Origin of the sequence: Sporobacter termitidis DSM 10068, assembly GCF_900130065.1 — a bacterium.
Taxonomy (GTDB): Bacteria; Bacillota; Clostridia; order Oscillospirales; family Oscillospiraceae; genus Sporobacter; species Sporobacter termitidis.
In genome coordinates this window covers 453,083-683,768 of record NZ_FQXV01000001.1, presented here as the reverse complement: position 1 = coordinate 683,768, position 230,686 = coordinate 453,083, and the positions used below count along the sequence as shown (strand labels likewise).

Genomic DNA, 230,686 nt, shown 5'->3' with positions numbered 1-230,686 from the left:
AGTCAGCCGGGATGACGTCGTGAATGCGCTGTGGGATGGTCTGGCACCGGAAAAGGCTTTGAAAAACATCAATTCCACGATCTATTACATTCGAAAGGCACTCAGCCCGTACGGCCTGGAGCAATGTGTCGTTACCACCCGGAAGGAAATCCGCATTAATCCCGAGCTGATCGCCTGCGACATGTATGAATTTGAGACACTGCTGGACGGCAGGGCGGATCATGGGAATCAGATTTCTATGCTTGAGCGGTTAGCAGAGCTCTACAGGGGCGAGCTGTTCTGCGGGAAGGCATACGAGTGGTCCTTTTCAAAAGCCCACAGCCTGGAGAGCCGCTATATCGGCGCTCTGCTGGAAGGGATGGAATGCTACACGGCGGAGCGGGGCTATGAAAAAGCAGAGCAAATATGCAAAAGGGCTCTTGAAATTGACCCGCTCAACGAGGAGGTCTGCGGCCGCTTGATTGAAATTTATTTGAAAACGGAAAGAGAAAATCAGGCGTTGCGGGCATATAACCAGCTTGAAAAGCTTTTGATGGAGGAGCTGGGAGAGAAGCCGCAATATAAAATAAGGAGGCTTTTAGGCAAGTAGCCCTTTTCATAAACAGGATACCCCGGCCGCAGGCCGGGGTATCCTGTTTATTTTTTGTTTAGTCGAAAAATGTAGAATATCATCAAACGCACCTTTACATGTCAAGGGAAGATATTGCTAAGGAGAAATGACCATGAAAATGAAAAGAACATGCCATAAGGGACTGTCCATCCTGCTCACTTTGTGCATGGTGCTGACCCTCCTGCCGGTCGTCGCGCCGCGCGCACAGGCGACCGGCACCGTGACGCGAACCACGAGCCTCGACTTATCCTCCGTCGTTAATATTGCTTATAATAATTCGGACGGCGGTACGGGCAGCGCGAACCCGTCTGCCCAAAACATCTCGGACACGGCGGAAGGCTGGTCGTGGGTCTACGGGACAAGAACGCTCCTTCTGGACGGCCTTAATCTTGACACAACTTCCTTTAAAGGCATCCAACTGCCGATCGGTTCCACCATCGTGCTAGCCGACGGCAGCAGCAATACCGTGACGACTCGAGGAGAAACTGCATCTGGCGCCTATGCAATCTACTGCATGGGTGCTGTGACGGTGCAGGGCAACACCGGCGAATTGAATGTGACAAGCCCCAATTCCAACTACGCAACCACCGCGTTTTTCGCGGACGGCGATTTGATGGTATCCGGCGGTATCCTTAACGTCCGAGCCAAAAATGCGGTGACGGCCAGCAGGGGCCTTTTCGCAGGCGGTTCTCTTAGCATCGCCGCAGGAAGTGTGCAGGTGTCTTCGGGAAACGCTGACAATTCATTTGCCATATCCTCCGGTACATCCATCTCGATTGCGGGCGGCAGCGTCAGTGCCACAGCAGGTGTGGCTTCAACCAGCACCGCGATCAAAGCTCCTTCTCTCACGTTTTCCGGCGGCACAACCATCGCAACAACCATGAGCTCAACAGGTACTGCTACTGCGGTGCAGTGGAACAACAGTATTGATGTTACCGATATGACAGTGCGGCAGAAGGACTCGAATTCGAGCTATACGCTGCCGGTGGCAGCATATGGGGTTGGCAGCTATTGCTATCGGTATAACAACGGTGCGGATTTAGCGACTGATCTCCGCATCGGGATGAATGTCGGCGCGGTTGTTTCGAATCAAACGGTGTCCGGCAAGGTCGGAACCGCGTTGTCCGGCGCGAACTCCGTCGCCATCACGCTGACCGGCCTCACCTTTGAGGGACTGGCCGTGGGGGAGGATGTGTCGAGCTGGTTCGGCGGCCTACCGGGCGGCCTTTCAGTCACGGTGAGCGCGGTTACAGAAACGACCGCCACGCTTGCCTTTTCCGGCACGCCCGCTGAGGCGTCTGCCGCCGTGATGGCCATTACCATCCCCGGCAATAAGCTGAGCGCCGAAGACGCGCTGCCGGTAACGTCCAACCCTACCGCGACGTTTGCGATTGTGCAGTCGGTGCAGCGAACCACCACGCTCGACCTGGCCACCAATGCCGTTATTAGCTTTAGCGGAGGCTCCGGCAACCCGACAACGCAGAACCTCGCATCCCCAACGGAGGGCTGGGCATGGGCATATGGTACAAGAACGCTCACGCTGAACGGGCTTGACCTTGAAACCAGCGCCGGTCACGCAATCCAGCTTCCCGCCGGCTCCACTATCGTGCTGGCCGACGGAAGCAGCAACACCGCAATCACGAACGCCAGCGAATCCACGCCCTACGGAATCTATAGTACGGGTGCGCTGACCGTAACCGGCGGCAATGGAAGCTCCATGAGCGACGGACTGTGCGCATGGGGAGATCTGACCATCTCGGGCGGAACCATCGTGGCCGTGGGCAGGGGATCGGGGATGTACAGCAGGGGGCTGTATGCCAGCGGTACTCTGCGCATTGAGAACGCAACGGTCACCGCGACGGGCGGAGACAATGTGCAGTATAGCTATGGTGCATTCGCCGCCGGAGATATCCGGCTTTCCGAAGCGCAGGTTACCCTGACGGGTGGTAGTGGCAGCGCGGGCAGCTATGGTATGATGGCCTCACCCGGCAGCATCATGTTTTCCGGCGGTACAACCATTGCCCGCGCCAGTGGCCCCAGTTCCTCCGTGTATGCCATGGTTCTGGGAGCCTCCGGCCACAGCATAGAAGCGCCTTTCATGGCGGTTTTGCAGCAGAGCGGAGAGAACTACACGGTGGCGACGCAGCTTTCGTGGGATGGTCGGTACTATGTGTGCCCCGGCAGCAACAATGCGATTGCAAGCGACCTGCGCATCGCCCCAGCGCCCCTCGGTTTCCCGGGCAGTGGTACGGAGGCGGACCCCTACCAGATATCCACCGCGGCGCAGCTGAAGGAGATGTCGGACCGGGTCAACTATCAGAATGATATCTTTGCCGACAGGCACTATGAGCTTACGGCCAATATTGACCTCAACGAGGACCTTTCAGGCGATCCGGAGCAGTGGAATCCGATCGGCGCCTACCTGCCCTTTACCGGCATCTTCGACGGGAACGGCCATACCATCAGGGGGCTTTATATCCACAGTGATCGCGACTATGTCGGCTTGTTTGGATTTATTCAAGAGGCAACGGTGAGGAATGTGGGCCTCGTCGGCGGGCAGATTGCTTCCGACAGCTCCTATTGTTTTGCGGGTGGCCTGGTTGGTTTTTGCATCCTTGGCACCATTGAGGACTGCTACAATACGGGCAGCGTCTCGGGCACGATTTCCGGCGGCATCGTGGGGCTCAACGCCGGCGGGCATATTCAGGACAGCTACAATACGGGCGCGATTGCCGCGTCGGGCAACGGCTGCGCGGCGGGCGGCATCGCGGGTCAGAATCAGAACGCGGATTTCACCATCGTCAACTGCTATAACACAGGCAGCGTGTCTGCCTTTGTTCCAGAGGATGGGGACGAGGGGTACGTCGGCGGTATCGCGGGTGTAAATGACAATTCTTCTATTAAAAACTGCTACAGCACGGGTGCGCTGTCGGGCACCGCTGTGGATGGAGCCCAAATCTATGTGGGCGGCATTGCCGGAAGCAGCGATCTGGACGAGGAGAGCACCATTGAAAATGCGTACTGGCTGGATACCTCCGCAGAGGCCGGGGTGGAAAACGGCGAAGAGGACGGCTGCATCTCCAAAACGCTGGCAGAGACGCAGGCGGCGGCTTTTGTCGATCTGCTCAACACGAACGCGGAAGCTTTGGAAGACACATACCCAACCCTCTCCCCCTGGAGAGCCGCTGCAAGCGGTGAGAACGGCGGTTATCCTGTCCTCGGCTCGGTGGTCCCGACCTTCACACTGACCATATCGGGCGGCGGAACCGGGGCGACGGCGAGTGGCAGCTATGCGTACGGCTCGGCCGTGCCGATCAGCGCGGGCACGAAAACCGGGTATACGTTTAGCGGCTGGACGTCCTCAGCCGGCGGCACCTTTGCCAATGCCAGCCTTGCGAGCACAACCTTTACCATGCCAGGCGCGAATGTTACCATCACGGCGAACTGGACGACTAATGCGCAAAACCCAAGCCCCGGCAACAGCACCGATGAAACTGTTGTTCTTGTCGACGGCAAAGAAGCGTCCGCCGGTACCGCCGAGACCAAAACTGGTGCTGACGGTAAAAGGGTCACAACCGTGACCGTGGACACCAAAAAGCTGGAAGCGATCCTCGACGCCAAAGGCACGGGCGCTGTTGTAACGCTGCCCATAACGAGCGGCGCGGACAGAGCGGTCGGCACGCTGACAGGGCAGATGGTCAAGAGCATGGAGAATAAAGACGCAACATTGGTGATTCAAACGGATTCCTCCAGTTATACGCTTCCGGCTTCGGAAATCAACATCGACAGCATATCCAAGCAGCTTGGCGCAAACGTATCTCTATCGGATATCACCGTATCGGTGAGCATCTCCACGCCCGCGGACACGATGGCAACAGTCGTGGAGAACGCGGGTAAGGACGGCGGCTTTACCATCGTGGCGCCGGCGGTGGACTTTACCATCACCTGCACCTACGGTGAAAAAACAGTCGCAGTGAGCCTCTTTAACGCCTACGTGGAAAGAATGATCGCCATTCCGGACGGCGTTGACCCGAACAAGATCACCACCGGCGTTGTCGTTGAGACGGACGGGACCGTGCGTCATGTACCGACACGGGTGACCGTGATCGGGGGCAGATATTACGCGGTCATCAACAGCCTGACGAACAGCACCTATTCCGTCGTGTGGAATCCCGTGGAGTTTAAGGACGTGGCAAATCACTGGGCGAAGGACGCCGTGAACAACATGGGGTCCAGGCTGGTCGTCACAGGGGTTGGCAACGGCAACTATAATCCTGACAGGGCCATAACGCGGGCGGAGTTTGCCGCTATCGTGGTCAGAGCCCTGGGCCTCGAGCCGGAAACGGGCTCCAGCGCCTTCAGCGATGTCGCCGCGTCGGAATGGTATGCCGGATACATCAAAACCGCGGCAGCGTATGGGATTATAACGGGCTACAACGAAAAAGCCTTTGGCCCCAACGACACGATCACCCGCGAGCAGGCCATGACAATGGTTGCGCGGGCCATGAAGATCACGGGACTTGATGCCAATCTGACGAGCGGAGACGCCGCTTATTTGATGGGCGCGTACGCGGATGCAGGGACCGTTTCGGATTATGCCGCGGCCGGCGTGGCCGCCTGCGTTAAGACGGAGGTCGTATTCGGCAGAGAGGGCAAAATGCTCGCGCCTCTCGATAGCGTGACCCGAGCTGAAACGGCTGTCATGATTGAACGGCTCTTGAGCCATTCGGACCTGATTTAATCCTAAGCCCGTTACGCCTCATCTTTCCGCCTGCTGCCCGCGGAAGCCGGAAAAACTGCTATATCAAAAGGTTTAGGTCTGCGAAAAAGTAAATATTTCTTCGGAGAAAACGGTGTGACATGCGGAAGCATGTCACACCGTTTTTCAGTGTACTGAAGAAAAAAAGCGCAAAAGCAAAATTGCTCTTACGCTCCAAGGCTTATTATTAATTTCAACCATTAAAGATTTAACGTTGCAACAGGGCTACAAATGCTTCGTACTATTTTATCAAAATACAGCGTACATTTACTTTGGAAATGTTCAACTTGTGTATGATAACTAAAAATGCTTTTTGAGCAATAATTTTACAAAAAAACAATATAGATTTTCCGAGCCTGCGCAGCCTAAGGGAAACTATGGACGCAGGTCTGAGATTAAATTCTCACGGGGTACCGCTGGAAACGGCGATGCCTTCCCTATCGAAAAGGAGAAAGGCCATACGTCTATAAGAGTGCATTAATATGCATTTTTTATAGGCTCGCTTATGGTTGCCGTCTTCTTTCAGGAGACGGTTTTTTTGTTTCTTTTTTTATACCATCTCCCTTGTTTTCAACGCGCGCCGCTGTTAAACGGTGTGCGCTGAAAAGATAGATATTCTCGTAGTCCTGATTAGCGCAATGATAAAATGCCTTAACCTTCATAACAAATGCCTTGATCCCTGACGCTTTCACAAAAAATTATTTATTAGGAGGCACACAATGAAATTCAGTAAATTCTCCAAGCGCGCTTTATCCTTGGCGCTGGTCGTCGTACTGGTTCTGAGCTTTACGATTTCTGCCCGTGCGGCAGCCCCCGGCACCAATTCAATAACCACGGTTAATTTAATGGCAGCCGCCAGCATGCGTTATTCCCTCGGCGAGCGGCAGACGAACGGCGCGTATCCGAGCGGCACCCTGCTCGATGCGTTTGAGGACCAGTATGACATCACGGTCAACGTGACCTATGACAGCTCCGGCAATCTGCTCAACGCGATGATAGCGGATACCACCCGAAGCGCTGATGTTTTCATCTCTGCGGACCTGGCGCGAATGAATTCCGCGGTCGCTGCAGACATCATTGATGGTGACACGGTATACAATTTGCTTAACAACGAATTGGTGCTCGTCGCCAATCAAAGCACCGGTCTTGCACCCAACAGCCTTCCATATTCAGGCGTCGCAGCTTGGTTGGCGGGCGCCAGCGGCAGGACAATTGCCATTGGAGACCCGACTGTCGTACCGGCAGGAAGCTACACAAGGCTGGTATTCGATGCCATCGACCCTACTGGCGCTACATGGAATAATATTTTAGCAAAAGCAACGCTATATAGCAATGTTACCAATGTGCTGAACGCTGTTGCCGGGAATGTGAACCCAATCGGCTCTGTCTATGCAACTGACGCCGCCACCAACGGCAGCCTTATCGTGTTAGCCCACGAAGATGTTGATATCATCTATCCCATTGGCATCACGACGGCTGCTATGGAAGATGAAGAGGTCAGAGGGTCAGCGGCCCAGGAACTTGTTGATTTCCTAAAAGCAGACATTGCTAAACCTACCGGCAGTGTTTTCAAAGCCTTTGGCTTTAGCGCTGCAGCGTAATAGTTGAGAACGCATTTGTTATCAGGCACTAGGGCATTCCTGCGCGAATCAAACGACAGCGTTTGCCTCACAATGATGAACAAACGCTGTCGTTATGGACAAAGGTATAAACAATATTGATTGTACTGTGCTTTCCGTCCCCGCTTCCTACAGCGCGTTTATATTGATTACGACACCGCACACAGGTTCCCATTCGATTCTTTTCAGAGCAACTGGGGCTGACGGTTGATTGGCCCTTCAAAACCACTATTCGACATCAATACCACCGTCTCCACGTGCGCGCATCTGGGAAACATATCGAACGCCGTGGCCTCCAGCGCCTTGTAGCCGTAGCCGTCGAAGAGCTTCAGGTCGCGGGCCAGGGTGGCGGGGTCGCAGGAGACGTAGACGACGCGAGCGGGGGAGAGGGCGGCGATGGTGGCGATGACCTCGGGGGCGAGGCCCTTGCGGGGTGGGTCGACGACGACCACGTCGGGGAGAGCACCGCGGTTTTTCAGGCTTTCGGCGGCGTCGCCCGCGTCGGCGCAGATGAACTCGACATTTTTGATGTTGTTGAGGGCGGCGTTTTCCCAGGCGTCCGAAATGGCGGCCTCCACGATCTCAGCGCCGATGGCGCGCCGCGCCCGGCCGGCGAGGATGAGCGTGATCGTCCCGGTGCCGCAGTAGAGGTCGAGCACCGTTTCGCTGCCGGTGAGCGCCGCGTAATCCAGCGCCTTGGCGTAGAGCTTTTCCGCCTGGGCGCTGTTGATCTGATAAAACGAGCGGGGCGACAGCTTGAATTTAAGCGCGCACAGCTCGTCGACGATGAAATCGTCGCCCCAGAGCGTCTTGAAGTCCCCAGCCAGGACGGTGTTTCCCCGCGTCCTGTTGACGTTCAGGACGATGCCGGCTGTCTCGGGGCAGGCTTTCCTGATCTCGTCGATGAGCGCGCCCGGATGCAGCAGGTCCGGCTCAAAGGAGACGATGGTGACCTGCGCTTTTTTCGTGGCAAACGCATAGCGGCAGAAGACGTGCCGCACAACGCCGCTGCGGAGCTCCTCGTTGTACGCCGTGACGAAAAACCTGTCCATCCAGCGCCGGACGGCCGCGGCCGCCCTGTCCGACACATCCGCCTGAATCCGGCAGGCCTCCGTGGGGACGATATCGTGGCTGCGCTCCCGGTAAAAGCCGGTGACGGCGCGGCCTTCGCTTTTGCCGACGGCGTAGATGGCCTTGTTGCGGTAATTTTCAATGGAGGACGCGCCGACGATGCCCGTAACGATGACGTCGAGCCCGCCGATGCGCCGGAGCGCGTCCTCCACGCGGCGGCGCTTCAGGTTCAGCTCCTCGGCGTAATCCATGTGCAGCAGGTCACAGCCGCCGCATTTGCCGAAATTGGAGCACGACGGTGCGATCCTGGACGGAGAGGCCGTGAGGAGCTTTTCAATTTTCGCATAGACGATATTCCTGCTGTCCTTTAAAACGCGCACCTCGGCCGTCTCGCCGAGCAGGGCGCCTTTGACGAAAAAAACGCGCCCGTCCACATGCGCCACGCCGTCGCCCTCGTGGGTATAGCCCTCAATGGTAACGGTGAATATCGAGTTTTTCTTTATTTCCGACAAAAAAGTTCACGCCAATCCCAAAAAAAGATTCTTGCGGTCACTTGCGGTCAGTCGACCGCTATGAAATCCGGGCCCAAGAATCTTTAAGTATTATAATACATAACAGTACCGGTATCCGCACCGGCGCCGGCCCGGACGGCTATTCCGATTTTGTGTCACCGTCGTCTTCGTCATCTTCACCATCGTCGCCGCCGCTGTCGTCAGCGCCGGAGGCCTCGTCCTCGGTATGCGCCTCGAGGGCGTCTGTCTCAGTCGTGTCGTCCGCCGCGTCCGCCGGCGGATTGCAGGGGAAGTTCGCTTCCTCCTCATATGCCTCGGCGTTGAACAGGCCGGCCTTCAGGGAGCGGATCAGCTCCAGAATGGTGATGACGATGACGACCCCGGCCAGCACCATCAGGACGACGGCGATAGCGACCGTCCACGGGGAGTCCGGTATTTCGGCCGGCGGTGTCTTCAGCAGCTGGACCAGGATATAAATAAGATAGGCGCATCCGCCCAAACGCGCGAAGACGCTCAGCTTCGCCCGCTGCGCTTTTTCCTGAGGGGTACGTTCATAATCTTTTTTAAACATATGTCCATCCTTTATCGGTCGGTAATGTGGATATTATCACAAACATTATCATATAAGACGCCCAAAAGCAAGACTTATCCCCGCCGGACGGCTTTCCGGCCGTCGTGCTCGAATTTTCTCGTCACCCAGGCGAAGAAGGTCATCACGGGCACGGCAAGGACGACGATGACGGCCGTGATCTCGACGGCAGTCAGCGACAGCGGCACCAGCGTGAAAAAGTTCGTAAACACCAGCCCGCCGACGGCGAACAGGACGAACATGGCGATCATCAGCGCGCGCCGGAGGTTGTTCAGCGGGCGGCTGATGCGGTAGAGCATCATAAAGCCGACGGCGCCGATGATGATCGTCGACATCGTACCCAGCTCTTTTCCGGGGATGTTGAAGTAGGAGCAGGCCAGAATCGCCGCGAGCATGCAGAGAAAGTCCGTCAGCCCCGCGGGCAGCGCCCGGAGCAATACATTTTTCAGGAAGCGGCCCCGGACGAGGCTCGTATTCGGCTCAAGGGCCAGGATGAAGGAGGGAATGCCGATGAGCGTGGCGTTGAAAAGGGAGAGCTGGGCCGGCGTGATCGGATAGGGCAGGGCGACGAGCAGCGCCGTCAGCGCCAGGGCGAAGGAAAAAATGTTCTTGACGAGGAACAGGGAGGCCGAGCGCTCGATGTTGTTGATGACGCGGCGCCCCTCGGACACGACGGACGGCATGGCGGCGAAATTTGAGTTCATCAGCACCAGCTGGGAAACCTGACAGGCCACGTCACTGCCGGACGCCATGGCGATGCTGCAGTCGGCGTCCTTGAGGGCCAGCACGTCGTTGACGCCGTCGCCCGTCATGGCGACCGTGTGGCCGGCCTCTTTAAAGGCGCGGATCAGCTTCCGCTTCTGGTCGGGTGTGACGCGCCCGAAAACGGTGTACTCCTTGATGGCGCTCTTGAGCTTGCGCTCCGTGGTGAGGGTGGAGGCGTCAATGTACTTGTCGGCGTTCTCGATGCCGGCCTCCAGAGCCACGCGGGAGACGGTGAGCGGGTTGTCGCCGGAGATGACCTTGATGGCCACGCCCTGCTCCTTGAAGAAGCGGAAGGTCTCCGGCGCCTCGGGCCTGATGCTGTTCGTCAGCACGATGAGCGCCAGCGCCGTGACGGCGGCCTGCGGCGTCTTGTCCTCCAGGGACCCGGCGTAACGCGCCAGCAGCAGGACACGGCAGCCCTGTGAGGAGTATTTCTCGATTTCGCCTTTATATTTATCGTAGCCGGATAGCAGGATCTTTTCCGGCGCGCCGAGAAGAAACGTCCCGTCGTGCGAAAAGGTGACGCCGCCGTATTTCGTGGCGGAGGAGAAGGAGAGCAGCTGCAGCGCATGGCGTCGGGGCGTCCCGGTAAAGTAATTTTTCAGCGCGGCCATCGTCTCGTTGTCCGTGCCCATGGCCGCCGTATAGTCGGCCATCAGCGCCGCGACATCGTCGGGGCCGAACGTGTCGGGACTGAGCGGCACGGCCTCCCGCACCGTCATCTTGTTCTCCGTGATCGTGCCGGTCTTGTCCACGCACAGCACGTCCACCCGGGCCAGCGTCTCGATGCAGTCCAGGTCGTGCACCAGCGTCTTTTTCTGAGCCAGGCGCATCACGCTGACGGTGAGCGCCACGGAGACGAGCAGGTACAGCCCTTCGGGGATCATGCCGATGAGCGCCGCGACGGTGGTGACGACGCTGTCCGCAACGGTGTTCTGGAGCGACAGCGTCTGCTGGAGGTATAAAGCGATTCCGAATGGGATGATGATAAAGCCGATGATCTGCACGAGCCGTGTCAGGTGGCGCATCATCTCCGAGCGGCGCTTCCTGGTGTGCTTCTTGGCCTCCACCGTCAGCTTCGATACAAACGAGTCGCAGCCGACCTTGTCCAGCCGCGCCCGGCACTCGCCGGAGACGATAAAGCTCCCGGATAAAAGCGTGCCGCCCGGTGTCTTGATGATCTCGTCGGCCTCACCCGTCACCAGCGCCTCGTTGACGCGGCACTCGCCCGTCAAAATGATGGCGTCGGCGTAAATCTGCTGTCCGGCGGTGAAAACGGCGATATCGTCCAGCACGGCGTCCTCCGCCGGTATGGTGAGAATTTGACCGTCCCGGATCACCGCGGCGTGTGGCTCGGCGATGAAACGGAGCTTCGAGAGCGTCCGCTTGGCGCGCAGCTCCTGGACGATGCCGATGGCGATGTTGGCCAGAATGATGCCCATAAAGGTGAGGTTCCGATATGAGTGGACCGAAATGACAAGTCCGGCCAGGACGAAAAATATAAGGTTAAAATAGGTAAAGATATTGTCCCTGAATATCTGAGCAACGGTTTTTTCGGGCGAGGCCGGGCTTATATTGCCGTAGCCGTTGTCCAGCCGTTCCCTGGCTTCGTGGGCCGTCAGCCCCAGCTCCGCGCGGGCTTCGATCCGCGGCAGCACTTTATTGAGTGTTATTTCTGTCTTTCTGCCAGTCGGCACGCTGTTCCCCCGCTTTATGCTTTCTTGGAATTCATTATACCATATTGTGCACACTATCTGTACATTTTTTTCGCGCGGCGCGGCGATGCCGCAGGCTGTCGCCGTCTCTTGCTTTTTCGCTCTGCTTGTGGCAGAATAGGCCATGCTGTGATTAAGAAATTTACGGGCAGAAAATGGAGTAATAATGAAGAAAACAAAACACGAATTATTTCATATGCTGACCGGTTTTGCCAAAGGCTCCAAGCGGTATTTTGCCGTCGCCGTGTTGGCCACGGCGCTGTCCATCCTGTTTTCGTTTCTGATGCCGCAGGTCGTCGGCTTCACCGTCGACTCGGTCATCGGCACGAAGAGCGCCGCGCTGCCGGGCTTTCTGATGGCCCTGTTTGAAAGGGCGGGCGGCCGGGATTACTTGCGCGCCAATTTCATCGTCTGCGCGCTGGGCGTCGTCTTATGCGCCTGCCTCTCCGGTATCTTTAATTATTTTTCCCGCATGGGGACGGCCCGGGGGACGGAGGGCTTCGTCAAAAGGCTCCGGGACACGCTGTTTACCCACACGCAGTACCTGCCTTTTTCCTGGCACACGGAAAACCAGACCGGCGACATCATCCAGCGCTGCACCTACGACGTGGACACGGCCCAGCGCTTTATCTCCCAGCAGCTCATCGAGGTCGTGCGCACGCTGCTTCTGGTGGCGCTGGCCCTGGGGATCATGTTCTCCATGAACGTGCTGCTGGCCGTCATCGCGCTGTGCTTCATCCCGCTGATCCTTGGCTACTCGGGGTTTTTCTTTTCCAGGATCGCCGACAAGTTCGAGGAGGCCGACGAGGCCGAGGGCGAGCTCATGATCCACGTCCAGGAGAACCTGACAGGCGTGCGCGTCGTCCGGGCCTTCGGGAGGGAGCGCTATGAAACGGACCGGTTTGACGAAAAGAACGAGGCGTACGTGGGGAAATGGCTGACCCTGGGCAAAATCCTCGGCTACTTCTGGGGGATCGGCGATATCGTGTCCTCCGGCGAGCTGCTGGTCATGGTGACGGTGGGCGCCGCGCTGGCGGCCCACGGGACGATCACGCTGGGCGAGTACCTCGTTTTTATCAGCTATACCGTGACGATGGCCTGGCCGGTGCGCCAGCTGGGGCACATCATCTCCGAAATGAGCAAAACAGGCGTGTCGCTCCGGCGTATCAAGGAGATTCTGGACGCGCCCGTGGAGGAAGAGGAGCCGGGGGCGCTTGAGCCGCCGCTTGACCGGGACATCGTCTTCGACCACGTGAGCTTTGCCTACGGCGCCCAGTCCGTTCTGACCGATCTGAATTTCACCGTCAAAAAAGGCACCACGTTCGGTATCCTCGGCACGACGGGGTCCGGCAAATCCACCGTCACATATCTTTTAAACCGGCTCTACGACCTCCCCGAGGGCGGCGGCAGCATCAAAATCGGGGACGTGGACGTCCGGAAGATCGACAGGCACCACCTCCGGCGCCATATCGGCCTCGTGCTCCAGGAGCCGTTTCTCTTCTCCAAGACGATTTTTGAGAATATCGACATCGCCGCCCGCCGGCGGGATTTGAGCCGCGCGCGGGGCGCCGCCGCCATCGCCGCCGTGGACGACAGTATCCTCTCCTTTTCAAACGGCTACGACACCGTCGTCGGGGAGCGCGGCGTCACGCTGTCCGGCGGGCAGAAGCAGCGCATCGCCATCGCACGCACGCTGATGCTGGACGCGCCGATCATGGTTTTCGACGACTCCATGTCCAGCCTCGATATGGAGACGGACGCCAAAATCCGGGCCTCACTCCGTGCAAACACCGGGGACGCCACCGTCCTCCTGATCTCCCACCGCATCTCCACGCTGATGCAGGCAGATAAAATCATGGTCCTGGAAAACGGCCGCATCGCCGAGCTTGGCTCCCACGCCGAGCTGCTGGAGAAGAACGGCGTCTACAAGCGGGTGTATGACCTGCAGAGCGGCACGTAATTGATTTTCGCGGCCCCGTCTGGGTTCCGCAGGGCGTTCCATATTTTAATTTAGGCAATAAGCGGGCGCCCCTCGGGCATCCGTTCACAAGGATGTGAATATATGCAGGAAACACTGGAAAAAGGGCAGGCCGTCAAGTTCAGCATGAAAATCTGGGGGCGTCTTTTTCCTTATCTGAAAAATGTCCGGAAGCACATCGTCGCCGTCCTGATCTTTATGCTCCTCTCGGCGCTGACAGAGGCCTCCTATCCGCTGTTCACGAGTCGCGCCGTCAACAGCTTCATCACCCCGGCAACCACGAATGGGCTCCTGCCGTTCGCGCTCGTTTTTCTGGCGTTTATCGTCCTGGAGGGCGTCACGGTCATATTGTTCTCGCGCCGGTCGATCACGATCGAGATGTTCATGGGCCGGATGCTCAAGCGCGACTGCTTCGTCCACCTGCAGCAGCTGCCGCTGTCGTTTTACAACACCACCTCCGTGGGCTTTCTCCTGGCGCGGGTCATGTCCGATACCGACAGGATCAGCGGCATGGTCGCCTGGGGGTTTGCCCAGGTGGCGTGGAACATCTGCTATATCGCCGGGGCGCTTATTTTCATGTTCACTCAGAGCTGGCGCCTGGCGCTGCTGCTCCTGGCCGTCATCCCGCTGGTCCTTTTGGTCAACTGGTTTTTCCAAAGGCGCATCCTCGCCGTGAACAGGCGCGTCCGCGCCATCAACGCGCGCATTACCGGCGCCTATAACGAGGGCATCACCGGCGCCAAAGCCTCCAAGACGCTGGTGATCGAGGACCTGAACGTCCGGGAGTTCTCCGCCGTCACGGCGGATATGTACCGTGAGTCCGTCCGGGGCGCGATGCTCACGGCGATCATGCTGCCGCTCGTTTTATTCTGCGGGTCCATCGCCGTGGGCGCCGTGCTTTATAGGGGCGGCATCCTGGTCATGGATCAGCTTATGGACTTCGGCATCCTGTCCGCTTTCATCTCCTACGCCGTCGGGATCGTCGAGCCCGTGGTGCAGACGGCCGCCATATTCACGGATATGGTCTCCGCCCAGGTGGGCATCGAGCGCGTCACCGCGCTCATGGACGCGCCCCTCACGATTACCGATACGCCCGGGGTCGCCGAAAAATACGGGGACGTCTTTAATCCCAAGCGGGAAAACTGGGAGAAGCTCTCCGGCGATATCACCTTTGAAAACGTCTGGTTCAAATATCCCGACGGAAACGAATTTATTCTGGAGGACTTCAGCCTGCACATCCCGGCCGGGACGACGGTGGCCATCGTCGGGGAGACGGGCGCCGGCAAGTCGACGCTCGTCAATCTCGCCTGCCGCTTTTTCGAGCCCACGAAAGGGCGTGTGCTCATCGACGGCAGGGATTACAGGGAGCGCAGCCAGCTTTGGCTCCACTCCGCCCTCGGCTATGTCCTGCAGGACCCGCACCTGTTTTCCGGCACCGTCATGGAGAACATCCGTTACGGCCGCCTGGAGGCGACGGACGCGGAGGTCGTCGCCGCGGCGCGGCTTGTGTCCGCCGACGTGGTGGCCGCCAAGCTCCCGGACGGGTACGCGACCCAAGTGGGCGAGGGCGGCGACAGGTTGTCGACGGGGGAGAAGCAGCTTGTCTCCTTCGCCCGCGCCGTTCTCGCCGACCCGCCGATTTTTGTCCTGGACGAGGCCACCTCCAGCATCGATACTGAGACGGAGCTGCTCATCCAAAACGCCATATCCCACATCCTGAACGGGCGCACCTCGTTCATCATCGCCCACAGGCTCTCCACCATCCGCCGCGCCGATATCATCCTCGTCGTCGACGACGGTAAAATCGTCGAGCGCGGTACCCATGAGGAGCTTATGGCCAAGGGCGGGCGCTACGCGGCGCTCTGCCGGGCGATGGCCCTCGAGCAGAACGAGGATGTTGTATAAATGGCACAAAAAATACGGATGATTTTGTCTGAAATATAAGCACTTGCATAACGGTAGCATACAACGTATAATTTACACAGGAAAAGCCGGCCGCCGGGCCAGAACTTTTACTGGGGGAAAACCAATGCTGACCGAGAAGCAAAACTATCTGAGGATGCTCAGCGGCGAACAGCCGGAGTATGTGCCTCAGTACACCTTCGGGCAGATGCCCGGGGAAAAGAAGCTTGTTGCAACGCAAATGTTTGAGCCGCCCGTCATTTCCCAGCACCGCAAAAACAATGGCGGCAAGGATATCTGGGGCGTCAATTACGTGGCGACGTACGAAACGGGCAATGCCATCCTCCCGGAGCCGAACAATTTCATCCTCGCCGACATCACCAAATGGCGCGACGTTATCAGGGCGCCGTCCCTTGACGGCGTCGACTGGGAGAAGATGGTGAAGGACGATATGGAGAAAACCGGCATCGACCGCAGCCAGACGGCCCTGGCGCTGAATCTCCACATGGGCTATTTTCAGACGCTGATGTCCTTCATGGGCTTCTCCGAGGGCCTTATGGCGATGTTCGAGGAGCCGGACGAGGTGAAGGCGCTCCTTACATATATCTGCGATTTCTATATGGACGTGGCCGACCGCTGCATCGACCTGTATAGGCCCGACGTGCTGACGTTTATGGACGATACCGCCGCCTGGGGAGGTCCCTTCATTTCGGCTGAAATGTACGAGGAATTTCTCGTGCCCTGCCATGACCGGTGGGCCAAACGGGGCCGTGACCGGGGCCTGAAGATGACCATGCACAACTGCGGCAAATGCGAGGGCATCCTGGACCTGCTGGTGGGCATGGGCATCCATATGTGGGAGCCCGCCCAGACCTGCAACGACCTGAAGGCTGTCAAGGCAAAATACGGCAACAAGCTCGCCATTGCCGGCGGCTGGGACGCCAAGGAGCATCTCCTGGACCCCGATGTGACGGCGGAGGCGCTTTACGCCTCTGTGGACGAAACCTTTGATATGCTTGCCCCGGGCGGCGGGTTTGCCTGGTGCGGCGGTTTCCTGGGCCCTGTCGGCAACGCGGCTGTCGACAGGAAAAACGACATTCTCAACAGGTACGTGACGGAGAAGTGCCGCGGCTATTATAAGAGCTGAAAAGCGGCAAGATCATTGACATTTCCGGGGGAATATTATGAAAATTCTGATTTTAGGCGGATTTTTAGGCTCGGGCAAGACGACGGCGCTGCTGCGCCTGGCCCGGTACATGGTCGAAACGACGGTCTCCGACAGGGAAAACAAGGTGATCATCCTGGAAAACGAGGTCGGGGAAGTCGGCATCGACGACGCGTATCTCAGGAGCGGCGGCCTGACGGTGAACAATCTCTTCTCCGGCTGCGCGTGCTGCACCGTCTCCGGCGAGCTCGTCTCTGCGGCCGTCCGGATTCAAAAGGAGTTCGACCCCGACTGGCTGATCGTCGAGACGACGGGGATCGCCTACCCGAGGAACATGCGGGAGAACCTGCAAAGCGCCATCGGGCTGTCCTCCAGGATCGTCATCCTTGTGGACGCCGCCCGCTGGAACAGGCTCCTGGCGCCGATGAACAACCTGCTCCGGGGCCAGATCGAGGGCTCGGACGCCGTTCTCATCAACAAGACGGACCTGGTGGACGCGGCGGCCGTGGAAAAAGTAGAGAGCGACGTTCTTGGCTTCGAGCCGCGCGCCGTCGTCCTGAAAATTTCAGCCCTGGCGGACGTTCCCGCGGAGGTCTGGCAAAAAGTCGTAGGGGAGGGGCACGCGCAATGAGCGAGCATGAACACGAGCATCACACACACGTCCACGGCAAGGACTGCGCCTGCGGCCATCACGAGCATCATGATCATGACCACCATGACCATGACCATCACGGCCACGCCCACGATGAAAACGGCAACTGCATCCTGGAGGACGTCCCCGGCGCCGTCTATGTGGAATATCATCTGCACGACGAGGCCCGCGTTATCTCCGGCCGCCTGACGCTGACCGCCGAATACGGCCCCGTCAGGGAAGCGCTGGCATCGCAGCTGGAGCTGATGGCGAAAACGGTGCAGGAGCGGGGCGGGATCGTCGGCCATATCAAAGCCTCCTGCGAGGTCAGGCTGGTGGAGATGCTCTCGGTGACCGACACAGAGAGCGCCGTCAAAAGGGCGCCGGGGCAGGAGATCAAAATCATTCTGGCGGCCATCGTCTTTCTCATCGACCCCGAGGAGGCGGAAGAGCTGGCCCACGCGGCGCTCGCCGCCGTCCGGGACGCCGCCGGGAAATAGATGCCACGATGACGAGCCGGGCTGTCAGCCCGCCCTTTTCGTGAGGCTGTCCCGGCTCCACATTGTTATTCCCGCGAAGGCGGGAATCCAAGCCTTCCCCTTAGGGAAGGCGGCGCGCAGCGCCGGATGAGGGCCTCCCGTGCCGCGCCCCGGCGATTTTTTCATAATCGACCACGCTGTGATCCTCGTCGGCACGCTCAGTATAACATACTGAGCGTGCTTTTTTCGTTATAAGAAAGCCGTCTACCAAAATATCCAATAGAAGCTCTTTTTCCAATACAAGCCTGTTTTCCTGCCGAATCCATCGTAGGGGGCGATGCCCACATCGCCCCTTCGGTCCTTACCCACAGGCCACAGCCGCGCCAACAAATGCGGACGGCCAATGCCCACGTCGCCCGTCCTTCCCCGGCTCCCTCAGACGAGGGAGCTGTCGCCCGCAGGCGACTGAAGGAGGGAACTCCTCCCGCCGCGTCGCCGCACAAGAGGCCACGCGGCAGGGACCGGCTGTACAAATGACGGATTTTCTGTTTAAATTGCCGTAGTATTCGTTGCTATTCACAATCGGGGAACAAATACAAACAAAAAAACTCAACAATCCACAATTGCACGCCGCCGCACAGGGTATATAATATTCTTGGTACCTTATGTACAGTATACCGTCCATGGGACGTAGATTTTTTGAGACGAGCGGGGCAGCACAGCAAATGAGGATTATTGACACACACGCCCATATTTTCCCGCCGAAAATAGAGCAGACGGCGACAAATGCGATCCGGGATTTCTATGACAGGCCGAGGATGTACCACGCCGGCTCCGTGGAGGAGCTGCTGAAATCCGGGAAGAGCGCGGGCGTTGAAAAATTCGTCGTTTTTTCCACGGCGACGACGAAGCAGCAGGTAGAAAACATCCACGATTTTATTATCGAGATGTGCGCAAAGCATCCGGAGCTGATCGGCGCCGGCACGATGCATGTGGAATATGAGGACGTCGAGCGGGAAATAGACAGGATATACAGCAGCGGCATCAGGGGCGTCAAGCTGCACCCGGATTTTCAGAAATTCGATTTTGACGACCCGCGTCTTTTTCCCTTCTTCGCGCTGCTGGAAAAAAAGGATATGTTCGTCATCACCCACTCCGGCGACAACAGGTATAATTACTCCCACCCGGAGAAGGTCGCACGTATCGCGCACATGTATCCAAAGCTGCGCATCATTGCCGCCCATTTCGGCGGCTGGATGATGTGGGAGACGGCCCGCAAGATACTCGTCTTGCCGAATGTCTACGTGGATACCAGCAGCACCATCGGCTTCGGCGGCGCCGCGCCCGTGCTGGAAGGGCTCAAAACGTTTGACCGCAGCCATATATTCTTCGGCTGTGATTTCCCGATGTGGGACCACGGTGCCGAGGTCAGAAAGCTCATGGAGCTCGGCATTGAGGATTCTGTTCTGGAAGATATATTTTATAATAATTTCGCCGCGTTTTACGGACTGTGACGGCGCGGCGTTTAACGGAAGGGGGCGCTTGCATGGCGCGGCTGAGGCATAAAGTGGCCTGGCAGATTCTGAGGTTTCCGGCCTATTTGTTTTTGATGCTTAAATTTAACTATACGTGCGTCCAGGCGCCGAAAATCCCGTACCCGTTTATCCTGGTGGCCAACCACGTCACGGATTTCGACCCGATCATGGTGGGCTGCAGCTTCGGGCAGCAGATGTATTTCGTCGCCAGTGAGCACCTGTTCCGCCGCGGCTTTGTTTCAAAGCTTCTCAGCTGGCTCGTCGCGCCCATCGCCCGCGTCAAAGGATCGACGGACACCGTGTCGGCCATGAATATCATGCGCGCGCTGAAGCACAAGTCGAACGTCGGCCTCTTCGCCGAGGGCGACAAGTCCTGGGACGGCCGCACCGGCCGCCTGCACCCGACGACGGGGCGGCTGATCAAGGCCTCCCGCGCCGCACTGGTGACCTATAAGCTGACCGGCGGCTATCTGACAAGTCCCCGGTGGAGCAAGCTCCTCCGCCGCGGCAAAATGCACGGGCGCATGGTCAATGTCTATACGCCCGACCGGCTCGCGCAGATGACGGCGGAAGAGATCACCGCGGCCATCGACGCGGATATCTATGAGGACGCCTACGCCGCCCAGCGCCGCGAGCACATCAGATATCGCGGCAAGGCGCTGGCCTCCGGGCTGGAAAACGCGCTTTACGCCTGCCCCTCCTGCGCGCAGGTCTGCCGGCTGAAAAGCGAAGGCGACCAATTTTCCTGTACCTGCGGCCTGACGGCGCGGTTTAACGAGTACGGCTTTTTCGAAGGAGAGGACCTGCCCTTTGAGACCGTGGCGGAATGGGACGCGTGGCAGGAGCAGTTCCTGCGCCAGTTCGCGCTGACCGCCGGGGAAGAGCCGATCTACGAGGACCATGGCCAGAGCCTGTGGCGCATCGGCACGGACCACAGCGAAAGCCTTGTCACCTCCGGCACGCTCCGGCTCTATAAGGACCGGCTGACGCTGGGCGGCTTTTCCGTCCCGCTGGGCAAGCTGTACCAGATGGGCGTCTACGGCCCGGCGCATATCGTATTCTCCGCCGAGGGCGTGAATTACGAGATCAAGTCCGGGCGCATGAGAAGCGGCCGCAAATACCTGACAATGTACGGCATCCTGACGAGCGCCGCGTCCGGCGGCGGCGCCAATGCCGCCAATATCTGACCCGAGCCCTGAACTTTCACATATAAATACGATCTGGAGGTATGAGATGGACTATTCCTACAACAATGCCGCGCTATGGAATTCGATCATCCAGCTTGGCATCATCGCGCTGTCTCTTCTGGTAGCAAACATACTCCGCCGGAAAGTTAAATTTTTCAGAAACAGCCTGCTGCCGACGGCGGCGATCGCCGGCTTTTTGATCCTGATCCTCCGCGCGGCGGGCATCCTCAAGGTCGACATGGAGTTCATGGAGCTGCTCATCTATCACGGCATCGCCCTCGGCTTTATCGCCATGGCGCTCCGTATTCCGACGGGGGTCAAGGAGGAGAAGGGCAATCTCGTCGGCCTCAAGAGCGGCGCCGTCATCATCGGGTCGTATCTCATCCAGGGCATCTTCGGTCTCGCGATTTCCATCGGTCTGGCGTACACCTTTATGCCGGATATGTTCAAGGCCGCCGGCATTATTTTGCCGATGGCTTACGGGCAGGGCACGGGGCAGGCCAACAACGTCGGCGCCACATATGAGGCGGCCGGTTTTATCGGCGGTCGCAGCTTCGGCCTGTCGCTGGCCGCGGCGGGGTACCTCTGCGCCTGCATCGTCGGCGTTGTCGTCCTGAATATCCTGGACAAGCAGGGCAAGATCAAGCGCGCCAACCAGGTTGACATCGCCGAAGCCGTCACGGTGGAAAGCTTTCAGGACAAAAACGAGATCCCGTTTTCCGAGTCGCTGGACAGGTTCACCGTCCAGATGGGCCTTGTTTTTATGGTGTACCTGGCCACCTACCTGTGCACCTGGGGCATCACCTGGGCGCTGCACGCGTATCTGCCCGCCGTGGACAAGCTGCTCAGCGCGCTTTTGTGGGGCTTCAACTTCATCGGCGGCACGGCGCTGGCGATCCTGACCCGCGTCGTCGTCAACAAGCTGACAAAGGTAAAGATCATGACGCGCCAGTATCAGAACAATTATCTTTTAAGCCGCATGTCGGGCCTCTTCTTTGACGTTATGATCGTCGCCGGCATTGCCGCGATCGACATTGAAGACCTGTCCGGGCTTTGGGTGCCGTTTATTCTGATGGCGGTCGTCGGCGGTGTCATCACCTGGTATTACCTGAAGCTCGTCTGCCGGAAAGTGTATAAGGACTATTATTACGAAGGACTTTTCTCCATGTACGGCATGATGATCGGGCCCATCAGCTCCGGCATCCTCCTGCTCCGCGAGATCGATCCCAACTTCGACACGCCGGCGGCCAACAACCTGATCTCCGGCTCCAGCTACGCCATCATCCTCGGCGCGCCGCTTCTGGTCCTTATCGGCATGGCGTATAAATCAACGCTGATGACATTCATCACCCTGGGGCTCATCGTCGTCTATTTCCTGCTCATCAATCTCCTGATCTTCAAAGCCCACCGGCGCGGCAGTCATAATAATTGACCCGGCGGCGGGTTCGTGATAAAATAAATTAAATTTATTCTGCTGCATCGGTTGGGCGGCTGGCGCCGCTTTCAAGAATCGGCTTCAAGGGTGGGAAGTCCAGGTATTTGGACTGCCCGCTCTTTTTATATTTTTTAGGGGAGAGTGCCTATGGAAAAAACACTGCTGAGCATCGCGCTGATACTTGTGGCCACAAAGCTGGGGGGCATCGTCAGCCGCAAGCTGAAAATGCCCGAGGTCCTCGGCGCCCTGCTGGCCGGCATCATCCTGGGCCCGCTGGTGCTCAATCTCGTGAAATACGACGAGAACATCAAGCTGCTGTCAAATCTCGGCGTCATCCTGCTGATGTTCCTGGCGGGGCTGGAATCCGACGTGGAGCAGCTGAAAAAGGCCGGGAAATCATCGTTTCTGATCGCGCTGCTGGGCGTTGCCGCCCCGCTGGTCCTGGGGACGCTGAGCGCCTTTCTCGTCAGCGGGGACATCACCCAAAACATCTTCATCGGCGTTATTTTAACGGCCACGAGCATCAGCATCAGCGTCGAGACGCTGACGGAGCTCGGCAAGCTCAATTCCAGAGTCGGCGTCAATATTCTCGGGGCCGCCGTCATCGACGATATCCTGGGCCTGATACTGATCTCAACGCTCCTGGCGTACAACACCCAGGGCGTCGGCCTGCCGTTTTTCATGACGCTGCTGGTTATTCTTCTGTTCTGCGCCGGCGGTATCCTGGCCATCGTCTTCATACCGCGCCTGCTCAATAAATACATGAAAAATGTTCGGCCGGGGCGGACCGTCCTGACGCTGGCGCTTGCGGGGGCGCTGCTTATGGCTTTTGTCGCCGAGGAGTCCGGGATCGCCGCCATCACGGGCGCGTACCTGTTCGGGCTGCTGCTGTCCCAATTGGAGCATAAGGAATATCTCGAGCGAAATGTCAAGGCGATATCCAGCGGCTTTCTGTCGCTCATATTCTTCGCGAGTATCGGGCTGCAGATCGAGCTGAACGGGATAAACGCCGGCGTCCTCCTGATGTCGGCCATCATGTTCGTCGTCGCCGTCCTTGGCAAGGTCGTTGGGTGCGGGCTGGGCGCCCGTGCTTTCAGGCTGGGCCGGAGCGAGTCGCTTCAGGTCGGCGTCGGCATGATCTCCAGGGGCGAGGTGGCGATCATTACGGCGAACATCGGCCTGCAGAACAATATGATTTCCCAGGAGGTATTCATTCCGACACTGATCGTCGTTCTCCTGACAACGGTCGTCACGCCAATCCTTTTAAAGGTCGTTTTTTCCCACAAGGTCGAAAGCCGGCTCGGTGGGCGCCCCGCCGGCGCCGCGTGAATTGGCCGGAAAAGGCTTTTCGACAAGCTGAAAGCTCCCGGGGTTGAAAGCCCGGGAGCTTTTGAATGGCTGTTATTCGTGCTCCGCTTCGGAGCTTTCGGCGGGCTCCGGTACAGTCGCCGGGGCTTTTTTCTGACGCATGAGCTCCTCCGACAAAAAGACGCCGAAAAGCGTGAAGACGAAGGGGAAGACATACGCCGAGGATATCGCGGGGCCGCGCAGCACGTTCGACTGGCCGATCAGCGAGATCGTGACAAGGGGAAGGTTCAGAAACAGCATCTTGTACAGAATGAGATAGGCGACCGCCTGGCAGGACAGAAGCGTCAGATAAAAGCCGATGGCGGAAAAGACCGCCACGGTGATAATGCCGCGCTTTCCGTCATAGCCCTTGAAGAGCTTGATCCCCAGATAGATGAAAAGGGGCAGGAAAGCGTACAGCGGCGAAAAGGCGCGGCCAAAAATGGCGGCGCAAATGGTTGCGGGCAGCGTGCCCACGAGCATCCCGACGAGGCCGCCGACGATGGACACCGGCAGAAGAGCGTCATGCCGGACGCCGAGCCGCCTTGCTGCGGCCTTCTTTTCCGGGGCCTTTTGCGCCGATGATTTTCCGGGGCTTTTGTCAAACCGATCTTCCATATCGTAAATTCAGCCTTTCTTTTGTACCTCAAAGGATGATAACTTACAAAGGAGGATACCCCGCCGGCGGGACCGGCGCTATCCCACAGAGGCCGCTTTCCCTGTCAGGTGCTCGCCGACCTTGTAGATGTCTCCGGCACCCACCGTCAGTATGATGTCGCCCTTGCCGGCAAGGGCGCAGAGTCTCGCTTCAATGTCGTCAAACGAAGGGCAGTAGACGGCGCCCGGCACTTTTTCCGCCAGGTCCCTGGAGGATATGCCGATGGTGTTTTTTTCGCGGGCAGCGTAAATCTCCGCGAGAAAAACGAGGTCCGCCCGTTTCAGCTCGGAGATAAAATCGTCAAAAAAGGCTTTCGTCCGCGTGTAGGTGTGCGGCTGAAAGGCGAGGATGACCCGGTCGTACCCGAGGGACTCAACGGCGTCCAGAAGGGCGTGCAGCTCCCTGGGGTGGTGGGCGTAATCGTCATAGACGTCGGCGCCCTTCACGCTCCCCTTGTACTCGAAGCGCCGGCCGGCGCCCGTGAAATCCAAAAGACCCTCCGTAACGGCCGCCGGGGGGATGTTCAGCGTTATGGCTGTGGCCGCCGCGGCCAGCGCGTTCATCACATTTTGCCTGCCGGGCACGTTCAGGATCACATGGCAGTAAAGCGCGCCGTTGTAAAGCACGTCGAAGGAGGAGCCGGAGCCGTTCTGCTCGATGTTGACGGCCCGGACGCTGGCCTGCTCATTTGTGCCGAACGTGAAGAGCGGGCGGCCGAGAGGACGGAGCGCGTCCATTGTGTTCGCGTCGTCGCCGTTGCACACGATATGCCCGTTTTCCGGGACAAGAGAGGCAAAATGCCGGAACGACGCCTTGATATCGTCCAAATCCTTGAAAAAATCCAGATGGTCGGCGTCCACGTTTAAAACGACGGCAATCGTCGGGAAGAAGCTGTGAAAGGAGTTATAATATTCGCAGGATTCCAGCACGATAACGTCCCCCGCGCCGACGCGGTAACCGGACTGCAGCTTGTTCAGCGTGCCGCCGATCATGACGGTCGGATCGGCGTCCGCGGCCAGCAGGATATGCGTCGTCATGGACGTCGTGGTCGTTTTTCCGTGGGTGCCGGCAACGCAGACGGCGTTTTTATACCCGCGCATGATGTAGCCCCACGCCTCGGCCCGCTCAAAAACGGGGATGCCGGCTTTTCTCGCCGCGGCGATCTCCACGTTGTCCTCCCGGGCCGCCGCGGTCCGGATGATAAAGCGCGCGCCGCCGATATTCCCGGCCTTATGGCCGATCTTGACGTCGATGCCCAGTGCCCTGAGGCGGTGTACCGCATCGCTGTCGTTCATATCCGAGCCGGTGATCGGCACGCCCATTTTATATAGAACCTCGGCCAGCGGCGACATCGATACGCCGCCGATTCCGACGAGATGCCCGCTGAAGCCGGACTTCATGCAAGCTTCCAATTCAGATATACTCATATAACACCCCGGTTTGATATTCGGAGAACATTGGAGAACGTTATTGTTTTGACACCGTCAAATGATTATAATACGTATAGGGTGTTTTTACAAGAGTGATTATTGCGTGTATTTTGGCGTATTATGGGCCTTCGGCTCGTCTATACTGCTCAATAAAAGAGGAACGGGAGGCGAAGAAATGAACGTTGTGCCCGACGACGTGGCGGACATCCTCCGGATAATCGAAAACGCCGGGCACGAGGCCGTTCTCGTGGGCGGCTGCGTGCGCGACATGCTGCTTGGGCGCGCCATTCACGACTGGGACGTGGCCACCTCCGCCATGGGAGAGGCCGTTTCGGCGCTCTTTCCGAAGACGGTGGACACCGGCGCCCGGTTCGGCACCGTGACCGTGGTGACAGGGCGGAGGAACGTGGAGGTCACCACCTTTCGCAGCGACGGCGCCTACACTGACGGGCGCCGGCCGGACAGCGTCCTGTTTGTTGGCGCGCTGGAGGAAGACCTCAAGCGGCGGGACTTTACCATGAACGCCATGGCCATGCGCCTGGACGGGGTGATCGTCGACCCGTTCGACGGGCGCGGCGATATCGCCCGCCGTCTCATCCGCTGTGTCGGGAGGCCTGAGGACCGCTTTTCGGAGGACGCGCTCCGCATGTTCCGCGCCCTCCGCTTTTCCGCCCAGCTGTCCTTTGATATTGAAGAGAATACCATGGCCGCAGTCAGAAAATGCGCGGCGCTTTGTTCGGCGCTGTCCGCCGAGCGTGTCCGGGACGAGACGGAAAAAATCCTCCTGTCCCCAAGGCCGGCAGCCGCCGCCGAGGCCGCCGCGTGGGGCCTTTATGCGGGCCGGCTCAGAAAGGCGGACGTGCCGCCGGACGTGCTTTCCCGGATTGCCGGCCTGGCGCAGGACAGGCGGCAGCGCTGGGCGGCCTTCTGCGCCGTTTTAAGGCGGGCCGGCGCCGTCGATTCCGCAAAAGAATTTCTCCGGGACATGCGGCTGGACGCCCGGACCGTGAAAAGCTGCGGTGCCGGTGCCGAGGCGGCGCTTGCTGCCGCCCTGACCGACAGGCTCGCCGTCAAGAAAATCCTCGCCGACCTCGGTACCGAAGCCGGCCTGTGCGCCGCCGCGGCGGACGCGGTGCTGCGCAGTAGCGCCGCCGTCAGCCTCGCCCGGGACGTGCTGGACAGCGGTGAGTGCTATTTGATCAAAGACCTCGCCGTGACGGGGGACGACCTCATCGCCCACGGCGTCGCGCCGGGAGCACAGGTGGGCGTGGCGCTGAAAAAGCTGCTCGGCCACGTCCTTGTCAATCCCGCCGACAACAAAAGAGACATACTGCTCGGCATGCTTGATAAAACCTAGTGATATATGGAGCGGTTCACAAATCGCCCGTCGTTTTGGAGCGCGATGATTCTGCGTGCCGATTTCCCGTCAACAGGCCACAGGGCCGCCGAGGGCGGCGGCCCTGCGTACGGTGAGGCGACGTTGAATTCGTCGCCCCGTAGGGGCAAACCTTGTGTTTGCCCTGTTACAATAAAGCACCGCACACCAAAAGAGGGCAGACACAAGGTCTGCCCCTACGATATGAACCGTGTTCGTAATTTCCATTTTAAAAAGATTTTACATATATGGAGGGCTTTATATGGATTCCAGAGTCGATCCGGAGCTGCGGGCGATGCTGTCCATGATGCCGCGGGAGGATTTCAGAAAGGAGGACCTGAACGAGCTCCGCGCGGGGATGGCCACGGCCTTTGGCCCGGCGGTCACGAATTTTCCCGACTGTACGGTCACCGACCGCAGGATACCGGGGCCGGAGGGCGCGGCGCAGGTGCGGGTGCGACTCTACGACCCGGCGGGGCCGGCAAGGAACCGGCCGGGGGTCCTGTACATCCACGGAGGCGGCTACATCCTCGGCACGCCCGAGATGACGGACTCGAGCTGTGCCGGAATCGCGGCCGCCCTGGGCGCCGTCGTTGCCTCCGTCGACTACAGGCTCGCGCCGGAGCACCCGTTCCCCGCGCCGCTGGAGGACTGCTATGCCGCGCTCGCATGGTTTGCCGATAACGCCCCGGCGCTCGATGCGGACCGGGACAATATCGCCGTCGTGGGCGGCAGCGCGGGCGGCGGGCTGGCCGCAGCGCTGGCGCTCTTGGCCCGGGACAGGAAGGGCCCGCGCATCACGTTTCAGGCGCCGCTCTATCCGATGCTCGACGACAGGAATATAACGCCCTCCAGCCGGGAATTCACCGACCCGCGGGTGTGGAGCCGGGACAAGAACATCTTCGCCTGGGAATCGTACCTGGGTCCATTATACGGCGGCGATGTGCCGCAGTACGCCGCGCCCGCCCGCGCGTTAAATCTTGCCGGGCTGCCGCCCGCGTACACGTTCGTCGGCGCGCTGGACCTTTTCCGCGACGAGACGACCGACTATGTCACGCGCCTGCTGCAGGCCGGCGTCCCCACGGAGTTTCACATTTATCCCGGCTGCTTCCACGGTTTCGACATGTTCCCGACCGAAATCGGCCGGCGCGCCGCCGCGGGCCTTATCGACGCGCTGAAACGGGCGCTGGTAAAATAAAAGGGCAGAGAGGCAGCGCTTTTCGCCCACGAGATACTGGAGAACGGGAGAAAAACAGGATGCCATTCCCGCGCAGGCGGGAATCCATATCTTGTTGGCGCCCAACGTGGATTCCCGCCTGCGCGGGAATGACATGATAGTAATTAGAATGACGCGATAGTATCAGAATGACAAAAAACAACCTCCAGTGTTCAGCGGAAGGTTGTTTTTTGTTTAAATTAATTTACGCATTACGCGCCGATGGCGACCTTGGCTTTTTGAGCCAGGGCGGTGAACGCCTCGGGCTCGTGGATGGCCATCTCGGAGAGCATCTTGCGGTTCATTTCGATGCCGCTGAGCTTCAGGCCGTGCATGAAACGGGAATAGTTCATGCCGTTCATTTTGCAGGCGGCGTTGATCCGGCTGATCCACAGCTGGCGGTAATCTCTCTTTTTGCGCTTGCGGCCGACATAAGCGTAGGTGAGGGACTTCATGACGGCCTGGTTGGCCATTTTATAGTGGGTGGATTTTGCGCCCCAATAGCCCTTGGCGAGCTTTAAAATCTTATTTCTTCTTTTGCGCGTCATCATCGCGCCTTTGACTCTGGCCATTAAAAAAAACCTCCTTCTTATTTATACGGGATCATGCGCTTGATAGCCGCTTCGTTCGTCACGTCGGCATAGACGCCTTTACGGAGGCCTCTCTTGCGCTTGGGTGATTTCCCGTGCCCGTTGAGAAGGTGACTTTTGAACGCTTGCGCGCGTTTGACTTTGCCGTTTTTGGTGAGACTGAATCTCTTCTTGGCCCCGCTGTGGGTCTTGATCTTAGGCATGGCTGGTTCTCCTTCCAAATTGTGATAACGAAGACTTACGTCAAAATGTCATAATATTATTTTGCTTTTGGGGACAGGAACATCGTCATGAAACGCCCCTCAAGTTTCGGGTTTTTATCAACGGTGGCCAACTCGGAGCATTCCTCGGCAAACTTCTTTAAAAGCTCCTCACCGATATTGGTGTGAGCCATCTCTCTGCCGCGGAATCGGACCGTGACTTTTAACCGGTCGCCTTCCTGCAGGAATTTCTGCCCGTTCTTCAGCTTCGTATTGAAGTCGTTTAAACCGATGCCGGGTGACATGCGGATCTCCTTGACCTCGACGATATGCTGGTTCTTGCGCGCTTCCTTCTCCCGTTTCGACTGCTCGAAACGATACTTTCCGTAATCCATGATCTTGCAGACGGGCGGGTTGGACGCGGGCGAGATCTTCACCAGGTCAAGCTCTTGCTCCACGGCGATTTTGAACGCGTCCGCGGGCGACATGATGCCCAGCTGCGCGCCGTCCTCACCGATCAGGCGGATCTCTTTGTCACGGATCTCCTCGTTAATTTGATAAGCCGTATTGCTGATAATTAAGCACCTCCTGCTAAAATAACCCGAAAATACAAAACGCGGATGCACAAGCACCCGCGCACAAGACAACATTATCCGGCCCTTTGGCCGGGAAGTCTCAATGTTGACCGCGGCGCGCCGAATGCGGCCGGGTGAGAACGGGGATGCCGTACTGCTTTATTTTGACCACGTCATTTTATCAGGCCGCCGTCATTTTGTCAATAGCTATATTGGCGTATAAATAACCGCCGCCCAATTTGCCGGATGCCGGCATAATCGGTGCCAAACAGGATATTCTAAGCGTGTTGGAAAAACCCAGCGAAAGGCCGGTAGATCGTCCATGACCTTACTTAAACTCCATATGATCAAAACACTGAAATATGCCGGAATTTTTAAAAGCGGCGGCCTCGTCTACGGTGCGCTGGAGCTGGCCTTCAGGGGGCGGACGCATTGGACGATGATGCTCGCCGGCGGCGTCTGCGCCATTTTTCTTTACCTCATCGCCACGAAGAGCAGGGAGGCGCTGTGGAAAAAATGGATCATGGGCGGCGCCGTCATCACCACCGTCGAATTTGTGACCGGTATCGTCGTCAACATCGTCCTTGGGTGGAACGTGTGGAGCTACGCCAACAGCTGGGCCAATCTTTTCGGACAGATCTGCCTGCTTTTTTCGCTCTTATGGGTCGGGCTTTCCATACCGGGCATCTGGGTGATGACGCTCGTCGGGCGCCGCTTCTTCAAGGAAGGCTGAACGGACAAAGGGAGGTAGAATCATGACGGAAATAGCGGTTATCGACGCGGGCTGCGACGACATTGCCGGCAAAATTACGGCCGGGATCAGGCGGTACGGCGGGAATCCGGGCGACCTGCTCATCGCGCAGGTTCCGTCCTGCGCCGCGCTCTCCGGCAGTCAGCCGGACATTCTGGTGCTGGGCGAGGACGCGGCGCCGTCCTGCGGCCCGGCGGAGCGCATCCAGTGCGGCATCCTGCTGATGCCGGGCGACGGCGATGCGTCGGCCTTTGACGCCCGCTGTATCGTCACCTACGGAATGTCGCCGAAAAACACGATCACGCTCTCCTCGATCAGCGAGACCTCCTGCGTGCTGGCGATCCAGCGCGAGTTCCTGACGGCGGGCGGCGATATGCTGGAACGGCAGGAAATCAAGATCATGGGCGGCATGCGTCCGGACTGCCTTTTAACGGTCGCCGGCGCTCTTTTGATCCTCGGCCTGAAAATCTCGGATACAAACGGTTAGTCTAATGGGGAATATGAGGACATATACTGTCCACAGATAAGAGGTTTACAGGTGAGGGGTGGCAGTCTTGGAAGGGATGAACAATGTTGTCGAGTTATGCGGTTCGATTGCCGATAAACCCAGGTTTTCGCACATGGGAGGCAGCGAGAGTTATTTTTCGTTCCCTCTTGATATAGAGCGCCTGTCGGGATTTGTCGACACGGTCAACATCATTGTCCGCCAGGAGATGCTTGAAAAGCTTGAGATAGAGGACAGCCAGCATATCGCCGTGACGGGCGAGCTGCGTTCCTTCAACAACAAGCGCGGAGACGGCAGCCGGCTGGTCATCAGCGTTTTTGCCAAGGAGCTTTATTTTACGGACGATGAGGATAAAAACCTCGTCCGCCTGACTGGCGCCATCTGCAAAAAGCCGAATCTCAGGAAAACGCCGATGGGCCGCCAGATATGCGATATCATGCTCGCCGTCAACAGGCGGTACGGCCGGTCAGATTACCTGCCGTGCATCGCCTGGGGCAGACTGGCCGAGGGCGCGGCGGAGCTCGCCGTCGGCGATACGATCTCGCTGGAAGGACGAATACAGAGCCGGAAATACATAAAAAACGAAAACGGCGCCGCCACCGAGCGCACCGCGTTCGAGGTGTCCATCGTCACGCTCCTGCCGTAGTATTTAAAGGTATGGGGCGGCACCCCACAGCATTTTGTGCGGGGATGCGGGATGCCTTCACGCCAAAAGGCGGGGAAATCAATATCGGTTCGAGGGCGGGGCGTTCATCCCCGCCCCTTTTGCGCTGTGCCGCGCCGACAAGAGAGGCGCGTCTGGAAAGCCGCGCCCTACGTTGTCGGGACGGCGGGCGATTCGTGAATCGCCCTTACATGGCGTGGCCTTAAGCAGGGGCCAGGTCCAATGGGGTCCGGGGCAAAGCCCCGAAAGGGCATGGGGCGGAGCCCCATCAAGGGGTCATAGGGGGCGGCAGCCCCCTATACCTCTATTGGTCGGGTGGGTGGGAAGTTAAACCCCGCGGAGATCGAACTCGGGGATATATTCCTCTTTCGCCGAGGACAGTTCCTGGAAAAATCCGTCCTCGATACCCGACGCTTCGAGATAGCCGACGGCCTCGTCGTATTCCTCCTGTGTCAGCCGCCGCCGGAGCTCGGGAAAATCATCAAGCGCCCCGCAGGGGGTATACTGGCTCATCAGGGAAAACAGCACGTCGCCGGGCTTAAACGTCTCCGATACCCAGTCGATGACGCGGCGCGTGTTTTCAAGGTTTTCCGGCAATATGAGGTGCCGGATGATTACGCCGCACGTCAACAGGCCGTCGTCGTTTATGAGGTAGGGCCCCGTCTGGCGGAACATCTCCAGGATGGCCCGCCGCGCCGTTTCGGGGTAATCGGCGGCACTGGAGTACTGCCCGGCGGGCGGCCTCAGCGCGTACTTCATGTCCGGAAGATAGATTTGGATTTTGCCCTCGAGCCGCCGCAGCGTTTCCACGCGCTCGTAGCCGCCCGAGTTCCAGACCACGGGGACAGGCAGTCCGCCCTCCAAGGACGCAAGAATACAGTCTGAAAAATGCGTCGGGTTTACAAGATTGATATTGTGCGCGCCCTGGGCAATCAGCTCTCCGTAAATTTCCCGCAGCCGCGCGACTGTCACCGGCTTGCCGAACCGTTTGAGGCTGATATCGCTGTTTTGGCAGTAGACGCAGTTTAACGCGCAGCCGGAGAAAAACACGGTGCCAGAGCCATTTTCGCCGCTGACGCACGGCTCCTCCCACTGATGTAGCATGGCCCGCGCCACGACGGGGTCCCGCCCCATGCCGCAGACGCCGGCGCCGGAGGTCCCACCCCGCGCCTCGCCGCAGCGCCGGGGGCAGATATTGCAGAGATCATTTGTATTGGTCATGATATCACCGAAGCATATTGTATCAGAAACAGCGGGGCAACGGCAAGAGCGGGGGAGGCCCGCGCACGTCTGTGGAACATTAATATGCTATAATTGAAAATACCGAATCGAGAAAGGATGTGACGCCAGATGAAACGGCTCCTGTTTATCGTCGCGCTCCTTGGGGCCCTGATGCTCGGCGGCTGTCAAGCCGCAAATCCGCCGCAGGCCGCCGCAAGCCCGTCCCAAAGCGCGGGACCATCGGAAGCAGCCCCGCCCGAGACATCCGGCACCGGCGCGTCTCAGGGTATGGCGGCGCCGTCTCTGCCGCCCCAGTTCACCGCTACGTTTGACGACCAAAAGCAGGTGGAGCAGTTGATCAAGGATTATTTTGCCGCGCTTGAAAAGAAAGACTATGACGCGGCCTGGAAGCTGACGTCCGCCCAGCGCCAAGAGGACTATCCGGAAGAGCAGACCCTCAAGGAACACTGGGGTATCGAATCCGTCGAGCTGGTTTCAATGAAGGGCTACCTGCCGCCGTATATCGCCGCGCTCTTCCCACCTTACGAGTTTCACGCGACGGACGTCCCCGAGGGCGTCCCGACAATCTGGTTTGAGGTCGAGTTCGATATCACGCCCTCGCCGAATACGGCGTGGGAAAGCGGGGTGAACCATCGCTTTGTCGACGTGGTCAAGGACCCCGACGGAACGTGGAAGATCGACGGCCTGGCAACGGGGCTGTAAATCATAAGGGGACGGCTGAGCCGTCCCCTTGCGTTATTTGATCAGCTTGCCGTCGACGACGGTTCGGAGCGTTGTGATAAAATCGTCCAGTGCCATTGCGCCCAGGTCGCCCTCGGCGCGGTGGCGGACCGAGACCTGGCCGTTCTCCGCTTCCTTGTCGCCCACGACCAGCATATACGGGATTTTGCTGCCCTGCGCCTCGCGGATCTTATAGCCGATTTTTTCGCTGCGCTTGTCGGTTTCGGCCCTGAAGCCCAATTCCCGCAGCCGGGCGGCGATATCGTCGGCGTAAGCGGCGGTGCGGTCGGTGATCGGCAGGACGCGGACCTGCTCCGGCATCAGCCACGTGGGCAGGGCGCCGGCGTACTTTTCAAGGAGCAGGGCCAGCGTCCGCTCATAGCAGCCGATGGAGGTGCGGTGGATGATGTACGGCCTTTTCTTCGTGCCGTCCGCGTCCACATACTCCATGCCGAACTTTTCGGCCAGCAGCATGTCGATCTGGATGGTGATGAGGGTGTCTTCCTTGCCGTGCACGTTTTTAGTCTGGATGTCGAGCTTCGGGCCGTAGAAGGCCGCCTCGTCGATGCCGATCTTATAGTCGATGCCCAGATGGTCGAGGATTTTGCCCATGAGGCCCTGGGCCTCGTTCCACTGCTCGGCCGTGCCCTCGTATTTGGCGGTGTTGTTCGGGTCCCACTGGCTGAAGCGGTAGGAGCAGTCGCCGTCCAGGCCCAGGGTTTCCAGCATGAACTTGGCAAGCTCCAGGCAGCCGCGGAACTCCTCCTCCAGCTGGTCCGGCCGCAGGATGAGATGCCCCTCGGAAATGGTGAACTGCCGCACCCGGATAAGCCCGTGCATCTCGCCGGAGTCCTCGTTGCGGAACAGCGTGGAGGTCTCGCCCAGCCGCATGGGCAGGTCGCGGTAGGAGCGCATTTCGTTCAGGAACACCTGGTATTGGAAGGGGCACGTCATGGGGCGGAGGGCAAAGCATTCCTTCGTCTCGTCATTGGGGTCGCCCAGGACGAACATGCCGTCCAGATAGTGGTCCCAGTGACCGGAGATTTTATACAGCTCGCGCTTTGCCATATAGGGCGTCTTGGTCAGCTGGTAGCCGCGCCGCTGCTCCTCATCCTCTACAAAGCGGCTGAGGAGCTGGATGACGCGGGCGCCGTTGGGCAAAAGGATCGGCAGACCCTGGCCGATCACGTCCACCGTCGTAAAATAGCCCAGCTCGCGGCCGATCTTGTTGTGGTCGCGTTTTTTGGCCTCCTCGACGGATGCGAGATAGGCGTCCAGCTCCTCCTTTTTGGGATAGGCGGTGCCGTACACGCGCTGGAGCATCTTGCGCTTGGCGTCGCCGCGCCAGTAGGCGCCGGTGCAGGCGGTCAGCCTGACGGCGTTGGCCTTGACCCGCCCCGTCGAATCGAGATGGGGCCCGGCGCACAGGTCGGTGAACTCGCCCTGCCTGTAAAAGGAGAGGGCCGCGTCCTCCGGCAGATCGTTAATGAGCTCCGTTTTATACGGCTCCGCCTTCATCAGCGCGAGCGCTTCCGCGCGGGGCAGCTCAAAGCGCTCGAGCTTCAGGTTTTCCTTGCAGATTTTGCTCATTTCGGCCTCGATTTTCGCCAGTATCTCCGGCGTAAAAGAGACCTCCGAATCAAAATCGTAGTAGAAGCCGGTGTCGATCGCCGGGCCGATGGCGAGCTTTGTCTCGGGATACAGGCGCTTCACCGCCTGCGCGAGAATGTGCGCGCAGGTGTGCCAGTAAGTCCTGCGGTATTCTTCGTTTTCAAACGTATATTTCTTGTCTTCGGGCATTTCCTGCTCCTCCTTGCAAAATAAAAAGTCCGCGCCCCCAAATCAGGGGTGCGGACATTGTCGCACGGTTCCACCCTGCATACGGCCCGTAACTTTTGTTACGCATGCCGTCGCTCGTCCCCGCTGTAACGTGCGGTCACGGCCCGGCCTACTCTGGGTTCGGCGGGCGGCTCGGAAGTGGTCGACGTATAAAAGAGTGACAAAAGGGCTTTCAGCCGGAGGCCCCTTCTCTCTGCGCCTTTTTTCATACGTCCGTCTTCGTCATGGCTTTTAATATGTTTTAAGGTCAAGATAACACTGTTCCGTCCCGCTGTCAACCGGAAAACTATATCCATCCCCGGCTCCCTCAGACGAGGGAGCTGTCGCCCGCCGGCGACTGAAGGAGGGACTCCTGTCGGCGCCGCGGAAGAAAACAGAGATACGGCCGCCATCGCAGTGCGGCGTATCACTCCTTCCGGCGCTGCGCGCCACCTCCCTCGTCCGAGGGAGGCATGAGGACGGGGAGCGGGGCTTTCGCCGCATTATTGCTGGAACTTACACCTTTCCGGTCTTCAGGGCACGCATCCTGAGTCCGTGGTCGAGGATGCTCTTCCGAAGGCGCAGGTTCTGCGGCGTGACCTCCAGAAGCTCGTCGTCGGCCATGAACTCCAGGCACTGCTCCAGGCTCATGACCTTCGGAGTGACAAGACGGAGCGCGTCGTCGCTGCCGGAGGCGCGCATGTTGGTGAGCTGCTTTTTCTTGCAGACGTTGACCGAGATATCCTCCGACTTCTGCGTGACGCCGACGACCATGCCGCCGTAAACAGGCGTGCCGGGGCCGATAAAGAGCACGCCGCGCTCCTGCGCGCCGTAAAGCCCGTAGGTGACAGCCTCGCCCGTCTCAAAGGCCACGAGGGAGCCGGTGTTGCGCCGGCTGAGCTCACCCCGGAACGGCTCGTATTTCTCGAAGACCGAGCCCATGATGCCCTCGCCGCGGGTGTCGGTCAAAAACTCGTTCCTGTAACCGAACAGGCCCCGGGACGGGACGAGGAACTGCAGCTTCATCCGGTTGCCCACCGGCACCATTTCCAGAAGGTCTCCACGGCGGGAGCCCATTTTTTCGATCACCGCGCCGACGCTGTTTTCCGGCACGTCGATGACGACGCGCTCGATCGGCTCGCAGAGGACGCCGTCGAGCTCCTTGAAGAGCACGCGGGGCGGCGAGACCTGAAACTCGTACCCCTCGCGCCGCATCGTCTCGATGAGGATGGACAGGTGCATCTCGCCCCGCCCGGCCACGTTGAAGCTGTCGGAGTTGGGCACCTCGGCCACGCGCAGCGAAACGTCCTTCAGTGTCTCTTTAAAGAGCCTGTCCCGGATGTTGCGCGTCGTGACGAATTTGCCCTCCCGGCCGGCGAAGGGGCTGTCGTTGACGGCGAAGGTCATTTCCATCGTCGGGGCGGAGATTTTTACAAACGGCAGCGGCTCCACGTTCAGCGGGTCGCAGATCGTGTCGCCGATGGTGATGTCGCCGATGCCGGACAGCGCGATGATGCTGCCGGCGGAGGACTCGGTGACCGGCGTTTTATTGAGACCGTCAAATTCGTAGATGGTGACGGCCTTGGCTTTTTTCACCGGCTTTTCCCCGTGATAGTCGCACACGGCGATCTCCTGGTTCTGTTTGATGACGCCGCGCTCGATGCGCCCGATGGCGATGCGCCCCACGTACTCGTTGTAGTCCACCGAGGAAACGAGCATCTGCAGCGGCGAGGCCGTGTCCCTCTCGGGCGCCGGGATGTAGCCCAGAATAGTTTCGAACAGCGGCTTGAGGTCGGTGCCCTCCTGCTCGGGGGAGTAGGAGGCGATGCCCAGCCGCGACGAGCAGAAGAGCATGGGGGAGTCCAGCTGCTCCTCGGTGGCGTCGAGATCAATGAGCAGCTCGAGAATCTCATCCACCACCTCGGTGATCCTGGCGTCCGGGCGGTCGATCTTGTTGACGACGACGATGACGCGGTGCTTCAGCTCCAGCGCCCGCTGGAGGACGAAGCGCGTCTGGGGCATCGGCCCCTCGGCGGCGTCCACCAGGAGGATGACGCCGTTGACCATTTTAAGGATGCGCTCGACCTCGCCGCCGAAATCGGCGTGGCCCGGCGTGTCCACGATGTTTATCTTCGTATCGCCGTAGACAACGGCGGTGTTTTTGGCGAGAATGGTGATGCCGCGCTCGCGCTCGAGGTCGTTGGAGTCCATCACGCGCTCTACGACAGCCTGATTTTCACGGAACACGCCGGACTGCTTGAGCATCTCGTCGACGAGGGTCGTCTTGCCGTGGTCGACGTGGGCGATGATGGCCACGTTTCTGATATCTTTCATATAATTACACCTTCATTATGTCATTCTGAGGCCGTGAATCTTTCGCCAAGATTCTTCGCTGCGCTCAGGATGACAGGCAAAGCAATTTGGAAAAGAGTTCAATGAGCATCTATTATACACACAGCATATAAGATTTGCAAATAGGAAAGTTAATTTAACGAAAAACTGTCAAGAAATCGGACTACCATTTTCGTCGGGCTTGGTATATAATGATCGAAAAAGCACGGAATGTGCGGATATTTTGCCCAAGCGAGGTCAAAGCATGGAGTTTTTTGAAAAACAGGTATCAACAAATACGGTATATAAAGGCAGAATCGTCAATGTCAGGAACGATGTCGCGGAGCTGCATAACGGCGCGCTGGTCCCGCGGGAGGTCGTCGAGCACCCGGGCGGCGTGGCCATCGTGCCGGTGACAGCGGCGGGGGACGTGCTGATGGTGCGGCAGTACCGTTACCCGATGGGGGAAGAGCTTTTGGAGATCCCCGCCGGCAAGCTGGAATACTGCGAGGACCACCGGGACTGCGCCGTGCGGGAGCTGTCTGAGGAGACGGGATACACGGCGGGAAAGCTCGTCTATCTCGGCCCGGTCTATACCTCTCCCGGCTTTTCCATGGAGATACTCCATATCTATCTGGCCATGGACCTGATCCCGGGCCAGGCGCATCCGGACGAGAACGAGTTTCTCACCGTCGAGGCCGTCCCGCTGCCGGCGCTTGCCGGACAGATCATGTCCGGCGATATACGGGACGCCAAAACGATCATCGGCATACTCAAGGCGGAGAAGTATCTGGAGCGGAATCGGTAAGGAGGGCAGCCCGTTTGAGCAAGACGATCCTCATTGTGGACGATGAGAAGAATATCGTCGATATTCTGAGCTTTAACCTGAAAAAAGAGGGCTATGACGTGCTGGCGGCTTACGACGGCGAAAAAGCGCTTAAAATATACGGCGACGCATCGCCGGACCTGATCCTTCTGGACGTGATGCTGCCGGTCCTGAGCGGCTTTGACGTCTGCACGAAGATCCGCGCGACGGATTATCTGACGCCGATCATCATGCTGACGGCCCGCGAGGCGGAGACGGACAAGGTGCTGGGCCTGGAAATCGGCGCCGACGACTATATCACAAAGCCGTTTTCGATCCGGGAGGTCCTGGCGCGCGTCAAGGCGAACATCCGCCGGACGAGCCATGCCGCCCCGCCGGAGGATATCCGGGCCGACGGCATCGTCGTGGACCTGGAGCGGTACGACGTTTACGTGGGCGGCAGGAGCGCCGATTTGACCCAGCGGGAATTTGAGCTGTTCAAATTTCTCTGGACGCAGCCGGGCAAGGTTTTTTCCAGGGAAGAGCTGCTGCGCGAGGTGTGGCAGTACGACTATCTGGGCGACCTCCGGGCCGTGGACGTGGCCGTCCGGCGGCTCCGGGAGAAGATCGAGCACGATTCCGCAAAGCCCGAGCACATTATGACGAAGCGCGGCATCGGCTATTACTACGAAGCGTAAAGCCTTCCGCCGGAAGCGGAAAGACAGAGGGGAGTCGTTTCATTGAGCAAGAGCCTGCGCTGGAAATTCGTGGTCGTCATGCTGCTCCTCATCCTGTTTTTGATGACGGTCGTCTGCGTGTTTTTGATCCAGGGTGTCCAACGGTTTTATACGGAACAGTTTTTTGAGCAGATGCGCGCCGAATTTACGGACGAGCATACGTACTCGGACCTTGAAAAGGCGCTGGACGATCCGGACCCTGTCGGCCAGCTGAAGGACGTGGTGTCGGGCCACGCCGGCAAGCTGGGCGTCGACACCGGGACGCGGAACTTTTACATTCTCAACGACGCGGGGAAGGTGCTGTTCACGACGGACGCGGACAAGGCCGCCGACGCGAACGCGCAGATCGAAATCACCCCCAATATATTAAAGGCGCTGAACGGCGACCGGGTTTTTACCGGCACCTCCAACGGCTCGTATATGGACGTGGCCGTGCCCGTCCTGGATCAAAGCGGCGCGGTGGCGTATATCGTCTATATCCGGGACAACAAGCAGACGGTCCGCGACCTGAGCGGGGAGCTGGTCACGCGCATTTTCGAGGCCGTCGCCGTGGGGTTTGCCATATCGGTGGCGCTGAGCTTTATCCTGTCCAAAACGCTGCTGCAGCCGATCATCGGCATGACAAAGGCGGCGGAAGCCATCGCCGAGGGCGATTTTTCAAGGAAGCTGGACGTGGAGTCCGACGACGAGATCGGCATCCTGGCGGATACCTTCAATAACATGGCCTCCCAGCTGCAGATGACTCTGGAGGAGATCAAGAAATCGGAGGCGCTCCGGCGCGAGTTTGTGGCCAACGTCTCCCACGAGCTGCGCACGCCCCTGACAAGCATCCGCAGCTACGCCGAAACGCTCACTGAAAACAACGACATCCCCAAGCAGATGGAAGACGATTTCCTGCATGTCATACTGGGCGAGAGCGAGCGGATGACGAAGATCGTCCAGGACCTGCTGGAGCTGTCCCGCTTTGACGCGGGCAATACGAAGCTGGCAATCGAGCAGTTTTCGCTGGAGACCTCCGTGCACGACGTCAGCCAGGCGATTGCGCTGGAGGCTCAAAAGCACGGCCACCGGATCGGGATCAGCCTCGAAAAAGACTTCCCGGAAATTTTCGGCGACAGGGCGCGGATCGAGCAGGTGCTCCTCAATATCCTGTCAAACGCGGTAAAATATACGCCAGACGGCGGCGCCATCGATATCACGGGCGGCCGGACCGGCGGCAGGGTCTGGGTCAAGATCAAGGATACCGGCATCGGCATCCCCGAGGAGGACCTTTCCCGTATCTTCGACCGGTTCTACCGGGTGGACAAGGCCCGGTCGAGAGAATCGGGCGGCACGGGACTGGGACTGTCGATCGCCAGGGAGATCGTTTTGCGTCACGGCGGCGATATCCTGATTGAGAGCGCCGTGGGCCATGGCACGACCGTCACGGTCGTGCTGCCTGTTGAGGGACCGAACCGTGAACAGGCGTAAACTGATCGAGCTCGTCAAGGACGCCGTTATCGTGCTGCTCGTTTTAAGCGCCGTTTTTCTCGGGTGGGAATCGCGGCTGTTCGGCAACACCTCCGCGGATGCCGGCAGCTTTATGGCGCTTTGGCAGTCGATAACCGGCGGCACCGCCGGCGGCAGCCCGGCGCCGGCGCAGCAGGCTGCCCAGCCGGGCAAGCCCGTCGCCATCGCCCTCACGGACGGGGCCGGCGGGCATTACGGGGTCAAATACAGCCTGAGCGAGCTGGACAACCTCTATGTCAATACCGCCAGGTATTTCCTCGAGGCGCTCAGCTCCGCGCAGCCGCCGCAGGAGACGGACGCGCAGGCGTGGCGCGCGGCGCTGAAGTCTCTGGGCGTGTATTTCGAGTATATTTCCCCCGTCAGGCTGTCCGTTCTCGGCGACTGGCTCGGTATAAGCAACGTCGCGGCGGGCCTGGAGGGCGCTGCCGCGCGGCGCCTGTGCGTCATCGACAGCGGCGGCAAGAATTATCTGTACTTTCAGGACGACGCCACCGGCAAGTTCTATATGGCCCAGACGGCGGTCCTCAGCAGCATCGCCGACCAGACGGGCGCCTTCAGCCCCAACAGCGCGGTTTTCGCCTTTGAAAAGAACGAGGACAGCGCGGCCCCCTATACGCTGCTTCTGCCCGACGTTACGGAGCACCCGGCGCTGGACGCCGCCAACCCGCTGAGCAGCGCGGCGGCGAAGACAAAGGTGCTGCTGACGCTGGGCGTCAGCGAGCTTCCAAAGCCATATACCGTCGACGACACCGAGGTGTATGTGCGGAACAATTTCATCATGTATCTCTCAAACGACGGGACGGTCAGCTGGACGGCGCAGGATGAGGCGCCGGTTTACCGGGTGACGACGGAGAGCGAGGCCATCGATATGGCGGCCGATATGATTGCGGACACGCTCGCCGATTACTGCGGCAGCAGCGACACCGTTGCCGTGTACTATGATTCCACCCAGGAGCAGGCCGGCGGCGGTTACCGGATATTCTTCCGGTACGTGGCTGCGGGGGGTGCTGTTTATCTGCGCCCGGACGGGTACGCCGCATCCATTACCGTCAAGAACGGCAGGATCAGCGAGATGGAGCTCCGCTTCAGGACGTACAGCGTTTCGACCGAGCCGGCGGTGCTGCTGCCGGAGGTCCAGGCGGCCGCCGCCGCGGGCGGGGATTTTATGCTCGGCTATGACGACGACGGGAGCGGCCGGCTGGCGCCGTTCTGGCCGAAGCTGCCGCTGCGCTCCTGAGGTGATAATGTGAAAGTGATAAACATTAAAAATGTCGTCATCTGGGCGCTTGTTCTCATCAACGTTTTTTTCCTGGTCTTTTTTCTCTGGGGCATATACAGCGACCGGGCCGAAAAGACGGAGACGCTCAGAAGCATCGGCGACCTGTTTGCCGGGAGCGGTGTTGAAATCGACCTGAAGGGCATCCGCGAGGGCGCCGCGCTGCAGGAGTACACCGTTACCCGTGTCCTGGAAGACGAGCGGACGCTGGCGGAAGCGCTCCTCGGGGCGACGGCGCGGGTGGACGAGGGCGAAATCTTCACGTATACCGGAGACAAGGGCAAGGCGGTATTCTGGAGCGGTGGCGAATTCAGCTTCACGTTTGCTTCCGGCGCCTATCCGGCGGGCGGCGACGCGGCGGGTACCGCGAAAAAACTGCTGAGGGTCATGAATATCGATACGGCCGCCGCCGTGACGGCCGAAGGAGAACAGGGGAGCGAGACGGTCACCGCCGTCTGCGCCTTTGGCGGCCAGACGGTTTTCAACTGCCGCGTCAGATTCTCGTTCAGGGACGGGAATCTCGGCGAGATCACCGGACAGCATGCCGCGGCGGTCGTTCCGGCCGCGGATAAGGCGGACATGTCGTCGCCGGCGGCGGCGCTGATCAGCTTTCTGAGCGCCGTGAAAAGCGGGGAGCGCCCCTGCACAAAAATCAGCGCCGTCGAGCCGGGCTACTATATCCCGGCCTCCTCCTCGGGCAACGGCAGTCTCCGGGCGGCCTGGCGCATCGTCACGGATACGGGAATTTTCATTGTGGATGCCGTTACCGGAAAAATCGATTCGAGCATAGAATAGGGAGGATCACAGCGGAAATAGGAGAACCGACATAATTTAACCAAAGAAACGGGTGTGATATTGGCGTATATGCTGTAAACTCTTGGGCTGATGCGGTATTGCAAAAAAATCTTCCATATAGTATAATTGGGCGAAACGCCAGTTTCCGAAAAAAACCCAAAAACGATTGCAAATACTGGATTCCTTTATAATTGGGCATATTTATTTCGTCAATCATTCCGCAAGTAGCCGGAAATGACTGAAATTTCTATGCACAGTGATTATTGGGCGAAAAAAATGTTTATAATCGGGTAATACTGTAAACGACACATAAACATTTAAGAGGGTGAGCCTTTGACAAAATACGTCATAAACGGCGGAAATCCGCTGTACGGAGAAGTTTCTATCAGCGGCGCGAAGAATGCCGCCGTCGCGATTATCCCCGCTGCTCTGATGGTGGACGGTGTCTGCCGTATTGAGAATATCCCGCAAATTTCCGACGTTTCGATGCTGCTCAACATTCTCAAGCAAATGGGCGCCGAGATCAGAACGGTCAACAGGCACACCATGGATATTGACTGCACGGGCATCAGAACGCATGAGGCGACGTTTGACATGATGCGCCGCATCCGCGCCTCTTATTATCTCATCGGTGCGCTGCTGGGCCGTTTCGGGGTGGCGAAGGTCGCCATGCCGGGCGGCTGCAATTTTGGCGGCGTGCGGCCGATCGATCAGCACATCAAGGGCTTTACGGCCATGGGCGCGGCGCTGGAGGTCAAAAACGGCATCGTGAACGCCGAGACGGCGACGGGCCGCCTGATGGGCGCGTCGATCTATCTGGACGTGGTTTCCGTCGGCGCGACGATCAATATCATGCTGGGCGCGGCGCTGGCCGAGGGCAGGACCATTATCGAAAACGCCGCCAAGGAGCCGCACATCGTCGACCTGGCAAACTTTCTCAACTCCATGGGCGCCGATATCCGCGGCGCCGGTACGAACGTCATTAAAATCAAAGGCGTCAAAAAGCTCACCGGCGGCTTTTATTCGATCATTCCCGATCAGATCGAGGCCGGCACTTATATGGCCGCCGTCGCCGGAGCAGGCGGCGAGGTCACCATTAAAAACGTCATTCCGAAGCATCTGGAGTGCATTTCGGGCAAGCTCAGAGAGATGGGCGTCGAGGTCGAGGACCTGGAGGACGCCGTTATCGTGCGGCGGGCCGCCACGCTCCACAAGACGAATGTCAAGACGCTGCCGTATCCCGGTTTCCCGACAGATATGCAGCCCCAGATTTCCACGCTCTTGTGCACAGCCGAAGGCACGAGCATTATCACCGAGGGCGTTTGGGACAACCGGTTTAAATATGTCGACGAGCTGGCGAAAATGGGCTGCCAGGTCCAGGTCAGCGGCCGGACGGCCATCATCGAAGGCGTCAAACGCCTGACGGGCGCCACGGTGAAGGCCAGCGACCTGCGCGCCGGCGCGGCGCTGATCATCGCCGGCCTCGGTGCCGACGGCACCACGGAGGTCGAAGGCGTCAGCTATATCGAGCGCGGCTATGAGGACCTGGTCGAAAAGCTGCGCGCCATGGGCGCCGACATCACCGCCGTCGCCATGCCGGACGAACCGGAAGCCGCCGAAAGAGAAGCGGGATAATACTCCGGGAGGGGACAGGGAAACCGATTCCCTGCGATAGAACGGATAAATGTTATCGTTATATCGTTTCGTATCACCATCTATGCCCGCCTATCGCCGTGTCATTCCCGCGCAGGCGGGAATCCACAACGCTGTGCACTTCGGTGCAGATTCCCGCCTGCGCGGGAATGACACCGTACGTGGAACAGGGTGGAGCGGGAGTAACGTGTAAAAATCGTAGGGCGGGGGCTTGCCCCCGCCGTATTCATGCGCTTTAGAAACGGGGAGTGGTTTTTATTAAGGTATGTACGCTCGCCAGCTCGTCGTCGGGCAACTGTACCCTCGTATCCCAAGGGGACACCCATCTTCTGATCGACGCGGGCATCTCGCTGCGGCGCATCACGGCGAGCCTGAAGGCGCTGGGGCTCACGCCCGGCGACCTGACCGGCGTCCTTGTCACCCATGAGCACTCGGACCACATCGGCGGTATCCGCATGCTGGTCAAATATCACGGCACGCAGATTTTAGCGCCCCATATCGTGGCGCGGGGGCTCTGCGGCTGCTTTCAGGAATTGGGCGGCAGCGCCTCCTGCTTTGAGGCCGGGGCGGAATTCGTCCTGGGGGAGCTCGCCGTCAAAAGCTTCCCGACGCCCCACGACACGCCGGAAAGCGTCGGCTACAGGTTTACCGACGGAAAATCCTCCCTCGTCTTCGTCACCGACATCGGCTGCATCACCAGGACGGTTTTGGAGGCGGCGCTGGGCGCCGATATGGCGGTCATCGAGGCAAACCACGATGTGGTCATGCTCAAAAACGGCGCCTATCCCTCGTATCTGAAGCGGCGCATCCTGTCGGAGCGCGGCCATCTGTCCAACGACGACAGCGGCTCTCTGGCGTGCAGGCTTGCCGGCGCCGGGACGAAGCGCATCCTCCTGGCGCATCTGAGCAAGGAGAACAACACGCCGAGGCTGGCGTTCGATACCGTGGGCGGCGCCCTTGGCCGCCAGGGGGCCGTCGTCGGCGGCGACGTAGAGCTCGAAACGGCGCCGGCAGACACCATGAGCCGGGTGTACATAATCTGAAAATAACGGAGAGACGCGATGCTGCAGATTCGTTTTATCTGCGTCGGCAAGCTCAAGGAGAAATTCTATAAGGACGCCGCCGGCGAATATTTAAAGCGGCTGTCCGCGTATTGCAAAACAGAGCTCGACGAGCTCCCGGAGTCGCGCCTTGGCGACAGGCCGTCCCCGGCGGAGATCGACGCCGCGCTGAAAGCGGAGGCCGATGGAATCCTGACAAGGCTCCCGGCCGGCGCCGCGGCGGTGGCGCTGTGCGTGGAAGGCGAGGAGAGGGACAGCGCGGGGATGGCCGCGCTCCTGCAGAAGTACGCGGCAAACGGCATTTCAAAAATATGCTTCGTCATCGGCGGCTCCTGCGGCCTGCACCGGACCATCAAGGAGCGGGCGGACGTCCGGCTGTCCATGTCGCGTATGACGTTCCCGCACCACCTGGCGCGCATCATGCTGCTGGAGCAGGTGTACAGGGCCTTTAAGATCGCCGAGGGCGGAAAGTACCATAAATGAATGATTGTAATTGTGGATTCCCGCCTGCGCGGGAATGACAAATAAAGAATTGCGGAATGACAAATAAAGAATTGCGGGAATGATAAATTGAAGAATATCGCGGGAATGACAAATAACGGAGTGACAAACAAATAGCGGGAATGACAGATAAGAATATTATGTATCGTGTCATTCCCGCGCAGGCGGGAATCCACCGCACAGCGGCTGTGTGAATGCCGCTGATTATAAGGGAGGTTCGTTGAGATGGCCGACTGGGGATTCGGAAAAAAGAAAAAAATCATGGACAAGTGGCCCAAAAAGGAAGACGGCGAAATGGTCGCCCCGGCCTTTCTCATGCACGCCGGCGGCAACCCGCTGGACACCGAGATCACGCTCAGCCTTCTGGAGGCCTACGGTGTGCCCGCCGTCTGCCAGTATCCCAACGACGGCGAGTTCGGCAAGCTGATCATCGGCTATGCCGCCGGCGGCGTGGATATCTTCGTGCCGGAGACGCAGCTGGAGGAAGCAAAGGATATCCTGAGCGCCGAAATCGTCGAGGACGATCCCGAAGAATTAAAAGACTGATACGGAGCGATACGATGGATTATAAAAACGAATACTTATCGTGGCTTCATAGCGGCGCTTTGGATGATGCCGAGCGGGAGGAGCTGCTGGCGATCGCGGATAACGACAAGGAGATCGAAAGCCGCTTTTTCTCGCCGCTGGAGTTCGGCACGGCCGGGCTGCGCGGCGTCATGAGCACGGGGCTGTACAGGATGAACAGGCATGTCGTCCGCCACGCCACCCAGGCCTTTGCCGAGGTCATCCTGGAGTACTGCAGGGAGCGGTCCGAACAGGGCAGCGTCGCCGTCTGCTATGACTGCCGCAACCACAGCCGGGAGTTTGCCGTGGAAACCGCTTGCGTCATGGCGGCCAACGGGATCAGGGTCCGGATTTTTGAAGCGCTCCGCCCGACGCCGGAGCTGTCGTTTGCCATCCGGGAATATCATCTCACGGCGGGGATCAACGTCACGGCCAGCCACAACCCCAAGGAATATAACGGCTACAAGGTGTACTGGGGGGACGGCGCGCAGCTGCCGCCGCATCACGCCGACGCCATCGCCGCTAAAATGGCCCGGCTGGACGTTTTTAAATCGGTCAGAACGATGCCCTACGACGAGGCCGTCTCCAAGGGCCTCGTCACGGTCATGGGCGCCGAGACAGACGCGCTTTTCCTGAAAAACGTCATGGCTCAGGCCAATGATTTCGAGTCGGTCAAAAAGGTGGCCGACACGTTCAAAATGGTGTACACGCCGTTCCACGGGACGGGGTATAAGCTCGTGCCGGAGGTCCTCAAACGGTTGGGGATCAAAAACCTCATCTGCGTATCCGAGCAGATGGTGCTGGACGGCGATTTCCCCACGGTCGTGTCGCCGAATCCCGAAAACCCCGAGGGCTTTTACCTGGCCGTGAAGCTGGCGCGGGAGAACGGCGCCGACTTTATCCTGGGCACCGACCCGGACGCCGACCGGGTCGGCATCATGGTGCGCACCGACACCGGGGAATTTGTCACGATCTCCGGCAACCAGACGGGCGTTCTGCTGCTGGATTACCTGATCGGCGCGAAGACGCGGGCGGGCACCATGCCGCAAAATCCCGTCGCTCTGAAGACGATCGTCACAACGGAGATGGCGCGGCGCGTGGCCGAGTATAACGGCGTGCGCTGCATCGACACGTTCACCGGCTTCAAATTCATGGCCGAACGGAAAAACGAGCTGGAGGGCGCCGGCCTGGGCAAGGTCATCTTCTCCTATGAGGAATCCTATGGCTACATGCTGGGCGACTACGTCCGCGATAAGGACGCCGTGACGGCGTCGCTCCTCCTGACCGAAATGGCCGCCTGGTACGCCTGCCGGGGGATGACGCTCTATGACGCCCTGCAGGCGCTCTATCCGAAATACGGCTATTATAACGAGAAAACCCTCAACCTGCTGATGCCCGGCATGGAGGGCCTGGTCAACATGAAGGCGCTGATGGATGGCCTCCGGGCAGAGCCCCCGGCCGAGATCGCCGGCACGCCCGTCCGGGTCGTGAAGGATTACGCCGACGGCACCGCCTACGACGCCGCCTCGGGCGTGAAGAGCAGCATGGACCTCAAGGGCTCCAACGTCCTGCGCTTTGAGACGGCGGATAACACAGTCCTTCTGGTGCGCCCCTCCGGCACCGAGCCGAAGGTCAAGGTCTACGTGCTGGCCAGCGGGAAGAGCAGGGAAGAATGCGACGGCAAGATCGGCAAATATTCCGCCTGGGCGGAAGCGCTGAAGGATTAGGCGGGCAATCGCGTAGGGGCAGACCCCGTGCCTGCCCCCCACAGGATATCATATAATTTTCCGTCGGCCGGCCTCCATGCCGGCTTTTTGTTTTTCGTTTTTATCAGCAAGTACCCATATGATGATTGCCGCGACAAGTGCAACACAGTAATAAACAATCATCCCGGTTTTGTTTGGGAATGTATCAAACAAAGCATTCCAGTCATATACAGCGCCTATAGCATTCATAAACGTGTGATACAGAACGCAGGCAAAGACGCTCTTTGTTGCTTTGTAGATAGCCGCCTCTACAAATGCCCAAACGATAATTGTCACTGCAAATCCAATAAGACTGTCGCCGTAATGATTGGAAGACGGCGCAATCCACAGCGGCAGATGCCATGTAAACCAAATTGCACTAACCGCTAAAGTGGCGATGAGAAACGGGAACTTCTTTTCCAATGAAGGCTGCAGGAAACCACGCCATCCGATTTCTTCCACGCCGCCACCTATTATCAGTACCGGTAAGGCTATGATAAAAAGATACCAGGGAGAACCCGTGCGTGTTCCGTAAAGTAGTGCCATACATAAAGCCGCGGCGCAAAATGCCGCCGTTATCAGAACTGTTTTAATGATATTTGAGGTATGTAAAATCAACTTGCAGAAGTCTTTCACAGAATGGATTTTTCCGTGCCGCCTCAAAACAATATAAGTTGCAATCATAGGGTTGGGCGTGGTAAATAATATGCCTATAATTGCGTAGATCACATAGCCTGCTGTCAGCGTTCCATTTTTAGCAAACGCTATGGAATATGGCTCAAGCATAAGGATTATGATCTCGCTCACACCCGATATTAACAGCACCCAGCCAAGGAACTCCCATATGGGGGCTTTTTCATCATCTTTCCACATATATATTCTCATCTTCCGCAGATTTTAATGAATCGGCTTGCCGGCCCTGCTCTCGTCTTTGTGCTATTCCGTCAGCTCCTTCAGTTTCTCTGCAAGCTTCGCTTTCAGCTCGGCGTGCTTTTCCGCGCTGAACTCGAATTCGGGGCTCGACCGGTATTCCGCGGGGTACATCCACACGGGCTGCCGGCGCAGGTCGTCCTCCTCCCAGTCGTAGCGGGGAATGATGTGCGCGTGCAGAAAGGCGTCCGTGTTGCCCAGAATCTCGTAGTTGATCCGGGCGGGCCGGCAGACCTCCATGATCGCGTCGCCGACGAGGCTCATTTCGCGGAGGAACAAAAGCCGGGGCACGGGGCCCAAATCGTTGAGGCTTTTGACCTTTGGGTACGCCAGCAGGATACAGTAGCCGGGCAGGAACTGTGTGTCGGCGAGGACGGCAAAGCCGCTTTTCATCCGGAGCAGGACCGTCGGATTTTCGCCCCGAAGGGCGGTGCCGAATCTGTCGTTTTTCCAGTCCATCATAATCGCCTCAAACGCCGCGGGCGGGGGAGGAGGCGTTTTGCCTGTAATTGTCCTCTATTATATTATGTAATCTCGTCAGCCTGTCCCGGGAATCCGCTTTTCCGGCCTTAAGGCTGTTTTTCATGCCGGCGTTGATCATCGTGAACAGCAGGGGCCTCTTGGCACTGGCGGGAAAGCGCTGAAGGATACTCCCAAGGCTGTAGTAGTTGTCCATGACATACTGATACCCCTCGTACAGGCGGTCGATCGTCATATGCTGAGGGAGATACGTCACGGTGCAGTGGTCGTAAAAATCCCAGTCCTCCGTGATGAGCCTGTTCTGGCTCTTGAACTTTTCAAAAATATCGGTGCCCGGATACGGCGTCAGGATGTTGAAGGTTGCGGACGGGATTTTTGTTTTATGCAGAAATTCAAGCGTCTCGTCAAAGACGGACTCGTCGTCGTCGTCAAAGCCGAAGACGAGGGACGCATGGAACAAAATGCCCCCCGCCATGATCCGTTTGATAGCGTCGATGGTATCGGCCTGGGTGCGCATGCTCTTGCTCATCCGCTTCATTTTCTGCTCTGACACGCTCTCCAGCCCGAAAAACAGCCCCCGGCATCCGCTTTCGTAAGCAAGCCTCAGCAGTTCCTCATTTTTTGAAAACGAAATGGAGGCCTGGCCGACCCATTCGATGTTCAGCTCCTTCAGCGCCGTGAAAAGCGCTTTGGCATACACCGGGTCGCCCACGATGTTGTCGTCCAGGAACATGAAGCGTTTTGAATTGGTATTGGCGATGTCCTGCAGCACCCTGTCCACGCCGACATGCCGGATTCTCTTGCCGAAGAATTTCCACACGCTGCAGAACTCGCACGAATACGGGCAGCCTCTGGAGGTGACGATGGGCTCCAGCTTGAGCGGCGAGGTATATTGGACCAGATCGCGCCGCGGCAGGGGGTAATCGTCCAGGTTCGCCATGGCGCCGCCGTGATAGAAAGCCTGGAGGCTGCCGTTTTCGATATCGTCGAGCACCTGCCGCCATACCGGCTCGGCTTCGCCGGTGATGACCGCGCTGCAGTGGAGCTTTGCCTCGGCGGGGAGGACGGTGGGGTGGATGCCGCCCAGGACGACCGTTTTCCCCCGCCGCATGAATTCTTCCGAGATTTTATACGAGCGTTTCGCCGTGGCCGTCATGCTGGTGATTGCCACAAGGTCGCACTCCATGCTGTAGTCGACGCTTTCCGCCTCTTCCTCGACAATCGTGACGTCGTGCTTTTCCGGCGTCAGCGCGGCGATATACAAAAGCGAAACCATCGGAAAGCGGATGATGTCCCGTGTCTTCCGGCCTTCGTCCCTGACCGGGGCGATTAAAACGATTTTCATGCAAAACTCCTTTTTAATGCGGCAGGGCAGTATGTAACTGCCCTGCACGTTCTTTCGTTACGCCGCCTTCAGCCGGATGTCGCCGCTGACGGAGGTGAACCTGTAATTTGCGTTGCCGCCCGTTCTGACGGAAATGTCGCTGTTGAACCTGCCGGAGGTCGTATCGTAGGACACCGTTACGCCGTCCCCGCCCGGGATGGCCAGTGTGATGCCGCCGGACGTTGTGCCGATGGTGACCTTGTCGGGATTCACGCCGCTTGTGACGCTGACTTCACCGGAGACGCTGGAGGCGTCGACAGACTTGAACGTACCGCCCAGCTGCTGGCTGCCGGAGGTGGTTTTTGTCTGCAGCGTGTCCGCGGTGACAGCGTCAAACTTCATTCTGCCGGAGACGGTGCTCGCGTACAGCTCCGACGCCGTCAGATTGGTGATGCTGACTTCCCCGGACCCAGAGTGGACATCCGCCGTATTCGCCTTGATGTTGGAGATCTCCGCGCTGCCGGAGGTCTCGTCGACCTCAAAGGACTTGACCTCAAAGTCGCTGACCTTCAATTCGGCGGACGTTGTGCCGATGCTCAGCAGGTTAAGTTTGTCCGCGAGCGATTCGGGGACGAGCAGTTCAAGCTTCTTGGTGATCATATTGATCGTCAGGCCGGGGGAGACGTACCTGACTTGAAGCTTCCCGCCGGACGTCTCATAGACCAGCTTTTCGTTGTCCTTCAGCTCGCGGCGTGCGTACTCCGTGAGCTTGATGCTGTCGCCGTCGTAGGGCGTGATCGTCACCGCGCCGGAGACCCAGTCCACATCGATGCTGTCGACGCCGTCGGCGGGCACCTGATAGCTGCCGGCCTCGTTAAAGGGGCCCGCCAGATTGTCGAATCCGCCGATACTGAAGGCGGGGGCGTTTATTTTAAAGCCGGTATTGATGCCGAAGAGGCTGCCTGTCAGAAGCCAGACGGCGAGGCCGAGGACGACGATAGCGACGACGATCCAGCAGATAACGGTGGCAAGTTTTGTTGTGCTCATAGTAAATCCCTCATTTCTTGAAAGCAAAGGCGGCGTTGATGATGGCCTGAATGGCAACGGTCACGAGGAAGATGATCCACGAAAGATGCCAGGCCCCCGTTGAAAAGCTGACGATGAAATAAATAGCGATGGTAATCGTCCAGAGCGCCGTGTGGATGGCGTTGCGGAGCGCCTTCTGTTCCTGGCTGCCGGTCTGCCACTGCTTGAACTCTTCCACCATGGTATCCTGCTTTACAAACTTGGGTTTCGTCATGCCGTTATAGATCAAAAGGCCGGTGGCCGCGGCGATGAGCAGAAACATCACGATCAGTCCCGGGAGCCATCCGCCCGAAAAAAGGACGCTGAGGACGATGATGGGGATAACGCTGATGATATAGAGCATGACGGCGATCGATGTGAACATCGCCGACCGCTGGCGTACGGATGTGAGCATCTCCGGCGACACTGTGCTCCTTTCCAGGTCCTTGAGCAGATCGCTCACGTCGCCGATACCGGCGATGGCGATGTTGTAAGCCGCTTCGGCCGTTTTGCCCTCGCTGATGAGATCGTTATATTTCTCCGTCAGATTCTGAATCATTTCTTCTTTCAGCTCGACGGATTTTCTCGACGGCGCCGTTCCGGCGAAAAGCTCGTCGACATAGGCGCGGATCTTTGCTTCCATATTACTTTTCCTCCCACTCAATGAGTTTGTCGATCAGTTCTTTTGCTGTTTTCCATTCTTTTTTGAGGCTCTGGTACGCCTCGCGGCCGATCTCCGTGATCCGGTAGTACCGGCGGCGCGCGCCTGTCGTTTCGTCGCCCCAGTAGGACTCGATGCAGCCGGCTTCCTCCAGCCGGCGGAAGGCGCTGTAGAGCGTGGCCTCCTTGAGCTCGTATCTGCCGTTTGTCTTTTGCTGTATGGCCTTGTTGATCTCATAGCCGTAGTTATCCGCGACCATCAGCCGGGCCAGGATGATCGTATCGGTGTGGCCGCGAATGAGATCAGATGCTATCGACATAGTATCCCTCCGATGCTAGGTATTTCAGATCTGTGCTTACAACCTAACACAACATACTTCGCCTGTCAAGGTATATTGAGAAAAAAGTTATGGTTGCTGTCGGGATATGTATATTATAAATATTACAGCAGCAGATAGAATATAAAACAGATTAAAATTTGGTTAAAAAAGGACACACCAAAGCCTCCCTCAAATGTGGGAGGCAAAAGAAAAGACAATCTGCACATAAAAAAAGCGGAGAAACGACAGTTTCTCCGCTGAAATTACACTTGACAATATTATTCAATTCAGTTAAAATTAATTGCTATGCATAAAAATGGACGAACCAGATACGAATACCTTTTTTAAGATTGTATCATAAACTCGCGTAAAATCAACATAACCTTTTGAAATAACTACAACATACCCGCGTGTGTCACGCCGGGCTCCGCCGATATACATTGACGAATAACTTAAGGAGTGAAGTTCATGCCGAAAGATGTGGCGTACGGCAAAACGGTCAGAAAGAGTTTTGCCAAGTCGGAAGAGATCATGGATATGCCGAACCTCCTGGAGGTTCAGAAGGATTCATACAAGTGGTTTCTGGAGACGGGACTCAGGGAAGTGTTTAAGGACGTTGCCGCGATCACCGATTACACAGGCAATCTTGAGCTCACCTTCATTGATTATAATATTGATGAAAAGCCGAAATATTCCGTGGAGGAGTGCAAGGCCCGGGACGCCACGTTCGCCGCGCCCTTAAAGGTCAGTGTGCGCCTGCGGAACAAGGAAACCGAGGAGATCAAGGAGCAGGAAATCTTTATGGGAGATTTCCCGCTCATGACCAATGCCGGCACCTTTATCATCAACGGCGCCGAGCGCGTCGTCGTGTCCCAGATCATCCGTTCGCCCAGCGTTTATTTCGAGAAGAAGACGGACGTCAAAACGGCGGTCACCGTGTACGCCACCACCGTTATCCCGTATAGGGGCGCCTGGCTGGAATACGAGACGGACGCGTCCGATAACTTCTATGTCCGCGTGGATAAAAACAGAAAGTTGCCGATCACCTGGCTTCTGCGCGCCATCGGGCGGCCCACGGCCGAGCCGTACACCTGGCTGTCCGTTGCAGGCGGCGAGGCCGGCGCGGAGACGAGCGAGCAGCTGAAGCTCATCTTCGGCGATGACGAGCGCATCAACGCCACCCTCGATAAGGACGCCTGCAGGACCCGCGAGGAGGCGCTCATCGAGCTCTACAAGCGCCTGCGCCCCGGCGACCCCCCGACGGTGGACAGCGCTGAGACACTTTTAACAAACCTCTTTTTTGACGCGCGGCGGTATGACATCTCCACCGTCGGGCGCTACAAGTTCAATAAAAAGTTGGCTCTCTGGCACCGCCTGAGCGGCCATACCCTATCCCGCCCGCTGGCGGACCCCATGACGGGCGAGATCATCGCCGAGGCCGGCGAGACGGTCACCCGCGACAGGGCCGAGGAGCTTGAATCCAAGGGCATCATCGAGGCCTGGGTCCAGGCCGACGGCAGGGAAGTCCGGGTTTTCTCCAACGGTATGGTGAAGCTCGACAATTTCGTCGGCTTTGACGTGGAGGCCGAGCTCGGCATCAAGGAGCGCGTGCGCTTCATCGTGCTGAAAAAGCTTTTGGAGGAGTACAGCGGCCAGGAGCTCAAGGACGCCATCCTGGAGCGCATTGACGACCTCATACCCAAGCACATCATTCCCGACGATATCATGGCCTCCGTCAACTATTTGAACTGCCTGGCCCACGGCATCGGCGACGCGGACGATATCGACCATCTGGGCAACCGCCGCATGCGCAGCGTCGGCGAGCTTTTGCAGAACCAGTTCCGCGTGGGCTTTTCGCGCATGGAGCGTGTCATCCGCGAGCGCATGACGCTGCAGGATCTGGATATCATCACCCCGCAGTCTCTCATCAACATCCGCCCCGTCACGGCGGCCATCAAGGAATTTTTCGGGTCGTCCCCGCTTTCTCAATTCATGGACCAGACGAACCCGCTGGCGGAGCTCACCCACAAGCGCCGTCTGTCGGCCCTGGGCCCCGGCGGCCTGTCCCGCGAGCGCGCCAGCTTCGACGTCCGAGACGTTCACTATAGCCACTACGGGCGCATGTGCCCCATCGAGACGCCTGAAGGTCCGAACATCGGCCTGATCTCGTATCTGGCGTCCTACGCCCGCGTCAACGAATACGGGTTTATCATCGCGCCGTTCCAGAAGATTGAGAAAAAGACCTTCCGCGTGATGGAGCAGATCGATTATCTGACGGCCGACATGGAGGACCAGTACATCGTCGCCCAGGCCACGGAGCCCCTCGACGAAAACGGCTGTCTTATAAACCAGCGTATCACCTGCCGCCACCGCGACGAAATCGTCGAGGTCGACCGCGACCGCGTGGACTATATCGACATCTCGCCGCGCATGATGGTCTCCATCGCCACGGCCATGATCCCCTTCCTGGAAAACGACGACGCCAACCGCGCCCTCATGGGCGCGAACATGCAGCGCCAGGCCGTTCCGCTGCTCACCACGGAGGCGCCGATCGTCGCCACCGGCATTGAGCACAAGTGCGCCGTGGACTCCACTGTCGTGGCGCTGGCCGAGGGCGACGGCGTCGTGGCCAGCGTGTCCGCCACGCGGGTCACCGTCCGCTACGACAGCGGCGAGGTCAAGGATTATTCCCTGACGAAGTTCTCCCGTTCCAACCAGGGCACCTGCATCAACCAGCGCCCCGTCGTCTCCGCCCGCGACCGCGTCAAGGCCGGCGATATCCTGGCCGACGGCCCGTCCACGAGCCAGGGCGAGATCGCGCTGGGCAAGAACATCCTGGTCGGCTTTATGACCTGGGAAGGCTACAACTACGAGGACGCTATCCTCATCAACGAGCGCCTGTCCATGGACGACGTGTTTACGTCCATTCATATCGAAGAGCACGAGATCGACGCCCGCGACACGAAGCTGGGGCCCGAGGAGATCACCCGGGATATTCCCGGCGTCGGTGAAGACTCTCTCCGTTATCTCGACGAGCGCGGCATCATCAGCGTGGGCGCCGAGGTTCACGCCGGCGACATTCTCGTGGGCAAGGTTACGCCCAAGGGCGAAACGGACCTGACCGCCGAGGAACGCCTTTTACGAGCGATCTTCGGCGAGAAGGCGCGCGAGGTCAGGGATACCTCATTAAAAGTTCCCCACGGCGAGAGCGGCATCGTCGTCGACGTCAAGGTGTTCACCCGTGAGAACGGCGACGAACTGAACCCCGGCGTCAACATGGTGGTCCGCTGCTATATCGCCCAGAAGAGAAAGATCAGCGTCGGCGACAAGATGGCCGGACGCCACGGCAACAAGGGCGTCGTGTCCCGCATCCTGCCGAAGGAGGATATGCCGTACCTGCCGGACGGCACGCCGCTGGATATCGTGCTCAATCCGCTGGGCGTCCCCTCCCGTATGAACATCGGCCAGGTCCTGGAGGTCCATCTGGGGTACGCGGCCAAAACGCTGGGCTGGAAGGTGGCCACCCCCATCTTCAACGGCGCCAACGAAAAGGAAATCCGTGACACGCTGGAGCTGGCCGGCCTCCGGCCCGACGGCAAGAGCGTCCTCTACGACGGACGCACCGGCGATCCCTTTGACAACCCGGTCACCGTCGGCTATGTCTACTTCTTAAAGCTCCATCATCTGGTTGACGATAAGATCCACGCCCGTTCCACGGGCCCGTACAGCCTCGTCACGCAGCAGCCGCTTGGCGGCAAGGCCCAGTTCGGCGGCCAGCGCTTCGGCGAAATGGAAGTCTGGGCGCTGGAGGCTTACGGCGCGGCGTACACCCTGCAGGAGATTTTAACGGTGAAATCGGACGACGTCACAGGGCGCGTGCGCACCTACGAGTCCATCGTCAAGGGCCACAATATCCCGAAGCCCGGCGTGCCGGAATCCTTCAAGGTCCTCGTCAAGGAGCTCCAGTCCCTCTGTCTCGACGTCCGCGTGCTCGACGAGCACGGCAACAAGATCGAGCTGCAGAGCGACGACGAGGAAGACGATATCCGCGACAACATGCGCGAGGGCGGCAGCACCTACCGCTCTGACGACAATGAAATCCTTTCCGGCGGCTACAGCATTGAAGACGTCGACCTCGAGGAGTCCGACGACCTCGCCGCCGACTTTGAGGAAGAAGAGGAATTTGAAGAAAACGACCTCTATGAGTTCCTGGATGAAGAGGAGGATAAACAATGAGCTGCGCACCTTTTGACGCGATCCAAATCGGCTTGGCGTCCCCCGAGATGATCAGAAGCTGGTCATACGGCGAGGTCAAGAAACCGGAGACGATAAACTACAGAACGCTCAAGCCCGAGAGGGACGGCCTCTTCTGCGAAAGGATTTTCGGGCCCACAAAGGACTGGGAGTGCCATTGCGGCAAATACAAGAAGATCCGCTACAAGGGCAAAATCTGCGACCGCTGCGGCGTCGAGGTCACAAAGTCCAACGTCAGGCGCGAGCGCATGGGCCATATCGAGCTGGCCGCGCCCGTCAGCCATATCTGGTATTTCAAGGGCATCCCGTCCCGCATGGGCCTGCTTTTGGACCTTACGCCGAGAATCCTTGAAAAGGTTTTGTATTTCGCGGCGTATATCGTCATCGATCCCGGCATGACGCCGCTGCATAAAAATCAGATTCTCACGGAAAAAGAATATCGTGAGATGCGCGAAAAGTACGAGGACGATTTCAGGGCCGGCATGGGCGCCGAGGCCATCCGCGATTTGCTGGCCGACATCGACTGCGAGAAGTTCTCCGAGCAGCTCCGCGTCGAGGCCCGGGAGGCTTCCGGCCAGAAGAAGGCGAAGCTTGTCAAGCGTCTGGAGGTCGTCGAGGCGTTCCGCCAGTCCGGCAACAATCCCACCTGGATGATCATCGACGTGCTGCCGGTCATCCCGCCGGAGATCCGCCCCATGGTCCAGCTGGACGGCGGCCGTTTCGCCACCTCCGACCTCAACGACCTGTACCGCCGCGTCATCAACAGAAACAACCGCCTCAAAAGGCTCATTCAATTAAACGCCCCGGATATCATCGTGCGCAATGAAAAGCGCATGCTGCAGGAGGCGGTGGACGCCCTCATCGACAACGGCCGCCGCGGCCGGGCCGTCACCGGCGCCAATTCACGCGCGCTCAAATCCCTGTCCGACATGCTCAAGGGCAAGCAGGGCCGCTTCCGTCAGAACCTCCTGGGCAAGCGCGTGGACTATTCCGGCCGTTCCGTTATCGTCGTGGGCCCCGAGCTGAAGCTCTACCAGTGCGGCGTGCCGAAGGAAATGGCCATCGAGCTCTTCCGCCCCTTCGTCATGAAAAAGCTCGTGGAGGACGGCGTGTCCAACAACATCAAATCGGCCAAAAAGATGGTCGACAAGGGCCTCACCGAGGTGTGGGACGCCCTGGAGGTCGTCATCAGGGAGCATCCCGTGCTCTTGAACCGTGCCCCCACGCTGCACCGCCTGGGCATCCAGGCCTTTGAGCCGATCCTCGTCGAGGGCCGCGCCTTAAAGCTTCATCCACTGGTCTGCACCGCCTATAACGCCGACTTTGACGGCGACCAGATGGCCATCCACGTGCCGCTGTCCGCCGAAGCGCAGGCGGAAGCCCGCGTCCTCATGCTGTCGGCCAACAACCTCCTGCACCCGAAGGACGGCCAGCCCGTCACGGTCCCGACGCAGGACATGATCCTCGGCTCCTACTATCTCACCTTCATCCGCCAGGACGAACCGGGCGCCGGGAAGGCTTTCTCCACGCCCAACGAGGCCCTGATGGCCTACCAAAACGGCGACGTGGGCATCCACGCCCCCATCAAGGTCCGCGTCACGAAGACCTTTGACGGTATGCCCCAGAGAAAACTGATCGAGACCACGGTGGGCCGCATCATCTTTAACGAGCCCATCCCGCAGGACCTGGGCTTTGTGGACAGGACGGACCCCGAGCACAAGTTTGATTACGAGATCGGTTTCCAGACCGGCAAAAAGCAGCTGGAGAAGATCATCAAAAAGGCCATCGCCAAGCACGGGTTCACCCTGTCGGCCGAGCTTCTCGACAACATCAAGGCCCTGGGCTTCAAATACTCCACCCGCGGCGCCATCACCATTTCCATCTCCGACATGACCGTGCCGGAGACGAAGAGGACGCTGATCCGCGAGACGGAAAAAAAGGTCGTCTCCATCGAGCAGCAGTTCAAGCGCGGCTTCATCACCGACGACGAACGGTACCGCCTCGTCGTCAAGGAGTGGGAGACCACAACGAAAAACGTGACCAACGCCCTGCAGGACGCGCTGGACGAGTTCAACCCCATCTTCATGATGGCCAACTCCGGCGCCCGCGGCAGTATGAACCAGATCCGTCAGCTGGCCGGCATGCGCGGCCTTATGGCCAACACCGCCGGTAAGACGATCGAAATCCCGATCAAGGCAAACTTCCGCGAAGGCCTCACCGTTCTCGAATACTTCACCTCCTCCAGAGGCGCCCGTAAGGGCTTGGCCGATACGGCGCTCCGTACGGCCGACTCCGGTTACCTGACGCGCCGCCTTGTCGACGTCTCCCAGGACGTCATCATCCGCGAGCACGACTGCGGCACTCACGACGGCATCGTCGTGGCGGAGCCGGAGGATACGAGCAGCGGGGCCCAGAGCCTTGCCGACGCCATCCACGGCCGCTTCCCGTCGGACGACATTACCGATCCGGCCACCGGAGAAATCCTCTTCACCCGGGAGCACATGTTCATGTCCGCCGACGCCGCGACGCTGGATGCCCACGGCATCCGCGAGGTCAAGATACGCACCGTTCTCGACTGCGAGGCGCCCAGCGGCGTTTGCTCTAAATGCTACGGCATCAACCTGGCCACCGGCGATCCGGTCAGCATCGGCGAGGCCGTCGGCGTCATTGCCGCACAGTCCATCGGCGAGCCCGGCACGCAGCTCACCATGCGGACGTTCCACACAGGCGGCGTCGCCGGCGACGATATCACCCAGGGTCTGCCCCGCGTCGAGGAGCTGTTCGAGGCCCGCAAGCCGAAGAAAATGTCCATGCTGGCCGAAATCAGCGGCACTGTGGAAGTCGAGGAGACGAGGAAGAACGCCATCGTCGCCATCAATATTACAAATCCGGAGGACGGCGAGGTCAAGGTCTACCAGGCCCCGTACTCGGCCGGCATCCGTGTCAAGTCCGGCGACACCATACAGAAGGGCGATATGCTGACGGACGGCGCCTTGAACCCCCATGACGTCATGCGCATCCGCGGCAAGGCCGCCGCACAGACGTACCTCATCCAGGAGGTCCAGAAGGTTTACCGCCAGCAGGGCGTTGAAATCAACGACAAGCACATCGAGGTCATCGTCCGCCAGATGCTCCGCAAGGTCCGCATCGAGGAGGGGGGCGACACGGAGCTTCTCGCCGGCACAACCGTCGATATCCTGGAGGTCAAGCGCGCCAACCGTGAGATCGACGACAGGATCGCGGCAGGGGAGACGGAGCTCCGCAAGGCCACCGCCGTCCAGCTCCTCATGGGCATCACGAAGGCATCGCTGGCAACGGAATCCTTCCTGTCGGCCGCCTCCTTCCAGGAGACGACCAAGGTTTTGACCGAGGCCGCCATCAAGGGCAAGGTCGACCATCTGGTGGGCCTGAAGGAAAACGTCATCATCGGCAAGCTCGTCCCGGCCGGCAGCGGCCTGTCCCTCTACAGAAAGTTCGAGCAGAATCCCCGCAGCGACGTCTCCTGGGATACCGACGAGGAGGAAGAGGTAGAAGACCTCGACCTGTCGGTGCTCTTGAACTCCGGCAACGCATTATAATACCCACCCGCCCGCCCAATAGAGTTATAGGGGGCTGGCGCCCCCTATAACCCTTTTTATGGGGCTTCGCCCCATGCCCTCCTCGGGGCTTCGCCCCGGACCCCGGTTCGGGCGCTTCGTGAAGCGCCCCTGCAAGAGGCCGCTATGGTTGCAACCACACGATACCTCACGCCGGGCCCAGGGTAAAGTTTCCGCTTGCACGGCGCCGCTTTGGTTATATCCGCGTAAAATATGTTGACGCGGGGCGGGTTTTGTGTTATCGTATTAGCCTGTGTGATATTGCACGATTCTGTGCATCCGATTTTTACGAAATGCCTAAAAAACGTTTCGATAAAAATAAAATAACGTTCAGAAAGGAGGAACATAATGCCAACATTCAATCAGCTTGTCAGAAAGGGCAGAGAGACCCAGACGTACAAATCCACCTCTCCGGCGATGCAGAAGGGTCTTAACACCCTGAAGAACAAGGAGACGGATCTGTCATCCCCCCAGAAGCGCGGTGTTTGCACGGCGGTCAGAACTTCGACGCCGAAAAAGCCGAACTCCGCACTCCGGAAGATCGCTCGTGTCCGTCTCACAAACGGCTATGAGGTTACCGCGTATATCCCCGGTATCGGCCACAATCTGCAGGAGCACTCCGTCGTCATGATTCGCGGCGGCCGTGTCAAGGACCTGCCTGGTGTCCGTTATCACATCATCCGCGGCACACTCGATACCCAAGGCGTGGCCAAGCGCATGCAGGCCCGCTCCAAGTACGGCGCCAAAAAGCCGAAGGCTGGCAAGGGTACGGCAACCAAAAAGTAAAAAGTGAAGCTGACAACGCTTTGTGCGTGAGGCTGAACGCCTTGCCATGAAGGTATATATACATTATAAAATATGTGGGTTCCCGTCTGGCGGGAATGACAGATGTATGTTGCCTCAGCGGCAGGCACCCACCGGGTCAACTTTCCCGGAGTACCGATGACATCATTTTATATGAAGGAGGGAAGTATTGTGCCCAGAAGAGGTAACGTACCGAAGAGAGAAGTCTTGCCTGATCCTCTATACAATTCAGTACTCGTCACGAGACTGATCAACAGCATTATGCTGGACGGCAAGAAAGGCGTAGCTCAAAAAGTCGTTTACGGCGCTTTTGACATCATCGGAGAGAAGACAGGAAAAGCCCCGCTTGAAGTCTTCACGGCGGCTATCGAGAACATCATGCCGTCCCTGGAGGTCAAGGCCCGCCGTGTCGGCGGCGCCACCTATCAGGTACCGATCGAGGTCAGGCCCGACAGACGTCAGACGCTTGGTCTGCGCTGGCTGACGAGCTACTCAAGAGCACGCAACGAAAAAACAATGAAAGAACGTCTCGCAGGCGAAATCATGGATGCCGCCAACAGTCTCGGCAGCGCCGTGAAAAAACGTGAAGATACCCATAGAATGGCTGAATCGAACAGAGCCTTTGCACACTACCGCTGGTAATCGCAATGGTCTTTTTCGCCAGAGACTACAGGAAACGATAAGGAGTGAGTAATATGCCGAGACAATATCCGCTGGGAAAAACACGCAATATTGGCATAATGGCTCATATTGATGCGGGAAAGACCACAACGACCGAACGTATTCTGTTCTATACAGGACGGACCTATAAAATAGGTGAAGTTCACGAGGGTTCCGCGACAATGGACTGGATGGAACAGGAGCAGGAGCGGGGTATCACCATTACCTCCGCCGCAACAACGTGTTTCTGGAACGACCACCGCATCAATATCATTGATACCCCGGGCCACGTTGACTTCACCGTTGAGGTGGAGCGTTCGCTGCGCGTGCTCGATGGGTCGGTGACGGTCATGTGCGCAAAGGGCGGCGTTGAGCCGCAGTCGGAAACGGTTTGGCGTCAAGCCGATAAATACCATGTTCCGAGGATGATTTACGTCAACAAAATGGACATCATGGGCGCGGATTTCTTTAACGTGCTCAAGATGGTCGAGGACAGGCTCAAGGCCAACGCGGTGCCTATTCAGCTGCCGATCGGCGCGGAGTCTGATTTCAGGGGGATCATCGATCTCGTTGAGATGAAGGCGGACATCTATTACGACGAACTTGGCAAAGACATGCGTGTCGAGCCGATTCCGGACAATATGCTGGAATTGGCAAATGAATATCATATAAAGCTCTTGGAGGCCGTGTCGGATTTCGACGAGGATATCATGGAGCGCTACCTTGAAGGCCAGGAGATCAGTGTCGAAGCCGTCAAGGCGGCCATCCGCAAGGCCACCGTCGCCGTGCAGATGATCCCGGTCGTCTGCGGTACGTCGTACAGGAACAAGGGCGTCCAGAAGCTGCTGGACGCGATCGTTGACTATATGCCGTCGCCGCTCGACATCCCGGACATCCAGGGCGTCGTTCCCGGCACGGACGAGGTCGATTCCCGTCCCGCCAGCGACGAGGCGCCGTTTAGCGCCCTCGCCTTCAAGATCATGACGGACCCGTATGTGGGCCGCCTGTCGTTCTTCCGGGTTTATTCCGGAACGGCGGAGGCGGGCGCCACCGTCCTGAACTCCACAAAGGGCAACAGGGAGAGACTCGGCCGCATCCTTCAGATGCACGCCAATCACCGTGAGGACATCAACATGGTGTACTCCGGCGACATCGCCGCCGCCGTCGGCCTCAAGAACACGACGACGGGTGATACGCTGTGCAGCGAAAAGGCGCCGATCATCCTGGAATCCATGGAGTTCCCGGAGCCCGTCATCCGCGTGGCCATAGAACCCAAAACAAAGGCCGGCCAGGAGAAAATGGGCATCGCCCTCAGCAAGCTCGCCGAAGAGGACCCGACCTTCAAGACGTATACGGACGAGGAGACAGGCCAGACGATCATCGCCGGCATGGGCGAGCTTCATCTGGAGATCATCGTCGACAGGCTCCTGCGCGAGTTTAAGGTCGAGGCCAACGTGGGCAAACCGCAGGTTTCCTACAAGGAGACGATTCGCGGCACCGCCGACGTCGACCACAAGTACGCCCGGCAGTCGGGCGGTAAGGGTCAGTACGGCCACGTCAAGATCATCGTTGAGCCCAACGAGTCCGGCAAGGGCTACGAGTTCATCAACAAGATCGTCGGCGGCGCGATCCCGAAGGAATATATCCCCGCTGTCGATCAGGGTATCCAGGGCGCGATGCAGGCAGGCATCCTAGCCGGTTACCAGGTCGTTGACGTGAAGGTCACGCTGTACGACGGCTCCTATCACGAGGTCGACTCCTCGGAGATGGCCTTCAAGATTGCCGGCAGCATGGCGTTCAAGGAAGCGATGCAAAAAGCCGATCCGATTTTGCTGGAGCCCATCATGAAGGTCGTTGTCACAGTCCCGGAGGACTACATGGGCGACGTCATCGGCGACCTCAACTCCCGCCGCGGACAGATCACCGGCATGGAGACGAGGAGCGGCGCGGCCGTGGTCAACTCGTTTGTGCCGCTGTCCACCATGTTCGGCTACTCCACGGACCTGCGTTCCCGCACCCAGGGGCGCGGCACGTACGCCATGGAGCCCAGCCACTATGTGGAGCTGCCCAAATCGCTGCAGCAGGAGCTCATTTCCGTCAGGAAGGCCGAAAAATAAAGATTGATAATTTCCGCAAAATATTGTAAAATACCGCATTACAAGGAAACGTTTATTTTTAAATTTAAATACTGTAAGGAGGAACCAACCCACCATGGCTAAGCAAAAGTTTGAAAGAACAAAGCCGCACGTCAATGTCGGCACGATTGGTCACGTCGACCATGGCAAAACGACGCTCACAGCCGCTATCACGAAGTATCTGTCATTCTCTGGCAAGGCGAAGTTTGAGGCTTATGACCAGATAGATAAGGCTCCTGAAGAGAGGGAGCGCGGCATCACGATCAACACGGCCCACGTCGAGTATGAGACGGAGAAGCGTCACTACGCCCACGTCGATTGCCCGGGCCACGCCGACTATATCAAGAACATGATCACCGGCGCTGCGCAGATGGACGGCGCGATCCTCGTTATCGCCGCCTCCGACGGCCCGATGGCTCAGACCCGTGAGCACATCCTGCTGGCGCACCAGGTTAACGTGCCGGCGATCGTCGTCTTCCTCAATAAGGTTGACCAGGTCGACGACCCCGAGCTCCTCGAGCTGGTCGAGATGGAAGTCCGCGAGCTGCTCTCCAAGTACGAGTATCCCGGCGACGACATCCCGATCATCAAGGGCAGCGCCCTGAACGCTCTGGCGTCCACGTCCACCGACACGAACGCCCCCGAGTACGCCTGCATCAAAGAGCTCATGGACGCCGTTGACAGCTATATCCCGACGCCGGAGCGCAAGTCCGAGCTGCCGTTCCTGATGCCCGTTGAGGACGTCTTCACCATCACCGGCCGCGGCACCGTCGCCACCGGCCGTGTCGAGCGCGGTAAGGTCAACATGAACGACAAGGTTCAGATCGTCGGCCTGATGGACGAGCCCAAGGAGACCGTCGTCACCGGCATTGAAATGTTCCGCAAGCTGCTTGACTACGCCGAAGCCGGCGATAACATCGGCACACTGCTCCGCGGCATTGCGAAGACCGACATCGAGCGCGGCCAGGTTCTGGCCAAGCCCGGCAGCATCAAGCCCCACACAAAATTCAAGGGCCAGGTTTACGTCCTTTCCAAGGATGAGGGCGGACGCCACACGCCGTTCTTCAACAACTACAGACCGCAGTTCTATTTCCGCACCACGGACGTTACCGGCGTTATCACCCTGCCGGAAGGCGTCGAGATGTGCATGCCCGGCGACCACGTCACCATAGATGTCGAGCTCATCACCCCCATCGCTATTGAAGAGGGTCTCCGCTTCGCTATCCGTGAGGGCGGCCGCACGGTCGGTTCCGGCGTCGTCACCGGCGTCAACGCGTAATCCGATCTCCGCATAAAAAAAGGGCATTGCCTTTAATGGCAATGCCCTTTTGGCAGTGTTGTCATGCTGTCAATTTCGTGCCGGCGCATCACACCGCTTAAGGTTCCAGTTCCTCCAGGGCCGACGCGTCCGACGTCAGCGCGCTCGTGTTCGCGTTATTCGGGTTTGCGGCGTTGTTCGGGTTTGTGCCCTGATTGCCGGCGTTGGGCTGCACTGTAGGCGCGGCGCCCTGGTTTCCGGCGTTAGGCTGCGCGGTGGGCGCAGTCCCCTGGTTTCCGGTGTTGGGCTGCGCTGTAGGTGCGGTCCCCTGGTTTCCGGCGTTGGGCTGCGCTGTAGGTGCGGTCCCCTGGTTTCCGGCATTGGGCTGTGCGCTGGGCACGGCGCCCTGGTTTCCGGCGGTCGGCAGGGCCGCGCTGGGCGCCGGCGACGACGGCAAGCCCTTGGGATACCTGAGGCCTACCATAAAGCCGTCCAGCGCGTTGGACTGGACGTCGCCGGCGATGACCTCATTCCTGTAGACGATGATATCCGCCACAACGTTTCCCGTGGTCTCGGGGTAGTTGAGCACCTTGTAGGTGTATCGCTTTGCCTCGATGCCCCCATACTTGGAAAGATCGAATCCCTGCTGCGTCTGAATCTCGTTGTATTTCGTGTAGACATCCGAAAATTCTCTCGGGATGACGACCTGCTGCTCCTCGAGCGGGTTCTTATCCACCTCCCAGCCCAGTGAATTCAAGTATTTGACGCGCTGATCGTTGTTTTTGACGACCGCGGAAAGAGCCGCCGTTTCTTTCGCATTTTTCGCATTTGATGATCTGCTGATGCTGCCCGCAATCAAAATGACGGCGATCAGCACGGCCGCGAGGATGAGTACTGCGAGTACGGCTTTCTTTTTGTTGAATTTAGCAGTGAAAATAAACATGCCATTCACCCCGTTACAATGTTGATACAGCTTATTCGCCGTTGTCCCGATATATGACATGCTTGCGTGCTGGAGGTTATTATGGAAAAATTGCGCCTGGACAAAATCATCGCCGACGCGGGAATCGCTTCCCGGCGGGAAGCGGCGCAGCTCATCAAAAGCGGCTTTGTCACCGTGGACGGCGCCCCCGCCCTGTCGGGCGCGGAGAAATACGATCCCGCGGCGTCCGACATTGCCGTCGGCGGCAGGCACCTCAGCTATAAGCGGTATCACTATTTTATGATGAACAAGCCCGCCGGCTGCGTCTCGGCAACCGAGGACCGGGAAGAAAAAACGGTGCTGGAGCTTTTGTCTGACAGTGACAGGCGACTTCGCCTGTTCCCGGCCGGACGGCTGGACAAGGACGCGGAAGGGTTTCTCATCCTGACGGACGACGGCGACTTCGCCCATCGGATCATCACGCCCTCGAAAAACATTTATAAAACATATTACGTCGAAACGGATGGCCGCCTTACCGGCGACGACGTCCGGGCGTTTTCAGGCGGCATCGTCCTGAAGGATGGGCTCAAATGCCTGCCGGCCGCCCTGGAGATCATTTCCTCAGGGGAGAAGAGCAGCGCCGCCGTCAGAATCCGGGAGGGGAAGTACCATCAGGTCAAGCGTATGCTGGCCTCGCGGGGAAAACCGGTCACCTATCTCAAGCGCACCGCCGTGGGCGGCCTGACGCTGGACGGCGGCCTGGCTCCGGGCGCGTACCGGGAAATGACGGCCGACGAGATCGCGTCGGTTTTCAGGGAGGCCTGAAATTTCAACCGCTCGAAAATTCGTTAATTTTTATGGTGACGGTATATAATAAGACGACGCTGTTTGTGTACATTTGGCATAATGGATGTGCTTCGATAACAAAAAATTAAAAATATTAACAAATTGCGTTGATTTTTCTATTGAAAAATGTTGGATAACAGTATATTATGTTACTATTGCAGGTATCGTCAAAATCACGAAAGCTCTCAATATACGGTAAACGAAGAATTATGGGGAGGACAATGTCATGTCCAGCAGAATCTTTCAGAGTGTTATTGTCCAAATGAAAGAAGCGACAAAGCGCCTGATCGGCGTCATAGATTCAGATGGGACCGTGGTCGCCAGCAGCGAGCTGGCCCTTGTGGGGTCAAACATCGGTGTTTTTCCGGCCGCCGCTGAGGAAACAGGAGACAAAGTCGTCAAAAACTTCGGCAGGACGTTTAAAATGCTGGGCAGCGTCGGCACTCAGTTTGATTACGCCGTTTTTGTGGACGGAGAAGATGACTTTGCCAAAACCATCTGTGTCATGGCGTATATCGCAATCTCCGAAGCGAAGATTTATTATGAGGAAAATCATGATAAATGCGCCTTCGTCAAAAACATCATTTCCGACAACATCCTGCCGGGCGACATTTATGTCCGCGCCAAGGAACTCCACTTTGTAACCGATATTCCGCGCGTCGTCCTCGTCGTCCGCCAGATCGGCAGGGCGGAGGTGGCGGCCATTGAGCTCCTGCAAAATCTCTTCCCGGACAAGCAGCATGACTTTGTTATCTCCGTCAGCGAGACGGACATCGCCCTCATCAAGGAAGTCACGTCCGCAGCCGATTCGAAATACGTCCTCAAGCTGGCGGCCACCATCGAGCACAAGCTCGGCGAGGAGCTGGGCCTGAAGACGGTCATCGGCATCGGCACGCCGGCCAAGCATCTCCGGGAGCTGGCCGACCGTTATAAAGAAGCGCAGGTCGCCATCGACGTGGGCAAGGTATTCGACACGGAGAAAACGATCATCAACTACGAAAATCTCGGCATCGGCCGGCTGATCTATCAGCTGCCGACGACGCTGTGCGAGATGTTCTTGTCCGAGGTGTTCAAGAAGAACCCGATCGAGTCGCTGGATCAGGAGACGCTTTACACGATCAACAAGTTTTTTGAAAACAACCTGAATGTTTCCGAGACGTCCCGGAAGCTGTTCGTCCACAGGAATACGCTCGTTTACAGGCTGGAAAAGATCAAAAAGCTCACAGGGCTCGACCTCAGGGAATTTGACCATGCCATCGTTTTCAAGGTCGCTCTTATGGTCAAAAAGTATCTCAATTCACAGGAATCGAAGTTTTAATCAGATAACGACTACGGGCGCTACGGGCAAGAGACAGCCATGTCTTTTGCCCGGATTGCGGATTTACGAGGTATATTAAATGGTTCAACTCATCGATGTTTTCAAAGCGTACGAAAATGGTACAAAAGCACTCAAAGGCGTTAATATCAAGCTCGAACCCGGGGAATTTGCGTTTTTGGTAGGCCCCTCCGGCTCGGGAAAATCGACGATCATGAAGCTCATCACCGGCGAAATCGCGCCGACGGATGGGACGGTGGTCGTCAACGGTTTTAATCTGGTCAATATCAAAATGTCCAAAATGCCGTTTCTCCGGCGGTCGCTCGGGGTCATCTTCCAGGACTTCCGGCTGATCCAGAAAAAGACGGTTTATGAAAACGTGGCCTTCGCCATGCACGCTGTCGGCGCCTCCCCCAGGGAGATACGCAAGCGCGTCCCCTATGTTTTAAATCTTGTGGGCCTTGACCAGAAGGCGAAGATGCGGCCCTTCGAGCTCTCGGGCGGCGAGCAGCAGCGCGTTGCCATCGCCAGGGCGCTGGTCAACAACCCCAGCCTCATCGTTGCCGACGAGCCCACAGGCAACTTAGATCCCGCGCGCAGCCTGGAGATACTTATGCTTCTTCAGAAAATCAACGAGCTCGGCACGACAGTCCTTGTTGTTACCCACGAGAAGGCGCTTGTCGATGCGTTCTCACAGCGTGTCATCGCCATTGACAACGGCAGAATCATCAGTGACGGAATGGACGGGTATTACAGTTATGAAGAGGTATAACACCGGTTACTACATAAGGGAAGGCGTCAGCGGTATCTTTGCGCACGGGTTCATGTCCTTTGCCTCCGTCTGCATTATCGTCGCGTGCCTCATCATCATGGGCAGCTTTTCCCTTTTATCTTTCAATGTCAGCTCGATCATCGGCCAGTTTGAAAAGGACAACGTTGTGATCGCCTACGTCAGCGACAGCCTGTCGGAGGATCAGGCGCGGGCGCTCCAGAGCCAGATCGAGGCCCTGCCCAACGTGGAGTCGGCGCAGTTCACCACCCGCGAAGAGGCAATGCAGAAGTTCGAGGGCAACTTTACGGACAAGTCCCTTTTTGAAAACATCGACTCGTCCGTCTTCCGCCACAGGTTCTACGTCTATATGCAGGACATCTCGCTGACGGAGCAGACGACGAATGATATTCGGGGCGTCAGCGGCATCGCGGAGGCCAACTCCAACCTCGCCGTGGCCCAGGGGTTTGTGACGGTGCGGAACATCGTCAGGATCGTGTCGTTCGTCCTGGTGGCCATCCTCCTTGTCATTTCGCTGTTCATCATGTCCAACACGATCAAGCTCGCCACCTTTGACAGGCGCGAGGAGATTGCCATTATGAAGATGGTCGGCGCCACCAACGGCTTTATCCGATGGCCGTTTGTGTTCCAGGGCTTTATCCTGGGGCTCGCCGGCGCGCTGGTCGCGTTTATTGCCCAGTGGATACTTTACACGGTTTTTGCAAATATGCTTCTCAAAAGCAACGCGATGAGCTTTATCACGGCAGTTCCGTTTTCATCGGTGGCGATACCGATGTTCGCTGTCTTTATCGCTCTTGGGTTCGGTGTTGGTGTCGCCGGGAGCGCAATGGCAATCAAGAACTATCTGAGAGTCTGACGGAGGTGCGTTATGACTAGAAAATGGGTAATCCGGATCGTCGCGATCCTGATGGCACTCATTATGGCAATGTCCGTTTTGTATGTGGTCGTCGGCAGCCTGACGGCGGCCGCCGTGACACAAAGCCAGATCGATGCGCTCAAGCAGCAGCAGAAAGAGTACGAGAAGAAGAAAAATGAGATCCAGTCGGAGATCAACTCGCTGCAATACCAGCAGAAGTCGGCGCTGGAGCAGAAGGGCGTTCTCGATAATCAGATCCAGCTGACGCAGGACGAGATCGACAATATCAACGATCAGATTGCCCAGTACGATCAGCTTATCTCCCAGAAACAGGGCGAGCTGGAGCAGGCGCAGGCCAACGAGGACGCACAGTGGGCCAAGTACAAGCTCAACCTGCGCACGATGGAGGAAAACGGCACCATCTCCTACATATCGGTCATCTTCAGGGCCAACAGCTATTCCGACCTCCTGGCGCGCCTCGACTTCGTCCGCGGAATCATGCAGTACGACATAAAGATTTACGATCAGCTCCAGGCGGCCAAGGAGGCCAAGATCCAGGCCAAAAGCGCGCTGGAGGAGGCAAAGGCGGGGCAGGAAGCCGACAGGCTGGAGCTGACGCAGAAGGAAGCGGACCTGGAGAAGCAGCTCGACGCTTCTACGGCGCTCCTGGCCAAGCTTGCTGAGGATATCGATACGGCGAAGGATCTTTACGAAAAGCAGAAGGCCGAGGCCGACAAGGTCCAGAGCGATATCAATAAGAAGGTTGAGGAGCTCAAAAAGCAAAACCAGGGGCCAGGGGCCGTGAAGGGTACCGGCAGCTTTATCTGGCCGACGCCGAGCAGCACGCTCGTCACGTCCCGCTACGGGACGCGCGTCCATCCGATTTATCATGAGTACAGGACGCATACGGGCGTCGATATCGGCGCAAAATACGGAGCGAGTATTGAAGCCTCCGACAGCGGTACCGTCATTATCGCAAAATACAGCTCGTCTTACGGCAACTACGTGGTCATCGACCACGGCAACGGATATACGACGCTGTACGCCCATATGAGCCAGATCCTCGTCAAGTCCGGCGCCAAGGTGCAGCAGGGCGCCGTCATCGGCAAGGTGGGCGCCACGGGTGACGCCACCGGTCCGCATCTGCATTTTGAAATCTCCCAGAATGGCAGCCGGATCAATCCGCTTCAATTTTTCACAAATTATACTTTATCCGCAAGTGCATAGGATATAGCTATGAAAAAACAAATCGGTTTGAAAACCGCTGTGGCGCTGATGCTTCTGGCATCAGCGCTCACATGCGTTTTGCTGCTCGGCGGGCTGTGGCTGTACTTCGGCGGCGGCCTTTTGAGCGATATCCGGACGTATGCCGCCCTCCGGCGGGATATCGGCGAATATTACATCGGCGACTATAAGGACTCCGACGTGACCGAGGCCGCGCTCAGCGCCACGGTGACGGCGCTGGGCGATAAGTGGTCGTATTACATGTCGCCCGAGGATTATCAGAAATATATCAATTCCTCCAACAATCAGTATTCCGGCCTCGGCATCAGCGTGAAAACGGACGACGCCACCGGCGGGATACTGGTCGTCAGCGTCTATGCCGGTTCCTCGGCTTCGGCGGCCGGGATCGTCGCCGGCGATATTATCACCGCCATTGACGGCAAGGACATCACCAAGCTGGCGCTTTCCGACGCCACCGCCCTTGTGGACCGGCAGATCGGCCAGACCGTGCGCCTCACCGTCCTCGGGACGGACGGCAAAACGCGGGAGGTGAGCGCCGAGTACGCGCTGATCGACACAAACCCCGTCAGCTATAAGCTGCTGGAAGGCGCGATCGGCTATATCGCTATCAGGAATTTTGACGGCGGCGCGGCTGAGGAATTTATCAAGGCCGCAGACGACCTTGTCGGTAAGGGCGCGACATCGTTTATCTTCGACGTCCGGAACGACGGCGGAGGAAAGGTGTCGGAGCTCAAAAAAATACTCGACTATCTGCTGCCGGAATGCGATATTTTTGTCTCCGTCGAGAAAGACGGCAAAGAGGACGTCTCCAGGTCGGACGCGGATAACGTCAAGCTGCCCGCCGTGGTCCTCGTCAACAGCTATACCTACTCGGCGGCGGAATACTTCGCCGCAGCGCTGCAGGAATATCAGTACGCCACCGTCGTCGGCCAGCACACGACGGGCAAGAATCGCTCGCAGATCACGCTGGAGCTGCCGGACGGCGGCGCCCTGCACATTTCCAGCGGCGAATACCTGACCCCGCGCCGCGTAAGCCTGACGAAGCAGGGCGGCATCGCGCCGGACAAGGACGTCGCGCTGTCGGACAGCGACAACGTCCTGCTCTATAACGGCCAGCTGGACAGCGCCGGCGATACGCAGCTTAACGCGGCGATACAGCTCCTCGATAAGGCATAAAGCGGACAATCCCGATCATATATTCATTCGTAAAGCCGGCATTTGGATTCCCGCCTGCGCGGGAATGACAGGTGGGAGAGGCGGGAATGATGCCTCGGTGCGAATGATGCTGTGTGGCGCAACGCTGCGTAGCAGAGGACGCTATAAGGCAAATGATGCTGTGTGTGGCGTATGCTGCGCGGCAGAGGACGCCTCAGGGCGGACGACGCTGTGATGGTGTAATGCTGCATGGCAGAGAGGATGCCGGGGCGGAGGTATGATCGGAGGAGCGCATGATATGTCTCATCGGCGCGGAGGAAACGGCCCGCGCCGGGTGGTGGCGGCGGCTGCGGCGCGCGGCTGCGCATGACAAAGGCTTCAGCGCCGGCGACGAGGTCGTGCTGGGCGTCCGGATGCTTCGGGCCGTCATTGAAAGCTCACCCGGGATGAAGCCGGAGGCGCTCCGGAAGCGCATCAAAAATGCCGCGGAATGGATGCGCGCCAGGCGCGTGCGGCAGGTGATATTTGCTAAAAACTTCCCGTATAGAGCGCTCGTTCTGCGGGAAGGCTTTGATGAAATGGACGGTGGGGCGCTGTGGGAGGCCCTGGCCGGCAGGATCGCCGCCCGCTTCGGCGGCGACAGCCATTGCGCCGCGCTCTTTGCGGGTCGGCTGACGATGGCCGTGCTGCGGACCCTGACGGAGCTCTGCGCGTCGTTCAAGTATCTCATGGTCACCACCGAGACGGGCAGCGGCCGCGAGTTCGACGCGCTGCGGCGGCGTACAGGCGTCTCCGTTATCGAGCAGCCGACGGACCGGCAGCTGAGTCGCGCCGACGTGGCCGTCATTTTCGGCCCGCAGAAGCGCCTCGTCGTTCTGCCGCCCGAGTGCGTCGCGCTTGGGGTCGGGGCGGGCGCGCTGGAAGGCGTTCTGTTCGGGCGGGCCGTCTCGGAGCTGACGCTCGGCCTGACGGATGAAAGAGAGAGCGAGCTCCCGTCCGGCTTCCCCCGTGACGTTCTTTTTTCCGCGGCGCTGAACGCCGGGACGCTGCAGCCGGAAGATATTGTCATCCAGGATGTGCGGCTGACGGCCGGCCCGCGCCGGGACTCTTGACAAAAATATAAGTATTTACTATAATGAGTGCTCATATACGGCAGTTAATTTTTTGAAATCTGCGCAATGAAAAGCGCACTTCTTCAGTTATATTTTTGGCGCGCATGTGTCGGTTTTCCGACACGGTATTTTTTTAAATCTATATCGACAAGAAAAATTTACCATGAATGAGAAGCGGCCGGGCAGGTCAAAGGCGATGGTCTCCGGCACCGCGGGTTCAAATTCGAAAGGATGGTGGCTATGGCTAAGGAAACAAGATACAAAATGAGTGAGGAGCGTCTTCAGGAATTAAAAGAGGAGCTCAACTATCTTGTGACCGTCAGAGAGAAAGAGGTGGCCGAGCAAATCAAGGAAGCACGGTCCTTTGGCGACCTTTCTGAAAACAGCGAATACGACGAGGCGAAAACGGAGCAGGGCAAGCTGTACTCAAAAATAGCCGAGATTCGGAATCTGATCGATAACGCCGAGATCATCACCAAAAGCGATGAGACGGACAAGGTCGGCATCGGCAGCATCGTCACCGTCAGGGACTGCGAGCTGAATGCGGAGGAGACGTATCAGGTGGTGGGCTCGCAGGAAGCGGACCCGATCACCGGTAAAATATCGGACGATTCGCCCTTCGGCCGGGGGCTTATGGGCCACAAGATCGGCGACACGGTGGAGGTGGAAGCTCCGGCCGGAAAGCTGCAGTTTGAAATACTGAAGATTGACAAATAAAACGCGTGAGGGGTTATTATGGCGGATGAGATTGAAGTAGGGGCAGAGCAGGAGCTTTCGGAGCTTCTGCAAATCAGGCTCTCCAAGCTGAAGAAGCTTCAGGAGGAGGGCCGGGACCCGTTCTGCGTGACGAAATTTGCCCGGACGGCTTTTACGGCGGACGTCCTTGAGCATTTCGAAGAGATGGAGAATAAGGACGTTTCCATGGCGGGGCGCGTTATGGCCAAGCGTGAAATGGGCAAGGCGATCTTCGCCGACCTGCTGGACGACAAAGGCCGGATTCAGCTGTACATCAGGCTCAACGACGTGGGAGAGGAAGCCTTTTCCGATTTCAAAAAGGGCGACATCGGCGACATCGTCGGCCTGAGCGGCTTCGTTTTCAGGACGCGTATGGGCGAGGTGTCGATCCATTGCAAGGAACTGAAGCTCCTTGCCAAGTCCCTGCGCCCTCTGCCCGAAAAATTCCACGGGCTTACCAGCACCGAGCTCAAATATCGCCAGCGCTATGTGGACCTCATCACGAATCCGGAAACGCGCCGCACCTTTGAGATCCGCAGCCGTTTTGTCCGCCATGTCCGCGCGTTTCTCGACGGCCGAGGTTATATGGAGGTGGAGACGCCCGTCCTCAACACCATTTCCGGCGGGGCCACCGCGCGTCCGTTTGTGACACATCACAACACGCTGGACATCGATATGTACCTGCGCATCGCCACCGAGCTGCACTTAAAGCGCCTGATCGTCGGCGGCATCGAGCGCGTTTACGAGATCGGCCGCATCTTCCGCAACGAGGGCATGGACACCAAGCACAACCCGGAGTTCACCACCGTGGAGCTGTACGAGGCGTACGCCGACTATCACGACATGATGGACCTCTTCGAAGCGCTCCTGTCCAGCGCGGCGCTGGAGATCCTCGGCACGTATAAGACGCCCTGGCAAGGCGAGGAGCTGGACCTGACGCCGGGCTGGCCGCGCCTGAGCATGGCCGCGGCCGTCAAGCAGTACACAGGCGTCGACTTCATGTCCTTTGACAGCGTGGAGGAGGCCGTAAAGGCCGCCGCGTCTATCGGGGTCAAGATGCCGGACGGCAAGGCGCCATCCTGGGGAGACCTCCTGTACGAGTGCTTTGACCAGCGCGTGGAGGACAAGCTTATTCAGCCGGTGTTCATCATCGACCATCCCGTCGAGGTCTCGCCGCTGGCCAAGCGTAAGCCGACGGACCCGCGCCTGACGGAGCGCTTCGAGCTCTTTATCTGCCGCAACGAGATGGGCAACGCTTTCTCCGAGCTCAACGACCCGGTGGACCAGAAGCAGCGGTTCCAGCGTCAGGTCCAGCTCCGAAGCGCCGGCGACGACGAGGCCGGCATGATGGACGAGGATTATATCAACGCCCTGGAGTACGGCATGCCGCCCACGGGCGGGCTCGGCATCGGCATCGACCGCTGCGTCATGATGCTGACGAACAACGCTTCCATCCGGGATGTGCTCCTGTTCCCAACGATGAAGCCAATTGAAGAGTAAATAACAAAAGCTGCGGCTTTAAGGGCGACCTTACTGCCACAGCTTTGTTTGTGTAGAGGTTTTGGACATGACTGAAATAAAAAGCCGAAAAAACCCGCTGATCGTCCACCTGAAAAAGCTCGGCGCCGACGGGGATTACAGGCACGAGCGCGGCGAGTTCCTCTGCGACGGCGAAAAGCTTTTGCGGGAGGCCGTCCAAAACGGCGCGGAGGTCCGGGCCGTCCTCACAAGCGCCGGCACGCCGCCCTGGCTGCCGGACGGCGTGCCCGTATACGCCGCCGGCCAGGACATCCTCGCGTCCGTCTCGCCGCTGAAAAATCCGCAGAGCGTCCTTTTCTCCTGCGCGGCGCCCGCACCGGGAGGGGAGCCTGCGGCGGAAGGCGCCGTGCTCGTCCTTGAGAACATTCAGGACCCCGGCAACGTCGGCACCGTCCTCAGGACGGCCAACGCCCTGGGTATCGGTACCGTCGTCCTCACCGGCAGCTGCGCCGACCCTTATAACCCGAAAACGATCCGCGCCACAATGGGCGCCATCTTCCGGCAGCGCATCCTGACCCTCAGCTTTGACGGTGTCGCGGCGCTCAGGACAGCGCGCCGCCGCCTGTACGGCGCCGCGCTTGCCCCTGACAGCAGGAATATCCGGGACGTCGCACTTCATAACGCCGCCGTCGTCATCGGCAGCGAAGGCCGCGGCCTGTCGCGGGAGATGCTTGGCTTATGCGACGAGAAAATCATCATCCCCATGTCCCCCGGCAGCGAATCTCTAAACGCCGCCGCCGCCGCCGCAATCGTCCTGTGGGAAATGGCCCGCCAATAGAGGTATCAGACTTCGTCCGTGCATAGAAAGTGCTATAGCGTAAAATGAGTATACGCGAGGTGGGATTACCAATGGAAAAGCTTCCAAAGAGAAAGCACCCAAGACTGAAGAACTTTGATTACAGCGAAAACGGATACTATCATATAACAATCTGTACGTATAGCAATCTTCCGTTGCTGTCTCAAATAACAGTAGGACGGGGGCTTGCTCCCGCCGAAACCATGTTGACGCCGCTGGGTAGAATCGTTGAACAGCAATTGCTCGCATTACCGGAACGGTACCCTAATGTTATGATCAGTAAGCGTATTATTATGCCGACACATATCCATGTCATTATGGTTCTGCAGGAGAGTACGGCGGCGGGAGCAAGCCCCCGCCCTACGATTTCGGATATTGTGTGCGCGTATAAATCCATTTCAACAAGGTTATGTAATGAACAAGAAAAAATAGCAGGCCGGAGGCTCGCTCTGGTTGACGCCACCGGGTATAATTGTTATAAAGGGTGGCAGAGGGGGCGGGCCCCTGTCTTACCGTTTCTGATGTTGTCACGAACACAATAAAAAGAATACGTTACAGAAAGAGAGAGAAGCGCCATGGCATCGCTGAAGTATTGGGTGTGGCTGTCCACGAGGCCGGGAGTCGGGGCCGGGGCGGCAAACCGGCTTTTGGAGTGGTTCGGCACGCCGGAACAGGTTTTTTTCGCGGATGAAAAATCATATGCCGATATTCCCAGCCTGAGGAAAAACGATCTCGCGGCGCTGGGTGACAAGAATCTGCTGGCGGCCAAAAAGGCGCTGGAGGCTTGCGAGGAAAATGGGTACAGGATCGTCACGCTCTTTGACGGAGACTACCCGGCGCGGCTGCGGAACATCCCCGACCCGCCGGTCGTCCTCTATGTCAGGGGCCGCCTTCCTGTGATGGATGAGGAAGCCGCCGTCGCCGTGGTCGGCACGCGCAGCTGCACGCCCTATGGGACAAAGGCCGCCGAAAGGATGGGCTACGAGCTGGCGCGGCATGGGTGCCTTGTCGTTTCCGGCCTTGCCAGGGGCGTCGATTCGTGCGCCGCGCTGGGCGCACTGCGGGCCGGCGGGCGCGTCGTCGGCGTCATCGGGTCGGGGCTGGACATCGTCTATCCGCCGGAGAACGGCCAGCTGTTCGAGGACGTGGCCAGCACCGGCGCGATCATCAGCGAATACGCGCCCGGCACGCCTGTGGCCGGCGAGCATTTTCCGCAGCGGAACAGGATCATGAGCGGTGTTTCCGTCGGCGTGGCGGTCATTGAGGCCCCGCTGAAAAGCGGTGCGCTCATCACGGCCTCCCACGCCCTGGAGCAGGGCCGCGATGTCTTTGCCCTGCCGGGAAACGTCGATTCCCCGGCGTGCGAGGGCTCGAACAGGCTCCTCAGGGAGGGCGCCGTTCCCGTGATGTCGGGAAAGGATATCGCCGAGGAATACGAGGGCCTGTACCCCGATAAAATCCAGTTCGGGCGGGAAAAAGTGCCCCTCGGCGCACAGCAGGCGGAGAGACTCGTCGCCGGCGTTTCCGCCAGAAAGCGTCAGAAACCGGCAAAAAAAGAGATTGACAACGATAATACCGTGGAATATATTGACTTGGTAAGATTGAAGGAACGGCTCAGTGCCGATGAATTCAGGATTATTTCGGCGATCGGCCCGCACGCAAGGCATATCGACGAGATCATCGGGGAAAGCGGCCTGAGTGCCGGCGCCGTCCTTTCGGCGCTCACGATGCTGGAGCTGGACGGCTATGTGGAGCAGTCCAAGGGTAAATATTTTAAGTTATTGTATGAAATAAATAAAGTTGATTGAATACAGAGCCGTGGGGGCGATTGACAAATCGCCCGAATCCGGCGGCGTGATTTACATATTTTGAAGTGAGGATCAACCGGATGGCAAAAGCAAAAACCAATCTCGTCATTGTCGAATCTCCGGCCAAAGCAAAAACGATCGGCAAGTATCTCGGCAGCGACTATAAAGTGACGGCGTCCATGGGGCATCTGCGCGACCTGCCCAAGAGTACGCTGGGCGTCGATATCGAGCACGGCTTTTTACCGAATTATCAGCCCGTCAAGGGCCGCGAGGAAACGATCAGCGAACTGAAGTCCGCGGCGAAAAACAGCGCCCGGGTCTACCTCGCGACCGACCCCGACCGCGAGGGAGAGGCGATTTCCTGGCACCTGAAGGAGCTCCTGGGCCTCAAGGACGAGGAGGCGTACCGCGTCACCTTTAACGAAATCACCAAAAAGGTCGTGCGCGACAGCATCGAAAGCCCGCGCGCCATCGACAAGGACCTGGTGGACGCCCAGCAGGCCAGGCGCGTTTTGGACAGGATCGTCGGCTATAAGCTGAGTCCGTTTTTGTGGCGGAAGATCAAGCGCGGCCTGTCCGCCGGGCGCGTCCAGTCGGTGGCCACCAGGATGGTGACGGACCGGGAGGATGAGATCCGCGCCTTCGTGCCGGAGGAATACTGGCTTCTGGACGTGGACCTCTCGCGCACTGTCAAGCAGGGGCGGTTCAAGGCGGGCTTCCACGGCCGTGAAGACAAGAAGATGGAGCTCACCAGCGAGGACGAGGTGAAAAAAGTCGTCGCCGCCGTTGAAAATTCACCCTTTACGGTAGGTAACGTCAAGCGCTCGGAAAAGAGAAAATCTCCGTCGCCCCCGTTCATCACCTCCACGCTGCAGCAGGAGGCGTCCCGCAAGCTGGGGATGACGCCGCGCCGGACGATGTCCATCGCCCAGCAGCTGTATGAAGGCATCGACATCGAGGGCGAGGGCACCGTCGGTCTCATTACCTATATGAGAACCGACTCCCTGCGCATCTCCGAGGAGGCGCTCAGCGACGCGAAGACGCTGATCACCAATCAGTACGGGCCGTCGTATTATCCCGGCAGCCCAACGCGGTACAAGACGAAAAACACGGCGCAGGACGCCCATGAGGCTATCCGGCCCTCCAACGTTTTTATCACGCCGGACAAAATCAAAAACAGCGTGACCAGCGACCAGTATAAGCTTTACCGGCTCATCTGGAGCCGCTTTATATCCTGCCAGATGACGAGCGCCGTTTACGACAGCGTCACGGTCGATGTGGTATCGGCCGGCTATGTGTTCCGGGCCACGAACTCCGTCGTCAAATTTTCCGGCTTTACGGCCGTCTACGAGGAAGGGCGCGACGACGACAGGGAAGAAAACAATTCCCCGCTCCCCGACCTGGAGGAGGGCGAGCCCCTAAAGCTGGAGGACATCAAAAAGGAACAAAAATTCACCTCTCCGCCCTCCCGCTATACGGAGGCCACGCTCATCAAGGCGATGGAGGAGACAGGCGTCGGCCGCCCCAGCACCTACGCCCCGACGATTTCCACGATCCTGGACCGCGAGTACGTCGTCAAGGACGGGCGCAATCTCCGCCCCACGGCGCTGGGCGAGGTCGTCACGGGCCTCATGAAGGACCGTTTTTCCGACATCGTCGATCTGAAATTCACCGCCCGCATGGAGGAGTCCCTCGACAGCATTGAAAAGGGCGTTCGGGACTGGCAGAGCGTGCTGGCCGATTTCTACGGCGGCTTTGCCGCGTCTATCGACAGCGCCGAGACCGCCCTGGAGGGCGAGCGGATCAAGATCCCGGACGAGTTGTCCGACGAGATATGTGACCGCTGCGGACGGCAGATGGTCGTCAAGGCCGGGCGGTTCGGTCGGTTTCTGGCCTGCCCAGGTTACCCGGAATGTAACTTTACCAAGCCCCTCGTCGTCGAGATGCCGGGCCGGTGCCCGAAGTGCGGCAGCAGGATTCTCAAGCGTACATCGAAAAACGGCTACACATATTACGCCTGCGAAAAGCTCAAGGAGTGCGGCTTTATGACGTGGGACGTCCCTGTGAAGGAAAACTGTCCCGAATGCGGCCAGACCCTGTTCAAGAAATCGGGCCGGGGCTTCAAGAAGCCGTTCTGCATCAACGAGGCCTGCCCCAACTTCCTGCCGGAGGACAAACGCGGCTACAAAAAGAAGACCGAGACCGGGGAAACGGCCGAAGCGCCGGCTTCTGAGGATAAAAAGCAGCCGGCCAAGCCCGCGGGCAAGGCCGCCGCGAAGCCCGCGGGCAAGACCGCCGGGAAAAAGGCCCCCGCCAAGGAGAAAAAAACCGCCAAGAAGACGGCCGCAAAACCGAAATCCGCGCCGGCGGCCGGCAAGAAGAGCGCCGGTAAAAAGACACCGGCGGCCGGCAAAGACATATGAGCGTCACCGTTGTCGGCGCCGGGCTCGCCGGATGCGAGGCGGCCTGGCAGCTTGCCGCGCGCGGTATCCCGGTGCGGCTTGTGGAAATGAAGCCCGCCAAGAAGACGCCGGCCCACGTGTCGGACGATTTCTGCGAGCTCGTCTGCTCCAATTCTCTCCGAAGCGATGAGCTGACGAACGCCGTCGGGCTTTTGAAGGAGGAAATGCGCCGCCTGGACAGCCTTGTCATGTCCTGCGCCGACGAGACGCGCGTCCCGGCGGGGGGCGCGCTGGCCGTGGACAGGGCGGCGTTCGCCGGGCGCGTCACGCAAAGGCTGCTGGCGCATCCGCTCGTGTCGCTCGTGTCACGCGAGCAGCTGGAGATTCCGGAGGGGCGCGTCATTATCGCCACGGGGCCGCTGACGTCGGACGGGTTCACCGCCGCCATCGGCGGGCTTTTGGGCTCGGAGAAATTTCTGAGCTTTTACGACGCCGCCGCGCCGATCGTCGCCTTTGAGAGCATCGATATGGACAGCGCTTACTTTGCCTCCCGCTACGGAAAGGGTTCCGCGGACTATGTCAACTGTCCGATGACAAAAGAGGAGTATCTGGCGTTCCGCCAGGCGCTTTGCACCGCCGAGGAAGCCCACGTGCACGGCTTTGAGGACGCTGGCGTCTTTGAGGGGTGCATGCCCATTGAGGTGATGGCCCGCCGGGGCGAGGACACCATGCGCTTCGGGCCGCTCAAGCCCGTGGGCCTCGTTGACCCCAAAACGGGGAGGGCGCCTTACGCCGTGGTGCAGCTCCGGAAGGACAACGCCGCGGGAACGCTGTACAACATCGTCGGGTTCCAGACGCACCTGAAGTTCCCGGAGCAAAAGCGCGTTTTTTCCATGATCCCGGCCTTAAAAAACGCGGAATTCGCCCGCTACGGCGTCATGCACCGGAATACTTATCTCGATGCGCCGCGCCTTTTGGACAGGTACTACAGGCTCAGGACGGCGCCGCGCGTCAGCTTTGCCGGGCAGATGACCGGCGTGGAGGGCTACGTCGAGTCGGCGGCCTCCGGCCTGCTGGCGGGACTTGAGACGGCGCGGGAGCTCCAAGGGCTGCCGGCCGCCGACTTTCCGGCCGAAACGGCGCTCGGCGCGCTGGCGCTCTACGTTTCCGGCGGCTCGGTGGGCGAATTTCAGCCGATGAACATCAATTTCGGCATCATCAGCCCGTTGCCGTACAAGGTCAAGGGAAAGAGAAACAAGAACCAGGAGATATCAAAGAGAGCCCTCGATATCATTGACGGATATCGGGTGGGAGGGGATATGCAATGAAAATCATCATCGACGCCATGGGCGGCGACAACGCGCCGGACGAGATCGTCAAAGGTGCCATCGAAGCCGCCGAGGCCTTCAATATCGAGATCATTCTGACGGGCAAGGGCGAGGAGATCCTCCGGAGCGTCCAGAAGATGGGCAGGACGGAACTGCCGAAGGGGATCGAGATCGCCCACGCCGACCAGGTCATCGCCATGGACGAGGACCCGGTGACGGCCATCCGGGAAAAGAAGGACTCCTCCATGCTCGTGGGGCTCAACATGCTCCGCGACGGCCTGGGCGACGCCATGGTGTCCGCCGGCAGCACCGGCGCGCTCCTGTCGGGGGCGACGCTTGTCGTCAAGCGCATCCGCGGCATCCGCCGCGCGGCGATGGCCCCCGTCCTCCCGGTGGGCGACAAGGGCATTGTCCTCATCGACTGCGGGGCCAACGCCGAGTGCACACCGGAATACCTGTTGCAGTTTGCCTTCATGGGGTCGTTTTACGCCGAGCACGTTTTGAAGATAAAAAAGCCACGCGTCGGCCTTTTGAATATCGGCACCGAGTCCATCAAGGGGACGGACCTGCAGATCGAGGCCTATCGCCTCCTGGAGGAGGCCTCGAAGGACGGGGCGCTGAACTTTGTCGGCAACGTGGAATCCAAGGGCGTCATGTACGGGGAGTGCGACGTGCTTGTGGCCGACGGGTACACCGGCAACATTCTCCTGAAGTCCATCGAAGGGACGGCCTCCTTCCTGCTGAGAGAGATCAAGGGCGTCTTTATGAAGAACGCCGTGACGAAGCTGGCGGCACTGCTGGTCAAAAAGCACGTCAGGAGCCTCCGGGAGCGGATGGACGCCGACAAGGTCGGCGGCACGGCGCTGCTGGGTATCTCAAAGCCGGTTATCAAGGCCCACGGCTCGTCCGGTGCCGCCGCGCTCAAGAACGCCGTGCTGCAGGCGATGACCACCGTCGACGCCCATATCGCGGAGGAGATTCAGAGCAATATCGAGCGCATGAAAATCGAAGAAAAAGCAGAGAAAAATTAATTAAGAATACGGCGCTAAAAACTGTTGACAAATGAAATGCCGCGTTTTAATATTTCATCAGTAAGCGGCGGAAACATGACAGGCGGGCCGCACTCAAGTAACAATGAGGTGATATACGTGACTGACATTTTCGACAGACTGCGCGCTCTGATTGCCGAACAGTTTTCTGTCGCCGAGGATTCCATTGATATGGATACTTCGTTTACGGACGATCTCGGCGCCGATTCGCTCGACGTCGTGGAGCTGACAATGGCCATCGAGGAAGAGTTCGACATCCCGGAGACGGATGAAGAGGTGCTGTATAAGCTCGTCACCGTCGGCGACGTCTTTAAATACATTTCCAGCAAAATCGACTGAAAAAGCCATATCCGGGGCGGGTTTTATCACCCGCCCTTCTTTGTTGTACCGGCATCGTACGGCCCTTCGGCTGTTGACGCCAATCTATTGAGCGGGGCATGGTGACATGGACAAACTTGAAGAAAAACTCGGTTATGTATTCCGGGACGGGGCACTTTTGAAAACGGCGCTGACGCACAGCTCCTGGGCCAACGAAAACAAAAAAAGCGGTCTTGCCTGCAACGAGCGCCTGGAGTTTCTCGGCGACTCGATTCTGGGCTTTACCGTCGCGGAATTCCTCTATCAAAACGAGCCGGATATGCCCGAGGGGCAGATGACGCGTATCCGCGCCGAGCTCGTCTGCGAGCGGAGCCTGGAGAACGCGGCGAACACGCTGGAGTTGGGTGCCTGCCTGAAGCTGGGGCGCGGCGAGGAGCTGGGCGGCGGCCGCCGCCGTCCGTCCATCCTGGCCGACGCCTTTGAAGCCGTCGTCGCCGCCGTCTTCCTGGATGGGGGCATCGACGCGGCCAAGGCCATGGTCACGCGGTTTGTTCTGTCCGGGCGCGACGAAGCCGTCAAGGCCGCCTGCGACTATAAGACGCTCCTCCAGGAGCTCGTCCAGCGAAAGAGCGGCCAGACGCTCAGCTACCACATGATCGGGGAGAGCGGCCCGGACCACATGAAGCAGTTTTCGGTGGAGGTGCGCCTCAATGGCGAGGCCAGGGGCGCCGGAACGGGAAGAAATAAAAAAGAGGCGGAGCAGGCCGCGGCCAGAGTCGCCTATGAAGCCATGATGAAATGACGCCGCGCCGTCACGTGATCCCGGTCTTTGTCCCGCACCTGGGGTGCCCGAACGACTGCGTGTTCTGCAACCAGCGCCGCATCTCCGGCGCCCTGCAGCCGGCGACGCCCGAAACCGTCCGCCGCGCCGTAGAAAGCGCGGCTTTTTTAAAGGACGACGGCGCCCCGAAGCAGCTGGCCTTCTACGGCGGCAGCTTTACGGCGATACCCGTGCCGGAGCAGGAGGCGCTGCTGGGCGCTGCGCAGGATTTTATAAAGAGCTATAAAGGCGCCGGCATCCGCGTCTCCACGCGGCCGGACGCCGTGGACCGGGCGGCGCTGGAGCGGCTGAAGCGCTACGGCGTCGTGACGGTGGAGCTCGGCGCGCAGTCCATGGACGAGGGTGTGCTTCTGGCCTCCGGGCGCGGCCACACCGCACGGGATACGGAAAAGGCGTCCCGACTCGTTCGGGATATGGGGTTCGAGCTGATCCTCCAGATGATGACGGGGCTACCCGGCGATACACCGGCCACAGCGGTAAAAACGGCGGAAAGCATCATCGCTTTAAAGCCCGGCGGCGTCCGAATATACCCCGCCGTCGTCCTGCGGGACACGGCGCTGTGGGACATGTGGCGGCGGGGGGAGTACCGGGAGCACACGGTGGAGGACGCCGTGCGCCTCTGCGCCGAGCTCGTGCCGCTGTTTGAAAGCGCCGGGGTCCCGATCGTCCGGCTGGGCCTCAATCCGACGGACGAGCTGTCGGGCGGGGCCGCTGCTGCCGGCGCGTACCATCCCGCGCTGGGCGAGCTCGTATACGCCCGGGTTTATCTGAACAGGGCGCGGGCGCTGCTCCGCGGCCGGGGCGCTGTCGCGCGCGTCACGCTGGGCGTGGCGCCCTCCCGCGTTTCCGTCATGACGGGGCAGCGGCGCGGCAATATCGCCGCGCTCAGGACGGAATTCGGCATCGCGGACGTGCGCGTCGCGGGCGCGGAGGTCGCTCCGGGAGAAATCGTGATATTAAGCATTGAAAATACCCCCCAAACCGGGGTATAATTAACAGATATTGATCGATCTAACGTATCAGGGCGGTGGTTTTATTGTATTTAAAGTCACTTGAAATTCAGGGCTTTAAATCATTTCCGGAAAAAACGCGGCTGACATTTGACAAACCGGTAACGGCGATTGTCGGCCCCAACGGCAGCGGCAAATCCAACATCTCCGACGCCATCCTCTGGGTCATGGGCGAGCAGTCCACAAGGACCCTCCGGGGCGGCAAGATGGAGGATGTCATTTTCGGCGGGACGCAGAAGCGCCCGCAGCTCGGCTTTGCCGAGGTTTCGCTCATTCTGGACAATGCCGACCACACGCTGGACACGGAGTTCACGGAGGTCATGATCACCCGGCGGTATTACCGCTCCGGCGAGAGCGAGTACTTTATCAACCGTCAGATGGTGCGCCTCAAGGACGTCAACGAGCTGTTTATGGACACCGGCCTCGGCCGGGAGGGCTACAGCATCATCGGCCAGGGCAGGATCGACGCGATACTGTCGATCAAAAGCACCGACCGGCGCGAGATTTTCGAGGAGGCCGCCGGCATTTCCCGCTTTCGCCACCGCAAGGAGGAGTCGGAGCGGAAGCTCGAGCACACCGAGGAAAACCTCGTCCGCCTGGGCGATAAAATCTCGGAGCTCTACCTGCAGGTGGAGCCGCTTCAAAAGCAGGCCGAGACGGCAAAGAAATACCTGCTCCTGCGGGACGAGCTGCGGGGCCTGGAGATATCCGTCTGGATGGACAGCCTTGACGGCCTCCAGGAGCAGATAACGAAAACTGAAACGGATTATCTCACCGCCCTTAGCCAGAAGGATGATGTGAGCCGGGAGATCGACTCCTATTATGAAACGTCCCTGACCTTTTCGGATAAAATGCATGAGAAGGACGTGGAGCTGGAGAGCGTGCGGGAGGCCGTCTCGGCCCAGGAGGCGCAGATCGCCGAAATCGACAGCGCCACCGCCGTTTTAAAAGCAAATCTCGAGAGCAATATCGGCGAGTCCGAGCGCATCCGCCGAGAGCTCACCGAGCAGGAGGGCCGCGACGGCGGCATCAAGGCGCAGATCGACGAACGGGAGCTGCGGCTCGGCGAGATATCTGCCGAAAAGGCCGCCCTATCCGCGGACTCCGCGCGGCTCGTCGGCGCGCTGCAGAGCATTGCTGATACCGCCGGGGAATCGTCAAAGCGGCTTGGCGATATGCTCAGCCGGGAAAACACGCTGCAGGAGGAGATATCCGAGGCAAAGTCCCGCCTGTCGGCACTGGCATCCAAGGCCCAGGAGATCCTCGACAGGGACGGCACCGTGGCGCTGGACGCCGCGGCCGCCGGTGAGAAGCACCGCCAGCTGGAGGAGGACATGAGCGCCTGCGCGGATGAGCTGGACGCCGCCGGGGACGAGCTGCAGCGCATCAAAAACGTCATCACCGGCTACACCATGCGCCGCGACAGCCGGAAGAAAAAAGCCGACGCGGCAAACGACAAAAAAATGCACCTGACCATGGAGCTCAATTCCCTGAAATCGCGCATCCGCCTGTTGACGGAAATGGAAAAGGATTATCAGGGCTACTCCAAGGCCGTCAAGCTGGTCATGCAGGAGTCCCAGCGGGGCATCCTCAAGCACGTCCACGGCACCGTGGGCAGCCTCGTGCAGACGGACGACAAATACGCCGTCGCCATCGAGACGGCGCTGGGCGGCGCCATGCAGAATATCATCGTCGACACCGAGGAGGACGGCAAGGAGGCCATCAACCTCTTGAAGCGGCGGGACGGCGGCCGGGCCACCTTTCTCCCGATCTCAACGGTGCGCGGCAACGTTTTGGATGTGCCGGGCCTTAAAAACGAGCCGGGCTACGAGGGCCTTGCCATCGACCTTGTGCGCAGTGACGGCAGGTATGCCGGCATTTACAGGAGCCTCCTGGGGAGGGTGGCCGTCGCCGGCAGCCTGGACGACGCTATACGCATCGCGCGGCGGCACAATAACAGCTTCCGCATCGTCACGCTGGACGGCCAGGTATTAAACGCCGGCGGCTCCATGACGGGTGGTTCGTCCTCTTCAAATACGGGCATACTTTCTCGGGCAAACGAACTCAAGGGCTTGTCGGAACAGGAGGCCCTGCTGGCGGAATCGGCCGCCCGCGCGGAGCGGGAGCACGGCGAGGCCGTCCGGGAGCTCACCGCCTCCGAATACGAGCTGGAGTCCTCCGGCGCCGAAATGCGCAGCCTGGAGGACAAGGTCTTGAAGCTCGACACGAACCTCAGGCATTTTGAGGCGCTGGTCTCCGCCTCGGCGGAAAACCTGAACGCGATGCGGGCAGAGGCGGAAAATCTTGCCGAGCGCATCAAAGCCAACGGCGACGAAACGGCGGCGGCGCGGAACGATATCGCCGCGCTGGAAAGCGCGCTGTCGGAGCTCCGCGCGCAGATTGCCCGGGATACCGAGGGGCAGGAGCAGCTGACCTCGGAGCGCGACAGGATCACAAGCGCGCTGTCGGAGCTCCGCGCCAGGGAAGCCTCCCTGGACGCCGAAAACGAGGCGCTCACCAAGGCCGTCACGGAGCTGTCGGAGCTCCGCGAGATTTTAACGGGCGGCCGCCGGCAGCAGATGCAATACCTGGACGAGCTTAAGGCGCGCCACGACGCCATTTTAAAGGAAATATCCGACAATGAGACGGCGCTCGTGCAGCTGGGCGAGAAAATGGCGGCGTTCCGCGCCCGGAGCGCGGCCATCACCGCGGAAAAGCTGGAGCTTGAAGCGGCCAGGACGCGCCGGGACAAGGTCATGCAGGAGAAAAACCACGAGCTTTTGGAGCTGGAGCGCGAGTGCGCGCGCCTGGAACAGAAAAAGCTCGCCGCGCAGATGGAGGAAAAGCAGATCATCGACAGGCTGTGGGACTCCTACGAGATCACCCGTTCGGTGGCCCTGACCGTCCGGCAGGAGCTGGAGAACCCGGCCGAGGCCCGGCGGCACATTTCGGAGCTCAAGCGCGACATTTCGTCCCTGGGCACGCCGAATATCGGCGCCATCGAGGAGTTCGAGCGCGTCAACACCCGCTACACGTATCTGACGGAGCAGCGCGACGACGTGGAGAAGGCCAAGAGAGAGCTGCAGGAGATCATCCGGGACATCACCCAGGAGATGCGCACCATGTTCGCCCGCGAGTTTGAAAATATCAGCCTGAGCTTCAAGGAGACGTTTCTGGAGTTCTTCGGCGGCGGGCAGGCGTCCCTGGAGCTGGAGGACCCGAACGATATCCTAAACTGCGGCATCGAGATCAAGGTCCAGCCGCCGGGAAAAGCGCTCAAAACGATCACGCTCCTCTCCGGCGGAGAGAAGGCCTTCGTTGCCAGCGCCCTCTATTTTTCGATCCTGAAGGTCCGCCCCACGCCGTTCGTCGTCATGGACGAGATCGACGCGGCGCTGGACGAGGCCAACGTCCTGCGGTTTGCCGAAAATATGCGCAAGATGTCCGTCAAAACGCAGATGATCGTCATCACGCACCACCGGGGCACGATGGAGGAGGCCGACGTTCTGTACGGCGTCACCATGCAGGAGCAGGGCGTCTCCCGCGTTCTGAGCATCGATCTGGCCGAGGCCGAGAAAACGCTGAAAAAGGACGCGTCCTGATACATAAGCAACCAGCGGATGCCGACAAGACGGGCATCCCGTAGGGGCGAACTGCGTTCGCCCGTTGAAAAATACCGCGGCAACATAAAGAGCAACGAACAGGAGGATCACTCTTTTGGGATTTTTCGATAAGATTCGCGAGGGGCTTTCCAAGACAAAGAAAAATATCTCCGTCCAGTTAAACGGCATGTTCGCGACCTTCACCGGCGCCAACGAGGAGTTCTTTGAGGAGCTGGAGGAGACCCTCATCCTTGCAGACCTGGGCGTAGAGACTGTGGACAAGGCCGTGACGCGGCTGCGGGAGATCACAAAGCGCGAAGGGTTTTTGAAAGGCGAGGACATCGAACGAGCGCTGGAGGACATCCTCACGGAGCTCATCGAGGTGGGCGACAGCGCTCTGCGGCTTGCGACAACGCCGGCGGTCATTCTTGTCATCGGCGTCAACGGCGTCGGAAAGACGACGACGATCGGCAAGCTGGCGCTGAAATTTAAAAACGAGGGCAAAAAGGTCCTGCTTTGCGCCGGAGACACCTTCCGCGCGGCGGCGGCCGAGCAGCTCACCGTGTGGGCGCAGCGGGCCGGCGCGGATATCGTGCGCCACGAGGAGGGCTCCGACCCGGCCTCCGTCATCTTTGACGGTATCGCCGCCGCCAAATCCAGGGGCGCCGACGTCATCATCTGCGACACGGCCGGGCGGCTGCACAACAAGCAGAATCTCATGAACGAGCTGAACAAGATCAGCCGCATCATCGACCGCGAGCTGCCGGACGCCGACAGGGAAACGCTCCTGGCCATCGACGCCACCACGGGCCAGAACGGCCTCACCCAGGCCCGGGAGTTCAAGGAGACGGCCGGCATCACCGGCCTCATTCTCACAAAGCTCGACGGGACGGCGAAGGGCGGGATCGTCTTTGCCATCGCCGACCAGCTGCAGGTGCCTGTCAAGCTTGTGGGCATCGGCGAAAAACCGGAGGATTTGCTGGAATTTGACGGAAGAGAATTTGTGGAGGCATTGCTTAAATGATTTTTGTCCTTGCGAGCAACAATAATGATAAGCTGAAAGAGCTTCGCGCCATTTTGTCCGGCTTCGGCTACGACGTCGTCTCCCAGAGCGAGGCCGGCCTCGACCTGGAGGTCGAGGAGACGGGAAGGATCTTTTACGACAACGCTTTTTTAAAAGCGGCGGCGGCCATGAAAGCGACCGGCAAGCCCGCCGTCGCCGACGACTCCGGCCTGATGGTGGATTTTTTAGACGGCGCGCCCGGCGTTTACTCCAAGCGCTTCGGCGGCGGGGGGCTGGACGACGCGGGCCGGAACAGGCTGCTTTTAGAGACAATGGCGCCGGCGGAACATCGCGGGGCGAAATTCGTCTCATCCATAGTCTGTGTTTTTCCGAATGGCGACGTTATTTCCGCCGAGGGGACGTGCGAGGGCACCATCCTCCACGCGTCCCGGGGGATCGGCGGCTTCGGCTATGACCCTGTTTTTTTTGTCACCGAAATGGGCAAAAGCATGGCCGAGCTCACGCCGGAGGAAAAAAACCGCGTCTCCCACAGAGGGAACGCACTGCGGCTTTTTGCGCCGAAATTAAAAGAATACTTAGAGAAAACGGGGGAAATCCCATGCTGAACAGCAGGCAGAGGGCGCAGCTGCGCGCGATGGCTAACGCACTGGATACGATATTGCAGATCGGCAAGGGCGGCATCACGGAAAATGTCGTCGCGCAGGTCTCGGACGCCCTGGCGGCCAGGGAGCTTATAAAAGGCCGGGTGCTGGAATCATCCATGCTCTCCTCCCAGGAGGCGGCCGATGAGCTGGCGCGCCTGTGCCGGGCCGAAAGCGTCCAGACGATCGGCTCGCGCTTCGTATTATATAAAGAAAATCACGAGATACCGAAGGAAAAGCGCATCAGGCTGGTCAAATAGGCCGGCCGCGCGGGTATATTATACAAAAGAACTTAAGTGAGTGATACGTTTGAGGCTTGGAATTTACGGCGGTACCTTCAATCCGCCGCATATCGGGCATGTCGGGGCGGCGGCCGCGGCGGCCGGGCAGCTGGGGCTGGATGCGCTGCTGGTGGTGCCGGCGGGCGTGCCGCCGCATAAGGCGCTGCCGCCGGGCTCCCCGTCGGGGGAGGACCGCATGGCACTGGCGCGCCTGTCCTTTGCCGCGCTGCCGTATGCCCAGGTCACCGACGCCGAGCTCAGGAAGGAGGGCGTCAGCTATACGGTGGAGACCGTCGGCGCGCTGGCGGGGCAATATCCCGGCGCCGAGGTGTTCCTCATCATGGGCACCGACATGTACCTGACGCTGGAAACGTGGAAGGACGCCGCACGGCTCCTCGCGTGTGTCACGCCGGCGGTTTTGTCCAGGGGCTCGGAGGACGACGGCAGGATCGCGGCGTACGCCGGGCAGCTCGAGAAAATATTCGGGACGACAACGGCGAGCATCAATAACGATATCGTCGATATCTCCTCGACACAGCTTCGGGAGCTGCTGCCCGGGCGCGCGGGGGCCGATTTCATCGAAGGACCGGCTTACGCGTATATCATCAAAAAAAGGCTGTACGGCGCCAAGCCCGATTTCACCTGGCTGCGGGCCCGCGCGTATGAAATGATGAAGCCGAAGCGGATACCCCATGTGGCGGGGTGCGAGGCCGAGGCCGTCAAGCTGGCCGGGCGCTGGGGGGCCGACGAGGACGAGGCCCGGGAGGCCGCCATCCTCCACGATATCACAAAGCATTTGGAGCTGGACGATCAGTTGCAACTGTGCGGCAAATATGATATCATGACTGACAATGTCGAAGCCTCGGAGGTCAAGCTGCTGCACTCGAAAACGGGCGCCGCCGTCGCCCGGGACATTTTCGGGGTCAGCGACGCGGTGCATGACGCTATTTTATGGCATACCACGGGCAGAGCGGACATGACGCTCCTGGAAAAAATAATTTACATCGCCGATTATATAGAACCAACAAGGGAATTTGAAGGCCTGGACACGCTCCGGGGCCTTGCGTATAGAGACCTCGACCTGGCTGTGATCAAAGGCCTGGAGATGAGCATCGAGGATATGAGCCAGCGCGGCATCACACCGCACCTGCGGACGGCGGAAGCCATGAACTGGCTGATCGCGCACACGCCGCGGTATAAAGGGGATTGAGATATGAAGCTATCCGGAAATAAAAAAGACGGACGGTACGTCCAGTCAAATAACAGATACCAAACCGAGCCCCAGGCCCGGAAGAGATACGAGGACGGCGAGACCCCCCACCCGGCGCAGGCCGCCGGCAGGGCCCGTACATCTTATCCCCCCAGAGGCGCCGTCGACCCGCACACCGCGCGGAACGCCGGCAGACCCCGCCCGCCCCAGGACCCGCGCGCCGGAAAAACGCAGAGCGCCCAGGGCCGCGGCAGCGAAGACCCGCGCGCCGCCAGGGCCAAGCAGAAGAGAAGGCGTATGAAGGTGCTCAGGGCGCTGATCATCGTGCTTGTGGTCGTGCTGGCGCTGAGCGCCGTGCTTTATACCGTCTATAAAACCGGCGTCAAGCCGCCGGAACAGAAGCCGAGGACGATCAATACCGATCCGAGCGCTTCGGTAAGCGGCGGCGCCAACGCCGGGGCGCAGGGGAACTCGCCGAACGTGGCTTCCGGGGACAAAAAGCCCGGCCAATACACCTTTGTCATCCTCGGCTTTGACGACGGCAACGGCAACTCGGACACCATCATGGTGGCCCACTTCGATGCCGCCGGCTACAAGCTGAATGTCGTCAACATCCCGCGCGACACGCTCGTCAACGTCTCGTGGAACACCAAAAAGGCTAATACCCTGTATACCAGCGGCGGCGGCATCGACGGCGTGGAGAAAGGCCTGGAGGATATCCTCGGCTTCCCGGTGGACTTTTACGTCAAGGTCGATCTGAAGGCGTTTGAAGAGCTCGTTGACGCCGTGGGCGGCGTCGACTTCGACGTGCCGGTCAATATGGATTACGACGACCCGGCCCAGGACCTGCACATCCACTTCAAGAAGGGCTTGCAGCACCTCAACGGGAAGCAGGCCATGGAGGTCGTCCGGTTCCGCAAAGGGTATGCCAACGCGGACATCGGGCGCATCGGTACCCAGCAGGACTTTTTGGCGGCGGCCGCCCAGCAGATATTGAAAAAGCAAAACCAGCTGAACCTGACGGAGATCGTCAAAATCTTCGTAAAGTATGTCGAAACAGACCTCGAGGCCGGCAATCTCGTCTGGTTCGGCAAGGAATTTTATAAAATGAACTCTTCGGACATTACCTTTACAACGCTCCCGGGAAATTACGGTGATTCGATCAACGGCTTGTCGTACGTCTCGATCAATGTGGACGAATGGCTCACGGTACTCAACGAGAAAATCAACCCCTGCAAGGAAGATATCACCGTTAATGACGTCAGCATCCTCACCCGCGACAAAAACGGGAAGCTCTATGTGACAAACGGCGTCTGGGCCGGGAAGAAGACGTGGGGCGGCAGCGCCGCGCCAAGCTCGTCAAGCGGCGGGTCCGGCTCAAGCTCGGGCAGCAAGACCTCTTCCAGCCCGAAACCGTCTTCCAGTCCAAAGCCCTCGGACAGTCCGAAGCCCTCGAATAGCCCGAAACCGAGTCCGAGTCCCAGCCCCAGCGGCGATAATTCGCCGAGTCCGAGTACCAGCACCGAACCGCCGAGCCCGAGCCCGACGGATACGGCGCCGGTCTCCAGCCCCACGGAAACCGGCGGAGACACGACGCTGGACGGCGTCGTCCTGCCCTCCGGCGATCTGATAGAGGACGTGGACTGACGCGCCTGAGGCGTTGGGCATACTCTATTGCAGCGCATTATTATCATAACTCACTGACACGAAAGGAATGGTCGCTTCAATGCTGACATCTCTTGAAGTAGCGGAACTGGCCGTCAAGGTGCTCGACAGCAAAAAGGCAAAGGATATCAAGGTGCTGGAGACAAAGAACCTCACGGTACTGGCCGATTACTTCGTCATATGCACGGCAGGCTCCACAACACAGATCAAAACCCTGGCCGACGAGGTCGACAAAGCCCTGGGCGAAAAGGGGGAGCGGTCGCTCCGCACCGAAGGCTACCGCGGCGGCGGATGGGTGCTTGTCGATTTCGCCTCGATCGTCGTGCATATATTTTTAAAGGATATCCGGGAGTTCTACGCGCTCGAGCGGCTGTGGAGAGACGCCCGCGAGGTCGATATCAGCCCGTGGATTGACGCCGATGCTCCCATGACAGAAAAAGGACTGGTCTGATGAAATACGAATTTGCCCGCATAGAGAAAAAGTGGCAGGAGCGGTGGGAAAAGGAGAAGGTCTTTGCCGCGTCGGATAAAAGCGGTAAAAAGAAGTTCTACGGCCTCGTCGAATTCCCCTATCCGTCCGGCGAGGGGCTGCATGTGGGCCATCCGCGCCCGTATACGGCGATGGATATCATCGCGCGCAAAAAGCGCATGCTGGGGCTCAACGTGCTCTTTCCCATCGGCTTTGACGCCTTCGGCCTGCCGACGGAAAACTATGCGATCAAGAATAAGATACATCCCGCGATCGTCACAAAAAAGAATATCGCGCGTTTTACCGAGCAGCTCAAAATGCTCGGCTACAGCTTTGACTGGGACCGCGTGATCGATACCACCGACCCGAGTTACTATAAGTGGACGCAATGGATATTTTTAAAGCTGTTTGAGCGGGGCCTGGCGTACAAGGCGTCCATGCCGGTCAACTGGTGCACCTCCTGCAAATGCGTCCTGGCCAACGAGGAGGTCGTGAACGGCGTCTGCGAGCGCTGCGGGGCGGAGGTCGTCCGCCGCGAGAAGAGCCAGTGGATGCTGAAAATCACCGAGTACGCCCAGCGCCTCATCGACGACCTGGACGAGCTGGACTTTATCGAGCGGGTCAAGATCCAGCAGAAGAACTGGATCGGCCGCTCCACCGGCGCGGAGGTCGATTTCGCCACAACGGCGGGCGATAAGCTGCGCGTCTATACCACGCGCCCGGACACGCTCTTCGGCGCCACGTACATGGTCATCTCCCCGGAGCATGAGATCATCAAAAAGTGGTCGCCGCTCCTTCAGAACCTGGACGAGGTGACGGCCTATCAGGAAGCGGCCGCCCGGAAATCCGACTTTGAGCGGACCGAGATGGCAAAGGACAAGACGGGCGTCGAGCTGCGCGGCGTGCGCGCCGTGAATCCCGTGACGGGCAATGAAATCCCGGTCTTTATTTCCGACTACGTTCTGGCCACCTACGGCACCGGCGCCATCATGGCCGTCCCGGGCCACGACACGCGCGACTGGGAGTTTGCCAGAAAATTCGGCCTGCCGATCGTCGAGGTCGTCGCCGGGGGCGATGTGGAAAAGGAAGCGTTCACCGACTGCGAGACCGGCGTTATGGTCAACTCCGGCTTCTTGAACGGCCTGTCCGTCGAGGACGCGAAGGTCAAAATCACCGAATGGCTCTCCGACAAGGGGCTCGGCCGGCAGAGCGTCAAGTACAAGCTCCGCGACTGGGTGTTCTCCCGCCAGCGCTACTGGGGCGAGCCGATCCCGATCGTGCATTGCGACAAGTGCGGCTATGTGGCGCTCCCGGAGAGCGAGCTGCCGCTGCTCCTCCCGGAAGTGGAAAATTACGAGACGACAGACACGGGTGAGAGCCCGCTGGCCGCGATGACCGACTGGCTGGCGACGACCTGCCCCAAGTGCGGCGGGCACGCCGTCCGCGAGACCGACACGATGCCCCAGTGGGCCGGCTCCAGCTGGTATTTCCTCCGCTACGCCGACCCGCACAACGATAAGGCGCTGGCCTCCCGGGAGGCGCTGGATTACTGGACGCCGGTGGACTGGTACAACGGCGGCATGGAGCATACCACGCTGCACCTTTTGTATTCACGCTTCTGGCACAAGTTCCTCTTTGACATCGGCGTGGTGCCCACCAGCGAGCCGTACATGAAGCGCACGAGCCACGGCATGATCCTCGGCGAGGACGGGCAGAAGATGTCCAAGTCCCGCGGGAACGTGATAAACCCCAACGATATTGTAGACGAGTTCGGCGCCGACACGCTCCGCCTGTACATCATGTTCATCGGCGACTTTGAAAAGGCGGCCCCCTGGTCATCCAACGCCGTCAAGGGCTGCAAGCGCTTTCTGGACCGGGTCTGGAACCTGTCGGAAACGCGGCTTGAAGGCGGTGAGGGCTATTCGGCCGCCCACGAGCGGGTCGTCCACCGCGCCATTAAAAAGGTCAGTGAGGACATCGAGAACCTGAAGTTCAACACCGCCATCGCCACGCTGATGGCGCTGGTGAACGACTTTTACGAAAAGGCCCCGTCCCGCGGCGACGTCAAGACGCTTTTGGCGCTGGTGTCGCCCTTTGCCCCCCATATTGCCGAGGAGCTCTGGGAGATACAGGGCTTCAAGGGCATGGCCTGTCAGGCACAGTGGCCGTCCTACGACGAGAGCAAGACCATCGAGGCCGAACGGGAGCTGGCTGTCCAGATCGGCGGCAAGCTCAAGGGCACCATCCTGGTCAAGAGCGACGCCGGGGACGACGTCGTCCTTGAGGCGGCCAAGGCCGACGAGAAAATCAAAAAGCTTATCGAGGGCAAGGAAATAATCCGCACCATCGTTGTGAAGAATAAGCTTATTAATCTCATAGTGAAATAAGCCCGCCCCGGACTCTGAAAGGCGCCTTTGAAGGATAAATAGCACTTGACAATAATACGGCGCCAACTTATAATGATAATGTCAAAGCCATACGAATGGCCCTTAAAGCGTGCCGGAAGGCGCGTATTTGGAGGGAGGGAAATTAGTGTCGGAAGTCCATGTTAAGGATAATGAATCCCTGGACAGTGCGTTGAAGAGATTTAAGCGCAACTGTGCAAAGGCCGGTGTGCTCTCGGATCTCAGAAAAAAGGAGTATTACCAGAGCCCCAGTGTCAAGCGGCGGAAAAAGTCTGAAGCAGCGAGAAAAAATAAGAATAAGAAATATTACTCATAAAATGAAGGGGGCTGTCCACGACAGCCCCTTGATATTTTATGCGCCGATATACGGTAGGGCGGGGGTTTGCTCCCCGCCACTCTTGTCGGTGCGGCGCCGGGAGGAGTTCCCTCCTTCAGTCGCCTGCGGGCGACAGCTCCCTCGTCTGAGGGAGCCGGAGAAGACAGATTCGGCTACCCTCATGGTTTTGTGTAGGGGCGATTTATGAATCGCCCGCCGTTCTCCGTCCTCGCCCTCGTCACCGTCCGCGTCGCCCCACGGCTCCTTTTTGAAAGGAGCTGTCGGCGAAGCCGATTGAGGATTGCCTCCCGTGCCGCGCGGCACCGCAGCTGCCCCGCCGCGCCGACGAGAGCGGCGGGCCGAGTCGTCCCGGCTACGGCACGCATACACAGTCACTGCCGCGCCGACAAGTGAGGCGCGTCTGGGAAGCCGCGCCCTACGGGAGCCAAAATGGTGGGCACAACCCCGGCGCGGGGGAGTGGATTCCCGCCTTCGCGGGAATGACAACGCGGGGTGGCGGACACAGCCCGGCGGGGCTGGACGCGACCCGCGGTTTCTCATCGGGGTGCGGGGCGGCGCCCCGCCAAATGGGGCATGGGGCGGAGCCTCGTACCTTTTATGGGCGGACGGGTGGGTTCATTAAAATTCCTCTTTCGGCGCGCCGAAGGATTCTATGGTGCCGTGGACCTCAGAGAAGTAGAAGACCTCGTAGATGCCGTCGTCGGGCTTGTACATGGAAATGGGGGTCTGCCTTAAAAATTCGGTGCGGGCCTCCAGCCTGTCGTCGCGGACAAGGGTGCCCGTCAGGCGGAACCACTTTCCGCCGACCATGCCGCAGATTTCGGCTTTCGGGTTTGCCAAAAGCTGCTTGAAGACGTTTTTCGTGTTGTTCATGCAGATGTACGTCTTGCCGTCGATTTCCGCCGTCGCGCCGAAGGGGCGGACGCGGGGCTGATCGCCCTCCACCGTGGCAACAAAAAACGTTTTGGCCTCTTTGAGCAGTTCAGTCGCTTTGTTCATGATAAACATCCTTTCGTGATTGGCGCCGTGACCGAGCGCTTTGCCGCCGCCCACGGCCCGTTATTATGCGGTGATTATATCACAGCCGCCAATAGCTGAAAAGTACAAAGCGACCGCTGCCGCGCAAAGAAATTGACCGCAGTGTCTTAAACTGCCTGTTCTTTTTCCGGCGCGCGTGTTACACTAATGACACATATCGATATCAAGTATTGACGCGGGAGGCTCTTTATGTCCGAGAAACAGTATCCGACGCCGCATATCAGCGCGGCGCCCGAAGATTTCGCGAAAACGGTGCTCATGCCCGGCGACCCGCTGCGGGCCAAATTCGTCGCGGAGACGTATCTTCAAAATCCGGTGCTCGTCAACAATGTGCGCGGCGTGCAGGGGTACACGGGCACATATAAGAATGTGCGTGTCTCTGTGATGGCCAGCGGGATGGGTATTCCGTCCATCGGCATCTACAGCTACGAGCTTTATAATTTCTTCGGCGTGGAGAATATCATGCGCATTGGGTCCACCGGCGCGTGCCAGGACCACGTCCACGTGCGGGACCTCGTCATCGGCATGGGCGCCTGCACCAATTCCGCCTACGCCTCGCAGTATCAGCTGCCGGGCGCTTTTGCCCCTATCGCGGATTATACGCTGATGAGCGCCGCCATACAAAAATGCCGGGAGGCCGGCGCCGTTTACCATGTGGGCAATCTTCTCTCGTCGGACACCTTTTATACAGACGACGCGTCGGCGCTCTCAAAATGGACAAGGATGGGCGTCCTCGCCGTGGAGATGGAGGCGGCTGGGCTTTATATGAATGCCGCACGCGCCGGGAAGAGGGCCCTCGCCATCTGCACGGTGTCGGATCATATCCTCACCGGCGAGGCCACCACCGCCGCCGAGCGTCAAAGCTCGTTCGGGCAGATGATCGAGATCGCTTTGGAAACCGCAGCCGCCATAGATTAGCACACCCGCCCAGGCTGTCGATAAAGCCCTCCAGGCTTTATCCGACAAGGGGGTGCATGCAGCGCGCTCAGCCGCGCGCTGCATGAGAAAAGTCACTCCGGAGGCGCCTGCGCGGGGCGCACTGACCCGGCGTCTGTGCTGCGCGGCCGGCGGGTTATCATAATATCTCATCAACGAACAGGGGAGAGAGGACCGCCATGACAGGAACCTTTGGCTTTTCGTATGTCGGACTGATATTTTTGGCCTGCTTGTTTATACCGAACATTCTGTACGCGCGGGTTCCGCCGACGGACGCGGTGAAATTCGAGGAGAATAAGGTGCTGCTGGCGTGTGAGAGGGCGGGGCAGGCCCTGTGCACCGTTACGGTGCTCATTTTCAGCGACTTCAATGTGCACAGTGTGGACCCGCGGCTTTTGTGGCTGGGCGGCGCCCTGGTGCTGATGCTGCTGTACCTGATCTGCTGGGGCCGTTATTTTGCGGGAAAGCATGTGACGCGGGACTTCTTGAGGCCCTTTCTCGGCCTGCCGCTGCCGCTGGCGGTGCTGCCTGTCGCGGCGGCGCTGCTGCTGGCCGTCTACGGGCGGGTGATCTGGCTCGGTATTGCGGGGGTTATTCTCGGCGTCGGCCATATCGGCATCACCGCGCAGCATTGGGCGGCCCTTAAAAAAGTTGAAAGGCCATAAATTGCCTGCCTGTCGATAAAGCCCTCCGGGCTTTATCCGACACAAGACTGCATACAGCGCGCTCAGCCGCGCGCTGTATGAGAAGAGTCACTCCGGAGGCGCATGTCCTCCTGCGTGACAAATCATGAATTTATTTGCCGCTCCGGCGGCAAACTCTGCGAGGCTTTCTTCGCTGCATACAGTTTTTTGGACAAGCCGGACTGAACCCCGTCTCTTATCGAGGCGGGGTTCAGCTTTTTATTTCTTATTTCTGCCGGGGCGGTCCGGTTTGTTTTGATCGTCTGCCGTCAGGACGGCGCGGGCAGCAAAAAAGGCAATCCGTGCGGATTGCCTTTTTTAAGCGGTCAAAGCGTCATTGGCTGTAGCCGAAGCCGAAAGGAGACTGCGCGTACTGCTGGGTGCTTGACTGGCTTGTCTGGGCCGCCGTGCCTTTATCCTCCAGAAGCTTGACGCTGACCTCCATGGTCTTGCCGGTTGTGTAGCGGAAGACGGTGAGCGTGATGGTGTCCCCGGCCTTGAACTGGCTTTCCGCCTCGTAGAACTGGTCGTAAGTCGTGACGGCGGTATCGTTGACCTTTGTGATGATGTCGTTGGTCTGAAGCCCCTGGGCGGCGGCGTCGCTGGAGCTGTCCACGGCCTGCACCAGGAGCCCCGCGGGATAGCCGAGCGCGCTGGCCCTGTCGGCGGAGAATTCGGACACCGAGATGCCCAGCTTGACGCGGCCTGTCACGTAGCCGTTTTCGATGATGTCGTTGACGACGGGCTGCGCCGTGTTGATCGGGATGGCAAAGCCCATGCCCTCGAAGCCCTGAGCCACGATTTTAGAGGAGGTGATGCCGATCACCTGGCCCTGCATGTTGACGAGCGCGCCGCCCGAGTTGCCCGGGTTGATGGCCGCGTCTGTCTGGATGCATTGCTCTGTGTAGCCGCTCTGGGTGGTGACGTCCCTGTCGAGCGCGGAGACGATGCCCTCGGTGACGGAACCGGAGAATTCAATGCCGCCGGGGTTGCCGATGGCCAGCACTGGCTCGGCGACGTTGATTGTGTCGGAATCGCCGAAGGCGGCCGCCTGAAGTCCCGTGGCGTCAACCTTCAGGACGGCCAGGTCCGTCCGCAGGTCCGAGCCGACGAGCTTGGCGTCATATTTCTTGCCGTCCGTCGTGACGACTTGGATGCTGGACGCGCCGTCGATCACATGCTCGTTGGTGATGATATACCCGTCGGCGCTCATAATGATGCCGGAGCCCTCGCCGTACGGCTGCACGGACTGGGCCGTGTAGTTTTCCACCGTGACGATGGAATCCTTGACTTGATTGTAAACCTGCTCCGAGTCGAGCGCCGTGCCGGACACCGTGCTTGTTGTGGTCAGCTTGGCGGCGCCGGAGCTGACAGCCGGCGTGGTGCCGCTGACGGCCGCGACCGTGTCCGCCGCGGCGGACGACGACGACACGGTCTGCCGGTCCTCACTCCCTGTCACCAGCGTATACGCACCGATGCTGGCGAGACTGATGATGGCCAAAAGGAGCAAGGAGCTGATGGTGATCGCGGCCGCTTTGACGGCCTTATGCCTGAAAAAGCGCCTGTTGTTACCGTCCATGTTCAAAACAACCTCCTTGAAGAATGTCATGTGTTAAGGTTGTTCTTATTGTACGGAAGAATTTTGGCCTTATCTTGAACAATTCATAGATAAATTTCGAATATTATATGAATTAATTTTGAATACCCCGGGCAGGGGCGGACAGCGCGGCTGCGAGCGGCTCCGCCAGGACCGCGTGGATAAGCTCGTATCTGTTGCCCGCTCTTTCCTGCGCCGCCATGCGCACCGCGTCCAGCTCCTCGAGATTGGCCATCAGGGTCTTAAACACGGCGGGGCAGAGCAGACCGCTGTCGACCATCTCCCCGATTGTGGCGACGGCGTTCTTCAGGCCGATGCCCCGCCGGTACGGGCGATCCTCCAAAAGCGCCGTAAAGGTGTCCGCAACGGCCATGATTCTGGAGCCCGGCGGGATATCTCCGGCCTTCAGATGGAAGGGATAACCCGCGCCGTTCAATTTTTCATGGTGCAGCGAGGCCCAGTTGTTGATGACCTCAAAGCCTTTGATGACCTGCAGGGTGCGATACGTGTGAAAGGTGTGGGTTTTGATGATATTGTATTCCTCTTCGCTGAGGGCGCCGTTTTTTTCGAGAATATCATTATCGATGGCCAGCTTGCCCAGATCGTGGAGGTATCCGGCGATGAGCATCATTTTGCACTCTTTTTCCGTAAAGCCGGACAGCTCCGCCAGCTTTTCCGCAACGGCGGCGACGCCGATGGAATGTCTCGCCGTGAACGGGCTCCGGAAATCGATGATGTTGGCGAAAATTTCGGAGATACTGACGGTTTCGTCCAGGCTCAGCCCGATTGCCGTAAAATTCATCAGGTCCGGCAGCCGCGACATCAGCGGCTTATTGATCACGCTGAACCAGAGATACTCTCTTTTGCTCAGCTCCAAAAACGCGTCCACAAACTCCGGCACAAACAGCCTGCCGGACAGCGACCTGATATTTTCGCGGATGATATCCGCCTGGCCGATGATTTCACGCTTCGGGTCGATCTGCACGGCGACGCGGTCCGCCAGGTGAATGACATGGCTCTCCGGCGAAACGCTCCTGCCGCCGGCCAGGCGGCCTGCGCCGTTCCCCCAAGGGAGATGATGGTAGCGTATGATTTCGGCGACGTTTTTAAGCGGCTCAAAATTCTCCAGGAGGCTCGCCCCGATCAGGGCGTGATCGTGGATGTCATCGGCTTCGCTGAGCAGCAGCTCCCGGCGCTCCTTCGTCGAAAAAGCGCCGATGTCGTGCAGAAGCCCGGCGATAAAGATGTTTCTCTGCTGCTCCACCGTGAAGTCCAGTTCTCTGGCGATGTTAACGGCCAGAAAAGCCACCTGGTTGTGATGATCGGCAATCTCATTGCTGATGAGGTCGCAGGTGCTGGAGATACAGTATATCATGTCGAACAAATCAAATCTGTAATTCATATGTATCCTTTTCATATGCGTCAGGCCGCATGGCCGACAGCTGCGGCGGCCTGATTTTATCTGTTTGCTGCTTACTCGGTAACTATAATTTATCGGAAATTATAGCGGCGTCTTTAGCCCTTTTCTGAAAACGAGATCAAATAGACGTTTTGTCTAAAATTTCCGAAAAATGCTCGTGCAAGTTTATCACTAATAAAGTAGTGATAAATGTTGATGTGTATGGTATAGTCATAACAGTAATAATATTAGTTATTATTATTAATTTTAAAATGCAGGTGACAGACATGAAATGGTTCAAAGACTTCAGCATCACCAAAAAATTGATCACAGGTTTTCTCGTTGTTATATTGATCGCAGGATGTGTCGGGGCAATCGGAGTCTTGAACATTTCGGCCATCAAGAAATCGGACGCCGAGCTGTACAGTCAGAATACCCTAAGCCTCCAGTATTCCGGCGCCGCCGCCGTTGAGCTGCAGCAGCTCCGCTACGACATTTTGAAATTGACGACGGTGACGGACGCGGCGGACATCAGCAAGTACAGCGCGGAAGTGCAGCAGCTCCGCGGGACGATCAGCGATCTGATCGACAAAAGCGACAGGACGATTGTCAGTGCCGAGCTCCAAAAGCTGCTGGACGATTCGATCAAAACAGGCTGGAGCACGTATAACGACAATATCGACAAGTTCTTTGAGCTTTTGAATACGGGCAGCAAACAGCAGACAGACGACCTTGCGTTCAACACGCTGGCACCCATCGGCACCTCGGTGCGCGACAGCTTTCTGCAGCTGTTCAACAGCCTGTCGGACGAGGCCTCGGCCCGGGCCGATTCAAACGCCGTCAACGCCAGGAGCTCCATCATCATCATGGTGGCCATCGTTGTGGCGGGCGTCGCGGTCTCGCTGATCCTCGGTATATCGATCGCACGGGTCATCGGCAGACCGATCAAAAAGATCGCGGCGGTCGCGGAGAAGCTCTCGGTGGGCGATATGACGACAATGGACGCGTCAACCGCCCGGCTGGCCTCCCAGAGAGACGAGATCGGGCTGCTGGTCACCGCCTTCAGAAAGCTGACGGAAAGCACCATCCAGCAGGTCAGGCTCACCGAGTCGATTGCCGGCGGGGACCTGACGTCAGAGGTCGAGCTCCGGTCGGACAACGACGAGCTGGGGAGAGGCCTCAAGGAGCTTGTGGAAAATCTCAGCCAGCTGGCGGAGTCCATCGCGTCGGCGGCCGATCAGGTGGCGTCCGGCTCCAATATGCTGTCTGATTCGAGCATGGCCCTTTCCCAGGGGGCCACGGAGCAGGCCAGCGCGGTGCAGCAGCTCACGGCCTCGCTGGAGGAGATATCCGCCAAGACGAGCCGGAACGCGGAGCATGCCGAAAAGGCCAACAAGCTTGCCAGACAGGCCAGCGTCAACGCCGTTGACGGGAACAATCAGATGCAGGAGATGCTCGGCGCCATGGAGGCTATTCACGTGTCGTCCGGCAATATCAGAAAGATCATCAAGGTGATCGACGATATCGCCTTCCAAACGAATATCCTCGCGCTCAACGCGGCTGTCGAAGCAGCGCGGGCCGGCCAGCACGGCAAGGGCTTCGCCGTGGTGGCGGACGAGGTCCGGAGCCTGGCCGCGAAGTCGGCCGACGCGGCCAAGGAGACGACGGCGATCATTGAGGGATCGATCAGGGAAATCCAGCTGGGCAAGCGGATCGCCGGCGATACCGCCGAGTCTTTGAATCAGATCGTCAGCGAAATCGAAAAGGCCGCCGAGCTTGTCTATTCGATCGCCATTTCCTCCAAAGAGCAGGCCGTGGGCGTCGAGCAGATCAATCAGGGCATCGTCCAGGTGTCGCAGGTTATCCAGACCAACGCCGCCACCTCGGAGGAGAGCGCGGCCGCCAGCGAGGAGCTGTCGGGCCAGGCGCAGCAGCTCCGGGAGACGATTGCCGTCTTCAAAACGAAAAAGAAACCGGTTGCTTTGGACGGGAAGGAAGAGTACTCCACGCTGTGGCTGCCCCCTAAAAAAATAACCGCCGGGCGCCTAGGCTGTCGATAAAGTCCTCCGGGCTTTATCCGACAAGGGGCTGCATGCAGTGCTCAGCAGCGCGCTGCATGAGGAGCTCACTCTGGAGGCGCATGTCCTCCTGCGTGACAAATCATGAATTTATTAGCTGCTCCGGCGGCAAACTCTGCGAGGCTTTCCCCTCTGTATGCATTTTTTTACAAGTATAGGTGGCCGTCCCAATAGGGCGGCCACCTTATTACATGCTGTTTATTCAATATATTTGCATCGCAATTGCATTAAATGTAATAAATAACCATATATGGTAATATTGACAAATTACCATCGGGCTTGTATATTAATAATATCCATTATATGTAATTAGAGGGGAGCGGCTGGGCGCCGGACGGCGGGCTGGCCCATAAAAGAAAACCGGACCGCCCGAAACGGCCGGCCCGATTTTGTCCGATTTGATGGCGTGCCTACCGGAAATCGGCGGAATACGCGTTATGTAGGTCCTCCGTGCTTGGGAGCATGTCGATGAAATTCCTTGCCTCGCGGCTGAGCTTGCCGGTGCGCCAGGCTACCGACACAAACGGCATGACCGGCAGCTCGATGGGGTAATACCTGATGTCGTGGCTGATCCCGAGATTGATGAGCTTTGCGCAGATGCTGATCCCTTTTCCCAGACTGATGGCGTGAATAACCGTTTGGAAGTTCGGCTTCAATTCCACGTTTTTAGGGGTGAAGCCGATGTGGCGGCAGGCATTCAGCTGGACCTCGATGTCCATCTGCTGGTCGTCCGTGGTGGGGACGGTGAACACCGTCTGGCTGCTGAGGGCGCCGATATCCAGCGTATCGGACTGGGCAAGAGGGTGCTTTCCGGAAATGGCAACATACATCCCGATCGAGTTCAGGGTCCGGAGCGAGATGTTTTCCAGGTCCCGGACGCCGAAATCCTCGGTGAAAACGATGTCGGCGTTACCGAATTCGATCGCCTGGCGCAGTTCCTTAAAGTCGCAGAGATGCTCGTTTAAAACGACGTTGGGATACCGCTGTTCATATGCCCTGACAACCTCTTTGAGCGGAGAAAAATCCTCGGTAAAGTCGTAGGAGCTCGGCTCTATGATCCGCAGTATTTTTATCGGTGAGGTCGAGCTGTCTTTGACGGACTGGATGCTTTTATCTATTGTCTGATACAGCGGTTCGAGCACCGCATACAGTGAGGCGCCCTCGCTGGTGAGCGCCATGCCCTGGTTGCTGCGGGTAAACAGGCGCATCCCGACGCCGTCCTCAAACCGCTTCAAAGTTCTGCTCAGCGACGGCTGGGACGAATACAGGACCTCCCCGGCCTTTGACAGATTCAGGTATTTTGCGATGGTGAGAAATGTCTCAATCTGTTGAAAAGTGATGTTATACAGTGCCAAGACCCCCGTTTTTACGTCATTATAAAAGCCATGAGTTTTGCCGCACTTTGCATCCTGCAGTCCATACTATTACCTTGATGTTATATTATCACAGTTTTATGAAATGTACAATTCTTCGGTTTTGCATTATAAATAATGTTATATAAGATCTTGTTTTTCCTTGTAAAAATTGTTAAAAGTGTGAAAACGGAGGGAAGTTGATGAAATAATCCGAGATGCGGACGCAAGCCGCTCAAAGGCAGTGCGGATTTTTAAATATGTCCCCTACGTGCCTTTTTTTTGACTGCCTTTCAGCATTTACATGGATTGAGGAGAGATAATTTATGGGAAGCGAAAAAGGACTCAGCAAATTTCTAAAATCAAAGATGTTTACACTGCTGATCATACTGGCTGCTTTGATCATTGTGTTCACAGTCTGGAGCGCTTTGTTAGGAAAAAGCTTTTTTACGGTAGACACGTTGTTATCGGTCGTCGATTTGCTGGTGGTGACGTCGTTCCTCGCCATCGGGTCCGGCGCCCTGCTCATTACGGGAAATATGGACCTGTCTGTTGTATCGGTCGGCTGCGTGGGCGGGTTATTCATTGTCGTTGCCATGAAAACCTGGCTCCTGCCGTGGCCGGTGGCTTTAATTGTGACATTGGTGGTTTGCGCGGCGTTCGGCCTGATCAACGCGGTGCTCGTCAATGAATTCAATTTCCAGCCGTTTATTGCCACAATGGCCACGTCGTCGGTGTTCAAAGGCTTTCAGATGCTGATCAGCTGGGACGCGAAAACAGGCGCGGCGCAAAACTTCAGTTATTCAAATCCGTTTACGAAGTTTCTTGGAACATACGAGCTTTTCGGTGTCATACCGTTTACGGTTATCATCATGATCGTCGCGTTTATTATCTACGGGGTGCTGCTCAGCAAGACGAAATTCGGCACGACCGTTTATCTTGTCGGCGGGAACCCTCAGGCGGCGCGGCTGTCGGGCCTCAATCCAAAAAAAGCCTCCTACATATTGTTTGCCAACAGTGCCGCTCTGTCCGGCTTTGCTGGTATTGTTCTGGCGGCGCGTACGGGACAGGCCAACCAATTGGCGCTGTCGTCCAACATGTTCACCGGCCTCACCGCGGCGCTCCTCGGCGGTATCGCCTTCGGCGGCGGCTCAGGCGGGATGGGCGGCGTTTTTGTCGGCTTATTGATCTTAAATATCTTCAACAAAGGCATGGCTATCGTCAATCTCGACTCATACTGGGCCGCGGCCATGCAGGGTGTTGTGCTTGTCGTGGCGCTGTCGCTTGACTTCAGCCGCGCCAAAAAGGTTACAAAGATCAAGAAGGATACGTCGCAGCCGGAAAAAATAGTGGAGACAGCGGGCACCGGCCGTTAGGCCGCGCTCGTTATGGGGGTGAATATATGGAACAATATTTGGAATTTAACGGTATCGGCAAAGCTTTTCCCGGCGTGCAGGCGCTGAAGGACATCAGCTTCAGGGTGAGCGGCGGCAAGGTCATGGCGCTCATCGGTGAAAACGGCGCGGGCAAGAGCACGCTTCTGAAAATATTAAGCGGCGACCTGAAGTCCGATGAGGGCACCGTATCGCTGAGCGGGAAAAAGATGGACTTTAACGCGCCCTGCGAGGCGCTCGACGCCGGTATCAGCGTTATTTATCAGGAACGCCAGCTGATCCCATCGGTCAGCGTCATGGAGAACATTTTCGCCGGCAACCTGCCGAAGACAAAGCTCGGCCTCTATGACAAAAAGGAACTGAAAAAACAGGCAAAGGCGCTCATCGACAAGTTCGGGCTCCCCATTGAACCGACGGCGACGGTGGGGCTGCTGCCGGTGGCGTATCAGCAGATGGTCGAAATTATGAAGGCGTACCGCCGGAACTCGACGGTCATCGCTTTTGACGAGCCGACGGCGCCTTTGACGGATAAAGAGATCGATATCCTTTTCAATCTGATCGCTCAGCTCAAGGAGGAGGGCAAGGTCGTCCTTTATGTCTCCCACCGTATGCCGGAGATTTTCAAGGTGACGGACGAGATCGTGGTGCTCAAGGACGGCCGGCTCGTCAAGACGCTCAACACGGCTGAGACGAACGAGGCGGACCTGATCAAAGCGATGGTCGGCCGCGACATCGGCGATACATATTCAAACCTCAGGCGCAATGACAAATACGGCGACGTGCTGCTGGAGGTCAATAACCTGAATACGCATGTAATCAGCGATATCAGCTTCAAGCTGCGCCGCGGCGAGATTGTCGGCTTTGCCGGACTTGTCGGCTCCGGACGCACGGAGGTCGCCCGCGCCCTGTTCGGCGCCGACCCCGTCCTGTCGGGAGAAGTGAAGATCGAGGGGAAAACGGTGCATTTCAAAGCGCCGAAGGACGCCATCGACAACGGCATCGCGCTGTGCCCCGAGGACCGCAAGGAGCAGGGACTCATCCTGTGGCGCTCCATTAAGGACAATGTCTGCATGCCCGTCCTGGGCAAGCTGAAAAAGGGCCTGTTTATGGACGAGAAGGCAAAAGAGGAGCTGGCCCTCGACGCGGTTAAAAAATATTCAATAAAGACGACGAATATCGACAAGACCGTCATGGAGCTCTCCGGCGGCAACCAGCAAAAGGTTATTCTCGGCCGGTGGACGTCGGAAAAAATCGTCACGAAGATTCTCATTCTTGACGAGCCGACAAAGGGCATCGACGTCGGGACGAAGGCGGAGATTTATCAGATGATCTGCGATTTTGCCAAGCAGGGCATCGGCGTTATCTTCATCTCGTCGGAGCTGACGGAGGTCATCAACGTGGCCGACACCATTATCGTCATGCACAACGGGCATATCACCGGCCAGATAGGCAGGCAGGAAGCCACCGAAGAAAACGTTCTGGCCATGGCCATGCTGGATTGAGGAGAAGATTATGGGAAAGTTAAAAAAACACCTGAATACCAAGACGTTTGGCCTCATCGTTGCCACGATCGTGCTGATCGTCATCGTCGAGCTGATCAATCCTTCCTTTTTGGCGAAGGGAAACGTTCGAAACCTGTTGAACACCCTGAGCTTCCAGGGCGTTATGCTGGCGCCGATGGCCATCCTGCTGATGAGCGGCAACATCGACCTGTCTGCCGGCGGCGTCGCGGCCCTGGGCTCTCTCGTTTTTGCCCTGATCCTGCAGGCAGTTCCCGGTATGCCGTGGGGGGTGGCGCTGCTTCTCGCGCTGGCGACCGGCGCTGTTATCGGCTTTATCAACGTATTCTTCATGAACGTCGTCAACCTGATGCCGTTTATCGTCACGATCGGCACCTCGGCGATTTTCGGCGGCTTTGCAACGGTGATCACACGCGGCAACGCCGTGCCGGTGAACGTGCAGAGCTTCCTGAATCTCGGCAAGGTCGCCGTTTTCGGCGTCGTCCCGCTCTTTTTCATCGTGATGGTCGCCATCGTCCTGATCCACTCCTTTGTATTGTATAAAACGAGATTTGGCCGCAGCATCTATATGGTCGGGGGCAATCCGTACGCTGCGCGGCTTTGCGGTCTGGACATCAAAAAGACACGTGCCATCCTGTTTATCTCCAGTGGCGTCGTCTCCACGTTCTCGGGCATCATTTGGGTCTGCCTGAGAAAGCAGTCCAACCCGAGCAGCTTTACCGTCGTGGCGCCCAATATGCAGGCGCTGATCGCGACGCTTCTCGGCGGCGTCTCGTTTATGGGCGGCGCCGGCGGCATGGGCGGCGCTTTCGTCGGACTCCTGCTTCTGAATGTTTTTACGACGGGGCTTGCCGTTTTGAAGGCGCCGGCCTATGTCAGCGTCGCTGTCAGCGGGCTTCTGCTGATCGTCGCGCTGATTTTCGATAACCTCAATGCCATGCGCATGCGCCGGATACTGATGGCGGCCGCCATCAAGGAGGGCGCTAAAAAGAAGACTGCGGCATGATTGGTATGTAACTCATGAGAGTTATTTGAAGGCAAATGTAATAATTTTGAAGGAGGACAAAAATGAAAAAACTACTGGCTATTATTCTGGCGGCGTTTATGGCGTTATCGCTTTTCGCCTGCCAAGGCGGAACATCCGGAGGCGACGCGTCGCCGGCCGGGGATTCGCCCAGCGCGGCCGCGCCGTCCGGCAACACCGCCGCGGTAAATCCGGAAACAACGCAGGCCAACACCGGCAAAACCGGCGATCAGCCGATGGACAAAGTGGGCTTCTTTGACCCGAGCTTCGATTACGCGGGGGGGAAGAAGTTCAAGGTCCAGTACATGGTTTCCGTCACAAGTCCGCTCTATGACCAGTTCAGCAGCGCTTTTGCCTTCTGGGCCGGCAAGATGAACATTGACTACAGCCCGCTCTGGGCTGCCGGCGGCGACAGCGACGCTTTCCTTAACAATTTGCAGACCTTCATCAAGCAGGGTGTGAACGGCTTCCTGCTGGACCCGGACCCGGCCATATTTGATCGTGTCGCTGAAATCGTCACTGAAGCGAACGTGGCGTGGATGAGCTGCATGGCTCCGGCCCAAACCGATGGGACGAAGCCGCTGCTGGCCCCCTATGTCGGTTTTGACCAGGTTTGGTTCGGCCAGCAGATGGCGCTGAAGCTCATTGACTACATGAACACCACATGGAAAGACGTGGACAAAAGCGAAATCGGCTACATCGCCGTTGACTACTCGCTGGCGGGCACGCTCCACGACCGCGAGATCGGCGCGGAGCAGGTGTGGAAGGACAAGGGCAATTCGCCCGACAACTTCTTTGTCGCGGACACCGCGACGGTCGGCCCCACAATGGACGGCGCCAATACCACGGTGACCGCCATCCTCTCGGCAGAGCCGCAATATACCCATTGGCTCATTTCGGCCATGTTTGACGACGCCGCCATGGGCGCCGCGGCCGCCCTCGACACCATGGGCCTGACGGACGACGCCTGCGTCGTGACCGTCGGCGGCACCTCGCTCCAGAGACAGTGGGATGCCGGCAACCAGGATGCGTGGAGATTTGCGATGTTTACGCCGCAGACCATCTACGCCGAGCCGATCATCGGCGCGCTGTACGCTTTCATGTCCGGCCAGACGACGCCGGAGGAAATCTGGCCGTCCTGGGTCGACCACAGCAAGACGGATAAATATGCCCGGCTGCTGCTGCCCTCTTACTGGATGGATCACGATAATTACCAAAAGCTGCTGGAGTGGTCCGACGTTTACGCCGGTTCCAGTGAGTACAATTATGACGCCGCCGGCATAGCCAAGGACGCGTTCAACGCGCGTATGGACATCCCGGATTCCTATGCGGGATAATCTCATTTACTTACTCCTCTAAACCACCTGTTTAGACTCCTTTTTATGGCAGGACGCCGCAGCTTCCCTTGGCTGCGGCGTTCTGCTGTCCATAAGCGGGTCTCGCGCGCGTCAAAAAGCTCCCGGCTTCTCAGCCGGGAGCTTTTTTGGGGCTCGCGTTTTGATCTTAATGCTTCTTCTTGGCGGTGTCGACCCATTCGAGGTCGGGCTTCGCCTGGCCGAACACTTCCACGGGGCCGAACTTGGGGTCGGGCTTGCCGAAGGGGCCGCCGTCCGGCATGTTCTTCATCATTTCGGCCATGCGCTTTTCCTCCTCGCGCACCCTTTCCATGCCCTCGACGGACGAGAAGTTGATGACCTTCTCCAGGGAGTGGCGGACCATTTTCGCTTCCGGGTCGTGGGGCAGGGACACCGGCAGGCCGTTTTCCATCGCGTATTTGAGATGGCCGGCCAGCTCGACGGGGTCCATGCCCTGGGCGTGGATGGATTTGAGCATATTTATCGTGCCCTCGGAAACGTAATAGCCGGTATTGGAAAGGCTTGCCGGGCGCGTTTTAACGGCCTCGCCGATGTTGGAGTTGATGTTGGCCGGGCACTGTACGGTGACGCCGATGCCGTAGGGCTTCAAAGCGTCGTAATAGCTCAGCCCGAGATTGAGGACGGCGGCCTTGGACACGGAGTACGGCGCGTCGGTGGCGAAGCCGTCAAAAGCGCCCATGGAGGACACGATGGCGATGTGCCCGCCGTCCCGGTTGACGGTGCCGTTCTGGGTGTTGTACGCCTTGATCATACGCGGGACGAAAATGACCATACCGTTGACGACGCCGTGGAGGTTCACGCCGAGGACCCAGTCGTAATCCTCAAACGTGGACGCCTCGGCGGGGCCGAAGGTGTTGACCCCGGCGGTCTGGATGAGCAGCTGCGGGGGAGCGCCCCAGTGCTTTTCGGCCGCATCGGCGGCGGCAGTGTACTGCGGGCGGTTGGTCAGGTCCATCTGGATGCCCAGAGCGTCAATGCCCAGCCCTTTCAGCTCGGCAACGGCCTTGTCAATGGCCTCCTGGCGGATGTCGACGATCGTGACCTTCGCGCCCAGGCCGCCGAAGAGCTTCGCCTGGCCGAGTCCGGCGCCGGACGCGCCGCCTGTGATAAATGCGATTTTTCCGGCAAAATCTTTCATACGATTGCTCCTTTTATTTAAATATTGTTTAAGCAGAATTTATCACATTTTCGGGATGGATCCCCGCCTTCGCGGGGATGACACTGAGATGGAGCGCTGCCGGCCCGCTGTCATTCCCGCGCGGGCGGAATCCACGCGGTGATGGCGGATTCAATCGCCGCCTGCATATCGCTGTCATTCCCGAGCGGGCGGAATCCATGCGGTGACGGCGGATTCAATCACCCCTGCGTATCGCTGTCATTCCCGCGCAGGCGGGAATCCACGCTCCTGAGGGTCGGGCCTTGCAGGCCCAAACCTTATATTGTCGACAAAAGCGCCCGCTTGACCAGGGTTTTGGCGATCTGCACCTTGTATTTTGTCGCGGGGAGAGGGGTCGCGGCCTCGACGGCCGCCGCACCGGCCGCCTCGGCCAGTGTCTCGTCGATCGTTTTTCCGGCGATGAGCTTTTCCGCCTTTGCCGCCCGGAGCGGCTTTGTGGCCACGGCGCCCAGCGCGATGCGCGGGCTGTCGCCCGTGACGACGGCGCAGTTGACCACCGGGAAATCGATGGCCTTGCGGAACGCAAACTTCATGAACACGCTTTTGCTGCCGGCCGCCGGGGCGGGGACCTGAATTTCCGTGACGATTTCATCCTCGTCCAGCACCGTGTTGCCGGCGACCTTTACCTCGAAGAAGCTCTCCGCGCCGATGGTCCGCCTGTTCGTGACGATTCTGGCGTTCAGCGCGATGAGCGCCGGGGCCACGTCGGAGGGGTGGACGGCGTGGCAGCCGCAGTTCATGCAGCGGCGCGTTTCGGCCAGGGCTTCCTCCCGCGTCGGGGTCGTCGAGTCCTCCAGGTCGAGCCGCCGCTGTTCGGCGCCCAGCTCCCGGAGCTTCAGCGGCGTTTTGTTCCGGACGCCCTCCGCGTCGAAGACAACGGTTTTGCCCGCGCCGTCGCCGCTGTCCCTGAAATCGCCGCAGCCCAGATAGAGCTTTATGCCGTTTGCCGCCTTGTGTCCCGTGGCGACGGCGCCGATGACGGTGCCCGGGCCGGTGGTGGCGTCGCCCGCGGCGAAGATGCCTTTTCTCGAGGTCATCGCCGTTTCGCCGGACACGTCGATGAGGCCGCGGCGGTTTAACTGCATCTGATATTTTTCATCCAGGAACGACAGATCCACCTTCTGGCCGACGGCCATCAGGATATTCTCAGCCCTGACGATGGTCGTGTCGCAGTCGTCGTACTGCGGGTTGAACACGCCGTTTTCGTCCCAGACGGTGGTGCAGCGCTTGAGCTCCATGCCCAGGACCCTGCCGTTTTCCTCCACGACTCTCGACAGGCCCCAGGACGGCATGACGATAATGCCTTCCTCCTCGGCCCGCGCGACCTCTTCGGCGCTGGCCGGCATCCGGTCCCGCGGCTCGAGGCACGCCAGGGTGACCTTCTTGGCCCCGAGGCGTTTGGCCGTGATGGCCACGTCCATCGCCACGTTGCCGCCGCCCATGACGAAGACCTCCGCGCCGAGCTTGCCCTCCATCCACTTGTTGACCTCCATAAGGAAGTCGAGGCCGAAAACGGTGAGCTCCTCGCCGGCGAGACCCACGACGGGGCGCTTCCAGGTGCCGGTGGCGAACAGGACGCTGTCAAAGGAACGCTCCAGCTCCTCCGGCATGACCGTCTCCCCGACCTTTGTGCTGAGCTTGAAGACCACGCCCATTTTTTCCAGGGCCCTGATGTATTTCCGCACGATGTCCTTGGGGAGGCGGTAAGCCGGGATGGCGTACATGAGCATGCCGCCGGCCTCCTCCTTGCTGTCGAGCACAGTGACCTTGCTGCCCGCCTTGCGCAGATAATACGCGGCGGACAGGCCGGCGGGGCCGGAGCCCACGATGGCCACCGATTTGCCGGTCTCCGCGGCCGGTGGGGCATAGAACCTATCGCTGTTTTCCAGAATGTAATCGCCCAGGGCGCGCTCCACGCCGTGGATATAGACGCTCTCGTCGGTGGCGTTTCTGTTGCAGCCCGTCTGGCAGAAGTGCGCACAGACCCGGCCGGTGAGCATCGGCAGGGGGTTGACCTGCAGGATGATTTCGGCGGCCTCGTCCCAGCTGCCGGCCCGGAGCTGCTCAAAGTAGCCGGGGATGTCGGTGCCGGCCGGGCACTTCTGGGTGCAGGGCGTGGCGCAGACCTTCGCCCCCCCGAAGGCGGAGTGATAGCGGTTGTCGCCCAGGATGGCGAAGCACTCGCTCCCGCCCTTGCGCAGGCAGGGGAAGCGGTTATCCGGCTTGCGGAAGTACCAGCAGCGGGGGAGCTGGGAGATGGTGCCGCCGATGGTGCCCATGTCCCGGAGGTGCGGCGTGGCCACAGCCTTGGCCGCCTGGGCCAGGGCCGTGTATTTTTCCGTGACGGCCGGATCTTCGGCGATATCGGCCAGGCGCGCCAGCGCGCCGATTTTCAGCGTGCCGCCCTCTTCCCGGATGTAATCGAGGCCGGGGACGGACTTGAGGTTCACCACCGTGGCGGGGTACTCCGGCAGAATGTTGTCCTTGAGGGTGCCCAAAAGGTCGGTGCCGCCGGCGATGAGGCTGGATTTTCCGCCGTGGAGGACGGAGACGGCCTCATCCAGAGTTGTGGCGTTAATATGGCTGAACGGTTTCATAATCGTGTCACCTTATGCCTTTCCTAGCGCTTTGAGGACTTTATCGGGCGTCGCCGGCGGGTCCACCCAAACGCCGATGGCGTTGTGGATGGCGATGATGACCATATGGGTGTTGGCCAGCGAATGGCTGATGCCGCTGGCGCCGTAGGCGGCGTTGCCCGCCCTGGTCTCCAGGAACCGGCGCTCCACCGGCGGAATGTCGAGAATGGTGGGCTTCTTGTAATCGAGCATGTTCGCGGTGAGGCGGACGCCCGTCCGCTCGTCGTAGACGTACTCCTCCAGCAGCTGGCAGCCCTGGCTGAAGAACATGACCTGATCGATCTGGCTCTCCAGCGACGTGGGGCGCATGACCTTGCCCGGGTCGGCGACGACGCCGAAGCGGAGGATCTCCACCTCGCCTGTCTCCGTATCCACGGCGACCTCGCAGTAGGCGGTGTTCATCGTATCCAGCATTCTGCCCATGCCCGTGCTCCAGATGGACGCGGGCGGCCTGCCGGAGTAGGTGGCAAAGATGTTTTTCGACGTGGCCCGCGCCAGGGGGACCGCTTTCGACGGGTCGGCCCTGACGCAAACGCTGCCGTCCACAATGTCCAGCTCCCCCGGCTTGTGGCCCTTGAGGGGGCTGGGCTCCTGGGGCTGCCCGAAGCTGAACATCGAGGGCGGGGGCGGGTTTTCCGCCTCCTCGGCGGCGGCCTCCAGAATCTTCTGCTTGAGGATATTGGCGCACTCCTTCATGGCCCAGGAGGACGCCGTCGTGCCGTCCGAGCCGCCCCCCACCGGGGTGAAGGTCTCTCTGTAGTCAAAGTCGACCTTGATGTCCTCGTAATTGAGGCCCAGCTCCTCGGCCACCACCATGGCGTTGCACTCCACGGCGTAGATGCCGGTGCACGGCCCCTGGGTCGGCATATGTACCTGGCCTTTTCTGAGCTCCAGCTTACAGTCGTAGCCGGAAAAAGCGTGCCTGGGGCAGATCTGATACCGGAAGCTCGCGCCGTGCCTTCGCCCGTCCGGCAGCGTTTTGTCGCCGGCCCTATGCCAGTTCCAGTTCATGAGCTTTTTGCCTTCCTCAAGGCAGGCCTCAAAGCTGGGGACGGGGCTTTCGTCCGTCTGGGCCGTGGGGCCGTGGAGGTTCAGCTTGGCGATATCGATGGGGTCGCGGTCCAGCTTTTCGGCGATGAGATAGATCGCCATGGTGCCGGCGTCCCAGTTGAAGGGGCAGTGCTGCCCGCTGAGATACATTTTGCCCCGGTTCGAATCGACGATCTCCATGCTCTGCCGGATGTTCTGGCACTTTAAGGTGTAATACGGGCCGTAGCCCTGGTCGTTGGCCGTGCCGAAGGCGGAGTTGCCCTGGGCGCCGCCGTCCGAAATCGAGAAGTCGTCGACGGCGGTGATCAGGCCGTTGTTTTTAATCCCGACCTTCAGGTGCATGTAGCGCTCGTTCATCAGAAAATCGAAGGTTTCCTCCCGTGTGTTGACGCACCGGACCGGTCTGCCGGTCCGCCTGGCCAGCAGCGGCGTGATCTCCTGAGATTTCCGCATGCCCCAGTCGCAGTACTTTCCGCCCTGGAACAGGCCCTCCTGGACCGTTTTTTCGGGCGGCATGCCGTACATGGCGCCAATGGCGTCCTTCCGTTGGACGGCGCCCTCGATGTGCAGGCTCTTTCCGCCGCCGTAATAGGGGTCGTCAAACCACCAGGCGGCCGAGCCCGGCGGATTGGGGATATGGGAGGCGAAGGTAGGCATTTTCAGGTCGTATTCGATCACCTGGTCGGCTTCCTTAAAGCCCGCATCCACGTCCCCCTGTACCGTAATGGCAAAAGAGACGTTGCCTCTTTTCGGATGCTCGGGATCGGGGCGCGGGGCAAACATGTCCGCGGCGAAATTGTTGAATTCCGGCGGCCGGATCACCGGGGCGTCCGCCTGCCGGCCTTTCAGGATGTCGACGACATGGGGCAGCACTTCCCATTCGATATCCAGCTGACGCAGCGCCTCCTCGCAGATGTCCTCGTTTTCCGCCACGACGATGACGGCCACCTCCGCGTTTTCCTGGTCGGCGATGTTGTCCAGCCAGGGGCGTCGGGCACCGAATCCAAAGGGGGTGCTGCTCAGTTGTTTAATATCCTCGTCCTCCCAGGTGACGATATCCACGACGCCGGGAATGGCCCTGGCTTTCGTGGTGTCCACGCGGAGGACCTTTGCGTTGGCGTAAGGGCTGCGCAGGAATTTCGCGTGGAGCATGTCCGGGAGTACATAATCGATGCCGAACTTGGCGACGCCCGTCGCCAGGGCATAAGACAGTATGCCCGGGAGGTTTGGCTTCCCGACGACTCTGAAGCTTTCTCTTTGCCCGTTGACACCGGCTAGATCGGCCATACGCTCACGCCTCCTTTGCCATTTTCAGCGCCGCTTCAATGATCGCTGTGGAATGGCGCGGATATGTGCCGCAGATGCAGATGTTGCCGGCCAGCGCTTCGCGGCACTCCTCCTCGGTGGGATGCGGGTTCTTGTCCAAAAGCGCCTTGGCGGAGACCAGAAAGCCCGGGGTGCAGTAGCCGCACTGCATGGCGTCCCACCGGCAGTAGGCGTCGATCAGCGGCTTCCATTTCGGGTCGGCGGCGATGCCTTCGATGGTTATGATGGGCTGGCCCCCGCATTCGATGGCCAGCGTCGTGCAGGAAAGAACGGCCCTGCCTCCCATGATCACCGTGCACGAGCCGCAGACGCCGCGGTTGCACATGTGCTTGGTGCCGGTAAGGCCGAGCCGGAACTGCAAGGCGCGCTGCAGCGTCCAGTGGGGTTCGATCAGCACCTCGCAGTCCTTTCCGTTGATATGGAGCGGGATGGTTTCGGGGACGACGCTCCCCGGATGCTCTTCGGCGCAATGCGCCTTGAGGTCTGTAAGACTTGCGAAAACCCGGTTGCAGGTGGGGCAGCGGAACTCCTTCAGCGATGCCGGGATGGCGCTGATTGCCGCGGCCGCCTGGGCTTGGGCGGCTTCCTGGGTAAACGCCACGCCGCCGCCCGCGCTCTTTGTATTTTCCTTGTCAGCCATGCAAAAATCCTCCCTGTCCTGTATGAGCGGTGCCGAAAGGGCGCGCCAAAATACGGCAATCCGGACGGCAATGAATGGGGAACACCGCGCCCGCGCCTTTTATAACACCCTCATCACGAAGCTGTCAGCATATCAATTATTATACTTTATTCTTTATAAGGATGTAAATTTAATCCATTATAAAATATGTTCTGCTGTTATGCCTCTCAGGGCAACATTGTTCCTGGGGGAGGGCGTAAAAATAAGCCCCGGTGCGTGCAATACTTATTAAAATTGATAATCCAATTGATTATATATACGCATAATTTTACAGAAATATTTTAAATAATTGGTATTATCGTCTTGATTAACTTGATTAAATGCTTTTTATAAAAATAGCGATGATATATTAAAATCGTTATAACTTTACTATTTTCATCTCCGGCAATAGTGCTGCCGAAATGAATGATACCGTTAACCGATTAACTATTATTGAGATTGGCTGCGGTCGTGTATATTATTGATTTTGAATCCATTGACAGGATTCGAGGTGATGGAAGTGAAAACTGAAGAGGGAATCGTGTTGGAAACGGACGGCAGCACGGCAAAAGTCCGGGCGGGTAGACATACGGAATGCGAAAATTGCGGCGCGTGCCCGGGAAGCGGCGCGTCCGTCCTGACCGTCCAAAATACCATAGATGCGCACGTGGGGCAGCGCGTCCTGTTTGAGATCAGGGACGAGCAGTCGCTGAAGGGCGCGTTTCTGATTTTTGTTCTGCCGCTGCTGGCTTTATTTGCCGGGGTGTGGCTGGGCGGCGCGCTGTTCTCGGCGCTGTCTCTCAGCGTCCCGGTCGGCCGGGTCGCCGGCGGCGCCGTCCTCTTTGCGCTCTCGGCGCTGCTGGTCCGGCATGCGGACAAAAAGCACTGCTCGGCGCTGCCGGCCATTGTAAAAATCATTGGGTAAGCTTGGATAAGGCGGGTAATACAAAAAAGAAAAGGTGATCGCTCTTGCTCAAAACATTCCGCGGGGGAGTCCATCCAAAGGACTATAAGTCCATCGCATCCGAAATAACCGTTGAAACAATGCCGCCGCCGCAAAGGGTCGTCATTCCGGTCAGCCAGCACATCGGCGCGCCCGGTGTCCCCACGGTGGCCGTGGGCGACACGGTGAAAAAGGGCCAGCTCATCGCCCGCGCCGACGCGTCCATGACGAGCTGGGTGCACGCCTCGATCTCCGGCAAGGTGGCCGACATTGCCGAATACCCCAGCTCCTATAAGGACAAAAGCCTTGCCGTCGTTATCGAAAGCGACGGGCTGGACGAATGGGCGCCGGATATTCCGGCGGTCAGAGATTATGAGAGCCTGAGTCTTGAGGAGTTACATAAGCTCATCGGCCAGGCGGGGCTTGTCGGTTTGGGCGGGGCCAATTTCCCCACGCATTTCAAGCTGACGTACGGCCCGGAAAAGCATATCGACACGCTCCTCATTAACGGCTCGGAGTGCGAGCCGTACCTGAACGCCGACTACCGCGTGATGATGGAGGAGACGGACAGGGTCGTGCTGGGCGCGAAGATCGCCATGAAATCGCTGGGCGTCTCCCGCTGCATCGTCGGTATCGAGGACAACAAGCCCAAAGCCGTCGAGGCCATGAAAAAAGCCTTTGAGGGGACGGGCGTCCAGGTCGCGGCGCTGCCGACAAAATATCCACAGGGCGCCGAGCGCATGTTCATCAAGGTGCTGACGGGGCGGGAGATCCCGGAGGGGAAGCGCCATTCCGACATCGGCGTTGTGGGCCTTAACGTCGGCTCCGTGGCCGCGCTGGCCAACGCCGTGGAAAAGGGCGTTCCGCTCATTGAGCGGGTGATCACCGTCTCTGGGGACGCTATCGCTGCGCCGAAAAATCTCCGGGTGCGCATCGGCACGAGCTTTCAGGACATCGTCGACTATTGCGGCGGCTTTTCCAGGACGCCGGAAAAGATCATCAACGGCGGCCCCATGATGGGCTATGCCGTCCGGAGCCTGGATATCCCGGTCGTCAAGGGTGTCGCGGGCATCCTGGTCCTGAGTAAGGACGCCGTCAGTCATGACGAGGAGTCGCCCTGCATCCGCTGCGGGAAATGCGTGGAGGCCTGTCCCGCCGGGCTCGTCCCCAGCATGCTGAGCATCCTCTCCGAGCGCGGCAGGCACGAGGAGGCGCGGCGCGACTACGGGCTCTTAAACTGCATCGAGTGCGGGAGCTGCGCCTACATCTGCCCGTCCAAGCGGCGGATCGTGCAGTATATCAGATATTCAAAATCCAAGAACGCCGGGCACGGGCATAAATAGGGGAGGCGGAAGATATGAGTTCTGAGGAAAGCGTTTTGACCGTATCGGCGTCGCCGCATATCAAAAGCGGTGAAACGGTACAAAAGATCATGTGGAACGTGAATCTGGCGCTGGCGCCGGCGGCGATTTTCGGCATGATCTGGTTCGGGTTGCCGGCCGTTATCAACATCGTCGTCAGCATTGCCGCGGCGGTGCTGACCGAGTATGTCATCGAGAAAATCCGCAAGGTCAGGGTGACGGTGCGCGACGGCAGCGCCTTTATCACGGGGCTTCTGCTGGCAATGTGCCTGCCGCCCACGCTGCCGTTTTATATGACGGCGTTCGGCGCGGTGATCGCCGTCGGCGTGGCGAAAATGACCTTTGGCGGCCTCGGCTACAACATCTTCAATCCGGCGCACATCGGCCGCGCGGCGCTGATGGTCTCGTGGCCGGCGCTGATGACGTCCTGGGCGTCCAGGCTGCCGAGCCCCGACGCCGTGACAAGCGCCACCGTCCTCAATGTGGCCAAGCACGAGGGGTATGACGCCGTGATCTCGCTGTTCGGCAGCCATACCGCTCTGTATAAGGCGCTCCTGCTCGGCACGCGCAACGGCAGCATCGGCGAGACCAGCGCGATTCTGCTCCTGCTCGGCGGCGTCTATCTCATCGCCCGGGGTTACATAAAGTGGCAGGTGCCCGCCGTCATGATCGGCACCGTCGGCCTTTTGACGTGGGCCTTCGGCGGCCTGATGCCCAGCGGCAGCGGCGGCCAGCTCACCGGCGGCATGATCTTTGGGGGCGGCGGCCTGTTCACCGGAGACCCGCTTTTCGGCATGCTGTCCGGCGGCCTCATCATCGGCGCGTTTTTTATGGCCACCGATATGGTGACGATCCCCATTACGCTCAAGGGCCAGATCATCTTTGCCGCCGGCTGCGGCGTCATCACGACGCTGATCCGGTTCGTGGGCGGGTATCCCGAGGGCGTGTGCTACTCGATCCTCCTGATGAACTGCCTGACGCCGCTCATCGACCGCGTGACAAAGCCGAGAATCTACGGAACGGGGAGGAAGAGCTATGTCTGAGGCACATGAAGCCCGCGCTGAAAAGAAATCGGGAATTCTCGCCATCGCCCTGAACCTCACCGTTGCGTGTATCGTCTCGGGCGTGATTCTGGCGGTCGCCTACTTTATAACACATCCGGTCGCCGTGCAAAAACAGAAGGAAGCCGACGCGCTCGCCCTGCAAACGCTTGTCCCCGCGGCGACGTCCTTTGTGCCGGTGGACGGGCAGGACAATATGACGGTGGCCAAAAACGGCGATACGGTCGTCGCCTACGTCGTCGAGGAGGCGCCGCGCGGCTATGAGAGCGCCGTTGAAATGCTTGTCGCCGTCTCGTCGGACGGGAAGGTCCTGAACTTCAGCATTACCAGCAACAAGGAAACGCCAGGCCTGGGCACCAAGGCCTCGGAGCCGGCGTTTATGGATCAATTCATAGGTAAAACGTCCGAGCATCTGGCCGTGACGAAGGACCCGGCCAACAAAGAGGATGTTCAGGCGATCACGGGCGCCACCATCACCTCGAAAGCCGTGACCAAGGGCGTCAAGGCGGCCGTGGACGAAGTCGCCGCCTACACGGGAGGGAAGTAGATGAAAAATCTTTGGCGGATATTCAGCAAGGGAATCATCAGCGAAAACCCGATCCTCGTCCTTGCCCTGAGCCTTTGCCCGGCGCTGGCGGTGACCTCCTCCGTCATCACCTCGCTGACAATGGGCCTGACGGTGACGTTTGTCATTTCGCTCAACAACATCGTCGTGTCCCTGACCCGGACGTTTGTCAATCCAAAGGTCCGAGTCCCGGTCTATATCACGAGCATCGCCACCATCGTCACCTTGGCGATACTCGTCCTCCAGGCCTATGCGCCCCAGCTGTACAAGGCCCTGGGCAATTACCTGAGCCTTGTCGTGGTTTTTGCCATCATTCTCGCCAGGGCCGAATCGTTTGCGTCGAAGAACAGGGTTTTCCCGTCGTTTCTGGACGGCTTCGGCATGGGCTGCGGCTTTACGCTGGCCATGGTGACCATCGGTGCGATCCGGGAGTTTTTCGGCAGCGGGTCCCTCCTGGGCATCCGTATCCTCGGTTCCTGGTATAATGCGCCGCTCCTGTTCGTCATGGCGCCGGGCGCGTTTATCGTCATCGGCTATCTTGTGGCCGCGACAAAGAGCCTCAACAAAAAAAGAGAAGAACGTCAGAAGGAGCGTGAGGCCGCATGACACAATATATTCTGCTTTTCGTGAGCGCCGCCGTCGTCAATAACTTTGTGCTGACGCGTTTTCTGGGCCTGTGCATATTCTTTGGCGTGTCGAGAAAGCTCAACGCCTCTATCGGCATGGGTATGGCCGTCACCTGCGTCATGACGCTTTCCAGCATGCTGGCCTGGCTCGTTTACAACGCGGTCCTGGTGCCGCTTGGGCTCGAATTTCTGAGGACGCTCGTGTTCGTCCTGCTCATCGCGAGCTTCGTCCAGTTCCTCGAGATGTTTATCAAAAAGCTCGCGCCGGCGCTGTACAGCATGTGGGGTATCTACCTGCTGCTCATCGCCACGAACTGCATCGTGCTGTTCGTGCCGCTTCTGAATGCCGACGCGGGCTATGGGTTCACCCTGGCAGGGTTCGGCATGAGCGCTGTCAACGCGCTGGGCTCGGGCGTCGGCTTCGCCCTGGCGCTCATCCTCATGTCGAGCATTCGTGAAAAGCTGGATTATGCCGACGTCCCAAAGCCCCTGCAGGGCATGGGGATCGCCTTTGTCGTGGCGGGTATGCTGTCGCTGGCGTTCCTGGGCTTTTCCGGCATGATCAGTGTTTAATGGGGAGGCTGGATGAATTATGCTGTCTAATCCAATCTTTTTTGCAATTGTAATCGTCATCGTCCTGGCCGCGATCGGGCTTGTGTTCGGGCTTGTTCTCGCGGTGGCCAATAAAAAGCTCAAGGTCGAGACAAATCCGCTCATCGAAGAGGTCGAGGAGCTTTTGCCGAAGGGCCAGTGCGGCGCGTGCGGCTATGCCGGCTGCGCGGCGTACGCCGAGGCCGTCGTCCTGAACCCCGACGTCGCGCCGAACCTCTGCGTCCCCGGCAAGCAGGAGGTCGCCGACGCGGTGTCGCAGCTCACCGGCAAGACCGCCGAAAAGGTCGAGCCCCACATCGCCCACGTCCGCTGCGCGGGCAGCTGCGACAAGGCCAAAATCGACTATACGTATACCGGCGTCAAGGACTGCGGCGCCGCGAATATGCTCCATTACGGGCCGAAAGCATGCAAATACGGCTGCCTGGGCTTTGGCAGCTGCGTGAGCGCCTGCAACTTCGGCGCCCTATCCTTGGGCGATAACGGCCTGCCGGCGGTGGACGCAAAAAAATGCACGGGCTGCGGAGCCTGCGAGAAGGCCTGCCCCAAAAAGCTCATCAAAATGCAGCCGACCGCGGCGCACGTCAAGGTCGACTGCAGCTCCAGGGACAAGGGCGCGGCGGCGAAAAAGAACTGCGTTGCGGCCTGTATCGGCTGCGGCCTGTGCGCCAAAAACTGCCCGTATCAGGCCGTCCGCATCCAGGACAACCTCGCCTTTGTGGACGCAGCGATCTGCATCGAAAAATGCGCTGAGGCCACCTGCGTCGGCAAATGCCCCACGGGGGCGATCAGCGCGCTGGCGGGGTTTGAAACTGAAAAGGTTCTGGCAAAGGCCAATTAATTCCCCGCTAATACACGACGACGGTGGTGCCCAGCGGGACGTTTTCGTAAAGCCACGACACATCGCTTGAAAACATGCGGATGCAGCCGTGGCTGCACGGAAACCCTATTCTTCCGTCATAGAGCTTGGCGGAGCCGGGGTAATAAAGCCGCGAGTGGAAGCCGTATTTTTCGTTGATAAACGTGATCACCGGTTTTACCGAATAGGCTGGCGTCGTCCAGCCTTTCGGCTGTTTGTTAATGATTTTCCAGGTGCCGGTCGGCGTATCCCGACCCCGGGCGCCGGTGCCGATGATAAACGTCCTGGACAGGTTCCAGTTCCCGGACGAGCCGGTAAAGACGTTCAGGCGCTGGTAAGCCACGCTCACCCAGATCAGATATTTCGTTTTGCTTGAGTAGCCCTTGATATTGACCCATTTGACCTTCTCGGATTCCTTGTAATCGTGGGTCTTCGCCCAATCCAGGGTGTAGTCGCCGGCGTAGCCCGTTTTGACGATGGCCTGTATCCTGCTTTTTTCCTGCTGGCTGACCTTGATGGATACGGCGGATTCTTCACAGATGATATCCTGCGCCGCGGCTGCCGGATTGATGGCGAATAGTATCAGTATATGGATGAACAGCACTGTTATTGTCGCTTTTTTCATATCATTCTCCCGCGTGTGATAAGCTTATTTTAAGCTTATTGAATTCACATATGTTAGGAAGAATATGTTTGTAAAGCCCAACCCCGCCGCCGCCGGGGCCGGCGTTTCCCAGAGAGCGGGAGAATGACGCTTTTTGGCAGTTTTCGCGATATCTGCCGCGAAACGGCAGTATGACCACAACATGTTGATAATTTATCAAAATATCGAAATTCCTATTGCATTTTAAAAATCGTTGTGCTAATATACCTAGGTGCCATGCACCGGTAGTATGCGCCTGTAGCTCAGCCGGATAGAGTGCGCGGCTACGAACCGCGAGACCGGGGGTTCGAGTCCCTCCAGGCGTACCAGAAAAAGACTCTGATTGTGATACAATCAGAGTCTTTTTCAACTATATTCGCCTTCGGCGAGTTATATTGGCTCCGCCAGAGATATTGCAATGCAGTGATATTGGGCTGCGCCCAATTTGGGAGGCGAATATAATATCACTGCGACCGCAGGTCGCAATATCACGACAAAGTTATATCACTGCCGCACAGCGGCAATATCACTCATTTCTTGCTATTTTTCACATTTGTCTATAACGTGGATAGGCGGTGCTTTTATGTCTGACAGCATACTTCGCACGAAATCGAAAGAACTGGCGAAAAATATCGTTCTTCTCTGCAAAGACCTGCAAGCCTCCCGTGCACCATCGCCTTTGACTAACCAGTTGATGCGTTCCGGGACGTCTGTCGGCGCCAATATTCATGAAGCGCAATATGCGCAGGGAAAAGCAGATTTCATCTCTAAATTGGAGATTGCACTTAAGGAAGCAAGCGAAACCGAATATTGGCTGGAGCTGCTTTTTGAAACCGGATACCTGACGGAAGATACATATAAATCTGTTCAGCAAGAGTGTGGCGCGATTCGCAGGATGCTGATTTCATCTTGCAGGACTGTGAAAGATAAAGGCTGGCCAAACAGGAATTTGTAAGGCAGCAGAGCTGTCATTTGGGCAAAAAAAGTATAAGGATAACGCTTTAACAAGAAAGGACAGGTTTTACCTGTCCTTTCAAACTTCAATTCTCTTTTATCTGCTCATGCGGATACGCTTCCTGCGGTTTTAAGCTGTTGTTAAGGTCCTGCTCTAACCGTCCCAAAGGGAAGGGAGGGGCCGCTAAAGGTTTGACGGCGATGGACATCAGCAAGGCGGGATTATCGTCGGCCGCTATCCGATTTGAACTTAGCGTACCGCATAAGCGGCAGCGGTGGATGATGGCCCATTCGCCGTTTTTACGCACCCATACGCCTATGGGCTCCATAACTCCGCTGCACAGCGATGCCCGGTCTCCCGGCGCGTTGTCCATATGGACGCTGGAAAGGCATTTCGGACAATGGTTGCGGTGTTGGCTGCCGGCACCCTCCGGCATGACCAGCGCGCCGCATACCTTACAAATAAAACTTCCTTCACTGTTTGAACGGTTATTTTGAGTGGTCATTTCTTTTCCTCCGTCACATTTCAAAAATGGGCATAAAAATACCGCAGCAAGCAGCCTCGTTCGGCTGCAAACTGCGGAGCGGGAAAGGTGATGCAAGGTGTTTACAAATAAACACGAGCACACCTGTTCAATGTGCCCGTAGAAATCTACAGTAGTCACGATAGGTTACTCAAAACGGCATAACAATACTAAGGGCAGTGTTGAACCCCAAAAATATCGTATGCCCGGTATTCTGTTTAAGCCGAAGCCACCTCAAAAGTAACCGACATCAATACAGCTCCTTTCATATTCTGCGAGGGTTGCCACAGAATGAAACTGAAATTATCATACTACATCCTGTCTCAATAATCAATCCGTTTTTCTGTGCGTGATATTGGCCGCGGGCCTGGGTCAACAGTCCCGTGCTTTTTTCATGACGCCGGCGGAAAATGATGGTATAATTGACTCGGAATTCATGTTAAACCACCTTTTTGGGAGATGAGGTTCACTATGAAATCAACGTACAGGCGTCTCACGGTTTTTTTGCTCGTTATGCTGCTCGCGGCCGCGTGCGTTACTTCGGCGTCCGCAAAAAACGGCGACGTCGCGGGAAATTACTATTATACCGATATAAAAACATACCTGTACTATTCGCCGATAACGTCGTATAACATCGGCGGTAAAACAGTGCTCGACGCGGAGATTTTAAACTGGCATTACGGCTTTGACGTTTACTGGCACGCCGCTACGAGAAGGCTTGACATCACCGACAAGGGCGGTACGTTTAACTCCCTTCAGGCCATGAGCGGGGAGCTGTGCCGGAGCGCCGCCGGAACTCCCGGAAAGGTTGCGGGGCATTATTACAAAACGGATATCGCCACAACGCTGAACGGGAAGGAAATCGAAAGCTATAACATCGGCGGCAGAACCTGCATCGTTGCCGAGGACATGAGAAGCTTCGGCTACGACGTCGCCTGGGACGCCGGAAACAGAACCCTGACGATTACAAAGCCGATGGATTTTTATTCGATTGATACCGATTACGGCGCGATAAAGACAAGAAACAATTATGAAAAACCGGATTTGTTCTTTACCAGATATGACCGTGGAATCCTTTTGACGAACAGTAACGGGGCGCAATCGGAGCTTACCGCCCCGTCCGGATATGTGCTGGCTGACGGGTACGGCGTGAGCTATGTCCGCCTGTCCGACCTGTGCGCCGTGCTCAAAGCGGAATGCACGCTGCGCCAGACCACCCTCGACGCGTCCGGCACGTGGCCGAACGGCATGTCGTATCATGAGCTGTACTATACGTACAGCGTCGATTTTACTTACGATAAAAATGTGGCTGTCGCGCTGAAGCCCGCCCCGTCCGGCGCTGCGCCTGAAACGCCCGCATGGCGGCCGGACGGCAAATGCTATAAAATAAATGATGTCGGCCTCAGCGTCAACGGCGAGACAGGTCAGTTTTTACTTTTGATGGGCGGCCGGGAATACGCCGACGGAATCCTGGTTGTTGACGGTAATGTGTATCTCCCGGCCTACATGGCTGCAAAGCTGCTCGGATATTCATCCGCGGAGTGAGCCTCCTCTGCGTTATCCGCTTGACCCCGGGGGCTGTAATCTGTATAATATTAGAAAATCAGGCACCAATATGTCGTACGGGGGTTACAGTATGAAGCGCAAGGATAAAGAGAACTATTATCTCGACATTGCCGAAACCGTCATGGAGCGGTCAACCTGCCTGCGCCGCAGATATGGCGCGATCATCGTCCTCAACGACGAAATTATTGCCACCGGGTACAACGGCGCGCCGCGGGGCAGGAAAAACTGTGGCGACCTTGAATACTGTACGCGGGAAAACCTGAACATCCCCAGCGGCGAACGCTACGAGCTTTGCCGCAGCGTCCACGCCGAAGCCAACGCCATCATCTCGGCGTCGCGGCGGGACATGATCGGCGCCACGCTTTACCTCGCGGGCACCGAAGCGTCGACAGGGGATTACATCAGCGAGGTGACGCCCTGCACGATGTGCCGGCGGCTGATCATCAACGCAGGGATCGCCAAGGTCATTACCCGCAATAAGAAGGACACCTTTACCGTCACCCATGTCCGCGACTGGGTATTTAACGACGACTCGCTGCCGGCGATTCTCTGATTTGCCATATTGCCGGAGATACATAAGAGATTCAGGGAGATTCGTCTCCCTGAATTTATTATTGCATGTTTGAAACGATTCATATATGATAGGGCCATCAGCGTATGGGAGTGGAGTTATGGAGAATAGAAGAAGACGTTTGCGCGACCGCTATGACGGGCGCCTTTTGCGGACCGTTGATCCGATGTATAAAATCGCGCCGTTTATCATGAAGACGAAAAACGACGCCAACAACGCGTATGAGGACAGTGTTGAGATCACCGAGGTCGAGCGGTTTTTAAAGATGAAACGGGCCGAGGGGTATCCCGGCATGGGCATGCTCCATGTCTTTGTGGCCTCGTATGTCCGCGTTGTGAGCCAGAAGCCGGAGCTGAACCGCTTTGTCTCCGGCCAGAAGCTTTTTGCTAGACATAATATCGAGATCATCCTGATGGTCAAAAAGGAGATGTCCGTGAACTCCGGCGAAACGTCCATCAAGGTGATACTGAACGCGCACGACACGATCTCCGACATATACCGCAAGATCAACGCCGAGATCAGTAAAATCAAGGACAATACCGAGGAGTCCGATACCGACGATATCTCGGCACTGCTCTGCAAATTCCCCCGGTTCGTGAACCGGATCATTTTCGGGACCCTGAATTTTATGGACTACCACAACATGATGCCCAAGTCGCTCATCGACTCCAGCATGTTCCACGGCTCCATGTTCGTGACGGACCTGGGGTCCCTCGGCATACGGCCCGTTGTGCATCACCTGTACAACTTCGGCAACATTCCGCTCTTCTTGGCGTTCGGCGCCAAGCGGCGCCAGAACGAGCTGCAGGCGGACGGGTCCGTCGCCGAAAAACGGTATGTGGATTACATACTGACGCTGGACGACCGCATCAGCGACGGTTTTTATTTTGCCCAGGTCTTCAAGTACTTCAAAAGCTTTATCCGCCACCCCGGCCAGCTCGACGTTCGGCCGGAGACCATCGTACAGGACGTGGAGTAAATAAGCCCGCCCACCCGTTTCCCCACGCGGCAGGCCGCGCGGGGAGCCCTGGCTAATTAAATCTGCCGGGCGGAAATGAATTCCGCTTCGGCATAAATCTCGCTGGCGCCTTCGCCCCTGGTGTCCACCGGGCCCCGCCCCGGACCTCATCGGTAGATTTCACGGTTTTACGTAGGGGCGATTATCAATCGCCCGCCGTCTCTTCCGTCCCCGTAGGGCGCGGCTTCCCAGACGCGCCTTTCTTGCCCGCGCGGCAGGACAGCGGCGGTGCCGCGCGGCACGGGAATAAATCCCCGGGCGGCTCCGACGGCAGCCCCCTTGGCAAAAGCAGTACGCCCCGGCCAATAACCGGGTGCTGGCGTCTGTGTAAAAAATTCGGGCGCATAAAGGCGTAGGGGCGGACCTTGTGTCCGCCCTGTGCCGTTTTTCGCAGCATGTCGCAAGAGGGCAGACACGAGGTCTGCCCTTACGAAGGCGCGCGGCGACAGAAAAGGCACGGCTGCCCTGGCAGCCGTGCCTCAGCTTGTCAAAAAACCTGCTATATGTATCGCTTACTGATAGCTATCGTAGATGTCCGCCAGGATTTCGCGGGCCTTGTCCTCGGTGATCTTTACCGGGCAATAGCTGGCCAGGTGATTGGATACGACGTCGGGGGCGAGGCTCAGGACGTCCTCGCGCTTGAAGCCCGATTCCTTCAGGGATTTGATGTTCACGGCGCGCATGAGCTCGCGGATTTTGTCCGCCGCAATGTCCCCCAGCTCCTCGCCGGTCTCCTTGCCCGTGACGCTGACGCCCATGGCCTCGGCGATGACGCGCATTTTTTCGGGCGTGGCCGGCGCGGTGATCTTCATGGCGGTGGGGAGGCAGATGCCGCAGTTGTAGCCGTGGGGCGTGTGGAAGCGGCAGGACAGCGCGTCCGCGGCGGCGTGGCCGATGTGGGTGATGGGATCGTTGAACGCCAGCCCCGCGAAGTTGGCGGCCAGCATCATCCCGGTGCGCGCCTCCTTGTTGCCCGGCTCGTTATACGCCGTGACGAGGTGCTCTGTGATTTTGCGGATGGCGGCCTCGCCCATGACGTCGCTGTGCGGGTTCCAGTTGACGGTTGTCATGGCTTCCATGGCGTGGGACAGCGCGTCGAGCCCGGTGTTGGCCGTCTCGCGCTTCGGCAGGGACAGCGTCAGCTCCGGGTCCACAATGGCGTATGTCGTATTGACGAAGACACTCCACTTGGCGTTGGCGTCGGGGCGGGAGATGATGGCGACGGAAGTGACCTCGCTGCCGGTCCCGGCCGTGGTCGGGACGAGGATGACCGGTGTTTTCGTATCGATGTAGATCGGCTTGGCGAGGATGTAGTCCTTGGCCTGTCCGGGCTTCGTGAGCAGAATGGAGATGGCCTTGGCGGTGTCCATGCTGCTGCCGCCGCCGATGCCGATGAGGCAGTCCACGCCTTCCTTCTTGGCCAGCGCAGCGCCTTCGTCAACAATCTCCACGGGAGGATCGGCAACGACGCCGCTGAAGGTGACGACGTCTAGGCCCGCATCCGTCAGGCTCTTTATCACCTTGCCCGGGATGTTGGTGCCCTCGATGCCCTTGTCGATAACACACATGGCTTTTTTGCAGCCGAGCTCTTTGACCTTTTCCCCGAGGACGGAGACGACGCCCCACCCGAAAATGACGGTGGCAGAATGAGAAAACTGCTGGTACATAGCTTGACCTCCTTATTTACTTACCGCCGGTAATGATATATATGTAACACCAGTTATTATAAAGTGAAAAACTGCCAATGACAACATTTAAATCAATAAAATGTAGCGTGATACTTTTATTGAAATTGCGCTTGACATCCGGGAATCCGTGCGTATAATCAGAATATGATGAATTGAAGATTCACTATATCGCGATGAATATCGTATGAAACTGTTGACCGGGAGCAAGTAACCGTTTCGACACCGGTTCAGAGAGCCGCCGAGGGTGGGAACGCGGCACGGAAGGAATGGCGAATGGGTCCGGGAGGGCAAACTGAAAGGCGGCCGCGGAGCGGCATACCGAGTAGGGGAGACGGAGAAAGGCGCTCCGTTAACAAATGCCGGCACATTATCGTGTGCGCAGAGCGGGCGTATTTTGCGCCAAGCCGGGTGGTACCGCAGGAGTGGAAGCTCTTGTCCCTGCAATAGCAGAGACAGGGGCTTATTTTATTTCCCCGCCGGGGGGCCTTTCTGTCTCGCAAAGCGTGAAAGGAGAAAAAGAAAATGTCAAAGAAAATCCCGTACAGAGTCGTTTTGAGCGAAGAGGAAATCCCAAAGGCGTGGTACAACGTCCGTGCCGATATGAAAACGGATCACCGGCCGATTCTGCATCCGGGCACGCTGCAGCCGGTGACGGAGGCGGACCTGACGCCCGTATTCTGCGAGGAGCTCGTGAAGCAGGAGCTCAATGTCAAAGATCGCTTTATCGAAATTCCCGGGGAAATCAGGGACTATTATAAAATGTACCGGCCGGCGCCGCTGTTCCGGGCGTATTTCCTGGAAAAGGCGTTGGGCACGCCGGCGAAAATCTATTATAAATACGAGGGCGGCAATACCTCCGGCAGCCACAAGCTGAATTCGGCGCTGGCCCAGGCGTACTACGCCAAAAAGCAGGGGCTGAAGGGCGTGACGACGGAGACCGGCGCCGGGCAGTGGGGCACCGCGCTGTCCATGGCCTGCAGCTACTTCGGCCTCGACTGCAAGGTCTATATGGTGAAGATATCGAGCCAGCAGAAGCCGTACCGCAAGGCCGTCATAGAGACCTACGGCGCGAAGATCATCCCCTCGCCGTCCGATACGACGAACATCGGCCGCAAGATGCTCTCCGACAATCCCGACAGCACGGGCAGCCTCGGCACCGCCATCAGCGAGGCGGTGGAGGTCGCCGTCTCGACGGAGGGATACAGGTATGTTCTCGGCAGCGTTTTAAACCAGGTGCTGCTCCATCAGTCGGTGATCGGCCTGGAGGCAAAAGCGGCGATGGAGAAAATCGACGAATACCCCGATATCGTCATCGGCTGTGCCGGCGGCGGCTCGAACCTGGGCGGCCTGATGTCGGCCTTCATGGCCGACCGGCTGGCCGGGAAAACCGCGCCGTATTTCATCGCCGTGGAGCCGGCGTCCTGCCCGTCCCTGACGCGCGGCAAATTCGCCTACGATTTCTGCGACACCGGCATGGTGACGCCGCTGGCCAAGATGTACACGCTGGGCGCGTCGTTCCTGCCGCCGTCCAACCACGCCGGCGGCCTCAGGTACCACGGCATGAGCCCGATCCTCTCCCAGCTTTATCATGACGGCTATATCGACGAGGCCCGCGCCGTCGAGCAGACCAGCGTCTTCAAGGCGGCCACAGAGTTTGCCAAGACGGAAGGCATCCTGCCCGCGCCCGAGTCCTCCCACGCCATCCGCGTGACCATCGACGAGGCGCTCAAATGCAAGGAGACCGGCGAAGCCAAAACGATCCTCTTCGGACTGTCCGGCACGGGCTACTTCGATATGACGGCCTACATGCAGTATAACGACGGCACCATGACGGATTACATCCCCACCGACGCCGACCTCCAGCGCGGCTTTGACGCCATTCCGAAGCTCCCCGGCATCCAATAAGCCCACCCTCCCGCCCAATAAAGGTATAGGGGGCTGTCGCCCCCTATGACCCCTTAATGGGGCTGCGCCCCATACCCCCTTGCGGGGCTTACGCCCCGGACCTTCGCGGGGCTACGCCCCGGACCTTCGCGGGGCTGCGCCCCGGACCTTCGCGGGGCTGCGCCCCGGACCCCCTCGGGGCTGCGTCCCGGGCCCCCTCGGGGCTGTGCCCCGGGCCCCCTCGGGGCTGCGCCCCGGACCCCCTCGGGGCTGCGCCCCGGACCCCCTCGGGGCTGCGCCCCGGACCCCCTCGGGGCTGTGCCCCGGACTCTCTCGGGGCTGCGCCCCGGACCCCCTCGGGGCTGCGCCCCGGACCCTCTCGGGGCTGTGCCCCGGACCCTCTTGGGGCTGCGCCCCGGCACACTGCGTTTGTCATTCCCGCGAAGGCGGGAATCCAAGCCTTCCCCTTGGGGAAGGTGGCGCGCAGCGCCGGATGAGGGACTCCCGTGCCGCGCCCGGCGTTTTTTTCATAATCGGACCACGCTGTGATCCTCATCGGCACGCTCAGTATAACATACTGAGCGTGCCTTTTCCGTTATAAGAAAGCCGTCTTCCCACCCGCATACTCATTCGACACAAACCGACAAATGCCTCCAATCGGCGTTTTTAAAAATATAAATATAGCATAAATCAAAGATTCTCAAAAACCCATTATCCTGTAACTGTAACACTTTGACCCGCTTTTAAGCGTGAAACGCTTAATACTCTCGTAACATATCAAGGAAAATATCACGTCACTCCAGCCCCTTTTCGGCGCTTTGGCAGGCGTTTTTATTCCAAATCACTCCCAAAGCATCCAATAGAAGCCCTTTTTCGTCCAATACAAGCCTGTTTTCCTGTCGAATCCGTCGTAGGGGGCGATGCCCACATCGCCCCGTCGGCCCTTACCCACAGGCCGCTGCCGCGCCAACAAACGCGGACGGCCGATGGCCGTCCCTACGGCATATCCTCTTGTTTACCCGTAGGGACGACCATTGGTCGTCCGCTCCTCCCGGCGCCGCGCCGCACAAAACGGCTGGCAGGAAAACCGCCCGATGCCCACGTCGCCTATCCTTCCCCGGCTCCCTCAGACGAGGGAGCTGTCTCCCGCAGGCGACTGAAGGAGGGAACTCGTCGGCGCCGCACGGCACAAGAGCGGATGACAAAAACAGGCTGATCACAGCAGCCTGTTTTGTCGTTATTCGGGAGGACTTGCCAAATTGTTCCATAAGATGTATTATTGTGGAGAAGGGAGGCGCAATCGATGTCTGTGCGGTTAATCAGCTACGATCTTAAAAACGGGACCGAAGAAGACTATGGGGAACTGATCGGCGCTATCACGTCTCTGGGCGACTATTGCCACCCGCTGAGTTCGCAGTGGCTCGTTGACACCGATTTGAGCGCGAGGGAAATCAAGGATATATTGAAAGCAAAATTAAAAGCCGGCGATCACATTCTGGTGAGTACGCTGACGGGGGACTACGCGGGGCGGGTCAAAGAGTCGCACCTGAAATGGATCAGGGCGCATCAGGTCATTTTTGTCGGGTAAAACAGGATGCCGCGCCATACCGTTCAGGCCTGGATGCCGTCCAGGATAAGGTCCAGGGAACCGGCCATCCTGGTTTCCAGGTCGAAGCTGCCGTCGTAGACGCACCAAGTATAGCAGATGCCGCGGAGCAGGTCAAAGAAGAAATCCACGATCCGCGCGGCGTCCAGGGTTCCGCGGAGCGCGCTGGACGACTGGCCCCGGCGGATGATCTCCTCCAGGACGCTCTGCATCGGGCGCGTCTGGCGGAACCATTCGTTGTCCGGATTGAACAGCACCTTGACGATGTCGAGGCCTGTTTCTATATTGATCTGGGCATAATACCGGACAAAAAGGCGCAGCTGCTCGTAACAGGTTTTTCCCTCCAGCTCCGGGGTGACGGACTCGAGAAAGAACTTGTCGCCCGAAAAGTAGATCTCCCGGATGACGTCGCTTTTTGTGTTGAAGTAGCTGTAGAAGGTGCCGACGGAGACGTTGGCGCGCTTGCAGATGTCACGGATGGTGGCGGCGCGGTACCCGTTTTCCTCCATCAGCTCCAGCGCGGCTTTGTAAACGAGCTCTTTTGTCAGCTCTGATTTTTTATATGGCATGGTTCGATACCGGCTCCTCTCCGCACGCGGGCGCACGCTGCGTACATTACGTCATTATAAACATATACTGCCAATCCTGCAAGTTCTGGTGTCTTGACAGTGTGCAGCCGCGGATGATACAATATTCACACTGTTAAATGAACGTGTTCATATTTTGTCAACAGGGGACGTTAAATCATATTTGGAGGGAAAGACATGTTTTTCAACGACGACCACAATGATATCCGCGCGTTGGCGAGAGAATTTGCCGAGAAAGAGCTTGCGCCCATTGCAAACGAGATTGACCAGAACGACGAAGTGCCTCAGCGCATTTATGACCTCATGGCCGAGATGGGCTTTTTTGGGCTGAAGATTCCCGAAGAGTACGGCGGCCTGGGTCTCGACACGCGCTCCTATGTGTGCGTCATGGAAGAAATCTGTAAGAAGAGCATCGCGGCGAGCCTCGTGATGTCCTCCTGCAACTCGCTGTCCACAGCCCCCATGCTCCTGGCGGGCACCGAGGAGCAGAAGCAGAAGTATATTCCGAAAATCGCCAGCGGCGAGGAATTCATGGCTTTCGGCCTGACCGAGCCGGGCGCCGGCAGCGACGCCGCGTCAATGACAACCCGTGCCGTCGAGGACGGCGACAGCTATATCCTCAACGGCCGCAAGTGCTTTATTACCGGTGCGCCCTTTGCCCAGAACACGGTGATTTTTGCCAAGACGAGCCCGGAAAAGGGTGCCAAGGGCATCACGAGCTTTATTGTCGATATGAGCCTGCCCGGCGTTTCCGTGGGCAAGCACGAGGACAAGATGGGCCTGCGCGGCGTTGCCACCAGCGACGTGGTGCTGGAGGACGTCCGTGTGCCGAAGGACTGTATCCTGGGCGAGATCGACAGAGGCTTCATCACCGCGATGAAGACGCTGAACACCGGCCGTATCGGCGTTTCCTGCCAGGGCATCGGCGTGGCGCAGGGCGCGATGGACGAGGCCGTCCCGTATATGAAGGAGCGCAAGCAGTTCGGTCAGAGGCTTGCCGACTTCCAGGGCCTGCGTTTCCTGATGGCCGACTGCGAGGCGCGGCTGAACGCCGCCCGCCTCTCGGTTTATAACGCGGCTTATATGATGGATATGAAAGAGGATGCGACAAAAGCGGCTTCTATGGCAAAGTACTTCGCCACCGAGACGGGTCTGGACATCGTCAGCAAGTGCCTGCAGATGTTCGGCGGCTACGGTTATGTCAAGGAATACCCCATCGAGCGCATGTACCGCGACGCGCGCGTGCTGACCATTTTCGAGGGCACTTCCCAGGTTCAGCAGATCGTTATCGCGGGCGAATTATTTGGTAGATAAGGGAGAGTAACGGATGAATATACTGGTATGCATCAAACAGGTGCCGGATATCGAGAAGATCAAGGTCGATTCCGCGAAAAAAGTGATGATTATGGACGGTGTGCCGAACATCGTCAATCAATTTGATACCTATGCCCTGGAGACGGCCGTCCGCATCAAGGACGCCGACCCAGCCACGAAGGTTTTTGTCGTGACAATGGGCCCGGCGCAGACGAAGGACGCCATGAAGAGCTGTCTCTCCGTCGGCGCGGACAGGGCGTATATGGTGACGGACGACGTAATGAACGATTCGGACACGCTGGCTACAAGCTATGTGCTTTCCGCCGCCGCCAAGGCCATCGAGGCGCGCGAGGGCGTGACCTTTGACCTGATTCTCTGCGGAAAGCAGGCGGCCGACGGCGATACGGGTCATGTGGGTCCGCAGCTGGCCGAATACCTGAATTATCCGCAGATCACCTCCGCCAGCGAGATCACCGTGGACGGCGGTAAGGTTTCTGCACGCCGCCCGACAGACGAAGGCGCCGAGGTGGTGGCTGCCGTGCTTCCGGCCGTCGTGACGATGTCCCAGACGGCGTACGAGCCGCGCTACGCGTCGGTCAAGACGAAGATGGCCGCCAACCGCGCGGAGATCCCCGTCCTGACAGCGGCCGATCTGAGCCTTGACGCCGCCGGCGTCGGCCTTGCCGGCTCACCCTCAAAGGTGATCAAGACATTTGTGCCTGAGCGGAAAAAGGGCGGCCTGAAGATTCAGGAAGAGACCGGCGAGCTTTCCGCGCAAAAACTGACGGCGCTCCTCAGTGACGCCGGCGTCATTTAAGGGGGAGCGGAACATGAGCGATTACAAGAATATCTGGGTACTCATCGATATACAGAACGGACAGGCCAAAACGCTGGAGCTGCTGACCGGCGGCCGCAAGCTGGCGGACGCCGTGAGCGAGAAGCTCGTCGCCGTCGTCATTGGCAGCGGCACGGACGCGGCGGTCAAGGACGCCGTGGCAAACGGCGCCGATCAGATCCTCGTGGTGGACGGTGCCGATTACGCTGACTACTCTACGGAAGGCTACACCTATGCCCTGGAGCAGCTGGCAGGTAAATATAAGCCCGCGGCGCTCCTGATCGGCGCGACCATCAGCGGCCGCGACCTGGCGCCCCGTCTGGCCGCCCGCCTGAAGACAGGCCTGGCCGCCGACTGCACGGACCTTGAGATCGACGCCGGGACCGGTACCATCCAGTGGACGCGGCCGGCGTACGGCGGCAACGAGCTGGCCGTCATCGAGACCCCGGGCGCCCGGCCCCAGCTCGGCACGGTCCGCCCCAGCGCGTTCAAGCGCGGCGAACCCGACACGGCCCGCACCGCGGAAATCATCAAGGAAGACATCGCCCTGCCGGCCGGCACGATCCGCACCTCCATCATCGAGCGGATCGCCGAGGTGGCGGAGGGCATCAAGCTGGAGGACGCCGAGGTTGTCGTTTCCGGCGGCCGCGGCGTGGGCAGCACCGAGAACTTCGCCCTTCTCAAGGAGCTGGCCGACCTGATGGGGGGCGCCGTCGGCGCGTCCCGCGCGGCCGTCGATGCGGGCTGGATCTCCCACGTGGCGCAGGTTGGCCAGACGGGCAAGACCGTCAGCCCAAAGCTGTATATCGCCTGCGGTATCTCCGGCGCGATCCAGCACCTGGCCGGCATGTCCGGCTCCGACGTCGTCATCGCCATCAACCGCGACCCCGACGCGCCCATCTTCGAGGTGGCTGACTATGGCATCGTGGGCAACATCAAGGATGTTCTCCCGGCTCTGACGGAAGCCATCAAAAAGCTGAAAGCGTAAAATTTTGAAATTGAGCCTACAGCGCCGGGACGAAAATCCCGGCGCTGTAACATCGTCAGCCTTATTGCCGAAAGACGGCGTGCCAAGTCGTCACGCCCTGCGAGGATGGCGCGGGAATCGTATATATTTATCTTTTCGTTGACAATCCCCCAATTTCATGTATAATTATTTAGCTTGCATTTTGCAGGCCAATATCCTTGCTCCCGGCGCGACCGGGGGCCATATGTCCAGAAGGAGGTGCAAATGATGGCAAAAACATCGGCAAATTATGAGCTCATGTACATCATTGACCTTGATAAGGGAGAAGAAGAGATTTCCGCGATCGTGGGGAAATTTAAGACCCTTATCGAAGCCAATGGTACACTTAACGAGCTTGAGGAGATGGGCAGGCGCAAGCTGGCTTATCTGATCAATGACAAGCCGGACGGCTACTATGTCCTGGCGAGATTCCAGTCGGCTCCTGAATTCCCGGCAGAACTTGACCGTGTTCTGAAGATCACAGACGGTGTGATGCGTTCGCTCATCACCGTTATCGGCGAATAGGAGGACTCTTATGAATCAAATCGTTCTCATGGGCCGCTTGACGAGGGACCCTGAGCTCCGGCACACGCAGACAGGTACGCCTGTTTCGTCCTTCACCCTGGCGGTGGATAGAGGCTTTGCCTCAAAGGACAGCGGAGAGCGGCAGACCGATTTCATCGACATCGTGGCGTGGCGGAACACAGCGGAATTCGTCTCCAAGTATTTCGTAAAGGGCCAGATGGCCGCGGTGACGGGCAGGCTCCAGATTCGCGACTGGACGGACAAGGACGGCAACAAGCGCCGCTCCGCGGAAGTTGTCGCCGACAACGTCTACTTTACCGACAGCAAAAAGAGCAGGGAAAGCGACGGCGGTGGCGGCGGGAGCTACAATTACTCCCAGCAGAAGAACGATTTACCCGGAGGGTATCAGACGCCCGTTTCCGGTTCGGATTTCTCGGAGCTTGAGGACGACGACGGCGACCTGCCGTTCTGAGCCCAGGCCCGCACACTTAAATCACAACGGAATAGGAGGAAACTACTTTGGCTAATGAAAGAGATGGCAGAGACGGCAGAGATGGCAGAGGCCACGGTCGCAAGCGCCGGAAAGTATGCCAGTTCTGTGTCGACAAGGCCCAGAACATCGATTATAAGGACACGGCGAAAATTCGCCGCTATGTTTCCGAACGCAGCAAGATTCTGCCCCGCAGAACCACAGGTATCTGCGCACAGCATCAGCGTCAGTTGATGGTCGCCATCAAGCGCGCCCGTCAGATCGCCCTGCTGCCGTACGTTACGGACTAATACAAAAGCAAACGCCCGCCGTAAGGCGGGCGCTTTTTTTACGCGTCGTAATAGCGCTTGATGAGGTCGAGCAGCTCTTCGAGGGACAGGCCGAGGCCTTTGTAAAAGGCGATATCCTTTTTCAGCTTGTCGATGGCCAGGGTGTCACGCTTGTCATCAAGCGCCGAGGGAGGGAGCGGCGCCACAAAGCAGCCCTTGCCGACCATTGTGTAGATGAAGCCGGCCCGCTCCAAGTCTTCCCAGGCTTTTTTGACGGGGATCACGCTGATGCGGAGCTCCTTGGCGACAGTCCGGATCGGTGGGAGGCAAAAAACCGGCGCCAGCTCACCCTTGACGATCTGGGCCGATATCTGTTCGAACAGCTGCCGGTAAATCGGTTTGTCCGACGAGCTTGACAGGACAATATCCATTGCCTACAGGTCTACCTTTTCAAAGTTTTTGATCGACCGCTTTAGGGAAGACAGTGTCATGAGCACAAAGAGGACGATGCCCGCGGCCAGCACGACCAGCTGGCTGGACAGATGATCGGCGCCGAGCGCGTTGATGTTCGTTTTAAGATACGGCACGGTATGGACGGCGGCTTCAACCGCCACGGCATAGACAAGGACCGCCGCCAGCGCGATGAGAATTGGGGTGCCGACCTTGTGCGCCGTTTTATAGAACATGGGCAGAAAGATTGCGTTGAATATGGCGTACAGCATGAGCACAAAACCGAAAAATGCGAAATTCGGGTTCATGCCGATCTGATTGCCCAGGGGACTGATGACGAGCGTATTCACCATGGCAAACGGCACCGCCACGGCGACCTCCGCGAGCTCCATGGCCGCGATGGCGTAAATCCTGGCCCGGACGGCATCCCTTTTAGGAACGGGCAGCGTCGCCGTGAAAAAGATGTCCTGATTCTCCCGGCCGACGAGGAATATGTTCATAAAAGCGATAAAAATATAGCCGAAAGCAATGAAAAACGGCCAGCTGGGAATCAGCAGAAGCGCGCCGAAAAGTAAAAACATTAAAAAGACCGAGGGTATGGCAAGCTTGAATTCCTTATAGAATAGATTTTTCATTGCTTCTGCTCCTTTTCGAAATAAATCATGACCGATTCTATATCTGCCGGGGATACCTCCAGATTTTGGCCCTGCGGCAGCTCCGCCGCTCTGATGAGCCCGGTGAACCCAAACGAATTTTCCTTATAGCCAATCAGCTTTTTCCGAAGCTCCCCGGACAGGGCGCCCGTCCCGCCCCGGACGAGCTTATACCGCTCCAGGAACTCATCCTTTTCGGCGCTGGCGACAATTTCACCGTTTTTAATATAGGTGATGTAGTCGGCGCATTTCTCCAGATCGGACGTGATATGCGTAGAGAACAAAATGCTCCGCTTGCCGTCCTCGATCAGCTCCTGGAACAGTTCCAGGATTTCGTCCCGCGAGACGGGGTCGAGGCCGCTGGTGGGCTCGTCTAAAATCAGGAGCTTGGCGTTATGGGACAAGGCCAGCGCCAGGGCAAACTTGACCTGCATGCCCGTGGAGAGCTCTTCGACCTTTTTGTCCGGGTCGAGAGCGAACTTTGTCAGGTAATCACTGAAAAGCGCGTCGTCCCATTCGTCGTAAAAGCGCCTGACGGCGTCGGCCACGGTCTTCAGCTTCTTCTTAGGATAAAAGGTGGTGCCGCCGAGCATAAAGCCGATCTTTTGCTTGAGCTCCAGCTCGTTCCGGCTGAAATCCTGCCCCAGGATTGTCACCTGCCCGCCGTCGGCGTGGACCAGATTCAGTATCGATTTGAGCGTCGTCGTTTTTCCGGCGCCATTGCGGCCGATAAAGCCCATAATATAGCCGTGCTCCAGCGAGAACGAGACGTTTTTCAACTCGAACCTCTCGTACTTTTTGCTCAGGTTATGAACAGATAAGATATCCAATGGGATTCCTCCTTGGAATCGTGCATATTGAGTATACACAATATATCATGTTGGATTCCCGGTGTCAATAGCCGCCGTGAATCATATAGACAGCAAAGCGCCCGCGATTCGGCGGGCGCTTTGTTTGGCGGTGGCCATATGTAAATTTAGCTGTCAGCGAGCGTTCTTGCTTCGCGGTAGCCTTCCGGGCACTCCAGCGTGTCGGGCGGGAAGAACTCGTCAACGGGGAAGTGGATTCTGGAGAAGAGCGTGCACGGGTCGTCTTCGTTGGAACCGATGCACTCCTTATCCGGCATGCAGTAGTCGTAGGACGGCATCAGGAGCTGAGTGTCGCGCTCAAGGCGGATGATGGAGAACTGGCCGAGGGTGACAAGCACGCGGCGGCTTGTGGGATCGAACAGGATGTCGCTGGGGAAGGTCTCGGCGATAAAGCCGGGCACTTCGAAGACTCCGACATCATCATTGGAGTGGTGGTCACAGACATCGACAAGCTTCATCCCGAGAACAATCGGGTCAACGGCTTCGACGACGGCGGTGGGGAGATTTGTCGTTTCGATCGTGTGGGAATCGAGATCGTGCAGTGAGGTTGTTGAGGAGAAGACCTTGGCGCTGCCTTCGCTGCCGAAAAGAATGACGCGCTTGTCGAAAACGGCGAGCCCGGTGATTTCGGCCGGCCTGTTGACAAGCGAGAAAGCCTCGCCCTTTATCCTGTAGAAGTATCTGAGGTCGACGGTGTAGTACCCTCTGTTGAAGGTTATTTCATCCACGTCGATCGTCACATACAGAAGCTTTGCCGATTTGGCGCGAACACTGACGGCGTTGTCTATGTAGCACTGGGATTCCCTGGTCGGATAAAGCCGCAGATCTTCAATGCAGTCTTTGTCTTTGCAGGAATCATATATCTTACGTGTATGCACGCAAACGGCCTCTCTGATGCAGGCGTTTTCCTGTACAGGGCCCGGTAAAACCCGATCTGGCATTTGTGTTCCTCCTTGATGATAGAATGGGTGTGGTTTGCTTCAATATAGTGTATGCATCGGCCTGAATAGTGTGATATATGTCCGGGCGGCCCCGCGGCCCGCCGGCTTGGGGGAGTTGGTGTTGCTATCGGCAGCGGCGATGTGGTAAAATGAACAAATGGCAAAGCGCGGACGCTGCGTCGGATACATTATATAAACAGATACTGAGACCCGTTGCGAAAGCGCTATAATGGCCGTATGTAACGGCTCGCGGAAGCTATTACATAGTATGAGCGCCGCTTTCAAATGACCCGCGCAGATTTGGGAATTAAGGATATAAAGCCATATGATTATTTTAGGTGTGGACCCTGGGATCGCCACCGTCGGCTTCGGCGTGATCAGCACGTCGGGAAGCAAGCAGTCGCTTGTCCGATGCGGCGTGATCAGGACGGAGGCCGGCACCAGGCTCGCCTTGCGCCTCCGGCAGATTCACGACGACGTTTCGGAGCTTTTGGACCTCTACAGGCCGGACGCCATCGCCGTGGAGGAGCTGTTTTTCAACACGAACCTCAAAACGGGCATTTCCGTTGCCCATGGGCGCGGCGTTCTGATCCTGGCGGGGGAAGAGCAGGGTATCCCAATGTTCGAATACACGCCGCTGCAGGTGAAGCAGACGGTGGCCGGCTACGGCAGGGCGCAGAAAAAGCAGGTGATGGAGATGGTCCGGCGGCTTTTATCCATGAACGAGGTGCCGAGACCGGACGACGCGGCCGACGCGTTGGCCATCGCCATCTGCCACGCCAGAGTCACAAATTCTCTTTTGAATATCGACGGAGGCAATATATGTTCTACTATTTAGAGGGCGTCGTCACCATCATCGAACAGAATCTCGCGGTGATGGACGCCGGCGGCGCCGGCTACGCCTGCTATACGACGGCGCACACGCTCTCGCGGCTTGAGATCGGCAAGAAGGCGCGGCTTTACACTTACTGCAATATCAAGGAGGACGCTTTCGACATCTTCGGCTTTTATGACATGAGCGAAAAGCGGTTTTTCGAGCAGCTGCTGACCGTTTCGGGCGTCGGGCCCAAGGCGGCGCTGTCGATCCTCTCCGCCGGCACGCCTGAGACGCTGGCGGTTGCAATCGTGGCCGGAGACGAGCGGATGCTGACGCTGGCGCCGGGCATCGGCAAAAAGCTTGCTCAGCGCGTGATACTGGAGCTGAAGGACAAGGTCGCCAAGGAATCGGCCGGCCTGAAGGGCCAGGATTTTATTCCCGTGCCGGCAGGCGCCGAGGCCGCCGGGTCCAAGCTTTCGGACGCGCAGGCGGCACTGGCCGTTTTGGGCTACAGCCCGGCGGAGATAGCCACGGCGCTGCGCGGCATGGAGCTCGATGCCCTCACGGTGGAGGAGATCATCCGGAGCGTTTTGAAAAGCAGCCTGAAATAAGCGGATGGAGTCTTGGAAATGAGTATAGACTATACCGACGACAAAAAGAAAAGCGGGGATGCGAACGACGAGATCCTGCTGACGACGTCGTTTCTGCGCGAGGATGACGGCGAGGGCAGCCTGCGGCCGCAGACGCTGACGGAGTACATCGGGCAGGAGAAGGCCAAAAAGAACCTTGCCATTTTTATCGAAGGGGCGAAGCGCCGGAACGAGCCGCTGGACCACGTGCTGCTCCACGGCCCCCCGGGCCTGGGCAAGACAACGCTGGCGGCCATCATCGCCAATGAGATGGGCGTGACGCTTCGGAAGACGTCGGGGCCTGCCATCGAAAAGCCGAAGGATCTGGCGGCGCTCCTCACGAATCTCAACGAAAACGATATATTGTTTATTGACGAGATCCACCGCATGAACCGCTCCATCGAAGAGATACTGTATCCGGCGATGGAGGATAAGCAGATCGACATCATCATCGGCCAGGGGCCTGCGGCAACGTCGATTTGCCTTGAACTGAAGAGCTTTACGCTGGTCGGCGCGACGACGCGGTCGGGCCAGCTCTCGTCGCCCCTGCGCGACAGATTCGGCATTGACCTGAAGCTGGAGCTGTACACGCCGGAGGAATTGAAGGTGATCGTCGAACGGTCGGCGCGGCTGCTGGGTATCCCGACGGAGCCGGAGGGCGCGGCGGAGATCGCCTCCAGGAGCCGCGGCACGCCCCGTATAGCCAACAGGCTTCTTCGCCGGGTGCGCGATTTTGCCGAGGTGGTCGGCGAGGGCATCATCACCCGCGCGGCGGCCGACGACGCGCTCACGCAGCTCGAGATTGACAGGACCGGCCTGGACGCAATCGACAGGCGGCTGCTTACAAGCATCATCAAAAACTACGGCGGCGGACCTGTAGGCCTGGAGACGATCGCGGCCACGATCAACGAGGAGCCCGTCACGCTGGAGGATGTCTATGAGCCCTACCTGATGCAGCAGGGCTTTTTGACGCGCACGCCCCGCGGCCGCTGCGTCACGCGCCTGGCCTACGAGCACCTGGGCCTGTCGTTTACCGGCCCGGAGCAGCTTACATTTTAATTATGAATGGCGGGCGCTTCGTGAAGCGCCCCTACAGGCTTGAATGATTGTAGGGGCGGTTCATGAATCGCCCGCGTTCCCCGACGCCCGCAGATGCGGCGTAAAATCTGATTATAAAAGGAATGATTCCATGGGTAAATATTTCGGCACGGACGGTATCCGCGGCGTCGTCAACGAGACGCTGGACGCGCAATTGGCGTATAAGGTGGGCTGCGCTGCCGCGACGGTGCTGCTGAACGGCCAGGAGAAGAGACCTCTCATTTTGATCGGTAAGGATACGCGCATTTCCTCGGATATGCTGGAGGCCGCGCTGATCGCCGGCATCTGCTCCGGCGGGGCGGACGTCATGCCCCTCGGCGTTCTGCCGACACCGGCGGTGGCATACCTGACGGTCCGGCTGGAGGCTCAGATGGGCATTGTGATCTCGGCGTCCCACAATCCGTTCGAGCACAACGGCATCAAGATATTCAACGGCCAGGGCTACAAGCTCCCGGACGCGCTGGAGGAGCGCATCGAGCGGATGATCGACGGCGCGGAGCCCTGCCTTGTGAAGACCCACGGCGGGCTCGGACGCGTGATCTCCGACGACGGCCGGGGCGCGGAAATGTACATCGACTATCTGGCCGGCGCAGTCGGCGGCGAGATCCGCGGGCTGCGCGTGGCGATCGACTGCGCCAACGGCGCCGCCTCAGAAACGGCGGGACGGCTGTTTTCAAAATTCGGTATCGATTTTGAGCTCCTCCACGACCATCCCAACGGCGTCAACATCAACGACGGCTGCGGCTCCACGCATATCGACAGCCTCTGCAGGATCGTCACCGCCGGCGGCTTTGACCTGGGGCTCGCCTTTGACGGCGATGCCGACCGGTGCCTCTGTGTCGATGAAAAGGGTGAGGTCGTGGACGGCGACAAGATGATGGCGATCATGGGCCTGGCGATGAAGGAGCGGGGCGCGCTCAAAAACAACGCCATCGTGGCCACCGTGATGTCCAACATCGGCTTTCACGAATTTGCCGGGAAAAACGGCATCGAGCTGCTATGCGCCGCCGTCGGCGACAGGAATGTCCTGGAGCTGATGCTTGAGCGGGGCTGCAACCTGGGCGGCGAGCAGTCCGGCCACATCATCTTTCTTGACGACGCCACAACAGGCGACGGGCAGCTTGCCGCGGTGCGGTTTTTAAGCGTTGTTTCCGCGTCAATGAAAGCCGTGTCGGCACTGGCCGGCGCCGTACCCCAGTATCCTCAGGTTCTGCAGAATGCCAAGATCACCGGCGGCAACGCGGCGAAGGACGCGATCATGTCCAGCCCGCGGCTCAAGGAGGCCGTGGCGCAGGAGGAAAAAAGGCTCGGCGGCACCGGCAGAATCCTTGTCCGACCCTCGGGAACGGAGGCTCTTATCCGCGTTATGGTCGAGGCAAAGACGGAGGAAACGGCCTCCGAGGCCGCCAGCAAGCTCATTAATATGATAAAATCGCTATAAATTCGCTGAAATTTTAATAAAATATTAAAAATATTAACCAAAATACTTGACATCCCAGAAGCCAGAATCTATAATTTTAACAGCATCAGTCATTTTTCCAAATTCGGTATAAATATGAGTAATTTTTACAATAACCGCGACGTGGAACTTTGGAGCATGGCTTCCTCCGGCGATGTCAAGGCCGAAGAAGAGCTCATCTCTGAATACAGCCGGCTTGTCAAGATTTGCGCACGGCCGTATTTTCTCGCCGGGGGCGACAGCGAGGATCTCATACAGGAAGGGATGCTCGGGCTCTTGTCCGCGGTCAGGCACTATGACCCCGCGAGGGATGTCAGGTTCAAGACGTACGCCGAATTCTGCATCAGGCGGCGACTGTACAGTGCGATTAAATCAGCGTCCAGGTTTAAGCATATTCCTCTCAATGATTACGTATCGCTGGAATCTCCCGAACTAGACGAAAACGGTACCCTAGGGATGTTTTTTTTGCGCGATCCTGAAGAGTCTGTCATAGCGAGAGAGCGTGTTGATGAGATAACAGACTGTCTATATGGCTCTCTGTCCCGATTTGAATCAAGGATATTGGGGCTTTATTTGGAGGGCATGTCCTATGAGGAGATGGCCGCAAAGGTAAACAAGACCCCCAAATCTGTGGATAACGCTGTGCAAAGAATCAGGAAGAAGCTTGCACAATACTTAAAATATGGCGATAATCAGTGAAAGCTGAACGCAATAAAAGCCCGAGAGGGTATGATATTTTTGTCAAAAGAGAGGTTTCATCATGTACGAGGACAAAACGTTGATTTGCAAGGAATGTGGCGCCGAGTTTACGTTTACGGCCGGTGAGCAGGAGTTCTATGCCGAGCGCGGTTTCCAGAATGAGCCGCAGCGCTGCAAAACCTGCCGCGACGCGCGCAAGAACGCGGCCCGTGGACCGAGAGAGTATTTCAAAGCAGTTTGTGCTGCCTGCGGCCAGGAGGCCAGAGTGCCCTTTGAGCCCAAGTCCGACAGGCCGGTCTACTGCAGCGATTGCTTTGCAAAGATGAGAGAGGCCTAATCGGCCAACAGAGAAAGAGAAAAAGACCGCTGACTCAGGCGGCCTGGAAAGCAAAATTTTGGGGGGCTTAAGTTCTGTGATGAGCAGGGCTTAAGCTCTTGTTTACTTTTTTTGAGGCCTCTTTGACTTTTTTGATAAAAAAGCGGCCCGCCGCCGCACGTTTCCTGTGCAAACACCAGATGCCCGTCGCCGATACTTTTTGTTGCCAATCAGTTGAAATTGTTACATGGATCGGATATAATAAAGGCAAATCAGAAATAGATATTATGAAAACTGTTTGGAGGTTTTAATATGGAACAGGTAACGAAAGATACAATAACGAAAGATACGATCATTGCGGATATATTAGACATCGCGCCCGACTCGGCGCCGCTGTTCTTCTCTATCGGAATGCACTGCCTCGGCTGCGCTATGGCCAGCGGCGAAACGCTCGGCGAGGCCTGCGAGGTCCACGGCGTTGATTTCGAGGAATTCATGGAGCAGCTTCAGCAGTATATCAAGCAGTAAGCAAGAAAAAACAAGTGAAGGCGGCTGTCTCAAGATAGCGAAGTGTCATTCTGGGAGCGCAGCGACGGAGGATTTCACCGCGTACGGCCATGTTCGTACCGCAGGGATTCTTTGCTGTGCGCAGGACGACAGGCTATCGCGGGACGGCCGTTTTTTTGGAAAATGATAATGAAACAGCTGAAATTATCAAACAGGCTGGGCGTGATCGCGGCTTTTATCGGCGCGGCCGGCGCCGTTGTCGACGTGGGCACGGACCACGGATATCTGCCGGTTTGGCTGGCCCTCAGCGGCAAGGCCCGCCGGATCGCGGCCACCGACATCCGCAAGGGGCCTCTTCATCGCGCCGTCTCGTCGGCGGAGGAATACGGCGTGGCCGACAGGATCGAGTTTTTCCTGACCGACGGCCTCAGCGGGCTGGACCCTGCATTTGACACAGTCGTCATCGCGGGCATGGGCGGCGAGACGATCATCCGAATACTCCAAAATGCCCCCTGGACGCTTGAGGCGCGCGTAAAGCTCGTCCTGCAGCCCCAGACAAAGGCGGATGAGCTTATCGCATGGCTCGGAGAGAATGGCCGCGCCGTTGCCGACGCGTCTCTGGCGGAAGACGAGCGGCGCCTTTACCTGATCTTTACCGCCGGAGCGGACGGGCGCGGCGGTGCCGCGGACCCGCTGGAGATACTGCTGGAAAAACGCGACCCGCTGCTCCCGGCCTATCTGACCCGGCTTAGCAATAAAACGCAGCGCGCGCTCGAGGGCCTGGCCCGGAGCGCCGGTACATCCGGCGGCGCGCCGGACACGGCGCGGCGGGCGCTGGAACGATACAAGAGGATAAAGGAGGAGACGGACACATGGCAAAAGTAAAGGATATCCTGGGGACGCTTGAGGCTTTCGCGCCGGTATGCCTCAAGATGGATTTTGACAACGTGGGGCTGCTGGCGGGCTTTCAGGACAGGAGCGTGGACAGGCTCATCGTCGCCCTGGACATTACCGACGAGGTGATCGGGGAGGCCATCGATGAAAAGGCGCAGCTGATCGTCTCGCACCACCCGATGTTCTTCTCGCTGAAAAGCGTTGCCGACACGGACAGAACGGGCCGGAAGCTCACAACGCTTTTGTCCCACGGCATCTCCGCCATCTGCATGCATACGAACCTGGACGCGGCGACGGGCGGCGTCAATGACGCGCTGGCTGAGGCGGCGGGCCTGACGGGCACCGCGCTGTTGAGCCAGGAGGTCTTCGACGGGAACGGCGCGCCCCATTCCTACGGGCGCGTGGGGCAGCTCAAGGCCCCGATGAAGCTGGCCGACTACCTTAAATTTATCAAAGAGCGGCTGAACGCCGGCGGCCTCCGGTATCACGACGCCGGGCGCGACGTGTACAAGGTGGCCACTGTCGGCGGCTCCGGCGGAGGAGACCTCCGGCACGCCGCCGCCCACGGCTGCGACACGTTCCTCACCTCGGACATCAAATACGATGTGTTTCTCGAGGCAAAGGAGCTCGGGCTCAACCTCATCGACGGCGACCATTTCTGCACCGAAAACGTCGTGACGCCCGTGCTGGAGAAAAAGCTGACGGCGCTGTTCCCGGAGGTGCGCGCGACGGTTTCGCGGGTCCACCGCCAGACGGCGCATTTTATATGAAACAAATTAGACAAAAACCTTGATTCTTTTTGCGCCAATATGTTAATATGATGCCACGGCTCGGCTGAAGCGGCTGCGCCGAATATATTTGCGCTGCATCTTAGATACTAAGAGCGGCAGCAAGGAGGAAATTGAATATGCGTAAACCCGCCCTTTCTACAGGCAAGATGGTACGTCTGGCCGTACTTGTCGCAATTTTGCTCGTTATGGTTTATACGCCTTTAGGCTATCTCAAGGCGGGACCGGTATCTATTACGTTCCTGATGATTCCTGTCGCGATCGCATCCATTATCATCGGGCCGGTCGCCGGGGCTTTTATGGGTGGCGTTTTCGGCCTGACAAGCTTCATCCAATGCTTTGGCGCAGATGCGTTCGGCACCGCGCTTCTGGCAATCAATCCTATTTTGACGTTTATCATGTGCATGCTGCCGCGTCTCCTCGCCGGCTGGCTGCCAGGTCTTATTTTCAGGGCTTTGTCGCGGATTGCGGTTCGCAAAACGGCGTCCGCTTTTATCGCGGGGTTCTGCGCGTCGGTGTTCAATACGATTTTCTTTGTGGGCGCGCTGGTATTGCTGTTCGGCAATACGGATATCGTCAGGTCGATGGGCGACACCGCGTGGAAGGTTATCGGCGTTTTGGTGACATCCAACGCCTTGATCGAGGCTGCCGCTTGTACGGTTGTCGCAGGCGCCGTCGGTCGGGCCCTCATCCAATATATCCCGATAAAACAAAAGCCTGCGTCCAATTAACATCACATAAAGGAGTTCCTTTAGATGCTTCTTGCCATAGATGTCGGCAATTCGAATATCGTCATCGGCTGTATTAACGGCGGCGAAATTTCCCACGTGTTCAGGATGGTCACCGATATCTCGAAGACGGAGTTTGAATACGCCGTCGGGATCAAAAATATCCTGGAGTTTGAGGGCATCCGGTGCGACGGGTTTGAGGGCGCCATCGTGTCCTCCGTCGTCCCGCCGCTTCTCACCGTGCTGAAATCGGCCGTCAGGAGCATTACCGGAAAGGCGGCGCTCATCGTCGGGGCCGGCATCAAAACGGGCCTGAACATTCTCATTGACGACCCCGGCCAGCTCGGCAGCGACCTCGTGGCCGACGGCGTGGCCGCCATCTCTACTTATAAGCTCCCGGTCATCGTTTTCGACATGGGGACGGCCACCACGATCTCCGTCATCGACGCGCACGGCAATTATCTGGGCGGAGTGCTGTATCCCGGCGTGGCGCTCTCCATGAACGCTCTGTCCACCGGCACGTCACAGCTGCCGAAGGTGCCCATTGAGCCGCCGGAAAAGGTCATCAACGCCAACTCCATCGACTGCATGAAGAGCGGCGCGATTTTCGGCACGGCGTCAATGGTTGACGGCATGATCGACCGCATCGAGGCCGAGCTCGGGCAAAAATGTACCGTTGTGGCCACAGGCGGGCTTTCAGGGCGGATCGCGCCATACTGCAGGCACGAGATCATCCACGATGAGAACCTGCTCCTCCGCGGCCTCGGGATCATCTACGAGAAGAACAAAAAAACCAAATAAATCGACGACAGGGACTCGCTTATCAGCGGGCCCCTGTTTTTCTATAATTCGACAAACTGTGGCGCCGCCCGTCAAGGCGGCGCCGTTTTCGTGCAATAAAAGCAGCCTTGCGGCAGCGGGCTCCGGTTTAGTTGTGCCCGGCCGCGTTTTTCCCGGCGATGCGGCCGAACACAATGCACTCGGCGATGGCGTTGCCGCCGAGACGGTTGCTGCCGTGGATGCCGCCGCAGACCTCGCCAGCGGCGTAGAGGCCGGGGATCGTGTTTCCGCGGATGTCGAGGACCTGCGCTTCGGTATTGATCCGCAGGCCGCCCATGGTGTAGTGTACGGACGGCCACTGGGATATGGCATAAAACGGCCCTTCGGCGAGCGGCAGCATCTGAGCGGTGACAGGCTTGCCGAAATCCTGGTCGACGCCTGCTTCTATGGCCGCATTATGGCGCCCCACCGTGTCGGCCAGATTCTCCGGCGGGATGCCCAGGTCCCGAGCCAGCTGGGGAATCGTGCCCGCGGTGATAAGGCGGCCGGAGGAAACACCCTTTTTAACGGCCTCCGCGCTCCTGGCCAGCTTGTCGAAGATCGCGCCGTTCAGGATCGCGTAAGTGGGCCTTTTTCCGGCGCTCACCTGCGCGTTTGAGACGATGTCTCGTCCGGCCAGCTCACTGACAAAGCGCCGCCCCGACCCATTGACGTAAATCAAACCGTAGCCAGGGCCGGAATAGCAGTCAAAGGCAAACGCGTCGAGTCTGCCGCTTACCGGCTCGGCACAGGGGTAGAGCTGGATAAATTCCATATGGATTGTGTCCGCGCCCGCGGCAAGGGCAAGCTTAATCATTTCGCCGGTGGCGCCCTTATGGTTGGTGGTGTTGTAGGCGCCGCCGAGAGCCGGCTGATACGCTGTCCGCAGCTTTAAGTCGCTGCCGAAGCCGCCGGAGGCGATGACCACGCCGCGCCGCGCGGCGATCGCCCGTTCCGCGCCGCCGGCCGATACAAGAACGCCCGCCACGGGGCCGGCCGTCCCATTCCGGCAAAGTGCCGTGATCGCGGTATTCAGCCGGAGCTCCGCGCCCAGCGACAGCGCGTGCTTTTTGACAACCTCGGCCAGATTGCAGCCGGCCTGATAACTCCGGTGGGCGCTGTGACCGCCGAGCCGGGGCAGCGTTTCTTTGAAAACGGCGCCGTTGTCCGCCAGCCAGTCAAGCCCGTCGGGCGCTCCACGCACTAAAACTTCAACAAGCGCGGGGTTGTTATAATACCCGCCGCCGCGCAGCGTATCCTCCATATGTTTTTCCCAGGAGTCACCGCCCAGCTCCAGCTTCTCCCGGAGCTTCAGCTTGGAGTCCCAGCAGCTGTAGCCGCCCCCGGCGAGGATGGAATTCCCGCCGAAATACGGCATTTTTTCGAGAATCAGGACCTGAGCCCCGGATACCCGTGCCGCCGCGGCGGCAGCCAGTCCGGCAAAACCCGAGCCGATCACAACAACATCCACCGCTTCATCCCAATGCTCCGGCATACGCGCGCCGGAAAGCTGCCCTCTCTGCCTCATCACAGCCCTCTCCTTTAAATAGTTTCCATGCATCCGGAAAAAGGTTTTCTTCAAATTATAGAATATACGCCCGGCAAAAACCAGTGCTTATGATGAAAATTGGCCGACTTTATGCAAAATTTTTGGTCAAAGAAGAAAAAATATTAATTGAAATTGTAAATAAATGAAGATGTTGGGAATAAGCGCGATATTAAATTATATGTGACAACGCATGACCCTGGGTTGTGGGCGGTGAGATCAACAGAAGAAGGACAGCGCAACAGAGAGAAAAAAAGAAAAAGGAAGACGCATAATGAAATGGTATACCAACTTAAAAATCACGAATAAGCTTGTTTTTGGTTTTCTGGTTCTGGCAATTATCGCGGCGATTGTCGGCGGATTTGGTATGTTAACTATTACACAGCTCAGGGCGATCGATAAAAAGCTCTACGAAGAAAACGCTGTGGCGCTGCAATATGCGGGGACGGCGGCACTGGGTGCGCAAATGGTGATGAGCGACGCTCAGGCGCTATCGAAAATGGACGCGTCGTCAAATATATCGAACATAAAGAAGTCTATCGATACTATGGCTACGGAGATGGCGTCGGTGGACGAGCTTATCAATAAATTGCAGGGTGTCCTGACCACCCAGGATACGACCGATACGCTTGCCGATATCAGCAAGAACTGGACGGATTTCAAAACATATGTGAACGTCGTGGGACAGTCCATGACGAAGAAGGACGGGGCCAGCGCGGCCAACGGCTCGCTTCTGATCGCGACCCCGCTTTTAAACAAGATTTCAGCCAGCTATACCGCGCTGATCCAGCAGATCTCCGATGAGGCGGACGGAAGAGCACAGCAGAACAGCGCGCAGTCGACCGTGGCGATCATCGTCATGGCCGTTATCCTTGTGGCGGGCATCGTGCTGTCGCTGGTTCTGGGAAATATCATTGCCAGAAGCATCGGCGGCCCCTTGAAGTCCATGGCGGCGGCGGGCGACAAGCTGGCGGTCGGCGACGTGGACGTCGACAGTGTACTGTCAAAGAAGGACTATGAGCTCAAGGAGAGAAAGGATGAGATCGGCGCGCTGGCGCAGATGTTCGATAAGCTGATCAGCGGCACAAAGCAACAGTCCGATGAGACGAAGCTGGTGGCCAGCGGCGATCTGACAGTGGAGATCGCGCTTAAATCGGCGCGGGACCAGATGGGCCTCAGCCTGAGAGAGCTCGTGTCCAACTTCCATGAGCTGGCGTCGAACATCGTCACGGCGGCCGAGCAGCTGGCGTCGAGCTCGGGTGCGGTGTCAAATTCCAGCTTGGTGCTGTCCCAGGGCGCCACGGAGCAGGCCAGCTCCATCGAAGAGCTGAACGCCACGCTGGAGGAAATCTCCTCGCAGACGAGTTTTAACGCCGAAAATGCCACAAAAGCCAACGAGCTGGCTCAAAAGGCAAAGACCAACGCGGTCACCGGCAATAAACAGATGCAGGAGATGCTGACCGCCATGCAGGAGATCAGCGAATCGTCCAGAAATATCAACAAGGTCATTAAGGTTATAGATGATATTGCTTTTCAGACAAATATCCTGGCGCTGAATGCCGCTGTTGAAGCGGCGCGGGCCGGCCAGGCCGGCCGTGGCTTTGCCGTCGTGGCCGAGGAGGTCAGAGCTCTCGCGGCGCGCTCGGCCAACGCTGTCAAGGATACGGCGGAGCTCATCGACGGCTCCATCAGGAAGGTCACCGCCGGCACCAAGATCGCCAACGACACGGCGCAGGCGCTGAACGACATCCTTGTGCAGGTCGACAAAGCCGCCGAGCTTGTTTCCGCCATTGACGAGGCGTCAAAAGAGCAGGCGCTTGGGATTCAGCAGATCAATCAGGGCATTTCCCAGGTTTCCCAGGTCGTCCAGACAAACGCCGCGACCGCCGAGGAAAGCGCGGCGGCCAGCGAGCAAATGTCCAGCCAGGCCGCGCAGCTGAAGGAGCAGGTCGGCGTCTTCAAGCTGAAAAAGCTTGAGAGTATATACGACGAGGATTCAGCTTACCTGGGTCAGGCGGACGACGGGGATGATGACGAACAGGACGGCGACGGGGCGGACCAGCCCGGAGACGCTGTGCAGGTTGCTTTAAGCGACGAAGAATTCGGCAAATATTAAGCTCTCGGCGCATGCGCCTGTTTTTGCCAAATATAAAACGGCCGCCTCATTTGAGGCGGCCGTTTTTTGCGAGTAAGTCTGTAAGCCGGATTCTGTCTTGAACAGCCATCTGTCTAGGCCCATCGTTGCCAATGGGCTCAAGCCACCTCCTGAGAGCGGCCGGGCCGGCCTGTACATTAAAGTACAGCTCTCTCCACGGTGTTGCTCCGGATAGAGTTTACAGCAGCGGACTGTCTCCAGCCGCTGAGTGAGCTCTTACCTCACTTTTCCACCCTTACCGTTTTCGTAACACCGAAAACGGTGGTATATCTCTGTTGCACTTGTCCTGAAGTCGCCTTCGGCGGGCGTTACCCGTTATCCTTGCCCTGCGGAGCCCGGACTTTCCTCACGGGAAGCCTTTCGGCTTTCCCCCGCGGCTGCCCGGCTTACTCGCTTCCATATTGTACGACATCCCGGCGCCGATGTCAAATGCACGCCTTTCCGGCGCGATTTTTGTTTGAAAATCACCGCCGGTCATTATATAATGTATCAGCAAAAACGGAAAAACTTACTAAAGCCATGTCTTACGGTCAATAGTTTGTTTATAGCCCGAAATGAAGAAATGAGGTGTACCGTTGAAACTGGCTGAATATATCGGCGCCATCAAAAGCAAAAGGATCGCCGTCCTCGGCATCGGCGTCAGCAATACGCCGCTCATCGAGCTGCTGCTGCAAAGCGGGTGCAGTGTGACGGCCTGCGATAAATCGGCGCGCGAAAAGCTCGGCGGCACGGCAGAGGCGCTGGAGCAAAAGGGCGCGGTGCTCCGCCTCGGCGTTGATTATTTAAAAGACCTCGACGCCGATATCATCTTTCGTACGCCGGGGTTGCGCCCGGACCTGCCGGAGCTCCTGGACGCCGTTCGACGCGGCGCCGTTTTAACGTCGGAGATGGAAGTGTTTTTCGACGTCTGCCCCTGCCGGATTATCGGCGTGACGGGGAGCGACGGCAAGACGACAACCACCACCATCATCGCAAAGCTCCTGGCGGCGGAAGGATACACCGTCCATCTGGGCGGCAATATCGGCACACCGCTCCTGACGCGGGCTGACACGATGAAGGAGAGCGACATCGCTGTTATCGAGCTTTCGTCGTTCCAGCTCATGACGATGGAAAAGAGCCCCTGGGTGTCCGTCGTCACAAACCTCACGCCGAACCATCTCGATATGCACCGGGACATGACGGAGTATGTGGAGGCCAAACGGAATATCCTCCGCTACCAGAGCCGGGACGATATCGCCGTGCTCAATCTGGACTATGAGATTATCCGGGACTTTGCCGCGTCCGTCAAGGGCGAAGCCCGGTTTTTCAGCCGGATGGGCCGCGTGGAAAACGGCGTCTGTCTGGAAGGAAATACGATTTACGCGGTGAAAGATGGGAAAATCGAGCCTGTCATGGACGCCTCGGAGATATTCCTGCCCGGCGTGCACAATATCGAGAACTTTATGGCGGCATTTGCCGCCGTGCGCGGCCTCGTCACATATGAGACGTGCCGGCGCGTCGCCGGGGAATTCGGGGGCGTTGAGCATCGCTGCCAGCTTGTGCGGACGCTCAGGGGCGTCCGCTATTATAACGATTCCATCGCCTCGAGCCCCACGCGGACCATCGCGGGCCTGCGCGCGTTTGACCAAAAGGTCATCCTGATCGCCGGCGGCAAGGACAAGGGGGTGCCCTTTGATATCCTGGGCCCGGAGATTTTGGCCCGCGTCAAGACGCTCGTTCTCACCGGGATGACGGCGGAAAAGATCAAAGCGGCCGTTTTGAACGCGCCGGGCTACGACGGCAGCCTCGAGATCATCGAAAAGGCCGATTTCACGGAAGCCGTACTGGCGGCCAGCGCGGCGGCCAAAGACGGGGATGTCGTTTTCCTGTCGCCGGCCAGCACCTCGTTTGACCGCTTCAAGAATTTTGAGGAACGCGGGAATACTTATATAGAGATCGTAAACGGATTGGAGTAGGGAAACATGGAAGTTCAGGAAATCATCAAAGAGCTGTGCGCTCTGCCGGGCCCGGCAGGCTTTGAGCAGCCGGTGGCGGAGCACGCCGCGGCGCTGCTGGCCCCGCTGACGGACGAAGTGTACACGGACATTCTCGGCAATGTGATCGGCGTCCGGCGCTGTGGGAAGGAAAAGGCGAAAAAGCTCCTGTTTGACGCGCATATCGATGAGATCGGCTTTATCGTCACCGGCCATGAGGAGGGCTTTCTCCGCTTCTCGACCCTGGGCGGCGTCGACGCGCGGATGCTGCCCGCCGCCGAGATCAGGGTTTTGACTCAGCCGCCTATGACCGGCATCGTCGGCGTCCTGCCGCCGCACATCCTGAAGGCCGAGGAAAGCGATAAGACGATCAAGACGGAGGACCTGTTTATCGACATCGGCCTGACTCAGGAGGAGGCTGTAAAGGCCGTCCCGCTGGGAACGCCGGCCGTTTACAACACCGGCGCCAGGACCTTCGGCAGCGGCCTCGTGTGCGGGAAGGGCCTCGACGACAGGGCATGCTTTGCCTCTATTCTGCGGGCGCTGGAGCTCACGAAGGGTGAAAAGCTCGACGTAGACCTGTATGTCCTGGCCAGCTGTCAGGAGGAGGTCGGCGAGCGGGGCGCGAGAACGGGCGCCTTCGGCATCGCGCCGGACTGGTGCGTCGCCATCGACGTGGACCACGCCAGGACGCCGGACGGCAAAGAGCACACGCTGAAGGAAATCGGCGGCGGCGTCATTGTCTCCAGGGGCACAATCCTCAACAAGCGCCTGACCGAGCTTGCCGTCCGCCTGGCGGAGGAAAAGGGCATAGAGTACCAGCTCGGTGTGGAGGCCGGCGATACCGGCACGAACGCCAACTTCATATCGATTTCCCGGGAGGGTGTCGCCACAGCGCTCTTCGGCCTGCCGCTCCGGTATATGCACTCGCCCGTCGAGGTCGTGAGCCTTGCCGACGCGGAAGCGGCGGCGCAGCTCCTGGCCGAGGTGGCAAAATCCCTGAAAGGAGACGATACCAATGCTTGAGACAGTAAAAACGCTCTGTGCGCTGGACGGCGTCTCCGGCACGGAGGACAGCGTCCGGGCGTATATCAAGTCGCGGGTGGCAGCGCTCTCCGCCGACGTCAGGACGGACGCCATGGGGAACCTGATCGTTTTCAAAAAGGGACGCAAGACCCCGTCAAAATCGCTGATGCTCTGCGCGCATATGGACGAGGTGGGCATCATCGTTACCGGCATCACAGAAGACGGCTATCTAAAATTCGACTTCGCCGGCGGAATCGACCGCCGCGTGGTCATCGGCAAGCCGGTATTTATCGGCGCGCATAAGGTTTTCGGCGTCATCGGGAACAAGGCCTATCACCTCGTCAAGCGGGACGAGCGGGACAAGATCCCCTCTGTGGAGGAGATGTACATCGACATCGGAGCAAAGGGCAGGGAAGAGGCCGCGAAGCTGGTGTCGCTGGGCGATACCGGCGCCTTTGACGGAAGTATCCTCGAATTCGGGAACGGCTTCATAAAGGCCAAGGCGCTGGACGACAGGGTCGGCTGCGCCGCGCTCCTTGAGCTCCTGGAAACGGATCTGCCCGTGGACTGCACCTTTGTCTTTACGGTCCAGGAGGAGGCCGGGACGCGGGGCGCCTTTGGCGCGTCGTTTTCCGTCCGGCCGGATATCGCCCTCATCGTGGAGGGGACGACGGCCGCCGACCTGCCCTCCGTGTCGTCCGCCAAGAGAGTATGCAGCCTGGGGAAGGGCGTCGTCATCCCATTTATGGACAGATCGACCATCTACAACAGAGAACTGTATACCCTGCTGACGTCGCTTGCCGATAAAAACAGCATCCCATGGCAGACAAAAACGTATATTTCCGGCGGGACGGACGCCGGCGCCGTGCAGCGTTCCCGCGCCGGTGTTATGACGGCGGGCATCGCCGCGCCGCTTCGCAACCTGCACTCGCCGTCCAGCGTCGGCTGCGTTTCTGATTTTGACGCGGTCTATAAGCTGGCGGAAGTATTTTTGAAGGAAATCGGAGAACGTTACTGATGGGGCCTATGGAACTGAGCCCTGAGATACGGCGGCTTTCCGAAAAGGCGATGGCTGATATCGAGCCGGCCTTCAAGGCGCTTGACAGGCTCGCGCTGGAGAATACGGAAAAGGTCCTGTCGGCCTTTCAAAAGCACCGCGTGTCGGAGGCCTGCCTCACCGGGACCACCGGCTACGGCTACAACGACAAGGGGCGCGACACGCTGGACCTCATCTACGCCGACGTCTTCGGCGCCGAGTCCGCGCTGGTGCGCATCGGGTTTGTCAACGGCACCCACGCCATTACCGCCGCGCTCTTCGGCGCGATGGTCACGGGGGATATCCTGCTCTCGGCGACCGGTACCCCGTACGACACGCTGCGCGGCGCCATCGGCATCGAGGGCGATTACCGCGGCTCTCTCAGGGATTACGGCGTCGGCTACGCTCAGACGGATTTAATGCCCGACGGTACGCCGGATTATGACGCCGTCGCCAGAGCCGCCGCGGACAAGCGTGTCGCCGCCGTCCTCGTGCAGCGCTCCAGCGGCTATTCGGCCCGTTCGGCGCTGACGATGCCCCAGATCGGGAAGATCTGCGATATCGTCCACGCGGCAAACGACCGCGCCGCCGTCATCGTGGACAACTGCTACGGCGAATTCACAGGGACGACAGAACCAACACAAGTTGGCGCGGATCTCATGGCCGGGTCGCTCATCAAGAATCCCGGCGGGGGCCTGGCGCCCACGGGCGGCTATGTCGCCGGCAGGAAGGACCTGGTGGAGGCTGCCGCCTACAGGCTCACGTCGCCTGGCATCGGCGGGGAGTGCGGCGCGTCGCTGTTTAACAACAGGCTTTTATACCAGGGGTTTTTCATGGCGCCCCACACTGTCTCTGAGGCCTTGAAGACCGCCATCTTCTGCGCGCGTCTTTTAGAGCTGATGGGCTATGGAACGCTGCCGGCCTGGGACGCAACCCGGTCGGATATCATCCAGATGGTGCAATTGGGCGATCCGGAGCTCCTCCAGCGCTTCTGCCGGGGCATTCAGGCCGGCGCGCCGGTGGACGCGTATGTGAGCCCGGAGCCGTGGGACATGCCGGGCTATGGCTGCCAGGTCATTATGGCGGCGGGGACGTTCGTCCAAGGGGCCTCCATCGAGCTGTCGGCCGACGGGCCCATGCGCGCCCCGTACTGCGCCTACCTGCAGGGCGGACTGACATTTGAGGCCGGCAGGCTCGGAATAATGACGGCCGCGGACATGCTCCGCGACAAATAAATACCGAAAACGCCGCATATGGATTGCATAAGGGGTGTGATCCACATGCGTTTCCGCCGGCTGCGCCGAACGAAAATGTATATAAGCTATTATCGCAAGCCGATGCCGAGGGGGCAGCGCGTGGCGATCATGATCGTGGTCGACCTTCTGATCCTTGCCGGGGTGCTCTCCATCATCCTCATGCAGCTCAGGCCCATCGTGCTGAAGCTGGCCCAGGCGCAGGTAAATTCGGAGGTTCTCAAAATCGTCAACAACGTCATCGAGACGGAGATATCAAAGGGGACATTTGATTACTCAACGCTCGTCAAGCTGGAGAAGGATTCATCCGGCAATATTGCGGCGCTGGAGATGAACATGCCGATAGTGAATCTCCTGCAGTCACGCATATCCAAAAGCGTTCTGGAGAGCATTCAGAACCAGATGGTGTCGGAGATGCATATTCCGATCGGCAATGCCGTCGGCGGCGTCCTCTTTTCCGGGCGCGGCCCTGCCATTGACGTCAGGATTTTATCAGCCCAGAATATTAAAACGCAATTTATCAGCGAGACAATTCCCGCCGGCATCAATCAGACGCGCCACAAAATCACGCTGGAGGTCTCGGTGGACATCAGCGTGTTCGCCCCCGGGACGAAAGCTGTCACCACGACGACGACAACAGACGTGGAGGTCAGCGATACTGTCATTGTCGGCAAGGTACCGAACGTCTATGCGAATATAGGAGATAACCCATGAACGCCAAAGATGAAATTCTGGAGCTGCGTCAAAAAATAAACGACTACAACTACGCCTATCACGTCCTCGACGCGCCCGCCGTAGATGATTTTGAGTTCGATGCCCTTGTCCGGCGCCTGAAGGAGCTGGAAAAGGAGAACCCGGAGCTGATAACGCCCGATTCTCCCACGCAGAAGGTGGGCGGAAAACCGTCGGCCGCCTTTACGCCCGTCGTGCACGAGGTACCGCTGGAGAGCCTCAACGATGTCTTTTCCTTCGGGGAGGTCGCCGTCTTCGGCGACCGGGTCGGCGACGCCGCGGCACATGAGGGATATGTGGTCGAGCCGAAGATCGACGGCCTCTCCGTCGCCCTCTATTATGACGGCGGCGTTTTTGTGCGCGGCGCCACCCGGGGCGACGGCGTCACCGGCGAGGACGTGACCCACAACCTTAAAACAATACGCTCCCTGCCCAAGCGACTGGAGGACGCCCCGGAACACCTGGTGGTGCGCGGCGAGGTCTATATGTCCCGCACCGTGTTCAGGGCGCTGAACGAGGAGCGGGAGGTCAACGGCGAGCCGCTCCTGGCAAACCCGCGGAACGCCGCCGCCGGTTCGCTGCGGCAGCTGGACCCGAAGGTCGCCGCGTTGCGCCGGCTGGACCTTTTGGTGTTCAACATCCAGGCGGTCCGGGGGCGTGAGTTCAAAACCCATGAAAAATCGCTGGAGTATTTGAGAAAGCTCGGCTTCAAGGTGGTCGACGGCGTTACCTGTGAGACCATCGACGCGTGTATCCGCCGGATCGAGTGGCTGGGCGACAACCGCGAGACAATGGATTTTGACATTGACGGCGCCGTCATTAAGCTCAATTCCCTGCAGGCCCGGATCAATCTCGGCAGCACATCGAAGGCGCCGCGCTGGGCGCTGGCGTACAAATATCCGCCCGAGAAAAAAGAAACGAGGCTTTTGGACATCACAGTTCAGGTCGGGCGCACCGGCGTACTGACGCCGAAGGCCGTCGTCGAGCCCGTCCGCCTCGCCGGGACGACGGTAACGAACGCCACGCTGCACAACGAGGATTTTATCAGGGCGAAGGATATCAGGATAGGGGACACCGTTATCCTGCAGAAGGCCGGGGAAATCATTCCGGAGGTTCTGGAGGTCGTTTTGAGCAAGCGCCCCGAGGGCGCCGCACCTTATGAATTCCCCAGCCTGTGCCCCGAGTGCGGGAGTCCCGTGGTACGGGACGAGGGGGGCGCGGCCATCCGATGCCGCGGGGCCGAATGCCCGGCGCAGCGGCTCCGGAACATTGTCCACTTTGCGTCGCGGAACGCGATGGATATCGAAGGGCTCGGCATCGCCGTCGTCCAGCAGCTTCTCGACGCGGGGCTCATCCAGACGGCCGGCGACCTCTACTACCTGGACGCGCAGCGCCTTGAGGAGCTGCCGCGCTTCGGCAAAAAGTCGGCGGAAAACCTGATTGCCGCCATAGAGAAGTCCAGGGAAAACGACTTGTCGAGGCTCCTTGGGGCGCTGGGCATCCCTCAGGTGGGGCAGAGCGCGGCCAAATCGCTCTCGGAGCATTTCGGCACCATGGAGACGTTGGAAGCGGCGGCGGAAGAAGAGCTGACGGCGGTGGGCGACATTGGCGGCGTAACGGCGCGCAATATCATTGAGTGGTTTCAGAATCCCCAGTCGCGGCACTTGCTGGGCCGCCTGCGCGAGGCGGGTGTCAACATGACGAGCCGCGCGGAAAAGTCGGACGACCGCTTTGCCGGAAAGACGTTTGTGCTGACGGGCGCGCTGTCGAAATATACGAGAGACGAAGCGGGCGAGATTATCCTGAAGCATGGCGGCACCGTGTCGTCCTCCGTTTCCAAAAAGACGGCTTATGTCCTGGCAGGGGAGGACGCCGGCTCGAAGCTGACAAAGGCGCAGAGCCTTGGCGTGCCGGTCATCGCCGAGGAAGAGTTTGAGGAAATGCTGAAATAATCAACAATTTGTGCTTATTTGTCGTACGGCCCTTGCATATGATTCTGCTGTATGATAAGATTTTTTTGGCAGAACAGGACAGAGAAATCCAATAAGTTGGGGAGTCACAATATGAAAGTCAATCCGCACAGATCGTCGCTCGGTATGGACGCGAATACCCTGGCTCTTTTAAGCTACGTTGCCGCCTTTGTTCTTTCGTGGGTCCCTATTATCAAATATGTCGCCTGGGCGGCGCCGCTGGTGCTTTTTTTCGTCGAGAAGCAGAGCCCGTTCGTAAAATTTCACGCCATGCAGGCGTTTCTGCTGGAGGTCGTCAGCTGGGTCATTACCATCGTGTTCTCCGTTCTCCTTTTCTGGATGCCGTTTAACGGACTCCTCGCGGCCATATTAAACGTTCTCCTGACAATACTTGCCATTGTTGCCCTGGTCAAGGCCGGCGGCTATGAGGAATACAAGATTCCGGTCATCGGGGACATCGCCGATAAGATCAGAAGAAGTAATATGCCCATTTAAATGCCCGCCCACCCGCCCAGCAGAGGTATAGGGGCTTCGCCCCTATGACCCCATTGGAAAGGGGCTCCGCCCCTTGGACCCTGTTGGGCTTCGCCCTTGGATGAAGGTAAAGTTTTGGGCTTTTATCCATTGAGTTCGACGAATGAGCTGCAAGGGAGTCGCAGCTTGTCCTGGGTGGTTTCGACTGCATTTGCAACATGACTGAAATCCCGTGTACGGCACGGGATTTTGTTATCGGGGAGGACGGCGTATCTCCGCCTGCGCAGACTTGCATCGCAGGCGGCAGTGTGTTAAAATCAAAGAACTATGCGGATGTGATGGAATTGGTAGACATGCAGGATTTAGGTTCCTGTGTCGCAAGACGTGTGGGTTCGAGTCCCTTCATCCGCACTCCATTTTTTCTTCGGCAGAATCACCCTGATCAAATAACCCTACAAAATGTATTCAGCCCCGCCTTTCGGCGGGGCTGCTTGTTTATCGATCAGAAGTTTTCGGCCAGGATATAGACGGAGATGACCTTGTCTGTCGCTGTATCGCGCACGACGGAGAGATAAATGTCGCCGTATTTGAAGTGCGCGTCGCCATTTGAATCGCTCACCGGCGTGCCGAAGATTTTTTTGAAGGAGTCATAGCTGTCGCCGAGCCTGGCGCCGTTAATGTCAATCTTGTCCGACATGATGAGGACCTGCGCGACCTTCGTGTACGTTTCGGTGTCGAACCATACGCGGATGCCTGTTTTGTCAAAGCCGAGGCCGCCCTCGTCGACGCCCACACCCTGCTCCGGCAGAGCCTTTGCCAGTTCGTCCTTCGTCAGTCCGAGCAGGCTGATAAGCGACTGGAAGGAGGGAACATCGGCTGTTTCGGAGGCCGGGACGTCGTGGGCATCGGAGATGCTGTCGATCTTCAGCGCGCCGTCCTCTGTTTTAAAGGTAAGGTCCTGGTAATAGCCGCCCGCCGGGCCGGTGGAGGTGGCCAGCGCGAAGGTGACCCGGGCGCCGCCGTCCGCTTGTGCGGCTTCATAGCTCACGATCCAGGGGCTGGAGGTACCCGTTACCCAGTTCAGGCCGGAAAACTCGTCGTAGACCTTCTCCTGCAGCGCTTTCGTCATCAGGGCATACTGCGCTTTGCCGTCACGGTTTTTGACGGCCTCCGCCCAGCTTTTGGCGAGGGACGCAGCGTCCGGGCTGGTATCGCTTGGGTTCGCGGCGGAAGGGGAAGGCGACGATGTATCCGTCACGGCGGAGGCGCCGGTGGCGGACGGCGAGGCCGACGGGCCGGTGTCCACCTGCGCCTGGCACGCCACGAGCACGCCTGAAATCAGGATCACCGTCACCGCGGCGGCAACGATCGACGTGCCGCGCTTTTTGGTTTTCAGATCGAAGATGTTTTTAAATCGCTGAGTCATTGTTTTTTTTCCTCCGTGATAGTAAGTTGATAAGCTGAAATGCTTGGCCTGATCCCGCGCCATGGCGGACAGGATCGTCTCACTGTATTTTTTTCGGGTCAGGATATCCTTATTCTTCACGATTTCCTGATCGCAGGCGTTTTCTATTTGCCTGTTGGCCTCGCGGGCCATCAGCCAGACGAGGGGATTGAACCAGTGCAGCGTACTGCAGCAGGCCAAAAGCAGCTTGAACCAAAGGTCTCTCCGCTGAAAATGCACCAGCTCATGGCGGAGGATGAGCGCCAGCTCCCCGGTATCGCAGGTATCGTCCGGCAGCAGGACGACCGGCCGGAAAAATCCTGTCAGCATCGGGCTGCCCGCAGCCGGGTATTTCAGGACGGAGACGCGGCCTGGTCTGACGCCGAGCTCCAGACGCAGACGCTCGAAGAGCTCCAACACGTTTTGATCCTCTACGGGTCTCGCGTATCGGCGGATTTTCCGCCGGAGCTGAATGTACCCGGCCAAATGCGCCAGCCCAAACAGCAGGACACCGGCGGCCCAGACGGCGGCTGCCGCGTCATATGACGTTGGGCGGGGGCTGTTTGTTCCGGTGTCCGGAGCGGGCGTATTCGCATTGGGACCCGTCGTGCCCGGAGATACTGTCGACACGGTATCACTGTCATGCGCTGACGGCACATTCGAAATAACAGGTATGGGTCCGGGAATCGAAATGACCGGCTGCGGCAGATGAAAGCTCAGCGGCACGGCCAGCCGGAACGCCAGCACCAACCATACGATGCACAGGCTTCCCGCGCTGTATTTCCTCTCCAGAAGCGGCGAAACGAGGAGAAAAAGGGCAATGACCGCCGATGTGACCAGAGAGACCTCAAAAATCGAAACGAGCAGCTGTGCCACCGGTCATCCCTCCTTCGTTTTTTCGTTGATATATTGCCGGAGCTCCCGGAGGTCGTTCTCGCTGATCGCCTTGCCGTCGTACAGCGACGCCACGAAGGTTTTCAGCGAGTTGCCGCAGAGCTTTTCCAGAAAAGATTTGCTCTCCTTTTCCAGATAATCCTGTTCGTCCACCAGCGCCTGATAAATATTCGTTTTGCCCTGGCGCTCTACGGAGAGAAAGCCCTTGTCGGCAAGCCGCGACAGAAAGGTCAGCACGGACGTGGTTTTCCAGTCGCGTTTGTTCCTGAGCCGATCCAACACCTGCACCGACGTCACCCTGCCGCCGGCGTCCCAGATAATTTTCATGATCTCCAGCTCGGAATCGGGCAGACGCCGTATGTATTCCGCCATATGCCACCACTCTTTCTACAATTGAAGAATAAGTTGCGGGCACATTCTACATCAGTAGAATGTATCTGTCAAGAGGCGGCGCGGATAAATTTTCCTTGGCGGCGCCATCAGCAGCCTTAAAAGAATTAATCCGAAAAACGGCTTGATGGTTCGGCGAAATCGGGTCATAATAAAGACATATCATTTATTTGCGGAGGCAAAAGAAATGTCAAAACATCGCGACCCCAAGCAAAAAAGATTCGCGCTGGCGATCGTTGTCCTGATCGCCGTGGCGCTTTTGTTCCTGTCAAGCTGCGCGTATTACGTCACCCCGAACAGCGTGGCGCCGCCGACCGTCATCCCGCTGTCCGCGGCGGACGGGAGTTATGACACGATTCACTAAAATCCCGTCGCGGGCTGATGTAAGATGAGCACGGCGGATACGGACAAGCCTTGGCGCGCCCCGCCGGCATGGTCTGACGAATAAGACGAATAAAAGGAACAACAGCCGGCTTATGGCGTCTTATGGTAAACCGGTGATGAACGAGGTGCGACTTATGAAAAAACTGACCGCTGTAATTTTGACGTTGGCTATGCTCGCGGGCATCCTGTGCTTTTCAGCCGCGGCGGGGAATAAGAAAGCCCCCGTCCTGCTGGACGATCAGGCGCTCGGCGCCGACGCGCTCATTGACGGGCAGACGGTTTATCTGCCCTTCAGGGCCGTCTGCGAGGCGCTCGGCTATACGGTGTCATGGTCGGATAAAGACGGTGCCGCCACAGTATCCGCCGCGAGGGACGGAGACGTCGTTTCCATCGACGTGACCAATCTGAAGGTCACGGATAACGGCCATCTCTACAATGCCGCCGTTTTTTCCGGTCAGGGCGTTTACCTTGTGTCCGGCCGCACCTTTATCGAATCGGGGCTTTTTTCCACGGCCTTTCCCGCGGGGGCTTCCTACGATGCCAAAAGCGGGCGGATAGCGCTCTCAAGAAGATATGAAAATAATGTTTCCGTCGTCAATGAGTCCGTCGTGTCACAAGACGATTACCTCAAAACGACGGTCCAATACCCGCAGCTTTCAGACCTTGCGGACACGGCGGCGCAGGGTGCCGTCAATGATATCCTGAAGCAGGCGGCCCAGTCCGCGCAGATCGAAGGGCAGAAAAATGCCGCGGATATGGCGCAGGCGATCAAGGACGGCTTCAGGAGCGCCGTCGGCATGTGCGAAACGTATTTCAACTACATGATCACATACAACCAAAGCGGCCTTTTAAGCGTCGTCCTGTCGGACTATCAGTATACGGGCGGCGCCCACGGGTCGACGATTCAGACTTCCTATACCTTTGACCTGTCCACCGGCCAGGCGCTGAAGCTCAGCGACCTGCTGGACGGCAGGACCGACTATACGGCGTATATCGACACTGTCATTCGAAAGGAGATCGACAAACGCGTTGCTGCGGGGGACCTGTCCGAATTCGATCTCGCCCCCTTTAAGGACATCGGCGCGGACCCGGCGTTTTATCTCGCCAACAGCGGCGTTGTGTTCTATTTTCAGCAATATGAGTACTTTCCGTATGCCGCCGGCATCCAGGAGTTTAACGTGTCATACTCGGAGTTGAATCAGATGCTGAACAGCGCTTTCAGGCTCCTGAGCGACGGGCCCGTGACGCTGGACCCGAAAGCGGAGAATGCGCTGTCCGCCGGCGATATCGGCCGGGTGACCTTGGGCGGCAACCCCACGACCGGCTACACCTGGCATTATGCGGTCTCGGACAGCGCCGTCCTGATGCTTGCTTCCGAGAGCTACCAGCCGTCCGGCGACCCGGGCGTCGGCTCCGGGGGTGCTTACGTGTGGGACTTCAAGGCCCTGAAAGCCGGAACGGCGGCGATCACCTTCAAATATTACAGGGATTGGGAAGGGGAGGCTTCCGCCACGGCGGCCAATACCGTCGTCTATACCGTGAACGTTACCGAATAGAGCTGCACGGTATAAAAACACCAGGCGCCGGCTGCTGCCGGCGCCTCAGACTGTCGATAAAGCCCTTCGGGCTTTCTCCGACAGGAGTGCATGCAGCGCGCTCGGCCGCGCGCTGCATGAGAAGAGTCACTCCGGAGGCGCATGTCCTCCTGCGTGACGATTTTGAATTTATTTGCCGCTCCGGCGGCAAACTCTGCGAGGCTTTGCCCTCTTCAGACAGTTTTTCGACAAACGGAGGCGCCGGCTACTGCCGGCGCCTGTTGTTTATGATGGTAATTCTCTTTAAAGGAGCATTTTTTGAAGGCCTTGTACGTAGACGGACAGCATGGCCTCAGAAGCCGATTTTGCGTCGGAATACTGCGTAATTTCCGCTTTCATGCCCATATCCTCCAGCAGCCGGCTGGCAGACGCGACGGCGTCCGCCGGCCCGATCAGGCCCCAGGAGAGCTGATCCAGCAGGTGGACGTAGAGGGAGGTCGGCACAACGAGATCGCTCTGTTTAGACAGCGCGTCCAGCTTCGCGCCGTCGGTGCACGATTTCAGGATGCCGGCCCGCGTGACGCCATATCGGCCGAGCCGGCTGAAAATGTCAAACTGCTGCGCCGGGCCGAGTCCTGTCTGGAGGTACAGCGCCTTCTTGACGGCTTTCATAACGGCGCGGCCGATGAGCTCGCCGAGCTTGGAGTGCTTCCCGGCGTAGGTGAGGACGACGGGGGAGGTAAGATCGGAAACGATGATGGTGCCGTCGGTGCCGGAGCCGGTGGCGATGCCGCTGGAGTACATGCTGGGGGCTAAAAGCTCCTGCAGCGCCGCTGTCTTGGCCTCCGTGCAGGTGACGAGCGCCCGGGCCAGCGTGCCCTCCGGCAGGGCGGCGGAAATAAAGAGCAGGATGTTGATGGTGCCCGGGGCCGGCGCGCAGACGCCGGCCGATTCGTGCCAGTCCGCCGGGTCGCCGACGCGGCCGCCGTTGACATCGATGCCGCCGGTGACGACGGCGGTGACGGTGACGTTGTCGTATGTTTCTGCGGCGATCGAGACATTTTCCATGTCGGCGGCCGTCGTCAGGCCGGTGGAGGTCTGGGACTCCAGCCCCAGGTCCGCAGAGACGATTTTCAGGTGCTCCTCGTAGGTGAGCGCTTTCAGGGGGACATTTTTCTCGCCGTCCTCCTTGCAGTCCTGGTTGAAGACGGACGTGAGGCTGTCTTTGATACCGCCGTTCAGCGCCGATGTGCTGAGAACGCGGCGCGGTCCGGCGAAACGGGCAATCAGCGCTTTGCCGCAGCTTTCGACAACGTCGCCGTTGCCAAACCGGTGAAGTATCATTTACTGCGCCTCCCGCCACTGGGACAGCATCTGCTGCATCCAGGCATAGACGTCCATATTGTAGACTGGGTTGAGATGCACCGGCGTCAGAACATCTCCGGCCCTGCCGCCGGAGACCGTACAGCCCTTGTCCAGCAGGACGGCGTGGGTCCCGTATGCCTTAGCCAGATTGAGGTCGTGGACGACGGACATGACAGCCCGCCCGGGCGCTTTGAGCCACTCCTTGATAAGCTCAAATATCTGCTTTTGATAAACAAGGTCCAGGTGATTCGTCGGCTCGTCCAGGATGAGCAGCCGCGGGTTCTGTGCCAGAAGCTGTGCCAGAAAGGTGCGCTGGAGCTCGCCGCCCGACAGTGTGAGAACGGAGCGCGTCCTGAAGGACGTGAGTCCCGTGAGCTCGAGCGCCTCCTCAAGCTTCCGCTCGTCCTCGTCGTTCCTTGCGGCGAACATACCCTCGGAAAACGCGTAACGCCCCAGGCGCACGACTTCCTCAACGGTAAAGGAATAGCCGACCGTGTGGTTCTGAGTCAGGACGCCGAACAGCCTGGCCGCGTCGCGGGGCCGCAGCTTTGCCACGTCCTGCCCGTCGATCTCGACGCTTCCGGTATAAGGGACGCCCTGGGCGATGGCGGAGACGACGGTGCTCTTGCCGGCGCCGTTGGGGCCCACCACCATCAGCCATTCCTGAGGCCGGATGGAAAAGCTCACGCTATCGACGATTTTAAGGCTGCCGTATTGCACGGTGAGATTCTTGACGTCTAGCATACCTACTTCGCCTTTCTCGTCCTGTAAAAAATGAAAACGAACGCGAAGGCGCCGAAAAACGATGTGACGACGCCGATGGGGAGCTCCACGGGATTTAGCAGCGTCCGCGCCAGCAGGTCGGCCAGCATCAGAAAAGTCGCGCCCGAGAACAGGCAGGCAGGGAGGAGGCGCCTGTGATTTGGTCCGACAATCATACGCGTCATATGCGGCACCACGAGCCCGACGAAACCGATGGTCCCGCCGATGGAGACGCACACGCCGATAAGCGCCGAGACCGCGATGAGGATGACGTATTTCGCCCGTTTGACGTTAACGCCAATGTGGCGGGCGTTGTCCTCGCCCACGGCAAAGGCGTTGAGCTCCCGAGACATGCTCAGTATGACGGTGCCGAAAATCAGGAGCGCGCCTATAAGGATCAGCACATCCCGGTATTTGGCCGCGGCCAGGGAGCCCATGAGCCAGAAGACCACCGTGTTGACCTTGTCGCCGGCAAAGGTGATGACCAGGCTGATAATAGAGCTGGCGAACATCGTGAAAATCATGCCGATAAGGATGATCGTATTCGTGGACAGGGTGTAATCGATTTTGTATGACAGCGTGAGAATCAGCAGAAGAGAGATAAAGGCGAAGGCCATGGCGCTGAGCATCGTCCCGGCATTTTGGAGACCGGGAACAGCGAATCCGAAAGCCAGAAACAAGACGGCGCCGACGCCTGCACCCGTGGAGACGCCCATCGTGGAGCTGTCGGCCAGCGGATTGCGCAGAAGACCCTGGATGGCACCGCCGCAGAGCGAAAGTGTTGCTCCCACCAGTGCGACGGCCAGCACCCGCGGCAAACGGACGGAAACGATGATGGATGACGATATTGGGAGACCAAGTATCGCGTTTTTAACAGCGGTATATATGGCCGCCATCGTATCTTTCGCAGGAATGTTGACGCTGCCGACAATGACGCAGAGGATCAGCACAGCGAGCATAACGACGGCAAACAGCAGATATCCAATTGGCCTGAAACCTTCAGAACGTGACTTCACGCGCATTACCTCTTAAATACTTATGTGAATAAAGATTCTTCGGGGCAAAGTCCTTCAGAATGACAGCATACTGTATGACAGCGCTCTGTCATTCTGAGCCGCCAGGCGAAGAATCTTTTTGTGCTGCCAGTGTTTTGCCGGGCCTTAGTTCGACGGCGATGGTGTTGGGGCTGTGTCGCCGTAGATGAAGTTATACAGATCCTGGGCTGCGCCAGCCAGGCGCGGACCGGGCCGTGTGAGGGCGCTGCTGTCGGCGTTAAAGACGGCGCCGTTTTTAATGGCGGTAATATTCTCCCAGCCTTTGCGGCTCTTGATCTCACTGACTGGGTCCGGTGCTCCAGGAACGGACATGGACGTTGTTACAATAAAGTCGGGGTTACGCTGAATCACCTGCTCCTCACTGACCGGCGGCCAGTCTGACTTGTCGCTGAAAATGTTTTTTAAGCCAAGCATAGTCCCAATTTCATCCATAAATGTACCCGTACCCGCGGCGTAGAGTCCTTGGGAAAGCGGATAAACCTCGAAGTAAATGGTTTTAGCGCTTAAAGCAGCATTTGACTGCACCTTTGTTTTGATGTCGTCAAAGGTCTTCTTCATGCTGTCGATGACTGTTTTGGCCTCGTCGTTTTTCCCGACGACCTGGCCGATCATGGTGATGGCGGTATAGACGCCGTTAATATCCTGCGCGTTGCTCATGACGACCTTGAGGCCGGCATTTTCAAGGGACGCCACCTGCTCCTTCGTCTGGTCCATCTGGCTCATCAGAACCACGTCGGGCTTCAGCGCGACGATCTGCTCGATATTCGTGTCGGCGCCGGACTTGACGGAGGTGATATTCGAGATTTCTGCGGGGTAATCGCAGTATTCGCCGCGGCCGACAACAGTCGCACCGGCACCCAGCGCGTAAAGGATCTCGGCGTCGGACGCCGTAATGACGACGATTTTTTCAGCCGGCTTGTCCAGTGTGACACCGCGGCCCGTCATGTCGGTGACGGAAACGGCGGTATCCGACGGAGAGGAAACCGGTGCCGGCGCTTTTTGCGCGCAGCCGGCGATAACGGCGGCCATGAGCACGGCAAGAAGAAGTGCGGTGATTTTACGGATTTTCATTTTGATATCCCCTTTCAAAATCCAAATGAATAGTGTGACAAGGAGCACAAAAAAGCTGCTCCCCAAAGTCTGAGGAGCAACCCAAAATACATAGAAACCTATGCATAGCCTTATCCCAAACCCAGGAGTTCATGTGGTAACAGGTCTCCCGACTTGGCTTCATCCTACTTGGGCGTCTTCCCGCTTAAACAGTGACATGGTGCCCGTTCGTCCGCTTCACGGTTACTGGGATAGTCCGGAAATTTCATCCGTGTTCCCTTGGCAATTGTTGTTGCCAGCACGTTTGTGCATTAACACAAGCTATTCATTTTACTGTATCTTAGCATACGGAACCTGTTCAGTCAATAACCTCAGGCGTTCTTTTCCAGCGCCGCAGATATGGATTTCAAATTGCCGCCTCTCACAGCGGGCGCCGCGTTACGCGGCTTTTCTGATAAACAGCGTGTAGATGAGAAAGGCGACGATGGCCGCGGCCACCACCCAGGAGACCGGATGCGCCCAGTTGAACGACCTGCCAATGCTGTACGGCTTCGGTACCATATAATTGGCGTCGTCCGTATTGAAATAAATAAAGCTCCCGTGCGCTTTCCGCCACTCGGCGACTTCCTCCGCCGTATACTGGTGCTTCGCCATACCGCCACACCTCAGTAATAATATTGTGGTGACATTATACATGAATTATAGGGGCGCGACAATCCTTTCCGCGAGCATTTGGTCAATGCAGTGCCTGTGGAGGATTCCCGGGATGGTTGAGGCATGGAAAAAGGACGGCCAGGGCCGTCCCAACACATAAGGATACTATTTCACTTTAGTAAATTCTCATGTGCCCATGCCAATACTTTTCCTTCGTCGGCGTAAGGATAGCTGAAGCCCAGCCGCTCCGCGACTTCTATAGCCAGCAGCTTGAATAGTCTGTGGGTTTCCGTCAAGGACCTTAGGATATCATCGGATTCATAGTGCGCGAAGGATGTTTTCAAACCGTCAACAACTCTTCGGTCGGCCCAATGGTCCAGAAAGCGCCCGGAATGCCAGGTGTCATAATTCCAGCCATGAATCGCGTGAGCGTGCCATTCCGTTAATTTTAGCAGCTGTCCCTTCATATAGCCGTCGGAGCATCCTATTGCCGCCCACAGTTCACAGCGCCTGAGCTTTTTTAAAGCCCAGATATAATGGTAAATAAAATCGTTGACGAGTTCCAGATATTCGTACTCAGATGGCGGCTTTGCTTCGATTTCTCCGATATCGAGCTCAGCCAGCAGGTTTGAAAAGCCGTCTTTGTCAACCAGCATACGAACGCCTTTTTTCAATGTATATCGTGCCTGCTCGGGTATGCCGCCGGTGAGCATTTGCCGGATACTTGCTTCGGAGGATATTGTGAAATCTACATCCAGCCCGTCCTCAAACAATACCCTTTGTTCAATTCCGTCACCGTCGGCAGCTATTTCAAGAAATGTCAGCCAAGGTTCGCCCATAGAGGAGAGCCACTCGGCGCTGTCCAAATAGACACACGGCGTTGCTGATATAATATTCAGGTCTAAATCCGACCATTGATCCGCGGGCATTTCGCTTCTGGCACGGGAGCCTTGGATCAGAACGGCGCGTATATCCTGCTTATGTTCCGCCCATGTTCTGATCCGGCCAAGAAGTACTTCATACTTTTCATTGATATCAATCATAAAGCTCCTTTTAGTAAGCGGTCATATGTTTTCCGGCAGCGTCCGCGTCCCGCCGGCGCGGTCTTCCGTGAGGTAAGCTTTGAAGGACTTTGAGAAATACGCGGGGACCGTGGCGGCAAAGGCGACGGCGAGCGCTGCGGTGATGACGGTGAGGATCGGCAGGACGCCGCCGAGCACGCCGCCCAGCGCCATGGCAAAGGGGGTCAGGCCGCCCGTCGTCGTGGACATGAAGGACATGACCTTGCCGCGCATCTCCTGGGGCGTCGACATCTGGACGGTCGAGACGAGAAGGACGTTGACGACGGCGTTGCCGACGCCGGCAAAAACGAGCAGCACCGCCATCAGGACGAAAAACGGCTGGTTGAGCGCGGCAATCAGGAGAATGTTGCCCACGACGCTTGCCGTGATAAATACGCGCATTTTGTCCTTCGGCTTGATAGAAAGCATCGACAGCGCCAGAAACCCGAGCACCGAGCCACCCATAAAACAGGCCATCAAAACGCCGTACCTGCCGGTGCCGAGAGCGGGGTTGCTGTTGGCGAAGGGCATGAACAGCGTAATGGCGATAAAGGAGAAGAAATTGATGAGCGCCGCGATGATCAGAATAATGCGCAGCCCCTTCTGCCGCCACATGAACCGGAAGCCGTCGGTCATATCCTTAAAGAAATGCGGCGTTTCCTCGCGCCGGACATTCGGTATCTTCACAAAGGGCAGGCTGGCGCCTGAGAAAAGAAAGGTCAGGCCGTTGACGAGAAAGAGGAGCGGGGCGCCCAGCGCCTGAAAGAGGAAGCCGCCGGCCGCGTTGCCGATGAGGTTTGCCCCGGTGGAAACGGTGGCAAATATGGAGTTGGCGTTGGCGACCCTGGAGGTCGGCACAAGGTCCGGGACAGACGACTGGACGCCCGGGGTGAAGACGGCACCGCCCGCGCTTAAGAGAATTCCGGCAACAAAGACCATCCATATCTGAATAAGCCCCGCGTAAGCCGCCGCCGACAGCAGGAGGACGGCCACGCCGCGGACGGCATCCATGACGATCATCAGAGCTTTTTTGTTCGATCTGTCGATCAGCACGCCCGCAAACGGGGAGAGCAGGATGCCCGGCAGCGTGGAGGTCGCCATCAGGGTACCCATGAGCGCCGTGGACCCTGTGACCTGGAGAATCCAGAAGCCAAGCGCAATGCTGTAGACGGCGTCCCCAACGAGAGAGACCAGCTGGCTCTGCCACAGGATAATAAAGCTTCTCGTCCAGAGCTTTTCTTTATGGCCCAACGGTTTCACCTTCCGTTCAGACATACTGGAGCTCGACGGCGCCCAGGGAGATGTTGCCGGTGAGCGTGAGGACGGGCGCGCCGTCGGCCGCGGCCGAACGGGAGGATTCATCCTTAACGGAGCCGAGGTTGGAGTGCAGCCGGTCGACGACGCGCCAGGTTTTCGGGACGAACAGCGTTACGGCGCCGAAGCTGCAGTCAATGAAAATCTCAGCGCCGTCCGGGTCCAGGTGGACCTGGTCGAAATAGACCTCCAGCGCGCCGAAGCTGCAGTAGAACTGGCCCGTTTTCAGGCTGTCGCCGTGCAGATATTTGCTGGACGAGCCGAAGGTGACCTTCACATAGGGGTTGTTGTCGTCAATTTCCTCGACGGTGCGGTAATTATCGTTATCGCGGCGCCGGCAACCGGCGTATTTCGGACGCCGGTGAAACAGGGAGTAGAAGCCGATGCTCAAAAGGACGGCGGCAAGGATCAAAAGCCAGGGGGAAATGAAGAAAAGCCGGAGCGGTATTTGAAATATCACGTATCCCAGCGCCAGCGATAAAAAGACGCCGAAGTAGTTGAGATGGATGAGGCTTTGAATGAAAACGGCGGCCAGCAGCACGGCGGCGAGTATCGACCAGAAGCCGATCTGCGTAAATGACGTGACCTGACTGGCGACGACGAAGACGGCCGCCAGTACAAAAAAGACGCCCCAAAACCAGTTGTTGTGTCTGTGTTTCATAAATGACTCCTTTCAAAAGATTCCCGCCTGCGCGGGAATGTCATCGGGATATAGGTTTACCCCCATACCTTAATAAGGATGGGCGGGCAGCTCAGCCGGACAATGCTCGGCTGCCGCCGGGCGCCAGGCGGCGGCGCAGCTCGGCGTAATAATAGCGCGAGACGTAGAGCTGCTTATGGCTGCCGACGAAACGGATGAGGCTGGATGCCGTAATGTTCCGCGCGATCGAATAGATTTGCCGGACGTTGACGACGGCCGATTTGGACGCGCGGACAAAATCCTTCGGCAGCAGCTCCTCCAGCTCATAGAGCCGGTACTTGATCCGGTAGGCGTCGCTTGCGGTATGGGCATAAATATGCTCGCCTTCCGTCTCAAAAAACAGGACCTCCTCCAAGGGAAAATAAAACTCCTCATTGTCTTTGTAAAAGGTGATTTTCGCGCCGGCTTGGGTCTGCTCGATAACGTATTGATGAATCCGCCGGATTGTGTCGTCCACCCGGCCGCAGCGGATGACAAGTTCGTCCTCATTGAGGCCGCCGACGACTTCAATGCGTATCTTCACCGAATCACCTCCTCTGTCTGCATTATATCGTGATGTTTCCCGAGTTCAACAGGTTTTTGCCAAGCGGTCGTTCAAAGCCGGCAACAGGTAAGAAAATGCCGGCAAGCGGCAGCCGGAAGCAAAAAATATGCGTTTGGCGCTTTACGCGGGGCACATTATTATATATAATCAGGTCGAATCAGGTTATATCAACAGGGGGGCGCGCGCCGATGGAGAACAATGAGCGGAAAAACGAGGAGCTGGAACCGGTCAATATCAACGAGGAATTCGTCAAGCAGTGTGTCCGAAAGACGATCAGGGACCTTGGAGGCTGTGGATGTGAAATCTGCTATGCCGACGCCTGCGCCCTGGCCCTCAACGCGCTGCAGCCGAGGTATGTCACGACGCGGCGGGGCGCGCTTCTTTCGGAGGTCGATCAGACGCGGGTGGCCGACAGTACGGGCATCACAGTAGAGGTCACGAAGGCCGTGATGAAGGTGATGCAGAGTCCCCGCCATTGAGCGGCGCCGGGCGGGGACTCCGCCCCGCAGGAGAACCGCGACAATAAATAAGAAGAGGCATTTTTTCTGAGAAGAATGCCTCTTTTTTATATGTGTTTGTATAAAAAATCTAAATTTTGTAACTATCTTATTTTAAATGCAATTTTAGCTTGTTTAATCCTGCATTTTTTGCTAGGATATTCTCTGCCTTATGTGTATTGTATATTTTTTGAAGATGCGGCAGGAAGATTCAGAAGACTGTACATAACACTGACAACCGAAAAATTAAACATGGGAGATGAAAAGATGGATACTGGTTTGTACCGGCATAATCTACGGCGTTATCGCGATTTCTGTCAGCGTCATCGAATTATGGTGGGATAACCGGCACAGCAAACTGTTTTTGCGGGTCTGATCTCATACTGGGAATATGGGGTTAGATGAAAGCTTTTAGATGAAAGGACGTAGAATAATGACTCTACTAGCAAAATGGATCAAGTCAAGGAAGCTCTTGAAGGCTTCGCTTGTGGCTGTGATCGGGATAATGCTGACGGCCCTGTCGCCGTTGGCCTTATGCGCCAGCGAAGCCGACCTGACGATCCCCGATTTATCCACAAGTCACATCAACATACTGGGAAATGGCAACAATGTTCTGATCATCGGCATTGTGATCTGCGTTTTGGGCCTGCTGTTCGGCTACTATCAGTTCGAAAAAGTCAAGAGCATCAAGGCCCATAAGTCCATGCTTGAGGTCTCAAACACGATCTTTGAAACCTGCAAGACCTATCTGATCCAGCAGGGTAAATTTTTAGCGATACTTTTGCTCTTCATCGGCATCTGCATCGCTTTCTATTTCGGCGTACTGCAGGGCAAGGGTACAGGCGTTATCCTGATTCTTGTGTGGACGGTCATTGGCATACTCGGTTCATACGGCGTGGCCTGGTACGGCATCCGGATGAATACCCTCGCAAACAGCCGCATGGCCTTTTCATCCCTGGAGAAAAAGCCTCTGAAGCTTCTGAACATACCGCTTGACGCGGGCATGAGCATCGGCGTGCTTCTGGTCAGCGTCGAGCTCATCATGATGCTCTTCATTCTCAGATTTGTGCCCCGTGATCTTGCCGGTGCGTGCTTTGTCGGCTTTGCGGTCGGTGAATCGCTGGGCGCCAGCGCGCTGCGTATTGCCGGCGGTATTTTTACGAAAATCGCCGACATCGGTTCAGACCTGATGAAGATCGCCTTCAAAATCAAGGAAGACGACCCCCGCAACCCCGGCGTCATCGCGGACTGCACGGGCGATAACGCGGGCGACAGCGTCGGCCCCACGGCGGACGGCTTTGAGACCTACGGCGTCACCGGCGTCGCGCTTGTTTCCTTCATCGCCCTTGCCGTCAAGCCGGAATTTCAGGCGAACCTGCTCGTCTGGATTTTCACCATGCGTATCCTTATGCTCATCACTTCCGTCGTTTCCTTCTACATCAATAAGGGATTCAGCAAGGCAAAGTACAGCAAAACAGAAGATTTTGACTTCGAAAAGCCGCTGACAAGCCTCGTTTGGATTACGTCCATACTTTCCATTATCGTCACTTTTGTCGTCAGCTATCTTGTCATCGGCCCCAATTCGGAGGTCGGCGGAGATCTTCACAGCCTGTGGGTCCTCCTTGCCGCGATCATCAGCTGCGGCACGATCGGCGCGGCGCTCATCCCGGAGTTCACCAAGATATTCACGAGCCCCAAATCCATACATGTCAATGAAACCGTTACGGCGTCCAGGGAAGGCGGTCCGTCCCTCAACATCCTTTCCGGCCTGGTTGCGGGTAACTTCAGCGCTTTCTGGCAGGGCATGGTATTTTGCGCTCTCATGTTCGTGGCGTACTTTGTCAGCCGCAACGGGCTGAGCGATATTATGATCTATCCTTCCATATTTGCCTTTGGCCTCGTTGCCTTCGGCTTCCTGGGCATGGGCCCCGTGACGATCGCCGTCGACAGCTATGGTCCCGTAACGGACAACGCCCAGTCGATTTATGAGCTTTCCCTTATCGAAAGTATCCCCAATGTGGACAAGGACATCGAGAAGGATTTCGGCTTCAAGCCCGACTTTGAGAAGGCCAAGCATTACCTGGAGGCCAACGACGGCGCGGGGAACACGTTTAAAGCCACCGCCAAGCCCGTTTTGATCGGCACGGCCGTCGTCGGCGCGACGACGATGATCTTCTCGCTGATTCTGGTCATCAAGAGCGTTCTCGGCGTCGAGCCCGAAACGATCCTCAATATCTTAAACCCCTATACCATTCTCGGCTTTATCTGCGGCGGCGCCGTCGTCTACTGGTTCACCGGCGCTTCTACACAGGCTGTGTCGACCGGCGCATACAGGGCTGTGGAATACATCAAGGATAATATCCAGCTGGATGAGAATGCCAGCCAGTCGGCTTCCACGGAAAAATCCAAAGAAGTCGTCAAGATCTGCACGCAGTACGCGCAAAAAGGTATGTTCAATATCTTCATCGCCATCTTCTGCTTTGCGCTGGCGTTCGCGTTCTTCTCCTCCCCAGTGCACGGGAACGAACCTGTCAGCTTCTTCGTTTCGTATCTGATTTCAATCGCCATCTTCGGCCTGTTCCAGGCAGTGTTCATGGCCAATGCCGGCGGCTGCTGGGATAATGCCAAGAAGGTTGTCGAAGTCGACCTCAACGAAAAGGGCACGCCGCTGCACGACGCCACCGTTGTCGGCGACACTGTCGGCGATCCTTTCAAGGACACGTCCTCCGTTGCCCTGAACCCGATCATCAAGTTTACCACGCTGTTCGGCCTTTTGGCGATGGAGATCGCCATCAGCGACTCCTTCCGCGCGATCGCGCCTTACCTCGGCGCCGTATTCTTCGTTATCGCGCTCGTCTTCGTCTGGCGCTCCTTCTACAAGATGAGAATCAGCACGAAGAAATAACAAGAGTTTATAATAAGGCTGAGCACGTCTGCGGGACGGAATATATCCCGCAGACGTGTTTTTTACAGGCTAAATTTGCAAGAGAAATATTTTGAAAATGCATATTGCAATTCCGGAAAGTCTGTGCTATATTGGGCACAGATATTTGAATATCGTAAGGCAATGGGGCCGAGGACTGTTATGGGGCAGCTATAACAGTCAGCGGCCTTTACTTTTTTGGTAATACCTGAAGTAAAGGCTGTCTGTTATGACATTTCGCTGACTGTTTTGATACTCGCATAGCAGTCAGCGGCTCTGTTTTTATAGTCAATTGCTATAAAGACAGAGGCTACAACGACAAAGAGGTTGTACATACAATCGCTGTCTATGCACTTTTGCCTTATGCAAAATTCAAAGACAGCTTTTTTATTTCTCTTTTCAGCGACTAATTTATTTTGAGGGAGTGGATATCATGGCGGCACTGAATTCGGGCGATGTCTCCTGGATGCTGACATCGTCGGCGCTCGTACTTATCATGACACCCGGCCTGGCGTTCTTTTACGGCGGGCTTGTCAAACGGAAAAACATCATCAATACCATCATGTCCTCGGTCATCCTGATGGGCATCGCATCTCTTCTGTGGGTGCTGATCGGCTTCACGCTGTCCTTCCACGGCGACACAGGCGGCATTATCGGGGATTTTGGATGGTTCGGCATGGGCTTTGATACGCTCAACGATACGACCTTGGCCTATCCGAACACGCTTGGCTTTGCGGTTTTCCAGATGATGTTTGCCATCATCACGCCGGCGCTGATCACCGGTGCCATCGCGGAACGGATGAAGTTCGGCGCGCTCGTTATCTTTACGACAATCTGGTCGATTCTCGTGTATTACCCCCTGGCGCACATGCTCTGGGGCGGCGGCTTCCTGTTCAAGCTCGGCGCCGTCGACTTTGCGGGCGGCAATGTGGTCCACATCAGCTCCGGCGTCAGCGCTCTTGTGCTGGCGATCCTCCTGGGGAAGAGAAAAAATTTCGGCAAGGCGACGTATCATCCCCACAATGTGCCGTTTGTGCTTCTCGGCGCGGCGCTGTTGTGGTTTGGCTGGTTCGGCTTTAACGCCGGCAGCGCGCTGGCGGCCAATGGCCTTGCCATCCACGCGTTCATGACAACGAATACGGCGGCCGCCGCGGCGATGCTGTCCTGGCTGCTCATCGAAGTCATCAGAAACGGCAAGCCGACCCTTGTCGGCGCATCCACCGGTCTTGTGATCGGCCTTGTGGCCATTACGCCCGGCGCCGGCTTCGTGCCCGTTTGGGCAGCCATCGTCATCGGCGCGCTCGTCAGCCCGATCTGCTATTTCTTCATCACCGTTGTCAAGCCGAAGTTCGGCTATGACGACGCCCTGGACGTTTTCGGCTGCCACGGCGTCGGCGGTATCTGGGGCGGCATCGCCACCGGCCTGTTCGCGCAGAAGTCGATAAATTCTGCGGCGGCCTGGGACGGCCTCGTCTTTGGCGACGCACATCTCTTTGTCCGCCAGCTCGCGGCCATCGGGATCACCATCGTCTTTGCCGTCATCGGCACGCTCATTGCCGCCGGAATCTCCTCTCTCGTTACGAAGGGCCTCAAGGTGCCGCCCAAGAGCGAGGATATCGGCCTCGACAGCGCCGAGCACGGCGAAACGGCTTACCCCGCGTTCAACGGCATGGACTAATCGATACGGAGGGCTGTTAATATGAAAAAAATCGACGCATTTATCAGGCCGGAAAAGCTTGAGGAAATCAAAGCGCATCTGCAGGAGCTGCATCTCAACGGGCTGTCCGTCAGCCAGGTTATGGGCTTCGGCAAGCAGAAGGGCTGGAAGGAATATGTCCGCGGCACGGAGATCGACTACAACTTCCTGCCGAAGGTCAAGCTCGAGATCGTGGCTGCCGACGAGCAGGTCGAGAATATCGTCAGCAAGATCTGTGAGGTTGCCTATACCGGCAGTGTGGGAGACGGCAAGATTTTCGTCTCCGAGGTGCTTGACGCCGTCCGCATCAGAACGCGAGAAAAGGGCATGGACGCCATAAAATAATCCGGCGATATTTGATAGGCTTTTTCCGTGTAGACGTCATATAAAACAGGAATAGTCGGAAACGGAGCGGGAAAACCGCTCTGTTTCCGCATCCGCACCAAAAATATTTTGCATTCCCGCAGAGTGTATGAACGGAATGTGATATTTGCATTTGAACATTTCAGTATTTTTTGATATGATATTCTTACTTTGACAAAGGGGTTGAAGCAGTGAAGAAGATAGAGGCGTTCATCCGTCCGGAAAAACTGGGGGATATTAAAGAAATTCTGAATCAGCTGAATATCAACGGCCTTTCCATCAGTCAGATCATGGGGGCCGGCAATCAAAAGGGCTGGAAGGAATTTGTCCGGGGCGCGGAGGTGGAATATAACTTCCTGCCCAAGCTCAAGCTGGAAATCGTCGTGCTCGACAATCAGGTCGAGACGGTTATCGATAAAATCTGCGAAAAGGCGTATACGGGCGATGTGGGCGACGGAAAAATATTCGTCTCGGATATTATCGACGCCGTCCGTATCCGCACCAGAGAGCGCGGCGACACCGCCGTCCTGTGAGTTTAACATATCAATGTTAACATAAAGATAAAAGAAAAGGAGAGTAATACAATGCCTGATTTTGGAACACCGTTTGCCGGAGCGGCAAAGGGGAACAAGCTGACCCACGCCGAGCTTGTGAGAGCCATCCGCTTTATGGTTGCCGCGGAATACGAGGCCATTCAGCTGTATATGCAGCTGGCGGAGTCGATCGATAACAAGCTGGCCATTGAAGTTTTGAAGGATATTGCCGATGAGGAACGCGTCCACGCGGGTGAGTTCCTGAGACTCCTCAGGGAGCTGGCTCCCGACGAAGAGAAGCTCTACACCGAAGGCGCGGAGGAAGTCGAGGAAGAAATCGCAAAGCTGAAGAAAAAATAATAAAGCAATGAAGACGCGGCGCGCTGCCGCGTCTTCATTGCTTATAGGGATAATAATTTTGGCGCATGGAGATATTATCATGTGAATAATCAATGACCGTTTAACGTGGTGACGCATGATGGAAATTCCGGGAAATGTCTATATACAAAAGCAGCTGACAGAGCTGCGCGTTCAGCGATGGCTTGACGATGAGCTGTTCAGCCCACTGTGGTGGATTCTTATTGCCGCGATGATAGCGCTCGTTGTTTTATGGTGGGTTTTGATCCGCAGGGAAAAAATCCTGGAGGTCAGTCTTTTCGCTTTCCTTGCCGCCGTTATTTACATGGGGATCTGCGAATACGGGGAAGAACTGACGCTGTGGGATTTTCCCACGGACATCATCGCCTATTTTCCGACGCTTTCGGCAATCAACTTTGTGCTGCTGGGGCTGGGTTTTTCGCTTCTGTACCAGTATTTTGAGCAGACAATGTCGTTTGCTTGGGCCGCGGCCGTATTTTCCGCCGCCGTCTGCTTCGGCGCCGACCCGCTTCTGTCCGCCGCCGGCCTGTACCGGCTCGTGCGCTGGCATTATTTTGAGAGCCTGCCGATTTACTTTGCCTCGGCGGTGCTTGTGAGAACAGCGGTGGTCCGGATCGTCGAAACCGCGGGCGTCCGAAAACAAGTTCTGAATCAAGGCTGGTGATGGTGATGATATTAGCGGAAATAACGAATCCGACAGAGCTGCAGTTTCAGCTGACAAACGTGCGGTTTGACGAATGGATCAGCGACGGCTTTTTCCATATCCGCTGGGTGGCTATGGTTTCGCTGTTCGCTTTCAGCGCCTGGCTGTGGTGGAAAATGGTTAATAAAGAGCGGCTGGCGGAAGTCGCCTTGAACGCTGCTGTCACGGCGGTAATGATCCTGATCCTGGACGAGCTGGGGGAGGAGATGACGCTGTGGGATTATCCCATCGATGTGATTCCACTTTTTCCGCCCATTTCGGCGATCAACCTGGCAAGTCTGCCGTTTTTATACTCGCTCATCTATCAGTTTTTCGGAAAATGGAAAAGCTTTCTTATTGCGCAGGCCGTCATGGCGCTGTTCTCCTGCTTTGTGTTTGAGCCGCTTTTCGTCTGGCTCCGTATGTATCAGATGCTCAGCTGGAAAAGCTGGTACGGTCTGCCGCTCTATTTTGCCATCGGCATCATTGCGAAAGCGGTTCTGTCTGCGGTGAAAAGGCGCGCCCGCAAAGTGCCCGCCGCGCCGTTCCATGAATATCATTGAAAAGGAGGTCATATAATGAAGCATTCGTCGGACAAACTGTCGCGGGTGAGAGCGTATGGAAAAACTGAAAGCCAAAATCATCTTAATCATCGACTCCTATCTGGTCAATCTCGTCGTGGCGGCGATAACGACGGCCGTTTCGCTTGTCATACCGATTATCAAGACGTTTCTTACGACGTATATCAGCCAGAGCCTGATTGTCGCCGCAACCCTCGTCCTGATATTGACCTTCATCTGCTTCGACATATGCAAAAGGAAAGTATTTTATCGAACCGTCTATCTTAAAAAGGGCGAAATCAAGAGAAAGTACATAAAATATAATTACAATCTGACGGTGATCAACAGGGAGCATATGCGGTGCACGTTCAATATTTCCTTTATAAACCCGCGGTGCAGCTTCGACAATGACACCTTCCGGTTTAAATGGAACGGCAGCCGCTACGAATTCCGGGTCAACGGCTACGAGACGGAGAAGATTGAAAACCACAGCGGCTTTAACGAGTATCTGATCAGGTTTCCGCGGATGATCATGAAAGGGCAGCCTGTCGATCTGGAAATCGATATCGATCTCTACGATAGGGAGCATACGGCGCTGCCGGAGATGCAGTATAACGTGAACCATCCTACAAAAAATCTGAGAATGGAGCTCAATTTTCCCAGCAATATGAATCTCCGGTATATAACGAGCCAATGTCTTGTCAGCAATTCCGACTACGCAGTGTATTCGGAGACGCTGGACGTGACGAAAAGGCGTTTTGTCGTGCAGAAGAAAAATCCGCTTTTCCTGCATAAATATAAGCTCCGGTGGCAATACACGGAGTAAAGTATCAAAACAGCCGTTTTCAGATATAATATATCAGGTCACGTGTAGAAGCCCATACTTGGAGGGACTAAAGATGGAAGTTGACGGTTAAATAATAAAAAAATGGACATGCTCGTGCATGCCCATTTTTTTATTCTGTCAAAATCCCGCTAAAATTACGGCTTATTCGTGGACGCCGTAAACTTCCTTGTTGTACCGCTCGATCTCGTCGGAGATCGTCGCGTCGACGTTCGGAAAGATACTGCCCGGTCCGCCGTAGGTCAGGCTGGGGATAAAGCCGCCGCCGGGACCATATGTGGCGCAGGCACGCCGGACTTCCTTACGGATGACGTCTTCCGGTGTGTTCGGCCAATCGACGATGGCCGCGTCAATGCCGCCCATGAGGACCATCCGGCCCTTGAGCTGCTTCTGGAGCTTTACGATGTCGTTCTGCGGCAGCACGCCCTGCCAGATGTCGATGCCGAGCTCCACCATGTCCTCGACGATGGGTTCCAGGAAGGAATCGGCGTGGTGCATGATCTTGACGCCGTGCTCTTTGGCATAGCCGTAGATTTTGACGTACTGCGGCTTGATGATCTCGCGCCACGTGTCCGGATTCATAAACATGCTGTTTTTGCTGCCCCAGTCGTCATGGGAGAGGATGATATCGGGTTTGAGATTGTCCACCAGCAGCTTCATGTAGGTGAAGCGGTATTCGCCCACCACCTCCACAAGCTCAGCCATGGCCTCGGGCTCCATCAGCATATTCGCCAGCGTGTCTTCAAAGCCCATGAGAAAGTGCAGCTGCTCAAAGACGCCCGTGCCCATAAAGCCCATAACGAGCTTTTCATTGTGGTCAACGGCGGCCGCGGCCTTAAGGGCGGGCTCCCACGAGGCGGGGTCCTTCGCCGCAGCGGCCAGATCCGGCACCTTCAGCTCGCGCCATTTGGTGATGTCCTTCAGTACCTTGTTTTCTTCCGTCACATGCGGCATGGCGGCGTGCTGATCCTCGGGCCAGGCGATTTCCGTACCCCAGACGTCCTTGGTGGTCTTGCCGCGGGCGCGATTGCCCCGGACAAGCTGGTAGACGGGGTCACTCTGGACCAGAACATAAGGCCTATACTGGTTGACAAGCCTGTCGGGCTTGCCGCCGATTTTCAAGGTTTCCAAGACATTCTGTTTTGATGTGAGCATACTCATTTCCTCCTATGATTCATCCAAGCGCCGTCGCAAAACGTGCGCCAAATTCAAAAGCGGCCTGCAGCTCAGCGTCGGAGGGGACAAAGCGGCACCTGTACCCCTCTTCAAACACATTCATATTGAGGCCCTTCAGCCTGGAAATAACGGCCGGCACGCCCTCTCCGCTCCAGCCGTAAGAGCCAAAGACAGAAACGGGCCTGCCTTTCGCGCTGATGGCGTCGATACTGTTAACAAGCTGCCACACGGGTAAAAGCGCGTCCTTGTTGATTGTCGGCGTACCGAGCAGGAAAGCGTCGGCAGCGTTCATCCGGCCCGTCAGGCTGCAGGGGTCCGAGACCGTCAGGTCGTAGAGCTCGACGGCAGCGTCTTTAATAACGCTCTTGATGCCCTCGGCGATCCGGGCGGCCAGCGCCGCGGTGTTGCCGTAGGCGCTGCAATAGAAAATGGGGATATCTTTTTGCTGGCGGGGCTCACGGGTGCTCCATTTTGCATACCGGCGCCGGACGTCCTCCAAAAATCCGTTTTTGTGGAGAATGGGGCCGTGACTCGTACAGACGGTTTCGGCGTCCAGCGCGTCCAGCTTGGACAGTCCGCTGAGAACGTACGGCTTGAACGGGCTGAATATGGCGTCGAAATATTCCTCAAGCGCGCGCTCGTAGGCGGACCGGTATTGAAGCTTCAGGTCCGACATCGTCGGCTCACAGAAGTGCGCGCCGAGGAAATCGCAGGTGAAAACGGTCTTTTCGCTTTCAAGATACGTGAACATGGTATCCGGCCAGTGCAAAAACGGGGCGTGGATAAACCGGAGCGTCCGACCGCCGCCGAGCTCCAGCGTCTCGCCGTCCTGAACGGCGCGCATCGCCGGCATCGGCTTGTTCGTAATGAGCGGCAGATAGATGCGGCCGGCCGGCGTTGCCAAAAGCTGCGCGTTCGGCGCCAGATCCAAAAGTCTTGCCAACGAGCCGGAATGGTCGGGTTCGTTATGGTTCATCACAATGTAGTCGATTTTACTCAGGTCGACGATACTTTGGACGTTTTCCACATATTCGTCAAAATATCTGGCATGCACGGTCTCGATCAACACATTCTTTTCGCCGGTCAGCAGGTAAGCGTTGTAAGAAGTGCCGTATTCCGTTTTCATGATGACGTCAAACAGCCGCAGACCGGGGTTCAGAACGCCGACGGAGTAGATACCTTCCCGTATTTTAATTACACCCACAGTAATCAACCTTTCATCATCAGTAAAATGCGCTCTTTATTTTAGCATACCCCGGCCTTTTTTTCTACCTGTTTATGACAGAATACGCTGTTTGCCATATGATTTTCAAATAGCGCCATAGGAAAACTTGTGCTGTTTTTATAGCAATTATGTTCCCCGTATGCTATGATGTCCTTGTTTTGCGGGAGCACCGCCGATTTTTGCCATTTGGGAGACCATTATGACAGACAGAAAAAAACAGAGGATCGCCATCGCGCAGATGCTTATCTGTGCGGCGCTGTGGAGCATCGCCGGAATCTTTATCAAGCTGATCGACTGGAACCCGATGGTCATCTCCGGCTTCCGTGGTCTTTTTGCCGCCGTCACCGTCGGCGTGTATATGCTGATTACAAAACAAAGGCTCTTTCTGTCAAAGCAGGTGCTCCTGTGCGCGTTTTTCCTCGCCGCGACCTTTTCCTGCTTTGTTGTCGCCAACAAGCTGACAACGGCGGCCAACGCCATTGTGCTGCAGTTTACATCCCCGATATTCATCATACTCTTCTCGGCGCTCCTGTTCCGCCAGAAATTCCGGACCTCGGATTACCTGACGGTATTGCTGACCTTTTGCGGTATTGCCGTCTTCTTTGTCAGCGGCCTGCGGGCGGGGCAGCTTGCCGGGAATATCGTCGGGATGCTGGCCGGTGTTTTCATGGCGGGGATGTACCTCTCCGTCAGCCGGACCGACGCCATACAAAAGATGAGCGGCATCTTCTTCGGCCAGGTGCTGACGGCCCTTATCGGCATCCCATTCGTGTTCTTCACCAGAGGCACGGTCACGACGCTGTCCGTTGTTTTTATCGTCATCCTCGGCGTCGTTCAGATCGGTATCCCATACATACTTCTCGCGCTGGCGTCGAATCGCTGCCCGCCGCTGGCCTGCAGTCTGATCGGGGCGCTGGAGCCCCTTTTGAACCCCGTCTGGGTTCTTATCTTTGCCGGCGAGAATCCCGGCATTTTCTCCTTGATCGGCGGCGTCATCGTTATCGGCGCCGTCACCGCCCAATGCGTCCTCCAGGACAAAAGAGCGGCGGGGGAGAGGCCGCCGGAGAAAACGCCCCGATGCGCCGGTTAAGGCGATATAGAAAAGGGCCGCCCACGTCATGCGATGTGGACGGCCTGATTTTTAAAGCGCTTATTTATTCAGCATCCTGCTGAAGGATACGCCGTTTTTGTGGAGAACGACCTCGAGGCGGGTTTTGTCGCCGCGGATGAGGGTTTGGGTAAACTCGAAGACCTCGCCGTTTTCCGTTTTCGTCTGTCGCTGATGGAAGAAGCCCGCACTGCCGCTTTTGCAGCCAAGCAGCGCCGCCTCGTCGGCCGAGAGCTTGACCGCCTCGTAGGTATCCACCGCGGAAGCGGGGACGATGCCGACCTCGTACAGCAGCGAATAAAACGAATGGGTCTCCAGCAGCTCGCGCGTCAGGTTGGGATAGATATACTGCGGGTAAAAGGACGTCTCCAGCATCACAGGCTCGCCGTCGACCCGCCGGATACGCGTGAAGCGATAGACGGGAATGTCGTCCGAATGGAGTGAAAACATCTTCATAATATCGGGCGACGGCTGGATAACGTCAAACTCGATGAGCGTGGAAGACGGGGTCAGACCCATGGCCGACACCTCGCTCGTAAACGAATAGACGTTCTCATTGCGCCGGCGCATCTTCGGCTCGGCGACAAAAGTGCCGCGGCCCTGCTTGCGTATGACAAGCCCCTCATCTTCAAGTGCGCCGATGGCCTGGCGTACGGTAGAGCGGCTGATGCCCAGACCTCTGCACAGCTCCGACTCGGACGGCAGCATGTCGCCGGGGGCCAGTATTCCCGCGGAGACATAACGTTTGATGATTCCGACAAGCTGAAAATACAGAGGTATGTTACCGTCCGTCGTCAGGTCGGCGTTGAGAATGGGGTTAGAATTCATTGTAAAGTTCCTCGCCGTCCAAATTTGCTATTTTTGGTTATTATAACATGTTTTCAGATAATTGCAACGCCAAACTGCGTTTCATTTGTCAAATCCATGAATTGTCATGTCATCTGACCAAATTTTTGACAAATAAAAAAATTTATCATTTTCTGTTTACAACAGGCAGAAAAGATGATATGGTATATCACAGACGTATGATACATTTGCCATATGTGAGATATATGGGTAATCATCACCTGCCATCCGATGCGCCCCTGCACATCGGTTTCCTTTCATCTTTCATCCCAACAGAAAGCGCCCCGTTTCCGGGGCGCTTTCTGTTTTTCGAGGACCCAATTAAGCTGTTTTGAGCTCTTTGACGCCGGTGATTTTGCTGGCGTCGTCCATTTTAAATGAGGACTGCGCGCTTTCGCTGGTGAAGTAGACGTTGCCGTCCACTGTGGCGCCGATCAGCTGAAAGTTATCCGCGGACACGTACAGGTCGCCCTTGAAGGTGCCGTACCAGATGGCGCAGTCGGGACTGTTGATCGTCATCTTCGGGGCGGTCAGGGTATATCTGGCGGTGATGTTGCGGTCTTCATCCTGGGCGTAAAACGCGAGCTTGCGCTGGGAGGCGGGCGGCGTTTTTGTGTTCATAAAGCTGCCGTCGACAGTCAGGTCCTGGGTGATCGTCATATCATTCGTGATGCAGATGATCCAGGTGCCGGTTTTGCCGATGGCGTTCTGAAAGGCCGCCGCCGTGTTCACGATGGATGCGGAGGTGGTGGTGTCCGACGGCGTCTGTGACGGACCGGTGGAGACAAGGGGCGACGTGCTCACAGACGGCGACGGCGTCACGTTCGAGGCCGGCGCGCAGCCGGCCAGCAGCGCGATCAAAAGAACGGACGTCAGGAGCAGAAGTTTGCGTTTCATCAAGATCCTCCTTACGAAGACAAAGTTGTTTTCACATAGATTATCTGCATAAAAGAGGAATTTAATGTATCTCCTGCAACATTTTACTGCTGGAGCGTCCGCTCGGAAACCGTGGCGGTGATCGTTTCGGACCCCATGAAGACATTGTCCACGGAGAGGTCGATCTGATAGACGCCCGGGCCGGGAAAGGTGATGCCGTTGAGCTCCAGCAGGAGGTTGTTGCTCAGGACCTGCGGCGTGGCGTTCAATGCGCCTTCAATCGGAGAGACAATATCCCGGCCGTCATCGTTGACGAACGACAGCCTGAATTTATGCGGCCCCGCCTCGCTCCGGTGAAATACGACGTTTGCCACGTAAAAAAATCTGCTGTACGTCAGGGGATATTTGGGCGCGTTGATATTGCTGAAAATGCCCAGCGCGTTCAGGTTGCCCTGCAAAGAGATATTGGCCGAATCGCAGACAAACGAATATTTGAGTTTCATAGGAAACGCCTCCAATATCCGCATTATATCAGAATCGGCCGCCGTGATACAATATTATTCAGGGAACGACGAAAATATCTTGACAAATCGTGTCGAAATGCTATCATTATTATCAGATAAATCGATAATGGCAAACTTATTGAAAAATAAGGACGCAAAGCCAAGGGTCTAAGGTCGGCGCGGCACACACGCCCCCGACGATGACAGCCGGTTGCCGAAAGTATCATCTTTTATATTGATAAAGGATGAGCTCTTTTCCGGCGTCTGTCGGCAGGGAGCTTTTTATTTTTCAATAGCTTGCGAGAACCGTTTCATCAATACCATGGATAAATCGAAAAGGGCAAACCTGCTGAAAAGCAGGGACGCAAAGCCAAGGGTCTAAGGTCAGCGCGGTATGAACGCCCGGACTACGACAGCCGGTTGCCGAAATTATTCTGTAGAGGATAGGCGTCTCCATTTTACTGTCCGAACAGAATCACGGCGGTATATTTGGAGGCATTTCTATGTCCAAAAGCAGAAAAGTCAGGTTTCTCCCGTTTGTTCTGGCGCTTGCCGCCGTTATTTCCCTCAGCGCGGTCCAAGTGCTGGCGGCAGACGTGCCGGTGGAGGCAGGATCGCCTGCCGCGACGGACAGTCAGGCTGTCGCGAACTATAAGGCCGAAGTCGTCCGCCTTGTGAATATAGAGCGCGAAAAAGCCGGCGTGGCGGACCTTGCGGCCATGGACAAGCTGGCCGATATGGCGGACGTCCGAGCGCAGGAAGCCTCAACGGACTTCAGACATGTCCGACCCGACGGGAGCAGGTGTTTTACGATCTTTGGCGAGTATTCCCTGAGATATTATGCCGCGGGAGAGAATCTGGCCTGTGGCTTTAAAACGCCGGAAGAGGTCGTTAAGGCCTGGATGAACTCGGCCTCCCACAAGCAGAATCTCCTGGACGCCGATTTCACGTACATAGGCATCGGCTATTACCTGAGCGACAGCGGCACGCCCTATTGGTCCCAGCTGTTCTACACGCCGAAATCCTATTAGCGCCAGAATCACCGCTGATATATCTCCGATTATATCAGAACGAAACGCAAGCCGTCCGACTCAGGACGGCTTGCTGTATTTTGTCGCCATTCCCTCAACGGAATCCACTCATGACGATTTGAGATTGCCGATCGCTTTTTGGAAGAGGTATATTAAATATGGATTTTTATGACTGGAAGGGCTGAGGCGATATCAAAACTGCACTCCGTTACATGGCTTTCAGTAAAAGGAAACTCGTTGTTCAGCTGGCCATTAAAATTATCGGGACATTTACGGATCTTCTGCTGCCGCTCATCCTGTCTTATATCATCGACGATATTGTGCCGATGAAGAGGGTAGAGCTGGTACTCCTGTGGGGCGGTGCGATGATTGCCTGCGCGTTTGTCTCCCTGTTCGGCACGATCAGAGCCAACCGCCTCGCGTCGGAGATATCCAGGGATACGACGGAAGCAATGCGGCGGGACCTTTTTGCTGGGGCGATGCGGCTGTCCAGGCGGCAGATGGACCGGTTCACGGCGCCCTCTATCGTGGCGCGGCTCACGTCGGATACATACAACATCCACAACACCATATCCACCGTCCTGCGTCTGGGGATCAGGACGCCGGTGCTCCTTTTGGGCGGCATTATCATGGCCTTTATCCTGGAGCCGGTGCTGACGCTCATCCTCCTGGCGACGCTGCCGGTCATCCTCGCGCTTGTGGTCATCGTATCCAACAAGGGTATCCCGATGTACTCAAAGCTCCAGCAGACGGTCGACAGGCTGGTGCGCGCCGTCCGGGAAAGCACCTCCGGTATCCGCGTGATCAAGGCGCTGTCCAAGACGGAACACGAAAAGGCGCGCTTTGAAAAGGTCAATCAGGAGCTCCGGGAGCGGGAGCAGCGGGCCGGCGTCCTCATGTCGGTTACGAGCCCCGTGATGAATATCATCCTCAACGTGGGACTCGTGCTGGTTATCCTGGCGGGCGCTTATCGCGTCAATATGGGACTGTCGCAGCCGGGCAAGCTCCTGGCGTTCATGACCTATTTTACAATCATTTTAAACGCCATGCTCTGGATCACCAGAGTCTTCATCATGATATCAAGGGCCAGCGCCTCCGGCGACAGGATCGGCGAGGTCGTTAACGCCCCGGAGGAACGCCGTCTTGCCGCCCCGGACCACATGGACAGCGACTATCATGTGAGCTTTGACAACGTGTCCTTTTCTTACAACAAGGTCAAAAACAACGTGGAAAATATCAGCTTCCACCTGAAAAAAGGGGAGACGCTGGGCATCATCGGCCCCACGGGCAGCGGCAAATCGACGATCCTGCAGCTGCTCCTGCGGTTTTACGAGCCGGATGCCGGAACGATCCGGATCGGCGGGGAGAAAATCGACGGTATCGAAAACCTGAGCGAAAAGTTCGGCGTCGTTTTTCAAAACGACGTCTTGTTCGAGGATACGATCGAGAATAACATTATCTTCGGCAGAAGCCTTGGGGCGGCAGAGGCTTTAATGGCCGCCGAGAACGCGCAGGCCGGGGAATTCATCGCCGGATTTCCCGATGGCCTTGGCCACATGCTGTCGGTAAGGGGCCAAAATCTCAGCGGCGGGCAGAAGCAGCGGCTCCTGATCGCCAGGGCTTTGGCCTCCTCGCCGGAGATTCTCATATTGGACGACGCCGCCAGCGCCCTGGACTATAAGACGGACGCCGCGCTGCGCCATGTCCTTAAGACGGCGTACAGGGATACCACCACTCTCATTGTGGCCCAGCGGGTCAGCTCGATCATGTATGCCGACCATATCCTCGTTCTGGAGGACGGCGCCGTTGTCGGCAGCGGCGTGCACGAAGAGCTTCTAAAAAGCTGCGACAGCTACAGGCTCATCGCGGAGCTGCAGATGGGGGGTGGGCGCCGTGGCTGAAATCAAAAAGGAGAAAAAAGCACCGAAAAACTCCGCCGGGCCGAAAAACGGCCGCTATGTCGCGGCGCGCCTGTTCGGCTATCTGTACCGCTTTAAGTGGCTGCTGTTCCTGTCGCTCGTGCTGACCGTTGCCAGCAACTTCCTGTCACTCATTGGGCCGCGCCTGGCCGGTTACGCCATCGACGCCATCACGCCCGGTGTGGGGAAGGTGCAGTTCGACAGGGTCTTCTATTACTGCGCGCTGATGGCGGCGTTCTTCCTGTTTTCTTCGCTGTTTTCCTATGTGATCTCGGTGCTGATGATCCGGCTGAGCCAACGCGTGACGGCGGAGATGCGGGGCGACGTGTTCAGAAAGCTGATGGACCTGCCCGTGGGGTTCTTTGACAAGACGCCGCCGGGAGATATTTTAAGCCGCGTGACCTATGACATCGATACCATCAATACGACGCTGTCCACCTCGGTGGTCCAGATATTGACGAGCCTTATCACCGTCGTCATGTCGTTCGTCATGATGCTGAGCATCAATGTGCCGCTTGTCTCGATCTTTGTCGTGACGATCCCCCTGTCGATTTTCATCACCAGAAGCAAGCTGGGAAAGCTCACGCCGCGTTACAGGCTGCGCACCAGGAAGGTGGGGGAGCTCAACAGCTTCTCAGAGGAGACGGTCACCGGCCATTCCACCGTCAAGGCCTATGGCCGGGAGAGCGTCATGGAGGAGAGATTCGCCTCGCGGCATACCGAAACGATGGACGCCTGGTTCGATGTGGATTATCACCAGTGCACCGTCAACGCCTCCATCAACTTTATCAACAACCTGTCCATGGCGCTCATCTCCGTGGTGGGTGCACTGCTGTATTTCTTCTCCTATCTGAGCCTGGGCAATCTCGCCGCTTTTGTCCTCTATTCCAACAAGTTTTCCGGCCCCATCAGCGAGGCCGCCAATTTGCTGACGGACCTGCAGTCGGCCGCCGCGGCGGCGGAGCGCGTGTTCCTGCTGATCGACGAGGCGCCGGAGCAGGTGGACGCCGAAAACGCGAGGGAACTCGATCATGTCAGGGGCCACGTCAAAATCAGTGACGTCACCTTTGGATACACGCCAGAGAAGGAGATCATCCACAAGCTGAGCCTTGAGGTGCCCCAGGGCGGCCTGATCGCCATCGTCGGCCCCACAGGGGCGGGGAAAACCACCATAATCAATCTGCTGATGCGGTTTTATGACGTCGGCAGCGGCGCCATCTGCATCGACGGAGAGGATATCCGCACCGTGACGCGCAAAAGCCTGCGCCGGGCCTACACCATGGTGCTCCAGGACACCTGGCTCTTCTCCGGGACGATCTTTGAAAATATCGCCTACGCCAGGGAGGATGCGACGATGGACGAGGTGGTGCGGGCGGCCAAGGCGGCCAAGATACACAGCTTCATCGCGTCCCTGCCCGAGGGGTACAACACGGTACTGAGCGACAACGCCGTCAACATCTCCAAGGGCCAGAGGCAGCTCTTGACGATCGCCAGGGCGATGCTCTTAGACTCCAGGATGCTCATACTCGACGAGGCCACCTCCAATGTGGACACGAAGACGGAGCTGGAGATTCAGGACGCTATGTACAGCCTGATGAAAAACAAAACCTGCTTTGTCATCGCCCACCGTCTGTCCACCATCCAAAACGCGGACCATATCCTCGTCATCCAGGACGGCGCGGTCGTGGAGCAGGGGGTCCACGCGGAGCTGATCGCCCGGGACGGGGCGTATTCCAGGTTGTACCACGCGCAGTTTGAAACCTGAACGATAAAAAGGGGCCCGGGTTCTTTATGATCCCGGGCCCGATGCGTGGCGGCGCATGACGTATCAGTATCTGATCTTATAACGCCGTTTCGGATATTTTGCCCGTTTCCCGGGATTGATTATCAACACAGCGAAGAGAATGACCAATATGGCGATGCCGGTCCGCGCGCAGATGACCGCCTGCTGTACATCCTTGCCGGCAGAAGGCTGTGCCGGCGTCACGCTTTCCTGGAGCTTTGGCGCGGTATTTTCCGTTTTGGTGCCGAAGGTGGTATATGCCACGACCTTCGCGCCGATATCTCTGTCGGATACCAGATTGACCTTGCCCAGCGAAGCGCCGCCCACGACAAAATCGAGCGTGCCCAAAACGTCGCCCTTTTTAACGGGAGCCTTGATATCGGAATTCAGCTGAATGTTTTTCTTGATATCCCACTTGCCCTGATCGTTCGGCAAAACGGCGGACAGCTTGGTTTCCGCGACCACTGCGGCGCTATCGGGCTCCGCGCCGCTGATGCTGATATTTTGTACGTACTGTCCCACGTCCGCCAAGGTTTGAACGGAATAACTTTTAAATCCGAATTCCAGCAGCGCTTTTGAATCGGCATCCACTTCTTTTTCGGAATGATCTCCCAGAACGACGGCGATCAGCTGCATGCCGCTGTCGTTCGATGCCGCCGAAACCAGGTCCCAGCCTGCCGGACTCGTAAAGCCGGACTTGATGCCGTCGACCCTGGTGAAATAATCCGACGTTTCCTTCAGAAATTTGTTCACCGTACGCAGCTGGCGCGCCTCGTGGCCGTTGGTCTTGGACATGGTGTAGGACGATTTTGTAACGATCTTGCGGAATTCCGGCAGCGTCATGGCGTATCGCGCCATAAGAGACAGGTCTCTGGCCGTTGTATAGTGCTCGGCGTCGTGGATGCCGCTGGCATTTGTAAAATGCGTGTTGGCGGCACCCAGCTCTTTGGCTTTGGCGTTCATCATATCGATAAAATCCTGCCTTGTGGCTGCTAAATTCTCTGCCAGAACATTGGCCGCGTCGTTGGCTGAATATATGAGCGTCGCGTTCAGGAGGTCCTGCATGCTGAGCTTCTCGCCGGACTTCAGCCCGATATTCATCCCGTCCGGGCCGATGTCCGCCGCCGCCGCCGCGGTGGCGGTCATCATCTGGTCAAGCTCGCCCTTTTCCAGGGCGAGAGCGCCGGTGAGTATTTTGGTGGTGCTGGCCGGATACGCTTTACGGTCGGCATTTTTCTCGCACAGGACCAGGCCCGAGGCGGCATCGATCAGTATGTAGGAGGTCGAGCTGATATTGCCGGGAGAGACGTCATTTGCGCTGGGACTTGCAGCCTGCCCGCCAACGGCGCACAGAGCGGAAAGAATAATCAAAAAAGCGGTGAATAAGCATTTTTTCATCATAAACCTCATATAGCCGATGATTAAAATTGGGCGATATCATTGGTATTTAAACAGGATGTCGTCACAGTATATGATTAAAAACGCCGTATTATGTAAATAAAAAAGGCCATGCAAGCCGCATGGCCTTTCGTTCGTGACTTGTTATTCAGCCGGATACGATTATTTCCATTCCCCATGCCAGCGCCCTGTGACGGCCGCGTCGATACAGTCGTCCTGGGAGCCGTAGCAGACGCCCAACGGGTCGTTCGGGTAGCAGCCGGTGATATAGTAGGACTGCTTTGCAGAATCCACCGCCAAATTTTTCACACCTTCCGGCACGCCGCCCATGGCGGCAAGGCAGGTGCCTGTCATCAGATACGCGCCGGCGTCCTTAAACGTCTTTACATAGCCCAAGTCCTTGGCGACGCTGTACAGCCAGGGAGTTGACATGATCCAGAGCGGGACCTTGCATTTTTTGCCCTCCAGCTTACGGGCCAGGAGCATCAGATCGACGATATTCAGATGCGGGCAGCCGAGGTACACCAAATCCACGGTATCTGCCGTGTGATAATTCAGCGTTTCATATGCCCTTTTCAGTTCGGCCTCTCCGATCATGGTCTCACGCCTTGGCTTTTTGCCCCCGAACGCCATTTCCACCGTGTGCGCCTCCGGCGTCGAACCGGGGATGTGGTACATACGGACGTTGCCGCCGGTGTTCATGCCGGAATTCAGCTTCATAAACTGGGTGGTGTTCGGCTTCGCCGTGCCGGTGAGGCAGGGAATGGCCACGCCGCACTCCTCGCCCACCGCGAAGCCGAAGACGTCCCATTCCAGGTCCGACTGAATGCGCCGCTCGGTTTTGACGAGAATGGTGGCATGGCGGTTCTCGGTGACGTGCATATCGTAATATGCCGCCTTGCCCAGAAAGCAGGTGGCAAAGCTGCCGTCAATATTCGTGCGCGCACCCAGCACCGCGTTGCAATAGGGAACGGCAGAGCTCTCGTTCCAGGAGCAGTGCTGCCCCATCGTGGGCAGATAGGTGGCCGTGAGGTACGACGCGCAGGAGTGCGTCGTCATCATGCCCATTTTTCTGTAAAGAGCGTAATAATCGTCATGCATGGCCTTTTTGTGAAATTCCGGGTCATCGTGGCAGTTTGTGCCGTAGGTGCACATGTGGCAGTGCTCCCAGCCCTGCACCGGCGTCAGCTCGCCGAATGGGGACTTGTTGGCAAAGGTGGGGATTTTGAATGTGGCACCGCTCTCAGCCAGAGCCTTGAGCTCCTCGAAGGGGAACTCATAAAAGGGTACCATGGCCGTCCGGGGCGTGTGAAAGTCGCCGGTCCCGTCAAGGTCGACCAGCTTTTCCGCGCCGGCAACATTGGCCGTTTCCACGATAAACTCCATGCAAAGCTGCGCAACATGTCCTTCCTCGCCCTGGAGGATACGTTTTTCTTCGTCCTTCAAAAATACCATTGCGATCACTTAATCCTTCTTCGTAATTTCGATATACCCCTCGTCGGCATTGACCAGTACGAGGTCGCCCGACGCGATGTAATCCATCGGGTCTTTTTCAAAGTCGGTCATGGATGGAATCCGCCCGACCATCGCGCATGCCACGCTCAGGGGCGTACCTTCCGTATGGACGAACGCCGCCGGCTTGGCCCCGGCGCCGTACATCATAAAGCCGCCTGAGCCTCTGGGGGATGGGTAGACGAGCACCTTGCCCGTATAAGACACCTTGAACAGCGGATGGTTGCGCTCGGTCGTATACCCGTGCAGGGGATCGCAGTTGGTAAACCCCTCCAGCGGTTTGCGCGAAACGATGGCTTCCGCTTCCACGCACCCGGGGAATTCGCCCCGGCCCTTGATTCTGATTTTCTTCATAGCGTTCCTCTTTTCGTTTAATGGGCCGAAACCACGCTGACGCGTGGTTTCGGCTCCGGCAAATATAATAAAAAGGGAGGTTAGCAAGCAGATTACGCGCTCGTCACGCCGTATGTCTTGGCGATGTCGTCCTGTACGGTTTTGTATGTATCCACCGTGACCATCTGGTCGCCGGCAAAGAAGGTGGAGGCTTTATCGCCCGGCTGCTTATTTTCCTGCCAGAGCGTCTCCGGCGTGGCCCGGCCGTCTATGAGCGCTATCAGGCCGCTCAGGGCGGGGACGATGTAGTTATAGTTGTACACAGCATAGGAGGCGACCCAGTTGCCCGTGTAGCCGGCGTCCCATTCCTTCGGGAGAATGTTGGCGCCGCTGGTGAGGATCATGGTCTTATCGGTCATATCAAGCGTCTCGGTGGCGCGGGTGGCGCCCTGTCCGAAGTTTTCAACGCTGCCGTCGATGAACCAGTACTTCACATCCGGGTTGCCCGACAGGATCCCGGAGGCCTTGTCGAACGCATTCTGCTCGTTCAGCGTCAGGCCGGCCAGGTCGCCGATAATGATCTCGTTGCCGGGGAACAGCTCCTTAAACTTATCCTTGACGCCGTCCATGCGCTCGATAAGGTCGGGGTTTGTGGAGTATTCCAGCGTCAGCAGGGCGATATCGGCCGGATTGGCGTCTTTCCAATAGGTCTTGTAGTTGTCAAAGAACCACTGGACCTGGGTGTTGCCGTTCTTGTACTGGTCAAGAATGACCGTCGGCACCTGATTGGAGCCGTTTTCATCGCGGTACGCGTTGACCGTGAATACATACGGCGTCTTGAGCTCGGCCATGATCTCGACGATGCGCGGGAAGATGACGGCATCGGGCTCGATCACATAGCCGTCGTAGCCTTCCTGAGAGGCAACCTCCAGGTTCTGCACGAAGGTGTCGTCATCGTTGTTGGCGCTGTAGTCCTTGCAGGTGAAGTTCAGTACGGTCTGCATCGTTTTCATCGCGTCGAAATGCGCTGTTTCAAGGGCCAGTGTCGACAGATAGAAGTAGCCGATTTTGTAAGTCTTCCTGTTGGCGGCGCTGGTCTTGGCGTCGTCAAAATAGCCGACGGTGCCCTGTGTGGGAGCTGTGGGGCTTGCGGAGGCTTCGGCGCTGGGGGATGAACTGGGTGATGTGCTTGCACTCGGTGTTGTTTGCGGAGAACTGCTGCTGCAGGCGAAAAGAGAGAGTGCTAAGATGAGAGCGAGTAAGATTGCTGCTGCCTTTTTCATAGTTATCTCCTTTCAGAATTTCAGCGGTACAGAGGCTGGGATTTATAGAAGTTCACAAAACACATCTAGATTATATGTCGCTTTTTGTGGATTGTACAATATCAAAACATATCTGCCGCCATAGCTCAACAGGAATACCAAATGCCGGGGCAGGGAATAGTTACCAGTTTCCGTGGAGCCGCGCGCCTTGGTCCGTCAGCTTTTTTTGGAGCGCGGCAACGTCAAGCGACGGGAAATCATCACTCATGGACGCGGCTGTCCCGGCGGCCTGGCCGGTGACGGCGCAGGGCGGAATGACGCGTGTGATGTCCCACATATCGTCGGTGACGGAGATATCCCGGCCGGCGGCCAGAAGGTTGGGGACCTCGCGGCAATAAAGCGTCCCGAAGGGGAGCTCAAAAGCCGGTCCGCGCTTTCTCCAGTCCCCGGTCATACCGATGCTGTCCGCCATATGCTTCTTGTTTTCCGACTCGTCCATGGTATACGCGCCGGCCAGCCTTCGCGACATCCTCACAAGCGGGATAGCGGAGGCCTGGGTCGGGACATACTCCGGGTCGGCTTCCCGGTGCTTCAGAATGTCCTCGTACATTTTTGCGTGGCCGGCCAGCACCACCCTGGAGAGCTCAAAGCCGTCGACGCCGGAGAAGCGCGTCCCCTTGTCCAGGCTCTCCACCATGGCCGTATCCTTCGGCACAACGCCGGAGCCGCCGCCGGCGGGGACCCGTTTCTGACTCGGCGCGATATCCGCCAGACCGAACATCTTCAGCGACACCTTACCCTCGCTGAAGTAGTAATACCAGTTGGCAAGTCCGTTCCCCTTGCTGTGCAGCACTGTTTGGGCACCGGAAAGATGGCATACGTCGGCGTCTCCCGTGCAGTCGATAACAGACCGGACGGCAATGGCGGTGCGGCCAGACTTGTTTTCAATGATCACCGCGCCGATTTTGCTCCCGTCCCTGACGACGCCGACGGCTGTCGAGCCGTACAGGATGGTGATCCCGAGCGCCGTCATCACCTGCTCGGCGCGGAGCGCGAACAGATGAGGGTTGAACTGCGTGATATACCTGTTTTGGATACGCTCCTCCAGCGTCCCATTTTCAAGCCACGCCTTCGGATAGGCTGCCTCGGCGCCGTGGGCGATAGAGAGCTTCAACAGCTCCTCCCCAAGGCCGAAGACAAGCTGCTCCCCCTGACCGTCGCACAGGGGAAGATATATCGTGACGAGGCCCAGCGTCGCCATGCCGCCAAGGCCGTATTCCCGCTCCAGCAGGATGACCCTGGCGCCGTTTCTGGCCGCCGCGATCGCCGCGGCCATCCCGGCGATGCCGGCGCCGGCCACGAGAACGTCGCAGGACAGGGCGATTTCCGTTTGCCTTTCAGGCTCTATGACATACTGCTTCATGTTCTGGCTCCTATATCGTTATTTTTGATCTGACATTCCGTTTTGGGCTTGCGAGGCTTTTTGTGGCGCAGGGCAGGCCGGACTGGCATTTGCCGCAGCCGTAGCGGGGCGCGAACTTACTGCCGATTTTTCGCAGGTAGGCCGAGCACTTGTCGATGTCCTTGCCGTCCGCCGACAGTGCGCCGCCGGGACAGGCGGGATAGCACGCGCCGCATTCGGCGCAGTAATCGTAGATACCCTCGTAATCCTTTTCATCCGGCGTTGTCTCCCAATCGGTCACAACGCTGACCAGGCGGCCGCAGCAGCCGCGCTTTGAGATGAAATTCGTCATGCGCCCGAAGGTGCCGAGGCCGGTGATAAAGCCCACGTGCCGCTCCGACCAGTTGCTGGAGAACGCCGGGATCGGCAGGCCTGTCTGATCCCGGGATGTGCGCATGAGAAACCTGTCGTCGATATATGGCACCACGGCCCTGTAGCCTTCACGGATGAGGGCGTCACGGACGAGCGCGCCGGTCGCTAGCAGGTGCTGCTGCCCGTCCACCCGGGTAAAGAGCCATTCCCAGGAGGGCTCGGCGGGATTTTCTGTGTTAGAGGAGATAACGCGCTCCGTAAAGGGGAGAAACAGCGAGATGACCGATTTTGCCCCGGGGAGCCAGTCCTCCGGCAGCAGGTGATGAGGCCCGACCACCTCCGGCCGTTGGAGCTTTTTAAAGCCCTCGTCCGAGGCCGCGCCAACGGCGAGGACCGGGGGCAGGAAAAAGCGCATGCCGACATAGCGGCTGTCCTTGTCTTTGTTGAGCGCCGTACCGTCGCTGTCGCCGCCGTGATAATTGTTGCGCGCGAAGTTGTTGGCGAAAAAGCCGCTGGCCAGCTTGTTCAGCGCTTCCGCGTCATCCGCTTCCGGAGTCAGGTAATTTGTGGGGGAGCTTTCAGAGAATTCCGCGGTAAGCTTCAGCAAATCCTCTCTGTGCATGGGATACCTCCATAGTGACGGCGCCGGATACCGGCGGCCGCCGAGTTTTTTCCTATTATAAAATGCCGGCGGGTTCATGTACAATTCGATTTTCGGGTCCCTGATATAACCAACACGTACAGCCAATATGAATATTTGCGCTTGAAATAACCCATACGTCATGGTATATTTCAAGGAGACTGCGCTGTCAGATTACACATATTTCATGGGTTTGGAGGCGGCTTTGGTGTATAATATCACATTTCAGCAGCTGGCGACATTTTTTGCTGTTGCAGACCACCTGAATATATCCGAGACGGCAAACGCCATGTACATATCGCAATCAGCCCTGAGCAAAACGATACACCGGCTTGAGGACGGCCTGGGCATGAAGCTGTTTTTGCGGAGCAACCGGGGCCTGGCGCTGTCAAAAGAGGGAGAGTTTTTATATTCAAAGTTGCGCACTCCGTATAACAATATGTGCAAGAACATCCAGCTTGCCAAGGATATGAAAAAAGCCAAGATCATCCGTATCGGGTACCCCAGTACATACGACGCCAGCAACGATTACGACAAGCTCAAAAGGCTCATCGACGACTATGCCGCCCGCCACCCGGAAATCGAGCTCAGCGAGATCCTGTACGATTTCATGGACCTGAAGCATGCGCTGCTTTACGGAGATGTGGATATCATCTTTTCGCATGATTTTATCTTCAACAACGTCCCTCACGTGTCCACGAAAAGAGTCTGCCGGAGCAGGACGTGCCTGGCAATGTCAAAAAAGCACCCGTTTGCCGTCTATAACAGCTTCAGCGAGCTCATAAAAGAAGATTTTGAAAAGGAATACTTTTACGCGCTGATCATCGACGACGAGATCAGCGACAGGGAGAGGAGCCTGTCCAGACTGAAAAAATACGGCATTGTCCCAAAGGATATGCAGTATGTGCTGAACTTCCAGTCGCTTATGCGCGCCATCCGGCAGGGAAAGGGCATGACCGTCGGCGGGTATTTTCCAAACGTCCCCGGGCACGAGGAGATCAAATTCATCGATATGCCGCAGAAAAAGGACGACCCGTATCTGGTGGTGGCCTGGCGGACCGACGATCTTTCCAAAGAGGCGCAGGACTTCATCAATATCATCCCGGACGACCCCGAAGGCATGACCGTTTTCGGGCACGGAAAAGACGAAATGTTATAAAAAGGCAAAGCGCCGCACGGCAAACCCGTGCGGCGCTTTTTTGCCGCCTTGTCCGGTATAACAGAGGCCGCCGCCGACAATTACCTGATGGTTATGACAGGCGGTCTTAATCGAGATTGACAGGACTTTTTGTTTTCTTTAGACTAAAAATAAACAATATTATGGCCTTGTTTCGTCAAGAAGCAAGAACGGGGGTGTATCAATTGGATGTCAAGGAAACAGTCAAGGAAACAGCGTTCAAGCTCGGGATGGATCTCTGCGGCATTGCCGGTGTTGACAGGTTCGGCGAATCGCCCCAGGGGCGGCACCCGTGCGAGATTCTGCCAGGCTGCAAATCGGTCATCGTTGTCGGGGTCCGGCTTCTGGACGGCGCCGTCCAGGTCAACTTCCGGGCCTTTGAGGACGGCAGAAGAGACCTGAAGGGCATTTACGGAACATATGGATATTCCATGCTGCCGAATTTTGAGCTGACATACGCCTGTTACGGCATCGCGCAGTTCATCGAGCGCACCACGGGCGCCTGTGCCACGCCCTGCTCCACCGGCCCGATGACGAACGGGGTACAGCTCAGCCTGCGCCACGCCGCCGTCGCCGCGGGCCTTGGCGAGCTCGGCTGGCATGGGCTTGTCATGACGCCGGAATTCGGCCCGCGCAACAGGTTCGGCGTGATTTTGACCACGCTGGAGCTGGAGCCGGACCCCCTGTATGACGGAAAGCCCCTGTGCAGCCCAGCGTGCGGCATCTGTACCAGCGTCTGTCCCACCGGCGCCCTCAGCAAATACGGCGAAGGGGAGCATTATGTCGCCAGTCCCGGCGGCAAGCGCATGGAATATTGCCGTATCGACTGGAATAAATGTCAGATGGCGACTCTCGCCCTGACGAAAGAACTCGGCGGCAGAGAGGACTACGTGACCACACCCGAGCCCACGTCAAAAGATATCCTGGAAGCCCAGGCGTGCATGCCGGTCTATGAGGGCGGCCTGCAGCACCACACCTCCCATAACTGCGGCAAGTGCCTGTCCTACTGCCCGGCGGGAAACTGGGGAGAGAAATTCAAGAAGACTGGCATCAGCAGGGGCGCCATGGCCGGTAAGAAAGGGTAGCGCCCGAGGGTACGGTACCCCGCGGCATTCATGTGGGAATAGGAGTGAGCGGATGACAAAAACGATATCTGAGCCGGCGCGGGAGGTCCCCGTCTACGACGAATGCGATATTCTCGTTGTCGGCGCCGGTCCGGCCGGTGTGACGGCCGCCGTGGCGACGGCAAAAAACAAGGGCGGCAAAATCATCCTGATGGAACGTTATGCCACGCTCGGCGGCATGGCCACCGGCGGCCAGGTGCTGGCCATCCCATTTTTAAGCGACGGGCCGGAGCTGCTCGTCTCAGGGATCATGGACGAATGGGTCAGCCGCCTCCGCGCCAAGCCGGACGCCGTTTTCGGTCCGGAGCTCTCTGAGCTCGGCTCGACGGATGAAAAGGTTTTAATTAAATACCGGCACCACGGACTGTTCGGCTTGGACAGAATCCGCTACGGCGTCAACGTCGATCCGGAAATGCTCAAAATCGTCTTAAACGACCTGGTGCGCGATTACGGCATCCGCGTCTGCTGCGGCTGCTGGGGCGCGCAGGCCGTGACAGAGGACGGCGCGGTCGCCGGCGTGATCTTCGAGAGCAAGGAGGGCAGAAAAGCGATTCTCGCCAGGGTCGTTATCGACTGCACGGGAGACGGCGACATTTTCGCCTCCGCCGGCGCCGAGTTTGAGTTTTCCACGTTCTCCACCGCCCGCACCGGCAACACGGCCCTCGTCTTCCGCGTGGCCGGCGCCGACTATGACGTTTACGCCGGCGCGCTCCGGGAAATCGTCTCAAATCCCCATGCCCAGGGCGGCGCCTTCAAGGATCTGCAGGAGAAGCTCGGCTTTCAGATGTACCCCTTCTCCGGCCACCGGCGCGACGTTATGTGGATCAACAACTGGATTCCAAGAAGCTGCATGACGATAGAAGGGCTGACGGGCACTGCCTTCACCATGACGAATTCCATCGAAACGATCATCGATCATCTGCGCAATAATTTTCCCGGTATGGAGAACGCGTATCTTTACGACATCGCCTCCCAGATCGGCACCCGGGGCAGCCGCCGCCTGAAGGGCGTTTCCCGGCTGACCATGGACAACATCGCCCGCAGGACAGGGCGGGACGATCTCGTCGCCGTCATACCGACGCTGGGCGGCACGGAGGAATACCCGAGGATCGAGATGCCGTACGGCGTGCTCGTGCCGGAAAAAGCCGACGGCCTTTTGGCCGCGGGCCGCTGCTTCTCCTCGGAGGAGACGGCCAATGAGGCCGCCAGCTGGATACCACACTGCGTGGCGCTGGGCGAGGTGGCGGGCACGGCCGCGGCCCGGGCGCTGGACGAGAACGTACAGCCGCGCGGCGTCAATGTTAAGAAGCTGCGGCAAACACTGAAATCACAGGGAGTCTATCTCTACGATTAAATACATACTCAGCTTAAGGCGGAAAGGAAAATGCGTTATGAGCGAAAAACTGCACGATCTGCTTGACCCGAGAGGACATCAAAACCGAGAGGTCATCAAGCTCGCCCCGCGCGTCACCCTGGAAGAGCTTCAGAAAGGGAAAATTGCATTTTACAATAACACGAAGCTCGATTTCTGTAATTACATCGCCGTTTTTGACCGCATCAAGGAGCGCTTTCAAGCGCTCGGCATCACCAATTTCGTCGATTTCTACGAGACCGTCCGCGGAAAGAATACCGAAAAGCTGTACGCCTACGCCGAAATGGTGGCGAAGGAAAAGCCGACGGCCGCCGTCGTGGCTTTCGGCGATATGGGGACCTCCGCCGCCACCACGATCGTTACCATCGCTTTGGAGAAGCTGGGCATCCCCACCGTCTATATGACGGCACCTCCGGGCTCCGGCATCACGGAAGGCGTGGGCGCTTACCGCGCCGGCAACCTCTGCCTGTGCTCGGTGGACGTCTACCAGGCCAGCACCTATGAGGAGATCACCGCCCAGGTGGATCTGAAATGGGACTACATCATGAACTCCCTCACGGCCACAGGTGAAAAGCTGAAGGAAACGGCGGCCATCCCCTTCAAAATGGACGTGGTTCCGCCCGCTCAAAACGGCCTGCTGCCCATCATCGACAAGATCAAGGTGGACCCGGAAAAGCTCTTGGAGCCCGGCGCATATATGGAGGAGATCAACGACTTCTTCAACGACGAGCACATTTCGGACGGCCTGCCGATCATCCCGCCCACAAAGGCCCGTTACAAGAAGATGTTCGAGTACTGCCCTTTCCCGGAGGATATGATCCTCTGCGAGGAGGTCGGCCCCACGGGACAGAACATCACGGTGAAGGATATTGCCATTGCCGCCGTCATGGCCGGCTGCAAGCCCAACGCGATGCCCGTTTTGATCGCCGCCTTCAAGGCGCTCAACAACCCGAAGTATAACCTGATCCAATCCGTCACCACGTCGCATCCCGGCGGCAATCTCGTCCTCGTCAGCGGGCCGATTGCCCAGGAAATCGGCATTTCAGGAAAGCAAGGCTGCATGGGCCCCGGTTATCCCGCCAACGCCACCATCGGCCGCGCGGTGAACCTGGTCATCCTGAACGTCTGCAGGGCTTTCCCGGGCTTCATCGACCTGGACTGCCTGGCCTCCCAGGCCGAGTTCACTTACTGCTTTGCCGAGGAGCCGTCCCTTGCCCAGTGGAACATGATCAACGAGGACCGCTTTGACGCCGGGACGACGACCGTCTACGTCCTCAAGGCCGAGCCGCAGCACGACATCATCGACTTTTTGAGCCTCAACGGCCATGACCTTTTAGACACCATTACCGACTGCTGCACGACGCTGGGCTCCAACAACGCCTACATCCCCGGGCCCCTGATCGTCTGCCTCACGCCGGACCACGGCATGATGCTCAAGAAGGACGGCTACACCAAGGAGATGATCCAGGAGCATATCCATACTTACGCCTACCATCAGACGCCGATGGTCAACGGCCGCGGACTGGTGCCCGTGCGCCCGGCCAGCTTCAAGAACAAGCACCCGATGCCCGTCACCAGAAGCCCGAAGGACGTGGAGGTTATCACCATCGGCGGCCGCGGCGGCCACTCCGCCGTTATCCTGCCCTGGGCGCTCCACAGCGAGGGCATCGTCGAGACGCTCCGCCTGCCGGACGGCACGGTAGCCAAGTCCGTTAACGACTTCGAGGTCAAGAAATAAAAACAAAATGCACAATCCTTCGCCCCATCGGGGCGAGGGACTGCGCGGGACTTTAATTAAAAAATTTCGCAATCACGAAAAGGAGAATGAACATGGTCAGAGATTATAAATATGACGTGATCGTCTGCGGTGGCGGAACCTCCGGCGTTTCCGCGGCTATCGCCGCCGCCAGAGGCGGCGCGAAGACACTCCTCATAGAGCGCCTCGGCGCGCTGGGCGGACAGATGAACGTCTTCGGCCCTCCGGGTTTTTCCTACGCCTACCTTTACAACGAGGCCGGCGAGCGCGTGATCGACGGCTTTATCGGCGAGACCCATGAGCGGCTTTTGAAGGAAAACCACGCCCGGCCCACGGATATGAACGCGTATCGCTCCGGCTCAGACTATATCTTTTCGTTCGTCGACCCCGAATGGTGGGGCCTTCTGATCTACGAGATGATGACAGAAAATAACGTGAATCTTCTCCTGCACTCCCTGGTCGTCGACGTTATCAAAGATGGCAGCGGCATCCACGGTGTCGTCGTTGAAAACGCCGCCGGCCGGCAGTACTTTGAGGCCAAGGTCGTCATCGAGTGCACCGGCGAGGGCGACATCGCGGTGCGGGCCGGCTGCGAATACGAGCTCCTGCCCCGCGAGGAAAACGAGCCCCACACAGTCTGCTTCACGCTGGACGGCATCAACTGGGACGAGACCCTGGCCTATATCAAGGCGCATCCCGACCAGATCCTGCCCCGGGGCGACATGGACCGGACGCCGGAGGAGCGCTATGAGCTCATCCGCAATGTTAAGGATATCGCGGAGCTCGGCGACATGCTCGGCTTCTTCGACATCATGAACGAGGCCATCAAAAACGGCGACTGGCATCCGTATGCCGGCATGGGCTTTTTCATCGGCCCCAAGCCGGACGGCAACCACCTGCAGGCCCACTGCCAGCACTCTGCCCAGGTGCCGAATCTCTGGAGCTGCGATCCGTGGGATTTGACCTACGGCGAGGTTGAAAATCGCCGGCAGATCAAGATTGCCGTCAACGCTTTCCGGAAATATATGCCCGGCTTCCAGAATGCCTATCTGACGAAAATGGGCATTGAGATGCGCCTCCGCGACGGCCGCCGCATCATGGGCGACTATGTCCTGGGCTGGGACGACGTGGCGGAGGGCCGCCGTCATTTCGACTGCATCGGCAAGAGCACCTTCTCCGCCGGCGCCGTCCACGTGGCGGACAACCGCACCATCGCCGCCTCGGCAAAGGGCACTGTGAAGCCGCCCAATAAAGGCACCTACGACCTGCCCTACAGGATGCTCGTCCCGAGAAAGATCGAAAATCTGCTCATCGCCGGCAAACACGTCTCTGCCGAGCGCTGCGCGTACCAGCGATTCCTGCAGGAGACGATGGTCTCCGGCCAGGCCGCCGGCGCCGCCGCCGCCCTGTGTGTCAAGCACGGCGTTACCCCGCGGCAGCTTGAGGCCGAAAACTATATCAAAGAGCTCCAGGACGTCCTGCGCAGCCAGCGCGTCATCCTCGACGGCGTCCGCTGAAGCTGCCGCCGAATACTGCAAAAGCCGCCATGGTCACATGGCGGCTTTTGACAGATGCTGCGGTATCGTCTGCTTATACGGGGAGAGGAGGAGGCATCCGCCATGTACAACGTCAATTTCAAGCATCTGGAGGCGTTTCTTACGGTGGCCGAACGCCTAAACGTCTCTGCGGCGGCCGGCGCCATGAGAACGTCGCAGTCGTCCCTGAGCAAGATGATACAGCGCCTGGAGGACGGCCTCGGCCTCACGCTTTTCGTGCGCACCAACAGAGGCCTCGCGATGACGCGGGAGGGCGAGTTTCTCTATACGAAGCTGAAACCAACCTATAATAATATCTGCAAGAATATTCAGGTTGCCCGGGAGATGAAAAAATCCACGCTGCTGCGCATCGGCTATCCCAGCACCTACGATGCCAGCGAGGATTACGACAAGCTGAAAAAACACATCGACGGCTTTTCTTCGCGGCACCCGGAGATCGAGCTGGATGAGATTTTGTTTGATTTTATGGAGTTGAAGCAGGCCCTCGTTTTCGGCGATATCGACGTTGCCCTTATCCATGATTTTCAGTTGCGGGACGCGTCGCACCTGTCCATGAAAAAGGTCTGCAGAGTCCGGATGTGCCTGGCAATGTCGGCAAAGCACCCTCTCGCGGCGTATGATGATTTCCGGGATATCGATAAACAGGCGTTTGAAGACGAGCTTTTTTATATGCTGGTGCTGGACGATGAGGTCAAGGATAAGGAGAGCATTGCGGTCGTGCTGGACCGATACGGTATTCACCCGAAGGACGTACTGTTTACGCTCAACTTCCAGTCGCTGATGCGCACCATGCGGCAGGGGCGGGGCATGTGCGTCTGCGGATACTTCCCAAATGCTCCCGGCCGGGAGGAAATCAAATTCCTCGAGCTGCCGCCCATGGCGGGCGACCCATATCTGACGGTTGCCTGGCGGACGAACGACATCACAAAGGAGGCGCAGGATTTCATCGATATGCTCCCCGACGACCCGGAGGAGATGACGGTTTTCAGATGCCGCGAAGTTAAGTAGAGGATCATGGACATAAACGTAGGGCGCGGCTTCCCAGACGCGCCTTTTTTAAGTACGCGGTTAATCGATGTACCCCGCCGCTTTCAGCAGCGACGTTGCCTTCTCGTGATTTTTCTCGCTGATCATCACGAGGGGGCCGGTGCAGCCCATGCCGCTTTCGGCGTAGATATTGTTTTTCCACAGGACGCGGACAGCGTCCTCGATATCCATGACCTCGATGCCGGTGATGCTGGCGGGGACCGGCTCTGCGGCGGGTTTTGCGACGTCTTCCTCCGCTGCCTGGGCCGGTTTGTTTTTCTTCGCTTCTAATATTTTGCTCAGCCCGGCCTGTTCCGCCGATGCCAGCTCAGCCCGGAAGACATCCCGCCACCTGCCCCGGATCAGGTCGGCGGCGTAGGCGAGGGTATTGGCGATGACCGGCGCGCCGGAGGCGCGGGAGACGATCAGCACCAGCCGGCCGCCGCTGCCGATGCCCGGCCCGTAGCCGCTGCCGACAGTTTCAAAGCTCCCGCCGGAGGTAAAGGCGGAGAGCATTTTCATCAGGACGTTGCCGGTCAGCGGATCGCACACCAGAACGTCCGGCGTACCCAGCAGCACGTCGTTGCCGCGTAGTACCGCCCCGCCGTCCGAGCGGACGGACTCGGCGAATGTGACCGCGTAGCCGCCGGACTGGAGCTGCCGGAGCGCGGCCTCCGTCTGGCGCGCCCCGTCAATGTTGAGAATACCGACGGATGGCGCTTCGATACCGCAGGCCTTGGCGGCCACAATGCCGTACAGGGCGTTTTTCACCATGCCCTGGACCCTGTCGGCGCTGGACGTGCCGGTCGTTGTGGCGATGAACATCTCCCGGCCTGTGGCCGGAGCTGCCGCCCGCCCCACAGTGGAAACGCCGATGGGGAAGGGGTAGTGCATCGTCACAGCGCCGTCGATATCGCCGGCGTCTAAAAGCTGTTCCATTTTGCTGCGGCAGTCCTCCTCTGTCTCCGCGTAAACCGCGGCGACGCCGGGGTCGCTCAGCGTCCCGATATACATGACGTCCAGGCCGCGCCGTGCCGCCAAAACAGCGCCCGCCAGCACGTTCTTCTCGCCGTGCTCGCTGCCGAGCCCTGTGACGGCGACCTTCGGCTTTGGCCCGTATGTGCCGCTTTCCAGGGCGTCCGCCAGCTCCAGAAAGGCCCGCCCTACCGTTTGTTTCAGAGTATCCATAATTTATTCCTCGCTGAGCATCGACTGGGCGAAGCCCCGGAGCGCCTCGGCGATGAGCTTTTTGACCGCGCCCTCGTCCAATGCCGCCTGGGCCACGCCGCTGTTTTTCTGGACGACGAAGGAAACCCCGTCGAAGAGATTTGTCATACGGCCCAGGAAGAGGCTCCCCTTGCCGATGACCATGGCGTTTTTGATTTTCCCGGAAATAATATCTTCCCGCGCAAAGCCGAGATATGGCACACCCGAGGGGATATGCCCCTGCGTGGGCGCCCAGCCCATAAGGCCATGCTCTTTAACGAAGCTGTCCAGATCCTTCGGCGTGATCTCGCCGCGTTTGGCGGCCAAGGCGCCGATCATTTTATAGTTGGACAGCGGCACGTCTCCGGCGCCGGCCGGCTTTGTGATATCCGGGTTCTGCAGCTCGGGGGCGAATTTGTCGATGTCGAGGATTTTCATGCCGCTTTTCTCCAGCGGCTCCGTGACGAGAGAGGAGATGACCGCCTGGGGAGATGAGCCGGTACCCACCGTGTGGCGGCCGACGATATCCAGATTGATCTCCGGGCTCACACCGTCGTCGGCGGAAATGATCACTGTAAACCCACCGAGCATATCCTCCAGCACAGGCAGCCCCTTTTTTATATGGTCCTTGCCGTTCATACCCAGCTTGGCGGTGCAGCCGCCGGCGGTGACGGCGACGGCGGTGTAGACGCCGGCGGTGACCAGTGCCGCCGCCTCAACGATGGCGTGGGCCGGCCCCGCGCAGAAGCCGCGGCAGTCGGAGCCGGTGGCCCGCGTTAAACCGGCGATCTCGGCGGCCGATTTGGCCAGGCTCCCGCCGCCGCGCTGGTTCATATCGCCGCACGCCTCCTCGGCGCAGTCGATAACGTATTCAATCTCCGCCTTGCCGATGCCCGTGTTTTTAACGGCGTGCAGGAGCGCCAGCACGGAGGACGCCTTGGAGACGATGTTTTCCAGCATCACATGGGCCGACAGGTTTACGTCGATGTCATGGGCGCGCTTCATGCAGCCCACGAGCTTGCCGAGGTGAAGGAGACCCTCGGCGTGCTCCTCGTCCACGAGCCTTTTGATTTCTTCCGCCGGGGTGCCTGTCGGAATACGCGCCAGAATGTCCTCTGAAACCACGGGATCTGACGCCAGCGCTGGCTTGACGGCGGCGACGAAGCCGGCCTCAAGCTTAATAAGGTCGAACACGTCGCAGGCCTGCATAAGGAGGAGAAATTCCTCCTGCGGCATGATCTCGCCGAATTTGCCGTGCCGGCTCGTTACCGGGCACGCTTTGTCATGCCAGGGGGAGGGGACGGCCTCAAATTCACCGGGGGTGACGTTTCCGATATAAACCTGGTTCGGGTAATATTCCAGGACCTTTTCATAGCTTCTGATATGGCCGGGCAATTCCGCCAGATAGGGGCTGTCGGGGTTAACGGTGCGCTCCGTGGTCTGCGTCGTCCCGCTTGTCAGCACCATGTCCGGCGTATGTACAAGAATATACCCGGCGCCCTTGATGACGCTCTTCAGTTTCAACACGCCCTTTAATATATATTATAATGTATAAATTTATTGTAAGGAAAAGCGGCTGCGCACAGCGAAGCCGCTCAACCCTCATGTTACGTCCTAGGAGCAGAACTTGCAGTACTGGTCGCGGATGGTCGTCATCTCTTTCACGATATCCGGAACGTCGATGACCATTTCCATCATGCTGACCTGCTCTTCGTAAACGGCACTGTCAAATTCTGATTTGATTTCAGGCTCGCACACATGGTACACCTGGAGTCCCAACGAGACCCCTGTCAATGGCCCGGCAAAGGTCGGATCGCCCGCGGTGACTGTTTCTGCAGCCAACCCCGAGGCCTCGCCCTCTGATGCGCCGAGAAGAACGACAATGTTTTCAGGCCCGTATTTGTCCGAAAATTCCTTGACGCGCTTCTGGTTTTCCAGATCCATTGCACCCGCGGCGGTTCAGACGAAGCATTCCGTCGAGGAAAATACGACTTCCGCGCCCGCGGTTTTGACGCATTCTTCAATTGCCTGTCCGGGAATTCCGTCACGGTCGCCGATAATCACGACTTTCTTTCCATTGAGTATGGCCAAGCTTTATTCCTCCCTTCCTAAGAGTTATATAGAAAGCCGGAGAGCATCCCGGCAGGATGCCCTGCGGCGCTTCTATTATAGATATTTAGCGATCATGGCCTCGACATTTTCCGGCGTGGCGTCGTCCTTGACGAGCTCCTGGACCTTTGCGCCGTTTTCGTAGATGGCGATGACAGGGAGTCCCAGAATACTCTGGCCGATGGCCAGGCGCCGCGCCTTTGTCGTGTTGAGCGCCGTGAATTTCAGCTTGTCGCCGTATTTCTCGGCCAGCTCATGGACCCGGGGCTTGAGGGCCTCGCAGGGAACACAGCCGTCGCCGTAAAAATCGACGAGCACCTTGCCCTCGGCCTTGAGCACTTCGTCTTCAAATGTCTCTTTTGTCAGCTCTATCATGTATTTGTCCTCCGTTCGTTATTCAAGCCCGGAAATATACCGCTCCGCCTGCATGGCGGCGATCGCGCCGTCCGCCGTCGCCGTGACGACCTGGCGGAGGCTCTTTACGCGGATGTCGCCGGCGGCGAAAACGCCGGGAATTCCGGTGTGCATATCCTCGTCTGTCCTGATGTAGCCGCTCTCCAGCGGCAAAAGGCCCTGGAACAGCTCGGAATTGGGGACATAGCCGAGAAATCCGAACAGCCCGAACATGCCGTCGTCCTCGTCGGCCTGAAATTCCGTGACGACGCCTGTTCGCGTGTCCTTCACCTTCATGGAGGACATGACGCCGTCCCCGTCCACCGAAACGATGACGCTGTTCCATAAAAAGTGGATTTTGTCGTTTTTAAACGCCTTTTCCTGGATCGACTTTGCCGCCCGGAGCGCGTCCCGACGGTGGACGATCGTGACCTTCCGGGCAAACTTCGTGAGGTAAAGCGCTTCCTCCACGGCGGAGTCGCCGCCGCCGGCCACGAAGACCTCCATGCCCTCAAAAAAGGCGGCGTCGCAGGTGGCGCAGAAGGAGATGCCCTTGCCGATGAATCTGCCCTCGTTCTCGCACCCGATGGGACGCGGGTGCGCACCGGTGGCGATGATGACGGCGCGCGCCTCAAAGGTGCCCTTTGCGCACGCGACCTTTTTGATCCCGCCCTCCAGGCTGACGCTTTTGACCACGTCGGCCAGGCGCTCGGCGCCGAAGCTTTTAGCTTGGCCGGCCATCCTGGCCACCAGAGACTTGCCGGATTCGTGCTCCGGCAGGGAACCGGGGTAATTCTCGATTTCGTCGGTGATCGCGATCTGCCCGCCGTCCTGCGCCCTTTCGATGATCAATGTTTTAAGGCGGCTGCGCCCGGCGTAGAGTCCGGCAGACAGCCCCGCGGGGCCCGCGCCGATGATAATGACGTCATAAACCATGTTTTTTTCCAAAGCCCTCTCTTCATCTTACATGGGATGGATATCTACGGCTGGGTCAGACGGGTGAGCGCCTTTTTCAGCATCTGCACGCGCTCAAGCTTCTCCTGCTCGGGCGGGACGTCCGGATTGCCGAAGGGATACTTGATGCTCTTGGATTCCATCAGCCTGTTGACGCCGATGGATTCGGCCACGGGCGTCATGTTGCACCACTGGACGATGGGAATCCCCGCTTTTTCAAATTCTCTTGTGATCACTGCACCGCAGCGTGTGGACGTGCCTCAGGTGGAGGTCAGAATGGCCGCGTCAATACTGTGGCTTCTGACGTAGTCGATCATTCCTTTCGCGATACTGACGCTGCTGGTGACGGGGGTGGTAAGGCCGGAGGTGGACAAAAACGCCTCATGCATTTTTACAAAGCCCTCGCCTGACAGGATGCGCAGCGCGTCCAGGGGTACAAGGCGATTCGGGTCCTGCAGGACAAAGGAGGTGTCGAAGCCGCCGTGGACGCAGGTGTATTCCTCCTTTGTCAGCGTATCTTTTCCCTCGACGGAATAGACGAAGAAGGTGGTGGAGTTGCCCGTCCGCATCCCGTCGGGATTGCCCTGGGGACAAAGCGCGCCGTCCGTGATGAGGGCCACCGTGGCCGCGGAGAGGTCCTTGATTGGGGCCGGCGCGTCGACCTTTTCCTCCGTCGGCATCGGGATTTCTGTTTTAAAGGGGCGGCCGTGGAGTTTATCGAGGAGCATATCCACCGCGCGTTTGGACGCCATGTCCTCGTGCTTTTTCAGGACCATCCAGCCGCGCTCGTAAAAGCCCTCCTTTTCCGGGTCGCGCTCCAGCGTTCCGTCGTGGAGCTTGTAAGCGAACTGTGCCATTTTCCGGGTCTCGTCCGCCATCTTGCGGGCGTTGTCGCCGGCCTTGAGAATAAAAATGTCGGTCGCGTATATCTCCTTGCCGGGGTTCTCGGCGTACATGGCGGTGACGGCGGGAATAGCGAGCTTTTTTTTCACCGCCGCGCAGATGGAGCCGCACGCCACGCCGTAGCGCCCCGCGTTGAACGCGGGACCGGCAAAGAACATATCCGGGTTATACCCTCTGATGATTTCAACGATCTCGTCCGTCACCTTTTCAAGCTGCTCGGCGATATAGTTATCGCCGCAGATGATCGTCGCGACGATCTCGGCACGTTCTCCCAAGGCCGCCTGAAGGCTGAGCCCGGGACCGACCGGCTTGGTTTCCGTCCGGATGCCTGTGCTGGCGGCGTCCTCGCCGCCCAGCTGCCCGAAAAACTGGTTGATATAGTGAACAACGCGCAGTTTTTCCGCCAAGATGCATCTACCTCCTTATTGTTTGGTTACACGCCATGTCAGAATTTTAAGCTGCCGAACCGCGTCCAGCCCATCTGGCTCTCGCAGCCCTGCATCGACCTGTTGTTGATAGTCACGGGGCCGGCCAGAGTTCCGTCCTTCGTGGGCATGAGCGTCGGAATGTGGCCGATCGCGGTATCGGCCGCGGGGAGGTCCACCATATCGAAGCAGCCGGTAGAGACGATGGCGTCGGCATATTTCGATTTGAAAAGCAGCTGACCGCGGGCGTCGTTATTCGGCGAGAGGAACTCGGCGAGAATCAGCGTCGTCCTGACGCCGAATTCACCCTCCAGCACGTCGGTGGCGAAGCCGACGTCCACCTGCGGGTGACCGCCGCCCTCTTTTGTGATAATGCAGCCGTCCGCGCGCAGCTGATTGTGTATCATGGCGGCCGCCATCGTCGCGTTGCGCTGCTTCCACTCCACCGTGTGGTGGATGTTGCTCAGGACAACGCCCGCGAAGTTCAGGTCGACCCCGTGCCGGCGGTAGAGCTCCAGAATGATGGGGTGGTTCTGCCAGACATACGTGGGGTCGGCGTTGGAGGAGTTGTCGTAATCCTTGTTCGTCACGGCTCCGTCGAGGATCTCGTTGGGGTGGATGATGACCGGCATCGCCGCCGCCATGCTCTCGCCGTAGAGCGTCATCTCCACGAACGGCGCGTGGCAGAACACGTCGGCCAGGTATGCCACGCGTGGCAGACCGTCAAGGCCTTCGCGCTCCAGGGTGAATTCCTCGGTGTCATCCGGCGCGCAGTCTTTGGCGATGGCCGCCACATGCTTTGCCAGCTTCTTCGAGGCCTTGTGCAGCGCCGTCAGATAGTCCTCTCTGGGGACGCCTTCCGCAGGGAAAGCGTCAATGACAATGTGAAAATATTTGGCGAAATCCGTATGCGCCGCGCCGAGCTCGGTCATTTCAACAAGGGAGGGCAGCTGAATTTTGACCTCCGCAGTTTCGGAGATCACCACGTTCCGAAGCATGAGGCTGGTGCCGCGTCCGGCTGTTTTCATCCGGCCGACGACGCCGGGGAAGGTGGCGTCCTCATCCTCCAGCTTCAGCGTGGGCTGTACGATGTCGCCCATGTTTAAAATACGGCACCTGGTGCCGGGGGCGGCGACAAAAAGCTCCACCGTTGAAAACGCCTTATCGCCGGCGACCGCTTCCAGCTCTTCCTTCGAGATATGCAGCGTGTGGCCGTCAATAAACGAGCGGCTGTCAAAAACGACACCGTCGATATCAACGTACAATCGCTTGAGCTTCATAATCCGAGGCCTCCTTTCGTGGCAGTAATATTCTAAGAAAATGATACCTTGCGTGCTTTTAAAATGCAACAGACCCGGCGATGACATTTAAGCAGATTGATATTCCGCAGATGGCATAGCGAAAATCGCGCCAAGCCGTTGTATCGAAAGAAAATAACAGCAGCCCCGCGAGGCCGCGAGACTGCTGTAAAATGGGAAACCGGACGAGGGTGTCCATAAAAGAAACCGCCTTTTGAGGGCGGTTTTTTATGGCGGAGGCATGTGGGAATCGAACCCACCGAGGCGGCTACTAACCGCCCACATCGGTTTTGAAGACCGTGGGGCACACCAGCTACCCATCTACCTCCATGCGATTCTTCAACAGATAATACCACACCGGGCCGGCATGCGCAATTCCTAATTTTCGCGCCGGTATGCAAAATGCGTCGGGTCTCATCTCACAGCGCGCCGAAGCCCCGGAAAATCGTGCGGATATCGCCGGCCTTTTTCGTCACCCTGGCGCTGTCCAGATAGTCCAGCATGGCGAGAGCATATTTGCGCGAGGTGCCGAGCAGATCCCGGTACTGCGGCATCGTCAGCTCGGCGTTTGTTTTGAAATGCGCCTCGGCGGAGGCGCGGGCCTTTTCAAACGTGTCTCTGTGCCAGTAAATCTGTGGCGTCAGCATGACAAGTTCCCCGGAGGAGAGGAGGCTTTCGGTGACCTGACGGACGTCGTTTTTATCGCCCGGCCCAAAGAGGCCTGGAATCTCTTCCGGCGGCGGCGACTCGTAGCCGGCGGCTCTGTAGACATCCAGTATCTTTTCCCGGATGGCGCGCTGGCGTTTTGTCAGCCGCACCTCAAAAGCAGCCAGCGATACCCGGCCGTTTTCGAAGCGGATGGAGCCTTCCCGGCACAGCTCATTCATCACCGCGTTGGCAACGGCGGTTTCTTCCTTGCCTAAAAGCTTCTGACGCAGCTCCGCCACCCGGAGCCCCGCGTGCAGCGGATGCTCCTTGTGATACGACGCCAGCAGCGTCCGGCATGATTCCGACAGCGCGTCGAGAACAGCGTCGGCGATCAGCTTCCCGGGCAGCAGCTCGATGAGCCGCCCGGCACCGGTGAGCGGTTCCAGCTCGAGGCGAAACTCCTCCTCGGTCATATCCAGCGCCCGCCGCAGCGCGTCCGACGGCACGGTACGGCCTTCTTTTACGGCCGCCTGATAGATGTGCTGGTCCGTACTGCCGCTCTCGCGGATTTTCAGAGCGTCCAGCGCGTCGGGGTCGCTGCGCTTCCGCTTGGGCGGGTCGGGGTCCAGTATCACGCCGCCGCCGATGGTTTCCAGCGGGGAGAGAAAGCGCACCACGAACCGGTCGCCGGTCTTGGAGGGCAGGAGCTCCGTCAGCCGCAGCTGCGCGTAGCAGCTCTGTCCCGGCAAAAGCTCGTCCCTGTCCAGCAGCACCGCCTTGGCCAAAAGAACGCGTGTCCCGTGATACAGGTGCAGCTGAGAGGCATTTTTGATCGTGCGTTTTGATTCGGGCAAGACCTGCAGCTTGACGTCCAGCATTGCGGCAGTCCGCACAGTATCACGCTTTGCCACCACGTTGCCCTTTTCGATATCGCTTTTTTTGATGCCCGAGAGGTTTAAAGCCACCCGCTGTCCGGCGCCTGCCGAATGCACCGATCTGCCGTGCACCTGGATGTTGCGCACCGTGGCGGGCAGGCGGGCGGGCAGTACCTCGGCTGCGTCGCCGACGTTCACCACACCCTCGATGAGCGTTCCCGTCACCACGGCGCCGAAGCCCTCCATGGAGAAAATCCTGTCCACCGGCAGCCGAAAGGGGATGCGCACGTTCTTTTCCGAAACCCCGTCAATGAGCCGGCGCAGCTCCTGCCGGAGCGTATCCAGATTCGCGCCTGAATAAGCGGAGACGGGGACGATGGGCTGCCCCTCAAGAAAGCTGCCGCTGACGAGCTCTTCCACGTCCGCCGTCACCATGTCAAGCCACTCCTGCTCGACCAGATCGGATTTTGTGATTGCCACGAGGCCGCTTTTGACGCCGAGGATGGAGAGAATGCCCAGGTGCTCCGCCGTCTGGGGCATGATCCCCTCGTCGGCCGCGACGATCAGCATGGCCAGATCGATCCCGCCCGCACCGGCCAGCATGTTGCGGATAAACCTTTCGTGCCCCGGCACGTCGACGATGCCGGCCCGGGTACCGTCGTCAAAGTCGAGATACGCAAAGCCCAGCTCGATGGTGATGCCGCGCCGCTTCTCCTCCGCCAGCCTGTCGGTGTCGATACCCGTCAGCGCCATGATGAGCGCCGTTTTGCCGTGGTCGACGTGACCGGCGGTGCCGATGATGACGTTTTTCATTTGAAGGCCTCGCTGACGGCCGCGGCCGTTTTGCCGATATCTTTTTCAAATATCGTGCGGACGTCCAGCAGGTAGCGCTCCTTCACGATCCGCCCGAGCACCGGCGTCTCGCCCAGCCGCAGCCGCCGGTCCAGCGCCGCCGCGCCTCCGTCGCCCGGCGTCACCGAAACGGCGTAAGAGGGGAGCTCGCTTCCCGGCACGGAGCCGCTGCCCGTCGTCGAGAAAACCTGCGTGACCTCCGCTTCAATACCGTTGTCCGCTAAGAGTTTGTACAAGCGCTCCGCTTTTTCCCGGAGTACTTCAGGCGCTGCCGAGAGCATTATGAGCACCGGCAGCTCAAGCTCGGCGCGATCGGGGTCGCTGTAGGCCCGCAGCGTCTCCTCCAGCGCCGCCACCGTCATCTTGTCCACGCGGAGAGCCCGGTACAGAGGGTGCTTTTTCATCAGCTTTAAGTATTTCGTTTTCCCCAGAATGATCCCGGCCTGGGGGCCGCCCAGCAGCTTGTCGCCGCTGAAGGACACAATATCGGCACCTGCCGCCAGGCTGTCGGCGGCGAAAGGCTCGCCGGTCAGTCCGTATTTTTCCATCCGTACCAGCGCTCCGCTGCCGATGTCCTCGATGACCGGCAGGCCGCGGGAGCGCCCCAGCGCGGCAAGGCTCTCGATAGACACGGCTTCCGTAAAGCCGACGACCCTGAAATTGCTGGTGTGCACCTTCATCAGCGTGCGTGTGTTCTCGTTGACGGCGGCCTCATAATCGCTCAGGCGCGTCTTGTTTGTCGTGCCGACCTCGCGCAGCCGGCAATCGCACTGCTCCATGATTTCCGGCACCCGGAACGATCCGCCGATCTCCACCAGCTCGCCCCGGGAGACGACGACCTCGCCGCCGGCGGCGACCGCCGAGAGAATGAGCAGCACGGCGGCGGCGTTGTTGTTGACGACGAGCGCCGCCTCCGCGCCGGTGAGCTTTTTGAGCCATGTCTCCAGTGCCGCCGTTCGGGAGCCCCGCTCGCCGGCCTCCAGGTCGTATTCCAGCGAGGAAAAGCTGCCGGCGGCGCGTACCGCCGCTCCGGCGGCATTTTCAGACAGGCAGGCCCGGCCCAGATTGGAGTGCAGGATGACGCCCGTGCCGTTGATGACAGGCCGGACACCGGCAAAATACGATGCCCGCGCCTCTTCGAGGGCCGCGCGGCAGATGGCCTCATCGTCCCCGATATCCGCGATCTCGCCGGCGAGAATGCACCGGCGCAGCGTTTCCAGGACGCCGCGGACGGCGTCAAGGACAACGGTTCTCGGCAGCTCGGATACGGCGAGGACAGGAGAATGCATCAGTTTGTCCACGTTCGGGATACGCCGGAGCAGCTTTTCTGTATCGTTCACGGTGGAGGTCTCCTTTCCGGTGACGTGTGAGATTATGTCCATATTTAGACATAGCCCCGGGCCGCTTGTCAAGCCGGGTTTGTCTCCTGCGCCTCCGGAGCGCCCGCGTAAGCGCCGCAGACGTAATTCACAAACAGGTTCAGCTTGGGCGACAGGATGGCGTCCTTTCGGTACACAAAATAGAAGCTGCGCCGGAGCTCAACGTCCTTCGGCCGCACGACTGAGACAAGACCGCTGGTGATATAATCCCGTGCGGCGATCTCCGAGACAATGGAAATGCCGAGCCCCTTTGATACGGCGTACACGACGCTTTGCATATTCGTCAGCTGCGCCACCACCTTGAGCTTGCCGGGGTCCACGCCCAGCTTCATCAAAAATTCCTCGGCGTGGTACCGCGTGGCCGACCCCTCCTCGCGCGTAATGAAATTTTCTGAATAAATCCGCTCTGACAGGGTGTCCTCGGTCAGCGGGGAGCCCGGCGGCGTAATCAGGACGATAGCCTCCGAGGTGATGAATTTATAGTCGCACTTGCCCGTCTCCGTCCTGGCGCCCACGACGCCGATCTCGCATTTTTGCCCGATAACGCTGTTTATCACGTTAAACGTGTCCGACATGGTGATGTGAAAGGAGATGTTGGGATAGGTCTTGTTAAAGTCGACGATAATCTCCGGCAGGATATACTGCGCCGGGACGGAGGAGGCATGGATTTCCAGCTCCCCCTGATAGGAGTTCGAGCGGCTCTGTATTGAAAAGACGGCCTTTTCCCGCAGGGACAGCATGTTCTTGGCGTACTCGTAAAAGAGCTTGCCGTTTCGCGTGGGCGTGACGTCCTTTGTCGTCCGCGTGAGCAGCTTAGCGCCCAGTTCCGTTTCGAGGGCGCTCACATAGACGCTGATGGAGGGCTGCGATAAAAAGAGCGCCTCGGCGGCTTTTGAAAAGCTGCTCAGCTCTACCGTTTTGACGAAGGCCTCCAGCTGCTTAAAATCCATACAGATCAGACCTCTTTATTAAAGATTTTGATAAGTACTATAGTATATATTAATATTCAATATTGCAAGTTGAATTTTCAGCCTGTATTTTAAGTCTAGAAGAGTCTGTACACGTCATTTCCTGAAAGGTGCTTTCTATGACTTTACACGATTTACCGGACCAGTTTGAAAGCTTCGGCGACGCCCGAAAGCAGGGATTTATCGCCGTCAAGGACCTGAAGGATCAGGGGAAAAAGGTCGTCGGCAATTTCTGCACGTATACGCCGGTGGAGCTGTTCCTTGCCGCCGGCGCCGTTTCGGTGGGCCTCTGTGCCTTTTCCGACGAAACGATTCCGGAAGCCGAGAAGGTCCTGCCGGGAAACATGTGTCCGCTCATCAAAGCGAGCTACGGCTTTGCCGTCACCGACAAGTGCCCCTACATGTATTTCTCGGACCTGATCGTTGGCGAGACGACCTGCGACGGCAAGAAAAAGATGTACGAGCTTTTGTCAGATTTCAAAAACGTTCACGTCATGCAGCTGCCGCAGACGCAGAAAGACGAGGCCTCCAGGGCGCTGTGGTACAGCGAGGTCCTGCGGCTCAAAGAGCGGGTTGAAGAGGAATTCGGTGTCACAATCGCCGAAGACGATATCAAAAGGGCAATCCGGCTCAAAAACGAGGAGAGAGAGCTTTTAAAGGAGTTTTATGAGCTCAGCCGGGCCGTGCCGCCGCCGATGACCGGCGCCGAGCAGCTGAAGGTCTTGTACGGTTCCCAGTTCAAGTTCGATATCGAGGAAAAAAATAAAGAGCTCCGGGAGACGATCGACAAGCTCAAAGCGGAAGCCGCCGTCGGCGCCGAGAAGGTCCCCGCGTCGTCTAAACGCATCCTGATCACCGGCTGCCCGCTGGCCGGCGTAACGGAAAAGATCGTCGCGGCCATCGAGGAGTCGGGCGGCGTTGTGGTGGGGTATGAAAACTGCATCGGCATCAAACCCAACGAGCTCCTTGTGGACGAGGAGGCCGAGCCGTACAGGGCCATCGCCGACAGATATCTGCAGATCGGCTGCAGCGTCATGACGCCCAACGACAACAGGATGGCGCTCCTGTCCCGGCTGGTGAAAGATTTCAAGGTCGACGGCGTCGTGGAGATGACGCTGCAGGCCTGTCATACATACGCCGTTGAGACGGCCGCGGTCCGGTGCCTGATGCAAAAGGGAAACGTCCCCTTCATCAGCGTCGAGACCGACTACTCCACCTCGGACGCCGCCCAACTGAAGACACGGCTCGGCGCGTTTATCGAGATGATTTCATGAAAGACGGGCGGTCGAAAAAGGTCTCTTGGTTTTTGTCGACCGTTGCCGGAAATTTTGTTGACAAAATCGCCTCGTGTATTATAGTGGCATTATTGATAAAATATCTGCCCAGGTCCGTTGCGGGACATGGCGCAAAGGAAGACCGGCACGGCGAAAAGCGGGTCGGCGCGGGCTGATTGCCCGAGGGAGCAGCGGGATCGAAAAGATGACGGCGGAATATATCATCACATTCGACAATACGAGCAGCGCGATCAAGGCGGAACAGTATCTGCTGGCGGCACGGCTGCGCGTCGGTGTCATGCCGCTGCCGTCCCAGGTCCGGGCCGGCTGCGGCATCTGCCTTCGTCTGCCCGAAGAGCAGATCGGGGCCGCCCTGGAAGTTCTGTGCGGGAACAGCATCGCCGATAACGGCGTGTATGTGCGGACAGCGGCCGGCAACACGTATGTTTACGGCGCGGTGGACGACAGGAGTGATTTATGGAACGGAAACTGAACGCGTTGCTGGAGAGCTGTACCAGCGGCGGCTGCGGGGCGAAAATCAGCCCCGGCACATTGTCGCAGCTCCTGACCGGGCTGCCGGTACTGCGGGACGATAACCTCCTGGTAGGGTATGGGTCCTCCGACGACGCCGCCGTTTACAGGCTGGACGACCGGCGGAGTCTTGTGATGACCGTCGATTTCTTCCCACCCATGGTGGACGACGCGAGGATATTTGGCAAAATCGCGGCGGCAAACGCCTTGAGCGACGTTTACGCCATGGGGGGCCGGCCGCTCACCGCGCTCAATCTCGTCTGTTTTCCGCAGGCGATGGATACGGCTGTCTTGAAGGAGATTCTCGTCGGCGGGGCGGAGAAGGTGATGGAGGCCGGCGCGGTCCTGTCGGGCGGCCACTCCATTTACGACAAGGAGCCGAAATACGGCCTGTCCGTCACGGGCATCGTGGACACGGATAAGATCATTCGCAACGACACGCCCCGGGTGTCGGATAAGCTCATATTGACAAAGCCCCTCGGCGTCGGCATCATCATGGCGGCCCTCCGCGGCGAGGCCGCCAGCATGGAAGCCGTCCGAAAAGCGACGGCCTCTATGGAGCGCCTGAATAAATACGCCGCCGAGAAAATGGCGGGGCATTCCGTCAGCGCCTGCACCGACGTGACCGGCTTCGGCCTTCTTGCCCACGCCCTCGAGATGGCGGGCGACGCGGTATCCGTTGTTGTTTACCCGGATGAGCTGCCGTATTTCGATGAGGCATACCGGTATGCAGGGGAGTATCTGCTCACCGCCGCGGGGCAGAGAAACCGCAATCATCTCGCCGGCAAAGCCGACGTGGAGCGGCTGCCGTTTGCCCTGCAGGAGCTCATGTTCGACCCCCAGACATCCGGCGGACTGCTCATCAGCGTCGCCGCCGGCGAGGCGGAGGACCTGCTGTCCGCTATCCGGGCCGACGACCCCTCGGCACAGATCATCGGGGAGATCGCTGAAAGAGATAAAGACATCATTCTGTTTCGCTGACTAAAAAAGGAGTGAAAGCAATGGAAATCATCGATATGCTGGGCAAACCGTGCCCTATTCCCGTAATCGAGGCCAAAAAAGCGCTGGCCAGGCCCGGCGCCGACAGCATCCTCGTCAAGGTGGACAATTTCGTCGCCGTGCAGAACCTCGAAAAGATGGCCAAGGGCTACGGTTACGGCTTCACCTATGCGGAGAAGTCCCCGGACGCCTTTGACGTATCCGTTTCGCTGGACGGCAAAGCGCCGCCGGTCCAGGCCACAGCCGCCGATGTGCCGCAGGATATCCAATGCGCGCCCGGGGAAGGACTTGTCGTGGCCATCGGCCGGAACACGATGGGGGAGGGGGCCGAAGAGCTTGGCAAGATCCTCATCAAGGGCTTTGTCTATTCCCTGACGGAGCTGCCCGCGCCGCCCGCCTATGTCTTTTTCTTCAATTCCGGCGCGTATCTCACCACCGAGGGCGCCAACACCATCGACGACCTCAAAAAGCTCGAGGAGAAGGGCACAAAAATCTTCACCTGCGGCACCTGCCTGAACTACTATAATCTGCAGGAAAAGCTCGCCGTCGGCGCCGTTACGAACATGTTCGGTATTACCGAAAAGCTGGCCGCCGCGGCAAATGTGATCAATATCTAAAGCATGTCCCGGCAGATAAAAAGCCCTGATTTCAAAAGAAATCGGGGCTTTTCGGCATCTGGGGAATTATTTGCTTTTTATGCTTTTTTATTTTTGTCGATCCAGTCAAGGTCGCTTTTTGCCTTGGCCCAGCCTACCTTATTGGCTTCAACAATGGCCGCTATTTCCTCAGGCGGCATTTCGGCGGGGGGCGCCCCTTCCAGAGCGGCCTGTCTCTTCATGCCCTCCGGCGTCATGTAATCGATCATGCGCTGGGTTGCCACCCGCATGATCTCCTCGCGGTCATCATTGGGGATATAGATAACGATGCCCTGCTCGATACCCTTCATGACATGCTGGCCTACCTCGCGGATATCAAGACCGAGGGCATTGTGCTTTCTGTAAGCCTCGGCTGTCTCGTTACTCTCGTAATAGCCGGAGTTCTGCAGGCGCTGAGGTCTTGTTTTAGCCGCCTCGTGGATGTTTGTGTTCATATTGCCGGGACAAAAGGCCATAACGCTGATGCCGTAGGGCTTGAGCGCCACATAATAAGTCTCCATCAGGTTGATGACGGCGGCCTTGGAACAGGAATAGGGCGCCGTGGTGGGGCCGGGGCCAAGGCCGCCCAGCGAGGCAATGGTGACGATATGTCCGCCGTGGCCGGCTTTGATCATTCGCGGCACGAACGTTACCATGCCGTTGACGATGCCGCCCAGGTTGACGCCCACGATCCAGTCATAGTCCTCGTATGTAGAGGCTTCCGCCGGGCCGAAGGCGTTGACACCCGCCGATTGGAGGAGAATCTGGGGCGGTGTGCCGTAAACGCGTTCCACCTCGTCCGCCGCGGCGATATAGGCCTTGCGGTCGGTTATGTCCAGAAGAATAGGATGGACATCCGCTTTCTTGCTCCTGAAATACTCCATCGCCTGATCCAGGTGATCCTGGCGCACGTCGGCGATGACGACCTTGCAGCCCGCCTCGGAGAAAATCTGCGCCATGCCGAAGCCCGCGCCGGAGGCGCCGCCGGTGATAAATGCAACTTTACCCTTGAAATCTGTCATGGTCTAATCTCCTTTGTTTGTTATTGGTTTCCTTTCCCTATAATAATCCAGGCCGGCCCGATAAGTCAATCTCCGGCGTCATGCGGTGCTGCTTATGACGGTAAGGATAACTTTTTTAATATAAATTCGGCTCTTTGCTTATACGTATGATCCTGCGCTGTGATAATGGCGTTTCTGCGAATTTCAGCATGGGCTTCGGGATGATTCCTGTAATATTGGACGAGCTCCAGCGTCTGCTCGGGTGAGGATGAAACCTCCAGGTCCTTGCCGGGCGTAAACAATCGTTTGATTTCATCGTTTTCTGAGGAAATAAGAAAGCCGCCGGAACCCAGTATTTCAAAGGTGCGCTTTGTTAAGGTGTGCTCGTGATTTTGCGTTACAAGATTGATATAGGTGCTGTTATAAATGCCGCATGTCTGCTCATACGGCAGATAACCTTTGAACCAGTGCTTGGGAACGTCCAGTTGATATAACGTCTTCAATAGCGTCCGATAATCGTCATCGCCGAAGAAAGCAATTTTATAATTATTTTCTATGAGCGGCTGCAGAAGAATTTTTATGGATCGATAGCGGTAATGCTCCGGATTTTGCTGAGCGAACCGCAGATAAGACTGGCCAATGATGCTGAACAGGTGATGATACGCGTCGGCACCGCTGATCGGATGATGCGACATGGGACTGTATGCGTAGTTCATCCTATCAGATGCGATATTCTGGCTTTTGAGACAATCCAGCATGTCGGGACACATCGTGAGGACAAGATCGGGCCGGGACAGGTGGATGACGTCCATTTCAATCCCTTCTCCGCTCGCAGATTTATAGAACTGGCTGGATATTCCGTCGGTATCCCAGTGGACGTATTTCATGGCGGAGGCGTTCCGGTTGCCGATAAACTGCATGACACTGTGGTTAAGCTCAAGCGGAGGGCCCAGGGTTATCAAAAGATCCGGGTTCATGCTCTCGAGCGTCTTGTCGAACTGCTCGACGGTGGCCGTGTTCAGTACCCGGGCATCACAGCCTGTTTGCAGAAAGCCCCACAGCATGTCGTTGGCGAATATTTTATGACCGTATATTAAAACCTTCATTTTCAATCCATTCCGAGCTGTAATTTGTTGTCCGTGATTATTATTATGTCCGCCGGTTTTAACTGGTGCGGGGGCATGTAACGATTTTCACGGCGATGAATAATATGAACTGGCGATATTAAAAGACGAATTACGGCAGGGGAGCTGGAATAATGTCCAAACTGAAGCTTATGACGATCGTGGGGACAAGGCCTGAAATCATCCGGCTGTCGGAGTGCATTAAAGCCTTTGATTTATGCTTTGACCATGTCTTGGTACACACCGGCCAGAACTGGGATTTCGCACTTAACGGGATATTTTTCAGCGAGCTGGGGATCAGAGCTCCTGATTACAACCTGAACTGCGCCACCGGAGACCTCGGTGAAAATATGGGACATATCATCTCGCTGTCGTATGATGTTCTGAAAAAAGAAATGCCCGATGCGCTGCTCCTGCTGGGCGATACCAATTCGACGCTTTCCGCCATCTCTGCCAAACGTCTGAAAATACCGATTTTTCATATGGAGGCCGGTAACAGGTGTTTTGATTTTAATGTGCCGGAGGAAATCAACCGCAGGATCGTCGATCATATTTCCGACATTAATCTGCCCTATACGGAGCATTCGCGCCGGTATCTGCTCGGCGAAGGATTCTCGAAAGAACGCATTTTTGTCACCGGCTCACCGATGACGGAAGTGCTTTTGCGGCAAAGGGAAAAGATTGCGGCGAGTGATATCCTGGAGCGGCTTGAACTGAAGGCGGACGGATATTTTGTCGTATCGGCCCACAGAGAAGAAAATATTGATAATGAAGCAAACTTTTTATCGCTCATGAGCGCGATCAACGCCATCGCGGAAGAATACGGAATACCCGTTATTTATTCCGTGCACCCGCGGAGTATGAAATTTATAAAGGACCGGGATTTCAAATTTCATCCCCTTGTCAGATGCTTAAGCCCCTTTGGCTTTATCGATTACTGCCGCCTTCAGATGAACGCAAGATGTGTTTTTTCCGACAGCGGAACGTTGTCCGAGGAAAGCGCCATCCTTGGATTTAAAGGCGTACTGATCAGAACCTCTACGGAGCGGCCGGAGGTCCTGGATAAGGGGACGCTGATAATAGGCGGTATAGCAAAACAGGAACTCCTGCAAGCGGCGGACCTGGCATTATCGCTGCTTCCGGCCGAGAAAGCGACGAACACTGTGGCAGACTATACGGATACAAATGTCAGCCAAAAGGTCGTAAAGCTGATCCAGAGCTACACGAAAATTATCAATCGATTTACATGGATGAAACAATGCGGCATGGAGCAGAGTTGCGCCGGAACATCTTCAAATTAAAACCGGACGTCGATCAGAGCTTCAGCAATAAAAATTGAGAAGCAGATTTCCCCTGCGCTCCCTGCAGATCACGGTGTTCACCTGTGACGCGGGGAGCGCTTGCTGCTATGTACTGTCATACATAATGGACACGAAATGAATACGAAATTTAAAGCCCGGAGGTCATGCACCTCGGCATCAGGCCTGGCATATGATGTAGCGGCGCTATTACGCCAAACTAATATGTGAATGATATCTCGGGCACACCCTTCGGATGATGTAGCTCGAATGTATGGAGGTGCAAAAAATGTCTTTTAACGACCTCATAGTAAATGGGGGTTTTGAGACCGGAGCTTTATCTCCCTGGACTGGATTGGGCGCGACGGTAACTTCCGCATTCAGTCATTCTGGCGTATTCTCCGTACAGTTGGCTGACAATACCGTGAATGCGTTTGTTGCCCAAACTGTTCCCGTCACTCCGGGCCAGGCGTATGAGTTTCTGGCTTCACTGGCTAACATCGGACCACTGCCAAGCCCGCAGGTGGGAATTGTTATCTCGTTTTATGACGCCGCTCTTAACTTCTTGTCGGCCGGACTCACTCTGGCTATTCCGACCGGCCGCCTTCCGGATGTCACGTCGGAAGATTGGCAGGAGATTTATGAGACGACTGAAGTAGCGCCTGCCGGGGCAGCCCAGGCGATTGTCTTGGTTTCTAAGCTGGCCCAGGCTGGTACTGCTGATATAGTCGTTGATGACGTATCTTTGCTGCAAGCCGTAAATGGGGGCGGCACCGGCTCGACTGGTCCAACCGGACCCACCGGACCCACAGGTCCGACCGGAGCCACCGGCCCGGCAGGCCCGACAGGCGACACTGGCCCAACTGGAGCCACCGGTCCGGCAGGTGACACTGGCCCGGCAGGAGATACTGGCCCAACCGGAGCCACCGGTCCAACCGGCGACACCGGCCCGGCAGGTGACACCGGCCCGGCAGGTGACACTGGTCCGACAGGCGACACTGG

Annotated in this window: 202 protein-coding genes, 3 tRNA genes, 1 other RNA gene, 4 riboswitches and 1 other annotated feature (1 of these 211 only partly in view); of the genes, 135 read left to right on the top strand and 71 right to left on the bottom strand. The window is 58.0% G+C overall.

Annotated elements, in window-relative coordinates; genetic code table 11:
• The 3 genes from BUB60_RS03170 to modA form a co-directional block, all read left to right on the top strand.
• Positions 1-589, top strand: partial view of a response regulator gene (locus BUB60_RS03170; RefSeq protein ID WP_073076160.1) — the 3' portion only. Its footprint begins 500 nt before the window's first position; the window shows 589 of its 1,089 coding nt (coding positions 501-1,089); the start codon falls outside the window, past its left edge; its stop codon occupies positions 587-589.
• A gap of 133 nt (positions 590-722) precedes the next feature.
• Complete coding sequence (locus tag BUB60_RS03165; protein WP_073076159.1) at positions 723-5,351, top strand: S-layer homology domain-containing protein; 4,629 nt, start codon at positions 723-725, stop codon at positions 5,349-5,351.
• A gap of 354 nt (positions 5,352-5,705) precedes the next feature.
• Positions 5,706-5,836: riboswitch (molybdenum cofactor riboswitch) on the top strand.
• A 252-nt stretch (positions 5,837-6,088) separates the two neighbouring features.
• Entirely contained in the window at positions 6,089-6,970 is an 882-nt protein-coding gene (gene modA / locus BUB60_RS03160; RefSeq protein WP_073076158.1) for a molybdate ABC transporter substrate-binding protein, read from the top strand.
• Between the two features lie 203 nt (positions 6,971-7,173).
• On the opposite strand, the gene rlmD is transcribed toward modA, so the two are convergent.
• The 3 genes from rlmD to BUB60_RS03145 all read right to left on the bottom strand — a co-directional run bounded on the left by rlmD (position 7,174) and on the right by BUB60_RS03145 (position 11,622).
• Positions 7,174-8,571, bottom strand: a complete 1,398-nt coding sequence (gene rlmD / locus BUB60_RS03155) for a 23S rRNA (uracil(1939)-C(5))-methyltransferase RlmD (protein ID WP_073076157.1) — start codon at positions 8,569-8,571, stop codon at positions 7,174-7,176.
• 139 nt (positions 8,572-8,710) lie between these two features.
• Positions 8,711-9,142, bottom strand: coding sequence for a hypothetical protein (locus tag BUB60_RS03150; RefSeq protein WP_073076156.1), 432 nt, complete (start codon positions 9,140-9,142; stop codon positions 8,711-8,713).
• Between the two features lie 74 nt (positions 9,143-9,216).
• Positions 9,217-11,622, bottom strand: a complete 2,406-nt coding sequence (locus BUB60_RS03145) for an HAD-IC family P-type ATPase (RefSeq protein WP_159435334.1) — start codon at positions 11,620-11,622, stop codon at positions 9,217-9,219.
• Positions 11,623-11,806: 184 nt separating this feature from the next.
• Here BUB60_RS03145 and BUB60_RS03140 point away from each other — a divergent pair, with 184 nt between their 5' ends.
• From BUB60_RS03140 to BUB60_RS03100, 9 genes are all read left to right on the top strand, one after another.
• Positions 11,807-13,600, top strand: a complete 1,794-nt coding sequence (locus tag BUB60_RS03140; RefSeq protein WP_073076154.1) for an ABC transporter ATP-binding protein — start codon at positions 11,807-11,809, stop codon at positions 13,598-13,600.
• A gap of 102 nt (positions 13,601-13,702) precedes the next feature.
• On the top strand, positions 13,703-15,523 hold the full coding sequence (locus BUB60_RS03135) for an ABC transporter ATP-binding protein (protein ID WP_073076153.1): 1,821 nt from the start codon (positions 13,703-13,705) through the stop codon (positions 15,521-15,523).
• Positions 15,524-15,647: 124 nt separating this feature from the next.
• A complete protein-coding gene (locus tag BUB60_RS03130) occupies positions 15,648-16,667 on the top strand; it encodes a uroporphyrinogen decarboxylase family protein (RefSeq protein WP_073076152.1) in 1,020 nt (339 codons plus the stop codon).
• A 37-nt stretch (positions 16,668-16,704) separates the two neighbouring features.
• Entirely contained in the window at positions 16,705-17,316 is a 612-nt protein-coding gene (locus BUB60_RS19640) for a GTP-binding protein (RefSeq protein WP_073076151.1), read from the top strand.
• Positions 17,313-17,816 (top strand): hypothetical protein, encoded by a 504-nt coding sequence (locus BUB60_RS20725; RefSeq protein ID WP_073076150.1) that lies wholly within the window; start codon positions 17,313-17,315, stop codon positions 17,814-17,816. Before BUB60_RS19640 ends, BUB60_RS20725 begins: the two co-directional genes overlap by 4 nt.
• Positions 17,817-18,520: 704 nt before the next feature.
• Complete coding sequence (locus BUB60_RS03115; RefSeq protein ID WP_073076149.1) at positions 18,521-19,309, top strand: amidohydrolase family protein; 789 nt, start codon at positions 18,521-18,523, stop codon at positions 19,307-19,309.
• A 32-nt stretch (positions 19,310-19,341) separates the two neighbouring features.
• Entirely contained in the window at positions 19,342-20,517 is a 1,176-nt protein-coding gene (locus BUB60_RS03110) for a lysophospholipid acyltransferase family protein (protein WP_073076148.1), read from the top strand.
• A gap of 46 nt (positions 20,518-20,563) precedes the next feature.
• Positions 20,564-21,949 (top strand): sodium/glutamate symporter family protein, encoded by a 1,386-nt coding sequence (locus BUB60_RS03105; protein WP_073076147.1) that lies wholly within the window; start codon positions 20,564-20,566, stop codon positions 21,947-21,949.
• Positions 21,950-21,998: 49 nt separating this feature from the next.
• Positions 21,999-22,049 (top strand) — a sequence feature (sodium ion sensor (DUF1646 type); this cis-regulatory element may regulate processes involved in with the transportation of sodium ions).
• 50 nt (positions 22,050-22,099) lie between these two features.
• On the top strand, positions 22,100-23,281 hold the full coding sequence (locus tag BUB60_RS03100; protein ID WP_073076146.1) for a cation:proton antiporter: 1,182 nt from the start codon (positions 22,100-22,102) through the stop codon (positions 23,279-23,281).
• A 72-nt stretch (positions 23,282-23,353) separates the two neighbouring features.
• Here BUB60_RS03100 and BUB60_RS03095 read toward each other — a convergent pair whose 3' ends face one another.
• Both BUB60_RS03095 and murC read right to left on the bottom strand, forming a co-directional pair.
• Positions 23,354-23,917 (bottom strand): hypothetical protein, encoded by a 564-nt coding sequence (locus BUB60_RS03095; RefSeq protein WP_073076145.1) that lies wholly within the window; start codon positions 23,915-23,917, stop codon positions 23,354-23,356.
• Between the two features lie 78 nt (positions 23,918-23,995).
• Positions 23,996-25,384: a UDP-N-acetylmuramate--L-alanine ligase gene (murC, locus tag BUB60_RS03090; protein ID WP_073076144.1), complete on the bottom strand. Its 1,389-nt coding sequence runs from the start codon at positions 25,382-25,384 to the stop codon at positions 23,996-23,998.
• A gap of 178 nt (positions 25,385-25,562) precedes the next feature.
• Between murC and BUB60_RS03085 the strand changes: the two genes are divergently transcribed.
• Together BUB60_RS03085 and BUB60_RS03080 are read left to right on the top strand one after the other, a co-directional pair.
• Entirely contained in the window at positions 25,563-26,744 is a 1,182-nt protein-coding gene (locus BUB60_RS03085) for a CCA tRNA nucleotidyltransferase (protein WP_073076143.1), read from the top strand.
• 280 nt (positions 26,745-27,024) lie between these two features.
• On the top strand, positions 27,025-27,960 hold the full coding sequence (locus BUB60_RS03080; RefSeq protein WP_073076142.1) for an alpha/beta hydrolase: 936 nt from the start codon (positions 27,025-27,027) through the stop codon (positions 27,958-27,960).
• A 230-nt stretch (positions 27,961-28,190) separates the two neighbouring features.
• On the opposite strand, the gene rplT is transcribed toward BUB60_RS03080, so the two are convergent.
• The 3 genes from rplT to infC are packed head-to-tail and all read right to left on the bottom strand — an operon-like array spanning position 28,191 to position 29,394.
• A complete protein-coding gene (gene rplT, locus BUB60_RS03075; protein ID WP_073076141.1) occupies positions 28,191-28,550 on the bottom strand; it encodes a 50S ribosomal protein L20 in 360 nt (119 codons plus the stop codon).
• A gap of 17 nt (positions 28,551-28,567) precedes the next feature.
• Positions 28,568-28,771, bottom strand: coding sequence for a 50S ribosomal protein L35 (rpmI, locus tag BUB60_RS03070; RefSeq protein ID WP_073076140.1), 204 nt, complete (start codon positions 28,769-28,771; stop codon positions 28,568-28,570).
• A gap of 56 nt (positions 28,772-28,827) precedes the next feature.
• Positions 28,828-29,394 carry a translation initiation factor IF-3 gene (gene infC, locus BUB60_RS03065; RefSeq protein WP_423242339.1) on the bottom strand — a complete coding sequence of 189 codons (567 nt, stop codon included), beginning with the start codon at positions 29,392-29,394 and terminating at the stop codon, positions 28,828-28,830.
• 271 nt (positions 29,395-29,665) lie between these two features.
• On the opposite strand from infC, the gene BUB60_RS03060 reads away from it, so the two are divergent.
• The 3 genes from BUB60_RS03060 (at position 29,666) to BUB60_RS03050 (ending at position 31,245) form a co-directional block, all read left to right on the top strand.
• Entirely contained in the window at positions 29,666-30,076 is a 411-nt protein-coding gene (locus BUB60_RS03060; RefSeq protein WP_084726199.1) for a putative ABC transporter permease, read from the top strand.
• 22 nt (positions 30,077-30,098) lie between these two features.
• Complete coding sequence (locus BUB60_RS03055; protein ID WP_073076139.1) at positions 30,099-30,581, top strand: hypothetical protein; 483 nt, start codon at positions 30,099-30,101, stop codon at positions 30,579-30,581.
• 76 nt (positions 30,582-30,657) lie between these two features.
• Positions 30,658-31,245 carry a single-stranded DNA-binding protein gene (locus tag BUB60_RS03050; protein ID WP_073076138.1) on the top strand — a complete coding sequence of 196 codons (588 nt, stop codon included), beginning with the start codon at positions 30,658-30,660 and terminating at the stop codon, positions 31,243-31,245.
• 345 nt (positions 31,246-31,590) lie between these two features.
• Here BUB60_RS03050 and BUB60_RS03045 read toward each other — a convergent pair whose 3' ends face one another.
• Positions 31,591-32,484, bottom strand: a complete 894-nt coding sequence (locus tag BUB60_RS03045; RefSeq protein WP_073076137.1) for a radical SAM protein — start codon at positions 32,482-32,484, stop codon at positions 31,591-31,593.
• A gap of 129 nt (positions 32,485-32,613) precedes the next feature.
• On the opposite strand from BUB60_RS03045, the gene BUB60_RS03040 reads away from it, so the two are divergent.
• Positions 32,614-33,207, top strand: coding sequence for a DUF4829 domain-containing protein (locus BUB60_RS03040; protein ID WP_073076136.1), 594 nt, complete (start codon positions 32,614-32,616; stop codon positions 33,205-33,207).
• Positions 33,208-33,240: 33 nt separating this feature from the next.
• Here BUB60_RS03040 and thrS read toward each other — a convergent pair whose 3' ends face one another.
• Together thrS and typA are read right to left on the bottom strand one after the other, a co-directional pair.
• Complete coding sequence (gene thrS / locus BUB60_RS03035) at positions 33,241-35,025, bottom strand: threonine--tRNA ligase (protein ID WP_073076135.1); 1,785 nt, start codon at positions 35,023-35,025, stop codon at positions 33,241-33,243.
• A gap of 534 nt (positions 35,026-35,559) precedes the next feature.
• A complete protein-coding gene (typA, locus tag BUB60_RS03030; protein ID WP_073076134.1) occupies positions 35,560-37,377 on the bottom strand; it encodes a translational GTPase TypA in 1,818 nt (605 codons plus the stop codon).
• Between the two features lie 262 nt (positions 37,378-37,639).
• Here typA and BUB60_RS03025 point away from each other — a divergent pair, with 262 nt between their 5' ends.
• The 10 genes from BUB60_RS03025 (at position 37,640) to BUB60_RS02980 (ending at position 48,002) form a co-directional block, all read left to right on the top strand.
• The gene (locus BUB60_RS03025) at positions 37,640-38,182 is read left to right on the top strand and encodes an NUDIX hydrolase (protein WP_073076133.1); all 543 of its coding nucleotides are present in this window, start codon (positions 37,640-37,642) and stop codon (positions 38,180-38,182) included.
• A gap of 14 nt (positions 38,183-38,196) precedes the next feature.
• Complete coding sequence (locus tag BUB60_RS03020; protein WP_073076132.1) at positions 38,197-38,877, top strand: response regulator; 681 nt, start codon at positions 38,197-38,199, stop codon at positions 38,875-38,877.
• Between the two features lie 42 nt (positions 38,878-38,919).
• Positions 38,920-40,386, top strand: coding sequence for an ATP-binding protein (locus BUB60_RS03015; protein ID WP_073076131.1), 1,467 nt, complete (start codon positions 38,920-38,922; stop codon positions 40,384-40,386).
• Positions 40,373-41,662 carry a hypothetical protein gene (locus tag BUB60_RS03010; protein ID WP_073076130.1) on the top strand — a complete coding sequence of 430 codons (1,290 nt, stop codon included), beginning with the start codon at positions 40,373-40,375 and terminating at the stop codon, positions 41,660-41,662. Before BUB60_RS03015 ends, BUB60_RS03010 begins: the two co-directional genes overlap by 14 nt.
• Positions 41,663-41,677: 15 nt before the next feature.
• Positions 41,678-42,496, top strand: a complete 819-nt coding sequence (locus tag BUB60_RS03005; protein ID WP_143162243.1) for a hypothetical protein — start codon at positions 41,678-41,680, stop codon at positions 42,494-42,496.
• A gap of 333 nt (positions 42,497-42,829) precedes the next feature.
• Entirely contained in the window at positions 42,830-44,131 is a 1,302-nt protein-coding gene (locus tag BUB60_RS03000; RefSeq protein ID WP_073076128.1) for a UDP-N-acetylglucosamine 1-carboxyvinyltransferase, read from the top strand.
• Positions 44,132-44,397: 266 nt separating this feature from the next.
• Entirely contained in the window at positions 44,398-45,192 is a 795-nt protein-coding gene (locus BUB60_RS02995) for an MBL fold metallo-hydrolase (RefSeq protein WP_084726198.1), read from the top strand.
• 18 nt (positions 45,193-45,210) lie between these two features.
• Positions 45,211-45,693: a 23S rRNA (pseudouridine(1915)-N(3))-methyltransferase RlmH gene (gene rlmH / locus BUB60_RS02990; protein WP_073076127.1), complete on the top strand. Its 483-nt coding sequence runs from the start codon at positions 45,211-45,213 to the stop codon at positions 45,691-45,693.
• Positions 45,694-45,936: 243 nt separating this feature from the next.
• Positions 45,937-46,257, top strand: coding sequence for a putative signal transducing protein (locus BUB60_RS02985; protein WP_073076126.1), 321 nt, complete (start codon positions 45,937-45,939; stop codon positions 46,255-46,257).
• Positions 46,258-46,271: 14 nt separating this feature from the next.
• Positions 46,272-48,002: a phospho-sugar mutase gene (locus BUB60_RS02980; RefSeq protein ID WP_073076125.1), complete on the top strand. Its 1,731-nt coding sequence runs from the start codon at positions 46,272-46,274 to the stop codon at positions 48,000-48,002.
• Positions 48,003-48,050: 48 nt separating this feature from the next.
• Here BUB60_RS02980 and BUB60_RS02975 read toward each other — a convergent pair whose 3' ends face one another.
• The 6 genes from BUB60_RS02975 to BUB60_RS02950 all read right to left on the bottom strand — a co-directional run bounded on the left by BUB60_RS02975 (position 48,051) and on the right by BUB60_RS02950 (position 52,799).
• Entirely contained in the window at positions 48,051-48,893 is an 843-nt protein-coding gene (locus BUB60_RS02975) for a CPBP family intramembrane glutamic endopeptidase (RefSeq protein ID WP_073076124.1), read from the bottom strand.
• Between the two features lie 63 nt (positions 48,894-48,956).
• A complete protein-coding gene (locus BUB60_RS02970) occupies positions 48,957-49,412 on the bottom strand; it encodes an HIT family protein (protein ID WP_200796591.1) in 456 nt (151 codons plus the stop codon).
• 7 nt (positions 49,413-49,419) lie between these two features.
• Complete coding sequence (locus BUB60_RS02965) at positions 49,420-50,775, bottom strand: B12-binding domain-containing radical SAM protein (protein WP_073076122.1); 1,356 nt, start codon at positions 50,773-50,775, stop codon at positions 49,420-49,422.
• A gap of 57 nt (positions 50,776-50,832) precedes the next feature.
• Complete coding sequence (locus BUB60_RS02960) at positions 50,833-51,801, bottom strand: DUF4097 family beta strand repeat-containing protein (protein WP_073076121.1); 969 nt, start codon at positions 51,799-51,801, stop codon at positions 50,833-50,835.
• A 10-nt stretch (positions 51,802-51,811) separates the two neighbouring features.
• Complete coding sequence (locus tag BUB60_RS02955; protein ID WP_073076120.1) at positions 51,812-52,462, bottom strand: permease prefix domain 1-containing protein; 651 nt, start codon at positions 52,460-52,462, stop codon at positions 51,812-51,814.
• 1 nt (position 52,463) lies between these two features.
• Positions 52,464-52,799 carry a PadR family transcriptional regulator gene (locus BUB60_RS02950; protein ID WP_073076119.1) on the bottom strand — a complete coding sequence of 112 codons (336 nt, stop codon included), beginning with the start codon at positions 52,797-52,799 and terminating at the stop codon, positions 52,464-52,466.
• A 468-nt stretch (positions 52,800-53,267) separates the two neighbouring features.
• On the opposite strand from BUB60_RS02950, the gene rpoB reads away from it, so the two are divergent.
• From rpoB to tuf, 6 genes are all read left to right on the top strand, one after another.
• Complete coding sequence (gene rpoB, locus BUB60_RS02945) at positions 53,268-57,035, top strand: DNA-directed RNA polymerase subunit beta (RefSeq protein ID WP_073076118.1); 3,768 nt, start codon at positions 53,268-53,270, stop codon at positions 57,033-57,035.
• Positions 57,032-60,631 (top strand): DNA-directed RNA polymerase subunit beta', encoded by a 3,600-nt coding sequence (rpoC, locus tag BUB60_RS02940; protein ID WP_073076117.1) that lies wholly within the window; start codon positions 57,032-57,034, stop codon positions 60,629-60,631. Before rpoB ends, rpoC begins: the two co-directional genes overlap by 4 nt.
• 366 nt (positions 60,632-60,997) lie before the next feature.
• On the top strand, positions 60,998-61,435 hold the full coding sequence (gene rpsL / locus BUB60_RS02935; RefSeq protein WP_073076116.1) for a 30S ribosomal protein S12: 438 nt from the start codon (positions 60,998-61,000) through the stop codon (positions 61,433-61,435).
• Positions 61,436-61,624: 189 nt separating this feature from the next.
• A complete protein-coding gene (gene rpsG, locus BUB60_RS02930; RefSeq protein WP_200796590.1) occupies positions 61,625-62,095 on the top strand; it encodes a 30S ribosomal protein S7 in 471 nt (156 codons plus the stop codon).
• Between the two features lie 53 nt (positions 62,096-62,148).
• Positions 62,149-64,230, top strand: a complete 2,082-nt coding sequence (gene fusA / locus BUB60_RS02925) for an elongation factor G (RefSeq protein WP_073076115.1) — start codon at positions 62,149-62,151, stop codon at positions 64,228-64,230.
• Between the two features lie 94 nt (positions 64,231-64,324).
• Positions 64,325-65,527, top strand: coding sequence for an elongation factor Tu (tuf, locus tag BUB60_RS02920; RefSeq protein WP_073076114.1), 1,203 nt, complete (start codon positions 64,325-64,327; stop codon positions 65,525-65,527).
• Positions 65,528-65,624: 97 nt separating this feature from the next.
• On the opposite strand, the gene BUB60_RS02915 is transcribed toward tuf, so the two are convergent.
• Positions 65,625-66,449, bottom strand: coding sequence for a DUF4830 domain-containing protein (locus BUB60_RS02915; protein WP_073076113.1), 825 nt, complete (start codon positions 66,447-66,449; stop codon positions 65,625-65,627).
• A gap of 81 nt (positions 66,450-66,530) precedes the next feature.
• Between BUB60_RS02915 and BUB60_RS02910 the strand changes: the two genes are divergently transcribed.
• The 27 genes from BUB60_RS02910 (at position 66,531) to rpsU (ending at position 97,186) form a co-directional block, all read left to right on the top strand.
• On the top strand, positions 66,531-67,253 hold the full coding sequence (locus tag BUB60_RS02910; protein ID WP_073076112.1) for a pseudouridine synthase: 723 nt from the start codon (positions 66,531-66,533) through the stop codon (positions 67,251-67,253).
• A 247-nt stretch (positions 67,254-67,500) separates the two neighbouring features.
• Positions 67,501-68,592 carry a PucR family transcriptional regulator gene (locus BUB60_RS02905; protein ID WP_073076111.1) on the top strand — a complete coding sequence of 364 codons (1,092 nt, stop codon included), beginning with the start codon at positions 67,501-67,503 and terminating at the stop codon, positions 68,590-68,592.
• Between the two features lie 79 nt (positions 68,593-68,671).
• Positions 68,672-69,361 (top strand): cell division ATP-binding protein FtsE, encoded by a 690-nt coding sequence (gene ftsE, locus BUB60_RS02900; RefSeq protein WP_073076110.1) that lies wholly within the window; start codon positions 68,672-68,674, stop codon positions 69,359-69,361.
• Entirely contained in the window at positions 69,348-70,235 is an 888-nt protein-coding gene (gene ftsX / locus BUB60_RS02895) for a permease-like cell division protein FtsX (RefSeq protein WP_073076109.1), read from the top strand. Before ftsE ends, ftsX begins: the two co-directional genes overlap by 14 nt.
• Positions 70,236-70,247: 12 nt before the next feature.
• On the top strand, positions 70,248-71,462 hold the full coding sequence (locus BUB60_RS20720) for a murein hydrolase activator EnvC family protein (protein ID WP_073076108.1): 1,215 nt from the start codon (positions 70,248-70,250) through the stop codon (positions 71,460-71,462).
• Between the two features lie 9 nt (positions 71,463-71,471).
• Positions 71,472-72,656 (top strand): S41 family peptidase, encoded by a 1,185-nt coding sequence (locus BUB60_RS02885; RefSeq protein WP_073076107.1) that lies wholly within the window; start codon positions 71,472-71,474, stop codon positions 72,654-72,656.
• A 272-nt stretch (positions 72,657-72,928) separates the two neighbouring features.
• Positions 72,929-73,747, top strand: a complete 819-nt coding sequence (locus BUB60_RS02880) for a hypothetical protein (RefSeq protein ID WP_073076106.1) — start codon at positions 72,929-72,931, stop codon at positions 73,745-73,747.
• 240 nt (positions 73,748-73,987) lie between these two features.
• Positions 73,988-74,464 (top strand): transcription elongation factor GreA, encoded by a 477-nt coding sequence (gene greA / locus BUB60_RS02875; RefSeq protein WP_073076105.1) that lies wholly within the window; start codon positions 73,988-73,990, stop codon positions 74,462-74,464.
• A gap of 18 nt (positions 74,465-74,482) precedes the next feature.
• Positions 74,483-75,982: a lysine--tRNA ligase gene (lysS, locus tag BUB60_RS02870; protein WP_073076104.1), complete on the top strand. Its 1,500-nt coding sequence runs from the start codon at positions 74,483-74,485 to the stop codon at positions 75,980-75,982.
• Positions 75,983-76,049: 67 nt separating this feature from the next.
• Entirely contained in the window at positions 76,050-76,799 is a 750-nt protein-coding gene (locus tag BUB60_RS02865) for a TrmH family RNA methyltransferase (protein WP_073076103.1), read from the top strand.
• A 71-nt stretch (positions 76,800-76,870) separates the two neighbouring features.
• The gene (locus tag BUB60_RS02860) at positions 76,871-77,359 is read left to right on the top strand and encodes a transposase (protein ID WP_073076102.1); all 489 of its coding nucleotides are present in this window, start codon (positions 76,871-76,873) and stop codon (positions 77,357-77,359) included.
• Positions 77,360-77,392: 33 nt separating this feature from the next.
• On the top strand, positions 77,393-78,625 hold the full coding sequence (gene dprA, locus BUB60_RS02855) for a DNA-processing protein DprA (protein WP_073076101.1): 1,233 nt from the start codon (positions 77,393-77,395) through the stop codon (positions 78,623-78,625).
• An 80-nt stretch (positions 78,626-78,705) separates the two neighbouring features.
• Entirely contained in the window at positions 78,706-81,048 is a 2,343-nt protein-coding gene (gene topA / locus BUB60_RS02850; protein WP_073076100.1) for a type I DNA topoisomerase, read from the top strand.
• Positions 81,045-82,355, top strand: a complete 1,311-nt coding sequence (gene trmFO / locus BUB60_RS02845; RefSeq protein WP_073076099.1) for a methylenetetrahydrofolate--tRNA-(uracil(54)-C(5))-methyltransferase (FADH(2)-oxidizing) TrmFO — start codon at positions 81,045-81,047, stop codon at positions 82,353-82,355. Before topA ends, trmFO begins: the two co-directional genes overlap by 4 nt.
• Positions 82,352-83,386 carry a phosphate acyltransferase PlsX gene (plsX, locus tag BUB60_RS02840; RefSeq protein ID WP_073076098.1) on the top strand — a complete coding sequence of 345 codons (1,035 nt, stop codon included), beginning with the start codon at positions 82,352-82,354 and terminating at the stop codon, positions 83,384-83,386. The genes trmFO and plsX overlap by 4 nt, the downstream gene beginning before the upstream one ends.
• Before the next feature lie 126 nt (positions 83,387-83,512).
• Positions 83,513-83,743 carry an acyl carrier protein gene (gene acpP / locus BUB60_RS02835; RefSeq protein WP_423242340.1) on the top strand — a complete coding sequence of 77 codons (231 nt, stop codon included), beginning with the start codon at positions 83,513-83,515 and terminating at the stop codon, positions 83,741-83,743.
• A gap of 106 nt (positions 83,744-83,849) precedes the next feature.
• The gene (rnc, locus tag BUB60_RS02830) at positions 83,850-84,524 is read left to right on the top strand and encodes a ribonuclease III (RefSeq protein WP_073076096.1); all 675 of its coding nucleotides are present in this window, start codon (positions 83,850-83,852) and stop codon (positions 84,522-84,524) included.
• Positions 84,521-85,555, top strand: coding sequence for an elongator complex protein 3 (locus BUB60_RS02825; protein WP_073076095.1), 1,035 nt, complete (start codon positions 84,521-84,523; stop codon positions 85,553-85,555). Before rnc ends, BUB60_RS02825 begins: the two co-directional genes overlap by 4 nt.
• Before the next feature lie 35 nt (positions 85,556-85,590).
• On the top strand, positions 85,591-89,175 hold the full coding sequence (gene smc, locus BUB60_RS02820; protein WP_143162242.1) for a chromosome segregation protein SMC: 3,585 nt from the start codon (positions 85,591-85,593) through the stop codon (positions 89,173-89,175).
• A 115-nt stretch (positions 89,176-89,290) separates the two neighbouring features.
• Positions 89,291-90,199, top strand: coding sequence for a signal recognition particle-docking protein FtsY (gene ftsY / locus BUB60_RS02815; protein WP_073076093.1), 909 nt, complete (start codon positions 89,291-89,293; stop codon positions 90,197-90,199).
• Positions 90,196-90,804, top strand: a complete 609-nt coding sequence (gene rdgB / locus BUB60_RS02810) for an RdgB/HAM1 family non-canonical purine NTP pyrophosphatase (protein ID WP_073076092.1) — start codon at positions 90,196-90,198, stop codon at positions 90,802-90,804. The genes ftsY and rdgB overlap by 4 nt, the downstream gene beginning before the upstream one ends.
• Complete coding sequence (locus BUB60_RS02805; RefSeq protein ID WP_073076091.1) at positions 90,798-91,100, top strand: YhbY family RNA-binding protein; 303 nt, start codon at positions 90,798-90,800, stop codon at positions 91,098-91,100. The genes rdgB and BUB60_RS02805 overlap by 7 nt, the downstream gene beginning before the upstream one ends.
• A gap of 49 nt (positions 91,101-91,149) precedes the next feature.
• A complete protein-coding gene (gene yqeK, locus BUB60_RS02800; protein ID WP_073076090.1) occupies positions 91,150-92,331 on the top strand; it encodes a bis(5'-nucleosyl)-tetraphosphatase (symmetrical) YqeK in 1,182 nt (393 codons plus the stop codon).
• Between the two features lie 3 nt (positions 92,332-92,334).
• Positions 92,335-93,978, top strand: coding sequence for an LCP family protein (locus BUB60_RS02795; protein ID WP_073076089.1), 1,644 nt, complete (start codon positions 92,335-92,337; stop codon positions 93,976-93,978).
• Positions 93,979-94,057: 79 nt separating this feature from the next.
• Positions 94,058-94,447, top strand: a complete 390-nt coding sequence (gene rsfS, locus BUB60_RS02790; protein ID WP_242941131.1) for a ribosome silencing factor — start codon at positions 94,058-94,060, stop codon at positions 94,445-94,447.
• Complete coding sequence (gene leuS, locus BUB60_RS02785) at positions 94,447-96,852, top strand: leucine--tRNA ligase (protein WP_073076088.1); 2,406 nt, start codon at positions 94,447-94,449, stop codon at positions 96,850-96,852. The genes rsfS and leuS overlap by 1 nt, the downstream gene beginning before the upstream one ends.
• 145 nt (positions 96,853-96,997) lie before the next feature.
• Entirely contained in the window at positions 96,998-97,186 is a 189-nt protein-coding gene (rpsU, locus tag BUB60_RS02780; RefSeq protein ID WP_073076087.1) for a 30S ribosomal protein S21, read from the top strand.
• Positions 97,187-97,825: 639 nt separating this feature from the next.
• Here the strand turns inward: rpsU and BUB60_RS02775 are convergent.
• The gene (locus BUB60_RS02775) at positions 97,826-98,206 is read right to left on the bottom strand and encodes a pyridoxamine 5'-phosphate oxidase family protein (RefSeq protein ID WP_073076269.1); all 381 of its coding nucleotides are present in this window, start codon (positions 98,204-98,206) and stop codon (positions 97,826-97,828) included.
• Between the two features lie 228 nt (positions 98,207-98,434).
• Here BUB60_RS02775 and deoD point away from each other — a divergent pair, with 228 nt between their 5' ends.
• A complete protein-coding gene (deoD, locus tag BUB60_RS02770; RefSeq protein ID WP_073076086.1) occupies positions 98,435-99,163 on the top strand; it encodes a purine-nucleoside phosphorylase in 729 nt (242 codons plus the stop codon).
• 197 nt (positions 99,164-99,360) lie between these two features.
• The gene (locus tag BUB60_RS02765; protein WP_073076085.1) at positions 99,361-99,846 is read left to right on the top strand and encodes a hypothetical protein; all 486 of its coding nucleotides are present in this window, start codon (positions 99,361-99,363) and stop codon (positions 99,844-99,846) included.
• Positions 99,847-100,198: 352 nt separating this feature from the next.
• On the opposite strand, the gene BUB60_RS02760 is transcribed toward BUB60_RS02765, so the two are convergent.
• Positions 100,199-101,443 (bottom strand): S1C family serine protease, encoded by a 1,245-nt coding sequence (locus tag BUB60_RS02760; RefSeq protein ID WP_242941142.1) that lies wholly within the window; start codon positions 101,441-101,443, stop codon positions 100,199-100,201.
• Positions 101,444-101,555: 112 nt separating this feature from the next.
• Positions 101,556-102,923 (bottom strand): HD domain-containing phosphohydrolase, encoded by a 1,368-nt coding sequence (locus BUB60_RS02755; RefSeq protein ID WP_278277461.1) that lies wholly within the window; start codon positions 102,921-102,923, stop codon positions 101,556-101,558.
• A 224-nt stretch (positions 102,924-103,147) separates the two neighbouring features.
• Between BUB60_RS02755 and BUB60_RS02750 the strand changes: the two genes are divergently transcribed.
• Positions 103,148-104,920, top strand: a complete 1,773-nt coding sequence (locus BUB60_RS02750) for a methyl-accepting chemotaxis protein (RefSeq protein WP_073076083.1) — start codon at positions 103,148-103,150, stop codon at positions 104,918-104,920.
• A 428-nt stretch (positions 104,921-105,348) separates the two neighbouring features.
• On the opposite strand, the gene BUB60_RS02745 is transcribed toward BUB60_RS02750, so the two are convergent.
• The gene (locus BUB60_RS02745; RefSeq protein WP_073076082.1) at positions 105,349-106,293 is read right to left on the bottom strand and encodes a LysR family transcriptional regulator; all 945 of its coding nucleotides are present in this window, start codon (positions 106,291-106,293) and stop codon (positions 105,349-105,351) included.
• A 323-nt stretch (positions 106,294-106,616) separates the two neighbouring features.
• Here BUB60_RS02745 and BUB60_RS02740 point away from each other — a divergent pair, with 323 nt between their 5' ends.
• The 4 genes from BUB60_RS02740 (at position 106,617) to BUB60_RS02725 (ending at position 111,565) form a co-directional block, all read left to right on the top strand.
• Positions 106,617-107,666: an ABC transporter permease gene (locus BUB60_RS02740; RefSeq protein WP_073076081.1), complete on the top strand. Its 1,050-nt coding sequence runs from the start codon at positions 106,617-106,619 to the stop codon at positions 107,664-107,666.
• 26 nt (positions 107,667-107,692) lie between these two features.
• Positions 107,693-109,186: a sugar ABC transporter ATP-binding protein gene (locus tag BUB60_RS02735; protein ID WP_073076080.1), complete on the top strand. Its 1,494-nt coding sequence runs from the start codon at positions 107,693-107,695 to the stop codon at positions 109,184-109,186.
• A 10-nt stretch (positions 109,187-109,196) separates the two neighbouring features.
• The gene (locus BUB60_RS02730; protein ID WP_073076079.1) at positions 109,197-110,210 is read left to right on the top strand and encodes an ABC transporter permease; all 1,014 of its coding nucleotides are present in this window, start codon (positions 109,197-109,199) and stop codon (positions 110,208-110,210) included.
• 62 nt (positions 110,211-110,272) lie between these two features.
• Positions 110,273-111,565: a substrate-binding domain-containing protein gene (locus tag BUB60_RS02725; RefSeq protein ID WP_073076078.1), complete on the top strand. Its 1,293-nt coding sequence runs from the start codon at positions 110,273-110,275 to the stop codon at positions 111,563-111,565.
• A gap of 166 nt (positions 111,566-111,731) precedes the next feature.
• Here BUB60_RS02725 and BUB60_RS02720 read toward each other — a convergent pair whose 3' ends face one another.
• The 4 genes from BUB60_RS02720 to BUB60_RS02705 form a co-directional block, all read right to left on the bottom strand.
• Positions 111,732-112,742: an SDR family NAD(P)-dependent oxidoreductase gene (locus BUB60_RS02720; RefSeq protein ID WP_073076077.1), complete on the bottom strand. Its 1,011-nt coding sequence runs from the start codon at positions 112,740-112,742 to the stop codon at positions 111,732-111,734.
• Positions 112,743-113,038: 296 nt separating this feature from the next.
• A complete protein-coding gene (locus BUB60_RS02715) occupies positions 113,039-115,378 on the bottom strand; it encodes an FAD-dependent oxidoreductase (protein WP_073076076.1) in 2,340 nt (779 codons plus the stop codon).
• Positions 115,379-115,390: 12 nt separating this feature from the next.
• Positions 115,391-117,754 (bottom strand): xanthine dehydrogenase family protein molybdopterin-binding subunit, encoded by a 2,364-nt coding sequence (locus BUB60_RS02710; protein ID WP_073076075.1) that lies wholly within the window; start codon positions 117,752-117,754, stop codon positions 115,391-115,393.
• A gap of 4 nt (positions 117,755-117,758) precedes the next feature.
• Positions 117,759-118,433 carry a (2Fe-2S)-binding protein gene (locus BUB60_RS02705; RefSeq protein WP_084726191.1) on the bottom strand — a complete coding sequence of 225 codons (675 nt, stop codon included), beginning with the start codon at positions 118,431-118,433 and terminating at the stop codon, positions 117,759-117,761.
• 532 nt (positions 118,434-118,965) lie between these two features.
• Between BUB60_RS02705 and BUB60_RS02700 the strand changes: the two genes are divergently transcribed.
• From BUB60_RS02700 to rnfB, 7 genes are read left to right on the top strand one after another with little or no spacing between them, the layout of a single operon-like run.
• Positions 118,966-119,376, top strand: a complete 411-nt coding sequence (locus BUB60_RS02700) for a SoxR reducing system RseC family protein (RefSeq protein ID WP_073076074.1) — start codon at positions 118,966-118,968, stop codon at positions 119,374-119,376.
• A gap of 44 nt (positions 119,377-119,420) precedes the next feature.
• A complete protein-coding gene (gene rsxC / locus BUB60_RS02695; RefSeq protein WP_073076073.1) occupies positions 119,421-120,737 on the top strand; it encodes an electron transport complex subunit RsxC in 1,317 nt (438 codons plus the stop codon).
• A gap of 14 nt (positions 120,738-120,751) precedes the next feature.
• The gene (locus tag BUB60_RS02690; RefSeq protein ID WP_073076072.1) at positions 120,752-121,798 is read left to right on the top strand and encodes an RnfABCDGE type electron transport complex subunit D; all 1,047 of its coding nucleotides are present in this window, start codon (positions 120,752-120,754) and stop codon (positions 121,796-121,798) included.
• The gene (locus BUB60_RS02685) at positions 121,791-122,363 is read left to right on the top strand and encodes an RnfABCDGE type electron transport complex subunit G (RefSeq protein WP_073076071.1); all 573 of its coding nucleotides are present in this window, start codon (positions 121,791-121,793) and stop codon (positions 122,361-122,363) included. The genes BUB60_RS02690 and BUB60_RS02685 overlap by 8 nt, the downstream gene beginning before the upstream one ends.
• Entirely contained in the window at positions 122,364-122,987 is a 624-nt protein-coding gene (gene rsxE / locus BUB60_RS02680; RefSeq protein WP_073076070.1) for an electron transport complex subunit RsxE, read from the top strand.
• Positions 122,984-123,580: an electron transport complex protein RnfA gene (locus BUB60_RS02675; protein WP_073076069.1), complete on the top strand. Its 597-nt coding sequence runs from the start codon at positions 122,984-122,986 to the stop codon at positions 123,578-123,580. The genes rsxE and BUB60_RS02675 overlap by 4 nt, the downstream gene beginning before the upstream one ends.
• 34 nt (positions 123,581-123,614) lie before the next feature.
• Positions 123,615-124,457, top strand: coding sequence for an RnfABCDGE type electron transport complex subunit B (gene rnfB / locus BUB60_RS02670; RefSeq protein ID WP_073076266.1), 843 nt, complete (start codon positions 123,615-123,617; stop codon positions 124,455-124,457).
• A 7-nt stretch (positions 124,458-124,464) separates the two neighbouring features.
• On the opposite strand, the gene BUB60_RS02665 is transcribed toward rnfB, so the two are convergent.
• On the bottom strand, positions 124,465-125,100 hold the full coding sequence (locus BUB60_RS02665) for a L,D-transpeptidase (RefSeq protein ID WP_073076068.1): 636 nt from the start codon (positions 125,098-125,100) through the stop codon (positions 124,465-124,467).
• 270 nt (positions 125,101-125,370) lie between these two features.
• Between BUB60_RS02665 and BUB60_RS02660 the strand changes: the two genes are divergently transcribed.
• Both BUB60_RS02660 and BUB60_RS02655 read left to right on the top strand, forming a co-directional pair.
• Positions 125,371-125,447: transfer RNA gene (locus tag BUB60_RS02660), tRNA-Arg, on the top strand.
• Positions 125,448-125,701: 254 nt separating this feature from the next.
• Positions 125,702-126,073: a four helix bundle protein gene (locus BUB60_RS02655; protein WP_073076067.1), complete on the top strand. Its 372-nt coding sequence runs from the start codon at positions 125,702-125,704 to the stop codon at positions 126,071-126,073.
• Between the two features lie 85 nt (positions 126,074-126,158).
• Here the strand turns inward: BUB60_RS02655 and BUB60_RS02650 are convergent, their stop codons facing one another.
• Positions 126,159-126,578 carry an RNHCP domain-containing protein gene (locus BUB60_RS02650; protein ID WP_073076066.1) on the bottom strand — a complete coding sequence of 140 codons (420 nt, stop codon included), beginning with the start codon at positions 126,576-126,578 and terminating at the stop codon, positions 126,159-126,161.
• Positions 126,579-127,067: 489 nt separating this feature from the next.
• Here BUB60_RS02650 and BUB60_RS02645 point away from each other — a divergent pair, with 489 nt between their 5' ends.
• The 3 genes from BUB60_RS02645 to BUB60_RS02635 all read left to right on the top strand — a co-directional run bounded on the left by BUB60_RS02645 (position 127,068) and on the right by BUB60_RS02635 (position 129,712).
• Complete coding sequence (locus tag BUB60_RS02645) at positions 127,068-128,141, top strand: hypothetical protein (protein ID WP_073076065.1); 1,074 nt, start codon at positions 127,068-127,070, stop codon at positions 128,139-128,141.
• 91 nt (positions 128,142-128,232) lie between these two features.
• Positions 128,233-128,715 (top strand): deoxycytidylate deaminase, encoded by a 483-nt coding sequence (locus BUB60_RS02640; RefSeq protein WP_073076064.1) that lies wholly within the window; start codon positions 128,233-128,235, stop codon positions 128,713-128,715.
• Between the two features lie 118 nt (positions 128,716-128,833).
• Entirely contained in the window at positions 128,834-129,712 is an 879-nt protein-coding gene (locus tag BUB60_RS02635; RefSeq protein ID WP_143162241.1) for a hypothetical protein, read from the top strand.
• A gap of 551 nt (positions 129,713-130,263) precedes the next feature.
• On the opposite strand, the gene BUB60_RS02630 is transcribed toward BUB60_RS02635, so the two are convergent.
• On the bottom strand, positions 130,264-131,418 hold the full coding sequence (locus BUB60_RS02630; protein ID WP_073076062.1) for an iron-containing alcohol dehydrogenase: 1,155 nt from the start codon (positions 131,416-131,418) through the stop codon (positions 130,264-130,266).
• 543 nt (positions 131,419-131,961) lie between these two features.
• Here BUB60_RS02630 and BUB60_RS02625 point away from each other — a divergent pair.
• Complete coding sequence (locus BUB60_RS02625; protein WP_073076061.1) at positions 131,962-133,344, top strand: TrpB-like pyridoxal phosphate-dependent enzyme; 1,383 nt, start codon at positions 131,962-131,964, stop codon at positions 133,342-133,344.
• A 1,282-nt stretch (positions 133,345-134,626) separates the two neighbouring features.
• Positions 134,627-134,911: a hypothetical protein gene (locus BUB60_RS02620; RefSeq protein WP_073076060.1), complete on the top strand. Its 285-nt coding sequence runs from the start codon at positions 134,627-134,629 to the stop codon at positions 134,909-134,911.
• A gap of 23 nt (positions 134,912-134,934) precedes the next feature.
• Here the strand turns inward: BUB60_RS02620 and BUB60_RS02615 are convergent, their stop codons facing one another.
• Positions 134,935-135,498: a TetR/AcrR family transcriptional regulator gene (locus tag BUB60_RS02615; protein ID WP_073076059.1), complete on the bottom strand. Its 564-nt coding sequence runs from the start codon at positions 135,496-135,498 to the stop codon at positions 134,935-134,937.
• 195 nt (positions 135,499-135,693) lie between these two features.
• Between BUB60_RS02615 and BUB60_RS02610 the strand changes: the two genes are divergently transcribed.
• From BUB60_RS02610 to rpsR, 6 genes are all read left to right on the top strand, one after another.
• Entirely contained in the window at positions 135,694-136,830 is a 1,137-nt protein-coding gene (locus BUB60_RS02610) for an acyl-CoA dehydrogenase family protein (protein ID WP_073076058.1), read from the top strand.
• 13 nt (positions 136,831-136,843) lie between these two features.
• The gene (locus BUB60_RS02605; protein WP_073076057.1) at positions 136,844-137,647 is read left to right on the top strand and encodes an electron transfer flavoprotein subunit beta/FixA family protein; all 804 of its coding nucleotides are present in this window, start codon (positions 136,844-136,846) and stop codon (positions 137,645-137,647) included.
• A 13-nt stretch (positions 137,648-137,660) separates the two neighbouring features.
• Positions 137,661-138,653, top strand: coding sequence for an electron transfer flavoprotein subunit alpha/FixB family protein (locus BUB60_RS02600; RefSeq protein ID WP_073076056.1), 993 nt, complete (start codon positions 137,661-137,663; stop codon positions 138,651-138,653).
• A 246-nt stretch (positions 138,654-138,899) separates the two neighbouring features.
• Entirely contained in the window at positions 138,900-139,196 is a 297-nt protein-coding gene (gene rpsF, locus BUB60_RS02595) for a 30S ribosomal protein S6 (protein ID WP_073076265.1), read from the top strand.
• A 10-nt stretch (positions 139,197-139,206) separates the two neighbouring features.
• Positions 139,207-139,668 carry a single-stranded DNA-binding protein gene (locus BUB60_RS02590; protein WP_073076055.1) on the top strand — a complete coding sequence of 154 codons (462 nt, stop codon included), beginning with the start codon at positions 139,207-139,209 and terminating at the stop codon, positions 139,666-139,668.
• A gap of 47 nt (positions 139,669-139,715) precedes the next feature.
• Entirely contained in the window at positions 139,716-139,976 is a 261-nt protein-coding gene (gene rpsR / locus BUB60_RS02585) for a 30S ribosomal protein S18 (protein ID WP_073076054.1), read from the top strand.
• Between the two features lie 38 nt (positions 139,977-140,014).
• Here the strand turns inward: rpsR and BUB60_RS02580 are convergent, their stop codons facing one another.
• The 4 genes from BUB60_RS02580 to BUB60_RS02565 form a co-directional block, all read right to left on the bottom strand.
• Positions 140,015-140,386, bottom strand: a complete 372-nt coding sequence (locus tag BUB60_RS02580; RefSeq protein WP_073076053.1) for a GntR family transcriptional regulator — start codon at positions 140,384-140,386, stop codon at positions 140,015-140,017.
• 3 nt (positions 140,387-140,389) lie between these two features.
• Complete coding sequence (locus BUB60_RS02575) at positions 140,390-141,040, bottom strand: ABC-2 transporter permease (protein WP_073076052.1); 651 nt, start codon at positions 141,038-141,040, stop codon at positions 140,390-140,392.
• Positions 141,037-141,888, bottom strand: a complete 852-nt coding sequence (locus tag BUB60_RS02570; protein ID WP_073076051.1) for an ABC transporter ATP-binding protein — start codon at positions 141,886-141,888, stop codon at positions 141,037-141,039. Before BUB60_RS02570 ends, BUB60_RS02575 begins: the two co-directional genes overlap by 4 nt.
• A 146-nt stretch (positions 141,889-142,034) precedes the next feature.
• A complete protein-coding gene (locus tag BUB60_RS02565) occupies positions 142,035-142,805 on the bottom strand; it encodes a hypothetical protein (protein WP_242941130.1) in 771 nt (256 codons plus the stop codon).
• Between the two features lie 388 nt (positions 142,806-143,193).
• On the opposite strand from BUB60_RS02565, the gene ruvC reads away from it, so the two are divergent.
• The 11 genes from ruvC (at position 143,194) to BUB60_RS02510 (ending at position 151,604) form a co-directional block, all read left to right on the top strand.
• Positions 143,194-143,706 (top strand): crossover junction endodeoxyribonuclease RuvC, encoded by a 513-nt coding sequence (gene ruvC / locus BUB60_RS02560; RefSeq protein WP_073076049.1) that lies wholly within the window; start codon positions 143,194-143,196, stop codon positions 143,704-143,706.
• The gene (gene ruvA / locus BUB60_RS02555) at positions 143,691-144,296 is read left to right on the top strand and encodes a Holliday junction branch migration protein RuvA (protein WP_073076048.1); all 606 of its coding nucleotides are present in this window, start codon (positions 143,691-143,693) and stop codon (positions 144,294-144,296) included. Before ruvC ends, ruvA begins: the two co-directional genes overlap by 16 nt.
• Positions 144,297-144,314: 18 nt before the next feature.
• Positions 144,315-145,373 carry a Holliday junction branch migration DNA helicase RuvB gene (ruvB, locus tag BUB60_RS02550; protein ID WP_073076047.1) on the top strand — a complete coding sequence of 353 codons (1,059 nt, stop codon included), beginning with the start codon at positions 144,315-144,317 and terminating at the stop codon, positions 145,371-145,373.
• Positions 145,374-145,503: 130 nt separating this feature from the next.
• A complete protein-coding gene (glmM, locus tag BUB60_RS02545) occupies positions 145,504-146,853 on the top strand; it encodes a phosphoglucosamine mutase (RefSeq protein ID WP_073076046.1) in 1,350 nt (449 codons plus the stop codon).
• A gap of 156 nt (positions 146,854-147,009) precedes the next feature.
• Positions 147,010-147,570, top strand: a complete 561-nt coding sequence (locus BUB60_RS02540) for a sigma-70 family RNA polymerase sigma factor (protein ID WP_242941129.1) — start codon at positions 147,010-147,012, stop codon at positions 147,568-147,570.
• A 61-nt stretch (positions 147,571-147,631) separates the two neighbouring features.
• On the top strand, positions 147,632-147,907 hold the full coding sequence (locus tag BUB60_RS02535; RefSeq protein ID WP_073076044.1) for a zinc-ribbon domain containing protein: 276 nt from the start codon (positions 147,632-147,634) through the stop codon (positions 147,905-147,907).
• Between the two features lie 291 nt (positions 147,908-148,198).
• Positions 148,199-148,414 (top strand): DUF1858 domain-containing protein, encoded by a 216-nt coding sequence (locus BUB60_RS02530; protein ID WP_073076043.1) that lies wholly within the window; start codon positions 148,199-148,201, stop codon positions 148,412-148,414.
• 168 nt (positions 148,415-148,582) lie between these two features.
• Complete coding sequence (locus BUB60_RS02525) at positions 148,583-149,278, top strand: tRNA (adenine(22)-N(1))-methyltransferase (protein WP_073076042.1); 696 nt, start codon at positions 148,583-148,585, stop codon at positions 149,276-149,278.
• Entirely contained in the window at positions 149,266-150,057 is a 792-nt protein-coding gene (locus BUB60_RS02520; protein ID WP_073076041.1) for a Nif3-like dinuclear metal center hexameric protein, read from the top strand. Before BUB60_RS02525 ends, BUB60_RS02520 begins: the two co-directional genes overlap by 13 nt.
• A gap of 137 nt (positions 150,058-150,194) precedes the next feature.
• On the top strand, positions 150,195-150,806 hold the full coding sequence (locus tag BUB60_RS02515) for an ECF transporter S component (RefSeq protein WP_073076040.1): 612 nt from the start codon (positions 150,195-150,197) through the stop codon (positions 150,804-150,806).
• A 24-nt stretch (positions 150,807-150,830) separates the two neighbouring features.
• Positions 150,831-151,604 carry a type III pantothenate kinase gene (locus tag BUB60_RS02510; protein WP_073076039.1) on the top strand — a complete coding sequence of 258 codons (774 nt, stop codon included), beginning with the start codon at positions 150,831-150,833 and terminating at the stop codon, positions 151,602-151,604.
• Positions 151,605-151,731: 127 nt separating this feature from the next.
• Here BUB60_RS02510 and BUB60_RS02505 read toward each other — a convergent pair whose 3' ends face one another.
• The gene (locus BUB60_RS02505) at positions 151,732-153,150 is read right to left on the bottom strand and encodes an FAD-dependent oxidoreductase (protein WP_073076038.1); all 1,419 of its coding nucleotides are present in this window, start codon (positions 153,148-153,150) and stop codon (positions 151,732-151,734) included.
• Positions 153,151-153,442: 292 nt separating this feature from the next.
• On the opposite strand from BUB60_RS02505, the gene BUB60_RS02500 reads away from it, so the two are divergent.
• Positions 153,443-155,284, top strand: coding sequence for a methyl-accepting chemotaxis protein (locus tag BUB60_RS02500; protein ID WP_073076037.1), 1,842 nt, complete (start codon positions 153,443-153,445; stop codon positions 155,282-155,284).
• 65 nt (positions 155,285-155,349) lie between these two features.
• Here BUB60_RS02500 and rnpB read toward each other — a convergent pair.
• Positions 155,350-155,716, bottom strand: an RNA gene (gene rnpB, locus BUB60_RS02495) — RNase P RNA component class A.
• Positions 155,717-155,898: 182 nt separating this feature from the next.
• On the opposite strand from rnpB, the gene murD reads away from it, so the two are divergent.
• The 8 genes from murD (at position 155,899) to BUB60_RS02455 (ending at position 164,198) form a co-directional block, all read left to right on the top strand.
• On the top strand, positions 155,899-157,278 hold the full coding sequence (gene murD / locus BUB60_RS02490) for a UDP-N-acetylmuramoyl-L-alanine--D-glutamate ligase (protein WP_073076036.1): 1,380 nt from the start codon (positions 155,899-155,901) through the stop codon (positions 157,276-157,278).
• Positions 157,279-157,284: 6 nt separating this feature from the next.
• Positions 157,285-158,322, top strand: coding sequence for a M20/M25/M40 family metallo-hydrolase (locus tag BUB60_RS02485; RefSeq protein ID WP_073076035.1), 1,038 nt, complete (start codon positions 157,285-157,287; stop codon positions 158,320-158,322).
• Entirely contained in the window at positions 158,315-159,340 is a 1,026-nt protein-coding gene (locus BUB60_RS02480) for a M42 family metallopeptidase (protein ID WP_073076034.1), read from the top strand. The genes BUB60_RS02485 and BUB60_RS02480 overlap by 8 nt, the downstream gene beginning before the upstream one ends.
• Positions 159,340-160,593 (top strand): methionine gamma-lyase family protein, encoded by a 1,254-nt coding sequence (locus tag BUB60_RS02475; protein ID WP_073076033.1) that lies wholly within the window; start codon positions 159,340-159,342, stop codon positions 160,591-160,593. The genes BUB60_RS02480 and BUB60_RS02475 overlap by 1 nt, the downstream gene beginning before the upstream one ends.
• A 129-nt stretch (positions 160,594-160,722) precedes the next feature.
• Complete coding sequence (yunB, locus tag BUB60_RS02470; protein ID WP_242941141.1) at positions 160,723-161,325, top strand: sporulation protein YunB; 603 nt, start codon at positions 160,723-160,725, stop codon at positions 161,323-161,325.
• Entirely contained in the window at positions 161,322-163,295 is a 1,974-nt protein-coding gene (gene ligA, locus BUB60_RS02465; protein WP_073076031.1) for an NAD-dependent DNA ligase LigA, read from the top strand. Before yunB ends, ligA begins: the two co-directional genes overlap by 4 nt.
• Positions 163,296-163,406: 111 nt before the next feature.
• Positions 163,407-163,808 carry a DUF4870 domain-containing protein gene (locus BUB60_RS02460; RefSeq protein WP_073076030.1) on the top strand — a complete coding sequence of 134 codons (402 nt, stop codon included), beginning with the start codon at positions 163,407-163,409 and terminating at the stop codon, positions 163,806-163,808.
• A 308-nt stretch (positions 163,809-164,116) separates the two neighbouring features.
• Positions 164,117-164,198, top strand: a tRNA-Leu gene (locus tag BUB60_RS02455).
• A gap of 91 nt (positions 164,199-164,289) precedes the next feature.
• Here the strand turns inward: BUB60_RS02455 and BUB60_RS02450 are convergent.
• Both BUB60_RS02450 and BUB60_RS02445 read right to left on the bottom strand, forming a co-directional pair.
• On the bottom strand, positions 164,290-166,107 hold the full coding sequence (locus BUB60_RS02450) for a M56 family metallopeptidase (RefSeq protein ID WP_073076029.1): 1,818 nt from the start codon (positions 166,105-166,107) through the stop codon (positions 164,290-164,292).
• Positions 166,108-166,110: 3 nt separating this feature from the next.
• On the bottom strand, positions 166,111-166,497 hold the full coding sequence (locus BUB60_RS02445; RefSeq protein ID WP_073076028.1) for a BlaI/MecI/CopY family transcriptional regulator: 387 nt from the start codon (positions 166,495-166,497) through the stop codon (positions 166,111-166,113).
• Positions 166,498-166,702: 205 nt separating this feature from the next.
• Here BUB60_RS02445 and BUB60_RS20050 point away from each other — a divergent pair, with 205 nt between their 5' ends.
• Together BUB60_RS20050 and BUB60_RS02440 are read left to right on the top strand one after the other, a co-directional pair.
• On the top strand, positions 166,703-166,879 hold the full coding sequence (locus BUB60_RS20050; protein ID WP_159435331.1) for a hypothetical protein: 177 nt from the start codon (positions 166,703-166,705) through the stop codon (positions 166,877-166,879).
• 154 nt (positions 166,880-167,033) lie between these two features.
• Positions 167,034-168,455 carry a protease inhibitor I42 family protein gene (locus BUB60_RS02440; RefSeq protein WP_073076027.1) on the top strand — a complete coding sequence of 474 codons (1,422 nt, stop codon included), beginning with the start codon at positions 167,034-167,036 and terminating at the stop codon, positions 168,453-168,455.
• Positions 168,456-168,737: 282 nt separating this feature from the next.
• Here the strand turns inward: BUB60_RS02440 and BUB60_RS02435 are convergent, their stop codons facing one another.
• The 9 genes from BUB60_RS02435 to BUB60_RS02395 form a co-directional block, all read right to left on the bottom strand.
• The gene (locus BUB60_RS02435) at positions 168,738-169,778 is read right to left on the bottom strand and encodes an adenosylcobinamide amidohydrolase (protein ID WP_073076026.1); all 1,041 of its coding nucleotides are present in this window, start codon (positions 169,776-169,778) and stop codon (positions 168,738-168,740) included.
• On the bottom strand, positions 169,779-170,543 hold the full coding sequence (locus BUB60_RS02430) for an ABC transporter ATP-binding protein (protein WP_073076025.1): 765 nt from the start codon (positions 170,541-170,543) through the stop codon (positions 169,779-169,781).
• Between the two features lie 2 nt (positions 170,544-170,545).
• Positions 170,546-171,577: a FecCD family ABC transporter permease gene (locus tag BUB60_RS02425; protein ID WP_159435330.1), complete on the bottom strand. Its 1,032-nt coding sequence runs from the start codon at positions 171,575-171,577 to the stop codon at positions 170,546-170,548.
• 144 nt (positions 171,578-171,721) lie between these two features.
• Positions 171,722-172,687 carry an ABC transporter substrate-binding protein gene (locus tag BUB60_RS02420; protein ID WP_073076023.1) on the bottom strand — a complete coding sequence of 322 codons (966 nt, stop codon included), beginning with the start codon at positions 172,685-172,687 and terminating at the stop codon, positions 171,722-171,724.
• 121 nt (positions 172,688-172,808) lie between these two features.
• Positions 172,809-172,997: riboswitch (cobalamin riboswitch) on the bottom strand.
• Positions 172,998-173,104: 107 nt separating this feature from the next.
• Positions 173,105-173,320, bottom strand: a complete 216-nt coding sequence (locus BUB60_RS02415; protein ID WP_073076022.1) for a hypothetical protein — start codon at positions 173,318-173,320, stop codon at positions 173,105-173,107.
• A gap of 170 nt (positions 173,321-173,490) precedes the next feature.
• Positions 173,491-174,363 (bottom strand): aminoglycoside 6-adenylyltransferase, encoded by an 873-nt coding sequence (locus BUB60_RS02410; RefSeq protein ID WP_084726184.1) that lies wholly within the window; start codon positions 174,361-174,363, stop codon positions 173,491-173,493.
• Between the two features lie 21 nt (positions 174,364-174,384).
• Complete coding sequence (locus tag BUB60_RS02405) at positions 174,385-175,656, bottom strand: MFS transporter (protein ID WP_073076021.1); 1,272 nt, start codon at positions 175,654-175,656, stop codon at positions 174,385-174,387.
• Positions 175,649-176,356, bottom strand: coding sequence for a LiaF transmembrane domain-containing protein (locus BUB60_RS02400; protein ID WP_073076020.1), 708 nt, complete (start codon positions 176,354-176,356; stop codon positions 175,649-175,651). Before BUB60_RS02400 ends, BUB60_RS02405 begins: the two co-directional genes overlap by 8 nt.
• A 91-nt stretch (positions 176,357-176,447) precedes the next feature.
• Positions 176,448-176,918: a LytTR family DNA-binding domain-containing protein gene (locus BUB60_RS02395; RefSeq protein ID WP_073076019.1), complete on the bottom strand. Its 471-nt coding sequence runs from the start codon at positions 176,916-176,918 to the stop codon at positions 176,448-176,450.
• Between the two features lie 209 nt (positions 176,919-177,127).
• Here BUB60_RS02395 and BUB60_RS20045 point away from each other — a divergent pair, with 209 nt between their 5' ends.
• From BUB60_RS20045 to BUB60_RS02350, 9 genes are all read left to right on the top strand, one after another.
• A complete protein-coding gene (locus tag BUB60_RS20045) occupies positions 177,128-177,418 on the top strand; it encodes a late competence development ComFB family protein (RefSeq protein WP_073076018.1) in 291 nt (96 codons plus the stop codon).
• 451 nt (positions 177,419-177,869) lie between these two features.
• Positions 177,870-180,341 carry a sodium-translocating pyrophosphatase gene (locus BUB60_RS02385; RefSeq protein WP_073076017.1) on the top strand — a complete coding sequence of 824 codons (2,472 nt, stop codon included), beginning with the start codon at positions 177,870-177,872 and terminating at the stop codon, positions 180,339-180,341.
• A 451-nt stretch (positions 180,342-180,792) separates the two neighbouring features.
• Positions 180,793-182,037 (top strand): ammonium transporter, encoded by a 1,245-nt coding sequence (locus BUB60_RS02380; protein ID WP_073076016.1) that lies wholly within the window; start codon positions 180,793-180,795, stop codon positions 182,035-182,037.
• A 21-nt stretch (positions 182,038-182,058) separates the two neighbouring features.
• Positions 182,059-182,400 (top strand): P-II family nitrogen regulator, encoded by a 342-nt coding sequence (locus BUB60_RS02375; RefSeq protein ID WP_073076015.1) that lies wholly within the window; start codon positions 182,059-182,061, stop codon positions 182,398-182,400.
• A 209-nt stretch (positions 182,401-182,609) separates the two neighbouring features.
• Positions 182,610-182,951 carry a P-II family nitrogen regulator gene (locus BUB60_RS02370; protein WP_073076014.1) on the top strand — a complete coding sequence of 114 codons (342 nt, stop codon included), beginning with the start codon at positions 182,610-182,612 and terminating at the stop codon, positions 182,949-182,951.
• Between the two features lie 51 nt (positions 182,952-183,002).
• Positions 183,003-183,311: a ferritin family protein gene (locus BUB60_RS02365; protein ID WP_073076013.1), complete on the top strand. Its 309-nt coding sequence runs from the start codon at positions 183,003-183,005 to the stop codon at positions 183,309-183,311.
• 115 nt (positions 183,312-183,426) lie between these two features.
• Positions 183,427-183,993 (top strand): hypothetical protein, encoded by a 567-nt coding sequence (locus BUB60_RS02360; protein WP_073076012.1) that lies wholly within the window; start codon positions 183,427-183,429, stop codon positions 183,991-183,993.
• A 5-nt stretch (positions 183,994-183,998) separates the two neighbouring features.
• Positions 183,999-184,574, top strand: a complete 576-nt coding sequence (locus tag BUB60_RS02355) for a CBO0543 family protein (protein WP_073076263.1) — start codon at positions 183,999-184,001, stop codon at positions 184,572-184,574.
• A 55-nt stretch (positions 184,575-184,629) separates the two neighbouring features.
• Positions 184,630-185,397 (top strand): hypothetical protein, encoded by a 768-nt coding sequence (locus tag BUB60_RS02350; protein WP_073076011.1) that lies wholly within the window; start codon positions 184,630-184,632, stop codon positions 185,395-185,397.
• A 162-nt stretch (positions 185,398-185,559) separates the two neighbouring features.
• Here BUB60_RS02350 and BUB60_RS02345 read toward each other — a convergent pair whose 3' ends face one another.
• Together BUB60_RS02345 and BUB60_RS02340 are read right to left on the bottom strand one after the other, a co-directional pair.
• On the bottom strand, positions 185,560-186,570 hold the full coding sequence (locus BUB60_RS02345; RefSeq protein ID WP_073076010.1) for a uroporphyrinogen decarboxylase family protein: 1,011 nt from the start codon (positions 186,568-186,570) through the stop codon (positions 185,560-185,562).
• Between the two features lie 19 nt (positions 186,571-186,589).
• Positions 186,590-187,795 (bottom strand): FprA family A-type flavoprotein, encoded by a 1,206-nt coding sequence (locus BUB60_RS02340; protein WP_073076009.1) that lies wholly within the window; start codon positions 187,793-187,795, stop codon positions 186,590-186,592.
• A gap of 220 nt (positions 187,796-188,015) precedes the next feature.
• Between BUB60_RS02340 and BUB60_RS02335 the strand changes: the two genes are divergently transcribed.
• Positions 188,016-188,906 carry a DMT family transporter gene (locus tag BUB60_RS02335; RefSeq protein ID WP_073076008.1) on the top strand — a complete coding sequence of 297 codons (891 nt, stop codon included), beginning with the start codon at positions 188,016-188,018 and terminating at the stop codon, positions 188,904-188,906.
• A gap of 60 nt (positions 188,907-188,966) precedes the next feature.
• Here BUB60_RS02335 and BUB60_RS02330 read toward each other — a convergent pair whose 3' ends face one another.
• From BUB60_RS02330 to BUB60_RS02320, 3 genes are all read right to left on the bottom strand, one after another.
• Positions 188,967-189,752 carry a GntR family transcriptional regulator gene (locus tag BUB60_RS02330; protein ID WP_073076007.1) on the bottom strand — a complete coding sequence of 262 codons (786 nt, stop codon included), beginning with the start codon at positions 189,750-189,752 and terminating at the stop codon, positions 188,967-188,969.
• A 339-nt stretch (positions 189,753-190,091) separates the two neighbouring features.
• Positions 190,092-190,667 carry a hypothetical protein gene (locus tag BUB60_RS02325; protein ID WP_073076006.1) on the bottom strand — a complete coding sequence of 192 codons (576 nt, stop codon included), beginning with the start codon at positions 190,665-190,667 and terminating at the stop codon, positions 190,092-190,094.
• 83 nt (positions 190,668-190,750) lie between these two features.
• On the bottom strand, positions 190,751-191,149 hold the full coding sequence (locus BUB60_RS02320) for a DUF6941 family protein (RefSeq protein WP_073076005.1): 399 nt from the start codon (positions 191,147-191,149) through the stop codon (positions 190,751-190,753).
• Positions 191,150-191,268: 119 nt separating this feature from the next.
• Positions 191,269-191,368: riboswitch (cyclic di-GMP riboswitch) on the top strand.
• A 110-nt stretch (positions 191,369-191,478) separates the two neighbouring features.
• Positions 191,479-191,577: riboswitch (cyclic di-GMP riboswitch) on the top strand.
• Positions 191,578-191,652: 75 nt separating this feature from the next.
• On the opposite strand from BUB60_RS02320, the gene BUB60_RS02315 reads away from it, so the two are divergent.
• The 3 genes from BUB60_RS02315 (at position 191,653) to BUB60_RS02305 (ending at position 195,864) form a co-directional block, all read left to right on the top strand.
• Complete coding sequence (locus BUB60_RS02315) at positions 191,653-192,180, top strand: CAP domain-containing protein (protein WP_073076004.1); 528 nt, start codon at positions 191,653-191,655, stop codon at positions 192,178-192,180.
• Positions 192,181-192,392: 212 nt separating this feature from the next.
• Positions 192,393-194,081 carry an ABC transporter ATP-binding protein gene (locus tag BUB60_RS02310; protein ID WP_073076003.1) on the top strand — a complete coding sequence of 563 codons (1,689 nt, stop codon included), beginning with the start codon at positions 192,393-192,395 and terminating at the stop codon, positions 194,079-194,081.
• The gene (locus tag BUB60_RS02305) at positions 194,074-195,864 is read left to right on the top strand and encodes an ABC transporter ATP-binding protein (RefSeq protein WP_242941128.1); all 1,791 of its coding nucleotides are present in this window, start codon (positions 194,074-194,076) and stop codon (positions 195,862-195,864) included. The genes BUB60_RS02310 and BUB60_RS02305 overlap by 8 nt, the downstream gene beginning before the upstream one ends.
• Before the next feature lie 63 nt (positions 195,865-195,927).
• On the opposite strand, the gene BUB60_RS02300 is transcribed toward BUB60_RS02305, so the two are convergent.
• From BUB60_RS02300 to BUB60_RS02275, 6 genes are all read right to left on the bottom strand, one after another.
• Complete coding sequence (locus BUB60_RS02300) at positions 195,928-197,280, bottom strand: D-alanyl-D-alanine carboxypeptidase family protein (RefSeq protein WP_073076001.1); 1,353 nt, start codon at positions 197,278-197,280, stop codon at positions 195,928-195,930.
• Between the two features lie 162 nt (positions 197,281-197,442).
• Positions 197,443-198,735 carry an aconitase X gene (locus tag BUB60_RS02295; RefSeq protein ID WP_073076000.1) on the bottom strand — a complete coding sequence of 431 codons (1,293 nt, stop codon included), beginning with the start codon at positions 198,733-198,735 and terminating at the stop codon, positions 197,443-197,445.
• Positions 198,736-198,744: 9 nt separating this feature from the next.
• Positions 198,745-199,146 carry an aconitase X swivel domain-containing protein gene (locus BUB60_RS02290; protein ID WP_073075999.1) on the bottom strand — a complete coding sequence of 134 codons (402 nt, stop codon included), beginning with the start codon at positions 199,144-199,146 and terminating at the stop codon, positions 198,745-198,747.
• Positions 199,147-199,238: 92 nt separating this feature from the next.
• Positions 199,239-200,408: a substrate-binding domain-containing protein gene (locus tag BUB60_RS02285; protein ID WP_073075998.1), complete on the bottom strand. Its 1,170-nt coding sequence runs from the start codon at positions 200,406-200,408 to the stop codon at positions 199,239-199,241.
• Between the two features lie 160 nt (positions 200,409-200,568).
• Positions 200,569-201,810: an FAD-dependent oxidoreductase gene (locus tag BUB60_RS02280; RefSeq protein WP_073075997.1), complete on the bottom strand. Its 1,242-nt coding sequence runs from the start codon at positions 201,808-201,810 to the stop codon at positions 200,569-200,571.
• 10 nt (positions 201,811-201,820) lie between these two features.
• The gene (locus tag BUB60_RS02275) at positions 201,821-202,783 is read right to left on the bottom strand and encodes an epoxyqueuosine reductase (protein ID WP_084726180.1); all 963 of its coding nucleotides are present in this window, start codon (positions 202,781-202,783) and stop codon (positions 201,821-201,823) included.
• Between the two features lie 226 nt (positions 202,784-203,009).
• Here BUB60_RS02275 and BUB60_RS02270 point away from each other — a divergent pair, with 226 nt between their 5' ends.
• From BUB60_RS02270 to BUB60_RS02245, 6 genes are all read left to right on the top strand, one after another.
• On the top strand, positions 203,010-203,960 hold the full coding sequence (locus tag BUB60_RS02270; RefSeq protein ID WP_159435329.1) for a LysR family transcriptional regulator: 951 nt from the start codon (positions 203,010-203,012) through the stop codon (positions 203,958-203,960).
• A gap of 203 nt (positions 203,961-204,163) precedes the next feature.
• Entirely contained in the window at positions 204,164-205,063 is a 900-nt protein-coding gene (locus BUB60_RS20040; RefSeq protein ID WP_073075995.1) for an epoxyqueuosine reductase, read from the top strand.
• 52 nt (positions 205,064-205,115) lie between these two features.
• Entirely contained in the window at positions 205,116-206,456 is a 1,341-nt protein-coding gene (locus tag BUB60_RS02260) for an FAD-dependent oxidoreductase (RefSeq protein ID WP_073075994.1), read from the top strand.
• Between the two features lie 37 nt (positions 206,457-206,493).
• On the top strand, positions 206,494-208,212 hold the full coding sequence (locus tag BUB60_RS02255) for a UGSC family (seleno)protein (RefSeq protein ID WP_073075993.1): 1,719 nt from the start codon (positions 206,494-206,496) through the stop codon (positions 208,210-208,212).
• Positions 208,213-208,283: 71 nt separating this feature from the next.
• Positions 208,284-209,747 carry an FAD-dependent oxidoreductase gene (locus BUB60_RS02250; RefSeq protein ID WP_278277460.1) on the top strand — a complete coding sequence of 488 codons (1,464 nt, stop codon included), beginning with the start codon at positions 208,284-208,286 and terminating at the stop codon, positions 209,745-209,747.
• 102 nt (positions 209,748-209,849) lie between these two features.
• Positions 209,850-210,794, top strand: coding sequence for a LysR family transcriptional regulator (locus BUB60_RS02245; protein ID WP_073075991.1), 945 nt, complete (start codon positions 209,850-209,852; stop codon positions 210,792-210,794).
• A gap of 60 nt (positions 210,795-210,854) precedes the next feature.
• Here the strand turns inward: BUB60_RS02245 and grdD are convergent, their stop codons facing one another.
• The 11 genes from grdD to BUB60_RS02180 all read right to left on the bottom strand — a co-directional run bounded on the left by grdD (position 210,855) and on the right by BUB60_RS02180 (position 222,804).
• Positions 210,855-212,000 carry a glycine/sarcosine/betaine reductase complex component C subunit alpha gene (gene grdD, locus BUB60_RS02240; RefSeq protein WP_073075990.1) on the bottom strand — a complete coding sequence of 382 codons (1,146 nt, stop codon included), beginning with the start codon at positions 211,998-212,000 and terminating at the stop codon, positions 210,855-210,857.
• Positions 212,001-212,003: 3 nt separating this feature from the next.
• Entirely contained in the window at positions 212,004-213,545 is a 1,542-nt protein-coding gene (gene grdC, locus BUB60_RS02235; RefSeq protein ID WP_341444105.1) for a glycine/sarcosine/betaine reductase complex component C subunit beta, read from the bottom strand.
• An 87-nt stretch (positions 213,546-213,632) separates the two neighbouring features.
• Positions 213,633-214,109, bottom strand: a complete 477-nt coding sequence (grdA, locus tag BUB60_RS02230; protein ID WP_084726175.1) for a glycine/sarcosine/betaine reductase complex selenoprotein A — start codon at positions 214,107-214,109, stop codon at positions 213,633-213,635.
• Positions 214,110-214,184: 75 nt separating this feature from the next.
• Positions 214,185-214,502 carry a thioredoxin TrxA gene (trxA, locus tag BUB60_RS02220; protein ID WP_073075987.1) on the bottom strand — a complete coding sequence of 106 codons (318 nt, stop codon included), beginning with the start codon at positions 214,500-214,502 and terminating at the stop codon, positions 214,185-214,187.
• Positions 214,503-214,520: 18 nt separating this feature from the next.
• Positions 214,521-215,456 carry a thioredoxin-disulfide reductase gene (gene trxB, locus BUB60_RS02215; RefSeq protein ID WP_073076260.1) on the bottom strand — a complete coding sequence of 312 codons (936 nt, stop codon included), beginning with the start codon at positions 215,454-215,456 and terminating at the stop codon, positions 214,521-214,523.
• Positions 215,457-215,500: 44 nt separating this feature from the next.
• A complete protein-coding gene (locus BUB60_RS02205; RefSeq protein WP_242941127.1) occupies positions 215,501-216,784 on the bottom strand; it encodes a glycine/betaine/sarcosine/D-proline family reductase selenoprotein B in 1,284 nt (427 codons plus the stop codon).
• Between the two features lie 38 nt (positions 216,785-216,822).
• Positions 216,823-218,082 (bottom strand): glycine/sarcosine/betaine reductase component B subunit, encoded by a 1,260-nt coding sequence (locus BUB60_RS02200; RefSeq protein WP_073075984.1) that lies wholly within the window; start codon positions 218,080-218,082, stop codon positions 216,823-216,825.
• Between the two features lie 249 nt (positions 218,083-218,331).
• Positions 218,332-218,429: transfer RNA gene (locus BUB60_RS02195), tRNA-Sec, on the bottom strand.
• Between the two features lie 90 nt (positions 218,430-218,519).
• Complete coding sequence (selB, locus tag BUB60_RS02190; RefSeq protein WP_073075983.1) at positions 218,520-220,436, bottom strand: selenocysteine-specific translation elongation factor; 1,917 nt, start codon at positions 220,434-220,436, stop codon at positions 218,520-218,522.
• On the bottom strand, positions 220,433-221,815 hold the full coding sequence (gene selA, locus BUB60_RS02185; RefSeq protein ID WP_207650758.1) for an L-seryl-tRNA(Sec) selenium transferase: 1,383 nt from the start codon (positions 221,813-221,815) through the stop codon (positions 220,433-220,435). The genes selB and selA overlap by 4 nt, the downstream gene beginning before the upstream one ends.
• 68 nt (positions 221,816-221,883) lie before the next feature.
• Positions 221,884-222,804: a selenium metabolism-associated LysR family transcriptional regulator gene (locus tag BUB60_RS02180; protein WP_073075981.1), complete on the bottom strand. Its 921-nt coding sequence runs from the start codon at positions 222,802-222,804 to the stop codon at positions 221,884-221,886.
• 137 nt (positions 222,805-222,941) lie between these two features.
• Between BUB60_RS02180 and BUB60_RS02175 the strand changes: the two genes are divergently transcribed.
• The 4 genes from BUB60_RS02175 (at position 222,942) to yedF (ending at position 226,243) form a co-directional block, all read left to right on the top strand.
• Complete coding sequence (locus tag BUB60_RS02175; protein ID WP_073075980.1) at positions 222,942-224,096, top strand: double-cubane-cluster-containing anaerobic reductase; 1,155 nt, start codon at positions 222,942-222,944, stop codon at positions 224,094-224,096.
• Positions 224,097-224,301: 205 nt separating this feature from the next.
• Positions 224,302-224,589: a putative Se/S carrier protein gene (locus tag BUB60_RS02165; RefSeq protein ID WP_073075978.1), complete on the top strand. Its 288-nt coding sequence runs from the start codon at positions 224,302-224,304 to the stop codon at positions 224,587-224,589.
• Positions 224,574-225,608, top strand: coding sequence for a selenide, water dikinase SelD (selD, locus tag BUB60_RS02160; RefSeq protein ID WP_423242338.1), 1,035 nt, complete (start codon positions 224,574-224,576; stop codon positions 225,606-225,608). The genes BUB60_RS02165 and selD overlap by 16 nt, the downstream gene beginning before the upstream one ends.
• 20 nt (positions 225,609-225,628) lie before the next feature.
• Positions 225,629-226,243, top strand: a complete 615-nt coding sequence (gene yedF, locus BUB60_RS02155; protein WP_073075977.1) for a sulfurtransferase-like selenium metabolism protein YedF — start codon at positions 225,629-225,631, stop codon at positions 226,241-226,243.
• A 77-nt stretch (positions 226,244-226,320) separates the two neighbouring features.
• Here yedF and BUB60_RS02150 read toward each other — a convergent pair whose 3' ends face one another.
• Positions 226,321-227,283 (bottom strand): SDR family NAD(P)-dependent oxidoreductase, encoded by a 963-nt coding sequence (locus BUB60_RS02150; protein WP_073075976.1) that lies wholly within the window; start codon positions 227,281-227,283, stop codon positions 226,321-226,323.
• Between the two features lie 92 nt (positions 227,284-227,375).
• Positions 227,376-228,368, bottom strand: coding sequence for a CgeB family protein (locus BUB60_RS02145; protein WP_073075975.1), 993 nt, complete (start codon positions 228,366-228,368; stop codon positions 227,376-227,378).
• A gap of 152 nt (positions 228,369-228,520) precedes the next feature.
• Between BUB60_RS02145 and wecB the strand changes: the two genes are divergently transcribed.
• The gene (wecB, locus tag BUB60_RS02140; protein ID WP_073075974.1) at positions 228,521-229,687 is read left to right on the top strand and encodes a non-hydrolyzing UDP-N-acetylglucosamine 2-epimerase; all 1,167 of its coding nucleotides are present in this window, start codon (positions 228,521-228,523) and stop codon (positions 229,685-229,687) included.
• A 286-nt stretch (positions 229,688-229,973) separates the two neighbouring features.
• The coding region (locus BUB60_RS20540) for an NTTRR-F1 domain (RefSeq protein WP_242941126.1) at positions 229,974-230,686 on the top strand (713 nt) is incomplete at its 3' end.

What these genes read in the sequence shown, in the direction of transcription:
- BUB60_RS02615 (WP_073076059.1), bottom strand. Translation starts at nt 135,498, where the DNA reads ATGCCATATAAAAAATCAGAGCTGACAAAAGAGCTCGTTTACAAAGCC.
- ftsE (WP_073076110.1), top strand. Translation starts at nt 68,672, where the DNA reads ATGGTTCAACTCATCGATGTTTTCAAAGCGTACGAAAATGGTACAAAA.
- BUB60_RS02865 (WP_073076103.1), top strand. Translation starts at nt 76,050, where the DNA reads ATGACTGAAATAAAAAGCCGAAAAAACCCGCTGATCGTCCACCTGAAA.
- BUB60_RS03040 (WP_073076136.1), top strand. Translation starts at nt 32,614, where the DNA reads ATGAAACGGCTCCTGTTTATCGTCGCGCTCCTTGGGGCCCTGATGCTC.
- BUB60_RS02710 (WP_073076075.1), bottom strand. Translation starts at nt 117,754, where the DNA reads ATGGCCGATCTAGCCGGTGTCAACGGGCAAAGAGAAAGCTTCAGAGTC.
- BUB60_RS02915 (WP_073076113.1), bottom strand. Translation starts at nt 66,449, where the DNA reads ATGTTTATTTTCACTGCTAAATTCAACAAAAAGAAAGCCGTACTCGCA.
- BUB60_RS02400 (WP_073076020.1), bottom strand. Translation starts at nt 176,356, where the DNA reads ATGAAACACAGACACAACAACTGGTTTTGGGGCGTCTTTTTTGTACTG.
- selB (WP_073075983.1), bottom strand. Translation starts at nt 220,436, where the DNA reads ATGAAAAACGTCATCATCGGCACCGCCGGTCACGTCGACCACGGCAAA.
- BUB60_RS02970 (WP_200796591.1), bottom strand. Translation starts at nt 49,412, where the DNA reads ATGATGGACTGGAAAAACGACAGATTCGGCACCGCCCTTCGGGGCGAA.
- BUB60_RS02145 (WP_073075975.1), bottom strand. Translation starts at nt 228,368, where the DNA reads ATGAAGGTTTTAATATACGGTCATAAAATATTCGCCAACGACATGCTG.
- BUB60_RS02795 (WP_073076089.1), top strand. Translation starts at nt 92,335, where the DNA reads ATGAAGCTATCCGGAAATAAAAAAGACGGACGGTACGTCCAGTCAAAT.
- BUB60_RS02910 (WP_073076112.1), top strand. Translation starts at nt 66,531, where the DNA reads ATGGAAAAATTGCGCCTGGACAAAATCATCGCCGACGCGGGAATCGCT.
- rnc (WP_073076096.1), top strand. Translation starts at nt 83,850, where the DNA reads ATGGACAAACTTGAAGAAAAACTCGGTTATGTATTCCGGGACGGGGCA.
- rpoC (WP_073076117.1), top strand. Translation starts at nt 57,032, where the DNA reads ATGAGCTGCGCACCTTTTGACGCGATCCAAATCGGCTTGGCGTCCCCC.
- BUB60_RS02165 (WP_073075978.1), top strand. Translation starts at nt 224,302, where the DNA reads ATGACGGCGGAATATATCATCACATTCGACAATACGAGCAGCGCGATC.
- BUB60_RS02415 (WP_073076022.1), bottom strand. Translation starts at nt 173,320, where the DNA reads ATGGCGAAGCACCAGTATACGGCGGAGGAAGTCGCCGAGTGGCGGAAA.
- BUB60_RS02355 (WP_073076263.1), top strand. Translation starts at nt 183,999, where the DNA reads ATGATATTAGCGGAAATAACGAATCCGACAGAGCTGCAGTTTCAGCTG.
- BUB60_RS02290 (WP_073075999.1), bottom strand. Translation starts at nt 199,146, where the DNA reads ATGAAGAAAATCAGAATCAAGGGCCGGGGCGAATTCCCCGGGTGCGTG.
- wecB (WP_073075974.1), top strand. Translation starts at nt 228,521, where the DNA reads ATGTCCAAACTGAAGCTTATGACGATCGTGGGGACAAGGCCTGAAATC.
- BUB60_RS03050 (WP_073076138.1), top strand. Translation starts at nt 30,658, where the DNA reads ATGAACAATGTTGTCGAGTTATGCGGTTCGATTGCCGATAAACCCAGG.
- BUB60_RS02620 (WP_073076060.1), top strand. Translation starts at nt 134,627, where the DNA reads ATGTCTGTGCGGTTAATCAGCTACGATCTTAAAAACGGGACCGAAGAA.
- BUB60_RS02480 (WP_073076034.1), top strand. Translation starts at nt 158,315, where the DNA reads ATGCTTGAGACAGTAAAAACGCTCTGTGCGCTGGACGGCGTCTCCGGC.
- BUB60_RS03085 (WP_073076143.1), top strand. Translation starts at nt 25,563, where the DNA reads ATGAACGTTGTGCCCGACGACGTGGCGGACATCCTCCGGATAATCGAA.
- BUB60_RS02760 (WP_242941142.1), bottom strand. Translation starts at nt 101,443, where the DNA reads ATGGACGGTAACAACAGGCGCTTTTTCAGGCATAAGGCCGTCAAAGCG.
- BUB60_RS03055 (WP_073076139.1), top strand. Translation starts at nt 30,099, where the DNA reads ATGACGGAAATAGCGGTTATCGACGCGGGCTGCGACGACATTGCCGGC.
- BUB60_RS02975 (WP_073076124.1), bottom strand. Translation starts at nt 48,893, where the DNA reads ATGTGGAAAGATGATGAAAAAGCCCCCATATGGGAGTTCCTTGGCTGG.
- BUB60_RS03095 (WP_073076145.1), bottom strand. Translation starts at nt 23,917, where the DNA reads ATGGAAGATCGGTTTGACAAAAGCCCCGGAAAATCATCGGCGCAAAAG.
- BUB60_RS03135 (WP_073076153.1), top strand. Translation starts at nt 13,703, where the DNA reads ATGCAGGAAACACTGGAAAAAGGGCAGGCCGTCAAGTTCAGCATGAAA.
- BUB60_RS02380 (WP_073076016.1), top strand. Translation starts at nt 180,793, where the DNA reads ATGGCGGCACTGAATTCGGGCGATGTCTCCTGGATGCTGACATCGTCG.
- dprA (WP_073076101.1), top strand. Translation starts at nt 77,393, where the DNA reads ATGGCATCGCTGAAGTATTGGGTGTGGCTGTCCACGAGGCCGGGAGTC.
- BUB60_RS02705 (WP_084726191.1), bottom strand. Translation starts at nt 118,433, where the DNA reads ATGGCTGACAAGGAAAATACAAAGAGCGCGGGCGGCGGCGTGGCGTTT.
- greA (WP_073076105.1), top strand. Translation starts at nt 73,988, where the DNA reads ATGGCTAAGGAAACAAGATACAAAATGAGTGAGGAGCGTCTTCAGGAA.
- BUB60_RS02460 (WP_073076030.1), top strand. Translation starts at nt 163,407, where the DNA reads ATGAAAGTCAATCCGCACAGATCGTCGCTCGGTATGGACGCGAATACC.
- rplT (WP_073076141.1), bottom strand. Translation starts at nt 28,550, where the DNA reads ATGGCCAGAGTCAAAGGCGCGATGATGACGCGCAAAAGAAGAAATAAG.
- BUB60_RS02385 (WP_073076017.1), top strand. Translation starts at nt 177,870, where the DNA reads ATGACTCTACTAGCAAAATGGATCAAGTCAAGGAAGCTCTTGAAGGCT.
- rdgB (WP_073076092.1), top strand. Translation starts at nt 90,196, where the DNA reads ATGATTTTTGTCCTTGCGAGCAACAATAATGATAAGCTGAAAGAGCTT.
- plsX (WP_073076098.1), top strand. Translation starts at nt 82,352, where the DNA reads ATGAAAATCATCATCGACGCCATGGGCGGCGACAACGCGCCGGACGAG.
- BUB60_RS02405 (WP_073076021.1), bottom strand. Translation starts at nt 175,656, where the DNA reads ATGTCTGAACGGAAGGTGAAACCGTTGGGCCATAAAGAAAAGCTCTGG.
- BUB60_RS02360 (WP_073076012.1), top strand. Translation starts at nt 183,427, where the DNA reads ATGATGGAAATTCCGGGAAATGTCTATATACAAAAGCAGCTGACAGAG.
- BUB60_RS03045 (WP_073076137.1), bottom strand. Translation starts at nt 32,484, where the DNA reads ATGACCAATACAAATGATCTCTGCAATATCTGCCCCCGGCGCTGCGGC.
- BUB60_RS02645 (WP_073076065.1), top strand. Translation starts at nt 127,068, where the DNA reads ATGAAATCAACGTACAGGCGTCTCACGGTTTTTTTGCTCGTTATGCTG.
- BUB60_RS19640 (WP_073076151.1), top strand. Translation starts at nt 16,705, where the DNA reads ATGAAAATTCTGATTTTAGGCGGATTTTTAGGCTCGGGCAAGACGACG.
- BUB60_RS02245 (WP_073075991.1), top strand. Translation starts at nt 209,850, where the DNA reads ATGTACAACGTCAATTTCAAGCATCTGGAGGCGTTTCTTACGGTGGCC.
- trxA (WP_073075987.1), bottom strand. Translation starts at nt 214,502, where the DNA reads ATGATAGAGCTGACAAAAGAGACATTTGAAGACGAAGTGCTCAAGGCC.
- BUB60_RS02520 (WP_073076041.1), top strand. Translation starts at nt 149,266, where the DNA reads ATGGCAAAAGTAAAGGATATCCTGGGGACGCTTGAGGCTTTCGCGCCG.
- BUB60_RS02600 (WP_073076056.1), top strand. Translation starts at nt 137,661, where the DNA reads ATGAGCGATTACAAGAATATCTGGGTACTCATCGATATACAGAACGGA.
- trmFO (WP_073076099.1), top strand. Translation starts at nt 81,045, where the DNA reads ATGAGCGTCACCGTTGTCGGCGCCGGGCTCGCCGGATGCGAGGCGGCC.
- BUB60_RS02260 (WP_073075994.1), top strand. Translation starts at nt 205,116, where the DNA reads ATGACAAAAACGATATCTGAGCCGGCGCGGGAGGTCCCCGTCTACGAC.
- BUB60_RS02635 (WP_143162241.1), top strand. Translation starts at nt 128,834, where the DNA reads ATGGAGAATAGAAGAAGACGTTTGCGCGACCGCTATGACGGGCGCCTT.
- rlmH (WP_073076127.1), top strand. Translation starts at nt 45,211, where the DNA reads ATGCTGCAGATTCGTTTTATCTGCGTCGGCAAGCTCAAGGAGAAATTC.
- BUB60_RS02725 (WP_073076078.1), top strand. Translation starts at nt 110,273, where the DNA reads ATGAAAAAACTACTGGCTATTATTCTGGCGGCGTTTATGGCGTTATCG.
- BUB60_RS02280 (WP_073075997.1), bottom strand. Translation starts at nt 201,810, where the DNA reads ATGAAGCAGTATGTCATAGAGCCTGAAAGGCAAACGGAAATCGCCCTG.
- typA (WP_073076134.1), bottom strand. Translation starts at nt 37,377, where the DNA reads ATGAAAGATATCAGAAACGTGGCCATCATCGCCCACGTCGACCACGGC.
- ruvA (WP_073076048.1), top strand. Translation starts at nt 143,691, where the DNA reads ATGTTCTACTATTTAGAGGGCGTCGTCACCATCATCGAACAGAATCTC.
- BUB60_RS02445 (WP_073076028.1), bottom strand. Translation starts at nt 166,497, where the DNA reads ATGGCGGAATACATACGGCGTCTGCCCGATTCCGAGCTGGAGATCATG.
- trxB (WP_073076260.1), bottom strand. Translation starts at nt 215,456, where the DNA reads ATGGTTTATGACGTCATTATCATCGGCGCGGGCCCCGCGGGGCTGTCT.
- BUB60_RS02860 (WP_073076102.1), top strand. Translation starts at nt 76,871, where the DNA reads ATGGAAAAGCTTCCAAAGAGAAAGCACCCAAGACTGAAGAACTTTGAT.
- BUB60_RS02330 (WP_073076007.1), bottom strand. Translation starts at nt 189,752, where the DNA reads ATGAATTCTAACCCCATTCTCAACGCCGACCTGACGACGGACGGTAAC.
- BUB60_RS02485 (WP_073076035.1), top strand. Translation starts at nt 157,285, where the DNA reads ATGGAAGTTCAGGAAATCATCAAAGAGCTGTGCGCTCTGCCGGGCCCG.
- BUB60_RS03080 (WP_073076142.1), top strand. Translation starts at nt 27,025, where the DNA reads ATGGATTCCAGAGTCGATCCGGAGCTGCGGGCGATGCTGTCCATGATG.
- BUB60_RS02685 (WP_073076071.1), top strand. Translation starts at nt 121,791, where the DNA reads ATGTCTGAGGCACATGAAGCCCGCGCTGAAAAGAAATCGGGAATTCTC.
- BUB60_RS02375 (WP_073076015.1), top strand. Translation starts at nt 182,059, where the DNA reads ATGAAAAAAATCGACGCATTTATCAGGCCGGAAAAGCTTGAGGAAATC.
- BUB60_RS02535 (WP_073076044.1), top strand. Translation starts at nt 147,632, where the DNA reads ATGTACGAGGACAAAACGTTGATTTGCAAGGAATGTGGCGCCGAGTTT.
- BUB60_RS02665 (WP_073076068.1), bottom strand. Translation starts at nt 125,100, where the DNA reads ATGAAAAAAGCGACAATAACAGTGCTGTTCATCCATATACTGATACTA.
- BUB60_RS03115 (WP_073076149.1), top strand. Translation starts at nt 18,521, where the DNA reads ATGAGGATTATTGACACACACGCCCATATTTTCCCGCCGAAAATAGAG.
- BUB60_RS02750 (WP_073076083.1), top strand. Translation starts at nt 103,148, where the DNA reads ATGAAATGGTTCAAAGACTTCAGCATCACCAAAAAATTGATCACAGGT.
- BUB60_RS02735 (WP_073076080.1), top strand. Translation starts at nt 107,693, where the DNA reads ATGGAACAATATTTGGAATTTAACGGTATCGGCAAAGCTTTTCCCGGC.
- BUB60_RS02740 (WP_073076081.1), top strand. Translation starts at nt 106,617, where the DNA reads ATGGGAAGCGAAAAAGGACTCAGCAAATTTCTAAAATCAAAGATGTTT.
- BUB60_RS02580 (WP_073076053.1), bottom strand. Translation starts at nt 140,386, where the DNA reads ATGGATATTGTCCTGTCAAGCTCGTCGGACAAACCGATTTACCGGCAG.
- selD (WP_423242338.1), top strand. Translation starts at nt 224,574, where the DNA reads ATGGAACGGAAACTGAACGCGTTGCTGGAGAGCTGTACCAGCGGCGGC.
- BUB60_RS02610 (WP_073076058.1), top strand. Translation starts at nt 135,694, where the DNA reads ATGTTTTTCAACGACGACCACAATGATATCCGCGCGTTGGCGAGAGAA.
- BUB60_RS03130 (WP_073076152.1), top strand. Translation starts at nt 15,648, where the DNA reads ATGCTGACCGAGAAGCAAAACTATCTGAGGATGCTCAGCGGCGAACAG.
- lysS (WP_073076104.1), top strand. Translation starts at nt 74,483, where the DNA reads ATGGCGGATGAGATTGAAGTAGGGGCAGAGCAGGAGCTTTCGGAGCTT.
- BUB60_RS02885 (WP_073076107.1), top strand. Translation starts at nt 71,472, where the DNA reads ATGAAAAAACAAATCGGTTTGAAAACCGCTGTGGCGCTGATGCTTCTG.
- rsfS (WP_242941131.1), top strand. Translation starts at nt 94,058, where the DNA reads ATGCTGACATCTCTTGAAGTAGCGGAACTGGCCGTCAAGGTGCTCGAC.
- BUB60_RS03140 (WP_073076154.1), top strand. Translation starts at nt 11,807, where the DNA reads ATGAAGAAAACAAAACACGAATTATTTCATATGCTGACCGGTTTTGCC.
- topA (WP_073076100.1), top strand. Translation starts at nt 78,706, where the DNA reads ATGGCAAAAGCAAAAACCAATCTCGTCATTGTCGAATCTCCGGCCAAA.
- rpsL (WP_073076116.1), top strand. Translation starts at nt 60,998, where the DNA reads ATGCCAACATTCAATCAGCTTGTCAGAAAGGGCAGAGAGACCCAGACG.
- BUB60_RS02775 (WP_073076269.1), bottom strand. Translation starts at nt 98,206, where the DNA reads ATGAACAAAGCGACTGAACTGCTCAAAGAGGCCAAAACGTTTTTTGTT.
- BUB60_RS03165 (WP_073076159.1), top strand. Translation starts at nt 723, where the DNA reads ATGAAAATGAAAAGAACATGCCATAAGGGACTGTCCATCCTGCTCACT.
- BUB60_RS02275 (WP_084726180.1), bottom strand. Translation starts at nt 202,783, where the DNA reads ATGCACAGAGAGGATTTGCTGAAGCTTACCGCGGAATTCTCTGAAAGC.
- rpsF (WP_073076265.1), top strand. Translation starts at nt 138,900, where the DNA reads ATGGCAAAAACATCGGCAAATTATGAGCTCATGTACATCATTGACCTT.
- BUB60_RS02200 (WP_073075984.1), bottom strand. Translation starts at nt 218,082, where the DNA reads ATGAAGCTCAAGCGATTGTACGTTGATATCGACGGTGTCGTTTTTGAC.
- BUB60_RS03060 (WP_084726199.1), top strand. Translation starts at nt 29,666, where the DNA reads ATGACCTTACTTAAACTCCATATGATCAAAACACTGAAATATGCCGGA.
- BUB60_RS02325 (WP_073076006.1), bottom strand. Translation starts at nt 190,667, where the DNA reads ATGAAACGCAAACTTCTGCTCCTGACGTCCGTTCTTTTGATCGCGCTG.
- BUB60_RS02505 (WP_073076038.1), bottom strand. Translation starts at nt 153,150, where the DNA reads ATGAGGCAGAGAGGGCAGCTTTCCGGCGCGCGTATGCCGGAGCATTGG.
- BUB60_RS02175 (WP_073075980.1), top strand. Translation starts at nt 222,942, where the DNA reads ATGACTTTACACGATTTACCGGACCAGTTTGAAAGCTTCGGCGACGCC.
- BUB60_RS02335 (WP_073076008.1), top strand. Translation starts at nt 188,016, where the DNA reads ATGACAGACAGAAAAAAACAGAGGATCGCCATCGCGCAGATGCTTATC.
- BUB60_RS02530 (WP_073076043.1), top strand. Translation starts at nt 148,199, where the DNA reads ATGGAACAGGTAACGAAAGATACAATAACGAAAGATACGATCATTGCG.
- BUB60_RS02180 (WP_073075981.1), bottom strand. Translation starts at nt 222,804, where the DNA reads ATGGATTTTAAGCAGCTGGAGGCCTTCGTCAAAACGGTAGAGCTGAGC.
- BUB60_RS20045 (WP_073076018.1), top strand. Translation starts at nt 177,128, where the DNA reads ATGGAGAACAATGAGCGGAAAAACGAGGAGCTGGAACCGGTCAATATC.
- yunB (WP_242941141.1), top strand. Translation starts at nt 160,723, where the DNA reads ATGATCGTGGTCGACCTTCTGATCCTTGCCGGGGTGCTCTCCATCATC.
- BUB60_RS02525 (WP_073076042.1), top strand. Translation starts at nt 148,583, where the DNA reads ATGAAACAGCTGAAATTATCAAACAGGCTGGGCGTGATCGCGGCTTTT.
- BUB60_RS03025 (WP_073076133.1), top strand. Translation starts at nt 37,640, where the DNA reads ATGGAGTTTTTTGAAAAACAGGTATCAACAAATACGGTATATAAAGGC.
- BUB60_RS02350 (WP_073076011.1), top strand. Translation starts at nt 184,630, where the DNA reads ATGGAAAAACTGAAAGCCAAAATCATCTTAATCATCGACTCCTATCTG.
- deoD (WP_073076086.1), top strand. Translation starts at nt 98,435, where the DNA reads ATGTCCGAGAAACAGTATCCGACGCCGCATATCAGCGCGGCGCCCGAA.
- BUB60_RS02825 (WP_073076095.1), top strand. Translation starts at nt 84,521, where the DNA reads ATGACGCCGCGCCGTCACGTGATCCCGGTCTTTGTCCCGCACCTGGGG.
- BUB60_RS02475 (WP_073076033.1), top strand. Translation starts at nt 159,340, where the DNA reads ATGGGGCCTATGGAACTGAGCCCTGAGATACGGCGGCTTTCCGAAAAG.
- BUB60_RS03100 (WP_073076146.1), top strand. Translation starts at nt 22,100, where the DNA reads ATGGAAAAAACACTGCTGAGCATCGCGCTGATACTTGTGGCCACAAAG.
- ligA (WP_073076031.1), top strand. Translation starts at nt 161,322, where the DNA reads ATGAACGCCAAAGATGAAATTCTGGAGCTGCGTCAAAAAATAAACGAC.
- BUB60_RS02690 (WP_073076072.1), top strand. Translation starts at nt 120,752, where the DNA reads ATGAGTTCTGAGGAAAGCGTTTTGACCGTATCGGCGTCGCCGCATATC.
- fusA (WP_073076115.1), top strand. Translation starts at nt 62,149, where the DNA reads ATGCCGAGACAATATCCGCTGGGAAAAACACGCAATATTGGCATAATG.
- BUB60_RS02715 (WP_073076076.1), bottom strand. Translation starts at nt 115,378, where the DNA reads ATGAAACCGTTCAGCCATATTAACGCCACAACTCTGGATGAGGCCGTC.
- rpoB (WP_073076118.1), top strand. Translation starts at nt 53,268, where the DNA reads ATGCCGAAAGATGTGGCGTACGGCAAAACGGTCAGAAAGAGTTTTGCC.
- grdD (WP_073075990.1), bottom strand. Translation starts at nt 212,000, where the DNA reads ATGGATACTCTGAAACAAACGGTAGGGCGGGCCTTTCTGGAGCTGGCG.
- BUB60_RS02605 (WP_073076057.1), top strand. Translation starts at nt 136,844, where the DNA reads ATGAATATACTGGTATGCATCAAACAGGTGCCGGATATCGAGAAGATC.
- BUB60_RS02310 (WP_073076003.1), top strand. Translation starts at nt 192,393, where the DNA reads ATGGCTTTCAGTAAAAGGAAACTCGTTGTTCAGCTGGCCATTAAAATT.
- BUB60_RS02590 (WP_073076055.1), top strand. Translation starts at nt 139,207, where the DNA reads ATGAATCAAATCGTTCTCATGGGCCGCTTGACGAGGGACCCTGAGCTC.
- BUB60_RS02515 (WP_073076040.1), top strand. Translation starts at nt 150,195, where the DNA reads ATGCGTAAACCCGCCCTTTCTACAGGCAAGATGGTACGTCTGGCCGTA.
- BUB60_RS20720 (WP_073076108.1), top strand. Translation starts at nt 70,248, where the DNA reads ATGACTAGAAAATGGGTAATCCGGATCGTCGCGATCCTGATGGCACTC.
- BUB60_RS02625 (WP_073076061.1), top strand. Translation starts at nt 131,962, where the DNA reads ATGTCAAAGAAAATCCCGTACAGAGTCGTTTTGAGCGAAGAGGAAATC.
- BUB60_RS02650 (WP_073076066.1), bottom strand. Translation starts at nt 126,578, where the DNA reads ATGACCACTCAAAATAACCGTTCAAACAGTGAAGGAAGTTTTATTTGT.
- BUB60_RS03110 (WP_073076148.1), top strand. Translation starts at nt 19,342, where the DNA reads ATGGCGCGGCTGAGGCATAAAGTGGCCTGGCAGATTCTGAGGTTTCCG.
- BUB60_RS02410 (WP_084726184.1), bottom strand. Translation starts at nt 174,363, where the DNA reads ATGATTGATATCAATGAAAAGTATGAAGTACTTCTTGGCCGGATCAGA.
- ftsX (WP_073076109.1), top strand. Translation starts at nt 69,348, where the DNA reads ATGAAGAGGTATAACACCGGTTACTACATAAGGGAAGGCGTCAGCGGT.
- modA (WP_073076158.1), top strand. Translation starts at nt 6,089, where the DNA reads ATGAAATTCAGTAAATTCTCCAAGCGCGCTTTATCCTTGGCGCTGGTC.
- BUB60_RS02420 (WP_073076023.1), bottom strand. Translation starts at nt 172,687, where the DNA reads ATGAAAATCCGTAAAATCACCGCACTTCTTCTTGCCGTGCTCATGGCC.
- BUB60_RS02905 (WP_073076111.1), top strand. Translation starts at nt 67,501, where the DNA reads ATGTCCAGCAGAATCTTTCAGAGTGTTATTGTCCAAATGAAAGAAGCG.
- ruvC (WP_073076049.1), top strand. Translation starts at nt 143,194, where the DNA reads ATGATTATTTTAGGTGTGGACCCTGGGATCGCCACCGTCGGCTTCGGC.
- BUB60_RS02510 (WP_073076039.1), top strand. Translation starts at nt 150,831, where the DNA reads ATGCTTCTTGCCATAGATGTCGGCAATTCGAATATCGTCATCGGCTGT.
- BUB60_RS02285 (WP_073075998.1), bottom strand. Translation starts at nt 200,408, where the DNA reads ATGAAAAAGGCAGCAGCAATCTTACTCGCTCTCATCTTAGCACTCTCT.
- BUB60_RS02315 (WP_073076004.1), top strand. Translation starts at nt 191,653, where the DNA reads ATGTCCAAAAGCAGAAAAGTCAGGTTTCTCCCGTTTGTTCTGGCGCTT.
- ruvB (WP_073076047.1), top strand. Translation starts at nt 144,315, where the DNA reads ATGAGTATAGACTATACCGACGACAAAAAGAAAAGCGGGGATGCGAAC.
- BUB60_RS02805 (WP_073076091.1), top strand. Translation starts at nt 90,798, where the DNA reads ATGCTGAACAGCAGGCAGAGGGCGCAGCTGCGCGCGATGGCTAACGCA.
- BUB60_RS02980 (WP_073076125.1), top strand. Translation starts at nt 46,272, where the DNA reads ATGGATTATAAAAACGAATACTTATCGTGGCTTCATAGCGGCGCTTTG.
- BUB60_RS02540 (WP_242941129.1), top strand. Translation starts at nt 147,010, where the DNA reads ATGGCTTCCTCCGGCGATGTCAAGGCCGAAGAAGAGCTCATCTCTGAA.
- BUB60_RS02950 (WP_073076119.1), bottom strand. Translation starts at nt 52,799, where the DNA reads ATGTCGATAGCATCTGATCTCATTCGCGGCCACACCGATACGATCATC.
- BUB60_RS02345 (WP_073076010.1), bottom strand. Translation starts at nt 186,570, where the DNA reads ATGCTCACATCAAAACAGAATGTCTTGGAAACCTTGAAAATCGGCGGC.
- BUB60_RS02300 (WP_073076001.1), bottom strand. Translation starts at nt 197,280, where the DNA reads ATGAAAAAATGCTTATTCACCGCTTTTTTGATTATTCTTTCCGCTCTG.
- BUB60_RS02730 (WP_073076079.1), top strand. Translation starts at nt 109,197, where the DNA reads ATGGGAAAGTTAAAAAAACACCTGAATACCAAGACGTTTGGCCTCATC.
- BUB60_RS03150 (WP_073076156.1), bottom strand. Translation starts at nt 9,142, where the DNA reads ATGTTTAAAAAAGATTATGAACGTACCCCTCAGGAAAAAGCGCAGCGG.
- BUB60_RS02365 (WP_073076013.1), top strand. Translation starts at nt 183,003, where the DNA reads ATGCCTGATTTTGGAACACCGTTTGCCGGAGCGGCAAAGGGGAACAAG.
- BUB60_RS02700 (WP_073076074.1), top strand. Translation starts at nt 118,966, where the DNA reads ATGGAAGTGAAAACTGAAGAGGGAATCGTGTTGGAAACGGACGGCAGC.
- BUB60_RS02765 (WP_073076085.1), top strand. Translation starts at nt 99,361, where the DNA reads ATGACAGGAACCTTTGGCTTTTCGTATGTCGGACTGATATTTTTGGCC.
- BUB60_RS02255 (WP_073075993.1), top strand. Translation starts at nt 206,494, where the DNA reads ATGAGCGAAAAACTGCACGATCTGCTTGACCCGAGAGGACATCAAAAC.
- BUB60_RS02575 (WP_073076052.1), bottom strand. Translation starts at nt 141,040, where the DNA reads ATGAAAAATCTATTCTATAAGGAATTCAAGCTTGCCATACCCTCGGTC.
- BUB60_RS02985 (WP_073076126.1), top strand. Translation starts at nt 45,937, where the DNA reads ATGGCCGACTGGGGATTCGGAAAAAAGAAAAAAATCATGGACAAGTGG.
- BUB60_RS02150 (WP_073075976.1), bottom strand. Translation starts at nt 227,283, where the DNA reads ATGACAGATTTCAAGGGTAAAGTTGCATTTATCACCGGCGGCGCCTCC.
- BUB60_RS02640 (WP_073076064.1), top strand. Translation starts at nt 128,233, where the DNA reads ATGAAGCGCAAGGATAAAGAGAACTATTATCTCGACATTGCCGAAACC.
- BUB60_RS02720 (WP_073076077.1), bottom strand. Translation starts at nt 112,742, where the DNA reads ATGAAAGATTTTGCCGGAAAAATCGCATTTATCACAGGCGGCGCGTCC.
- BUB60_RS02955 (WP_073076120.1), bottom strand. Translation starts at nt 52,462, where the DNA reads ATGGAAGCAAAGATCCGCGCCTATGTCGACGAGCTTTTCGCCGGAACG.
- BUB60_RS02675 (WP_073076069.1), top strand. Translation starts at nt 122,984, where the DNA reads ATGACACAATATATTCTGCTTTTCGTGAGCGCCGCCGTCGTCAATAAC.
- BUB60_RS02655 (WP_073076067.1), top strand. Translation starts at nt 125,702, where the DNA reads ATGTCTGACAGCATACTTCGCACGAAATCGAAAGAACTGGCGAAAAAT.
- BUB60_RS02965 (WP_073076122.1), bottom strand. Translation starts at nt 50,775, where the DNA reads ATGAAAATCGTTTTAATCGCCCCGGTCAGGGACGAAGGCCGGAAGACA.
- leuS (WP_073076088.1), top strand. Translation starts at nt 94,447, where the DNA reads ATGAAATACGAATTTGCCCGCATAGAGAAAAAGTGGCAGGAGCGGTGG.
- glmM (WP_073076046.1), top strand. Translation starts at nt 145,504, where the DNA reads ATGGGTAAATATTTCGGCACGGACGGTATCCGCGGCGTCGTCAACGAG.
- BUB60_RS02630 (WP_073076062.1), bottom strand. Translation starts at nt 131,418, where the DNA reads ATGTACCAGCAGTTTTCTCATTCTGCCACCGTCATTTTCGGGTGGGGC.
- BUB60_RS03105 (WP_073076147.1), top strand. Translation starts at nt 20,564, where the DNA reads ATGGACTATTCCTACAACAATGCCGCGCTATGGAATTCGATCATCCAG.
- yedF (WP_073075977.1), top strand. Translation starts at nt 225,629, where the DNA reads ATGGAAATCATCGATATGCTGGGCAAACCGTGCCCTATTCCCGTAATC.
- BUB60_RS02880 (WP_073076106.1), top strand. Translation starts at nt 72,929, where the DNA reads ATGATATGTCTCATCGGCGCGGAGGAAACGGCCCGCGCCGGGTGGTGG.
- BUB60_RS20050 (WP_159435331.1), top strand. Translation starts at nt 166,703, where the DNA reads ATGTCAAAACATCGCGACCCCAAGCAAAAAAGATTCGCGCTGGCGATC.
- BUB60_RS02960 (WP_073076121.1), bottom strand. Translation starts at nt 51,801, where the DNA reads ATGAGCACAACAAAACTTGCCACCGTTATCTGCTGGATCGTCGTCGCT.
- tuf (WP_073076114.1), top strand. Translation starts at nt 64,325, where the DNA reads ATGGCTAAGCAAAAGTTTGAAAGAACAAAGCCGCACGTCAATGTCGGC.
- BUB60_RS02440 (WP_073076027.1), top strand. Translation starts at nt 167,034, where the DNA reads ATGAAAAAACTGACCGCTGTAATTTTGACGTTGGCTATGCTCGCGGGC.
- BUB60_RS02430 (WP_073076025.1), bottom strand. Translation starts at nt 170,543, where the DNA reads ATGCTAGACGTCAAGAATCTCACCGTGCAATACGGCAGCCTTAAAATC.
- BUB60_RS02500 (WP_073076037.1), top strand. Translation starts at nt 153,443, where the DNA reads ATGAAATGGTATACCAACTTAAAAATCACGAATAAGCTTGTTTTTGGT.
- BUB60_RS20725 (WP_073076150.1), top strand. Translation starts at nt 17,313, where the DNA reads ATGAGCGAGCATGAACACGAGCATCACACACACGTCCACGGCAAGGAC.
- BUB60_RS02295 (WP_073076000.1), bottom strand. Translation starts at nt 198,735, where the DNA reads ATGGTATTTTTGAAGGACGAAGAAAAACGTATCCTCCAGGGCGAGGAA.
- rsxE (WP_073076070.1), top strand. Translation starts at nt 122,364, where the DNA reads ATGAAAAATCTTTGGCGGATATTCAGCAAGGGAATCATCAGCGAAAAC.
- BUB60_RS02320 (WP_073076005.1), bottom strand. Translation starts at nt 191,149, where the DNA reads ATGAAACTCAAATATTCGTTTGTCTGCGATTCGGCCAATATCTCTTTG.
- thrS (WP_073076135.1), bottom strand. Translation starts at nt 35,025, where the DNA reads ATGCCCGAAGACAAGAAATATACGTTTGAAAACGAAGAATACCGCAGG.
- rpmI (WP_073076140.1), bottom strand. Translation starts at nt 28,771, where the DNA reads ATGCCTAAGATCAAGACCCACAGCGGGGCCAAGAAGAGATTCAGTCTC.
- murC (WP_073076144.1), bottom strand. Translation starts at nt 25,384, where the DNA reads ATGAGTATATCTGAATTGGAAGCTTGCATGAAGTCCGGCTTCAGCGGG.
- BUB60_RS02435 (WP_073076026.1), bottom strand. Translation starts at nt 169,778, where the DNA reads ATGATACTTCACCGGTTTGGCAACGGCGACGTTGTCGAAAGCTGCGGC.